This window comes from Wenzhouxiangella limi (genome assembly GCF_010499265.1).
Classification (GTDB): Bacteria; Pseudomonadota; Gammaproteobacteria; order Xanthomonadales; family Wenzhouxiangellaceae; genus Wenzhouxiangella; species Wenzhouxiangella limi.
Genome location: NZ_JAAGSC010000023.1, coordinates 62,501 through 229,616, shown reverse-complemented (window position 1 = coordinate 229,616; position 167,116 = coordinate 62,501). Strand labels below are relative to the sequence as shown.

General features: G+C 63.8%; 167 protein-coding genes (1 of these 167 only partly in view). 106 read left to right on the top strand and 61 right to left on the bottom strand.

The features are described from left to right. From G3I74_RS01245 to G3I74_RS01175, 15 genes are all read left to right on the top strand, one after another. Positions 1–273 (top strand): BrnT family toxin (locus G3I74_RS01245; protein WP_239056497.1); only part of this gene is annotated, 273 nt, incomplete at its 5' end. Further along, positions 266–517 (top strand): BrnA antitoxin family protein, encoded by a 252-nt coding sequence (locus tag G3I74_RS01240; RefSeq protein ID WP_239056496.1) that lies wholly within the window; start codon positions 266–268, stop codon positions 515–517. The genes G3I74_RS01245 and G3I74_RS01240, both read left to right, overlap by 8 nt. Before the next feature lie 209 nt (positions 518–726). Next, positions 727–972, top strand: coding sequence for a type II toxin-antitoxin system CcdA family antitoxin (locus G3I74_RS01235; protein ID WP_164209315.1), 246 nt, complete (start codon positions 727–729; stop codon positions 970–972). After that, positions 972–1,271 (top strand): CcdB family protein, encoded by a 300-nt coding sequence (locus tag G3I74_RS01230; protein WP_164209312.1) that lies wholly within the window; start codon positions 972–974, stop codon positions 1,269–1,271. The genes G3I74_RS01235 and G3I74_RS01230 overlap by 1 nt, the downstream gene beginning before the upstream one ends. 175 nt (positions 1,272–1,446) lie before the next feature. After that, entirely contained in the window at positions 1,447–1,704 is a 258-nt protein-coding gene (locus tag G3I74_RS01225; RefSeq protein ID WP_164209309.1) for a type II toxin-antitoxin system Phd/YefM family antitoxin, read from the top strand. After that, positions 1,692–2,015, top strand: coding sequence for a type II toxin-antitoxin system RelE/ParE family toxin (locus G3I74_RS01220; RefSeq protein ID WP_164209306.1), 324 nt, complete (start codon positions 1,692–1,694; stop codon positions 2,013–2,015). Before G3I74_RS01225 ends, G3I74_RS01220 begins: the two co-directional genes overlap by 13 nt. 109 nt (positions 2,016–2,124) lie before the next feature. Continuing rightward, positions 2,125–2,322, top strand: coding sequence for a type II toxin-antitoxin system HicA family toxin (locus G3I74_RS01215; RefSeq protein WP_164209303.1), 198 nt, complete (start codon positions 2,125–2,127; stop codon positions 2,320–2,322). Beyond that, positions 2,319–2,558 carry a hypothetical protein gene (locus G3I74_RS01210; protein ID WP_164209299.1) on the top strand — a complete coding sequence of 80 codons (240 nt, stop codon included), beginning with the start codon at positions 2,319–2,321 and terminating at the stop codon, positions 2,556–2,558. The genes G3I74_RS01215 and G3I74_RS01210 overlap by 4 nt, the downstream gene beginning before the upstream one ends. 125 nt (positions 2,559–2,683) lie before the next feature. Further along, a complete protein-coding gene (locus G3I74_RS01205) occupies positions 2,684–2,944 on the top strand; it encodes a DUF2442 domain-containing protein (RefSeq protein WP_164209296.1) in 261 nt (86 codons plus the stop codon). Positions 2,945–3,161: 217 nt separating this feature from the next. After that, positions 3,162–3,806, top strand: coding sequence for an HAD family hydrolase (locus tag G3I74_RS01200; RefSeq protein WP_164209293.1), 645 nt, complete (start codon positions 3,162–3,164; stop codon positions 3,804–3,806). A 169-nt stretch (positions 3,807–3,975) separates the two neighbouring features. Further along, positions 3,976–4,356, top strand: coding sequence for a fluoride efflux transporter CrcB (crcB, locus tag G3I74_RS01195; protein ID WP_164209289.1), 381 nt, complete (start codon positions 3,976–3,978; stop codon positions 4,354–4,356). Positions 4,357–4,438: 82 nt separating this feature from the next. Continuing rightward, entirely contained in the window at positions 4,439–4,933 is a 495-nt protein-coding gene (locus G3I74_RS01190) for a nucleotidyltransferase family protein (protein ID WP_164209284.1), read from the top strand. Between the two features lie 137 nt (positions 4,934–5,070). Beyond that, positions 5,071–5,955 (top strand): DMT family transporter, encoded by an 885-nt coding sequence (locus G3I74_RS01185; protein WP_164209281.1) that lies wholly within the window; start codon positions 5,071–5,073, stop codon positions 5,953–5,955. Between the two features lie 3 nt (positions 5,956–5,958). Continuing rightward, positions 5,959–6,978, top strand: coding sequence for a sodium:calcium antiporter (locus tag G3I74_RS01180; protein ID WP_164209278.1), 1,020 nt, complete (start codon positions 5,959–5,961; stop codon positions 6,976–6,978). Between the two features lie 64 nt (positions 6,979–7,042). Further along, positions 7,043–9,268 (top strand): glycosyltransferase, encoded by a 2,226-nt coding sequence (locus G3I74_RS01175; protein ID WP_164209274.1) that lies wholly within the window; start codon positions 7,043–7,045, stop codon positions 9,266–9,268. On the opposite strand, the gene G3I74_RS01170 is transcribed toward G3I74_RS01175, so the two are convergent. Further along, positions 9,250–9,924, bottom strand: coding sequence for a TVP38/TMEM64 family protein (locus G3I74_RS01170; protein ID WP_164209271.1), 675 nt, complete (start codon positions 9,922–9,924; stop codon positions 9,250–9,252). The two genes, G3I74_RS01175 and G3I74_RS01170, sit on opposite strands and share 19 nt — an antisense overlap. A 134-nt stretch (positions 9,925–10,058) precedes the next feature. On the opposite strand from G3I74_RS01170, the gene cfa reads away from it, so the two are divergent. The 6 genes from cfa to G3I74_RS01140 all read left to right on the top strand — a co-directional run bounded on the left by cfa (position 10,059) and on the right by G3I74_RS01140 (position 15,399). Continuing rightward, the gene (gene cfa / locus G3I74_RS01165; RefSeq protein WP_164209267.1) at positions 10,059–11,207 is read left to right on the top strand and encodes a cyclopropane fatty acyl phospholipid synthase; all 1,149 of its coding nucleotides are present in this window, start codon (positions 10,059–10,061) and stop codon (positions 11,205–11,207) included. Continuing rightward, positions 11,204–12,541, top strand: a complete 1,338-nt coding sequence (locus G3I74_RS01160) for an FAD-binding oxidoreductase (RefSeq protein WP_164209264.1) — start codon at positions 11,204–11,206, stop codon at positions 12,539–12,541. Before cfa ends, G3I74_RS01160 begins: the two co-directional genes overlap by 4 nt. Before the next feature lie 41 nt (positions 12,542–12,582). Beyond that, the gene (locus G3I74_RS01155) at positions 12,583–13,548 is read left to right on the top strand and encodes a zinc-binding metallopeptidase family protein (RefSeq protein WP_164209261.1); all 966 of its coding nucleotides are present in this window, start codon (positions 12,583–12,585) and stop codon (positions 13,546–13,548) included. A gap of 13 nt (positions 13,549–13,561) precedes the next feature. Continuing rightward, positions 13,562–14,155, top strand: a complete 594-nt coding sequence (locus G3I74_RS01150; protein WP_164209258.1) for a deaminase — start codon at positions 13,562–13,564, stop codon at positions 14,153–14,155. Positions 14,156–14,344: 189 nt separating this feature from the next. Further along, complete coding sequence (locus G3I74_RS01145; protein WP_164209255.1) at positions 14,345–14,803, top strand: LEA/WHy family protein; 459 nt, start codon at positions 14,345–14,347, stop codon at positions 14,801–14,803. A gap of 47 nt (positions 14,804–14,850) precedes the next feature. Next, on the top strand, positions 14,851–15,399 hold the full coding sequence (locus G3I74_RS01140) for a manganese efflux pump MntP (RefSeq protein WP_164209252.1): 549 nt from the start codon (positions 14,851–14,853) through the stop codon (positions 15,397–15,399). Positions 15,400–15,409: 10 nt separating this feature from the next. Here G3I74_RS01140 and G3I74_RS01135 read toward each other — a convergent pair whose 3' ends face one another. Together G3I74_RS01135 and G3I74_RS01130 are read right to left on the bottom strand one after the other, a co-directional pair. Continuing rightward, on the bottom strand, positions 15,410–17,389 hold the full coding sequence (locus tag G3I74_RS01135; protein ID WP_203594430.1) for a hypothetical protein: 1,980 nt from the start codon (positions 17,387–17,389) through the stop codon (positions 15,410–15,412). Positions 17,390–17,414: 25 nt separating this feature from the next. Beyond that, a complete protein-coding gene (locus G3I74_RS01130; RefSeq protein ID WP_164209249.1) occupies positions 17,415–18,638 on the bottom strand; it encodes an ATP-grasp domain-containing protein in 1,224 nt (407 codons plus the stop codon). 206 nt (positions 18,639–18,844) lie between these two features. On the opposite strand from G3I74_RS01130, the gene G3I74_RS01125 reads away from it, so the two are divergent. Genes G3I74_RS01125 through G3I74_RS01095 form a run of 7 tightly spaced genes read left to right on the top strand, consistent with a single transcriptional unit; the run spans position 18,845 to position 26,038 of the window. Then, on the top strand, positions 18,845–19,843 hold the full coding sequence (locus G3I74_RS01125) for a serine hydrolase domain-containing protein (RefSeq protein ID WP_203594429.1): 999 nt from the start codon (positions 18,845–18,847) through the stop codon (positions 19,841–19,843). After that, positions 19,840–20,031, top strand: coding sequence for a hypothetical protein (locus G3I74_RS01120; protein WP_164209243.1), 192 nt, complete (start codon positions 19,840–19,842; stop codon positions 20,029–20,031). The genes G3I74_RS01125 and G3I74_RS01120 overlap by 4 nt, the downstream gene beginning before the upstream one ends. Before the next feature lie 58 nt (positions 20,032–20,089). Beyond that, positions 20,090–20,605: a GNAT family N-acetyltransferase gene (locus tag G3I74_RS01115; protein WP_203594428.1), complete on the top strand. Its 516-nt coding sequence runs from the start codon at positions 20,090–20,092 to the stop codon at positions 20,603–20,605. Positions 20,606–20,613: 8 nt separating this feature from the next. Then, positions 20,614–21,129 (top strand): DUF1643 domain-containing protein, encoded by a 516-nt coding sequence (locus tag G3I74_RS01110; RefSeq protein ID WP_164209240.1) that lies wholly within the window; start codon positions 20,614–20,616, stop codon positions 21,127–21,129. A gap of 18 nt (positions 21,130–21,147) precedes the next feature. Continuing rightward, positions 21,148–22,173 carry an efflux RND transporter periplasmic adaptor subunit gene (locus G3I74_RS01105; protein WP_203594441.1) on the top strand — a complete coding sequence of 342 codons (1,026 nt, stop codon included), beginning with the start codon at positions 21,148–21,150 and terminating at the stop codon, positions 22,171–22,173. Then, positions 22,170–25,400, top strand: coding sequence for an efflux RND transporter permease subunit (locus tag G3I74_RS01100; protein ID WP_164209233.1), 3,231 nt, complete (start codon positions 22,170–22,172; stop codon positions 25,398–25,400). Before G3I74_RS01105 ends, G3I74_RS01100 begins: the two co-directional genes overlap by 4 nt. 26 nt (positions 25,401–25,426) lie before the next feature. Continuing rightward, a complete protein-coding gene (locus G3I74_RS01095) occupies positions 25,427–26,038 on the top strand; it encodes a hypothetical protein (protein ID WP_164209231.1) in 612 nt (203 codons plus the stop codon). Between the two features lie 22 nt (positions 26,039–26,060). On the opposite strand, the gene G3I74_RS01090 is transcribed toward G3I74_RS01095, so the two are convergent. Then, positions 26,061–27,572, bottom strand: a complete 1,512-nt coding sequence (locus G3I74_RS01090) for an alkaline phosphatase family protein (RefSeq protein WP_164209228.1) — start codon at positions 27,570–27,572, stop codon at positions 26,061–26,063. Positions 27,573–27,707: 135 nt separating this feature from the next. Here G3I74_RS01090 and G3I74_RS01085 point away from each other — a divergent pair, with 135 nt between their 5' ends. Both G3I74_RS01085 and G3I74_RS01080 read left to right on the top strand, forming a co-directional pair. Further along, positions 27,708–28,325, top strand: a complete 618-nt coding sequence (locus G3I74_RS01085) for a hypothetical protein (protein ID WP_164209225.1) — start codon at positions 27,708–27,710, stop codon at positions 28,323–28,325. A 95-nt stretch (positions 28,326–28,420) separates the two neighbouring features. Next, entirely contained in the window at positions 28,421–30,448 is a 2,028-nt protein-coding gene (locus G3I74_RS01080) for an AsmA family protein (RefSeq protein ID WP_164209222.1), read from the top strand. A gap of 22 nt (positions 30,449–30,470) precedes the next feature. On the opposite strand, the gene G3I74_RS01075 is transcribed toward G3I74_RS01080, so the two are convergent. Then, positions 30,471–31,697: a DUF418 domain-containing protein gene (locus tag G3I74_RS01075; protein WP_164209220.1), complete on the bottom strand. Its 1,227-nt coding sequence runs from the start codon at positions 31,695–31,697 to the stop codon at positions 30,471–30,473. A gap of 70 nt (positions 31,698–31,767) precedes the next feature. Between G3I74_RS01075 and G3I74_RS01070 the strand changes: the two genes are divergently transcribed. Both G3I74_RS01070 and G3I74_RS01065 read left to right on the top strand, forming a co-directional pair. Next, entirely contained in the window at positions 31,768–32,748 is a 981-nt protein-coding gene (locus tag G3I74_RS01070; protein WP_164209217.1) for a chorismate transformation FkbO/Hyg5 family protein, read from the top strand. A 23-nt stretch (positions 32,749–32,771) separates the two neighbouring features. Continuing rightward, complete coding sequence (locus G3I74_RS01065) at positions 32,772–33,494, top strand: creatininase family protein (protein ID WP_164209214.1); 723 nt, start codon at positions 32,772–32,774, stop codon at positions 33,492–33,494. A 501-nt stretch (positions 33,495–33,995) separates the two neighbouring features. Here the strand turns inward: G3I74_RS01065 and hisIE are convergent. The 9 genes from hisIE to G3I74_RS01020 are packed head-to-tail and all read right to left on the bottom strand — an operon-like array spanning position 33,996 to position 41,469. After that, positions 33,996–34,604 (bottom strand): bifunctional phosphoribosyl-AMP cyclohydrolase/phosphoribosyl-ATP diphosphatase HisIE, encoded by a 609-nt coding sequence (hisIE, locus tag G3I74_RS01060; protein ID WP_164209211.1) that lies wholly within the window; start codon positions 34,602–34,604, stop codon positions 33,996–33,998. Between the two features lie 50 nt (positions 34,605–34,654). After that, positions 34,655–35,422, bottom strand: a complete 768-nt coding sequence (hisF, locus tag G3I74_RS01055; protein ID WP_164209208.1) for an imidazole glycerol phosphate synthase subunit HisF — start codon at positions 35,420–35,422, stop codon at positions 34,655–34,657. Further along, positions 35,410–36,144 (bottom strand): 1-(5-phosphoribosyl)-5-[(5-phosphoribosylamino)methylideneamino]imidazole-4-carboxamide isomerase, encoded by a 735-nt coding sequence (gene hisA, locus G3I74_RS01050; protein WP_164209205.1) that lies wholly within the window; start codon positions 36,142–36,144, stop codon positions 35,410–35,412. Before hisA ends, hisF begins: the two co-directional genes overlap by 13 nt. Positions 36,145–36,204: 60 nt before the next feature. After that, on the bottom strand, positions 36,205–36,795 hold the full coding sequence (gene hisH / locus G3I74_RS01045; protein ID WP_164209202.1) for an imidazole glycerol phosphate synthase subunit HisH: 591 nt from the start codon (positions 36,793–36,795) through the stop codon (positions 36,205–36,207). Positions 36,796–36,800: 5 nt separating this feature from the next. Beyond that, positions 36,801–37,871 carry a bifunctional histidinol-phosphatase/imidazoleglycerol-phosphate dehydratase HisB gene (gene hisB, locus G3I74_RS01040; RefSeq protein WP_164209199.1) on the bottom strand — a complete coding sequence of 357 codons (1,071 nt, stop codon included), beginning with the start codon at positions 37,869–37,871 and terminating at the stop codon, positions 36,801–36,803. Beyond that, entirely contained in the window at positions 37,868–38,932 is a 1,065-nt protein-coding gene (gene hisC, locus G3I74_RS01035) for a histidinol-phosphate transaminase (RefSeq protein WP_164209196.1), read from the bottom strand. Before hisC ends, hisB begins: the two co-directional genes overlap by 4 nt. After that, positions 38,929–40,260, bottom strand: a complete 1,332-nt coding sequence (gene hisD / locus G3I74_RS01030) for a histidinol dehydrogenase (RefSeq protein WP_203594427.1) — start codon at positions 40,258–40,260, stop codon at positions 38,929–38,931. Before hisD ends, hisC begins: the two co-directional genes overlap by 4 nt. Next, complete coding sequence (gene hisG, locus G3I74_RS01025) at positions 40,257–41,147, bottom strand: ATP phosphoribosyltransferase (protein ID WP_239056494.1); 891 nt, start codon at positions 41,145–41,147, stop codon at positions 40,257–40,259. The genes hisD and hisG overlap by 4 nt, the downstream gene beginning before the upstream one ends. A 1-nt stretch (position 41,148) precedes the next feature. Continuing rightward, positions 41,149–41,469 carry a YerC/YecD family TrpR-related protein gene (locus G3I74_RS01020; protein ID WP_164209190.1) on the bottom strand — a complete coding sequence of 107 codons (321 nt, stop codon included), beginning with the start codon at positions 41,467–41,469 and terminating at the stop codon, positions 41,149–41,151. Between the two features lie 125 nt (positions 41,470–41,594). Between G3I74_RS01020 and G3I74_RS01015 the strand changes: the two genes are divergently transcribed. Further along, the gene (locus G3I74_RS01015) at positions 41,595–42,146 is read left to right on the top strand and encodes a lipocalin family protein (RefSeq protein WP_164209188.1); all 552 of its coding nucleotides are present in this window, start codon (positions 41,595–41,597) and stop codon (positions 42,144–42,146) included. Between the two features lie 24 nt (positions 42,147–42,170). On the opposite strand, the gene G3I74_RS01010 is transcribed toward G3I74_RS01015, so the two are convergent. Next, positions 42,171–43,064 (bottom strand): EamA family transporter, encoded by an 894-nt coding sequence (locus G3I74_RS01010; RefSeq protein ID WP_164209185.1) that lies wholly within the window; start codon positions 43,062–43,064, stop codon positions 42,171–42,173. Between the two features lie 497 nt (positions 43,065–43,561). On the opposite strand from G3I74_RS01010, the gene G3I74_RS01005 reads away from it, so the two are divergent. After that, complete coding sequence (locus tag G3I74_RS01005) at positions 43,562–43,930, top strand: HMA2 domain-containing protein (protein WP_164209182.1); 369 nt, start codon at positions 43,562–43,564, stop codon at positions 43,928–43,930. A 62-nt stretch (positions 43,931–43,992) separates the two neighbouring features. Here the strand turns inward: G3I74_RS01005 and G3I74_RS01000 are convergent, their stop codons facing one another. Genes G3I74_RS01000 through G3I74_RS15800 form a run of 4 tightly spaced genes read right to left on the bottom strand, consistent with a single transcriptional unit; the run spans position 43,993 to position 47,408 of the window. After that, positions 43,993–46,167: a heavy metal translocating P-type ATPase gene (locus tag G3I74_RS01000; protein WP_338063032.1), complete on the bottom strand. Its 2,175-nt coding sequence runs from the start codon at positions 46,165–46,167 to the stop codon at positions 43,993–43,995. Further along, on the bottom strand, positions 46,157–46,429 hold the full coding sequence (locus G3I74_RS00995) for a hypothetical protein (RefSeq protein ID WP_239056493.1): 273 nt from the start codon (positions 46,427–46,429) through the stop codon (positions 46,157–46,159). The genes G3I74_RS01000 and G3I74_RS00995 overlap by 11 nt, the downstream gene beginning before the upstream one ends. Then, the gene (locus G3I74_RS00990; protein WP_164209176.1) at positions 46,426–46,755 is read right to left on the bottom strand and encodes a magnetosome protein MamC family protein; all 330 of its coding nucleotides are present in this window, start codon (positions 46,753–46,755) and stop codon (positions 46,426–46,428) included. Before G3I74_RS00990 ends, G3I74_RS00995 begins: the two co-directional genes overlap by 4 nt. Further along, entirely contained in the window at positions 46,752–47,408 is a 657-nt protein-coding gene (locus G3I74_RS15800; RefSeq protein ID WP_164208726.1) for a hypothetical protein, read from the bottom strand. The genes G3I74_RS00990 and G3I74_RS15800 overlap by 4 nt, the downstream gene beginning before the upstream one ends. Positions 47,409–47,600: 192 nt before the next feature. On the opposite strand from G3I74_RS15800, the gene G3I74_RS00980 reads away from it, so the two are divergent. Further along, on the top strand, positions 47,601–48,371 hold the full coding sequence (locus G3I74_RS00980) for a DUF1295 domain-containing protein (protein WP_164209173.1): 771 nt from the start codon (positions 47,601–47,603) through the stop codon (positions 48,369–48,371). A gap of 343 nt (positions 48,372–48,714) precedes the next feature. Here the strand turns inward: G3I74_RS00980 and G3I74_RS00975 are convergent, their stop codons facing one another. Genes G3I74_RS00975 through G3I74_RS00965 form a run of 3 tightly spaced genes read right to left on the bottom strand, consistent with a single transcriptional unit; the run spans position 48,715 to position 52,081 of the window. Further along, entirely contained in the window at positions 48,715–49,884 is a 1,170-nt protein-coding gene (locus tag G3I74_RS00975) for an ABC transporter permease (RefSeq protein ID WP_164209170.1), read from the bottom strand. Continuing rightward, positions 49,881–50,621, bottom strand: a complete 741-nt coding sequence (locus G3I74_RS00970; protein ID WP_164209167.1) for an ABC transporter ATP-binding protein — start codon at positions 50,619–50,621, stop codon at positions 49,881–49,883. Before G3I74_RS00970 ends, G3I74_RS00975 begins: the two co-directional genes overlap by 4 nt. After that, on the bottom strand, positions 50,618–52,081 hold the full coding sequence (locus G3I74_RS00965; protein ID WP_164209164.1) for an alpha/beta fold hydrolase: 1,464 nt from the start codon (positions 52,079–52,081) through the stop codon (positions 50,618–50,620). The genes G3I74_RS00970 and G3I74_RS00965 overlap by 4 nt, the downstream gene beginning before the upstream one ends. Before the next feature lie 86 nt (positions 52,082–52,167). Here G3I74_RS00965 and G3I74_RS00960 point away from each other — a divergent pair, with 86 nt between their 5' ends. From G3I74_RS00960 to G3I74_RS00940, 5 genes are all read left to right on the top strand, one after another. Next, positions 52,168–53,127: an ABC transporter ATP-binding protein gene (locus G3I74_RS00960; RefSeq protein ID WP_164209161.1), complete on the top strand. Its 960-nt coding sequence runs from the start codon at positions 52,168–52,170 to the stop codon at positions 53,125–53,127. Beyond that, on the top strand, positions 53,124–53,909 hold the full coding sequence (locus tag G3I74_RS00955; protein ID WP_164209157.1) for an ABC transporter permease: 786 nt from the start codon (positions 53,124–53,126) through the stop codon (positions 53,907–53,909). Before G3I74_RS00960 ends, G3I74_RS00955 begins: the two co-directional genes overlap by 4 nt. Positions 53,910–53,973: 64 nt before the next feature. Next, complete coding sequence (locus G3I74_RS00950; protein ID WP_164209154.1) at positions 53,974–54,396, top strand: post-PEP-CTERM-1 domain-containing protein; 423 nt, start codon at positions 53,974–53,976, stop codon at positions 54,394–54,396. Continuing rightward, complete coding sequence (locus tag G3I74_RS00945) at positions 54,393–55,430, top strand: hypothetical protein (protein WP_164209151.1); 1,038 nt, start codon at positions 54,393–54,395, stop codon at positions 55,428–55,430. Before G3I74_RS00950 ends, G3I74_RS00945 begins: the two co-directional genes overlap by 4 nt. A 254-nt stretch (positions 55,431–55,684) precedes the next feature. Further along, the gene (locus G3I74_RS00940) at positions 55,685–58,900 is read left to right on the top strand and encodes a S8 family serine peptidase (protein WP_164209148.1); all 3,216 of its coding nucleotides are present in this window, start codon (positions 55,685–55,687) and stop codon (positions 58,898–58,900) included. 46 nt (positions 58,901–58,946) lie between these two features. Here G3I74_RS00940 and G3I74_RS00935 read toward each other — a convergent pair whose 3' ends face one another. Further along, positions 58,947–59,357 (bottom strand): hypothetical protein, encoded by a 411-nt coding sequence (locus tag G3I74_RS00935; RefSeq protein WP_203594426.1) that lies wholly within the window; start codon positions 59,355–59,357, stop codon positions 58,947–58,949. 166 nt (positions 59,358–59,523) lie between these two features. On the opposite strand from G3I74_RS00935, the gene G3I74_RS00930 reads away from it, so the two are divergent. From G3I74_RS00930 to G3I74_RS00920, 3 genes are read left to right on the top strand one after another with little or no spacing between them, the layout of a single operon-like run. After that, entirely contained in the window at positions 59,524–61,047 is a 1,524-nt protein-coding gene (locus G3I74_RS00930; protein ID WP_164209145.1) for an NfeD family protein, read from the top strand. Between the two features lie 14 nt (positions 61,048–61,061). Then, complete coding sequence (locus G3I74_RS00925) at positions 61,062–61,847, top strand: slipin family protein (RefSeq protein ID WP_164209142.1); 786 nt, start codon at positions 61,062–61,064, stop codon at positions 61,845–61,847. Further along, entirely contained in the window at positions 61,844–62,296 is a 453-nt protein-coding gene (locus G3I74_RS00920; protein ID WP_164209139.1) for a DUF4920 domain-containing protein, read from the top strand. Before G3I74_RS00925 ends, G3I74_RS00920 begins: the two co-directional genes overlap by 4 nt. 42 nt (positions 62,297–62,338) lie before the next feature. Here the strand turns inward: G3I74_RS00920 and G3I74_RS00915 are convergent, their stop codons facing one another. Together G3I74_RS00915 and G3I74_RS00910 are read right to left on the bottom strand one after the other, a co-directional pair. After that, the gene (locus tag G3I74_RS00915) at positions 62,339–63,181 is read right to left on the bottom strand and encodes an aldo/keto reductase (protein WP_203594425.1); all 843 of its coding nucleotides are present in this window, start codon (positions 63,179–63,181) and stop codon (positions 62,339–62,341) included. A gap of 90 nt (positions 63,182–63,271) precedes the next feature. Next, positions 63,272–63,811: a gamma carbonic anhydrase family protein gene (locus G3I74_RS00910; RefSeq protein WP_164209135.1), complete on the bottom strand. Its 540-nt coding sequence runs from the start codon at positions 63,809–63,811 to the stop codon at positions 63,272–63,274. A gap of 297 nt (positions 63,812–64,108) precedes the next feature. Between G3I74_RS00910 and argS the strand changes: the two genes are divergently transcribed. The 4 genes from argS (at position 64,109) to moaA (ending at position 68,982) form a co-directional block, all read left to right on the top strand. Next, positions 64,109–65,869 carry an arginine--tRNA ligase gene (gene argS / locus G3I74_RS00905; protein ID WP_164209132.1) on the top strand — a complete coding sequence of 587 codons (1,761 nt, stop codon included), beginning with the start codon at positions 64,109–64,111 and terminating at the stop codon, positions 65,867–65,869. After that, positions 65,870–66,412: an SPOR domain-containing protein gene (locus tag G3I74_RS00900; protein ID WP_164209129.1), complete on the top strand. Its 543-nt coding sequence runs from the start codon at positions 65,870–65,872 to the stop codon at positions 66,410–66,412. It abuts the gene before it with no gap. A gap of 66 nt (positions 66,413–66,478) precedes the next feature. Continuing rightward, positions 66,479–67,867 carry an alanine/glycine:cation symporter family protein gene (locus G3I74_RS00895; RefSeq protein ID WP_164209126.1) on the top strand — a complete coding sequence of 463 codons (1,389 nt, stop codon included), beginning with the start codon at positions 66,479–66,481 and terminating at the stop codon, positions 67,865–67,867. Between the two features lie 74 nt (positions 67,868–67,941). Then, positions 67,942–68,982, top strand: a complete 1,041-nt coding sequence (gene moaA, locus G3I74_RS00890; RefSeq protein WP_164209123.1) for a GTP 3',8-cyclase MoaA — start codon at positions 67,942–67,944, stop codon at positions 68,980–68,982. A gap of 21 nt (positions 68,983–69,003) precedes the next feature. Here moaA and G3I74_RS00885 read toward each other — a convergent pair whose 3' ends face one another. Beyond that, on the bottom strand, positions 69,004–69,870 hold the full coding sequence (locus G3I74_RS00885) for an NAD(P)-dependent oxidoreductase (RefSeq protein WP_164209120.1): 867 nt from the start codon (positions 69,868–69,870) through the stop codon (positions 69,004–69,006). Beyond that, positions 69,867–71,741, bottom strand: coding sequence for a biosynthetic arginine decarboxylase (gene speA, locus G3I74_RS00880; protein ID WP_164209118.1), 1,875 nt, complete (start codon positions 71,739–71,741; stop codon positions 69,867–69,869). The genes G3I74_RS00885 and speA overlap by 4 nt, the downstream gene beginning before the upstream one ends. A gap of 115 nt (positions 71,742–71,856) precedes the next feature. On the opposite strand from speA, the gene speE reads away from it, so the two are divergent. Beyond that, a complete protein-coding gene (gene speE / locus G3I74_RS00875; RefSeq protein ID WP_164209115.1) occupies positions 71,857–72,693 on the top strand; it encodes a polyamine aminopropyltransferase in 837 nt (278 codons plus the stop codon). 1 nt (position 72,694) lies between these two features. On the opposite strand, the gene G3I74_RS00870 is transcribed toward speE, so the two are convergent. Genes G3I74_RS00870 through G3I74_RS00860 form a run of 3 tightly spaced genes read right to left on the bottom strand, consistent with a single transcriptional unit; the run spans position 72,695 to position 74,842 of the window. Continuing rightward, a complete protein-coding gene (locus G3I74_RS00870; RefSeq protein WP_164209112.1) occupies positions 72,695–72,970 on the bottom strand; it encodes a type II toxin-antitoxin system RelE/ParE family toxin in 276 nt (91 codons plus the stop codon). Continuing rightward, entirely contained in the window at positions 72,967–73,239 is a 273-nt protein-coding gene (locus G3I74_RS00865; protein ID WP_164209109.1) for a CopG family ribbon-helix-helix protein, read from the bottom strand. The genes G3I74_RS00870 and G3I74_RS00865 overlap by 4 nt, the downstream gene beginning before the upstream one ends. A gap of 55 nt (positions 73,240–73,294) precedes the next feature. Continuing rightward, positions 73,295–74,842, bottom strand: coding sequence for a gamma-glutamyltransferase (locus G3I74_RS00860; protein WP_164209105.1), 1,548 nt, complete (start codon positions 74,840–74,842; stop codon positions 73,295–73,297). Between the two features lie 225 nt (positions 74,843–75,067). On the opposite strand from G3I74_RS00860, the gene G3I74_RS00855 reads away from it, so the two are divergent. Continuing rightward, a complete protein-coding gene (locus G3I74_RS00855; RefSeq protein ID WP_164209102.1) occupies positions 75,068–75,307 on the top strand; it encodes a type B 50S ribosomal protein L31 in 240 nt (79 codons plus the stop codon). On the opposite strand, the gene G3I74_RS00850 is transcribed toward G3I74_RS00855, so the two are convergent. Both G3I74_RS00850 and G3I74_RS00845 read right to left on the bottom strand, forming a co-directional pair. Then, a complete protein-coding gene (locus G3I74_RS00850; protein ID WP_338063034.1) occupies positions 75,295–75,837 on the bottom strand; it encodes an RES family NAD+ phosphorylase in 543 nt (180 codons plus the stop codon). The genes G3I74_RS00855 and G3I74_RS00850 overlap by 13 nt on opposite strands. After that, on the bottom strand, positions 75,824–76,192 hold the full coding sequence (locus G3I74_RS00845; protein ID WP_164209099.1) for an antitoxin Xre/MbcA/ParS toxin-binding domain-containing protein: 369 nt from the start codon (positions 76,190–76,192) through the stop codon (positions 75,824–75,826). Before G3I74_RS00845 ends, G3I74_RS00850 begins: the two co-directional genes overlap by 14 nt. An 81-nt stretch (positions 76,193–76,273) precedes the next feature. On the opposite strand from G3I74_RS00845, the gene rpmE reads away from it, so the two are divergent. The 12 genes from rpmE to G3I74_RS16070 all read left to right on the top strand — a co-directional run bounded on the left by rpmE (position 76,274) and on the right by G3I74_RS16070 (position 84,782). Beyond that, positions 76,274–76,405 carry a 50S ribosomal protein L31 gene (gene rpmE, locus G3I74_RS00840; RefSeq protein WP_164209095.1) on the top strand — a complete coding sequence of 44 codons (132 nt, stop codon included), beginning with the start codon at positions 76,274–76,276 and terminating at the stop codon, positions 76,403–76,405. A gap of 337 nt (positions 76,406–76,742) precedes the next feature. Next, the gene (locus G3I74_RS00835; protein WP_164209354.1) at positions 76,743–77,249 is read left to right on the top strand and encodes a GspH/FimT family pseudopilin; all 507 of its coding nucleotides are present in this window, start codon (positions 76,743–76,745) and stop codon (positions 77,247–77,249) included. Beyond that, entirely contained in the window at positions 77,240–77,722 is a 483-nt protein-coding gene (gene pilV, locus G3I74_RS00830; protein WP_164209093.1) for a type IV pilus modification protein PilV, read from the top strand. The genes G3I74_RS00835 and pilV (G3I74_RS00830) overlap by 10 nt, the downstream gene beginning before the upstream one ends. Before the next feature lie 17 nt (positions 77,723–77,739). Further along, positions 77,740–78,768 carry a PilW family protein gene (locus G3I74_RS00825; protein WP_164209090.1) on the top strand — a complete coding sequence of 343 codons (1,029 nt, stop codon included), beginning with the start codon at positions 77,740–77,742 and terminating at the stop codon, positions 78,766–78,768. Beyond that, the gene (locus tag G3I74_RS00820; RefSeq protein WP_164209087.1) at positions 78,765–80,006 is read left to right on the top strand and encodes a pilus assembly PilX family protein; all 1,242 of its coding nucleotides are present in this window, start codon (positions 78,765–78,767) and stop codon (positions 80,004–80,006) included. Before G3I74_RS00825 ends, G3I74_RS00820 begins: the two co-directional genes overlap by 4 nt. 255 nt (positions 80,007–80,261) lie before the next feature. Next, positions 80,262–80,651: a type IV pilin protein gene (locus G3I74_RS00815; RefSeq protein WP_164209084.1), complete on the top strand. Its 390-nt coding sequence runs from the start codon at positions 80,262–80,264 to the stop codon at positions 80,649–80,651. Beyond that, positions 80,636–81,145: a pilus assembly FimT family protein gene (locus tag G3I74_RS00810; RefSeq protein WP_164209081.1), complete on the top strand. Its 510-nt coding sequence runs from the start codon at positions 80,636–80,638 to the stop codon at positions 81,143–81,145. Before G3I74_RS00815 ends, G3I74_RS00810 begins: the two co-directional genes overlap by 16 nt. Continuing rightward, entirely contained in the window at positions 81,145–81,570 is a 426-nt protein-coding gene (pilV, locus tag G3I74_RS00805; protein WP_164209078.1) for a type IV pilus modification protein PilV, read from the top strand. Before G3I74_RS00810 ends, pilV (G3I74_RS00805) begins: the two co-directional genes overlap by 1 nt. 1 nt (position 81,571) lies before the next feature. Continuing rightward, a complete protein-coding gene (locus G3I74_RS00800) occupies positions 81,572–82,165 on the top strand; it encodes a PilW family protein (protein WP_164209075.1) in 594 nt (197 codons plus the stop codon). A 52-nt stretch (positions 82,166–82,217) separates the two neighbouring features. Then, on the top strand, positions 82,218–83,570 hold the full coding sequence (locus G3I74_RS00795) for a pilus assembly PilX family protein (RefSeq protein WP_164209072.1): 1,353 nt from the start codon (positions 82,218–82,220) through the stop codon (positions 83,568–83,570). 46 nt (positions 83,571–83,616) lie between these two features. Further along, positions 83,617–84,642 carry a sensor histidine kinase gene (locus G3I74_RS00790; RefSeq protein WP_164209069.1) on the top strand — a complete coding sequence of 342 codons (1,026 nt, stop codon included), beginning with the start codon at positions 83,617–83,619 and terminating at the stop codon, positions 84,640–84,642. 17 nt (positions 84,643–84,659) lie between these two features. Next, a complete protein-coding gene (locus G3I74_RS16070; RefSeq protein ID WP_275401418.1) occupies positions 84,660–84,782 on the top strand; it encodes a hypothetical protein in 123 nt (40 codons plus the stop codon). Between the two features lie 5 nt (positions 84,783–84,787). Here G3I74_RS16070 and G3I74_RS00785 read toward each other — a convergent pair whose 3' ends face one another. The 5 genes from G3I74_RS00785 to rph form a co-directional block, all read right to left on the bottom strand. After that, positions 84,788–86,086, bottom strand: a complete 1,299-nt coding sequence (locus tag G3I74_RS00785) for an MFS transporter (RefSeq protein WP_164209066.1) — start codon at positions 86,084–86,086, stop codon at positions 84,788–84,790. Between the two features lie 6 nt (positions 86,087–86,092). Beyond that, entirely contained in the window at positions 86,093–89,707 is a 3,615-nt protein-coding gene (locus G3I74_RS00780; protein WP_164209063.1) for a S8 family serine peptidase, read from the bottom strand. A gap of 9 nt (positions 89,708–89,716) precedes the next feature. Beyond that, complete coding sequence (hemW, locus tag G3I74_RS00775; protein ID WP_164209060.1) at positions 89,717–90,871, bottom strand: radical SAM family heme chaperone HemW; 1,155 nt, start codon at positions 90,869–90,871, stop codon at positions 89,717–89,719. 113 nt (positions 90,872–90,984) lie between these two features. Beyond that, a complete protein-coding gene (rdgB, locus tag G3I74_RS00770) occupies positions 90,985–91,581 on the bottom strand; it encodes an RdgB/HAM1 family non-canonical purine NTP pyrophosphatase (RefSeq protein ID WP_338063031.1) in 597 nt (198 codons plus the stop codon). After that, on the bottom strand, positions 91,571–92,293 hold the full coding sequence (rph, locus tag G3I74_RS00765) for a ribonuclease PH (RefSeq protein ID WP_338063030.1): 723 nt from the start codon (positions 92,291–92,293) through the stop codon (positions 91,571–91,573). The genes rdgB and rph overlap by 11 nt, the downstream gene beginning before the upstream one ends. Before the next feature lie 93 nt (positions 92,294–92,386). Here rph and G3I74_RS00760 point away from each other — a divergent pair, with 93 nt between their 5' ends. The 9 genes from G3I74_RS00760 (at position 92,387) to yghU (ending at position 105,371) form a co-directional block, all read left to right on the top strand. Continuing rightward, positions 92,387–93,259, top strand: a complete 873-nt coding sequence (locus tag G3I74_RS00760; RefSeq protein WP_164209053.1) for a YicC/YloC family endoribonuclease — start codon at positions 92,387–92,389, stop codon at positions 93,257–93,259. Beyond that, positions 93,249–93,890, top strand: a complete 642-nt coding sequence (gmk, locus tag G3I74_RS00755) for a guanylate kinase (RefSeq protein ID WP_164209050.1) — start codon at positions 93,249–93,251, stop codon at positions 93,888–93,890. Before G3I74_RS00760 ends, gmk begins: the two co-directional genes overlap by 11 nt. 14 nt (positions 93,891–93,904) lie before the next feature. Next, a complete protein-coding gene (gene rpoZ, locus G3I74_RS16165) occupies positions 93,905–94,177 on the top strand; it encodes a DNA-directed RNA polymerase subunit omega (RefSeq protein WP_164209047.1) in 273 nt (90 codons plus the stop codon). A gap of 18 nt (positions 94,178–94,195) precedes the next feature. Next, positions 94,196–96,313 carry a RelA/SpoT family protein gene (locus G3I74_RS00745; protein WP_164209044.1) on the top strand — a complete coding sequence of 706 codons (2,118 nt, stop codon included), beginning with the start codon at positions 94,196–94,198 and terminating at the stop codon, positions 96,311–96,313. A 33-nt stretch (positions 96,314–96,346) separates the two neighbouring features. Beyond that, a complete protein-coding gene (gene pyk / locus G3I74_RS00740) occupies positions 96,347–97,771 on the top strand; it encodes a pyruvate kinase (protein WP_164209041.1) in 1,425 nt (474 codons plus the stop codon). Positions 97,772–97,960: 189 nt separating this feature from the next. Then, positions 97,961–101,089 carry an EAL domain-containing protein gene (locus tag G3I74_RS00735; RefSeq protein ID WP_164209038.1) on the top strand — a complete coding sequence of 1,043 codons (3,129 nt, stop codon included), beginning with the start codon at positions 97,961–97,963 and terminating at the stop codon, positions 101,087–101,089. Between the two features lie 93 nt (positions 101,090–101,182). Continuing rightward, positions 101,183–102,205, top strand: a complete 1,023-nt coding sequence (locus G3I74_RS00730) for a class I fructose-bisphosphate aldolase (RefSeq protein WP_164209033.1) — start codon at positions 101,183–101,185, stop codon at positions 102,203–102,205. Beyond that, positions 102,205–104,499, top strand: a complete 2,295-nt coding sequence (locus G3I74_RS00725; RefSeq protein ID WP_164209030.1) for an NADP-dependent malic enzyme — start codon at positions 102,205–102,207, stop codon at positions 104,497–104,499. Before G3I74_RS00730 ends, G3I74_RS00725 begins: the two co-directional genes overlap by 1 nt. Then, entirely contained in the window at positions 104,496–105,371 is an 876-nt protein-coding gene (gene yghU, locus G3I74_RS00720; RefSeq protein ID WP_164209027.1) for a glutathione-dependent disulfide-bond oxidoreductase, read from the top strand. Before G3I74_RS00725 ends, yghU begins: the two co-directional genes overlap by 4 nt. Positions 105,372–105,422: 51 nt before the next feature. Here the strand turns inward: yghU and G3I74_RS00715 are convergent, their stop codons facing one another. Together G3I74_RS00715 and gap are read right to left on the bottom strand one after the other, a co-directional pair. Continuing rightward, positions 105,423–106,589, bottom strand: coding sequence for a phosphoglycerate kinase (locus tag G3I74_RS00715; RefSeq protein ID WP_164209023.1), 1,167 nt, complete (start codon positions 106,587–106,589; stop codon positions 105,423–105,425). 11 nt (positions 106,590–106,600) lie between these two features. Beyond that, positions 106,601–107,608, bottom strand: coding sequence for a type I glyceraldehyde-3-phosphate dehydrogenase (gene gap / locus G3I74_RS00710; RefSeq protein ID WP_164209019.1), 1,008 nt, complete (start codon positions 107,606–107,608; stop codon positions 106,601–106,603). A 162-nt stretch (positions 107,609–107,770) separates the two neighbouring features. Between gap and G3I74_RS00705 the strand changes: the two genes are divergently transcribed. Together G3I74_RS00705 and G3I74_RS00700 are read left to right on the top strand one after the other, a co-directional pair. After that, on the top strand, positions 107,771–108,295 hold the full coding sequence (locus tag G3I74_RS00705) for a hypothetical protein (RefSeq protein WP_164209016.1): 525 nt from the start codon (positions 107,771–107,773) through the stop codon (positions 108,293–108,295). Positions 108,296–108,360: 65 nt separating this feature from the next. Further along, on the top strand, positions 108,361–110,985 hold the full coding sequence (locus G3I74_RS00700; RefSeq protein ID WP_164209013.1) for a serine/threonine-protein kinase: 2,625 nt from the start codon (positions 108,361–108,363) through the stop codon (positions 110,983–110,985). Between the two features lie 29 nt (positions 110,986–111,014). Here the strand turns inward: G3I74_RS00700 and tkt are convergent, their stop codons facing one another. Both tkt and radC read right to left on the bottom strand, forming a co-directional pair. Then, positions 111,015–113,021 carry a transketolase gene (gene tkt, locus G3I74_RS00695; RefSeq protein WP_164209010.1) on the bottom strand — a complete coding sequence of 669 codons (2,007 nt, stop codon included), beginning with the start codon at positions 113,019–113,021 and terminating at the stop codon, positions 111,015–111,017. Between the two features lie 99 nt (positions 113,022–113,120). Beyond that, positions 113,121–113,795 carry a RadC family protein gene (gene radC / locus G3I74_RS00690; RefSeq protein ID WP_164209007.1) on the bottom strand — a complete coding sequence of 225 codons (675 nt, stop codon included), beginning with the start codon at positions 113,793–113,795 and terminating at the stop codon, positions 113,121–113,123. A 123-nt stretch (positions 113,796–113,918) separates the two neighbouring features. On the opposite strand from radC, the gene dut reads away from it, so the two are divergent. From dut to G3I74_RS00675, 3 genes are read left to right on the top strand one after another with little or no spacing between them, the layout of a single operon-like run. Beyond that, positions 113,919–114,374 carry a dUTP diphosphatase gene (gene dut / locus G3I74_RS00685; RefSeq protein WP_164209005.1) on the top strand — a complete coding sequence of 152 codons (456 nt, stop codon included), beginning with the start codon at positions 113,919–113,921 and terminating at the stop codon, positions 114,372–114,374. 33 nt (positions 114,375–114,407) lie between these two features. After that, positions 114,408–117,230 (top strand): phosphohexomutase domain-containing protein, encoded by a 2,823-nt coding sequence (locus G3I74_RS00680; protein WP_164209002.1) that lies wholly within the window; start codon positions 114,408–114,410, stop codon positions 117,228–117,230. A 12-nt stretch (positions 117,231–117,242) separates the two neighbouring features. Further along, positions 117,243–117,788: a pseudouridine synthase gene (locus G3I74_RS00675; RefSeq protein ID WP_239056491.1), complete on the top strand. Its 546-nt coding sequence runs from the start codon at positions 117,243–117,245 to the stop codon at positions 117,786–117,788. On the opposite strand, the gene G3I74_RS00670 is transcribed toward G3I74_RS00675, so the two are convergent. Beyond that, positions 117,782–119,137, bottom strand: coding sequence for a glutamate--cysteine ligase (locus G3I74_RS00670; protein WP_338063029.1), 1,356 nt, complete (start codon positions 119,135–119,137; stop codon positions 117,782–117,784). The genes G3I74_RS00675 and G3I74_RS00670 overlap by 7 nt on opposite strands. Before the next feature lie 57 nt (positions 119,138–119,194). Between G3I74_RS00670 and G3I74_RS00665 the strand changes: the two genes are divergently transcribed. From G3I74_RS00665 to G3I74_RS00640, 6 genes are read left to right on the top strand one after another with little or no spacing between them, the layout of a single operon-like run. Next, positions 119,195–120,730 carry a peptide ABC transporter substrate-binding protein gene (locus tag G3I74_RS00665; protein ID WP_164208993.1) on the top strand — a complete coding sequence of 512 codons (1,536 nt, stop codon included), beginning with the start codon at positions 119,195–119,197 and terminating at the stop codon, positions 120,728–120,730. Further along, positions 120,727–122,436 carry a peptide ABC transporter substrate-binding protein gene (locus G3I74_RS00660; protein ID WP_164208990.1) on the top strand — a complete coding sequence of 570 codons (1,710 nt, stop codon included), beginning with the start codon at positions 120,727–120,729 and terminating at the stop codon, positions 122,434–122,436. The genes G3I74_RS00665 and G3I74_RS00660 overlap by 4 nt, the downstream gene beginning before the upstream one ends. A 51-nt stretch (positions 122,437–122,487) precedes the next feature. Beyond that, positions 122,488–123,420: an oligopeptide ABC transporter permease OppB gene (gene oppB, locus G3I74_RS00655; RefSeq protein WP_164208987.1), complete on the top strand. Its 933-nt coding sequence runs from the start codon at positions 122,488–122,490 to the stop codon at positions 123,418–123,420. 4 nt (positions 123,421–123,424) lie between these two features. After that, positions 123,425–124,330 carry an ABC transporter permease subunit gene (locus tag G3I74_RS00650; RefSeq protein WP_164208984.1) on the top strand — a complete coding sequence of 302 codons (906 nt, stop codon included), beginning with the start codon at positions 123,425–123,427 and terminating at the stop codon, positions 124,328–124,330. A gap of 2 nt (positions 124,331–124,332) precedes the next feature. Next, positions 124,333–125,313 (top strand): ABC transporter ATP-binding protein, encoded by a 981-nt coding sequence (locus tag G3I74_RS00645; protein WP_164208981.1) that lies wholly within the window; start codon positions 124,333–124,335, stop codon positions 125,311–125,313. Beyond that, the gene (locus tag G3I74_RS00640) at positions 125,310–126,350 is read left to right on the top strand and encodes an ABC transporter ATP-binding protein (protein ID WP_164208978.1); all 1,041 of its coding nucleotides are present in this window, start codon (positions 125,310–125,312) and stop codon (positions 126,348–126,350) included. The genes G3I74_RS00645 and G3I74_RS00640 overlap by 4 nt, the downstream gene beginning before the upstream one ends. On the opposite strand, the gene G3I74_RS00635 is transcribed toward G3I74_RS00640, so the two are convergent. Further along, on the bottom strand, positions 126,298–127,314 hold the full coding sequence (locus tag G3I74_RS00635) for a hypothetical protein (RefSeq protein WP_164208975.1): 1,017 nt from the start codon (positions 127,312–127,314) through the stop codon (positions 126,298–126,300). The two genes, G3I74_RS00640 and G3I74_RS00635, sit on opposite strands and share 53 nt — an antisense overlap. Positions 127,315–127,337: 23 nt before the next feature. Here G3I74_RS00635 and rsmG point away from each other — a divergent pair, with 23 nt between their 5' ends. The 13 genes from rsmG (at position 127,338) to G3I74_RS00570 (ending at position 137,361) form a co-directional block, all read left to right on the top strand. Next, positions 127,338–127,991: a 16S rRNA (guanine(527)-N(7))-methyltransferase RsmG gene (rsmG, locus tag G3I74_RS00630; RefSeq protein WP_164208972.1), complete on the top strand. Its 654-nt coding sequence runs from the start codon at positions 127,338–127,340 to the stop codon at positions 127,989–127,991. After that, positions 127,988–128,776, top strand: a complete 789-nt coding sequence (locus G3I74_RS00625; RefSeq protein ID WP_164208969.1) for a ParA family protein — start codon at positions 127,988–127,990, stop codon at positions 128,774–128,776. The genes rsmG and G3I74_RS00625 overlap by 4 nt, the downstream gene beginning before the upstream one ends. Beyond that, positions 128,773–129,660, top strand: a complete 888-nt coding sequence (locus G3I74_RS00620) for a ParB/RepB/Spo0J family partition protein (protein WP_164208966.1) — start codon at positions 128,773–128,775, stop codon at positions 129,658–129,660. Before G3I74_RS00625 ends, G3I74_RS00620 begins: the two co-directional genes overlap by 4 nt. Before the next feature lie 179 nt (positions 129,661–129,839). Beyond that, a complete protein-coding gene (locus tag G3I74_RS00615) occupies positions 129,840–130,247 on the top strand; it encodes an ATP synthase subunit I (protein ID WP_164208963.1) in 408 nt (135 codons plus the stop codon). Positions 130,248–130,300: 53 nt separating this feature from the next. Further along, the gene (atpB, locus tag G3I74_RS00610; RefSeq protein ID WP_420823058.1) at positions 130,301–131,119 is read left to right on the top strand and encodes a F0F1 ATP synthase subunit A; all 819 of its coding nucleotides are present in this window, start codon (positions 130,301–130,303) and stop codon (positions 131,117–131,119) included. A 45-nt stretch (positions 131,120–131,164) separates the two neighbouring features. Then, positions 131,165–131,452 carry a F0F1 ATP synthase subunit C gene (gene atpE / locus G3I74_RS00605; RefSeq protein WP_164209345.1) on the top strand — a complete coding sequence of 96 codons (288 nt, stop codon included), beginning with the start codon at positions 131,165–131,167 and terminating at the stop codon, positions 131,450–131,452. A 47-nt stretch (positions 131,453–131,499) separates the two neighbouring features. After that, positions 131,500–131,973, top strand: a complete 474-nt coding sequence (locus G3I74_RS00600) for a F0F1 ATP synthase subunit B (RefSeq protein ID WP_164208960.1) — start codon at positions 131,500–131,502, stop codon at positions 131,971–131,973. Between the two features lie 12 nt (positions 131,974–131,985). Then, the gene (locus tag G3I74_RS00595) at positions 131,986–132,522 is read left to right on the top strand and encodes a F0F1 ATP synthase subunit delta (RefSeq protein ID WP_164208957.1); all 537 of its coding nucleotides are present in this window, start codon (positions 131,986–131,988) and stop codon (positions 132,520–132,522) included. Between the two features lie 27 nt (positions 132,523–132,549). Then, positions 132,550–134,097, top strand: coding sequence for a F0F1 ATP synthase subunit alpha (gene atpA, locus G3I74_RS00590; RefSeq protein WP_164208955.1), 1,548 nt, complete (start codon positions 132,550–132,552; stop codon positions 134,095–134,097). 7 nt (positions 134,098–134,104) lie between these two features. Continuing rightward, positions 134,105–134,971 (top strand): F0F1 ATP synthase subunit gamma, encoded by an 867-nt coding sequence (gene atpG / locus G3I74_RS00585; RefSeq protein ID WP_164208953.1) that lies wholly within the window; start codon positions 134,105–134,107, stop codon positions 134,969–134,971. A gap of 45 nt (positions 134,972–135,016) precedes the next feature. After that, complete coding sequence (atpD, locus tag G3I74_RS00580; protein WP_164208951.1) at positions 135,017–136,408, top strand: F0F1 ATP synthase subunit beta; 1,392 nt, start codon at positions 135,017–135,019, stop codon at positions 136,406–136,408. 30 nt (positions 136,409–136,438) lie between these two features. Further along, the gene (locus G3I74_RS00575) at positions 136,439–136,864 is read left to right on the top strand and encodes a F0F1 ATP synthase subunit epsilon (protein WP_164208949.1); all 426 of its coding nucleotides are present in this window, start codon (positions 136,439–136,441) and stop codon (positions 136,862–136,864) included. A 98-nt stretch (positions 136,865–136,962) separates the two neighbouring features. Beyond that, on the top strand, positions 136,963–137,361 hold the full coding sequence (locus G3I74_RS00570) for a DUF3465 domain-containing protein (protein ID WP_164208948.1): 399 nt from the start codon (positions 136,963–136,965) through the stop codon (positions 137,359–137,361). 15 nt (positions 137,362–137,376) lie between these two features. Here G3I74_RS00570 and G3I74_RS00565 read toward each other — a convergent pair whose 3' ends face one another. Next, complete coding sequence (locus G3I74_RS00565) at positions 137,377–138,111, bottom strand: DUF4097 family beta strand repeat-containing protein (protein WP_164208945.1); 735 nt, start codon at positions 138,109–138,111, stop codon at positions 137,377–137,379. 120 nt (positions 138,112–138,231) lie between these two features. Between G3I74_RS00565 and G3I74_RS00560 the strand changes: the two genes are divergently transcribed. Further along, the gene (locus G3I74_RS00560) at positions 138,232–138,435 is read left to right on the top strand and encodes a YdcH family protein (protein WP_239056489.1); all 204 of its coding nucleotides are present in this window, start codon (positions 138,232–138,234) and stop codon (positions 138,433–138,435) included. 27 nt (positions 138,436–138,462) lie between these two features. Here G3I74_RS00560 and plsB read toward each other — a convergent pair whose 3' ends face one another. The 11 genes from plsB to G3I74_RS00505 form a co-directional block, all read right to left on the bottom strand. After that, complete coding sequence (plsB, locus tag G3I74_RS00555; RefSeq protein WP_164208941.1) at positions 138,463–140,970, bottom strand: glycerol-3-phosphate 1-O-acyltransferase PlsB; 2,508 nt, start codon at positions 140,968–140,970, stop codon at positions 138,463–138,465. A 245-nt stretch (positions 140,971–141,215) separates the two neighbouring features. Next, positions 141,216–141,941 carry an orotidine-5'-phosphate decarboxylase gene (pyrF, locus tag G3I74_RS00550; RefSeq protein WP_164208938.1) on the bottom strand — a complete coding sequence of 242 codons (726 nt, stop codon included), beginning with the start codon at positions 141,939–141,941 and terminating at the stop codon, positions 141,216–141,218. Between the two features lie 32 nt (positions 141,942–141,973). After that, a complete protein-coding gene (gene uvrD, locus G3I74_RS00545; protein WP_164208935.1) occupies positions 141,974–144,133 on the bottom strand; it encodes a DNA helicase II in 2,160 nt (719 codons plus the stop codon). Positions 144,134–144,135: 2 nt separating this feature from the next. After that, positions 144,136–145,422 (bottom strand): phosphoribosylamine--glycine ligase, encoded by a 1,287-nt coding sequence (gene purD / locus G3I74_RS00540; RefSeq protein WP_164208932.1) that lies wholly within the window; start codon positions 145,420–145,422, stop codon positions 144,136–144,138. A 62-nt stretch (positions 145,423–145,484) separates the two neighbouring features. Further along, positions 145,485–147,026 (bottom strand): bifunctional phosphoribosylaminoimidazolecarboxamide formyltransferase/IMP cyclohydrolase, encoded by a 1,542-nt coding sequence (gene purH, locus G3I74_RS00535; protein WP_164208928.1) that lies wholly within the window; start codon positions 147,024–147,026, stop codon positions 145,485–145,487. Further along, positions 147,023–147,346 (bottom strand): helix-turn-helix domain-containing protein, encoded by a 324-nt coding sequence (locus G3I74_RS16160; RefSeq protein ID WP_164208925.1) that lies wholly within the window; start codon positions 147,344–147,346, stop codon positions 147,023–147,025. The genes purH and G3I74_RS16160 overlap by 4 nt, the downstream gene beginning before the upstream one ends. Positions 147,347–147,383: 37 nt before the next feature. Beyond that, the gene (locus tag G3I74_RS00525; protein WP_164208922.1) at positions 147,384–148,157 is read right to left on the bottom strand and encodes a zinc-ribbon and DUF3426 domain-containing protein; all 774 of its coding nucleotides are present in this window, start codon (positions 148,155–148,157) and stop codon (positions 147,384–147,386) included. Continuing rightward, complete coding sequence (locus G3I74_RS00520; RefSeq protein WP_164208920.1) at positions 148,154–148,777, bottom strand: DUF4124 domain-containing protein; 624 nt, start codon at positions 148,775–148,777, stop codon at positions 148,154–148,156. The genes G3I74_RS00525 and G3I74_RS00520 overlap by 4 nt, the downstream gene beginning before the upstream one ends. After that, positions 148,778–149,419: an orotate phosphoribosyltransferase gene (gene pyrE / locus G3I74_RS00515; protein ID WP_164208916.1), complete on the bottom strand. Its 642-nt coding sequence runs from the start codon at positions 149,417–149,419 to the stop codon at positions 148,778–148,780. A gap of 62 nt (positions 149,420–149,481) precedes the next feature. Then, positions 149,482–150,150 (bottom strand): sugar transferase, encoded by a 669-nt coding sequence (locus G3I74_RS00510; RefSeq protein WP_338063028.1) that lies wholly within the window; start codon positions 150,148–150,150, stop codon positions 149,482–149,484. Positions 150,151–150,157: 7 nt separating this feature from the next. After that, positions 150,158–151,069 (bottom strand): prenyltransferase, encoded by a 912-nt coding sequence (locus G3I74_RS00505; RefSeq protein WP_164208910.1) that lies wholly within the window; start codon positions 151,067–151,069, stop codon positions 150,158–150,160. A gap of 168 nt (positions 151,070–151,237) precedes the next feature. Here G3I74_RS00505 and G3I74_RS00500 point away from each other — a divergent pair, with 168 nt between their 5' ends. Together G3I74_RS00500 and G3I74_RS00495 are read left to right on the top strand one after the other, a co-directional pair. After that, entirely contained in the window at positions 151,238–152,005 is a 768-nt protein-coding gene (locus G3I74_RS00500) for an exodeoxyribonuclease III (RefSeq protein ID WP_164208907.1), read from the top strand. After that, a complete protein-coding gene (locus tag G3I74_RS00495; protein ID WP_164208905.1) occupies positions 151,995–153,344 on the top strand; it encodes an AmpG family muropeptide MFS transporter in 1,350 nt (449 codons plus the stop codon). The genes G3I74_RS00500 and G3I74_RS00495 overlap by 11 nt, the downstream gene beginning before the upstream one ends. 98 nt (positions 153,345–153,442) lie before the next feature. Here the strand turns inward: G3I74_RS00495 and G3I74_RS00490 are convergent, their stop codons facing one another. Both G3I74_RS00490 and G3I74_RS00485 read right to left on the bottom strand, forming a co-directional pair. Further along, on the bottom strand, positions 153,443–154,315 hold the full coding sequence (locus G3I74_RS00490) for an alpha/beta hydrolase (RefSeq protein ID WP_164208902.1): 873 nt from the start codon (positions 154,313–154,315) through the stop codon (positions 153,443–153,445). Between the two features lie 180 nt (positions 154,316–154,495). Beyond that, positions 154,496–154,798 (bottom strand): 2OG-Fe(II) oxygenase, encoded by a 303-nt coding sequence (locus G3I74_RS00485; RefSeq protein WP_164208899.1) that lies wholly within the window; start codon positions 154,796–154,798, stop codon positions 154,496–154,498. 191 nt (positions 154,799–154,989) lie between these two features. Between G3I74_RS00485 and G3I74_RS00480 the strand changes: the two genes are divergently transcribed. Further along, positions 154,990–155,622, top strand: a complete 633-nt coding sequence (locus G3I74_RS00480) for a DNA-3-methyladenine glycosylase family protein (protein WP_203594423.1) — start codon at positions 154,990–154,992, stop codon at positions 155,620–155,622. Positions 155,623–155,667: 45 nt separating this feature from the next. Continuing rightward, positions 155,668–156,495, top strand: a complete 828-nt coding sequence (locus tag G3I74_RS00475; protein WP_203594422.1) for a CmcJ/NvfI family oxidoreductase — start codon at positions 155,668–155,670, stop codon at positions 156,493–156,495. Between the two features lie 46 nt (positions 156,496–156,541). Here G3I74_RS00475 and G3I74_RS00470 read toward each other — a convergent pair whose 3' ends face one another. Genes G3I74_RS00470 through G3I74_RS00460 form a run of 3 tightly spaced genes read right to left on the bottom strand, consistent with a single transcriptional unit; the run spans position 156,542 to position 159,829 of the window. After that, positions 156,542–157,144, bottom strand: coding sequence for a hypothetical protein (locus G3I74_RS00470; RefSeq protein ID WP_164208896.1), 603 nt, complete (start codon positions 157,142–157,144; stop codon positions 156,542–156,544). Positions 157,145–157,167: 23 nt separating this feature from the next. After that, positions 157,168–158,328, bottom strand: coding sequence for an anhydro-N-acetylmuramic acid kinase (locus G3I74_RS00465; protein ID WP_164208893.1), 1,161 nt, complete (start codon positions 158,326–158,328; stop codon positions 157,168–157,170). Positions 158,329–158,338: 10 nt separating this feature from the next. Further along, a complete protein-coding gene (locus G3I74_RS00460) occupies positions 158,339–159,829 on the bottom strand; it encodes a peptidoglycan DD-metalloendopeptidase family protein (RefSeq protein ID WP_164208890.1) in 1,491 nt (496 codons plus the stop codon). Positions 159,830–159,949: 120 nt separating this feature from the next. Here G3I74_RS00460 and tyrS point away from each other — a divergent pair, with 120 nt between their 5' ends. Next, positions 159,950–161,137, top strand: coding sequence for a tyrosine--tRNA ligase (gene tyrS, locus G3I74_RS00455; protein WP_164209330.1), 1,188 nt, complete (start codon positions 159,950–159,952; stop codon positions 161,135–161,137). Positions 161,138–161,154: 17 nt separating this feature from the next. Here the strand turns inward: tyrS and G3I74_RS00450 are convergent, their stop codons facing one another. Next, positions 161,155–161,334: a PLDc N-terminal domain-containing protein gene (locus tag G3I74_RS00450; protein ID WP_164208887.1), complete on the bottom strand. Its 180-nt coding sequence runs from the start codon at positions 161,332–161,334 to the stop codon at positions 161,155–161,157. Between the two features lie 119 nt (positions 161,335–161,453). Between G3I74_RS00450 and G3I74_RS00445 the strand changes: the two genes are divergently transcribed. The 6 genes in view from G3I74_RS00445 to argH are tightly spaced (at most 22 nt apart) and all read left to right on the top strand, a layout consistent with a single transcriptional unit that may run on beyond the window. Continuing rightward, positions 161,454–162,455 (top strand): N-acetylornithine carbamoyltransferase, encoded by a 1,002-nt coding sequence (locus G3I74_RS00445; protein WP_164208883.1) that lies wholly within the window; start codon positions 161,454–161,456, stop codon positions 162,453–162,455. A gap of 5 nt (positions 162,456–162,460) precedes the next feature. After that, complete coding sequence (locus G3I74_RS00440; RefSeq protein WP_164208881.1) at positions 162,461–163,651, top strand: argininosuccinate synthase domain-containing protein; 1,191 nt, start codon at positions 162,461–162,463, stop codon at positions 163,649–163,651. 22 nt (positions 163,652–163,673) lie between these two features. Next, complete coding sequence (locus G3I74_RS00435) at positions 163,674–164,756, top strand: acetylornithine deacetylase (RefSeq protein WP_164208878.1); 1,083 nt, start codon at positions 163,674–163,676, stop codon at positions 164,754–164,756. Continuing rightward, positions 164,749–166,074 carry an acetylglutamate kinase gene (locus G3I74_RS00430; protein ID WP_164208875.1) on the top strand — a complete coding sequence of 442 codons (1,326 nt, stop codon included), beginning with the start codon at positions 164,749–164,751 and terminating at the stop codon, positions 166,072–166,074. Before G3I74_RS00435 ends, G3I74_RS00430 begins: the two co-directional genes overlap by 8 nt. Further along, complete coding sequence (gene argC / locus G3I74_RS00425; protein WP_203594421.1) at positions 166,064–167,047, top strand: N-acetyl-gamma-glutamyl-phosphate reductase; 984 nt, start codon at positions 166,064–166,066, stop codon at positions 167,045–167,047. The genes G3I74_RS00430 and argC overlap by 11 nt, the downstream gene beginning before the upstream one ends. Next, positions 167,040–167,116 carry the 5' end (the start) of an argininosuccinate lyase gene (gene argH / locus G3I74_RS00420; protein WP_164208869.1) on the top strand. The gene runs 1,234 nt beyond the window's last position, so the window shows 77 of its 1,311 coding nt (coding positions 1–77); the start codon lies at positions 167,040–167,042; its stop codon lies off the right edge, out of view. Before argC ends, argH begins: the two co-directional genes overlap by 8 nt.

Below are 167,116 nucleotides of genomic sequence, written 5' to 3'. Positions count from 1 at the left end.
AGGCGCATGGAGATCGAATTCGACCCGGAAAAGGCGGCATTTAACCTCCGCAAACACCGCGTCAGCTTTGCGCATGCGGAGCAGGCGCTCCGCGATCCACTTGGCCTCACCATTGAGGATCCCGACTCGGAAGGTGAGCTCCGCTTCGTCACTCTTGGCGCAGATTCCCTGGGACGAATTCTGGTCGTAGTCCACACCCCGCGGGATGATCGGGTCCGAATCATTTCCGCGCGAAAAGCCAGCCGAAACGAGGCAAGGAACTACCATGCGTAAAGAGTATGACTTCAGTAAGGGTAAACGAGGCCCTGCCGTAGAATCTCCCGGGAAGACCCGCATCACCATCATGCTTGACAACGACATTATTGAGTCATTTCGAGCGCGGGCTGAAGCCAGAGGCATTGGCTATCAGACCGCGATTAATGAGGCGCTCCGGGCAGCCCTAAATGACGAGAATGTGCCGTTAACTGCCGGCAAGCTTAGGGAGATACTTCGGCAGGAGTTGCTTCATGCCGACTAAGCGCCCAACAAAATGCTCAAGCGGACGCGGGGTAACTTTCGAGGGGGCAAAGCCGGGCCGGCTCCGTGCCCGCGCCGCTTAGCATAGAAGTTATGCGACTGGATTGGAGCATTCCCTCGCACCGCCGAAAAGACCCCATAGAAGGCATGTTTGATGCGCGTGTGGTATGGGCATATAATTAGCGCATTGACTCGAACCGGGACCGAACCATGCAGGCCGCTGATTCTCTCAAATCCACCCGTAAGCCAACCAACCTATCGCTGGATAGTGCTCTTCTCAAAGAGGCGAAAACCCTTGGAATCAATGTATCACGGTCCGCGGAAGCCGGCATCGCGGAAGCCGTGAGAATGCATAAGCAGGAGAAGTGGCTTAAAGAAAATGCCAGCGCCCTGGCAAGCTCGAACTCATACGTTGAAGCTAACGGCTTGCCCCTGGCTCGCCACCGCCAGTTCTGATGGCCCGTTTTGACATCTTCAAGAATAAGGGAGAGGCTGGCTATCTTCTGGACGTTCAGTCAGATCTTCTCAGCGGGTTGAATACGCGAGTTGTCGTACCGTTGTTGCCGAAATCCTCCGCGCCATCCCCTGCCCAGCGGCTTAATCCGGTATTTAGCATTGAGGGTCAAGAGATTGTAATGGCCACGCAGTACATGGCCGCTGTACCCGAAGGCGAATTGCGTTCTGCAGTCGGCAGCCTCGCCGAGAAACAAGATGAAATCTCTGCAGCACTAGATATCTTGTTTTTGGGGTTTTAATGCAAGGATTCATGTTCTGTCGTCCCATGCCGCCCTCGCCTAACAAAGGGTTCAACCGGTAGCGGGAAAGCTCCGGGCCGGCGAAGCCGGGCAAGTCCGGTGGCGGGGCCGGTTAACCCAAACGTTAGCTTTCAGGGTGCTTGCATTTAGCATTGTGATACTTTAGTATCACTATATGCGAACTGAACTCGTCACGACTCTGAAACGAAAAGCCACGGATCTGCTGTCGGAATTGGCCAAGGACAAGGAGCCAATCCTGATCACGCAGCATGGACTGCCTTCGGCGTATCTCATTGATGTAGACAGCTACGAAAGGCTGCAGGCCAGGATGAAGCTGTTGGAAGGGATAGCCCGGGGAGAGTGCGCTGTGGATGAGGGGCGCACCGTCTCGAACGATCAAGCCAAGGCCAAGATGGCCCGATGGCTGAAGTAATTTGGTCTGCCCCCGCGCTGGCAGACCTGGATGCTATTGCAGATTACATAGCACTTGAAAATTCAGCGGCGGCAAAAAAGCTCGTTGGGCGAATTTTCGAGCATGTGGATCAACTCGAAGCACACCCGGACAGTGGCTCGAAACCCCAGGAATTTGATGGGTGGCGTTACCATCAGCTTATCGAGCCCCCATGCCGCATCATCTATCGGCACGACAAAGTGCAGGGTCGCGTATACATTTTGCACGTCATGCGCAGTGAGCAAAGGCTTCGCCGCAGCAAGCTGGTGAGAGATTGGAGCGCTGAAAGCTAACAATGCGCTCAAGTTCGTTCCGGCCCTACGGGCCTCCACCGGTCGCGGCTAAAGCCGCGCCGCTTAGCTAAGGCGTTATGCGATCAAATGAATCAGCTGGGGAGGTGACGTGCCACCAAAAGTCAGGGAGCTGATTAAATCCCTCAAACGAGCGGGCTTCGAAGATCGCGGTGGAAAGGGAAGCCACCGGAATTTCGTCCACCCGAAAGTGTCGAAGCCTGTGACGATTTCTGGCAAACTCGGAGAGGATGCCAAGAAGTACCAGATTCGGGCCGTAGAAAAGGCGGTCCAGGAGGCCAAGAAATGAAGGAAGGTGCCCTTTACGCCAAGGTTGTGGAATGGTCCGAAGAGGATCAGTGTTTTGTGGGTAGCGCGCCGGGCCTGCTTTATGGAGGTTGCCACGGGACGGACGAAAAGGAGGTTTTCGCCGAACTTTGCCAGATCGTAGAAGAAGCCATCGAGCTGTATCAACAGGAAGGCAAGCCCCTTCCTCCCCCTACGGCTGGCCGCGATCTCGCCAATGCCTTGCAGCAAATCGCATAACAAAGGGTTCAACCGGACCCCGGTAAGCTTCGCGGCGGCAAAGCCGGTTTGGCTCAGCGGCGCGGCCGGTTAACCCAAACGTTATGTGCTGGAGAGATAGATGAGCCCCACAGTATTTCGAGAACGTGGTTATAGGTTCTTCTTCTTCCCCCGTTGAGGTAACTAATATCTCCGGTTTTGGAATCTGGCTCTTGGTTAGGGAAAAGGAAATGTTTCTGCCCTACGACGAGTTTCCTTGGTTCAAAGACCGTCCCGTGAGGGAGATAGTCAATGTCGAGGAACCGCAGCCTGGTCATTTCTATTGGCCCGAGCTCGATGTCGACTTGACGGAGGAAATCATCGAGCAACCTGAGCGCTTTCCGATGCGGGTAAAGCAGCTAATATAAAGTCTGAACCACGACAAGACTGATTAAACTGCATGGTGGATCTCTTGTGGGCTTTTGATGTAAGGATTCATATTTTGGCAGGCCATGCCGCAGCTGCCTGAAAATGCATTCAACCCGGACGCGGATAAAGCCTGCGCCGGGGCAATGTCCTCGCACTGTTTTCCGCTGCGCTGCAAACCAGACAAAAACGCGGACGCTGTGCGCTTGGGTACGAAACATGCACGTTGTATGCTTTGACGTAGACGGGACGCTTGTCTCATCGGCCGGCTTTGACGGAGAGCTTTACGCGGAAGTTATTCGGGATGTGCTGGGCGTTGAGCTAAAAGCCGATTTATCCCAGTATCAGAACGTGTCGGATAGTGGCATTCTCGCTGAGATCATAGAGAGATTCCCCGACGCCAATGAGAGAACTCGTTTGGCACGAGACGTCCAGGGCAAGTTTGTCGAATGCACCAAGCGGTACGTCGCGGATCACCCCCACCTCATCCGGGAAGTTCCGGGGGCCGTGGCCCTGGTAGAGGCTCTGCGCAGGTCGCCGAAAGTCGCGGTCTGCATTGCCACTGGCGGTTGGGCCGAAACAGCCGTGTTGAAGCTCCGCGCCATCGGTCTCGATCCGAGCGGTCTTCCCATGGCGACCAGTTCGGATGCGGTCAGGCGCACCGAAATTATGCGCCTGGCGGAGTCACGAGCAACACAGGGAGTGATTACGCGGCGAACATACTTCGGCGATGGTGCTTGGGACAAAATCGCCGCGGCGGAGCTTGGATATGGTTTCGTGGCGGTCGGACATGGTGTAGATCACCACGTGAGCTATCCGGACCTGAGGGATCTAGAGACGATTCTCGGGCAGCTGGGCGTATAACACGCCAATCAAGATGGGACCGGATCAAGAGGCCAACCAACGTCGTTTAACCCTGCAAGGAATCCCTTCTGCGTGGCGATTTTTTTCTTGCCGCGGTGATTCCGGCGGCGAGATGCTGCGGAATTTAAGGTAACCGAACCACCGGACCGAGAGAAATGAGTGAGCGCACATGAAATCAGTCTTGATCGTTGCCTTGGGCGGTGCTATGGGCTCTGTCCTTCGTTATCTTCTCTCCGCCTGGGCGCTCCAGCACTCGGTGGGCTGGCGATTTCCCGTGGGCACGTTTGCGGTCAACGTCCTCGGCTGCGCCCTGGTCGGGGTTCTGGCTGGCCTGCTGGTCAAGCACCATGTTTTCTCGCCGGAAGTACGCCTGTTTCTCTTCACCGGTCTTGCGGGGGGCTTTACCACGTTCTCGGCATTCGGCCTAGAAACGTTCAACCTGATACGGCGAGATGAAGTGCTGATCGCTGGAAGCTACGTTGTTTCCAGCGTCGTTATCGGTCTGGTTGTTCTCTGGCTGGGCTTCAGCCTGGTCTCTGCCCGTGGTTAGAGGGATGTCTGACCAAATACACGAGCCAGCGGCAAGCCATGCAGAAACGATCACGCATTGGCTCGTGCAGGACGCGCCGCGCATGGCAGCGCTTGCGATCGCCGCCGACATGGGTCTGCCGGACTGGTGCCTGGCCGCGGGCTTTGTGCGCAACCTGGTCTGGGACCGGCTTCACGGATTCGATCACGCGACGCCGCTCAACGATCTCGACCTGGTGTACTTCGACCCCGAGGACGCCAGCGAAGCCCGGGATCTTGGAATCGAGCATGCCCTGCGCCAATGCCTCAATTTGCCCTGGTCGGTCAGGAACCAGGCGCGCATGCACCTGCGCAATGGCGATCGACCGTATGCCTCCACGGCCGACGCGATGAGTTACTGGGTCGAGGTGGAAACCGCCGTCGGTGCCCGATGGAGCCAGACCGGCGCCATCGCGCTGGTGGCGCCTTTCGGCCTGGACGCGCTGATGGCCGGCACCGTCACGATCAACCCAAAACGCCCGAAGCCGGCGGATTTCCGGAGCCGGGTGGCGAGCAAGCGCTGGCTGGAGATCTGGCCGCAGCTGGTCGTCGAAACCTGACCGTTCCGCGGTCGCCTTGCCCGACTGCTTTGAGCACCTTGCTGCAGACTGAGTAATGCTGCGTGCTAGTCTGGGTGCATGGCTAGTTGCTGGAGACGTATTCAGCTTCCCGGGCAAGTCAGGCTGGAGAACAGGCGATGAGCATCAGCGCGGCGTTCGTCCTGCTGGCCGCATTCTTTTGGGGTCTGTCCGGCGGCATCGGTGGCGTTCTGATTTCCGACGGCTGGGATCCGCTGGTCGTGTCTTTCTATCGGGGTACGATCGGTCTGGTATTCGTCGGCGCATGGCTGGCTTTACATCCGCAGGATAATGGACTGAAAGACCCGTGGTTGTGGTTCTGGTCGGTGCTTGCCGGCATCGGTATTGCGGGCAATTTTACTTTTTATTTCATGAGCATCGATCATGGCAGTATCGCAGTAGCCGCGACTTTGATGTACACCGCGCCGGTGTTTGTATACCTTATTTCTTTTGCCCTTAAGCTTGAACCGCCCACCCTGCTGAAGTGGATTGCCGTCGCCTTGGTCACCGCCGGTATCGTGTTGCTGACGGAAGTCTATGACATCGATGGTGGAAGTGTCACACGCGTCGCGGTCGGAGCGGGGCTTCTTGCGGCACTTTCCTACACATTGTTCATTTTCGGACTCAAAAGGGCAGCCTTGCACGGCAGTCCGCAGGCCACGCTGTCAATCGCGTTTGCGATACTGGCCGTGCTGCTCGCCTGGCCGGCCGATAACAGCCAGTTACTGACAGCCTTGACGACAAGCGACTGGCCGCTGTTTGTCGCCCTGGGCGTGCTGGGAGCCGGATTGTCATTTGTGTTTTATGTCGTGGGGCTCAAAAACACCGCGCCCGCGATCGCGGCGGTCGTTGCCATGGTGGAGCCGGTCACCGCTTCGTTGTTCAGCGTGGTGGTTTTGACCGAAAGACTAACCCTGTTGCAGACATTCGGCATGGCACTGATTCTGCTTACCGTCACCGCACTGAGTGTTCATTCGAGTAATGGAAAACAAGCTTCGGAATAGACTGTGTTCTCCTCGCTGACGCCCGCATTGCTGTCTTTCTTTTTTGCCGCCGCGGGCATCGTTGTCGCAGGCACTCATCTGGCCCGAACCGCGGACGAACTGGCCGACCGCACCGGTTTGGGCGAGGCGATGTTCGGTATTCTGATGCTCGCCGGCGTCACCTCGCTGCCGGATTTTGCTGCCACCCTCAGCGCAGCGGTCGATTCGCGGCCCGATTTGGCCATGAGCAACGTCATGGGCAGCATGGCCGCCAATCTCATGTTCCTCGGCGTTGCGGACGCGGTTTATCGAAAGGCCAATCTGGAGCATGCCGCGGCATCGTCGAGCACGCTCATGCAGGCGGCGTTATTGATCGTCTTGCTGACGCTGCCGATGCTTGCGATTGCAACGCCGTCGGCGTCACTGTGGGGTTTGCACCCCATCACGCTGGTGATCGTTGGCTCCTATCTGTTCGGACTGTACCTTATTCGCGGCGCCCAGGAGCATCCGATGTGGTTTCCCCGCCGTACTCGGCAGACGGTACAGGACAAACCCGAAGAACATGCGCGCGGCGGCCTGGCAAAAGCCTGGATGATTTTCGTCGGCCTGGCAATCGTCACAGCGATTGCCGGCTGGGTCTTGATGGAGTCGGCCAAGGTCATAAGCGACCAGACCGGACTTTCCGAGACCTTGGTCGGCGGGGTGTTTACCGCGCTGGTCACCTCCTCGCCTGAACTCGTGACGACGATCGCGGCCGTGCGTGCCGGGGCGCTGACCCTGGCGGTCAGCAATATCTTCGGTACCAACTGCTTCAACATGCTGGTCGTTGCCGCCGCCGACGCCGGATATCCGGATGGTTCCATCTATTTCCATATGGAGCCGGGGCAGATGGTCTGGGGCCTGGTCAGCGTTCTGATGACGTCTATTCTGCTACTCGGAATGGTCCGGCGCCAGACCTACGGCATCGGTCGAATAGGGTTCGAAAGCGCACTGGTTCTGGTGATCTACCTACTAACGCTGCTCACGGTCATGGTAAGAGGATGAAAACCGTTGCCAATACAGCGCCGCCCGGTCGGGCAGCGACGGCAGGGCTGCTCAGAGATTTTTCATGATCCAGCGCGACCGATGGCTCAAAATCTTCTACTTCACCAGCCTGGTGCTGCTGACCGGGTTGCTGGCTCACCGGGCCTATTTGTACCTGGCTACGCCGGATTTCCTATCAGTTCATGCCGCCCAGCTGGCAAAGATTACCGAGGCGGCCCCTTCAGATGATGAACTGAAATTTGCCGTCGTCGGCAACGTGAATAATTCAGTCAGAATATTCGGTGAAGAGATTGTGCCGGTGATCAACGCCGGAGATTATGATTTCGTTGTTTCAGCGGGAAATGCCGTCTCTTCGGGCCGTGAAGAAAGTTACCGCGCGATCCACCGGCTTTTCCGTCGCCTTGAGCCGCCCTATTTGCTGACGTTCGGTGAAAATGAGTATAGCGACTTTGGTAGCTATCGCTTTTACGAACAGTTCGGGCCCCATTTTTTCTCGTTCCGGCTGAAGGATTCGCTGTTTGTTTTTTTGGATGGGACGGGTAAATCCGATACCGCCTGGCAACTCATGTGGCTTGAGCGCGAACTGGCCCTTCCGAACCTGCAAAACCGTTTTGTTTTCATCGGCACACCGCTGCATCCGCCGCTCCAGGAAACGCCCGTATTCGAGTCTGAGAACTACCTGGATAACGAGGCGTTCCGCCGACCGCTGATGGATCTGCTGGAGAGCCATGAAGTCGACGTGGTTTTCTCAGCTAACCTGTCCGTTTATTCTCGCTTGACTATCGACGGTGTGGAGTACATCACCACCGGTGGAGCCGGCGGGCCTTTCGTTACCGGCGAAACACCTTTCCATCATTTTGTCGACGTTACTGTTGCTGGCGAGAGCGTGAGCATTCAGCCGGTGCTTTTTGATATTCATCTGCCGGCATGGCGTCGCGTTCTTGACGGGATGTGGTCGGCGACTTATGCGTTCTTCCATGTCAGTTTCCTTCGCTTCCTGCTCATTATTACTGCTCTGGCGCTGCTTGCGGTTTATCTGCACCGATTGCTTTTCGAAAACAAGGATTACTATCCTGATTTCGACGTCGATGAGGCACCGTATCGAGACCGATCTCTGCGCGTAGCCATGTACTCGAACAATTACTTTCCGTTCGTTTCAGGAATAACGGTGTCTGTTGATCGGCTACGCCGCGGACTTGAGGCCTTGGGTGATCAGGTCTTGTTGTTTGTGCCTCGTTACGACCGGGATACCAGGAGTGATCCAGCCGTTGAGCGAGCGCCAACGTTAGCTGCATTCGGCAATAAGGGTGAATTCCGATTGTCGAACTTATTCCACTTGCAGCTTTTTACGCGGCTGAGATCCTTTCGTCCTGATGTTATTCACGTTCATCATCCATTCTGGCTGGGCTCGGTCGGGCTGTTTCTCGGCCGTCGGCTTCGGGTGCCCGTCGTCTATACCTATCACACTCGCCTTGAGCACTACGCTCATTTCGTTCCGTTGCCCGGCCCGCTGTTTCGCAACTTGATCTCGCACTACCTGATCAAGCGCTTTTCAAACAAATGCGACGGCGTCATTGTCCCGACGCAGTCGGCGGAAGAATACCTGCGCATGGTTGGCGTAAAGACCACGACATTGATTCAGCCAACCGGAATTGATCTGGGCGACGAGCAGATGCCATCGGCAGAAGAAGTGGCCTGCCTTCGCCAGCGACTAGGGATTGCAGAAACAGAGCTAGTCCTGATCAGCGTTTCGCGTTTGAGCAAGGAAAAGAATATCGGTTTCATGCTGCGGTGTCTGAAAAAGATCAAAAGCGCCGACCTGCCGCCTTTCCGACTGTTGCTGGTTGGTGAGGGTCCGGGACGCGGTCAGCTGGAAACCCTCATCGGAGAGCTTTCCCTGCAAGATCGAGTGATCCTGGCCGGCAGCGTGGAGCCTGAGCATATGAATCGCTACTATGCGCTGGCCGACGTCTTTGTGTTCGCTTCGCGCTCAGAGACCCAGGGGATGGTGATTCTGGAGGCAATGGCCGCCGGTCTCCCTGTGCTGGCGGTACGGTCCAGTGGTATCGATGACGTGGTTCAGGAGGGCAAGACCGGCTTCAAGACGACAGAAAACATCGACGCGTGGGGCGGCCAACTGGAGCGCTTGCTGTGCGATTCAGATCTGCGTGAACGCCTGAGCCGGCGGGCCCTTGAGCTTGTTCGCACACACGATATCAGTGCTTTTTCCCGGAACGTGCGAAACTTTTACGTCCGTGTGATGGCCCAGTATCATGCGCGTGGCCGGTAGCTTCGACGTCGAAGCAGCACAAGAAACAAAATAAGCACCAGCAAAATGCCAAGTGACAGGATCGCATCCCGTCTGTCGGTCGCACGCATCAGGCTTGCCAGCTCGCTGCCGATCAGGGTGACGGCGGCCAGACCGGGCAGAATGCCCAGAGCAGAGCCGGCCAGATAATCACGAAACCGCAACCGAAGCGCCCCGGCCATCAGGTTGGTCAGCGTGAACGGAGCCAGTGGAAGCAGGTTGATCAGGGTCATGGCTGGAAGCGCCTTACCGTTCAAGAAGCTTGCCGCGTCCCGGGCGCGTTGGCCGCCAAAGCTCATCAGCGCAGTGTGACCGAGTCGCCTGCCGATCCAGTAAGTTACGACCGAAGAGCTGAGTGTGCCCACCGCAGCATAGACAAACCCCCAGGCTGGACCGAAAAGCAAGCCGCACAGCACCACCAGAATCGTCAGCGGAAACATGACCAGCAAGGACAGACAGAAAACACCGGTTACCAGGAACACCATCCATGGACTGTCGCGGTAAGCCCGTGGTACAGAAATCCATTGCTGCAAAAGCTCAGCACTCAAAACACCCTGTGTGGCTAGCCATTGCCAGCCGAGCGCCAGCGCGAGCAGTGTCAGGACGACAAGCAGCAGAATCGGGCCCGGACGAGACATTCGTACAGGATATACCCTGACTTTCACTTTGTCGGAACCTTCGCCGCCAGCGGCTCGATCAATCTGGGTCCGTAGGCTGAAAATCTCAGCATTCCGCGTTATGGTGTGGTGTACGCCATGCCAGGATGCAGCTTATGCCCCTGACTTCAGGCCGTTGCTCAAGAACTGATCTACAGCTCGCGTTGCGCCATGCAGACGTCGAACTTGGCGGTGAGCGGCCCTGGGATATCCAGGTTCGCAACGAAGAGTTCTATCGGCGCCTTCTGGCCGACGGCTCACTGGGCGCAGGCGAGTCTTACATGGAAGCGATGTGGGATGCTGAGCGACTCGACGAGCTTTTTTACCGTGTGATTCGAGCTGATCTTGCGCGCAAGCTCAAGATGCCAAAGTTTGTCGGCCAGATGGTGCTGAGCCGAATAACCAATATGCAGGCCCGCTGGCGCGCACGCAAAGTCGCGGAGCAGCACTACGACCTGTCGAATCAACTATACGAAGCCATGCTAGGGCCGACCATGCAATACACCTGCGCCTATTACGGCCCGGAAGGTGGTGACGCGACCCTGGATCAGGCCCAGCGCGCCAAGCTGGATTTGATCGCACGCAAGCTCCACCTGGAGCCCGGCATGCGAATCCTGGAGCTTGGCGGTGGCTTCGGGGAGTTGGCCCGCTTTCTGGCGGCTGAACATGGCTGCGAGGTGACCAGCTATAACATCAGTACCCGGCAGGTGGAGTATGCGAAAAAGCTGTGCCAGGGCCTTCCGGTGGAAATCCGGTGTCGGGATTATCGCGACGCTGCAGAAGAATCGCGCCAGTATGATCGCGTTTTGAGCGTCGGCCTGATGGAGCATGTTGGCCCGAAAAACTACCGCGGGTTCTTCGAAATAGCCAAGGCCCGGATGAAGGCCGGCGGCCTGGCGCTCGTCCACACTATTGGCGGTAATGCCAGTCGTGCAAGATCAGACCGCTGGATCAATAAGTACATCTTTCCCGGCGGCGTGATTCCGTCCGAGCTACAGCTTGCGCGCGCGAAGGAGGGTCTGTTTGTCCTCGAAGACTGGCACAACTTCGGCCCCGACTATGATCGAACCTTGATGGCCTGGGCTCAAAATTTTGACAACGCATGGCCGGAGCTTGAAAAGTCCGAGGGCCTGGACGATCGCTTTTACCGCATGTGGCGCTATTACCTATTGAGTTGTGCCGGTGCATTCAGAGCCCGCAGCCTGAATCTTTGGCAGATGGTTTTCAGTCACGGTGATGTGTCGCGCTATGTGCCGGTGCGATGAGTAAGGCTGCCTGGCACGAATACCGGACGCGTCTGGCCGCGCTGTCCAAGGCCCTTTCCGAGTCCAGCGGACAGGTTCGGTTGCGCAAGGCCACCAGCAATCTGTTCAGACCGCGCGAGGCGGGAAGCCGCACGGAACTGGACGTAAGCTCATTGAATCATGTCATCGAAATTGATACCCAGGCCCGTGTTGCCGACGTCGAGGGGATGACGACCTATGCCGATCTGGTTGAGGCCGCACTTCCCTGCGGTTTAGCGCCTGCGGTTGTGCCGGAACTGAAAAGCATCACGGTCGGTGGTGCCGCCACTGGAATTGGCATCGAGTCGAGCTCGTTTCGCTACGGTCTCGTGCACGACACGGTCGAGGAACTGGACGTGCTGGTGGCTGATGGTCGAGTGCTGACCTGTTCGCGCGACCACAACTCGAGACTCTTTTACGGTTTTCCGAACTCCTATGGCAGTCTAGGTTATGCCACGCGAGTTCGTCTTCGCTTGATTCCGGTAACGCCGCATGTGCGTCTTGAGCACGCTACATTCGACGACCCTGAAAAATTATTCGCCGCGATTGCCTCGGAGTGCGCCCGGCCTACTTGTGACTATCTCGACGGTGTGTGTTTCTCTCCTCGCGAGTTTGTCCTGACACGTGCTTACTTCGTCGATGTATTGCCGGCCGATAGCGATGCCAGCGACTATACCTGGATGCGCCAGTACTGGAGAAGCTTGCGCCAGCGGCATGAGGACATTCTGACCATTCATGACTACCTGTGGCGCTGGGATACCGACTGGTTCTGGTGCAGCAAGAATGTTGGTGCACATTTGGCGCCCGTTCGACTGCTGCTTGGCGCCAGCCGCCTGTCGAGCGTGACCTATCAGAAAATCATGCGCGCAAGCCGAAGGTGGCCGCTGAATTTGCTCCAGTGGGTCCGGCCGCGCACCGAGTCGGTAATTCAGGATGTCGATATCCCGATCGCCAATGCGGCAGATTTCCTGGCTGACTTCGACGCCCAAATCGGGATTCGGCCGGTGTGGATTTGTCCGCTGATTGTTCCTGAAAGCCGTTTCTCGCTGTTCAGTCTGCAGACCGATACCACCTACATCAATTTCGGGTTCTGGGATATGATCCGCTCGGCGGAACCCGATGGTTACTACAATGCTCGAGTGGAAGGCCTGGTGGCCAGACACGAGGGTAAGAAAAGCCTCTACTCGCGCAGCACCTACGACCAAGAGACGTTCTGGCAAAACTATGATCGAGCCGCATACAAGGCCCTCAAGAGCGAGTGTGATCCCGGGGGGCGATTTCCAGGCTTGTATGAAAAGGCGGTCCAGAGGCAGTAGGTTCGCTGTCATTACACTCATTTTCTACTGATTGACTGCCCATGCGCGTTTTTTCCAACCCGGTCGGTCCGGGGACACTCTGGTTTGACAACCTGGCGACGGCCGACGGCACGCCGGTGGGTTATGACCCCCAGGCCCGGGCGTTTGTTGCCTCTCCGCCGTATTGCGTCAATCGTGAGGTGATTGGCTGCAACTGGATCGCGCCGGAACCGGGTACTTTCTGCCGATCCTGCGCGATGACTGCGCTGGCGCCGGATCGCTCGATCCCCAACGCCGTCCCGAACTGGGCACTGACCGAGGCGGCCAAGCGCTGGCTGCTCGATAATCTTGGCCGCTGGAACTGGTTTCGCCCGGAAGATCGGGGGACTCGCCCGGTCTTCCACATGCTGGCCGAGGGTCCGACCCCAGTGTCCATGGGCCACATCGAAGGGGTGGTGACCATCAGCGTGGCCGAGGCCGACGAGGTGATCAGGACCACGCGCCGCCAGGCGCTGGATGAACCCTACCGCACCATGATCGGCCATATGCGCCACGAAATCGCCCACATGTTGTGGTGGCGCCTGAGTCTGCGGCAGGATTTTCTCGACGCTTTCCGCGCGCTTTTCGGGGACGAGCGCGCCGATTATTCGGCTGCGTTGCAGCGGCATTACCATAACGGCCCGCCGCCTGACTGGCGCAGCCATTACCTGACCAGCTATGCTTCATCGCATCCTCACGAAGACTGGGCCGAGACGGCAGCCAATCTCTTGCACCTGACCGACATCGCCGATAGTTTTGCGGCCTCCGGGCTGCAGTCTCCGGTCCTGCCCGAGGCGGGGTGGGATGCCTATTCCGAGACCGACCCGGCACGCCTGATTCATATCGCTGCGTCTTTGTCCATCGGGATCAATCACGTCAATCGCTCCATGGGCCTGTCGGATATCTACCCGTTCGTGTTGTCGGAGGCCGCGCACCGAAAGCTGGCCTTCGTGCACGAGTGGCTGCGCCGCGGGGCACTGGGTCGCTAAAAGGAGTTCGCCCGTGACCAGACTCATCGATGCCGAAAGCGAAGTGTCTGACGCCGTCCTGACGGTGATCGCACACATGCCGACAACCAGCCTGCCGGTGCTGATGGAGGCCGGATTTTGCCACCGCCTGGCCGATGCAGACCTCATGCGCATTGCCGTGTTGCTGGCGCAAAAAAGCTTTGATGAAGGCGGTTGCCCGATTGGGGCCGTAATCGTCGACAACGCCAGCCGTTGGATCGTGGGGAAGGGTCACAACACGCTGGTGCAGGAAAACCACCCCTACAACCACGGTGAGACTGCGGCCATCCGCGACGCCGGCCGGATCGATTTCAGCCGGACCACGCTGTATACCTCCTTGAGCCCCTGCGATGTCTGCGCCACCCTGCTCTACATGCGCGGTTTTGAGCGCGTGGTGGTCGGGGATGTCACCAATGCCGCGGGCAACGAGTCGGTGCTGCGCGCCCACGGCGTCCAGGTCGACGTTCTTCAGGACTCCTACGGGATTGAGCTCTACGCCCGCTATCGCCAACAGCGGCCCGACCTGGACAAGGAAGATTGGCAAGGCATTCGCACTATCGATCGTGCTGCCGATTCGAAGGCGACATGAAAACCATTGGACTGATCGGTGCCGTTGTTCGATACCACCATGCTGCATGCGTGCTGGGGTTTTCAGTGCCCGCCGCTTAGAATGGCGAGATGAACAAGCCGCTTTGTTGCTGTTGCTGTCGCTCCTGTTTGCCATTACGTGCCCGGGGCAAGCCTCGGGCTGGCGGCTTTCCCGATGGAGGATGATTAGATGCGTGCGTTGATTGTCGCGGTCTTGCTGGTGCTGACCGGTTGTGCTTCACTTTCGCCCTACCCCGATCCACCGACGGTGAGCGTCACTTCGTTTGCCCTGGCGCCGCAATCGACCGGGATGACGCCGCGCTTTCGCGTCGGGCTGAACGTGGTCAACCCCAACCGGCGTGAGCTGCCGCTGGTCGGCATGAGCTACTCGGTCGAGCTCGAAGGCACGCGGATTCTGTCCGGGGCGACCGCTGACCTGCCGGAAGTGCCGGCCTACGGTGCCGCCGACTTCAGCGTCGACTTAAGCCCTGACCTGCTGGGCAGCGCGCGCCTGTTGAGCGACCTGATGGGTCGCCAGCGTGATCGGCTGTCCTACAGCTTCTCGGCCCGGCTGGACGTTGGCAGCTGGTTGCCCGATATCCGTGTCGAAGAAACCGGCAGCCTCTCGCTCAACCCAGATCGACGCTGACGCCGGCCCGCGTGCGATCGTTCCGGGATTGACGGACGGAGACCGGAATGCTGTTGCAATTTCTCATCGTCGGGCTTGTTGTCGCCACCAACAACATGGTGGTCGCGCTCGCGCTCGGCGTGATGCGACAGAAAAAATATCGGCCCAGGATTCTGGTGGTGTTCGGAGCGTTCGAGTTTTTCGTGCCGCTGATTGGCGTCTGGCTGGGCTCGAACGTGGCCAGGATGATCACCGAACAAACCGAGTGGCTGGGCGCTGTCTTGCTGCTGGGGCTGGGTGTGTTCACCCTGTTCTCGGCGCGCGTGTCTAGGCGGGACCGCAAAAAGCTGGCCAGCGCGGTCACGACCTGGCGCGGCCTGCTGATGCTTTCGGCCGGCCTGTCGCTGGACAACCTGCTGGTCGGGTTCAGCCTGGGGCTGGGCGGAATCTCCCCGCTGGCGCTGGCCGGGACGATCATGGTGTGTTCGGTGGCCGCTGCCGCGATCGGGCTGCAGATTGGCCACCGCGTACAAAAAAACTACGATCTGATCGGGGCGCTGGTTTCGGGCACGCTGTTGATCGGCCTTGGTATCGCAATCATGGCCGGCTGGCTTTGAGAGCGCGTTTTTAGTCGGGTTCGGCCAGCAGATTCCAGGCCGTCGACTCGGACCAGCGCCCCTCGGCCCAGCTGGATTTCATGTGTTCGGCCACCTGCTCGAGTTCTTCGGCGCTCACGCTGGCGAGTTCGCCGTGCTCGAGCGGATCGTAATGGAAGATGTACAGGCGCGAGGCGAACTGCTCAAACGGCAGCGAGGATTCTCCGTATCGCTCGCCGTTGCCGGCGGTGCTCACGACCACCTCGTTGCCCCAGTCCTGACCGCTGTCGTTGTTGGGGTTATAGAAGAACACCCGCATCACCTGCTGCGGGTCGAGCGCCACCCGCAGGATGGTGATGGCGTGCCAGCCGACAAATCGGGCTGAACTGTCGGTGACGGCAATCCCGGCCGGCTGCGGATGGATCAGCGGCTGGTTGCCATTGTGGAACGGATGGTAACTGGCGTAGAAATGCCGCAAAAAGTCTCCAAGATCGACGATCTGTCCGGAAGCGACATCGACATTGATGCGAAAGCCCCGTCCCGACCACCAGCCGTGAAACTCGGGGTTGACCCAGCGGTGCGGGTCGCCCTCGCGGCCGCTGCACTGCCGGCCCATTTCGGCGTAGATCCGGTCCAGGTGCGGTACGACCAGGGCGGATACGGCATCCAGATCCAGCGGCGCGGTGGCGGCCAGGCCTTCGCCAACTTGCCGGGAGGAAATGGTCTGTCCTTCGAAGTGCATGATGATTTCGTCGTCGCGGGCGGCCCAGGCCACCATCTGCAGCAGGTAGTCCGGATCGTTGTAGGCCCACATCGACAGCGCGCGAGCCGACTGACAGGTCGGGTTGTTGCCCTGGCCGACGCCCAGCGGCTGGCCGAGAATGCACAGTACGCCTTCCAGCAATCGCACCTCCGGAGCGACCGCCTCACCAAAGCTGGCGGCCAGGCGTTGCCGGGCCTGGGGGCACAGGTGCAGGTTCAGTTGCCGCCACAGAGCCGGGGCCAGCGGCTGTTGGTAGAGGATGCCGCGCTCGAGCATCAGCGCCAGTCCGTAGATCGCCTGGGTCGTATGGGGAGAAATCGCCTTCTCGACCAGGACGTGCACCAGATCGCGGTAGCACAACAGGCAGTCGCGCCCGGTCGACGACAGGCCCAGGGCCTCGGCCAGCAGGTGATCACCTTGAGTCAGAAGGTGGCGGATCAGGACGGCGTGGTAGGCCGAGACCAGCCCGGTGTCGTGCATGGCGCGCGCACAGCCGCCGGCTTCCATCTGCAAAGCGCCGGTGTCCATGTGCTGCAGGCGCTCACGGTAGATGTCCACCCCCGGATCTTCGCGGCTGGCCTGGGTCGGGCCGAACAGGCTGCTGATCAGGCGGTCGGCGCCCTGCCCGCTGCTGCCCAGATCGATGGCCGGGTTGGCCTGGCAGATGGCGATCTGGGTGATCATCTGGCGGACAGGGCCGGTCTGGATGGGGCGTTGCTGAAGAATGCGCCAGATCTCGTCGATCAGGTAGTCGACGATGTGCTCGAAACCGATACCGTCGGCCAGGTGCTCGAGCACGGACTGGGCTATGCCGGCCAGGCGGCCCTGCCCGACCCGCTGCGCCTCGCCCGGCGGCGTGAACAGCAGCGTCAGGTTGGTCGCCAGGACCTGGGCGAGATAATGATGCGCCTGTTCGGCCGAAACGACCGGGTGTCGGTAACGGCCGCGGGCGACAGCGAGCAACCGCAACTCGCTGATTGCCTCAATGACAACGACATTGGCATCCGCACTGGTGAGCGAATGCTGGGTCAGCGAGGGCACCAGGCTCTGCGGGCTGTCCCAGTCTGAACCGGCAAACAGTCCCGCTTCCTCGATCGCTTCGGCGCGCGCTTCAATCGCGCTGCAGCCGTCCTTGCTCAGCAATACGCGCCGAGCCGCGTCCAGCACCCGCTGCACCCTGGCCGGCTTGGCGAATTCCAGCGAGTCGGCCAGCACCGCGAGGGCGTCGTCCAGGCGCGCCACCGCCACGCCGCTGGCGTCGCTATGGGTATCGTCAGATGTAGTAATCGAGCTCCTCCTGGCGCTTGAGTAGCTGGTGCAGTTCCTTGGGATCCTCACCGACAAAGTACACCAGGCCCCAGTGGGTGCCGAAGGCGGTTCGCTTGGTGACGGTTTCTTCCATCGGTGCGGTCAGTTCGTGCGACTCGAAGTATGGATGGTTTTCGGTTTCTTCGGGAATCTCGAGCCGGCTGACCACGCGCAGGCGAGGATAGACGCCGAAACACCCGGCATGGCCCTTGGCATCGACGACTTCGCGCGGGAAAAAGGCCTCGATTTCCTCGGTAGTGGTTTTCGGATCGAAAGCCAGGATCATGCCCTGGTAGGCGTTGAAGCCGTAGACGCGCTCCAGCAATTCGAAAACCTTGAATCCGGGCGGACGATAGGCGACTTCGCCAAAATACATCTCGCCGTCGCTGGTGACGAAGTATTCGGGGTGAATGAAGCCGAACTCGATGTCGAAGGTCTTGATCAGTTTCTCGACCTGGCGGGTGATCTGTTCGCGGTAGGACTCGAGCTCCGGCGAGGCCGGGACGTAGACCGAATAGCCCAGCGAAACGTACTCCGAAATATTGAGAAAACGAATCTTGCCCTCGTGGACCCAGGCCTCGACCGCGAACTCCCAGCCGTCGAGATGGGATTCCATCAGTGCCGGAAACTCGTCTTCGGGGATCGAGTCGACATCATCTGGCGTGCGGATGACGCGATGGCCCAGGCAACCGGCCTTGTCGAAGGCTTTGAAGTGGATCGGATCGTTCGGATCGCCGTCGAGCTTGAGCAGGGTCTGATTGACCCGGCGCAGAAAGCGGATCACGTCCTCGCGGTCGTGGGCTTCTTCGAAAATGCCGACCCGGATTCCACCGAGCTGGGCTCTGCGCTTCATCAGCGATTTATCGCGCATGAGCATGGCCTGGCCTAGCAGGCGCGGGTTATCCAGCAGCACGGAGTTAATCGCGCCGGCCCATTCGACGGTTTCTTCGTAGAGCGGAATGGCCACGTCCACGCCCATTTCCTGCAGTTGCTCGGCGATTTCCATCGAGCGGTCGTTGAGGCGCTCGAAGTTCCAGGCCAGATAGGGAATGTCGTGCTGGGCGCAGTATTCCTCGGCCCAGTCGGGGGCCACAACCACGTAGCGGCGGTCGAACTTGGCGGCCGCTTCGACCGCGTTGAGGCTCCAGCCAAGCAGAGCGACGTAACCTTTCTCGGGATCGTAATCCATGATCGGGGTTCCTTAGTCGTTTGAGTCAATCGGCCCGGCGTGTCTCCAAGACCGGACGGATCCAGCGACTCGGATCACCAGCGAACGGTCCGATAAGGGGCCAGAGCATACACGACGCTCCCTTGAACCGTTTCGGATGCGGGAATATCGGGCCAGTGCGATCTATGAGCCCGATGAGCCGCCGTCTTCGTGTCAGACTTTCTGCCATGGCCTTGATTTCGCGCTTCACAAGAACCGCTTTCTGGCTGGCGATTCTGTTGCTGATCACGCCGGCGTTGCCGGCGGACAGGTCCGTGATCGAGCAAGCCGAGCGCATCGATCGTCTGCACAGCCTGCTGGTGCTGCAGCGCGGCGAGCCGGTGATCGAACTCGTGCGTGCCGGGCCGGGTCTGGATCAGCCGGCGAACATCAAATCGGTCTCCAAGACGGTTCTCTCGGCGCTGGCCGGTATCGCGATCGATCGCGGCGTCCTGACCAGTCCCGACCAGCGCCTGGTCGAGCTGCTGGGCGATCGAGTCCCGGACGACGGGATCGCGCCCTGGGTAGCCGAGATCACGCTGGGGCATGCCCTGTCGATGCAGACCGGGCTGAGGAGCACCTCGGGGCGCTATTATGGGCGCTGGGTGCAAAGCGCCGACTGGGTGGCCCATGTGTTGACCCGCCCGATGGTTGACCGGCCCGGGGGGCGCATGATCTATTCGACCGGCTCGACCCATCTGGTCTCTGCGGCGCTGACCGCGGCCAGTGGCAAGAACACGCTCGCGCTGGCGCGCGAATGGCTGGGACAGCCCATGAACGTGAGAATCCCGCCGTGGCTGAGGGACCCGCAGGGCGTCTATTTCGGCGGCAACGACATGCACTTGAGCCCACGCGCCCTGGCCCGCTTTGGTGAGCTTTACCGTCGCGGTGGCCGGCTGGACGGCCGCCGGATCCTGTCGGCCGACTGGATTCGCAAGTCCTGGCAGCCCAACGGCCGCTCACCCTGGACCGGCGACGACTATGGCTACGGCTGGTTCATTACCGAGATTGCCGACCGGGCGACTTACTACGGACGCGGTTTCGGCGGCCAGGGCTTGTTCGTGGTGCCCGAATCCGCGCTGACTATCGTGATGACTGCCGATCCCAACCCGCCATCGCCAGGTGGGCGCCATTTTCGCCATCTGCGCGAGCTGGTCGCGCTGATCATCGAGGAGTTCAAGCCATGACCCCATTGCATTTTGCCATCGCGGCCCTGGTGCTGCTGCTCGCCGCCGGCGGGCTGGTGCTCTCCGGGCGCATCCAGTCACCCCGTCGCCGGCTGGTATCGCGGATCATGATGGTGGTGGTGACGGCCTTGCTGATGCTGCTTGTCGTGACTGTGCTCGGGGCCGCTACGGCGCTGCCCCGTTTCTGAACGTTTTGCGCCCTGCGCTAGGCTTGACTACACAACAGCACGATTTGCGACACGGATCATGAACAAAGTCGACACCATGGTGATTCGCCGCGCGCTCGATCGGGACGTAGCCGATATCGTCAAGATCTACAACTACTACATTGAACACAGCACAGCGACCTTCGAAGAAAAACAGCTGTTGCCGGAACAGCTGGCCGGGCGCATGAATGCGGTCGCCCAGGCCGGCCTGCCCTGGCTGCTTGCAATGCGCCAGGGCGCTGTTGTCGGCTATGCCTACGCCACCCCATGGCGAGAGCGCACGGCCTATCGCCATTCGGTCGAAGTCAGCGGCTATGTCTGCCCGGACCAGACCCGCGGGGGCACGGGGTCACAGCTTTACCAGGCCTTGATCGAACGACTCGAGCGCTGCGGCAAGCGCAGCCTGATCGGGGTCGTGACCCTGCCTAATCCGGCCAGCGCGGCGTTTCATGCGAAGATGGGGTTTGTCAAGGTTGCGCATCTGGAACAGGTCGGCTTCAAGTTCGGGCGCTGGCTGGACGTGGGCTACTGGCAAAAACTTCTTGGAGGCGGATGAGAAGGTCGATGTTTGACGTCTATCTCTGCAACCGTCGCGACAGTGCCCGCTACCTGCTGGGCAAGTCGGGCGAGCGCATGCTGGTTGTGGTCGGCCTCAATCCCAGTACCGCCAACCGCGAGCACTCGGATGTCACCGCCAGCAAAGTCGAGCGGGTCGCTCTGAGTCATGGTTACGATGGCTTCGTGATGACCAATCTGTGTCCGCTGCGCAGCACCGATCCCGAGGCGCTGCCCACAAAGGTCAGCGATTACCAGCTGCGTCAGAACCAGCGGGCTATCCTCGAGTTCGCCGCCGCTCAAGCCGATCTGCAGGTCTGGGCGGCCTGGGGCAGCGGCGTTACGCGGCGCCCTTACCTGTTGCGGTCCTGTCGCCGACTGGGTCGTGCCATCAGCGGGCTGGGCGGGCGCTGGCTGCATTTCGGGCCGCTCTCCAAGGGCGGTCATCCCCGTCATCCGTCGCGCCTGAGCTATGCCTGGCAGTTCGGAACGTTTGATCCGCTGGTTTATACAAGTAAACTCTAATATAATGACGAGATGAAGATGATCTCTTTTGAACAAGGTTTCTTGATCGTTGCGGGCCTGCTTCTGGCGGGCAATCTGCAGGCCAATGACTGGGTCACAGCAGAGCGTGGGCCACTGGTCGAGCACCTGCGCCTGGACGGGGTGATCGAAGCGGTCCAGCAGAGCACGGTTTCGGCCCAGACCAGCGGTACCGTGGTCGAGCTGCCGTTCGATGTCGACGATGTCGTCGATGCCGGTCAGTTGATTGCCCGCCTCGACGATACCGAGCAGCGCGCCCGCTTCAACCAGGCCCGGGCGGCGCAGAACGAGGCCGAATCCAGCCTCGACGACGCCGAGCGCCAGTTTGCGCGCATCGAATCCTTGCTGGATCGCGGCGTGGCGACCCAGGCCGAGTTCGATAATGCCCGCAATGCGCTGGCGGCTGCCCGCGCGCGCCTGAACCAGGCCGAGTCGGCCGTGGCCGAAGCCGAAGAGCAGTTGGACTACACCCGCGTCACCGCGCCCTATAGCGGCATCGTCACCGAGCGCCATGTCGAACTGGGCGAGGCTGTCTCGGCCGGCGCCCCGTTGCTGAGCGGGTTTTCGCTCGAAGAGTTACGAGTCGCGGTTTCGATCCCGCAACAGTTCGCCGAGCTGGCCCGTCGCGAGCGTCGGGCCCAGGTATCGCTCGACGATGGTCGGGTGTTGTCGACCGGAGAGATGACCTTTTTCCCCTACGCCGATCCGGCCACCCACACCTTCCGCCTGCGCATGGATCTCGAAGAACCGGACGGCACCCTGTTTCCTGGCATGCTGGTGCGCGTCAACGTGCCGCTGAGCGAGCGCGAAGCCCTGCTGATCCCGGAGTCCGCCCTGTTTCGCAAGGGTGAACTGCGCGCGGTCTACGTCCTCGACGATCAGGATCGTCCGCGCCTGCGCCAGGTCCGCATCGGCAGCCGCGTCGACGGCCGGCTGGAAGTGCTGGCCGGCCTCGATGCCGGTGAGCGCATTGCCGCTGATCCGCGCCAGGTCTTCAAGCAGGCAGCGGAAGGAACAGCGCCTTGAGCGAAAACGGCCGACCGCTGGGCATTTCCGGGCGCATCGCGCGCCTGTTCCAGGATGCCCACGTCACCCCGCTGCTCGCCCTGGTGGGCCTGCTGGCCGGGATGCTGGTGGTGGTCATCACGCCCAAGGAAGAAGAGCCGCAGATCGATGTCACCATGGCCGACGTCATCGTCGCCTTCCCCGGCGCCAGCGCTCGTCAGGTCGAGCATCTGATTGCCACGCCCGGCGAGCAGATCCTCGACGAGATCGAGGGCGTTGAGCATATCTATTCGACGTCCGCCCACGGCCGGGCGGTGATCACGGTGCAGTTCGAGGTCGGCATTCCGCGCCAGGAAGCCCTGGTCCGGCTGTACAACCAGGTCTTTTCCAACGAGGACTGGTTTCCGGCCGATCTCGGCGCGACGCCGCCCGTGGTCAAGCCGCTGGGCATTGACGATGTGCCGATTCTCAGCCTGACGCTGTACGATCCCGAAGGCCGCCAGAGCGCCGAGGATCTGACCCGGCTCGCGCGCGCTCTGGAAGTGGAGCTGAAACGGGTTGCCGGCACCCGGGACGTGTACACCATCGGTGCCGTACCCGACCGGGTGGATGTGCGTTTCGACCCCGCCTTGCTGAACGGTTTCGACCTCAGCGTAGCCGACCTGAGCGAAGCCATCCGCGCGGCGAACGCGGCCGGTTCCGAGATCCGGGTCACCCGCGATGGGGTCTCGATCCCCGTCGAGCCCGGCACGCCGCTGAGTGAAGTCGATGCCGTGGCCAACCTGGTGGTCGGCATGCGCGACGGTGCGGCGATCTATTTGAACGATGTGGCCACCATTGACCGGGGCGAGACGGTGCCTGACAGCATGGTTCAGGTTGGTTTCGGACCCGGCTCGCCGGAACATCAAGGCCGGATTTTTCCAGCGGTGACCCTGGCGATCGCCAAAAAGCCTGGCGAAAATGCCGTCGTGATCGCCGATGCGGTCCAGGAACGCGTGGAGATGCTGCGCGGCCGGGTGATCCCTGACCACACCGGCGTCCTCGTCACCCGCGACTACGGCAAGACCGCCGGCGACAAATCACGCAAACTCATCAGCGACCTGATCATGGCCACGGTCTCGGTGGTGCTTCTGGTCCTGGCGGCCATGGGCTGGCGCCAGGCCCTGATCGTGGGGATTTCGGTGATCGTCACTTTGCTCGTCACCCTGGTCTTCTCATGGGTTTGGGGTTTTACCCTTAACCGGGTTTCGCTGTTTGCCCTGATCTTTTCCATCGGCATCCTCGTCGACGATGCCATCGTGATCGTCGAAAACGTCAGCCGACGCCTGCGCGCCACCGGCCGGGGACTGCGTGAAGTCATTCCCGAGGCCGTCGACGAGGTCGGCACGCCGACCATCATGGCCACGCTGACGGTCATGGCTGCACTGCTGCCCATGGCGTTCGTGACCGGCTTGATGGGCCCCTACATGAGCCCGATTCCGATCAACGCCTCGGCCGGCATGGTGATTTCCCAGATCGTTGCTTTTGTTTTGGCGCCGTGGCTGGCCGTGCGCCTGCTGCGTCACGAAAAAGGGATGGACCGCGGTGACGGGGGTGGCGGCAGCTCGGCGGCCCGCGGCGTCAACAAGCACGTGCTGCAAGTGTTCCGCCGCATTCTGAGCCCGTTTCTCGGCGACCACGCCTGGCGCCGGCGCGGCCTGGCGGCCGGCATTATCTTCCTCACCCTGGCGGCCGCTTCGCTGCCGGTATTCATGGCGGTGGTGCTGAAGATGCTGCCCTTCGACGACAAGTCGGAAATGCAGGTTGTCATCGACATGCCAGAGCACACCCCGGTCGAGCAGACGCTTCGGGTACTGACCGAAATGGGCCGCTTCCTCGAAGATGTGGACGAGGTGTCGGACTGGCAGGCCTACGCCGGCACCGCTGCCCCGATCAACTTCAACGGCCTGGTTCGGCAGTACTACCTGCGCTCGGAGCCCTGGCAGGGGGATCTGCAGGTCAACCTGGTCGACGATCGTGACCGCCAGTCCCACGATATCGCGCTTTCCCTGCGTGCGCCGCTGACCGAAATCGGCGAGGCGTACGGCGCGGCGGTCAAGATCGTGGAGGTGCCGCCGGGCCCGCCGGTGCTGTCCCCAGTGGTGGCCGAGGTTTACGGGCCCGACCACCAGGCCCGCACCAGGCTGGCGCTTGAGCTGGCCGAGCGCATGCACGACATCGACGGCCTGGTCGACATCGATACCACCGTGGTTGCGCCCAGCGAAAGCTGGCAGGTCGTGGTCGATCGCGATCGCGCTGCCCGCCTCGGTGTTCACCAGGCCCAGGTGGTCGAGATGCTCGAAACCTCGCTGGGGCGCAGCAGCGTCAGCTATCTGCACGACCCCTATGCCAAGCACGCCGTGCCGATCCGGGTAATTCTCGACGAGGGAATGAAGGCCCAGGTGTCGACGCTGCAGTCGCTGTCCGTGCGTAGCCGCGACGGCGAGCTCGTGCGCCTGGCCGACATCGCCAGCTTCGAGTCGAGCGAGTGGCCCGGGGTGATTCAGCACAAGAACCTCCTGCCGGTGACCTACGTGACCGCCGACATGGCCGGTGAGGTTGACTCACCGCTCTACGGTATGTTCCGCATGGCCGCCGAACTGCGCGACGACGCCGAAGGCCCGGACCAGTATTACATCCGCCAGCCCGACTGGCCCGACCGGCCGGCGCTGAAGTGGGACGGCGAATGGCAGATTACCTACGAAACCTTCCGCGACATGGGGATTGCCTATGCGGTTGGCGTATTCGCGATCTTTTTCCTGCTGGTCGCCCAGTTCCGGGCCTATGTCATGCCGCTGGTGGTGATGGCGCCGATTGCCCTGACGCTGATCGGCATCATGCCCGGCCACGCGCTGCTGGGCAAGGAGTTCACTGCCACCAGCATGATCGGGATGATCGCCCTGGCCGGCATCATCGTGCGCAACTCCATCCTGCTGGTGGTCTTTATCCGCCAGCTGCTGGAGGAAGGCAAATCGCTGAACGAGTCGGTGATCCTGGCCGGTGCGGTGCGCATCAAGCCGATCGCATTGACTGCGATCTCGGCCATGGTCGGGGCCGCGTTCATCCTGACCGATCCGATCTTCAGCGGGCTGGCGATTTCGCTGATCTTCGGCCTGGCGGTCTCGACCTTGCTGACCGTTTTGGTCATTCCGCTGTTGTACTATGCGTTCATCGGCGAAAGCGAGGTGGCCCACCTGCGTCGCCGCTGATTTCACCTCAGACGACGCGATCACCGATGAATTTCCAGATACCGCCAGCTTGGCGTATCGCTTTCGTCCTGGCCGGGCTGACGGTCTTGATGCCGGCCAGCGCTCTGGCTGACTCGGCCGACGAGGGCTATTGGCACCTCGGCGTCTACGGCGGCAAGGCGGGCGAAGAGCGCATGCTCGATATTCTGACCCGACTCAATACCGGCTTCCGCGACGCCTGGCTGGTCGCCGTGGCGCCGGCTTACGTCTACCGCCGCACCGAGCGCTGGCGCTTTGAGGTCGAAGGCCAGGTGGTCAAGCATTTCGGCGATCAGGACCACTGGGAGTTCAATGCCGCCTGGCTGGCGCGCTGGATGCGCTTTCCCTGGAACGACCACGTCGATACCCGGGCTGCGCTGGGCGTGGGCGTCTCTTATGCCACCGAAATCCCGGTTGTCGAGCCGCGGGCCAAGCTTGAAGAAGGCGAGAGCCGGAAATTTCTCGGCTACGTGGCCGTGGAGATCGAGCTGGCGCCGCCGGGCGGCAGCGCCTGGTCAGGCTTCGTGCGCCTGCACCACCGCTCGGACGCGTTCGGGCTGTTCCACGACCAGCGCGGCGGCTCCAACTTCATCACCCTGGGCCTGCGTCGCCGGCTGTGATCTGCCCTTTCTGACGGCGGCTTCAGCGATTGGCAATCAGCAGGCGGCAGTTACGGAATTGGCGACCGTCGATTTCCGCGCTGGCGCGCCGGCCGTCGGTGGTAAAACGAAGGTCAACTTCCTCGAAGCGGCGCCCCTTTTCTGCCGTGACCTGGTCCAGCACATGGACAGCGTTATCGTGGTGCAAAGCCATGTGCGCCGGCCCCATTCGCGCCTGCAGCGTCTCGGCCTGGCAGTCGTAGACTTGTTCTTCGACGCTCAGCGCGGTGCGGCTTTCCAGGTAGGGTAAAAAGGCCGCGACCGAGCCATCGTTGGCGGCCGGCCTGAGTTCGAGCAGGTGCGCGATCAGGTCATAGACATCCACCGAGCGTACCGCCGGACTGCGGCTGCCGGGGGCGATTCCCGGGCCGCGGATCACGAACGCGCCGTGCATCTCTGCCAGAGCGGGATCCCATCCGTGCATCCCGTAGAGCGAAAACTGCCGCCGGCCCATCATGTGCGGGCGGTTCGAGATCATCCACTCCAGGTCCGCCTCGGCCAGTACGTCCGGAACCCGCTGGTGGTCATCGAAACGATAGCGGGCCGGAATGTCCTCGCGGGCCCAGACCCGCAGGTGCGGATGGGCGCCGTCCAGCGCCGAGACGATCTCTTCGGCCGGCATGTCGGTCGCCCAGATCTGGGCGGCGGGGCCCCAGTCCGAGACCCGGACCCGGCTTAAGTCAAGGTAGTCGTCGAGCATGATGTACTGGTCGAAATCGACCCGGCTCATGCCGTGGTCGGAGACCAGGATGATGTTCATCTGGTCGAATAGTCCGCGCTCTTCCAGGCCGTCGAACAGGATGCCGAGATGGCGGTCGACGTCGATGAGCGCATCGCGCACCGGATCGGCCAGCGGGCCGTGGCGATGGCCGGCCGAGTCGACCACGCTGAAATACAGGGTCAGCAGGTCGGGACGCTGGTCAGCGGGCAGATCGACCCAGTCCAGCAGAGTCTCAACCCGCTCCAGGTGCGGGGTGTCGCCGGCATAGGGTTTCCAGTGGCTGGGCCGCACGCCCTGAATCCGCGCCTCGGAGCCTGGCCAGAAGAACGTGCCTGCGGTCAGACCCTGGTTTTCAGCCGTCACCCAGATCGGCTCGCAGCCGTCGTACCAGTAGCCGTCGCTGACCGCGTCGCGGTTGCCGAGCGAGAAGCGGGCATCACGGACCGGGTCCCACATGTTGTTGGCGACCACGCCGTGGCGTCCGGGATGGCAGCCGGTCACCATGCTGTAGTGGGTCGGAAAGGTCTTGGTCGGGAAGACGTGATGCAGGCTGTCGGCCTTCAGCCCACCGTCGACCAGCCGATCCAGCGCCGGGGTGTCGGCCAGGTCGAAGTAATCGTGGCGAAAGCCATCGATGGAGATCAACAAGACCGGTGCCGGGCGCTCGGCTTCCGGCACCTCGCGGGTCCCCTGGCAAGCGCTCAAGCCCAGCAGGCTGAATGACAGCAGGCAAAATACAATCGGCAGTCGACGCATGATCACGTATCGGCGCATCAGGGGATCAGGACAAATTATAGTCGCACCGGCCCCTGACAGACCGGCGACAAGGCCATCGATTTTCTTCGGAGCCGGGTGGCAGTCCAGCGTGCCGAAATTCGTTACTACAGTGGTTAACTGGGAGAAAAACGTATGCCAAAAATCCTGCTGGGTTGTCTGATCGTCCTGGCCCTGGTGGTCGTGGGTGGCGGCACCGTCGGCTATTTCATGGTGTTCAAGCCGGCCTATGAATTTGCTTCTGACGTTGGCAGTTTCTCGACGGAATTTGCCGAACTCAATGAGCAGATCGCGCGCGAGCCGCGCTACCAACCGCCGCTGGAGGGCATGCTCAGCGCCAGCCAGTTCCAGCGTTTCCTCGCCGCACAGCGCGATATGCGCGCCGGCATGGAAGGTCGCTTGAACGAGCTTGAAAACCAGTGGCAGGCGGTGCGGGCCGAGATCGATCGCCAGGAACGCGACCCCAACATCGTCGAGATGGTGACGGCCTATCGTGACCTGGCCGACCTCGTTCTCGAAGCCAAGCGCCAGCAGGTGGAGGCTCTGCAGGCGCATGAGTTTTCGCTCGAAGAGTATTTGTATGTTCGCAATACGACCTACCGTGCCCTCGGCGAGGAAATCGCCGTGGCCAGCTTCGGTCAACAGGGCAACCCGCCCATGGCGCGTGAGCTGCCCGACGAGGTCCTGGAAATGGTCCGACCGCATCGCGAAGAACTGATGGAGAGTTACGTGCTGGCCTGGTTCGGGCTCTAGCGCGGCAGCAGCTCTTGCGCGCGCGCCGGGCAGTCGAAGCCGGCTGGAGGCGGCTGGGTTAGGCTGTCGGTATCGGCTTTCGACTGGAGACCGGCATGATGCGCAAGATCCTCTACATTCTGGCCGGAGCATTGGCCCTGCTGATCGTGGTCGTCGCCGGGCTCGTCGTGCTGGTCGAGCCCGACGACTATCGCGCCCAGATTGCCGAGCGGGCCAGCAGCGCGCTGGGTCGGGAGGTCCAGCTGGACGGCCCCTTGAGCCTGCGCCTGTGGCCGCGCATCGCCCTGGACATCCGCTCGCTCAGCGTCGCCAACCCCGCCGGCTTTGCCGAGGCCCCGGCGCTGGTCGAGGTCGGCCAGGCGTCGGTGAGCGTGGCCGTCTGGCCGCTGCTGCGGGGCGAGCTTGATATCGGACAGCTGCGCCTGCGCGACGCGACCGTCACCCTGGTGACTGCGCCGGACGGCAACAGCAACCTCGAGGGTTTGCTGGCCGAGCCCGACTCCGACGCGGTAAGCGAGCCTGCGCCGGATCTCGAGGGTCTGTCGCTGGCCGGGCTGGAGCTTGAAAACGTCGCGCTGCAAATATTGGATCTGGGCACTGACGAGGTGGTTCACGCCCGCATCGACGAAATGACGCTGGGGGCGTTTGAGCCCGCCGTGCTGGCACCGCTGAGCGTGCGCGCCAGCCTGCTCGATCAAGACAACGAAGAACAGCTCGCTTTATCGCTGCAGGGCGGTTTGCGCGTGGCCCGCGACGCGAGCCGCATCGACCTGGAAGACGCCCGCAGCGAGTTCGCGATGGGCGCAGCCGGTCTCGACGGCCAGGCCAGCGGCAGCGGATCGATCAATCTGGGCGGTGAAGTGGCGATGCTTGAGCTGCGCGATTTTGCGGCCGGGCTTGATCTGGACGATCGCTCGGTGACCCTGGAGGCGTCCGAAACGCTGACGATTCGTCTGGGGGATCCGGCGAGTGCGGAGATCGCTGGCCTGGAGCTGGCCGTCAACGGCCAGCCGCTGGCTGTTGCCGGAGGCTTTTCGCTGGGTGATCCGCCGACCGCCGAGCTGACCGTTGCCGGCGAGGCGCTGGATCTGCGCCCCTGGCTTTCTGCGCCTGAACAGTCCGGTGAGGACAAAACGTCTTCGCCGGCAGCGGCGAGCGATTACTCGGCGCTGATCGGGCCACGACTGAACTTTGGGCTGGCGCTCGATCGACTGACCCTGAGCGATGACCTGATCTTGCGCGGGGTCGATGCCCAGGCCACGCTGGTCGACGGCGTGCTGACCCTGGAACCGGTCGAGGCGCAGGGTTTGAGCGGTCGCTTCAGCGGCCGTGTCACGGTCGATTTCAACGCCGCTCCGCCCGAAGTGCGGATGAACCCCCAGTTGACCGGTATCGATGTGCAGCAGCTGGTCCGCCTGCTCAGTCCCAGCGCCCCCTTGCGCGGCCTGGGCGAGATGGATCTGGAGCTGCGCTTCCAGGGCACAAGCGCGGCCGAGATCCTTGCCAGCCTCGACGGTGAAGGCCGCTTCAGCCTGAACGAGGGGGCATTGCTGGGGGTGGATCTTAAGCGCCTTATCGACGAGGAAATCACCACGAGCCGTCTTTCCAGGATCCAGCAGGCGTTCGGCGGAGAGACGCCGTTTGAGAACTTGAGTGGCCGGATTCAGGCCGACGCCGGCGTGCTGTCCTTGCCCGGTCTGCGCCTGGAAGCCGAGGGCTTTGATCTGTCCGGCGGCGGCCAGATGGACCTGGCCGCCGGCGACATCGCCTACCAGCTCGAACTGGCGCTGGGCCAGGCGCTAAGCCAGCGCCTGCCGCGCGCGCTGGCGCGGGCGACCGACGGGGTCATCCCGCTGACCATCGCCGGCCCGATCAGCCGGCCAATGGTGCGGGTCGATCTGGCCGCCATTGCCGAAGGCGCCGTGCAGCGCGAACTCCAGGATCGGCTGTTCGATCGTCTGCGGCCCGACGAAGAAGCGCAAAGCGAGACCGCGCCCGACGGTGAGCCGGAGCAGGAAGCGCAAGCCGAAAGCCCCGGACGCACCAGCGATCTGCTGCTGCGCGCCCTGCGCGAGCGCCGCGAGCGCGATCAGCTACCGCCCGAAGAGCCGCCGGAGAGCTGAGCGCGGCCGGCCTCGGTCGGTTTCAGGCGCTCCGGCGCATGGGCTGGCGCTGGCCGTAGGTCAGGCTACGCCATAGCCATTCCGCGGGGCCGAAGTGGAATCGCTGCAGCCAGACCCGGCTCAAGGCCACCTGGGCGGCAAAGAACGCGAGCGCGAGCAGAGGATGCAGAACCCGCGGGATCTCGTTCCAAAAGCCCAGGCCGTGACCGTAAAAAACCCAGGTCCAGACCAGCGACTGGCACAGGTAGTTGGTCAGCGCCATCTGCCCGGCCGGCGCGAGAAACCGCAGTCGCGCGCTGCCCAGCACGACCAGCGACAGATAGGCCAGGGCCAGCAACAGCGCCCCGATCGCGGTCAAGGTCATGCCGGCGGCGACGCTGAGGGTGGGGACGGTGGCGTTGGCGCCGTGCATTATCGCGGCGCCGGCGATGGCCAGCGGCAGGCCGAACAGCAGGCCGCGCGAGCGCCAGCGCCGGAAAAACAGCCGGTGCTGATCAGGCTGGAGCAGCCGCCGGGTCACGATCAGCCAGCGCCCGAGCAGGAAATAGCCCAGAATCGGCGGAATCCAGAAAACGAAGTTGGCGAGCATGAAGCGGCCGTCGTCCAGGCGCTGGCCGACGTTGTCGACCCAGCTGCCGGACGCATGGATCGCGGCCGCCTCGGCCACGCTTTCCTGCAGGTGCCGGGCATCGGCCTGGAAGTCGGCGACGATCGAGGTATACAGCTCCGGATCGCCCTGGGTTGCCCAGATGGAAAGCGCCGCCAGCCACATCAGCAGCATCGGCAGGGCAATGAACGCCAGCGCCCATTTCCACAGCCGCCGGGCCGGGGTATGGCGAAACAGCGCCACCATCACAAAGCCGGTGAGCGCGTAGACCAGAAGAATGTCGCCGGACCAGATCAGCACCAGATGTGCGGTGCCGAAGACCAGCAGAATCAGCAGCCGGCGCAGGTACCGGCCCCAGAAAGGGGCGCGCCGCGACTCGGCGCGTTCGGCCATCAGGGCAAAACCGGCCCCGAACAGCATCGAGAACAACGGATAGAACTTGCCTTCAGCCAGGGCCCGGATCAGCCAGTCCACGGCCAGGCCAAACCCCTGCAGTTCCGGTTCGGCGCCGAGCACGATCGCCTGAAGCGGCCGGGTGAACCACTGGAAATTGACCAGCAGAATGCCGAAAAGGGCAAAGCCGCGCAGAACGTCGAGGTGTTCCAGGCGGTGCTTTACGGGTTTGACCGGGGAGACAGCCATGCCGTGCATCATAGTCGACGATCAGGCCCCTGACACGGTCGCTTTGCCGGCGGCGGGGTAGAATGTGGAGATGTCTCACGCGACTCAGTTCTCGCCGGATCGAAACGGCCAGCATGCCCTGCGCCTGGCCGCGGCCGGCGCCGGACAGCAATCGCTGATCAACTTTGTGTTTGGCGGCGGTCGACCGGTGTGGCCGTCCAGCGATATCGGGCTGGAATGGCTGGGCGGCGACCTTCGCTGCGAGCAGTGGCTGGCCGGAGCACCGGTGCGCTTTGGCAACGGTGATCAATGGCATTGGTCGCGCAACGCCGACCTGCTGGCTGTGGCGTTGAGCGCCCCCGATCAAGGCGATCCGGCCAAGACCACGGCGCGCTTTTATCGCGAGCTGATCGGGACGGTGCGCTCGGCCGGCTATCCGCACCTGCTGCGAATCTGGAACTATCTGCCCGATATCAACGGCGGCAACGGCGACAACGAGCGCTATCGCCGGTTCTGCGTCGGGCGCGGTCAGGCCCTGGCCGAAGCCGGCCTGGAGGATGCGCGCATGTGCGCGGCCACGGCGATCGGCAGCCAGGACGATCATTTTCGGCTGTTTGCCGTTGCCGGCCGATCGCCGGGCCAGTCGGTTGAAAACCCCCGCCAGGTCAGTTCCTGGGAGTACCCCAACCTGTACGGCCCGAGGAGTCCTGCTTTTGCCCGCGCGACCGCCGTCGACCTGGCCGACGGCCGGATTGCCTTGCTGATCTCCGGCACCGCCAGCGTGGTCGGGCACGCCACCGCGCACCCGGGCAATGTGCTGGCCCAGACCGACGAGGCGGTCAGCAACCTGGCCGCGCTGCTGGCCGAAGCCGCCAGCGATCTCGACCGACCGGGCCTGGCCCGGTTCGGAGAAGAAGCCGCGGCCCGGGTCTACGTGCGCGACCCTGCAGACTGGCCCGCGGTTTACGGACGTTTGCGCCAGCACTGGCCCAGCCTTGCCCTGGCCGGCTTTCACGGTGATATCTGCCGGCGCAACCTGCTGATGGAAATCGAGGCCTGGCACTGTGCCTGAGCCTTAAGTTCGAGGAACCCGGCATGAAGCTCCAGCTATCGACCTGGCCCGAAATCGAGTCCTATCTTGAGCGCTCGCGCTGCATCGTCGTGCCGATCGGCTCGACCGAACAGCACGGCCCGACCGGCATGATCGGCACCGACGCGCTGTGCCCGGAGATCGTTGCCGACGGCATGGCCGAGCAGCGCGAACTGCTGATCGGACCCACCCTGAGCGTCGGCATGGCCCAGCATCATCTGGCTTTTCCGGGCTCGATCAGCCTGCGTCCGTCGACCCTGATTCGGGTCGTGGTCGACGTGGTCGAGTCACTGGCCGGTCACGGCTTCGAGCAGATTTTCTTTCTCAATGGCCACGGCGGCAACATCGCCACCGTCCAGGCCGCGTTTGCCGAGTTCTGGGCCCGGTCCAGCTTCGCTCGCCGCGACAGCGGATTGAACCTGCAGCTGCACAACTGGTTCCAGGGCCGGCGCGTGGGGCGCCTGTCGCGCGAGTTGTTTGGCGACGATGAGGGCAGCCACGCCACCCCCTCGGAGATCTCGCTGGTGCTGTCGGCCTACGCCGAGGCGGCCCGCACCGTCGCCCTTCAGCCCGAAAGACCGCCCAGCGGCCCGATTCGCGATGCCCGCGACTTCCGTCGGCGGCACCCCGACGGGCGCATGGGCGCGCGCTCGGAGCTGGCCAGCGTCGAGCATGGCCGGCGCATCTGCGAAGCGGCCGTGGCTGATGCGCTTGATGCTTTGGGGTGATTATGGTGGCCGGATCGGGTGGCGGCGGACGGTTCGCTGCCTCCGGTGGGCATCGGCGTGGGAAAAGTTGGCTGAGGTCGTGGCGTTCGGCTGCCCGCGCCGTCGCGCCGGAGGGCGTTTACGCTGCCAGCCCCTGATCTTGCGGATTTAGTTCGCGTAGAGCGGAAAGCGCGGTGCATAATTCCGCGCCGCCTGCGGCAGCGAACCGTCCGCCGCCACCCGATCTGACAGGCTGGAGAGGGTTTGTTTGTCCTGTTTTCAACCACCAGCCCGTTCAGGCGGGGAGGGGTAGGTGCTGCCTCCGGGCTTCGGGCGCGGACCAGCTACAGACCTTGACCGCTTGCTGGTCAATCATCGGGGTTCAATAAGGGCAGCGAGCTTTAAAGTTTGACCGGCCGAAATGTGGCGGGCAGCCAAGCGCCGCCCGAGCCAGCCGCTCCTACAAGGCCGATCGCCCGACGGCCGGAGGCAGCACCTACCCCTCCCCGCCCGGGCACCCCGCTATCCGCGCCGCCGCTGCAGCTCCGCCAAGACCTCGTCTAGCGAGCTGCCGGCCGCGCTCAGGCAGACCAGCAGGTGGTACAGCAGGTCGGCGGCTTCCTCGTCGAGCTTGGTGCCGGTCACGGCGGCCAGCGCCGTTTCCACGCCCTCTTCGCCGACTTTCTGGGCGCAGCGCGCCAGCTCGCCCTGGAGCAGGCGGGTGGTGTAGCTTTGTTCCGGATCGCCGTCGCGGCGGCTTTCGATCAGCGCCTGCAACCGGGCCAGCAGCCCGACCGGCGGCCAGTGGGTGTCGCCGAAGCAGGTCTGGGTGCCGAGGTGGCAGGTCGGCCCGTGCGGGATGGCCTGAACGAGCAGGGTGTCGCGGTCGCAGTCGCCGGCCACGTCGACCAGCTCAAGTACGTGGCCGGAGGTCTCGCCCTTGGTCCAAAGCCGCTGCTTGCTGCGCGAATAGAACGTGACCTGACGCTCGGACAGAGTCTTTTCGAGCGCCGCGGCGTTCATGTAACCGAGCATCAGCACCCGGCCGTCACGGGCATCCTGGACGACGGCCGGCAGCAGCCCGTCACCCTTGTCCCAGTCCAGCGTTCTAGCTTCGTCTGCCGTCAACATAGATTAACCTGCTTTTATCTGCGTTCATCCGCGTTCATCTGCGGTTAAATTCAACATCTCGTAACAATCCCCCGACCCGCCAGCCAGCGCTTGAGGTCCGGAATCGCGATCTGACCGGAATGGAACACCGTCGCGGCCAGCGCGCCGTCGACGTCGGCCTGCTCGAACACGTCGAGAAAATGCCCTTCCTCGCCGGCGCCGCCGGAGGCGATCAGCGGTACCCGGCAAAGCGAGCGGATGTGCCTGAGCTGGTCGATGTCGTAGCCGGATCGCACGCCGTCGGCGTCCATGCAGTTGAGCACGATTTCGCCGGCGCCCAGGCGCTGGACTTCCTCGACCCAGTGCTCGGTGTCTCTTCTCGGGTCGACCATGTTGTCCGGATCGCCGGTGTACTGGCGCACGCGCAAGGTGCGATCTTCGCGGATGGAATCGATGCCGACGACCACGCACTGCGAGCCGAAGGCCTCGGCCAGCTCGGAAATCAGGGCCGGGCGCTCCAGCGCCGGAGAGTTGACCGAGACCTTGTCGGCGCCGGCATGCAGAACCGCGCGCGCGGTGGCGACATCACGAATACCGCCGGCCACGCAGAACGGGATGTCGATGGCGGCGGCGACTTTTTCCACCCACTCCACCTCGACGCTGCGACGTTGCGGTGAGGCCGTGATGTCGTAAAAAACCAGCTCGTCGGCGCCTTCGTCGCGGTAGCGTTCGGCCAGCTCGACGATATCGCCCATCTCGCGGTGGTCGCGGAAACGTACACCCTTGACCACTCGGCCATCGCGCACGTCCAGGCAGGGGATCAGCCTTACCGCGACCATTGGCGGATCGCGTTCAGAGACACCCGGCTTTCCAGCAGCGCGCGCCCGACAATGCAGGCGGCAACGCCTGTGCGCTCGGCGGCATGCAGATCAGCGTCGTCGGAAATCCCGCCGGAGGCCTGGAGCTGAACCGCGGGAAAGCGATTGACGATGGACTGGTAGAGCTCCACGCTGGGGCCGCTGAACATGCCGTCGCGCTCGATGTCGGTGCACAGGAGGTGGCGCAGGCCGGCGTTTTGCAGCTTTTCCAAAAGGGCGAACAGTTCCAGGTGACCGGATTCGGTCCAGCCGGCAGCTTTCGGTACCCATCCGCCGGCCGTATTTGGAGCCACGTCGAGTCCGGCAACAATGGCATCCGGGCCAAGATCGCCCAACCACTCGGCCACGAGGTCGGGGTCGCGCACGCACAGGCTGCCAATGACAACGCGTCGTGCACCGGCCTCCAGGCGCGCCTCGACGTCAGCCAGAGCGCGCACGCCGCCGCCGGTTTGCACGTCGATTGACAGCTCGCTGCAGATTCGCTGAATGATTTCCAGGTTGGCATCGCCACCGTCGCGGGCGCTGTCCAAGTCGACGATATGGATCAGGCTGGCGCCGGCATTCTGGTATTTGGAGGCCAGCGTGATCGGATCGTTGTCGTAGTTGATTTCACGATCGTAATCGCCCTGTTCCAGGCGCACGACGCCGCCTCGCCTGAGGTCAATGGCGGGAATCAGCTGCATGAGGCGATCATCAACGACAGAAGCGTTAGAGGGTGGTACTGCATCGCGATCGGGCTCCGTCTAGTGGGCAAGAAAGTTGGCGAGCAGCCGGGCACCCGCCGCAGCGGATTTTTCCGGATGGAACTGGCAGGCGGCGAAATTGCCCTTGCGGACCACGGCAGCAAAGCGCTGGCCGTGCTGGCTGGTGGCTGCGGCATGCTCGATGGGCGCGGCAAAGCTGTGGACGAAGTAAAACCATTCTTGTCCCGAAAGTCCGCGCGCCAGTGGATCGTCGGGATCGGTCCAGACCAGCTGGTTCCAGCCCATGTGGGGCAGACGCAGGCCCGCTTCGACGTCCATTTTACCCACCGTTCCGGGGATCACCCCCAGGCAGTCAGCGTCGCCTTCCTCGGAGTGCTCGAACATCAGCTGGAGTCCTAAGCAGATGCCGAGCACCGGCTGGGAAAGCCCGCGAACGACTTCGACCAGCCCGGCTTCGCGCAGCGCGTTCATGGCCCAGGCCGCAGCTCCCACGCCCGGCAAAATGACCTTGTCAGCGCTTCGGATTTCGGTCGGGTCGCGCGTCAGCACGCTCTGCGCGCCAAGGCGGTTCAGCGCGTGAATGACCGAGCCCAGGTTGGCGCCGCCGGAATGGATCACCGCAATCGTCATCGGAATTACAAAAGACCCTTGGTCGAAGGAACGCCGGCGGTAGTGCCGCGCGCGAGCGCCGGGCGCAGAGCGCGGCCGACGCCCTTGAAACAGGCCTCGACCATGTGGTGGGTGTTGTCGCCGGTCAGCTCGATGTGGATCGCGCAGCGCAGGGTCTGGGCCAGCGAGGCGAAAAAGTGGCCCACCATTTCGGTGTGCAGTCCGCCGACGGATTCGCGCGGGAACTGGCCGTGCAGCACAAAAGCCGGGCGGCCCGACAGATCGACCGCGACCCGGGCCAGCGACTCATCCATCGGCAGCACGAAACCGTAGCGGCCGATGCCGGTCCTGTCACTCAGCGCCTGGTCCAGCGCTGAACCCAGGGCCAGGGCGCAGTCCTCGACGGTGTGGTGCTCGTCGACGTGCAGGTCACCGGCGCAGGCCAGGTCCAGGCTAAAGCCGGCGTGGGCGGCGATCTGCTCGAGCATGTGGTCGAAAAAGCCGATCCCCGTCTGGATCGCGATCGGCCTGGGTGCGTCGAGGTTGACCGCGACGCGAATGCCGGTCTCGGCGGTGCTGCGCTCCACCCGCCCGGTCCGCGGCGTGGCCAGGATAGCCTGCGCGACGCTGGTCCAGTCCTGCCCCTCCGGACCGACCCGAAAACCTCGCAAGCCCATGTTGGCGGCCAGCTCCAGGTCGGTCTCGCGGTCGCCGATGACGGCCGAATGGGTCCGGTCCAGGGCCGGGTCGCGCAGATAGTCCAGCACCATCCCGACCCCGGGCTTGCGCCTGGGCGAGTGCGCCTCGGGCAGGCTGGGGTCGATGTGGATGGCATCGAATTCGATGCCCTGCGAGGCCAGAATCTGCAGCAGCAGCTTGTGCGGGCCTTCGAAGTCTTTTTGCGGGAAAGCCTCAGTGCCAAGCCCGTCCTGATTGGACACCATGACAAAGCGGAATCCGGCCTGCCTGAGCGAGACCAGGGCCGGGATCACGCCGGGCATCAGCCGGAGTTTGTCGAAGGCGTCAACCTGCTCATCGGCTGGTTCTTCGATCAGGCAACCGTCGCGGTCTAGAAAGAGAATCTTGCGTTGGCTCATGGCTGCCAGTCTCTCAGGAATTCGGCCAGGGTTTGCATCTCCTCTTCACTGCCTACCGTAATCCGGACGCAGTTGTCCAGGTCCGGCTGGGTCGACTGATCGCGCAGGCGAATGCCGGCGGCAAAAGCATCTTGCACCAGCGCCTGGGCATCTTCGACCCGGACCAGCACGAAATTGGCCTCGCCCGGCCACACCTGTTTGATGTCGGCATGAAGCTCGAGCTGCTCGAGCAGCGCCGCCTTCAACCGTTCCAGCCGGGCAAGCTGATCTTGCTGGCGCGCCAGCGCTTCGGGTGTCAGGGCCGCCAGGGCCGCGCTCACCGACGGTGTCGGCAACGGGTATGGCGCGATGATCCGGCGCAGCAGGTCGACTACGTCCGGGTCTGCGATCACCGCGCCAATCCGGCAGCCCGCCAGCGCGTAGGCCTTGGACAGGGTGCGCAGAACCACGAGGTTGGGTTGCAGACCGACCTTGTCGGCCAGCGAGTCGGAGTCGGAAAACTCGATGTAGGCCTCGTCGATCACGACCAGACCGTGATCGGAGACCCGCCGGGCAAGTTCCAGCACGGTGTCGGCGGCGATCCGGTTGCCGGTGGGGTTGTTCGGCGAGCACAGGAAATACAGCCGGCAGGGCAGGGTCTGTGCGACCGCGGCCGTGTCAAGCTGCCACTGTCCCCCCACCTCGATCAACGGTGCTTCGATCACGTCGGCATTCTGCACCCGGGCGCTCAGGGCGTACATGCCAAAACAGGGCGGGCAGACCAGCACGCGATCCTGACCGGCGCGGCAGAAGACCCGCACCAGCAGGTCTATGCCCTCATCGCTGCCGCGGGTGATCAGCAGACGGCTTTCGTCAACGCCGTAGACCTCGGCCAGGCGGGCCTTGAGCGCGGCCGGCTGGGGGTCCGGATAGCGGTTGAGGGCAAGTCCACCGTCGCCGGCCGGCGGCCAGGGGTTTTCGTTGGCGTTGAGCAGCACGCCGGCGCTGTCGGCCAGCGCGCGCGCCGAGGCGTAGGGTTTGAGCGCGCGGATTTCCGCGCGCGCCAGGGCCGCCGGATTCATGCCGATGTTCCGTTCTCCGGCTGGGCCTGATTCAGTCGATCCAGGCGCATCGTGATCGCCAGCCGGTGCGCGTCCAGGCCTTCATGCGCGGCCAGCCGGGCGCCGGGTGGGCCGAGCTTGCGCAAGCCGTCGGGCGAGGCTTCCTGGACGGTCATGCGACGCATGAAGTCGGTGATCGACAGCCCGCCGATGGATCGCGCCCAGCCGGCCGTGGGCAGGACGTGGTTGGTGCCGGAGATGTAATCGCCCAGCGATTCGGGCGTGTAGTGACCGAGAAACACCGAGCCGGCCGAGGTCGTCGCATCGCACAGCGTATGCGGGTCGCGGGTACTGATGATCAGATGTTCCGGTGCGTACTCGTTGCTGATGGCGACGGCTTCGTCCAGATCATCGGCAACGATGACAGCGCCGTGACCCAGGGCGATGCGCGCGGTTTCGGCCCGAGCCAGCGTCGGTGTCAGGCGTTCCAGCGAGCGATCGACGGCCTCGGCGAAGTCGGCGCTGTCGGTGACCAGAAAGGCCTGCGAATCGGCCCCGTGTTCTGACTGAGAGAGCAAATCCATGGCCACGAAATCCGGGTTCGCAGAATCATCGGCAATCACCAGCACCTCCGACGGGCCGGCCGGCAGGTCCTGGGCGGCGCCGGCCGCGCTTTCGGCGACCTGGCGCTTGGCCTCGGTAACGAAACGGTTGCCGGGTCCAAAGATCTTGGCCACCCTGGGCACGGATTCGGTGCCGTAGGCCATGGCGGCCACGGCCTGGGCACCCCCGGAAACCAGCACCGTGTCGATGTCGAGGCGATGGGCAATGGCGAGCACGGCGGCATCGGCGCGGCCTTCGGCGTTGGGTGGCGTGGCCAGCACGATCTGCCGGCAGCCGGCCAGTCGTGCCGGCACGGCGAGCATGATCGCCGTCGACGGCAGCGGCGCGCTGCCGGCCGGGACGTACAGACCGACCGGGTCCAGCGCCTGCCAGCGCGCCTGACAGGTCACGCCGGGGGCAGTTTCGACGCTCAGGTTCTCGGGCTTGCCGGCCGCGTGGAAGCGGCCGACGGTGTCGATGGCCGTATCGATGGCGGCCAGCAGTTCCGGGTCGAGACTTTCGGCCGCCGCGGCCAGTTCCCCGGGTTTGGCCAGCAGACTGGCGGGTGCGCGTCGGTCGAACTTCTTGCCGAAGTCGAGCAGGGCCGCATCGCCGCGTGAACGGACCTCGGCGATGATGTCGGCCACGGTCTGGCGCAGCTCGGCGTTGCTTTCCATGGCCGGGCGGGCAAGCAGCTTGGCCAGGGCCTCGCGGCCGAGTTCGCGGGCGTTGACGATCTGCATCATGCGAGCATTTTCTCCACGGGTAGGACCAGGACCGCGGAGGCCCCGGCGCGCTTGAGTTCTTCCAGATGCTCCCAGAATACCTGCTCGGTGCAAACGGCATGCACAGCCACCCGGTCGCCCTGACCTTCCAGGGTCAGCACGGTGGGTGATTCGGCGCCGGGCAGGATGGCCGAGATTTCGGCCAGGCGCGAGCGGGGAGCGTGCAGCATCACGTATTTGCTCTCGGCGGCCTGGCGCACCCCCTCGATACGGGTCAGCAGCGTGTTGAGCAGTTTTTCGGCATCCGCATCCAGCGTTTCCGGGCTGCGGAACAGCGCGGCCTGGCTGTTGAGCACCTCGTCGGTGGCCTTCAGGTGATTGGCGCGCAGCGTGGTCCCGGTCGAGACCAGGTCGACGATGGCGTCGGCCGTGCCCAGGCTGGGCGCGATCTCGACCGCGCCGCTTAAGGTCACGATATCGGCCTCGACGCGGTTGTTGTCGAGCCACTGCCGGGTCAGCTGCGGGTAGCTGGTGGCCAGGCGCTTGCCGGCCAGGTCTTCAGGGCCCTGGTAGTCCATTTTTTCGGGTACGGCCAGCATCAGCCGGCAATGGCCGAAATCCAGCTGGGTGAGCGACTCGAGCGTGGCCTGCGGGCGGCGGCAGCGTGCTTCAAGCAGTTTTTCGCGAGTCACGTTCTCGCCGACGATGCCGAGCTGACATACGCCTTCAAGCAGCAACCGAGGGATATCGTCGTCGCGCACGAGCAAGAGGTCTACGGGCAGGTTGCGGCCGTACCAGAACAGCTTGTCCTTGGACTTGGCGAACGACAGGCCGGAGCGCTCGAGCAGGTTGAGCGATTGCTCCGAAAGGCGTCCGGATTTCTGGATGGCGATTTTTAGTCTGGTCATGCTAGTCATGGTTGGGTGTCTGCTTGATTCGTTCCAGGGCGAGGCGGTAGCCGCCGTTGCCGTTTTCCAGGTAGCGCGCGACCCGCCCGATGGTGGTAACGCTGACGCCGGTGTGGACATGGATTTCCCGGTAGGGCATGCCCTGGTCCAGAAACTTCACCACCCGCCATCGATCCACCAGGGCCTCGAGTTCGGCCGGCGTGGTCAGGTCGCGCAGCAGTGCTCGGCATTCATCGGCCGTGCGCATTGCCAGAAAGGCCTCGGCCAGGCTGGAGCGTGCGGCGCGGTTGGCTTCCAGGTGTTGGGGGTCGCGTTGTTTCATTTTGTTAATGTATTAACACGCTATTACGTTAACACGAACAGCGGGCAGGTGCAATTTCTTTGGCTTTCGGGGGTTGGGGCAAGCCCGGTGAGGTAACGTTCACTTGGGGAGGGTTTAATGGGGGGATGAAAAACCTGCTGCTATTATTGCTCGCCGGCGTCTTGTCTGGCTGCGCCTCGACCTGGAACTCGCCGCCGCTGGAGACCGTTGATTCGGTCGATCTCGAGCGCTACATGGGCGAGTGGTACGTCATTGCCAACATCCCCTATTTCGGCGAGCGCGGCAACGTCGCCGGGCGTGCCATTTACCGGATGCGCGAAGACGGGCGAATGGATGACATCTATCTCTACCGCGACGGAGATTTCGATGCGCCGGAGGAGCGACTGGAAGGCGTGGCCTGGGTTGTCGACGAGGATTCCAACGCGCGCTGGAAGGTCCGTTTTTACTGGCCGCTCACCTTCGCCTATTACATCGTCGACCTGGACCCGGACTACCAGTGGAGCCTGGTCGGACATCCTTCTCGCAACTATGCCTGGATCATGGCCCGGGCGCCCCGTATCGATGATGAACTTTACGAACAGTTGCTGGCGCGGTTCGAGGAACTGGGCTTTGATTCATCGGATCTGAAGAAAGTGCCGCAGTTTCCCGACCAGATCGGTCAGCCCGGCTTCCAGTAAAACCTCGCGCCAAGGTCAAAGCCGTCAGGGAGCGGGTGGCTGTGCCGGTGGCGTGCGCCGCCGGAAACGCATACGCAGGGTAATCCACAGCACGCCCCCCAGCACCATACCGCCGCCGATCATCAGACGCGGTCCGGGCCGGTCGCCCCAGAATACGATGCCGAGAATGACCGCCAGCACCGGCACCAGCAGCAGGTAGGGCGTCACCTTGTTGACCTCATGGCGCTGGATCAGCCAATAAAACCCCCCGTGCCCGACGATCGATGCGCCGATGGCCGAATAGGCAATGGCACCCCAGAGCGAGGGCCGGCTCAGCGCCTCCATCGAGGGCAGCGGCCCCTGGCCGAAAAATAGCGCCAGCGCGCTCAAAAGCGGAAGAGACAGCAGGGCATTCCAGGCCTGGAAGTTGAGCACGCTGATGCCCTTGATCCGTCGCATCAGCATGGTGCCCACGGCCAGCGACAACGCTGCCAGCAGCACCAGGATCAGCACGTCCAGCTGGGCCAGAACCAGTGGATCCAGTCCCATGACCAGTACACCGCCGAACGCGGTCATGATGCCGGTCGTGGTTCGCCAGCCGATGCGCTCGCCCAGAAAAAGCACCGCAAGGACGGTGGACATTGGCACGTAGACCTGCATCAGCAAGGCGATGGAGGACACATCGCTGGACCGGCTCAGCGCGATGAACAGCAGCGCGAAATGGACCCCGCCCATGGACCAGCAGGTCAACAGCAGCCGGGCCCACTGGTCCCGTGCCGGCACCTTGAGCAGCGGTGCCAGCAGGATCAGGACCACGGCAAAGCGGGTCACGGTAAAGCTCAAGGGCTCAACCTGCTGGACCGCCCAGGCCGAGGCAATGAAGTTGCCCGCCCATGTCAGGCAAATCAGGGCAAGCAGAAGAAAGTGGGACAGGGGCACGCAAACAGATGGCTGAGGACAAGCCCGGCATTGTGCCTCAACGTCTGCGTCATCTGACGAATACCGACATGGAGCGCCCTTCGCAGTCCCCGGCGACGTGCGGTTGTCTGGTTTAAATAGCGACTCTGGATGGTTCCTTGGTGTTTTTAGTGAATTAATCGGCTACAGCAACTTTTTGGCACACAAGCTGCATTAACAAGATGCTCACATTTTCAGAGGCAGTAAAACCATGGGGAATCATGAAAACGGTCCGGACAGCCCGGACAGGGGCGAAATCCAGGCGCTGATGTGCGATGAAGTCTTGCGGGACTGGCTGCGGCATCTGGAGACTCAGGCAAGGCCGGGACGCCAGCTCCCGGCCGAGTCTGAAAGCACGCATCAATCGGATTCAATGCCCCGATCAGCCTGAAAGAACGATAATGCTTTGCATTTGCATTTTCTATGCTCTATATTGAGTGTCCGATCCTTAATCAATGCTTTTGAGGAGGACACGCGCCATGAGTCACTACTTCCATCACGTTCCAGGCCGAATTCGTATTCGTTCGCGCCGCTTTCGCTCTGACGTCGCTCATGCTCAAGCCCTCGTCGAACGCCTTATGGAAACCGAAGGCGTTCAGGACGTCAAAACCAACGAGCGCAACGGCAGCATCACCATCCACTACGATCGTTCTGAAGCAACAGGCATCCGGATCATCGGCATGCTGGCAGCCGAGGGTTTCGTGCCCAACGGTCAGGTCACTCAACAAACACCCTCCGCGCCCGGCGATGGAGATCTGCTGGCGACTTTCAGCCGCGCCGTGGTTGGTGCAGTCGCCCAGCAAACGGTCACGCGCTCCCTGAGCACGCTGGTCACCATTCTTCGGTAGCCCGGAGAAGATAGGACAAGCCGGCGGCGAGATTGGCGCCGCCTGCGCCTTTTCTTAACGCCTCAGCCTTCCTCGGTCGGAAGCGGTGTCCTGCCGCCGCCGGTCAGCTTTCCGCCTGACAGGGCATTGAGCAAGATTCCCATGGTGCTGCCGTTGTGCAGCAGGGCGCTGCCGACGGGCGAAACGCGACCCAGCGCGGCGGCGCCGAGAATGGTGGTGTTGATACCGACGGCCAGGTTGAAATTTGTCCGGATCAGGCGGCTGGTATCCAGCGCAATGGCGCGCGCGTCGGCGACCAGCGACAGACGGTCTTCCAGCAGCACCACGTCGGCCGTCGCCCGCGCGATGTCGGCTCCCCGCGGCATGGCAATGCCGACTTCCGAGGCGGCCAGCGCCGGCCCGTCGTTGACGCCGTCGCCGACAAAAGCCACCCGGGCGCCTTCGCGGGTCAGGCGCTCGACGATGGCGGCCTTATCTTCCGGCGGCATTTCGGCGTGGATTTCATCCAGACCCAGCCGGCGTCCCAGCGTTCTCGCCTTGTTTTTCCGGTCTCCGGTGATCAGGATCAGGCGCTTGATACCGAGCTCGCGCAGGCGGTCAACGGTTTCCCTGGCGTCTTCGCGGACCCGGTCACGCAGGGCGATCAGGCCGACGGGGCGGTGATCATCGCTGACGTAGAGCAGGATCTTGCCCTGGGCCTGAAGGTCGTTGATGGTCTCCCCGAAAGCGGCGAAATCAAGTCCGATATGCTCTTCGAGGTAGTGCCGGCTGCCGATATACAGGCGGCTGCCGTCGACGTCGGCCGACATGCCGTGGGCAACCAGGTAGCTGACCTCGCCGTGAGAGATGTGCTCCAGCGCCTGTTCCCGGGCCGCCTTGACCACGGCGCTGGCAATGGGATGGGTGGCGTGCTCCTCGATGGACGCCACCAGCGCCAGCAGCGTGTCCTGACAGCGGCTGCCGTCGAGAACGACAACGTCGGTCACGGCCAGATCGCTGTGGGTCAGGGTCCCGGTCTTGTCGAAAACCACCGTGTCCACGCTGGCCAGGCCCTCGATGGCCTCGCCGCCCTTGACCAGGACGCCCTGCTGGGCCGAGCGCACCATTCCGGCCTTGAATGCGACCGGCGTGCCGAGCTTGAGGGCGCAGGAATAGTCGACCAGAAAAACCGACTGCAGTCGCCGCGCATCGCGGGTCAGGGCATAAACGGCCGCGCCCGTTCCCAGCGTCAGGTAGACCCGCCGGTCGGCAAGCTCGTCGGTCAGACGCTGCGTGCGCGAGCGCTGGCTCAGCGATTCCTGAATGAATTTCGCCACCCGGGCGGTGGTGGTTTCCTCGCCCACCCGTGTGGCCTCGAAACGAACCTGGCCATCGATTACCACCGAGCCCGACACCAGCCTTTGCAGGTGTTCGCGACGAACCGGGACATCTTCGCCGGTGATCGCCGATTGATTGACCAGCGCCGTTCCGCTCACGACCCGCCCGTCGGCTGCCACCGTCTCTCCGGGTCCGACGACGACGATGTCGCCCGCCTTGACCTGGGCGCCTTCGATCTGCTCCAGGGCCCCGTCGCGCTCGACCCAGGCCATGACCGGACGTGGTCTGAGCAACCGCCGCAGCATGCGGTCGGACTGGCGCGCGGTGTGGGTTTCCATGTACTCGCCCAAAGCCAGCATGCTGGCGGTCAGGCTGGCCGTGTAGTACTCGCCACGCGACGCCGACAGGCCGACGGCCAGCGCATCGAGAACCTCCGTTCCAATCCCCGACTGAACGAACGCGTCGGCGCCGCGCGCCAGCGTTGGTCCGGCCGCCAGCAGGGTCAGCAGACGTTTGCCGGTCGTGGGGAGAAGCGGGATGAACAGCAGCGACATCAGCCCGGTCAGTAGCGGCAGCAGCTCGGCTTGTTCTTCCGGATTGACGCCGACCAGATCGGGATCGACGCGAAACCGGGCCAGGCGGTTCAGCACCGCTTCCCTGGCGCCGGCTTCGGGCTCGTACTCGACGACCAGGGAGCGCGCCGAGCCGTTGACCCTAAGGTGGGTGACTGACGGATCTCCCTCCATCCAGGCTTCGAGCTGACCGACCGCATCCCGCGCCTGCGCCAGCGCGGGCAATCGCAAGCGCAGCCTGCCGGGCAATTCATGGACGATGTATGCGCCCTCGGTTAGCGACACCTGGCGCGCGGGCGCGGGCGCATCGGCAGCGTGCGGGGCGATGGCGAGCGCGCTAGCTGCCACGCTCCTGCTCTGCCAGGCGCAGCTCGGCCTCGGCATCCTGAAAGCGTTCCTTGAGCTCTTCGACGCCACCCTGCAGCGTCGACCAGGCCTTGACTGAACTCTTGATCGCCGCGCGCTGCACCTGCTCGTTGGTCAGCAAGTAAGTCGCGGCCGCACCGATCAGCAGCCCCTTGACGAATCGATCGCGGGAAGCGGTACCGCCGGGCTGTCGAGGTGCGGGTGTCGGGTAGCGCGGATCGCGCAGCGGATAGCCGCCGTTCATCCTGCGTCTCCTTTGACCATGGCCCGCTCCAGTCCATAGACGACCGCGGTGCCGGTTGCAATACCGGCCACGAAAGACGCGACCGGGGAACGGAACTGGGACGCGACCAGGCTGGCAGCGCCCGCGGCGAGTCCGGCCGTAGCGCTACCGCGAAGAGTATCGAGCGCGGCATCGGCCCGGCTGATGTCACCGTTTTGCAGGCGGTACAGATTGCGTGCCCCGGTGCCGCAGAAACCGGCCACCGCGCCAATCCGTGCCATCTCGTAGTAACCCCGCTGCGGGCGCGCAGGCTGCATCGGGTAGGAGCCGGGATAGTAGTAGTTCATGACGAGGATTCCTTTTTCTTGGTCCGGGTTGTGGTGCTGCGGGTTTTGGCCGGAGCCGGCTTGGCGGCGGGTTCAGTCTCTTCTTCAGCTGCCTTGGGACGCAGGGAGTCCAGGCCTTTCTCGACCACATCGCGGGCCTTGACGCCGCTTTTGAAGAGCGATTGCTGGACGGTTTCGTTGGTCAGCAGCAAGACCGCAGCTGCACCCACCAGGGCGCCTTTCCAGAAATCGGTGTCTTCGAAATCGAGCAGTTTGCCGAGGCCTGCCAGACCCGAGCCTGCGGCCATTTCCTCGATGATTTGCTCCATGCCGGGTCCGCGACCGCCGCCCGGTCCTTGCCCCTGCATGCCGGGCGCGCCGCCAGGCCCATATCCAGCGCCGGGTCCGTAGCCACCACCGGGACCGTGTCCGGCCATGCCGTGAGGTCCGGGACCGTACACCGGTCCGTAGCCCGGACCCATGGGGCCCCAACCCGGCATCGTGGCGGCATCGGGGCCGGCAGCATACGGACCCCAGGTTCCGGGAGCGCCCGGCGGGGGACCGTAGTAGCCCCATCCGTAGCCCGGCGGCGGCCCGCCAGCCGCCTGTTGTTGCGCCGGATCCGGTCCTTCTTCCTGATTGCAGCCCGAGCCGCGGGGAGGCTGGTCGTACATTGAACTGATGCTCCTGCGTGATTGGTAAACGCAAAATTTACCATCAAACAAAAATCACTTGCAATAGCGAGTGAGTCTTGTTCCATGCCATGTCGTGGACGAGCCCTACCCAGCCGGGCCTCAGGATTTCGGCGCGCGTAAATTTTCCGACGATTTGCTGCAGTGCTCACGGGATAGGTCCATCATGGCCGGATGAACCTCCTGATCGCTTTTTTGTTGACCGTCTTGCTCATGTCCGGCGTATGGCTTTGGCAGCGCCGGTCCGGTCGAGCCGACTGGGTGGACGCTTTCTGGGCCGGCAGCATCGGTGCGCTGGCCGTGTTTTATGCGGTATTCGGCGACGGGGCAGTTGAAAAGCGGGTACTCGTGGCGCTGGTGGCGGGGACCTGGTCGTTTCGTCTGACCCGGCATCTGGCCGTGCGCCTGGCCGGTCACGAACAGGAAGACGGCCGCTACCAGGCCATGCGCGAGCACTGGGGCGAGAGGGCGCAGTTCTGGCTGTTTGTGTTCTTCATGGGTCAGGCCCTGATCGCCTGGCTGTTTTCACTACCGGCCTGGGTGGTCGCCAACGACCCCTCACCGGCCATGAATGTCTGGGTCATCCTGGGCGTTGTGGTCTGGTTCGTCAGCCTGGCGGGCGAGTCGCTGGCGGATCGCCAGCTGTCCGCCTTCCGCCGCGACCCGGCCAATCGTGGCAAGGTTTGCCAGGTCGGGCTATGGCGTTATTCGCGTCACCCGAACTACTTCTTCGAGTGGCTACACTGGTTCAGTTACCCGCTGATCGCGATGGGTGCTCCCTTCCAGTGGCTGGCCTGGCTGGGGCCGGTGCTGATGCTGCTGTTCCTGTACCGCGTCACCGGCATCCCCTACACCGAGAAGCAGTCGCTGAAATCGCGCGGCGATGCCTACCGCGAATACCAGCGCACGACCTCGGCGTTTATCCCCTGGCCGCCGAAGGACTGAGCGTTTCCCAATCAACCGCCTGGCCCAGTAGCTAAGCGGCGGCGAGTGATCGGGTGCGCCGGATCGGCGTCGGCTCGTGCGACTTGTCCTGTCAGCAAGCTGCGCTTGCCGCCAGGATGCCCTGCGCTACTCGGGCCGGGCGGGGCTCGCCTCAACTCACTCCGGGCCTGTCGGCCCTCCGCTCAAACACACGGCGAGCCTTTTCCGCCCGGCCCTGCGTTGCTCGGCGGCGTCGAAGTCGCCGACGCCGACCCGGCCCACCCGATCACTCGCCGCCGCGTTGCCGCTGACGGCCGCCGCTGACCGCCGCGCCGCGAGGACTCCTGGCCCGGCCGCGGCAGCTTCAGTCCGAGGTAAAGATCAGCTTCGGGCGGTTGTACAAGGTGCCGGCGATCGCGGCCAGCAGCAGCGCCAGCACGGTGGTGGAGCCGATCGACATCGCCAGCCACGCCATGTTGAGCGGCTCGCCGCGGACCAGGCCCAGAATCAGTACGTTCTGGCTCAGCAGCGGCACCAGCGTCATCCAGGTCTCGGTGCGGGTGGGGTCGATCATGATCCAGAAGCTCGGGATCATCGGTACCAGGATCACCATGCCCATGTAGCTCTGGGCCTCGCGGAAGCTCTTGGCGAACGAGGCCAGGATGGTCAGCAGGGCGGCAGCCAGCAGCGCGACCGGGGCGACCAGAATGAAGGCCAGCGCAGCGACCCGGAAATCCAGATTCAGCGCCATGTCCATGTCGGCGGTGGGCAAAAAGCCCATCGCGAGCACGAACGCCACCAGCCCCAGCGCCAGCGTCATCAGCGCAAACAGCGTTGTTGCCAGCAGTTTGCCGGCCATGATCTGCCAGCGCGGCAGCGGATTGATCAGCAGCGGTTCGAGCGATTTGCGCTCGCGCTCGCCGGCGGTGGTGTCGATGGCCATGTGCATCGAGCCCATGAACACCGTGATCATGATGAAGTAGGGCAGAAACGCCAGCAGCATGCCGCCGCGCGATTCCGGGGTGGATAAATCAACCACCGAAACCTGCAGCGGTCGGGTGATTTCTGGATGGACGCCGCGCAGCTGCAAGCGCGCCTGGCTGATCTGGCTGGCGTAGCCGTTGAGGTAGCCCCTCACACGTGAAATCGTGGTGCCGGTATAGCGCAGCGACTGATCGGCGATCAGCTCCAGCGGCGCCGGCTGCCCCGCGCGCCAGGCCGCGCCGAAGTCGGCCGGAATGCGCAGGATGATTTCTTCTTCCTCGCGCTTGACGGCCCCTTCCGGATCCTCCGGCGGCGCCTCGATGATCACGCCTTCGCGCTCGAGAAACCCGATCAGCGCGGGGGCGTTCTCGGCGCCGATCACCGGCAGCTCCAGCGCAGACTCCATGCGCTCGGTGGCCTGGCTGGTCATGAACGAGATCATGACGGTGAAGATCACCGGGCCCAGCAGCGGACCCAGGATCAGGGTGTTGAGGATGACCCGACGGTCGCGGAAGTTGTCGAGGACTTCCTTGGCGAATACGCTCATCATGCCAGCAGGCCCTCGTCCGATCCGATCAGCTGCACGAAGGCATCCTCGAGATTGTCGCGGCCCGATCTACGCAGCAGCTCATCGGCCGTGCCCTCGGCCATGACCCGCCCCTTGGCGATGATGACGATGCGGTCGCACAGCGCGGCCACCTCCTGCATGATGTGGGTTGACAGGACCACGCAGCGGCCTTCGGCCTTGAGCTGCTGCAAAAACCCGCGCAGGGCGCGCGTGGTCATCACGTCCAGTCCGTTGGTCGGTTCGTCGAGCAACACGGTGCGCGGTTCGTGGATCAGGGCGCGGGCAATCGCCACCTTGACGCGCTGACCCTGGGAAAAGCCGTTGGTCTTGCGGTCGATGAACTCGTGCATGTCGAGCACGTCGGCCAGGCGTTCGATGCGTTCGGCGATATCCGCCTTGGCCAGGCCCTGCAGGCGGCCGTAGTAGCGGATGTTCTCGCGCGCGCTCAGGCGGTCGTACAGGCCGCGCGAGTCCGGGACCACGCCCAGCGCCTGCTTGACCTTGAGCGGCTCAGCGGCCGGATCGATGCCGTCGATGCGCATCTGACCGGAATCCGGGCTGAGCAAGGTGTAGAGCATGCGCAGGGTGGTGGTCTTGCCGGCGCCGTTCGGCCCCAGCAGCCCGGTGATCTGGCCGTCGCGGGCGCTGAAGCTGACCTCGTCGACGGCCACCACCTTGCCCTTGTTGAAGGTCTTGCGCAGTCGCTGGACTTCGATCATGGCGCCGGCCCCAGCAGGTCGATGAAAAACGGCTCCGGCCCCAGCCGGTCCAGGCAGTCGGTGTCGAGCGCGTCGAAATCGGCATCGGCGATGAAGCGGCTGGCGATCTGGCCGACGCAGTCCTGGGTGATGACGATATGACCGCGCCCGCGCGCAACCAGATGCAGACTTTTGGAAAACTGCGCCTCGGCCTCGTCGCCGTAGGCCGGCGGGGTGACCGGGTCGAGCTCGCCGGACAGGATCAGCACGGGGGCGTCGGCGTCGAAGGGTTGATGGAAGTCGGGCGGCAGCTCGCCGCGCGGCCAGTCGGCGCAGACCTGGTCGTAGACCTCTTTCATGGAGTTGCCCAGCAGGGTGTCCTCCTGGCCGGGCACGTCGGGCCAGCCGGGCCAGTCCTCGCTGCAGCCGACGGCGAAATTCAGGCCGATGGCGATCATGTCGGCCATCTGGTCGGTCACGATCAGCGCCTGGCTCGCCAGCCGGGTCGGATCGCCGGTGGCCGCCGCTTCGTGGACCAGGTAGGGAATCATCATCTGGGTTTGGGGGCTGTAGGCGAGAAAGCGCAGTGCCGCGGCCAGGGTGGCGCGGGTGAACTGCAGATCGATCGCCTGCCCGCGCCTGGGATGGGTGACCAGGATGTCCGGGCCGTCGTCGGTGTCCGGAAACCGCGCCTTGAGATCGGCAAAGGCATCGTCCAGCTCGGGAAAGGTGTCACGACATTGTGGTTCGCCGGTGCAGGCGGCAAACAGCTTGCCCAGCGCGCGGTCGAGCATCAGGCCGTGCTCGGCACCCAGGTGCAGGCGGGTCGGTACCACGCCGTCGAGAATGACGCTGCGTACCCGGTCGGGGTAGGCCCGCAGATAAACCTGGGCCAGCCGGGTCCCGTAGGATCCGCCGATCAGGTTGACTTGTTCGAAGCCGTAATGGGCGCGCAGCGACTCGAGATCGCGAGCGGCATCCGAGGTCGTGTAGAAACGCAGGTCGGCGTCCCAGCCGGCGCGGCATCGGTCCAGCTGCTCGGCCATCTGGTCGTAGTTGGCGTCAAGCCAGGCTTCGTCTTGCTCTTCCATCTCGCATTCCAGCGCATTCGACCCCCCCGTGCCGCGCTGGTCGAGAAAGATCAGGTCACGCTGCGCGTTGATCTCGCGCAGCGCGTGGCGCATGATCGGCAGGATGTCGCGAGCCGATTGTCCCGGCCCGCCGGCCAGAAACAGCACCGGATCGGGCGTCGCGCGGTTGGCCCGTGCGGGTACCACGGCATAGGCCAGTTCAAGCTGGCGACCTTCCGGCGCGGCCGGGTTTTCGGCGACGGTGAGGGTGCCGCAGCGCGCGCTGGCGGTGATGCGTCCGCCGGCTGCCGACAGTTCACAGGCTTCCAGATCGGCATACCGATCCTGGGCCGCGGCCAGCGCCGGTGCCAGCACAAGACTCAGCAGTAAAAACGGATAGCCGATACGCACGTTGTTACGGTGTCCTTGCGGTGAGGGCGATACACTGGGCAGCTTACCCTAAAGCACCTGCGTTACAGAAAAATGTGCCATCTGTCATGAATGCGCTGGAAGTCTGCCAACTCAAAAAAACCTACGGCAACGGCGTCGAGGCCCTGAAAGGCATTGATCTCAACGTTGTCGAAGGCGATTTCTTCGCCCTGCTGGGTCCAAACGGTGCCGGCAAGTCGACCCTCATCGGGATCGTCTCTTCGCTGGTCAACGCCACCGCCGGCGAGACCCGGGTATTCGGCATCAGCGTGCAGAACAACCGCTCGCGCGCCATGGCCGAGATCGGCCTGGTGCCGCAGGAAATCAACTTCAACCAGTTCGAGAAGCCTTTCGATATCGTCGTCAACCAGGGCGGGTATTACGGCGTGCCGCGCAAGGTCGCCAAGGAGCGCGCCGAACGCTACCTCAACCAACTCAGCCTGTGGGACAAGGCCTTCGGGCCCTCGCGCCAGCTCTCCGGCGGCATGAAAAGACGGTTGATGATCGCCCGGGCCATGGTCCACGAACCCCGCCTGCTGATTCTTGACGAGCCCACCGCCGGCGTTGACATTGAAATCCGACGCTCGATGTGGCGCTTCATCCGCGAGATCAACGAAGCCGGCACCACCGTGATCCTGACCACCCACTACCTGGAAGAAGCCGAAAGCCTGTGCCGCAACATCGCCATCATCGACCATGGCGATATCGTCGAGAACACCACCGTCAAGACCCTGCTGGGCAAGCTCGACGTCGAGACCTTCGTGCTTGATCTGCGCGAGCCGATCGAGCGTCCACCGCAGGTCGACGGTATGGACATCGTGCTGCGCGATCCGACCACGCTCGAGGCCAGCATCCCGAAGTCGCGCAGCCTCAACCGGCTGTTCAAGGCGCTCGAAATCGAGGGGATGGAGGTCAAGTCCATGCGCAACAAGGTCAACCGGCTTGAGGAGTTGTTCGTCCGCCTGATTCATCCGGAGGGAGAAACGCCAACCGGCGTCGATGACCCGGCCACGGAGGGTGCCGCATGACCGAAAAAGTCTCGGCGCGCTCGTACTGGATCGGCTACCAGACCATTCTGATCAAGGAGGTCACCCGGATCATCCGGATCTGGGCCCAGACCCTGCTGCCGCCGGTGATCACCATGAGCCTGTACTTCGTCATCTTCGGCGCCATCATCGGCCGCCGGGTCGGCGAGATGGAAGGCATGCCCTACATGGACTTCATCGTCCCGGGGCTGATCATGCTGACCGTGATCACCAATTCCTACGGCAATATCACCAGTTCATTCTTTGGCGCCAAGTTCGGCAAGCACGTCGAGGAACTGCTGGTCTCGCCGCTGCCGCCGTGGATCATCCTGGCCGGCTACGTCTCCGGGGCGGTGTTCCGGGCAATGACCGTCGGCGTCTTGGTCTGGCTGGTCGCCGGGGCCTTTTCCGGCTTCCATATGCACAACCTGTTCGTGACCGTCACGATTTTGCTGATGACCTCCATCGTGTTCGCGCTGGGCGGGTTTATCAACGCGATTTACGCCCAGAAGTTCGACGACATATCGATCATCCCGACCTTCGTCCTCCAGCCCATGACCTACCTGGGCGGGGTGTTCTTCTCGGTCAGCCTGCTACCCGGAATCGCCCAGCAGGTCGCGCTGATCAACCCCATCGTCTACATGGTCAACGCTTTCCGCTACGGCCTGCTGGGCGTGACCGACGTCCCGCTGTGGGTGGCCTACGCGATGATCCTGGGGTTTGGCGTGGTCTTGTTCGCCTTCTGCATGCGTTTGTTGACCAAGGGGGTGGGGTTGCGGACTTGAGCGCAGCCTCTGACAGTCCCAACAGTCGCCATTATCTTTTGTTTTTGCATCAAAGGTTTAAATCATGATCCGTTTTGCACTTTTTGGTGTTGTGCTTGTTACCGCTATGGCGCTTGCTGAAGATGAGTCCTCGGTTTCTACCGCCCCGCCAGACACAGAAACATCCATCCAATCCCGTAGCGGCATGACGGTGCATATCGATCCCAAAACTGGCGAAATCACGGGCTACCAAGCTCCGGACCCGCGACGCTTGCCCAGCGAGCGCCTTGAACGCACCTTGAGTCGTTCCGCAGCCGGCCTGCAGGCAGTTACTCTGCCTGACGGCACAGTTTATGTTGATCTGCAGGGCCGCTTTGGTCATCTCCAAACTGCGCGGGTTGACCAGTCCGGAGCGCTGGAGATGCGCTGCGTGGAGACTATTCGGGAGTTGGTGAGTTTTGTCGACCACCTGGGAGTTCGTCCGGTCGCAGCGGAGGACCAGCCATGAGAGCAAGTGTTATGACAGTTGGTGCGGCCCTGATAGTTGCCGGGATGTGTTTTGTCAGCGAAATCGAGGCGGGTTTCAAAATTGTTGTGCTGGACGATCCTGATGTTGGCCTGAACGATCCTGCTGAAAGAGAACCCATTGACGGCAACAACGGGACCACGCTTGGCCAGCAACGACTGAATGTGCTTCAGGCTGCCGCCGATCGTTGGGCGGAATTCCTTGATTTGGATCCGAGCGTCGAGATTCGTGTCGGGGCAGAGTTCATTGCATTGGACTGCGAAGAAGACCGAGGGGTATTGGGCTCAGCGCGGTCTAATTTTGTCTATAAAGATTTCGCTAACGCGCCGGCAGCAGGCGTCTGGTATTCGGCCGCCCAGGCGGAGGCCCTGGCTGTCGCATCTGGGGGTTTGCTGGCAGCAGATCGACAGCATATCGGGACTTTTTACAACTTGCGCCTGGATGAAGGGGATGAGACATGTCTGCGGGGCGCAAGCTGGTATTACGGACTGGATCCAGAGGCGTCACGCCCGGCCGGAACAATCCCTTTGTTTCCGGTGGTACTGCACGAATTCGCTCACGGGCTCGGATTTGCCACCTTAGTAAATCTCGAGACCGGGGCATTGTTCCAGCCGGACAACGAGGATCCGCTGGAAGATGCGTATATGCGGTTTCTTTTTGATACCGAGACCGACTCATCATGGTCGGATATGACCGACACTGAACGCCAGGTGTCGGCGCTGAATGATCCCACTGTCGTCTGGACGGGTGCCGATGTTGCAGCAGAATCAAACCGAGTAACCGCGCCGGAGGCATTTTCACAAGGTCAACTCCGGATGCATGCGCCGGATCCGATAGAGCCCGGCTCATCAATTTCTCACTGGTCTCCGACAGCAGAACCGTCACTGCTAATGGAGCCGTCCCTGACATCCGGCCTTTTCGACCAGGTTGACCTGACACCGGCCCTGTTCTCTGATATTGGCTGGCCTATTCGCAGTGAATTTCTCGACTTGATTTTCTCTGATCGCTTCCAGTAACTAGCCCTGAGGCCTCGCGAGGTTCCAAGCGGGGTTATCTGCAGGCGCATCCGACACGGCCAGACTGGATGGAAATGCCCTGATTTGGCTCAACCGGGCACTCGCCTGCGTTACCCTCAGGATCATCCAAGTAACCCTTGTCAAAGAGGGGAGGCAACATGATGAACCGGTCAATCAAGCCTCGGTTGTTTGCATATCTACCGGCGATGGCCCGAGCGCTCATGGTGATTGCTATCCTTGGGACTGTTCCCGCAGTGCTTGCGGCAGAGGTGGTCGGCGTGCCCGGGCCTGCCAAAAATCCGGCGACGGCGCTCGGCGAGCAACGTTACATCGTGCGCTTTGTCGAGGCGCCGGTGGCCTCTTACCGGGGCGGTGTTCCCGGTCTTCGTGCCACGGCGCCGCCGCCCGGAACCGGGCAGCGGCTGGATGTCGACAGCGATGCTGCGCGCGCCTACCGGAACTGGCTGGCCCGGCAGCAGCAAGCGCACCTGGATGCCTTGTCCAATCGAGTTCGGCGCACGATTCGCCCGGAGCGCGCACACCAGTGGGCCATCAACGCTGTCACGGTTCGATTGAACCCGGCTGAAGCCGCCGAACTGGCCAGATTCGAACAGGTTGCCCATATCGAGCGTGACCGGGCGCTCCCGCTGACCACGGATTATGGTCCAGAGTGGATCGGGGCCGATCAATTGTGGGAAGGCATCTCTGCAGCCACCGCCGGTGAACGTGGTGAGGGTATCGTCGTCGGAATTCTCGATACCGGGATCAATTTCGGTCATCCATCGTTTGCCGCAACGACTGAAGACGGGTACACCCATACCAATCCGCTTGGCAGCGGCAATTATCTTGGCTGGTGCGACCCGGAAAATCTCAATTACGATGCATCCTATGCCTGTAATGACAAACTGATCGGCGCCTGGGATTTCGCCGATGCCGCGTGGGAAGAGGAGTCCGACGGACCCGAAGATAACCAGGGTCACGGCTCTCACGTCGCCGCCACCGTAGCCGGGAATCCATTGAGCAGTGCGACCGTTCAGGCGCCGACAGTGAGCTTGAGTTCGGCGATTTCGGGAGTTGCTCCGCAGGCCAACCTCATTGCCTATGACGTCTGTGCTGAACTCTGCAGAACCTCCGATGTGGTCGCAGCGCTGGATCAGGCGATCAAAGACGGCGTGGATGTGGTCAACGAGTCGATTGGTATCGGCGGAGATATTTTCCGGGGAGCCAAGCAGCAGGCTTATCTTGGTGTGCTGGATGCCGGCATCATGGCCGTGCGCGCCGCTGGCAACTCCGGGCCGGGGGCACGGAGTGTCGATACCGAGCCGGTCTGGACTGCTTCGGTGGCTGCAGCATCCCATCCGCGTGCCTATATCAATCGACTGGTGGACTTCAGCGGTGGCGATGATGCGCTTGGTGACATCACCGGCGCCAGCCTGACCAGCGGCTACGGGCCCGCGCCCATTGTCGATGCTGCCGACGCCGGTGATGCCCAGTGCCTGGACGCCTTTCCTGCCGAGACCTGGAATGGAGAAATCGTGATCTGCACCCGCGGGGAGATCGGGCGGGTCCAGAAAGGGGACAATGTCGCAGCCGGCGGTGCTGGCGGACTCATCCTGGTCGATGACGGCAGTGGGCTGGTCGCCGACGCGCACGTTCTGCCGGCCGTTCATATCACTGCCGAAGACGGCCAGGCCTTGCGGCAGTGGTTGGCAACCGGGAGCAATCATCAGGGGGCCATCGCGGGTACAACCATCACGGCGGATGCGGACACGGCCGATGTGCTGGCCGGATTCAGTTCGCGCGGCCCGTTGAATGTGGACGTAATCAAGCCCGACATGACGGCTCCTGGCGTGGCGATTCTGGCCGCCGTTGCCGCCGACGGTGGCAATCCGGAAACCTACGGCGTCTATAGCGGGACTTCCATGGCGAGTCCGCACGTCGCCGGGGCGGCGGCCTTGCTGCGGGCGATCCATCCCACCTGGACCCCGAGCGAGATCCGCTCAGCCCTGATGGGCACGGCGCTGCCTGATGCTGTGCGCACCGAAACCCTGGCTGAGGCAAACCCGTTCGATGGCGGCAGCGGCCGAATCGACGTCGAGCGTGCCGCGCGCAGCGGACTGTTGATGAATGAATCGGTTGTCGACTTCGCAGCGGCCGACCCGACTACTGGCGGTGACCCACGAACCCTCAACCTCCCCAGCCTGCAGGATGCGGCATGCGGCCGGCAATGCAGCTGGCGACGCAGTGTTCGCAGTGCGCTTGGCCAATCGGTAGATTGGTCGGTTTCCTACCAGGGCGACGGTGAAGTAGCGATCAGCCCCAGCAGCTTCACGCTGGGTCCGGGACAGGAGCGCAGCCTGCAGATCGATGCCGATCTTTCGCGGGTCGATCAGGACGCCTGGCAGTTCGGGCGTCTTGCTTTCGAGAACCAGGCCGAGGGCGTGCCCGGCTTCACCATGCCGCTGGCTGCTTTTTCGGCATCGGCGGATACGGCGCTGGAATTTGAGCAGACCGTCGATCGGGCAGCGGCACGGCCGGGTGATGAACTGGTCTACGGTTTCCGAATCGCGCCGTTCTTCTCTGGCGATTACCGTCTGTCCGATCCGCTGCCTGAGGGCGTCACCCTGGATGAAACCAGCCTGAGCGCCGGGATGAGCTTTGATGCGGTCAGCAGAACGGTCAGATGGTCGGGCAGCATGGATGGGGGAGCATTGGTTCTCGGCTCAACCGATAATCCACCGGTGTCGACCTACCAGTCGCTGGCTGATTTCGGTGTTGATGCTTTTCCTGTCCCGGACAACATGTGTGATGAAGGCGGTGTATTGATCAATGGTCTGGATTTCCGCTTTCAGGGTCGTGCCTACAGCGAGTTGATCTGGTCGGTCAACGGCGCCCTGGAACCGGGGCGGGAAAGCCTGTCGGCCGTCAGCGCCAACAATCAATCTTTGCCGAATCCGCAGCTGCCTGCTCTGATTGCACCGATGTGGACAGACATGATTGTCTGCGACAGCGGTGCGTTGCGAGTGGCGATCGTGCCGCTGGACTCCAACGAGTTTTACGTGTTCGAGTGGGATCAGGTGCCCTTGTTCGATCCGTTAGCCAATGCCGAGCCATTGTCCTTCCAGGTCTGGATCGAGAAAGGCGGCGAAAACTTCTGGTTTGTGTATGGCAACGTCATCCTGGGGGACTGGGACGAAATGACGGTTGGGGCCCAGTTTGCAGGTGGTTCGCTGGGGGAATTGCTGTATTTCAATGGTGCCGGCACCCTGCCGGCCAGCGGTGATGTGCTGGGCGGGGGTTCTTCGGTTGATTCTCAGAATCTCGAATTCAGCGTCCAGACGGATGCCGATCGAACCGGGCTAATCATCAATGAGGCCTTGCTGGAGGATGAGTCAGGCCGGAGTGATTCCCTCAGGACCTGGACCCAGGTTGAACTCCCGCTCTTCTACGACCGCTTCGAGCAGCCCTGAACCGTGACCGGGCCGGCGCTCTTGATGACGCCGGCCCGCCTGATCCTCAGCGCAGCTTGATCCCGCCGCCGGGCATGCTGCCGCTGTTGCCGCCCGGGAGGTCGCCCATACCGCCGCCGCCCTGGCCGGGCACCATGATCGATGAGGCCTGTTCGCGCTGCATGCGCTTGATTTCTTCGACCGCCTCTTCGATGGCCTTTTCGGCCGCGGCCGGGAAGCCTTCGATGGCGTCTGCCAGGGATCGACCCGGCAGCTCGAAGCTCAGCGGCAGCGGGCCGGCCTGGGTCATGACCTGGGTCTGGCCGACGTAGCTCTTGCTGCGTTCGGGATCGGGCTGGCCGTCGAGCAAAACGGGGATGAGGACGCGGATCGATCCGATCCGCTGGTCGGTGTAGCTCTCCTCGCGCACGAGCTGAGCGGTGTCCATGCGGAACTGATCCTGGTTGGGTTTTTCCATGGCGTTCTGGTTGCCTGATGCGTGTGGATAAGGCTGCACATTAGGGCTGCAGGACGCGGATTCAACGCAAGCCGTCGGAACGTGCCGCCCGCTCCGTGGTCTTAAGGCCTTGATAGCGGTGGGCATTGACGCCTTGCTCAGGCTGCCGCGCGTCTAATGGGAGATTATGAAGCAGCAATCGTTTGTTCGCACCCCGCGCCGCGGACTGTTCGGTTTGACCGGACTGGTTCTTGTGGGCCTGGCCATTGTGTTGCTTGCCCTGCCGCAGCCGCGCGCCGACGACCCGGTCGTTCACGTCCTCGACATCGACGGGCCGATCGGTCCGGCGATCAAGGACTTCATGGTCCGGGGCATTGAGCAGGCCGAAGAGGAAGGCTCGCGGCTGGTGGTGCTTCGCATGGATACGCCCGGCGGGCTGGACGCGTCCATGCGCGACATGATCAGCAAGATGCTTAACGCCGACGTGCCGGTCGCGACCTGGGTCGGCCCGGCCGGCGCGCGCGCCGCCAGTGCCGGCACCTACATGCTGTACGCCTCGCATGTGGCGGCAATGGCGCCGTCGACCAACCTGGGCGCGGCCACCCCGGTGCAGATCGGTGGCGGGGGTAATGATGAGGCTGAACAACCGCGCTCGCCGCTGGAACGCGCCCGCGATGCGCTGGACGACAGCGCCGGGGAGTCGGCCGAAGAATCGGCCGAAGAAGACCAGGGGTCGGGCGAGGCCGACGGCGCCGAAGAAGCACCCGAGGCGGAATCGGAGCCCGAGCCGGAGCCGCAGTCGGCGCCGGGTTCGGCCACCGAACGCAAGGTACTCGAAGACGCCTCGGCCTATATCCGCGGGCTGGCCGAGCGCCACGGCCGCAATGCCGAATGGGCCGAGCGCGCGGTGCGCGAGGCGGTCAGCCTGACCGCCAGCGAGGCGCTGGAGATCAACGTCATCGACCTGGTTGCAGAATCCCTGACCGAACTGCTGGAAGCCGTCGACGGACGCGAAGTCCGCATGCACGACGGGACGCAGGTGCTGGAAACCGCCGGCGTGCGCACGGTGGTGATCGAGCAGGACTGGCGCAGCCGCTTTCTGGGCGTGATCACCAACCCCAGCCTGGCCTACATCCTCTTGCTGGTCGGCATCTACGGCCTGATCCTGGAAGGCTACAATCCAGGCGCACTGGTGCCGGGCGTGATCGGCGGCATCAGTCTTTTACTGGCGCTGTATGCTTTCCAGATCCTGCCGGTCAACTATGCCGGTCTGGCCCTGATGGTGCTGGGTTTTGCGCTGATTGCCGTGGAGTTGTTCGTGCCATCTTTTGGAATTCTGGGTATTGGCGGTGTCTTTGCCGTGGTGTTCGGATCGATCATCCTGATGGATACCGATGTCCCCGGCTTTGCCGTCAATACCGGCCTGATTGCCGCCATGGGCCTGGCCGCCGCCCTGACGTTTTTCGTGATCATCTATCTCGCCGCCCGCTCGCACCGCAATCCGCGCGTCAGCGGCACCGAAGCCCTGGTGGGGCTCAAGGCGGAATCCATTTCCGACTTTGACGACGGCAAGGGTCGGGTCCATGTCGAGGGCGAGGACTGGAGTGCGCGCGGACCCGAGAGCATTCGAACCGGCGACCGGGTCGAAATCGAAGCGGTCGATGGCCTGGTGGTCCAGGTGCGTCCCGCCGATCATTCATCGCACGTCTGAAGGAGACTGCTTTTATGAACATCGACTTTTTATACTTCATGACCACGGTCGTGGTGATCCTCGTCCTGTTGATCGCCAACACCATCAAGATTCTGCGCGAGTACGAGCGCGGGGTGATTTTTACCCTGGGCCGCTTTTACAAGGTCAAGGGGCCGGGGCTGATCATCGTGATTCCGTTCATCCAGCAGATGGTGCGGGTCGATCTGCGTACCATCGTGCTCGACGTGCCGACCCAGGACGTGATCTCGCGCGACAACGTCTCGGTCAAGGTCAACGCGGTGATCTACTACAAGGTGGTCGATTCGCAAAAGGCGATCATCAACGTCGAACGCTTCATGGACGCCACCAGCCAGCTGGCCCAGACCACCCTTCGCTCGGTGCTCGGCAAGCACGAGCTCGACGAGATGCTGTCCGAGCGCGACAAGCTCAACGAGGATATCCAGGTGATCCTTGACCGCCAGACCGACGGCTGGGGGGTCAAGGTCAGCAACGTCGAGATCAAGCACGTCGATCTCGACGAATCGATGATCCGCGCCATCGCCCGCCAGGCCGAGGCCGAGCGCACCCGGCGCTCCAAGGTCATTCTGGCCGACGGCGAACAGCAGGCGGCCAAGAAGCTGGTCGAGGCGGCCACCGAGCTGGCCGAAGCCCCCAGCGCAATGCAGCTGCGCTATCTTCAGACCCTGAGCGAAATCGGCGGCGAGAACAATTCCACCATTGTCTTCCCGCTGCCGCTGGATATCATTCGTCCCTTCATGAAAAATATGGAAAGCAACAAGGACAACAAGGAGAAATCATGAAATCGAAAGTCGTTTTTTGCCTGAGTTCGCTGGCCGCCCTGCTGCTGGCTCTGCCGGTGCTGGCTTCTGAAGAATGGTTCGGTCAGACGCCTGAAACCGAGACCGCGCCGGTCGACGTCGTCGAGGTGCTGGCCGGCAGTGAGGAGCTGATCGATCAGCCGCTGATGGTGACCGGCCGGATGACCGATGTCTGCACCGGCCGCGGCTGCTGGGCGGTGTTTGAGCAAAACGGCGAGATGCTGCGGATCAAGGTGCGCGACCACAATTTCGCGATTCCTTCGGAGTTGCGCGGGCAGGCGGTGGCCCACGGCGTCTTGTCGCGGGTCGAAGTCTCGCCCGAGTACGCCCGTCGCATGGTCGACCAGTATGGCGCCGACCCGATCGTCCTGGAGCGGCTCTATGAACTGCAGCTGATCGCCGACGGCGTGCGCTTTATCGGCGACTCCTGAACGAATCTACTGGGCGAGCGAATCTAGTGGGCGCGTCGCCCACTAGTCGTCCCATTCCGGCGCCAGTCCCTCGGGCTTACAAAGCCGCATCCCCCGGTCCAGTTCGGCGATGCGTTGACGATCCTCGACGCTGAGCGCAAAGTCGAAGATTTCGATATTGGCTTTCGCGTGATGCGGGTTGGAGGTGGCGGGAATCGCGGCCACGCGGTCCTGCTCGATCAGCCATCGCAGGGCGACCTGGGGTGCGGTCTTGTCGTACTGCGACCCGATTTCCCACAGTACCGGATCGTTCACGCAGTTGGCCTGGGCCAGCGGCATGTAGGCGGTCATCACCAGATCGTACCGGGCGAGCACGCAGCGCAGCCGCTCCTGGGCCAGGTAGACGTGGTATTCCACCTGGCTGGCCGAAAGCATGCCGTTACCGCAAAACGCCACCGCCTGTTCGGTCTGGTCGATGTTGAAATTGCTGATCCCGATGTGTCGCGCCAGGCCATCGGAGCGCGCCCGCATCAGGGCCTCCAGGGTAGGGTTCATGCCGTGGCCTTCGAAAACCGGCCAGTGCAGCAGCAACAGATCGACGTAGTCGGTTTGCAGCCGCTCCAGGCTTTCGTGCACCGAAGCCAGCAGATCATCGGGCGCGTAGCGATCCACCCAGACCTTGGTGGTGAGGAAGACCTCGTCCCGGGCGACGCCGGACTCGGCCACCGCCTTGCCCACCGCGTCTTCGTTGCGGTAAATCTGGGCGGTATCGATATGGCGAAAGCCGGCCTCCAGCGCCACCGGCACGATCGCTTCCACCGTCTCTGGCCGAATCTGCCAGGTACCAATGCCCAGTGCAGGCATATTCATTCCGTTTGCGGCAATGCGCGGCACTTCCACCGTCATGGCTCAGGCTCCCTTGTCAACGACCAACTGTCTGGCGAAGCGCAAGTTTAAGCAAAATTGACAATTTAGGGAACGCCGTCTTTCGCCGTTTCAGTTGCCGTCCGCCAAATACTGATCCTTGAGCTTGACGTAGTGGGCCGCCGAGTAGCGCAGCATCTCCAGTTCCTCAGGTTTCAGGCGGCGCGCCTGGGTGGCGGGTCGCCCGCGATACAGCCAGCCGGACTCCAGCCGCTTGCCGGGGCTGACCAGGCTGCCGGCGCCGATCATCACCTCGTCTTCGATGACACAACCGTCGAGCAGGATGGCGCCCATCCCGACCAGGCAGCGGTCGCCGATGGTGCAGGCGTGCAGGATGGCGCCGTGGCCCACGGTGATATCGGCGCCGAGGATCAGCGGGATGCCGCCGGGGGTGTAGCGACCGTCGTGGGTCAGGTGGCAGATGGTTCCGTCCTGGATGTTGGTGCGTTCGCCCACCGTGATGTCGTTCACATCCCCGCGTAGCACCGTCCGCGGCCAGATCGACACATCGTCGGCGAGCTCCACCCGGCCGATGACGGTTGAGTCGGGATCGACGTAAACGCGTTCACCGAGCCGCGGCCGGTGGTCCAGATAGGGTCGGATTGCCGTCATCGCTGAAATTCTCCTTGCAGTTATGCACATGGTCATGCGCAGGTAACGGAAAACAGGGGTTTAGCGGCCATGAGCTGGCTTCACTTCCAGCTATAGCCCATAAGCATTTGATAAATATACTATTATCTGGACTGATTGATTTCTGCCCAAATCGCTGCGCTCCGCCGTCGGATCACTGCTTGCAGCGCGCATCAAAATACTGCCCACAGAGTTGTCCACAGCTTTTGTGGATAACCCCGAAACCGCCGCAATGGCCAGCCCGTTACAATAGCGCCTGTCTTGCCACGATGCCAGGAAATGCGCGCCCACATCAAGGAACTGGTCAGCCAGGCGCTGGGGTACCTCAAACGCGACGGCGAACTGACCTTCGAGACCGAACCGGTGCCGGAGGTCGAACGAACCCGCTCGCGCGAGCACGGCGACTACGCCTGCAACATCGCCATGGTGCTCGCCCGCGGTCTGGGCATGAAGCCCCGCGATCTGGCGGCCAAAATTCGTGATCGGCTGCCGGACTCCAAGCGGATCGAGAAAGTCGAGATCGCCGGTCCCGGGTTTCTCAACTTCTTCGCCAGTTCCCACCACTTGCGCATGGTCGTGCGCGACATCCTCCGCGATGCCGACGACTACGGTCGCTCGCCGGCCGGCAGCCGCGAGGACGTCCTGCTGGAATACGTCAGCGCCAACCCGACCGGGCCGCTGCACGTCGGCCATGGCCGCGGCGCCGCCCACGGCGCCAGCCTGAGCGCCATCCTGGCCGCCGCCGGCCATACGGTGCACCGCGAGTACTACGTCAATGACTACGGCCGGCAGATGGACATCCTGGCGGTCTCGGTGTGGATGCGTTACCTGGAGCTGGCCGGCGAGCGCGTCGTCTTTCCGGCCAACGGCTACCGCGGCGACTACATTTACGACATCGCCCGCGAGGTCCGCAGCCGCCACGGTGACGACCTGCGCCACAACGGCCCGGATGTCACCGACGGCCTGCCGCCCGATACCGGCGACGACGGCGATCCGGAGGTCTTCATCGACGCCCTCATCAAGCGCGCGCGCGAACTGCTGGGCGAGTCCGGCTACGAGGCCTGTTTCCGCGCCGCGCTGGAGACCATGGTTGACGATATCCGAGGCGATCTCGACGAGTTCGGCGTCACCTTCGACCGCTGGTTCTCCGAGCGCAGCCTGGAGCGCTCCGGGGCGCTGAACCGGGCCCTGCAGCGGCTTCGGGATGGCGGCTGGCTTTATGAGAAGGACGGCGCGACCTGGTTCCGCGCCACCGACTTGGGCGACGACAAGGATCGGGTCGTGGTCCGCGACAACGGCCGCAGCACCTACTTTGCCTCCGACGTGGCCTACCTGCTCGACAAGTTCGAGCGCTGCCCGGGCACGTCGCTCTACATCCTGGGGGCTGATCACCACGGCTACGTGCCGCGGCTGAAAGCCGCCGCCCGCGGCCTGGGGGTTGATCCCGAGCGCCTTGAAGTCCAGCTGGTGCAGTTCGCCGTGCTTTACCGCGGCAGCGAGCGGGTGCAGATGTCGACCCGCTCGGGCAGCTTCGTGACCCTGCGCGAGCTGCGCGAGGAAGTCGGCAAAGACGCCGCACGCTATTTCTACGTCATGCGTTCGCACGACCAGCACCTGGACTTCGACCTGGAGCTGGCCAAGTCGCGCGCCAGCGAGAATCCGGTTTACTACATCCAGTACGCCCATGCCCGCATCCAGAGCGTTTTCCGCAAGCTCGGCGAGACCGCCCATCGCTACAACCCGGCGCTGGGCGAGACCGCCATGGAGCGCCTGGACAGTGACCATGAACAGGAACTGCTGCGCGCCGTTGGTCGCTATCCCGAGGTCATCGAAAGCGCCGCCGAACGGCGCTCGCCGCACATGCTGGCGCATTACCTGCACGAGCTCGCCGCGCTGTTTCACGCCTGGTACAACAACAGTCACTTCCTGGTCGAAGACGACGAGCTGCGCAACGCCCGGCTCAATCTGATCAATGCCACCGGACAAGTGCTGCGCAACGGCCTGGCCCTGATCGGCGTCAGCGCACCGGAGGAAATGTAGATGGCGCGAAAGCAGGCGCGGCGCGGCGCCGGCGGCCATGGCCTGCTGTGGTTTGCCAGCGGGCTGGTCTGCGGCCTGGCCCTGGCCACGGCAGCCATTCTCTCGGGCGTGGTCCCGGGTGCGCGCGAGGCGGCGGCGCCTGCTGAACCCTCGGGCCGTGATGAGCCGCCGATTGCCGAAAGCGAGGCCCCTGAACGCTCGCGCAGCTACGAGTTCTTTACCGTGCTGCCGGAAATCGAGGTGGTCGTGCCCGACAGCGAGATCGAGGAGCGCGCCCGCAGCATCGAGCCGGAGCCAGACGCCGCATCGGCCGGTCCATACCTGCTCCAGGTCGGCTCATTCCGCAGTGCCGATGACGCCGAAGGCCTGCGCGCCCAGGTCACCCTGCTGGGCTTGAGTGCGCGCGTCCAGAACGTGACCGTCGATGACAGCACCTGGCACCGGGTCCGGGTGGGTCCCTTCGAAACCGCCCGGGCCGCCGACGAGGCGCGCCGGCGACTGCTCGAAAACGGCTTTGAGGCCATGGTGCTCACAGGCGGCTGACACCGCGATTTCGCGATTGGCTGATTTTCGGCTAGGCTATGGTCCGGTTTCGCCGAGGGACATCGCATGCTGGATCTGATCACCACTGCCAACGCCTGGCTCAACGGCATCGTTTGGGGGCCGCCGTTCATGATTCTGCTGGTCGGCACGGGCGTCTACCTGACCGTGCGCTTGGGGTTTTTCCAGTTTCGCCACCTGCGCCACGCCTGGCGGCACAGTTTCGGGCTGATTTTCCGGCCCGGCGCGCGCGCAGAGACCGGCGCCATCTCGCCGTTCCAGGCGGTGACCGCGGCGATGGCCGCCACCATTGGCGTCGGCAACATCGCCGGGGTGGCCACCGCCATCGTGCTCGGCGGTCCCGGGGCGATTTTCTGGATGTGGATGGTCGCCCTGGTCGGGATGGCGACCAAGATGGCCGAGGCCACGCTGGGCCTGAAGTATCGCCACGTCGACGCCGACGGGCACATCTCCGGCGGGGTGTTTTACTACATCGAAAACGGCCTGGGGCCGCAGTGGAAATGGCTGGCCGTGCTGTACGCCTTTCTCGCCGGCCTGGCCGCCTTCGGCATCGGCAACATGGTCCAGTCCAACACCCTGGCCCAGTCGGTGGCCACCGGCTTCGGCGTACCGACCTGGATGACCGGCATGGTGCTGGTGGTGCTGGTCGGTGCGGTCACCCTGGGCGGCATCAGCCGGATCGCGGTGACGGCAGAAAAAGTCGTCCCGATCATGGCGGTGGCCTACCTGGCCGGGGCGCTCGGCATCCTGGCCATTCACATCACCGAAGTCCCGGCGGCGCTGGGCATGATCGTCCAGCACGCGTTCCAGCCGATGTCGGCCATGGGCGGTTTTGCCGGCGCCTCGGTCGCGATGGCGATTCGCATGGGGGTCGCGCGCGGCATCTTCTCCAACGAGGCCGGGCTGGGCTCGGCCTCCATCGTCCATGCCCAGGCCCGTAACCATCCTTTCCGCCAGGGCTTCTGGGGGGTGTGGGAAGTCTTCATCGACACCCTGGTGGTGTGCACCATGACGGCGCTGGTCATCCTGGTCACCGGCGTGCTTGGAACCGTGGACGAAACCGGTGAAGTGGTCACCGGCGCGGTGCTGACCAGCCAGGCCTTCACCCAGGGGCTGCCCGGCCTGGGCGGCTACGTGGTCCTGGTGGCAATCGTGTTTTTCGCCTACACCACCATGCTGACCTGGAATTTCTACGGCGAGAAAAGCTGGGAATACCTGTTCGGGCGCAAGGTCGTGCTGCCCTACCGGCTGCTGTTCCTGGTCTTCGTCTTTCTGGGTTCGGTCGGCGCGCTCGAGCTGGTGTGGGACATTGCCGATACCTTCAACGGCCTGATGGCCGCGCCCAACCTGGTGGCGCTGCTGTTGCTTGGTGGCGTCATGGCGCGCGAGAAGCTGGACTACTTCAATCAGCTGCGCGACCGCAACAAACCGAAATAAGACTAAATCGGTCTGGAATTTCGTTGCGCGGCAGAGTAACCTAGTCGGTCGGATGAGAGAGAAAGAGTTCGGGAATGACTGAACAAGACCAGAACGTGCTGAAGCTGCGCGTGCTGACCGATACCCGTCGGCGCCCGTTGCGCGATCTGCGCATCTCGGTGATGGATCGGTGCAACTTCCGTTGCCCCTACTGCATGCCCGAAGACAAGTACGACCGGCACTTCCAGTTTCTGCACAAGAGCGAGCGCCTGTCGTTTGCCGAGATCGTGCGCCTGTCGCGGCTGTTCGTCGAGCGCGGCGTGACCAAGCTGCGCCTGACCGGCGGCGAACCGCTGTTGCGCCGCGACCTGGTCGACCTGGTCGGCGAGCTCAGCCTGATCGACGGCGTCGAGGACCTGGCCCTGACCACCAACGGCATCATGCTGCCGCAGCACGCCGCCGCCCTCAAGGCCGCCGGCCTGGACCGGGTCACGGTCAGCTTCGATTCGCTGGATCCCGACATCTTCCGGATGCTCAGCGGTGGACGCGGCAGCCCCGAACAGGTGCTCGACGGCATCGATGCCGCGGTCGAGGCCGGTCTGACCCCGGTCAAGATCAACACCGTGATCCAGCGCGGCGTCAACGACGAGACCGTGCACAACCTGCTCGAGCGCTTTCGCGGCACCGGCGTGGTGGTGCGCTTCATCGAGTTCATGGACGTTGGCACGCTCAACGACTGGGACGAGAACCAGCTCGTGCCCTCGGCCGAACTGCTCGAGCGCATCGAACAGCGCTGGCCGATGGAGCCGCTGGACGCCAACTACCGGGGCGAAGTCGCGCAACGCTATCGTTACGCCGACGGCCAGGGCGAGATCGGTTTCATCAGTTCGGTCACCCAGCCATTTTGCGGCGACTGCACCCGCGCCCGGCTGTCCTCGGAAGGCAGCCTGTATACCTGCCTGTTCGCCAACAAGGGCACCGACCTGCGCGGCCCGCTGCGCGAAGGCGTCGACGACGCCACCCTGGGTCAGATCATCGACGGCATCTGGCGCAAGCGCAGCGACCGCTACAGCGAAATGCGCACCCAGCTCAGCGGCGAGCGCGAGAAGATCGAGATGTACTACATCGGCGGCTGAGGCCGCCGGTTCCAGCCAGACCTACTGCCGCTTCAGCCGGATCAGGGCGGAGATATCCTTGCCTGGCTCGCCCTGCGCGACGAGTTGGCCGTAGTCGGCAATCGCCTGACGTACCACGCTGGAGTCGAAATCCGCCTCTTCGCACAGGCTGCGGCAGATCTTGAGGTCTTTCAGCAGCAGCGCCGGGGCGAAGCCGACGTCGAACTCGTCGGCCAGCATGGTGCGGCCGCGTTTTTCCAGAAACCAGCTGTTGGCCGCTCCGCCGGAGAGCAGCTCGAGCATGTGCTCGCGCGGCAGGTCCAGCTTGTCCATCAGGGCCAGGGCCTCGCACACCGCCTCGGCGATGCCGGAGACCATGAGCTGGTTGACCGCCTTGGCCGACTGCCCGCTGCCGGCATGACCCAGGTGATGGGTGACCCGGGCGTAGGCCGAGAGCTGCGGCTGGACGGCCTGGAAGGTGTCCCAGTCGCCGCCGGCCATGATCGCGAGCTGGCCCTTGACCGCGCCCTCGACCCCGCCGGTGACGGGCGCGTCGATAAAGCCGACCTCGTGCTCGGCCAGCCGGGCTGCCAGTTTGCGCGCGGTGGCCGGGCTGACCGTGGAGTGGTCGACTAGCACCTGGCCGGGCTTGAGCGCCGGCAGCAGTTCCTCAACCACCGCCTCCAGGTCCTCATCGGCCGAGACGCACAGCATGATGACCTGGCAGCGCTCGGCCAGCGTGGTCAGGGTGGTCGCGGCGAGCGTGTCCGGGTGCTGCTCGGCAAAAGCGCCGGACTTGCTCAGGGTGCGGTTCCAGACGGCTTTCAAATGCCCGGCGGCATGCAGGTGGCCGGCCATCGGCCAGCCCATGGCGCCGAGTCCGATCCAGCCGGTATTGGCTTCGCTCATGGTTTGGTCTCCAGATAGGTGTAGGCCGACAGTCCCTCGGCCAGCAGGCGTTCCAGCATCTCGGCCTGATCGCGTTCCAGCCCGGCCGCCGAGACCTTGGCCCGGCAGGCCGTCATCAGCGCGCGCGGATCGTAGCCGCACAGGGCCAGCAGCATATCGGCCGAATCACCGGAGCGGTTGTTGTCCAGGCGCAAGGCCTGGCCGTCCAGGCTGACATCGACGCTGTCGGTGTCGCCGAACAGGTTGTGGATGTCGCCCAGGGTTTCCTGGTAGGCGCCGGCCATGAAAATTCCCAGCAGATAAGTCTCGCCGGGGGCGATTTCGTGCACCGGCAGGGTCGGCTCGAGCAGGCCGCGATCGACGTACTGATCGATCCGGCCGTCGGAATCGCAGGTCAGGTCCTCGAGCACGGCGCGCGCGGTCGGGACTTCGTCCAGTCGGGCCAGCGGCACGATCGGAAAGACCTGGTCGATGGCCCAGATGTCGGGCAGCGACTGGAAGATCGACAGGTTGATGAAGTACTTGTCCGACAGCTGGTAGCGGATGCGGTCGCGCAGCTCGCGGTGGCGGCGGTGCTCCGGGTCCAGGCGCGTGCCGACGGCCTCAAGGATCGCGTAGTACAGCGGCTCGATCCGCGCCCGGTCGGCCAGGCTGAGGTCGCCATACAAAAACAGATTTCGACCTTCCTCGAGCAAATGCTCTGCTTCCAGAAAGAGCTCTTCGGGCTCGTGTCGGTCGAGCCCGCCGAGGACCTCGAACAGCCCGCGAATGACGGCGTGATCGTCCTCACCGGGCCGGCCCGGCGTGCGCGGCAGGCGCTCGGTGGCGGTCACGTTGGTGATCAGCACGGCGTGGTGGGCGGTCAGGGCGCGGCCGGATTCGGACAGCAGGTGCGGCGGGGTCAGCCCGCGCTCGCGGCACAGCTCGGCAATGCCGGCGACGATGGCATGGGCGTACTGCGCCAGCGAGTAGTTCATCGAGCAGAAGCTGCGCGTGCCGCCGCCCTCGTAGTCCACGCCCAGACCGCCGCCGATGTCGAGGTAGCGGACCTTGACCCCGGCCGCGCTCAGCTCGGTGAAATACCGGCCGGCCTCGCGCACGCCGCGCTGGATGTCGCGCAGGTTGGAAATCTGCGAGCCCATGTGGAAATGCAAAAGGCCCAGCCAGTCCAGGCAGCCGGATTGGCGCATGGCCTCGACCAGGTCCAGCAGCTGGCTGGCGGCCAGGCCGAACTTGGCCCGCTCGCCGCCGGTGTTTTGCCAGTTGCCGGCACCCAGGGAGGCCAGGCGCAGGCGCACGCCCACGGTCGGGGTCACGCCAAGCGCATTGGCCTCGCGCTCGATCAACGGCCATTCGCCCGGCTTTTCGATCACGATGACGGGCATCAGCCCCAGCTTGATCCCGCTTAAGGCCAGGCGGATGTAGGCGGCGTCCTTGTAGCCGTTGCAGATGATGGTGGTGCCGGGTCGGCTGACGGCCAGGGCGGTGATCAGCTCGGGCTTGCTGCCGACCTCCAGCCCCAAGCCATCCAGTCCGGCCAGCGTGCGCACCACCGTGGCCTGCTGGTTGACCTTGATCGGGTAGATCGGGGTATAGCCGGCCGGGTAGTCGGCCTCTTTCATGGCCTGGGCGAAGGCTTGTGTGAGCTGACCGGCGCGCTGGCGCAGGATTTCCGGAAAGCGCACCAGCAGCGGCAGGCGCAGGCCCTGGGCTCGGGCCTGTTCGACGACTTCGGCCAGGGCAACGCCTTCACCGGAGTCCAGGCTCGGCCGGGCCAGCAGGCGCCCGGCTGCATCGATATCGAAAAATCCCTCCGACCAGCGCGCCATGGCGTAGCGACGTCGGGCCTCGGCAACGGGATCGGGCTTCATGGCAGGTCTCGACAATGACGCGATGGGCAGCAGCCGGGATTGTACCGCCCGACCATGAGCCACGCCGCATCCGCGGTAAGATGCCGCTTCCCGCATCTGCCCCGGAGTCCGCGCCATGCTGCCCGCCAACGAAAAGTGGTTCACCGAAGTCTGCAAGGAGGCCGGCTCGGCCATTTCCTGGGGTATCGACGCCCACCTGGCCCACGAGACTACCGATTTCCAGACCATCGACGTCTACCGCACCACCCAGTGGGGCAACCTGATGGTCATCGACGGCTTCGTGATGCTGACCAGCCGGGACAACTTCCTTTACCACGAGATGCTCACCCACCCGGCCCTGTTCAGCCACCCGGACCCGAAGCAGGTGGTGATCATCGGCGGCGGTGACTGTGGAACGCTGCGCGAAGTCCTGGGCCATCAGGGCGTCGAGTCGGTCACCCAGGTCGAGATCGACGAGCAGGTCACCCGCCTGGCCGAGCAGCATTTCCCCGAGCTGTGCGAGCGCAACGGCGACCCGCGCGCGCGGCTGATGTTCGACGACGGCCTGGCCTATATCAAGAGCATCGCTGCCGGCAGCGTGGATGTGATCATCGTTGATTCCACCGACCCGATCGGCCCGGCCGAAGGCCTGTTCGGCCCCGGCTTTATCGCCGACTGCTTTGCCGCCCTGGCCCCCGGCGGCATCCTGGTCCAGCAGAGCGAATCGCCCCTGCTGCACCAGAAACTGATCGGCGGCATCCGCGCCAACATGGAACAGGCCGGCTTCGACGACATCCGCACCCTGGGCTTTCCGCAGCCGTGCTACCCCTCGGGCTGGTGGTCAGCCACCCAGGCCCGCAAGGGCGGCACCATCGAGGCGGTCAGCCCCGAGCGCTTTGCCGCCAGTGGCATCCAGACCCGCTACTTCAACCCCGGCGTGCACGTGGGGGCGTTGGCGACGCAGCTGCCTTGAACTAACGGTGTTCCCGGGTATGCCACAGGCGCAAGATATAGATGGTCGAGCCCTGAATTTCGTAACGAAGCTCGTATTCACGAACGAGAATGCGCCGGACCTCACGCGGCTCGAAATGAAACAGCTGTTCCCCAAGGCGTGGGTTGGCCAGCAACACTGCGGGTGCTCTGACGAGCGCCTGCACAGCCTTGGCTGCGGCGGGTTTGTTGACTGCGGCAAGAAAGTCGTGCAGGCGTTTCAAGTCTGCAACGGCTTCGTTGCTCCACGACAGTTTCATTTGCGCGGTACCGGCAACTCCTGATCTGCACCAAGGCTGTCAGCCCACTCCAGCACAGTCTCATGATCAATGACTCGCCCGGCATCAACGTCGGCCAGAGCCATGTGCGTGAGACGATCGCGCTCGTCCTCCTGCGCAATCCAGCTGGCCAGCGCCTGCTTGACGACCCAGCCGCGCGATCTCTCAAGGCGCTCGGCCATCACATCAACCCTTTCCGCCAGTGGTACCGGTATATGAGCCGTCAACACTCGGGTGTCAGTCTTCGCCATGGTTGAGCCTCGGTCGTGATTGGATTTGAATAGTACTTAAGCAGATTGATTGAAGTCAACGATCGCCCACCGCTGCATGCCCCCCACGCCGGCTGTCGGCGGCGGCTGAATCGGGGCCGGCGGCGTGGACGCCGCCGAAGAACAGGTTGCGTTCGGGCCAGGCGCGGGCGTCGCGGAAGTGCTGCATCAGCCAGTCCTGGGCTTCGGGCGGCCAGCGCTCGGCCAGCTCCACGCTCAGATGACCGCGCTCCAGGTGAATGCGCGGGGCGTTGACGGCGGATCTCAGGTCCATGCCGAAATCGATCAGGTTGCAGATCACCTGGGCCAGGGCCGTGCGGATGCGGTTCGATCCGCCGCTGCCGAGCAGGTAGCGGTGCTCGCCGCGGCGGATGATGGTCGGCGCCATCATCGAGGCCAGGCGGCGGTTGACCGGCCAGTTGTGGAAGCCCGAACGGTTGAGGTCTTCTTCGCCGAGCATGTTGTTCATGATGATGCCGGTGCCTGGAATCACGTAGCCCGAGGCCTCGCCGTTGGACAGGGTCAGGGCCACGGCCAGGCCGCGCCCGTCGTCGATGCTGATGTGGGTGGTTCCGCGCCGGCTGACCTGGTGCGCATGGCCACTCAGGCCGGCAAACGCCGCGCGCAGGGCGCGATCCGAGGCCAGCATTTCGGGCTGTTCGAGCCGGGTGCGCAGGTCTTCGGACTCGGCCATGGCCAGGCACAAGGCCTGCAGATGCGCCGGCGAGCCGAAGCCGCCGCGGCGCGGGCCCAAGTGCAGGGCCAGGCGCTGACAGGCCAGGGCCAGCATGATGCCGCCGAAAGCCGGCGGCGGGGTCGACCACAGCACCGCGTCCCGGTAGCGCCAGCGCAGCGGCCTGCGCCAGCGTGCGCGATAACCGGAAAGATCTTCCAGCCGCAGGTGCCCGCCCTGCTCGACCGAGTCGCGCGCCAGCCGCCGGGCCGCCTCGCCCTGGTAGAACAGCGCCGGCCCTTCACGCCCGAGCGCTTCCAGGAAATCGGCCAGCTCGGGATTTTGCAGAGGGTCGCCTTCGTTCGGCAGTGGCGCGGTCCGGTCGGCCAGGCCGAACACGCGCGCGCCCGGATCGGTGGCGCGCACGATCGGCTCCAGGATGGCCAGGGTAAAAGCCTGCACGCGGTTCAGCGTCAGCCCGTCGCGACCCAGGCCTACGGCGGGGGCAACCAGTTCGCTCATCGGCCGGCTGCCGTAGCGCTGGTGCAGGGCAAACAGGCCGGCCACGACCCCGGGCGTGGCGATCGAGGCCATGCCGACGTGGAATTCCTGGGTGTCGGGGCCGAAATTGCCCACGATGGGGTAGAAATCCAGCTCGCCGCTGCGCCGTCGACGCGGGCTCTGGGCAAAGAAATCCAGCGCCAGCGGCGCCTGGCCGTCGCGCTGGACCAGGGCATGCCCGCCGCCGCCCAGCGAACACAGCAGCGGCTCGGCCAGGCTGGCCGCCAGCGCTGCGGCAACGGCCGCATCGGCGGCGTTGCCGCCGTCGTCGAGCACATCCTGCGCCGCGCGGGTGGTCTGCGAATGCCCGGTGGCGATGCGCCACGACCAAGATGGGGGAGAGCTGGCCATAACCCCTATTGTAGGCGGATGGTGCTCCGGTTCAGCGGCGTAGAAGCCGACGCTGCAGCAGGCTTTGCCTGTCGCGTCTGCCGCCGACCACCAGCATCACGTCAACGCTGCGAACAGCGCCTGCATGACAATCCTCGACAAGCCGTCGCGCAAATCGCTTGAATCCGGGCAGAGTCTGCGGGATAATGCGCGGCTATCTTCGAACTCCTGCACAGGTTTGCCGTCATGAAGGCCGATATCCACCCGAACTACCGCGAAGTCGTTTTCCAGGATCTGTCCAGCGATCTGGTCTTCAAGACCCGCTCGACCGTCCAGACCAAGGAAACCATCGAATTCGAAGGCCAGGAATACCCGCTGGTCAAGGTGGAAGTCTCCAGCAAGTCCCACCCCTTCTACACCGGCAAGCACAAGATCATGGACACCGGCGGCCGCGTCGACAAGTTCAAGAAGCGCTACGGCAAGTAAGCGCTCAAGCCCTCTGGCGCCGCCAGGCGCCCTTCTTCGTCAATGCACTCAATCCGGTGCGGATGATTACGGCTCCAGCGCCAGGCTACGAAATTGGCGGCTCTATCCGGTGCGCCCGGCGCGACGCTTGGCACGAGAATGCCGGCAACCCCGGTCTCGATCAGTTGCCGTGCCAGCTCATGTGTCGGCGGAACTGCGTTGCGGGCCATGATCTCTTCCCAGGCACAGGCTAGGTCTTCACCCGAGACTCCTGCAGATTCCCGCGCCGCAGTATCGCGAAGATCAACGATGCGCTCGCAGTCAATCTGATACGCGCAGATCGTCAGGGGCTGAGGTTTGAAGGGAAACGCTTGCTGGCCTTCGGCCCAAGCCCCTTCGGGCGTCAGCGACAGGTACAGGGCCGGCATTCCACAGGGATTGAAGCGCCCGCCATGAAGGCGCGCGCCCTCGCCGGACTCCGGATCCCAGGCCCAGCGCGGGTCGTGTGCTCGAAAAGCCTGCCCCTGAAACCGAATCTCAGGTATAGCCACCGACGGCAACTCGCGACAGGTAGGCACGAACGGCCTCTCCACGGCCGGCCTTGACCAGGTCCTCGGCCGTCAGGCCTCCGAACGAGGGCAGGGGCTGGGAGCGGTACCAGGCGAATGCCGCCTGCACCGTGCCCGTCCAGGGAATGACACGGTTGATGATTTCGACGATTTCGCCAAGTCGGCGTTGAGTCCGCAGAGAGGCGAGTCGGGACTTTTTCGAGACCGCATCTCGGGGAAGGCCCGCGGCCGCCGCCAGCTCGGTCTTGTTGACGTGCAGGTACTCGACCAGTTCGTCAACCGCGATCATCCCGTCACGACCATAGCCCTTGGCCAGAAAATTGGCTGTTGGTTGCATAAGTGCTCACAGGTTGACCTATTACCAGGGCATTTTATGCGGCATATGGAAGATCTGCAAGCGTTTTAAAGACCACGCAGCGTGAGGAGCCTGATCAGCAACGCGACTTCGGAAGTCTCCAGCAAGTCCCACCCCTTCTACACCGGCAAGCACAAGATCATGGACGCCGGCGGCCGCGTCGACAAGTTCAAGAAGCGCTACGGCGGCAAGTAAGCCGACCGCGCCCATGAAATTTTGAAGGGCGTTTTCCGTATTTCATGGTGCAGCGGATATTTTCCGTTCCTCGTCCGCCTCCAAATCGCCCGCCCTCCGGGCTCCCGCTCCGCGACAAACGCTGACCCTGTTGGTCAATTTGCACCGCGCGGTTGCGTCATGAGCCCAGAACAGGCAGATTTTTCCAAAAAGTCTCTTCGAAAAAAAGTTCTGTTGTTTAGACAGTTAGTTAAGGGCCATTCCAGCAAGTCTGGCGTGGTTTTTTACGGCCACGTTCTAAAGTTTGGCATTTTAGTTGCATTTGGGACTGCAGGACCGGATTTCATCGCGACTGACAATGCCTTTGCACAAGACGACAAGCTATCGCACGCAACGCGGCCTGACGCTGGTCGAGCTGATGGTGACGGTGGCCGTGCTTGCCATCCTGGCCAGCATTGGTATCCCAGGTTTCCAGGCGCTGGTGGCGCAGAACCGGGCCACCAGCACCGCCAACGATTTGCTGGCCAGCCTGCAGTTTGCCCGCAGCGCGGCCATCGCCAACGGCCAGGACATTACCGTTTGTCCCGGCGCGACCGATTGTACAAGCGGTGGTCAGTGGGAAGGCGGTTGGATCGTTCTGGGCGAGGACGGATCCGGAAACCCCGAAATTCTGCGCGCCCAGGCATCGCCGGGTTCCTCGATCGACATCGACGGCGCTGAGGAATGGGTGTTTTCCAATACCGGCACCCTGGAGGGCCAGACCATTATCGATTTTGATATCCAGGTGGCATCGGCTGAGCGCACGGTCTGCATGTCGCTGGCCGGCAACGCCCGAATTATCGATGGAGACGAGACATGCCCGTGATTCGTCCTCGTCCCAACCGCACGTCTTCAAGTCGGGCTGCCGGCTTCACCCTGATCGAGATTCTGGTCGCAGTGTTGATCTTGTCGTTCGGTCTTCTGGGCCTGGCCGCGCTCAACCTGACCGGTCTGCAGGGCAGCCAGGCCAGCTACGAACGCTCGGTGGCCGTGATGCAGGCCAATGACCTGGTCGAGCGCATGTGGGCCGGACTCTGCGACCTGTATGACGACGATGGCGATTTTGTCGAGGCCGAGGCCGACACCATCAAGGCTGCCTGGGAGGCGCAGCAACAAGGCACGCTGGCCGGGACCGGCTGGTCCAGCCCGGCCCTGGATTACCAGGACGCCGCCGACTCGGTGGGTACCGTCATTGAACTGACCATCCGCTGGAACGAGCGCACGGCCCGCGACGGAGAGCCCGCGACCATCGAGTTCGTCCACAACTTCCGTCTGCCCCGGGTCGACTGCTCGACATGAACAAGGAGACTGACCGCATGAGCTCCAGATTCCCCCGCCCTGCAAACCGAAATCAAGGCTTCAGCCTGGTCGAGTTGATGGTGGCCATGGCCCTGAGCCTGATCGTGATCAGTGCCATCATTGGCGTTTTTGCCGCCAACCAGCAGACCTCCCGCGCCCAGGCCGACCTGAACAACGCCCAGGAGGCGTTTCGGTTTGCCTCGCACACCATCAAGCGGGTGGTTCGGCAGGGAGATGAGATTGAAACCCCGGCAAGCGGTGAGTGGCTGAAGGTGGTCATCAGGCCGGAAGGTGAAAATGGCTACAAGGACTGCCTGGGACGTGAGATCACCATTGAGACGACCAACACCTTCAGCATCGTTGATGGCAACTTGCGCTGCTCGGCCGCCAACGCCGATGGCACCCTCACCGAAACCATCGTCGGTGGACTGGATGCAAGCAATTCGGTCGTGCTGTTCGGCCAGGCCAGCGATCAGTACTGGGCAGACAACGACCAGTGGAAAGTTCCCGCTTCAGTCACCGACTGGGACGACGTGCGCAGCGTCAACGTCAGCCTGGCGATGCTGGATCGCTCTGGGCAGAGTCACGGCCGCGTGGGCCGTTTCTCAGCGACCATGCGGATGCCTGTTCTGGAAGAAGCCTCGGGCATTGGCGGGGCGGGCGGGTCGCCGGGTGGCGGGAGCGGCACCAACGGCAGCGAAGGCGCAGGCAACGATAGTAATGACGAGAATGATGGGTCGGATGCCAACGATCAAACCGATGACACTGGTGGCACCGACGACGACGGAAATGACGATGGAACCAACGAAGATGACGGCGATGGCGACGGGGGTACTGATGGTAACAACGACGACGATGGCGATTCAGCCAGCGGTTCACCGGATCCTGGGACCTGCCAATGTTTGTTCAAAAACAAAGGCTCGACCCTGATATCTGATCCGAGCAACGCGGAGTCATGCTCAAACAACTGTTGCGACGCTAACGAACCCGGCGGCAATATCAAAAACAATACCTCATTTTCTATCTCTGCGGGAGTCTGCCAATGACGCGCATGACCAATCCATCGTTTCAAAACAGGCAACAGGGCGTCGCACTTGCCATCATCCTGATACTGTTGTTCATCGCGACCCTGGTCGGTATAACCGGCATGAATGCCGGCCTGATGCAGGAACGGATGACCGCCAACACCAACAACAAGGCCATCTCCTTTATGGCTGCCGAGGCCGGTGGTGCGCAGTTCTGGGATTGGCTGCAGCAGGAATTTGCAGACGGAACGCTGGACTGGACCGACGACGATTGGCGCACTGGTTGGACGAATGCCTTGCCGGCCAGCCTGCCACAGAACCCGACCCCGAACGTTGGCGCCAGCGGTTATTTCTGGATCGATCCGGCCCTGTCGTGGACCGACGACGATGTAACCGTCACTGTCCGCGGCGTTTCACTCACCGGCAATGAGGTGCTGGCCCAGACCGCGCTGGCGGTGGAATTCGAACGGCCGCAGTCCGGTGGCATGCAGATCAACCCGGCTTTCTTTAAGGGCATGCTGGCCAACGAAAACATCACCACCAACGGGAAAGCGACCTTTCAAGGTAGCATTCATGCCAACGGAAATTTTACGAATACTTCCGGTAACAGTGAGCTTAAGGATCGCCAGGGGATTGATGAGAACGGTGACCCAGTAACTATTGAAAATACCATTACGGCCCAGGGCGAAGTGGATTTTGGAGGAAGTACACCTCATGACCCCAATGACCCATCAAGTTCCCCACGAATCCAATCAAATGCGCAAGAGATAGATGTTCCGTCGGCAGCCGAGTTTATTGACGAAACCAAAGGCGACGGCAACGTTATTGAGACCTGCGAAACTGATGACCTCCCAGACGATGGTGATGGCGGCGGCGTTATTTACTTTTGTGACGGCGATCTGACCCTCCCCAAACAACAGGGATTGTCAAATGTAACTTTCATGGCCTCCGGTGACATCACCCACCGTGGTAGGTCTTACTTGGGAGCAAATAATGAACTTTCGGTTGCCTTGATCTCGGGTGGAAATATCACGTTGAACGGCCGAAGTGACATGTATGGTGTTTTCTGGGCAGAGGGCAATGTTCGCCAGAATGGCCGAGGGAGCCTTGGCGGTTCAATAGTTGCCGGCGGCAACATCCGTCTACCGGGCAATTTCACCTATGAACAAAGCGATAGTTTTTCCAACATTCTTCCCTTGCCGGAAGCGCCTGGCCCTGTCAGCGCTCTAGCTATGACCCGCTGGCAGGAAATCCATTAGGACACCGGTGCCACGGGTGTCATCTATGGCGCGCTTTAGCTGACGCCCCCAATGGCCGACCTTGCGGAAACTCCCCCTGAGGAGTGCCGCCATGACCGCCTGTCCACCAAACAACCCCGCCCGTCGGCCCGCGCTTGGATTAGCAGGGGCGCGGGCGTATCCTCAAATTGCAGGTTTCCGTTCCGCCCGGCCAATGGTGCCGGGCCGGCTGTTGGGCCATAATCAGAGCCTGACATCCCGCAATTGAAGGCCAAAATGATGAAAGTTCGTGGATTTACGCTGATTGAATTGATGATCGTGGTGGCCGTGATCGCCATCTTGGCCGCGATTGCGATTCCTTCTTATCAAAATCAGGTGCAGAAGACGCGGCGGGCGGATGCGCAATCGTCCTTGCTTAATGCTGCCCAAGTGCTTGAACGTTGTTTCACCCGTAAAAATGTGTACAACGACTGCCCGACTGTGACGGGCCCTACCGACGATGGTTTTTACACGATTTCCTTCGCGGCTGGCCCCACCGCGACGACCTATACCCTTCAGGCGGTTCCACAAGGTTCACAGTCAGACGACCCGTGCGGAACATTCACGCTCAAACAAGACGGTGAACGCGACGCCGGTAGTGATAACGACAGATGCTGGGGTTCGTGATGGCGCGAAATTTTCTAAAACAAATTCCAGTAGGAATAACGCTCATTGAGCTTATGGTTGTCATTGTTGTGGCTTCAATACTCATTACACTAGCAACTCCGGGCTTACAAAACTTTATTAGAAATAATCGCGTAACCGCGCAAAGTAATGAGTTGAGCTCATTGATCGCTTATGCACGGAGCCAGGCAAGTGCAAGTGTCAATGGATACCAGCTGATAAAAACAACGGGTTCGGACAGTTGGACAGTGGAGGTACAAAATTTAGATTGTTCGCCAGCTTGTGTTGTGAAGCAGGTAACGTTTGAGAATACTGATTTGACTGCAGAGAGTGGTTCTCTACCGCTGATTTTTAATGACCGCTCCGTATTGTCTTCTGGAGAAGTAACCCTGGCTGTTGAGCACGAGCCCTGCAGTGGGCAGCGTCAGCGCGCAGTGCTCAACATTTTAATAAGTGGATCTGTGAGACGAACATTCGAAAGTTGCTCGGGAACCTAATGAACACACAAGTGAAAATTTGCAGAACGCAGCGGGGCCTTACCTTAATTGAAGTTTTGGTGGCCGCATTGGTCCTAGCTATTGGACTTGCGGGACTTGCTGGATTGAATCTCAGATCATTACAAGCATCCCACTCTGCGTACTTCAGCTCAATCGCCAGCATGATTGCGATTGATGCGGAAGAGCGTGCCTGGCTGGAACTCGGTGAAACTGGCAGCTACAGTCTTTCTGACATTGAGTCCGACGTGCTTGCAGAGTGGTCATTTACTAATCTTCCGCAATTGGATGTCGAGATCAGTCAAGTAGCGACAGGAAATGGCTGGATAGACGTTGACATTGAAATCAGCTGGGCAGACTCCCGTTTCGGTCTAGCCGACGATGCTGAAGAGTTTGCTTATAGAACGAGACTGCCGGTAGCGCCCTGACATGAATCCAATAAAAAAAGATTTAGCTCCAAGAGGATTCAGCTTGGTTGAATTGATGGTTTCGCTGACCCTCAGTGTGTTTCTGATTGGTGGTGCAATTTTATTAGCTGGCTCCGGTGCAAGCTCAGCAAGAGATGCGGAAGAGATGGCCCGAGCTCAAGAGAATCTTCGATTTATATCGAACTTTCTCGTTCAGGAACTACGGATGACGGGATCTTTCCCCCTGGTGCCCAGCCCGCCTTCAAAATTTTTCTCGCTACCATCATCAACATCCGTAGAAGTAAATTATGAAGCAAGTACTAATTGTCTGGGACAAGACACAGCACCAACAAATGGCATAGCCACAAACACTTATTCTCTTGTGGGTACACAGCTTCGATGCGATGGTGGCCAGGGCCTTGTAGGTACGATGCTGGAGGGCATATCAAGCCTCACGTTCACTCAAACCCTTGCTTCGGACGGGGTAACACCTATTGGACTGACAATTGACGTCGCTCTAGAAGATGATCCATTTCAAGAAGATGATCCATTTCAAGATGTCAATTACAGATTTGTCGTAGCGTTCCGGAATCCTGTAATCCGAGAGGTTTTCTGAGCCTTTATGACTAAGACCCCAAACAAAGGCATTAATATGCGAGGACAGCATCATGAACGTCAAACAATTTAAAGCTGAAAAGTCCAAAGGCGTCGCCTTGGTTATCGCACTAATAATTTTAGTCGTGCTTACCGTGCTTGGCGTGGCAATGCTTAATAGCTCGAGTTTGCAGGAGCGCATGTCTGGAAATCAGAAGCGGATTGCAGAATCGAGCATGGCAGCGGAAGGTGCCTTACAAGAGCATATCGGCTGGTTGCGAGCTGATCCCGATGCCAACTGGGGGGCAGTGCATCCAAGCTTGAGTACGTTTGTAAGCTACGGAGCTGGGCCAAACTCGAGATTTATAATTGACTCATGGCAGTCATTCACAAGTCCGGCTAGTTCGTGTTCAAGCGTTGATAGCAGATGTATCCTTAATGTTCGAGGTCAGTCATTTTCTGGCCAGGATGTACTTGCAGAGACTCAGTTAAGAGCAATTGTGCGTTATGACTCATCATTAATTCCACTGGGTGGCGATAAGGACATTTGGACGAACGGCACCATTAGAATTAACGGCAATGCATATTTAACAAACACGTACATACATTCCGATGGCAACTTGGAGGAGGTCCGGATAACGGGCGGCAATACGATATTGACTAATTCGCGAGTTACTGCGAATGGCACAACAAATATCAATCTGGATCCAGACGGAGATACAGATAGATGCATAGACTGCGCAATAATTGAAGACGCAGGCTTAGTGCTTCCTCCACCTAATTTTGTCGACCGAATTGAAACATGGCGCAATGAAGTGGACACAGACGTGGCTGCTGGAGGAGTTGGTGAAGTCACGTTTACGGAAATTAATGACCAAGGGGTGTTTGAACCATATCCTTTTGGTTCGGCTGATGCCGTCCCAATCTCAAACGACATTAACAATTTCGGCGGCACTGCCTCCGTCAATTGTAATTCGGCATCTACATATTCCTTGGATCTGTCGAACTATTCCGCTGGTGATGTCGTCTTTGTTAACGGCAATGTATCGATTAGTGGGGGTGGTGGTAATTCGACCTTTGAGAATATGACGGTCATTGCAACGTGTGATATGGAACATAACGGTGCCATCCGCCAAGGTGGTGGCGGTGAAGTTAATAACGTATTTTACGCTGGCGGGGATATGACGTTTAACGGTTCCACAGGGAACGATCCTGATACGCCGTTTGATGGTCGATTTTTTGCTGGTGGAGATATGACGCAGAATGGCAATTCTGTTTTAAGTGGGCAAATTATCATGAATGGCGATCTCAGATTAAACGGCTCTTTTACATTTGTTGGTGCCAGTTCTCTTGGGGGTGGCGCGGACACCTCTACCGGTACTGGTGAGGTGGTCTTACTGGATTGGGGGCAAGTTTGGAATAGCTGATAGTCTTTCAGTTATAGGCGTGAGATAATGTGAGTTTAGTTGGCCAATGCTCATCAAGAAAGCCTCGTTTTTTCTTCCAGCGAGGCTTGTCTTGTATTTTATTTTTATCGTCATTGCCTTTTCTGCCGGTTTCTCTCTTTCTGTAACCGGCGGGTTTGTAGAAGCCACTAATACGTTTGTAAGAGTACTTTTGTTCTCTACGTGGTGTGCGATTCTCAGCTTGTTGATAGGAGGTTTGTCATTTTCTGAACAGGTGAAGAATTCTCTAGTTGATATTTCCATCCGCGCGTTTGCAGTCTTGCCGGTGTTTGTAATCGGTTTTTCTTATACGGTAAACGTCGACCCTAAATTTGAAATTTTGTCTGATGAGCAGTTAGCAAGCGGCTCGTTATATTTTGTAATTCGGAATGGTCTGCTTTCAGCTATTATGTCAGCGGTATCCATTTGGTTATTGAGGATGATAAAGTCCCGGCGCCTGTCTTGGCGCGCCGAATCTTTATCAAAGTTGCTTGAACTCCAATCCCGAATCCGCCCCCACTTTCTTTTCAACACCTTAAACACCATCTCCAGCCTGATCCACGACCACCCCGACCAGGCCGAGCAGGCGACGGTGGATTTGTCGGATCTGCTCCGGACAGGCTTGAAGGAAGATGCCACCCACGCCTTGTCCGATGAGATCGAGTTGATCGAGGGCTACCTGCGTATCGAGAAGCTGCGGCTGGGGGACCGGCTGAACGTCGACTGGCAGCTTGGCGAGGGCTTGCCGCTGGATCAGCAGATGCCGCCGCTGCTGCTCCAGCCCCTGGTCGAAAACGCCGTGATCCACGGCATCTCGCGCCGGGCCGATGGCGGGACGCTTCGGATCGAAGGCCGGCGCATCCGCTTCGGCCGCATCCGTTTTACCGTCACCAATCCGCTGGCCGATACCGACAGCCGGCCGGTTGAGGGCAACCACTCGGCCCTGGAAAACATCCGCCAGCGCCTGGCCCTGGCCTACGAGGAGCGCTACGGGCTCAAGACCCGAATCGAAGGCGGGCAGTTCATCGCCGAGCTGACTTTTCCGATCACCTGACAGACAGCGCACCGCGTGTGCCGTTGTGGGCCGCGGCGCCGATGCACACGGTGCCGGCGGTGGGCGTGATCGTGACCGTACCCCTGGATTTGAGCATGGCGCGTGCCGGGGCGGTGATCGAGCGGTGCGATTCGTTCTGAATCCGTCAGCTTCTGTCGGTCGTGCTGTCTTCCGAGACTGGCGTGGCTTCGTCGTCGCCGTCCTGGACGGTCTCCTCGATTTCTTCTACCTGCTCGGGATACATCTCCAGCGCCACCGGGCTGGTGGCGAACTGCGGGATGTAGTCGCTCTGTTCGGCCGCCGCGACCGGCTCGCTGACGATCATGCGGTAGCGGGTGAAGATGGCCGGGATCAGCGCGGCGACGGCCAGGAACGGCAGGAAGGCCATCGGCCCGATCCACTGCATGAAAAAGCCGGCCAGGATCGGTCCGACCACCGCCCCGCTGCCCCAAAGCAGCTGCAGGCTGGCGGTGGTTTCCAGCATCTGGGCGTAGTCGACGTGGTCGTTGGTGTGGGCCACCGCCAGCGAAAACACGCTGAAGCTGACAGCGCCATACAGGAACCCGCCGAGCAACACCCAGCCGGTGTCGATGCGGGTCAGCCACAGCGCGGCGATAGCGGCCAGGGTAGATGACAGGCAGACCCACATCAGGACCAAGCGGCGGTCGAAGCGGTCGGACAGTTTGCCGACCGGCCACATCATCAGGATCCCGCCCAGAATCGTCAGGCCCATGAAGCCCGCGATCCCGCGCGTTCCCAGTCCGATGCCGCTGGCAAACACCGGCCCCAGGCCCCACAGCGCGCCGGTGCCCAGGCCGGCGAACAGGCTGCCGATCACGCCTGACGGTGAGACCTCATAGAGCTTGCGCAGGCCCAGCCGCTCGACGTCCTCGATGACCGGCTCGCGCACGCGCGTCAGGGCCACCGGCACCAGCCCCAGCGACAGCAGCACCGACGCCAGGGCGAACAGGAACAGGGTGTCGACATCGCCGGCCAGCAGCAGGACCTGCCCCAGGCCCAGCCCGAGCAGGGTGGTCGTCATGTAGGCTGAAAACACGTGGCCGCGGCTGTCGTTGGCCGTCTTGCTGTTGAGCCAGCTTTCGATGGCGATGTACATGCCGACGATGCAAAAACCGGTTACCGCCCGGCCCAGCATCCAGCTGACCGGGTGGACCACCAGGCCGTGGGTCAGGGTGGCGATGGAAGCGATCGAGGCCAGCGCGGTGAAGATGCGGATGTGGCCGACCTGGCGGATCATGCCCGGTACGACCAGCGTGCCGGCCACGTAGCCGGCAAAGTACACCCCCATGATCAGGCCCAGCATGGCGCTGGAAAAGCCTTCCAGCCCGCCGCGCACCCCCAGCAGGGTGCCCAGCAGACCGTTGCCGATCAGGATGATGGCAATACCCACCAGCAGCGTGGCGATGGCGATGATGGCTTGCATGGCCTTTTAGTCGGTCTCGAAGCGGTCCTGGAAGATGCGGGAGCCCTGGATTGGCGCGCTGTCGCTCACGGTTTCGATGGGCTGTTTGATCAGGGTGATTACGACTTCGTCCCAGCTCATGAGTTCGCCGCTGGCAAAGTCGTTGCGGAATTCGAATTGCCAGAAACCCTCGTCGGCGACGGGCGCGCCCGGATCGCTGAACAGGGTGGGATGCTCGCTTCGGTAAGCGCCGTCGCTGCTGGAGTCCTCGCCCTCGAACTCCCACGGCTGATCAGACGCGGTCTCAAATCCCCCAAGGCTGGCGCCACGCCCGTCCGGTGCGCTGATGACCAGACGCAGGTCGGAAGCGAAACTGGGGCTGTCGGTGATGCCCGTGACGGTCCCGGAAAACGCCAGGCCGACCACCGATGAGGCGCTGGTCAGGCCGGCGGCGGCTTCGCGCACTTCGGTCTGCAGCGTGCCGAGACTGAATCCTTCCAGGGCCAGTGATTCGTTCGCGTTCAGGCTGGCGCGAAGCGCAAAATCGCCGTCGACTTCGGCGCTGATGCCCAGATCCTCAAAGGTCGCAACGCCGGCATTGGCCCGGCTGACCAGGGTCCCGGTCAGGCCGGTGCCGTCGGGAGCCTGATCGAGGCTGAGTTCGACCAGGCTCTGGTTGTCACCGGTCATTCGCTCGCCGTCGGCGTCGAGGATTTCGACCTCGATCGGCGCCACGAACCCGCCTTGGCCGTCCGGGTCGGGCTGGGTGACGAATCCAAGGGCTGAGGCGGGGCCGGTCTCGGTCTCGATCGAGAAGGTTTCTGACACCGTGCCGGCGCCGCAGGCGTTTTCACCGCGCACGCGCCAGTAATAGGTGCTGCCGGGTTCCAGCCAGCGCTGGGGCTGCCACGCCGGGACTTCGAGTACCCGCTGTTCCAGCGGATTGCTGAAATCCGGGCTGCTGGCCAGTTCGAAGCGGTACTGTTCGGCCCCGTCCAGCGCCGTCCAGGCAAACCCCGCGGCGATGGAGACGGGTTCTTCCGAGGATGGAGAAACGGCGTCCGGGCCCGTGCTTAACGGGGCATCCAGTCCAAGATCGAGAATGCTGCTGATGCTGCCGGCCTCGACGGACGAGCCCTCGATCAAAACCCGATAGTCGCCGGCCTCGACGGCCTTGGTTTCGACCGACAGCGTTGTGCTGAAAGCCGGAAGCTCGGTGACAGCTTGCAGATCCAGCGTGCCGCCGAAGCCGTCCAGCGCCTGCGCGGTCAGGCTGACGGGTTCTTCGAATCCCAGCACCGAGCGCACGGTTGCCTGCGCGGTCAGCGGGCCCTCGTCCACGCACCCGCGCAAGGCTTGCGGCGACAGGCTGAGGGTGAAATCCGGCGCACGCTCGCAGTTGACGCAGGCCAGGGCAAAGTCCTGCGCCGGCACGCCGGGGTTCCAGGGGTCGATGGCGTCGGCGGCCAGGTTGGCCGCCAGCACTTCGATCCGCACGGGCTCGCCTTGATGCTGGTCGGCGGCGAGAACGACGCCCTCCAGGTTATTGGCCGGGTCCGGGCTGGTGCCGGTGATCGAGAAGCCGTCGGTGCCGAAGCCGTTGCCGTATAAAGACACCCCCTCCTGATGAACGATCAGATCCAGGTCGTTGACCCACGCCGGCATGGTGCCGCCCAGACCGTGGCCGGGGGCATCGCTCCATGCCAGCATGACCTGCATGGGCGCGGTCGGATCGACGGGGGTGAAACGACCGGTCCAGGCCTGGCCGGTGGCGTTGAAAATGCGCGTCTGGTCGAGCATGAACACCTCTTGATCCGGACGCAGGACGGCCTCGGCGTCCAGTCGGCCCCAGCCCTGCTTGCGGTCGGGCCGATGCTCCAGAACAAGACCATCGGCGTCGCGAAAACCCTGGAGGTCGCGGGCGCTGGCGGTCAGCCGGGCCTTGATCAGTGCCGGGCTGGGTGTGGCACCGCCGTGGCTTGCGCGGTATTGCTCGACAAACAGCGCGGCGGCGCCGGTGACCACGGGCGAGGCCATGGAGGTGCCGCAGAAGTTGCTGCTGTAGGCGTCGTCGGCGGTGGCGATGGGGTTGTCGGTGGCGCAGCCCGGCGCGATCAACTGCGGCACCCGACGCCCATCGCAGGCCGGGCCGTGGGCGCTGTTGGCCGAGATATCGAACAGGCCCGGGCGCTGGCTGCCGTCACCGAACTGCATCTTGCTCGAACCAACGGCAAGCACGTTCTTGGCCTCGTCCGGGGCGCCCAGCGAGGCCGGGGCGCATACGCTGTCGGGGTTGTCGCCACCGCCGTTCATGATCGACCACACCGGCAGGATGGGCGCCGGATGGCGTGCATCGGGCAGGGCGTTGCGGGTGACCAGGTCGACTTCCCGGCTGGGGATGTCATAGCCCTGTGGCGTGCCGCTGGGACCCCAGGAATTGTTGGCCAGCACTGCCCCACTGAGCGCGGATTCAGCAAAAATGGTCAGCATCCCGCCGGGCAGCATGCCGGCCGGCCCGGCTGCCAGGAGTGGCGGGTAGCGCTGCTGGACCAGGCGGGCGCCGGGGGCCATGCCCAGGCCGCGCAGGAACCCGGCATCGTCAAGGGTGTTGCTTGCCCCTGTACCCGCTATCGCACCGGCGACATGCGTGCCATGGTCGTCGTTGGCCTGGCTGCAGGAACTCGGGGTGGTGGTGCCGGGTGCGCAGTCGACGAATCGTCCGGCCAGGTCCTGATGGGTCTGGCGAACGCCGGCATCGACGACGGCCACCACTACGCCGTCGCCGTCCAGGCCGATGGCGTTCAACCAGTCGCGGTAGCCGGGCTCCAGCGTTTGCCCGGGCGTGCGGAGGGTGACCACCGACTGGTTGGCCATCTCGCCACGCGGGCCGGCGTCCTGGCTGACCTGTTGGACGGTCAGTACGCCGGCGATGGCGAGCAGGTCCGGGTAGCGTGCCGGTTCGACCTGCATATCGACGACGAACAAGCGACCGCCCACCGCCCGCCAGTCGCGCACGCGCGCGCCGGCCTTGCGCATGGCGGCCAGGGTTGCGTGCGCAGCAGGCCCGTAGATCATTGCCCGGGCGTGTTCGTGTGGATCCGGTGTGTTTCGAAGTGGATGCACGCGCGTGCTGCTGGGCAGGGACCCGGCAAAGCGCACCGGATGACCGCTTCGGGCATGGCTGGGCGGCAGCTGATCCTCGCGGCCCCAGACCAGGTAGGCGTTGGGTGCGATGAACTGCATCGGTTCCAGTCCGCGAGCCCGCAGGCTGTTCAGCCAGGCATGCTTCACGGGACCGCGGAACTGGACCAGGTGGAATCCGGATTCTTCAGGATCAGCGGTCACTCGGCGGCCAGCGTCAGGCAGTGTTGCCGGGTCGGTCGTGCGGCCCGCCACGGGCATAGAAAACGGCCGCTCTTGCCGGTGGATGCGCGAAACACCGCGGGCGGCGTCCGGCAGCACCCGCTCCGGCATCCAGACGAAGGCGCCGTAGTCGATGGCCTCATCCGGCAGCTGCGCCCGCAGCATCGTGTCCGGTTGATCGATGCGCACCCAGACCTCGTCGGCCAGGGCCCGGGATCCCGGAAGAAAACCTAGCAGTGCCGCCAGGGCGACCGCCAGCATGTTGTGTCGAAGACCCATCAGGGAAGTCTACCCCTCAGGCAGAAACAGGACCTGCAGATCGTTCAGATATCGATTGCCGCGTGCACTGACGCTGTAGCGTTCGCCGGACCGCTCCAGAAGCCCCAGCGCCAGCGCGCGGTCCAGCCGTGGGGTGACCTGGCTGGCGGCAATGCCGGTCAGGGCGCTGAATTCGCCGACGTCGAACGGCTCGCCCAGCCGCAGGCGGTTGAGGAAATACTCGAAGATGCGGTCTTCGGCGCTCAGCGTTTTCTCCTCGGCCATGAAGCTGGCGTCTTCCAGCGCCTTCAGGTACGGCCGCGGATGGGACTTGCGGCGGGTGCGAACGATCCGGTCTTCGGCCGGCAGGGTGATCTTGCCGTGGGCGCCGGCGCCGATGCCCAGGTAATCGCCGAAGCGCCAGTAGTTGAGGTTGTGGCGGCTGATCGCGCCGGGCCGGGCCCAGGCCGAGACCTCGTACTGATCGAACCCGGCCTCCGCCAGTCGCTGCCCGCAGGCCTCCTGCATGTCCCAGGCGGCCTCCTCGTCGGGTAGCGTCGGCGGCCGCGCCGCGAAAACCGTGTTGGGCTCGATGGTCAGGTGATAGTGCGACAGATGCGCGGGCGCATAGGCCAGGGCCTGCTCGACGTCGTTGACGGCCTCGTCCAGGCTCTGGTCCGGCAGGGCCCACATCAGGTCGAGGTTGAAGTTGTCGAAACCGGCCGCGCGCACGGCCGCGATCGCGCGCCGCGCCTCGTCGCCGCCGTGAATCCGGCCCAGGGTCTTGAGATGGCGATCGCTGAAGGTCTGGATGCCTAGACTGATGCGGTTGATGCCGGCCGACCGGTAGTCCTCGAAACGGTCATGCTCGATGGTGCCGGGATTGGCCTCCATGGTGATCTCGGCGTCCGGGGCCAGCGTCAGCCTTGCGCGCACCCCCGACAGCAGCCGATCCATCGCCGCGGCCGGGAACAGGCTCGGCGTCCCGCCGCCCAGGAAGATGCTGTGCACCGGCCTGCCCCAGACCCGCGGCAACTCCAGCTCCAGGTCGGCCAGCAGGGCGTCGATGTAGCGATCCTCGGGTAGCTCGCCGTTGAGCGCATGCGAATTGAAATCGCAATAGGGGCACTTGGCCACGCACCAGGGGAAGTGGATGTAGAGCGATAGCGGAGGCAGCTGGAGCACGGGGAGATTGTAAATGCAAGGGTTCAGGTTGCAGGTTTCAGGGTTCAGGTTTCAGGGTTCAGGGTTCAGGAAAGGCTTGCCGAGGCCACCCCTGAAACCTGAACCCTTAACCCTTAACCCTTCAAATCTTCAATCAAGGCCTTGAGCGCCTTCCCGCGGTGACTGACCTGGGCTTTTTCAGCCATCGAAAGCTCGGCGGCGCCGGCGCCGAGCTGGGGATCGAAGAACAGCGGGTCGTAGCCGAAGCCGCCCTTGCCGCGCGGGGCTTCCAGGATGGTCCCGTGCCAGGTGCCGCTGACGATGATCGGGGCCGGGTCGCGGTGGTGGCGCAGCAGGACCAGGCAGCAGTAGAACCGGGCGGATCGATGCTCCGGCGTCACGCCGGTGAGTTTTTCCAGCAGCAGGTCATTGTTGTCGCGGTCGCTGGCGCGGGCGCCGGCAAAACGCGCCGAGTAGATGCCGGGCTGACCCTTGAGCGCATGGACGACCAGGCCGGAATCGTCGCCCAGGGCGGGCAGCTTCGCCACCCGGGCGGCCGCGCGCGCCTTGAGCAGGGCGTTTTCGACAAAGGTCAGCCCGGTTTCGGCCACCGGCGGGATCTTGAACTCCGACTGGGCGTGGACTTCGATATTCAGCGGCTCGAACAGGTGCCGGAACTCCTTGAGCTTGCCCTTGTTGCCGCTGGCCAGGACCAGCTGCTCAAGCGCCACTGAGCGCGGCCTCCTGGGCCTGGATCAATTCGTCGACGCCTTTTTCGGCCAGGGCGAGCATGGCGTCGAGCTCGTGCCGATGGAATGCATGGCCCTCGGCGGTGCCCTGGATTTCGATCAGGCCGCCGCCGTCGTTCATGACCACGTTCAAGTCGGTGTCGGCGGTCGAATCCTCGGCGTAGTCCAGGTCGAGCACGGCGTCGCTGCCGAGCATGCCCACCGAGACCGCGGCGACCCGGCCGTGGATGGGGTTGCGCTTGAGCTTGCCGGCGTCGAACAGCCGGTCGACGGCGTCGACCAGGGCCACGTAGGCACCGGTGATCGAGGCGGTGCGGGTGCCGCCGTCGGCCTGCAGGACATCGCAGTCCAGGGTAATCGAGCGCTCGCCGACGGCTTCCAGGTCGATGACCGCGCGCAGGCTGCGGCCGATCAGGCGCTGGATTTCGAGCGTGCGGCCACCCTGTTTGCCGCGGCTGGCCTCGCGCTGGTTGCGGGTGCCGGTCGCGCGCGGCAGCATGCCGTACTCGGCCGTGACCCAGCCCTGGCCCTTGCCCCTGAGCCAGGGCGGCACGCGTTCTTCCACGCTCGCGGTGCACAGCACGCGCGTGTCGCCGCAGCTGATCAGCACCGACCCTTCAGCGTGCATGGTGAAATGGCGCTCGATGACGACCGGGCGCAGCTGATCGGCGGCGCGGCCTGAGGGTCTGGTCACGATGCATTCCTTTCCTGTTTTGCGGGCGGCAAGGTTACCATGTCGTTCCGGGCCCAGACCCGCAAACCCACCGCCGGATACCCTTAAACGACCATGATTCGAAGCATGACCGCCTACGCGCAGCGCTCGCTGCAGACCGACCGCGGTCAGTTGACCTGGGAGCTGCGCTCGGTCAACCAGCGCTACCTGGACCTGCATCTGCGTCTGCCCGAGGAGTTCCGCGTGCTCGAACCCCAGGTGCGCGACGCCCTGAAGCAGACCCTGAACCGCGGCAAGGTCGAGGCCAGCCTGCGCTTTCAGCCCGACCCGGGCGCCGAATCGGCCCACTTGACGCTCGATACACAGCTGGCCCAGCGCCTCGGTCATCTCGTCCGTGACCTGGCCGCCCAGACCGGCAGCCATGCCGCCGAACCGGATCTGGTCAACCTGCTCGGCTGGCCAGGACTGGTCACCCACGAGCGCCTCGATTTCGAGCGCGAGCACGTGGCCGCCGTCGAGCTGCTCGGTGAGGCGCTGCTGGCGCTGGTGGCGGCGCGTGAGCAGGAAGGCGCGGCGATCGCGGCAATGATCGAGGAGCGCCTGGCCGGCATCGAGCAGCAGGTGGCCGAGGTACGCGCCCACCTGCCCGAAATCCGCGCCGGGCTGGATCAGCGTTTGCGCGAGCGCCTGGCCGCGCTGGAACAGCCGGTCGACCCCGGCCGGATCGAACAGGAAGTCGTCCTGGCGCTGCAGAAGCTCGACGTCGACGAAGAGCTCGATCGCCTGGGCGTGCACGTGGCCGAGATCCGGCGCGTGCTCGGGCTGGACGAGCCGGTGGGCCGGCGCCTGGACTTTTTGATGCAGGAGCTCAACCGCGAGGCCAACACCCTGGGTTCCAAGGCCGCAGTGGTCGAGACCGGCCAGGCGGCGGTGGAGCTGAAAGTGCTCATCGAGCAGATGCGCGAGCAGATCCAGAATGTCGAGTGACGGCGAGTTGTACGTGATCGCCGCGCCCAGCGGCACCGGCAAGACCAGCCTGCTGCGCGCGCTGCTGGCGCGTCTCGATCACCTGGCGCTGTCGGTTTCCGATACCACCCGGCCGCCCCGGGTCGGCGAGATCGACGGCGAGCAGTATCACTTCGTCGACATCGAGACCTTTCGGGGCGGCATTGAACAGGGCCGCTATCTGGAGTACGCCGAAGTCTTTGGCAACTACTACGGCACCGATCGTTCCCGGGTCGAGGCGCTGTGGGCGCGCGGCCGCAGCGTGCTGCTGGAAATCGACGTCCAGGGCGCGGCCCAGGTCGCGCGTCACTTTCCCGAGGCCTGCTCGATCTTCATCCTGCCGCCCTCCATGGCCGCCCTGGCCGAGCGTTTGCGCAGCCGCGGCTCGGACGCCGAGGAGGTGATCCGCCGCCGCCTGGGCGAGGCCCGTCGGGAGATCGAGGCCTGCCGGGATTTTTCCTGGATGGTGGTCAACGACGACTTCGATGCCGCCCTGGCCGAGCTGGTGGCGATCGTTTCGGCCTGGCCGCAGCGCAGATCGCGCCAGAACGCGCACGTTCAGTGCCTATTGGATGAAGCCGCCGGCAGCATTACAATAGACGGCTATCCGTAGAAAAAGAGCCGGTCATGGCACGAGTTACCGTAGAAGACTGTATCGACGCAGTACCCAACCGCTTCGAGCTGGTGGTCACCGCCGCCCAGCGCGCCCGAATGATTGCCAACGGCGCCGATCCGCTGGTCGAGGAGTCGTCCGACAAGCCGACCGTGATCGCCCTGCGCGAGATCGCCGACGGCGTGGTCGACGACGAGAACATCGGCGAACTGCAGGCCGATCTGGACGCCCGCCTGGCGGCCATGCAGGCCGAGGTGCCGCCACCGCCGCAAGACGACGACGACTGATTCCCGGTACCCTGCCTGATGCTGCCGGGGCCGGTCCGCGAACTCAGGGATCTGCTCAACACCTATCTTGAGCCGGAGCAGGTCGCGATGGTGTTGCGCGCCTACGAAATCGGCGCCAACGCCCATGAAGGCCAGACCCGTCGCTCCGGCGAACCCTACATCCTGCATCCGGTCGCCGTGGCGCGCATCCTGGCCGGGATGCGCATGGACCACCAGACCATTACCGCGGCCATCCTGCACGACACCATCGAAGACACGCCGGTAGAGCGCGACGACCTGGTGCGCGAATTCGGCGCCGACGTCGCCAAGCTGGTCGACGGGGTCACCAAGCTCGACAAGATGAAGTTCCGCACCCGGCTCGAGGCCGACGCGGAAAGCTTCCGCAAGCTGCTGCTGGCCATGAGTCGCGACCTGCGGGTGATCTTCATCAAGCTGGCCGACCGCACCCACAACATGCGCACCATCGGCGCCATGTCGGCCACCGCCCGCCACCGCATCTCGCGCGAGACCCTGCAGATCTACGCCCCGATCGCCGACCGGCTGGGCATGAACGTGCTCAAGGAAGAGCTCGAGGAACTCGGTTTCGCCAACCTCTATCCCAACCGTCACCGGGTCATCGAGCGGCGGGTGGCCAAGCTGGCCGGCAACCGCCAGGAGGTGATCGACTCGATCACTTCCGCGCTCAAGAAGCGCCTGGGCGAGGCCGGGATTCCGTGCCGGATCGAGGGCCGAACCAAGACCCCGTACAGCATCTACTGCAAGATGCGCGACAAGAACGTGCCCTATGAACGGGTGATGGATGTCTATGCCTTCCGCATCGTCACCCATTCCGAGCCCCACTGCTACCAGGCCCTGGGCGTGGCCCACGCGCTCTACAAGCCCAAGCCCGGCAGCTTCAAGGACTACATCGCGCTGCCCAAGGCCAACGGTTACCAGTCGCTGCACACGGTGCTCAACTCCTCGTTCGGGGTGCCGGTGGAAATCCAGATCCGGACCGAGGAGATGGACCTGGTGGCCGAAAAGGGCGCGGCGGCCCACTGGCTGTACAAGGCCTCGCCGGATCGCTCGACCGCGGTGCGCGCGCGCGAGTGGCTGCTCAAGCTGGTCGAGACCCAGTCGCGCGCACCCGACGCCAACGACTTCATGAGCTCGGCCAAGGCCGAACTGTTCCCCGACGAGATCTTTGTGTTCACCCCGCGCGGCAAGATCATCGACTTGAAGGCCGAATCCTGCGCGCTCGATTTCGCCTACGCCATCCACACCGACGTCGGCAACCAGGCCGTGGGCGCGCGCATCGACGGCATCGCCCTGCCCCTCAACACCCGGCTGGAAAACGGCCAGACCATCGAGATCATCACCCGGCAAGGGGCCAAGCCGCAGCCGGAGTGGCTGGAGTTCGTGGTCACCTCCAAGGCCCGCACGGCCATCCGCGGGCACATGAAGAATCTCGAGCAGGCCGATTCGGTGGCGATCGGCGATCGGCTGCTCGACCAGGCCCTGGGCCGGCGCGGCTACTCGCTGGAAACCATCTCCCAGCGGCGCCTGGAGCGCTACCTGAAAAAGTCCGGGCTGGAACGGCTCGAGGACCTGCTGGTGCGCATCGCTCGCGGCGATCTGCTGGCCCGGGCGGTGGCCGGAAAACTGCTGCCGCTGACCCAGCGTCACCGCAAGGACCCCGACGGCGACCAGGCCAGCCTGACCATCGGCGGCGACGAGGGCAGCGCGGTGATCTACGCTTCGTGCTGCCATCCGATTCCCGGCGACCCGATCATGGGCTACCTCTCGCCCGGCAAGGGTGTGGTGATCCATCGCCAGCGCTGTCCGAACGTGGCCGAACTGGAAAAGAACTACGCCGACCGCTGCCTGGAGGTGACCTGGGAGCCCCTGATCCACGGACATTTCTCGGTCGCGCTGAACCTGATCACCGTCAACGGTCCCGGGGTGCTGGCCTCGATATCGGCCGCCCTGGGCCAGATCGGCGCCAATATCGAGCAGGTCGACCAGAGCCACTCCACCCGCGAGACGGCCGTGCTGCGCTTTGTCCTGAGCGTGACCGGGCGCGACCAGCTTGCCCGCGTTATGCGTCGGCTGCGGCGCAATCCCAACGTCATGCGGATCAGTCGTGATCTGGCCTGATTCGAGCCGCTTCGGTCGGGGCGCGAGCGGCTCATGAAGCGCCGGACCCGGATCGTCGCCACGCTGGGGCCGGCGACCGACGAACCGGAGGTACTCGAGCGCCTGATCGAAGCCGGCTGCGACGTGGTCCGGGTCAACTTCTCGCACGGCGATCCCGAAACCCACGCCCGCCGCATTCGCATGGTGCGCGCGGTCGCGCGCGAGCTCGACACCGACGTGGCCGTGATGGCCGACTTGTCGGGCCCCAAGATCCGTATCGATCGCTTCCGCGAGGGCGCGGTGGAACTCCAGGCCGGGCAGCGCTTTACCCTGTATGCCCGCCCCGACCCGCCGCCGGGCGACGAGACCGGGGTCGGGGTCGGTTACCTGGGTCTGATTGACGATGTGGTGCCGGGCAGCGAGCTGCTGCTCGACGATGGCCTGATCGCCATGGGCGTCGATCGGGTCGACGGCGACGCGATCGAATGCACGGTGCTGACGGCCGGCAAACTGTCGGACCGCAAGGGGTTGAACCTGCGCGGCGGCGGTCTGTCCGTGCCCGGTCTGGCCGAGGCCGACGCCGCCGACATCGAGCGCGCGGCCGAGTGGCAGGTCGACTACCTGGCCGTGTCTTTCCCGCGCAACGCCGCCGACATCGAGCAGGCCCGCGCCCTGCTCCACCGCGCCGGCGGCCAGGCCGGCCTGGTGGCCAAGATCGAGCGCACCGAGGCGATCGAGAACCTGGAAAGCATCATCGAGGCCTCCGATGCCGCGCTGGTCGCGCGCGGCGATCTGGGCGTGGAAATCGGTGAAGCCGAACTGCCGGGGCTGCAGAAGCGCATCATCGCCGCCGCCCTCGACCAGAACCGCGCGGTGATCACCGCCACCCAGATGATGCAGTCGATGGTCGACAGCCCGATCCCGACCCGCGCCGAGGTGCTCGACGTGGCCAACTCCGTCATCGACGGCACTGACGCGGTCATGCTGTCGGCCGAAACCGCGGTCGGGCGGCATCCGGTCAAGGTGATCGAGGCGATGGGTCGCATCTGCGAGGGCGCCGAGCGCCACGTCCAGGCCCACGTGCCCGCCCGGCGCCTGAACGTTCGCGCCGAGCGAATCGACCAGGCCATCGCCATGGCGGCGATGATGACGGCCAACAACCTGCCGGTGCGCGCCATCGTCGCCTTGACCGATTCCGGTTCGACCGCGCAGTGGCTCAGCCGGGTCCGCTCGCCGGCGCCGATTATCGCGCTCAGCCCCAACCGGGCTTCGCTGCGGCGGATGCGGCTATTTCAGCACGTCCATCCGCTGTTTTTTGCCCACCAGCCCGATGAAGCGCAGGCCGACCAGATCCAGCGCGCGCTGGACCAGGTCTGTCGTCATGGCTTCGCGGCCAGGGGTGACCGCGTCCTCATGACCCACGGCGACACCCAGGGTCAGCCGGGCGGGACCAACACGCTCAAAATCCTGACGATCTGAGCCCGACGCCGATGTGCTGCCCGGGGCCTGTGCAGGCCTAGCAGCATGCGTATAATCGGGCCGACCCCCGAAACGCTGCCGTCCAGGCAGCGCCGCCATTCGGTGGGCGACGGGAGTTGGCAAACCACTGGGGGGTGGAGGCAGCGTGCAGGCAGCGGCGCGACAGACGAGAGTTCGAGGGCGGATGCGGTGAGCCTGCAGCGGGCCGGCTTGAGACGATATCGGCGCTATCTGGCGACCTGGGTGGTCGTGATCGCTGTCGCGGTGCTCGTGTTCATGCAGCTGCATCGTCAGCATCAGGCCAATATTGACAGTCTGCTGGCCCAGAGCCTGGCGGCCGAGCGGGTGAGCTGGCAGTCCGTGCAGTCCCAGCACAAAAACAGCGTTTCGACCTACTTCGAGCAGTACGTCCAGCAGCCGGAGACGCTGGCGCTGATGCGCGAGGCCCTTCGCGAATCGACGCGGGACGCCAGCCGCGCCCGCCTGCTGGAGTTGATGCAGCCGGCCTACCGGAACATGTCTGCCCGGGGCATCGGCGTGTTTCATTTCCACCTGCCCGACGGCGAAAGCCTGCTGCGGCTGCACGATCCGGCGCGCTTTGGCGACAACCTGATGGAAGTGCGCGACTCCATTCGCCTGGCCAACACGCGGCTCGAATCCGTGCATGGTTTCGAGGCTGGCCGCTTGGTCACTGGGTACCGTAGCGTTTTTCCGGTCCTCGACGAGGACGGCACGCACCTGGGCAGCGTGGAGTTCAGCATTCCGTATCCCGTGCTGCTGGAGGAGCTGGAACAGCTCGCGCCGGGCCGCATGTTTCAGATCCTGCTGGATCGGGCCGTGCAGCAGGAGATCCTGTTCGCCGGGCTGGCCGATCGGTTCCGGCCCTGGCCGGGATCCGAGCAGTTTCTGATCCGCCAACCGGACCCGGAAGAAGGGCGAGCCCAGGGCAACTCCAGCGCGGCCGTGACCGATCGCCTGAACCGACTGATCGGTGAAATGCCGGCATTGCGCGGCGCGGTGGAAGAACGCTCGGCGACGGCTTTCAGGCTCTCTGTTGGCGGGGAGGATTTCGTTTTGACCCAGGAGCCGCTGGTGGATCCGGGCGGCGCCGTGGTGGGGCTGTTGTTGTCCGCGACCCCGGAGCCGGCGCTGACCCGCCTGGAGCATGCCTTTCTGCTCAATCTGGCGCTGGTCGGGCTGGCCATCCTGCTGCTCGGTCTCGGGGCGCATTACCTGATCCGGGTCGCCTCGGAGAAGTTCGCCGAGCGCGAGCGGCTGCATCTGATTACCCGCTCGCTGGGTCAGGGCATGTATGCGCTTGACGCCCAGGGCGTGATCACCGAGGTCAACCCGAGGGCGTGCAAGCTGTTGGGCTTTGAGCCGGATGAACTGGTCGGGCAGAAAGCGCACCAGTTGTTTCACGTCCATCTGGGCGAGCCGCGCGACGACAGTCTGCCCTGTCCGATTCTTTCGGCCACCGCCCGGGGCGAGCGCTTTACCGGTGAGCAGCGCTTCCGGCGACGCGATGGCCTGGCCGTTGAGGTCTCCGTGACCAGCGTTCCGTTGAGCGAACAGGAAGGTTCGGTCACTCTGTTCGACGACATCACCCGGCAGAAAGAAAACGAGCGCAAGCTGCATCACATTGCCCACTACGATGCGCTCACCGGCCTGCCCAACCGCGTGCTGCTGGCCGATCGGCTGGCCCTGGCCATGGCCCGGGCGCGGCGCAGTCGGAGCCCCCTGGCCCTGGCCTTCATTGATCTGGACGGGTTCAAGACGGTCAATGACACCCACGGCCACGATGCCGGTGATCGCCTGCTGGTTCAACTCGCGCGGCGGATGCAGAACTGCCTGCGCGAAACCGATACCGTCGCCCGGCTGGGCGGCGATGAGTTCGCGGTCGTAATGACCGATATGGACGACCTGGCCGCTTACGCCAAGCTGCTTGATCGCTTGCTGGTGGCGCTGGCCGCGGCGGAGATGATTGATGGGCATCAAGTGCAGGTTTCGGCCAGCATCGGGGTCAGTCTGTACCCGCAAGCCGATGACATCGACGCCGACCAGCTGCTGCGCCAGGCCGACCAGGCGATGTATGAAGCCAAGCTGGCCGGAAAGAATCGCTACCGGTTGTTCGACGTCGCCCGCGACAGCGACCTGCGCGGTCGCCATGAGCACGTTGAACAGGTGCGACGGGGCATGGAGCAGGATGAACTGACGCTCTACTTTCAGCCCAAGGTCAACATGCGCAGCGGTGAGGTGATCGGTGCCGAGGCGCTCATCCGCTGGCAGCACCCGCAGCGCGGCCTGCTGTCGCCGGCGGCGTTTTTGCCGCTGATCAGCCGCCATAGCCTGGAGGTCGACCTGGGGCGCTGGGTGCTGCGCCGCGCCCTGTCGCATATGAACGTGTGGCAGCGCAAGGGTCTGAAGCTGCCGGTCAGCGTCAACATCGCCGGGGATCATATTCAGCATCCCGACTTCGTCACGGAACTGGCCGGACTGCTGCGCAGATATCCGGAGCTGGATCCGTCGAAGCTGCAGCTGGAAGTGGTCGAAAGCACCGCGCTCGAAGACGTCGGCGAGGTGTCTGACGTGATCGCCGGCTGTGCCGAACTGGGCGTGGAAGTGGCGCTGGATGATTTCGGGACCGGCTATTCCTCGCTGACTTACCTGAAACGTCTGCCGGTGCGCGTGCTCAAGATGGACCAGAGTTTCGTGCGCGACATGCTGCACGATCCGGATGATCTGGCCATCCTCGACGGTGTTCTCAACCTGGCCCGCGCGTTCGGTCTGCACGCCATCGCCGAAGGCGTCTCGAGCCTGCAGCATGGGCGGGTGTTGCTGCAGCTCGGCTGCGAAGCCGCCCAGGGATTTGTGATCGCCCGCCCCATGCCGGCGGCCGGTATTCCGGACTGGATTGGTGGCTGGAAGCTGCCCCCGGACTGGTCGCAGGTGAAACGGCTGGATGCCGCCGGACTGGAACTGCTGTATGCCGAAGTCGAACAGCGCGCCTGGGTCAGAGACCTGACCGGTTACCTGAAGGGGGTGGTCACGGCGCCGCCACCGCTGGTCGCTTCCGATTCGCGCCTGGGCCGGGTGCTGCGCTCCAATCCGCTTGTCCGCCAGACCGAGTCGTTGGGCGAGCAGTTGGCGAGGACCCACGAACGCCTGCACGCCCTGGCGGCTGAAATGATCCGTGTCCGCCGGGAGCGCGATGTCCACGCCGCGCTGGTCCGGTTGCCCGAACTGGAATCGACTCGCGAAGAACTGCTCGGCCAGCTGCAGCGCCTGACGGTAGCGGTCGGCGCGCAGCCTTTCTGAAGAAAGCCTCGAAAAGGCTGTCTGGCCATGTTCGGCTGGCTACAATAGCAGCGATAACAAGCCTCACTTTTTCCATTGCAGTCAGGAGCGGACATGACCGATCGATACGAACAGCTGGTTGAAATCGCCCAGGCCCTGGTGGCCCCGGGCAAGGGTATTCTCGCCATCGACGAATCCGGTGGCACGATCAAGAAGCGGTTCGACAGCGTCGGTGTCGAAAGCACCGAGGCCAACCGCCTCGACTACCGCTCGATGATGCTGAGCACCGAAGGCCTGGGAACGCACATCTCGGGCGCCATCCTGTTCGACGAGACCATCCGCCAGCAGCTGCCGGACGGGACCTCGCTGGTCAGCCTGATGGAACAGGCCGGCATTTTGCCCGGCATCAAGGTCGACAAGGGCGCCAAGGCGATGGCCGGCTTCGAGGACGAGAAGGTCACCGAGGGCCTGGACGGTCTGCGCGAGCGCCTGGCCGAGTACGCCGAGCTGGGTGCGAAGTTCGCCAAGTGGCGTGCGGTCATCACCATCGGCGACGAAATTCCCTCGCGCGCCTGTATCGATGCCAATGCCCATGCCCTGGCTCGCTACGCGGCCCTGTGCCAGGAAGCCGGCATCGTGCCCATCGTCGAGCCGGAAGTGCTGATGGACGGCGATCACGACCTCGACACCTCGTTCGACGTCACCGAGGCCACGCTCAAGGCCCTGTTTGTCCAGCTGTACGAGCAAAACGTCATGCTCGAAGGTCTGGTGCTCAAGGCCTCCATGGTGATTTCGGGTAGCGAAGCGCAAGACCGTGCCGGGGTCGAGGAAGTGGCCGAGGCCACGGTCGACTGCCTGCTCAACGCGGTGCCGGCCGCCACCGCCGGGGTCGTGTTCCTGTCCGGCGGTCAGGACGACGTCGAGGCGACCTGTCACCTGGATGCCATGAACAAGATGGGTGACATGCCCTGGCCGCTGAGCTTTTCCTACGGCCGCGCACTGCAGGCAGAATGTCTCAAGACCTGGGCCGCCGACCCGAAGGCCAACCGGGAAAAAGCCCAGCAGATCCTGCTTCACCGGGCCCGCATGAACGGCCTGGCGGCGTTGGGCGAATGGAGCGAAGAAGAAGAGAACTGATGCCCGACAAAGACAAGTTCAAGGAACAGGCGCTCGACTATCACCGCTACCCGGTGCCGGGCAAGATCAAGATCACGCCGACCAAGGCGCTGACCACGGCGAAAGACCTGGCTTTGGCTTATTCGCCCGGCGTGGCCGCGGCCTCCGAGGCCATCCACGCCGATCCTGACAGCGCCCGTGAATTCACCGCCAGGGGCAACCTGGTGGCGGTGATTTCCAACGGCACGGCCGTGCTGGGTCTGGGCAATATCGGCCCGCTGGCGGCCAAGCCGGTGATGGAAGGCAAAGGCGTGCTGTTCAAGAAGTTTGCCGGCATCGACGTGTTCGATATCGAGATCAACGAGCCCGATCCGGACAAGCTGATCGACATCATCTCCAGCCTGGAACCTACCTTCGGCGGCGTCAACCTCGAAGACATCAAGGCGCCCGAGTGCTTCCACGTTGAAGAAGAACTCAAGCGGCGGATGAACATCCCGGTCTTCCACGACGACCAGCACGGCACCGCCATCATCACCGCCGCGGCCATGATCAACGGTCTGGAACTGGCCGGCAAGAATCTCGACGAGATCCGCCTGGTCGCCTCCGGCGCGGGCGCGGCCGGCATGGCCTGCCTGGATCTGCTGGTGACCATGGGCTTGAAACGCGAGCACGTCATGGTCTGTGATCGCGAGGGCGTGGTCTATACCGGTCGCGATGCGGACATGGATTCGCGCAAGGCCCAGTACGCGGTCGAAACATCCGCGCGCACCCTGGGCGAAGCCATCGACGGTGCCGACGTTTTCCTCGGCGTGTCCGCGCCGGGCGTACTGACCGTCGACATGGTCAAGCGCATGGCCGACCGGCCGATCATTCTCGCCCTGGCCAATCCGGTGCCCGAAATCATGCCTGACCTGGCGCGCGAAGCCCGGCCCGATGCGCTGATCGCCACCGGCCGGTCGGACTTTCCGAACCAGGTCAATAACGTGCTGTGCTTTCCCTACATTTTCCGCGGCGCCCTGGACGTCGGTGCCACCGCCATCAACGATGAAATGAAGATGGCCTGCGTCCACGCCATCGCCGAGCTGGCGCGGATGGAGTCCTCCGACGTCTCGGCGGCGGCCTACGGCGGCGAGGCGCCGCGGTTCGGGCCCGAGTATTTGATTCCGCAACCGTTCGATCCGCGCCTGCTGGTCCAGCTGGCCCCGGCAGTGGCCAAGGCGGCGATGGATTCGGGCGCGGCGACCCGTCCGATCGATCTGGACGACTATCGCGAGCGCCTGAGTCAGTACGTGTTCCGCACGGGCCTGCTGATGAAGCCGGTGTTCGACTCGGCCCGCCGCGATCCCAAGCGGGTGGTGTTCGCCGAGGGCGAAGAAGAAACGGTCTTGCGCTCCGTCCAGTCGATCATCGACGACGGCCTGGCCCGCCCGATCCTGATCGGCCGGCCTTCGGTGGTCGACATGCGCATCGAGCGGGCCGGTCTGCGGATCCGCGCGGGCAAGGATTTCGAGCTCGTCAACCCCGAGTCCGACCCGCGCTTCAAGGAATACTGGCAGACCTTTTACGAGATCACCCGGCGCCGCGGGGTGACGCCGGACTCGGCCAAGGCGATCGTGCGCACCCGGACCACCGTGATCGCGGCGCTGATGGTCCACCGCGGCGAGGCCGACGCGCTGATCTGCGGCGTGGTCGGGCGCTACCAGAAAAAGCTGCGCTACGTGACCGAGGTGCTCGGCATGGCGCCGGGCTACAAGACCCTGGGCGCGCTGTCGGTGGTGACCAACGATACCGGCGTGTGGTTTGTCTGCGATACCCACGTCAACCCCGATCCGGACATCGAGCAGCTCACCGAGCTGACCCTGATGGCGGCCGAGAAGATCCGCATGTTCGGGATCACGCCCAAGGTGGCGCTGGTTTCGCATTCCACCTTCGGCTCGCATGCCGATCCGCAGGCCGCCAAGATGCGACGCGTGCGCGAACGCCTGTGCGAGCTGGCGCCGGATCTGGAGGTCGAAGGCGAGATGCCGGCCGACGTGGCCATGATCCCCGAGATCCGGCAGCGCATCTTCCCCGACTCGCGCCTCAAGGGCCAGCCCAACCTGCTGATCATGCCCGACCAGGATTCGGCCCACATCGCCTTCCACTTTGCCCGCGTGGTCGGGCGGGCGGTCAGCATCGAGCCCATCCTGATGGGCGTGGGTCGGCCGGCGCACGTACTCACCCCCTCGGCCAGCGTGCGCCGGGTGGTCAACATGACCGCCATCGCGGTGGTCGAGGCCCAGCAGTTTGCCAAAAGACAGGAGGATTACCGGTGAGTGATTCGGACTATACCCCGCCGAAAGTCTGGCAATGGGATAGCGAAAGCGGCGGCAAGTTCGCCAATATCAACCGCCCCGAAGCCGGCGCCACCCATCCGAAAGAACTCCCGGTGGGGCGGCATCCACACCAGCTTTACTCGCTGGCCACGCCCAACGGGGTCAAGGCCGGCGTGATGTTCGAGGAGTTGCTGGCGCTTGGCATTGCAGAGGCCGAATACGATGCCTGGCTGATCCGCATCGGCAAGGGCGAGCAGTTCGGCTCGGGCTTTGTCGAGATCAACCCCAATTCAAAGATACCGGCCCTGGTCGACCGCAGCGTCGAGCCGGTGCAGCGGGTGTTCGAATCCGGGTCCATCCTGCTCTACCTGGCCGAAAAGTTCGGCGCTTTCCTGCCTGCACAGCGCGCTGCGCGCACCGAGTGCATGAACTGGCTGTTCTGGCAGATGGGCTCGGCGCCCTACCTGGGCGGCGGCTTCGGTCATTTCTACGCCTACGCGCCGGTCAAGATCAAGTACTGCATCGACCGCTTTGCCATGGAGGCCAAGCGCCAGCTCGACGTGCTCGACCGGGAACTGTCGGACAAGGCCTACATCGCCGGGGCCGACTACACCATCGCCGATATCGCGATCTGGCCGTGGTATGGCCAATTGGTACTGGGTCGGCTTTACGAGGCCGGTGAATTCCTGCAGGTCGAGGGTTACGAAAACCTGCAGCGCTGGGCGCGAGAAATCGATGCTCGACCCGCGGTCCAGCGCGGGGTAATGGTCAACAAGCCCTTCGGTCCGCCCGAGACCCAGCTGCTCGAGCGCCATGACGCCAGCGACTTCGAGCTGCGTACCCAGGACAAGCTCGAAGACAGCGACGGCTGATCGCAGGAGATGGCGAGTCCATCCGGCCCGGCGCCGGATGGTGAGGCCAGTTCAGTCGCGTGCCTCGAGCGCGGCCACTGCCGGCAGCTCCCGACCTTCCACGTATTCCAGGAAGGCGCCGCCGGCGGTGGAGATGTAGTCGATCCGCTCGGCGATGCCGAACTTTTCGATCGCGGCGATGGTGTCGCCGCCGCCGGCCAGCGAGAAGCCTTCGCAGGCGGCCACGGCATGGGCAATCGCGCCGGTGCCGGAGCGGAAGTTCTCGAACTCGAACACGCCCACCGGTCCGTTCCAGATCACGGTGCCGGCCTGGCGGATGATGCCCGCCAGACGGCCGGCGGTTTCCGGCCCGATGTCGAGAATCATCTCGTCGTTGTGGACCCGGCTGACGTCGCGCAGCGACGGGTGGGCCTCCTGGTGGAAGCGTTCGGCGGTGAGCACGTCGGTCGGCAGCGGAATCGAGGCGCCGCGTGCCTCGGCCCGTTCCAGCAGTTGTTTCGCGGTATCGACCAGGTCGGCTTCGTGCAGCGACTGGCCGATGCGATGACCGGCCGCGGCCAGGAAGGTGTTGGCGATGCCGCCGCCGACGATCAACTGGTCGACCTTGTCGATCAGCGCTTCGAGTACCTTGAGCTTGGATGAGACCTTGGCGCCGCCGACGATGGCGACCATCGGCCGGGCCGGGTCGGCCAGGGCTTTTTCCAGCGCTTTCAATTCGGTCGCCAGCAGCGGCCCGGCGCAGGCCACGGCGGCCTTGCGGATCACGCCTTCGGTCGACGCCTGCGCGCGGTGGGCGGTGGCGAAGGCGTCCATGACAAACACATCGCACAGCGCGGCCATGCGTTCGGCCAGCGCCTCGTCGTTGGCTTTCTCGCCGGCCAGGAAACGCACGTTTTCCAGCAGCACCAGCTCGCCTGGCCGGACTTCGACCCCGTCCAGCCAGTCGCTGACCAGGCGCACCGGCTGGCCCAGCATGTCGCCGAGTACATCGGCGACCGGTTTGAGCGAGTACTGCGACTCGGGCTGTCCCTCGGTCGGACGGCCGAGATGGGACATCACCATCACCGCCGCACCTTTCTTCAGGGCCTGCTGAAAGGTCGGCAGGCTGGCCCGGATTCGTGCCCGGGAAGTCACCTGGCCGTCCTGGACCGGCACGTTGAGATCGGAGCGAATCAGGACTCGCTGTCCGTCCAGATCAAGTTGCTCAAAGGTTTTCATGGTCTCGCTTTTTAGAGTTTGGCCAGAACGGTCGCGGTGTCGAGCATGCGGTTGGAGAAACCCCACTCGTTGTCGTACCAGCTCAGGATCTTGACCAGGCGACCGCCGGAGACCTTGGTCAGACCCGCGTCGAACACCGACGAGCGCGGATCGTGATTGAAGTCGATCGACACCAGCGGGGCTTCGTTGTAGCCCAGAATGCCCTTGAGTTCGCCTTCGCTGGCCGCCTTGACCGTTGCGTTGATTTCCTCCACCGAGGTCTCACGGCCGGCGATGAAGCTCAAGTCGACCACCGAGACGTTGATGGTCGGCACGCGCATGGCGAACCCGTCGAGCTTGCCTTCCATTTCCGGCAGCACCAGCCCGACCGCGGCAGCCGCCCCGGTCTTGGTCGGGATCTGGCTCATGGTGGCCGAGCGCGCCCGGCGCAGATCCTTGTGGAAGACGTCGGTCAGGACCTGGTCGTTGGTGTAGGCGTGGATGGTGGTCATCAGCCCGGACTCGATGCCGATGGTGTCGTTGAGCGGCTTGACCACCGGCGCCAGGCAGTTGGTGGTGCACGAGGCGTTGGATACGACATCGTCGCCGCTTTTGAGGATGTCGTGGTTGACGCCGTAAACGATCGTCGGCAGGTCCTTGCCGGCCGGCGCCGAGATCAGCACCTTGCGCGCGCCGGCGCTCAGGTGGGCTGAAGCCTTGTCCTTGCTGGCGAAAAAGCCGGTGCACTCCATCACCACGTCTACCCCCAGCTCGCTCCAGGGCAGCTTGGCCGGATCACGCTCGGCCAGCACCCGGATGCGGTCGCCGTTGACCACCAGGTCGTTGCCTTCCACGTCGACATCGGCGTTGAACCTGCCGTGGGCGGTATCGAAGCGGGTCAGGTGGGCGTTGGTCTCGGTGTCACCGAGATCGTTGACCGCGACGATGCTGATGTCCTGGTTCCGGCCGTACTCGTACAGGGCGCGAAGCACGTTGCGGCCGATGCGGCCATAGCCATTGATGGCGACCTTGATGGGCATGGGTTGCTCTCCGGGAGATTGACAAAGAATATGAAGCCCGATTGTACTGACATGCATCGCCCGCGGCCACCTGCGAAACCCGTTCTGACCATCGGAACTGGCGTTGCCGGCTGCAAGAAGCTACATTGACCCTGCGCAACAACAATCAATGCACGCTTTGCCATGAATTCGATCCGACTTTGGCTCGGGCTGGTCGCGCTGACCGCAACCATGCTGCTGGTTGGTTGCAACAACGAGCCCGAGAACAGGCCCAAGCAGCGCTCGCTGGCCGACGCGGCGGCGGATTTGCGCTCGAGCGCCATGGTGGATACCACCTGGCGCGGCCACCTCAGCTGGAACGGCAGCGCGAAGATCCTCAAGGATTCCGACTGCTATCTGCTGGATCAGGACTACGTGCTGGTCGGACTGGGCGACGGCGTCACCCTGCGCCTGATCTACCGGGCGGCGCGATCCGGGGTGCCGGATTCGGTGGATTTTTCCACCCCGGTGCGGATCGAGCTGCAGGTCGAAGACGACCGATCGGAGGGGGCCTACTATCGTGCTCAACCGCCCGAGCCGAGCGCCGGCGAGATCACCACCGAGCGTGTCACGACCTTCGGTCGCGCGCAGCTGGAGTCGGTCAACGAAGCCGCCCGCCGTGCCAACCCGGATGGCGTGGTCGCCGAATTCGAGTTTCGCTGCGGCTGAACTGCTCCCCGTCTTCGGGTGAACTTGCGTACCCTTGGCAGTCTTGATGATGCTGGAGTTGGTCGATGCCACCTGATCACCGATCTCGCCTGACGCCCGCTCGTCGGCGCCTGCTTGATCGCCTGCTCGACGAGCTGCTTGACCTGGATCCGGCTGCACGCGAGGCTCGTCTGCAGGCGCTTAAGGCCCGCTGCCCGCGCGTGCACGGCTGGCTGGAGCGGTTGCTCGAAGCCAGCCAGTCACCGGTCAGTCACCTGCACGATGTCGTGGCCCGCTCGGCCGAGCAGGCGGTCAGCAGCGACAATCCGCCTGCCCTTTTGCAGCCCGGCGACAGGCTGGGTTCATGGCAAATCGTGGGACCGGCCGGCCGCGGTGGCATGGGCATTGTCTACCGGGCCGAGCGGGCCGACGGTGCCTTCGAAATGGACGCCGCCATTAAACTGGTCGGATCGCGCCATCCGGGTCTGGTCGAGCGTCTGGTCCAGGAGCGCCAGCTTCTGGCTCGACTCAATCACCCCGGAATCTCGCGCCTGATCGACGGCGGAGTGACCGAGTCCGGCCAGGCCTATCTGGTGATGGAATGGGTGGCGGGCGAAGATCTGTCGGAGTCGCTGCGCTCGGGCCTGGATCCGCTTGCCACCTTTGCCGAAATCGCCGACGCGCTGACCCACGCCCACCAGCGCATGGTGGTCCATGGCGACATCAAGCCGGGCAATGTCCGGATCACGCCCAGGGGGCGCGCCCGTCTGCTGGATTTTGGCGTGGCCCGGCTGCTGGCCGACGATGTGCTCGAAAACGAGGGCCCGCTACGTGGCCTGACACCGGCGTTTGCCGCACCCGAGCTGCTGGCTGGCCAGACGGCCACGGCGCAGTCCGACCTGTGGGCAGCCGGCGCGCTGCTGAACTGGCTTTTGACGGGGCAGCGTCCGACCGGCGACGGGCGCCCGCCGGACACGTCGAATATCGTCCACAAGCGCGCCGGTGAGCTGGCCGCCGTGATCGGCAAGGCCTGCGCCGAGGATCCGGCCCAGCGCTACCCGTCGGTTGCCGCGCTGGCCGAAGAGATCGGTCGCATTCGCAGCCAGCATCCCGTCCAGGTGCGCCCGGCCGGCCCGCTGCGTCGCTTGCGGCTCTGGTCGCGGCGTAATCCGGTCGGGGCGCTGCTGGCTGTGGTCCTGACCGTGGGCGCGGTTGTCGGGGCTGCCGTTTTCGGCTGGCAGGCCCAGCTGGTGCGGGCCGAGCGCGACCTCGCGCGGGTCGAGAACACGCGCTGGGAGATCATGCGCGAGCAGCTGGTGACCTTGTTTAGAGTCGTGGCCGACGAAGCCGGGGACGAGGATCTCGGGGCGCGCGAGCTGCTCGACGGCTCGGTAGACCGTCTCGATGGCTTGCTCGCCGACGATGACCAGGGCCGGGCCTACATCGAGACCATGCTCGGTTCACTGTACGTGGCGCTGCAGGACTATCAGAGCGCCGCCGACGTCCTGCGCCCCTTCGTCGATTCCGACGCCGCCGGCGCGGCCCCGATTCTGCGCAGCGATGCCTACGGCAATCTGGCCCTGGCGGAGGTCCACCTGGGCAATCACGAGCGTGCGCTGGCTTTGGTCGATGAGGCGATCGAAATGGTCAGCGACCAGCCCGGCGACTACCGTCGTCGGCTGTCGGAGCTGCACGCGACCCGCGGCAGCGCGCTGCGCGGCCTGGGGGACTGGTCGGCGGCAATCGAGACCCTGGAACGCAGCGTGGCGCTGGCCCTGGAGGTCAGCAGCAAGCCGCACCGGACCCTGGCGATGGCCTCCAACAATCTCGGCGTCAATCTCAACCATGCCGGACGGATCGCGGAAGCCCGGCGAGCCTTTGAGAACGCCCTGGAGCACTGGCGCGCCCTTGGGCTGGGCGAGTCCAGCGACGCGTTGACCGTGCTGGGCAACCTGGCGGCCATCTATTATCGCCAGGGCGACCTGGCGCTGGCCGAATCGGCCTACGCCGAGGCCATCGAGCTGCGCCGCCGGCGTTTCGGTGCTTCGGCCGCGCTGGCCGCGGCGATGAACAACTATGGCCAGGTACTGCTGGTTCGCCATCGCCTCGACGAGGCCCGCGAGCAGCTTGTGCAGGCCCGGGACATGATGGGCCGGTTTAACGGACAGGAGAGTCCGCATTTCGCGCTCATGCTGCGTTCGCTGGGGATGCTGGCGCTGACCGCCGGCGAGGTGGACCGGGCGCGTGCGACGCTCGCCCAGGCCGAAACCATCCTGGTCGATAGCGTCGGCCCCGACCATCTGTTTACCGTTCTCGTGCGCGCCCAGCAGGCGATGACGCTGGCCCGCCGGGATCCTGGGGCGGGCGTCGAGCGATTCGACGAGGTCATTGCCCAGATGGCCGAACTGGGCGAGCCGGCCGAGACGCATCGGGCGGGCGCGCTATGCGAACAGGCCGTGGTCCTGATTGATCTGGAGCGGATCGAGGCCGCGCGGACGGCGGCCGAAGACTGCCTGGAGATCCGCCGCGCTCACCTGCAGGAGGGCAACTGGGAAATCCTCAAGGCCAGGGCGCTGGTTGCTGCGGCCGATGAACATGCCGGAGACGCCGAGGCGCGCGCGCTTCTGAACGAACACGTGGAAGCTTTGGCACAAACCTATGGCCCCGGCCATCCCCGACTGATCTGGCTGGAAGACCAGCTGCAGCCCTGAGGGTCCGGTCGTGGCCGCGGCAGGTAGGCTCAACCTGCTCCAATCAGTTCGCGTACCGCCGAGGCGACGGCCCCGGCGGTCAGGCCGAACTCGGCAAACAGCTGCTCGGCCGGCGCCGAGGCACCGAAGTGGTCGATGCCGATAACGCGGCCAGCATCGCCAACCAGTGGTCGCCAGTAGCGAGTGACCCCGGCCTCGACGGCAACCCGCGCAGTGAGCGAGGGCGGCAGCACGGTATCGCGATAGCGGGGATCCTGGGCTTCGAAAAAGTCCGGATTGGGCATGGAGACCACGCGAACGTGGACGCCCTCGGCGTCGAGTATTTCTGCGGCATCCATGGCCAGGCTGACCTCTGAACCCGAGGCCATGATCAAGGCCTGCGGCTGTCCTTGTTCCGGATCGCGCAGCACGTAGCCGCCGCGGACGATATCGACGACCTGGTCTTCGGTACGGTCCTGATGCGGCAGTCCCTGGCGGGTCAGTACCAGCGCCGTGGGGCCGTTGCGGCGGGCAACGGCCGCGCCCCAGGCGGCCAGCGTCTCGACCTTGTCGCAGGGCCGCCAGACTTCCAGGTTCGGAATCAGGCGCAGCGAGGCCAGGTGCTCGATCGGCTGGTGGGTGGGTCCGTCTTCGCCCAGCCCGATCGAGTCGTGGGTGTAGACGTGGATGGCGCCGGTCGGAATCAGGGCCGACATGCGCACGGCGTTGCGGGCGTAGTCCGAAAACACCAGGAAGGTGCCGGTGTAGGGAATAAAGCCGCCGTGCAGCGCCAGGCCGTTGGCCATGGCGGTCATGCCGAATTCGCGCACGCCGTAATAGATGTAGTTGCCGCGGGCCGGATCGTCGTTGACGTCGATGCTGCCCGACCAGTTGGTGTTGTTGGAGCCGGTCAGGTCGGCAGAGCCGCCGAGCATTTCCGGCAGCGCCTTGGCCATTGTTTCCAGAGCCATGGTCGAGGCCTTGCGTGTGGCGACCTTGCTGTCATCGGCCTGCATCGCCATGAGCGCCTCGACGAAGCGGTCTTCGAAATCTTCGGGCAGGTCGTTGTTCATCCGGCGCTCGAACTCCCCGGCCTGCTCCGGCCGACTTTCGCGGTAGCTCCTCCAGGTCGCCTGCCACTGCTGTTCGCGCTCCTGCCCGGCCGCGCGGGCATCCCAGCCCGAGCGGATCTCGTCGGGTACCTCGAAAGGCGCGTGCGGCCAGTCCAGCGCCTCGCGCGTGGCCGCGATTTCATCATCGCCCAGCGGTGCGCCGTGGGTGGCGGCGGTACCGGCCTTGCCGGGGGAACCGAAGCCGATGGTGGTCTTGCAGCAGATCAGCGTGGGCTGACGGGGGTTGCTGCGGGCGGTGCGGATGGCTTCGTCAATCGTCACCGGGTCGTGGCCGTCCACGGCTTCGATGACCTGCCAGCCGTACGCGCGGAAACGCGCCGGGGTGTCGTCGGTGAACCAGCCCTCGACTTCGCCGTCGATGGAAATGCCGTTGTCGTCGTAGAACACCACCAGTTTGCCCAGGCCCAGTGTGCCGGCCAGCGAGCAGGCCTCGTGCGAGATGCCTTCCATCAGACAGCCGTCGCCGGCAAACACCCAGGTCGTGTGGTCGACCAGGGTGAGATCGTCGGTATTGAAGCGCGCGGCCAGCAGCTTTTCGGCCAGCGCCATGCCGACGCCGTTGGCCAGGCCCTGGCCGAGCGGGCCGGTGGTGGTCTCCACGCCGGGCGCTTCGCCGTATTCCGGGTGTCCCGGGGTGGGCGAGTGCAGCTGGCGAAAATTCTTGAGATCATCCAGGCTCACGCCGTAGCCGCTCAGGTGCAGCACCGAATACAGCAGCATGGAGCCGTGGCCGTTGGAGACCACGAAGCGATCCCTGTCCCACCACTGCGGGTTGGCCGGGTTGTGCTTGAGGTAATCGTTGAACAGCACCTCGGCGATGTCGGCCATGCCCATGGGCATGCCGGGATGGCCCGAGTTGGCGCGCTGAACGGCGTCCATGGACAAAAAGCGGATGGCGTTGGCGAGCTGGCGGCGGTCGGTCATGGCGGGGCTGGTACCGGGGCGTGGGGAAAGCCCGCCATTGTGCCGCCGCCGGGGTGGCGAAGCAAGGCCAAGCGCCTGAAATCGCTTGGCGGTACCGACTCAGACCAGTCCGCGCTCGGCCAGTGAAACGACGTCGGTATCGCCGACGATGAAGTGGTCGAGCAGCCGGATATCGACCAGCCCCAGGGCGTCGCGCAGGCGGCGAGTGATCGCCAGGTCGGCCTGGCTGGGCTCGGCCACGCCGGAGGGGTGATTGTGGGCCACGATCAGCGCCGCGGCCCGCCGCTGAAGCGCTTTTTCGACGACGACCCTGGGGTGGACGTGGGCTGAATCGATGGTGCCGTTGAACAATTCGTCGAAGCTGATGACGCGGTGGCGGGTGTCGAGCATCAGCGCGCAGAAGACTTCATGGGGCCGGTCGCGCAGCGCTGAGCGCAAGTATTCCCGGGTCGCCTGCGGGCTGGTCAGCGGCTGGCCGCGGGCGAGGTTTTCACGCAGATGCCGGCGCGCCAGCTCCATCGCCGCATGTAGCTGGGCGTACTTGGCCGGACCCAGGCCGGGGGCGGCGCAAAGCTGGTCCTGATCGGTGTCGAGCAGCCCGCGCAGGCCGCCGAAGCGGCTCATGAGCAGGCGAGCCAGATCGAGCGCGGAGCGCCCCCGGGCGCCGGTGCGCAGTAGAATGGCCAGCAGTTCGGCATCGCTCAAAGCGGCCGGTCCCTGTGAAAGCAGACGCTCGCGGGGTCGTTCGGTTTCGGGCCAGTCGGCGATTCTCATGGGTTGGATCCGCTTCGGTTGCCAGGGACGACAGCATCGCGTCTGGCGGTCTCGGGGCGCATCCAGTATTCTGGGTGAGTGTTTGTAGGAATTTCCCCCCCGCTGGCGACAAGGAGGTGGCAGGTGAGGCAACTGCAGGTGCGCATCATCGACCCTCGACTGGGCTCGACCTGGCCGTTGCCCGAGTACGCCACGGCCGGCTCGGCCGGCATGGATCTGCGGGCCTGTATCGACCAGGTTCTGGAGCTGCAGCCCGGCGAGACCGCCCTGATTCCCTCCGGCATGGCGCTGCACCTGGACGATCCGCAGCTCGCCGCCGTGCTTCTGCCGCGTTCGGGTCTGGGCCACAAACAGGGACTGGTGCTGGGTAACCTGGTCGGGCTGATCGACAGCGATTATCAGGGGCAAGTCCAGATTTCCTGCTGGAATCGTGGGGGCGGGGTGATCCGCATCGAGCCGGGCCAGCGCATCGCCCAGCTGGTTGTTGTGCCCGTGGTCCAGGTCAGCCTTGAGGTGGTCGAGCAGTTTGAGCCCAGCGACCGGGCCGAGGGTGGCATCGGACATACCGGCAGTCACTGACATGTCGGCCACGGTTTCTAGGGATTGGGCGCAGTGAGCCCGACGAGAAGAATCGGCGGGTTGATGCTGATGGCGCTGGGCCTGTTTGGTCTGCTCGCCGCCGGTATCGCGCTCTGGGCGGGGATCACCGGGAGCCGCGTTCTGGAAGGCGCCGAATCGGAAGCCCGCGAGCGGGCGCGTCGGGCGACCGAAACCCTGTCGTCGATTCAACAGGCGCTGGCAAGTGACCCGGTCCAGCGGGCCGGGCGTGAACAGTTGGCCAATGCCGATGCGCCTTCCCAGGCACTGGTCGAGCTGCTGCGCGCGAACGGGCTGGATGAGGTCACCGGCGTCCGGGCTTTGTCCCCCTCCCTGGAAGACTGGACGCTGGACGACGCGTCCGACTACGCCGCGCTGGAGATGCTGATCGAGGCGCGTCGTTCGGGCGCGGCTGCACCCGAACTGCGTCCGGCGACGGACGGCGGTGATCCCGACCTGGTTTTTGCCCAGCGACTGGGAGAAGAGGATCGCGTCGACGGAATGCTGCTGGTGACCTTGCCCGCCACGGCGATCAGCCAGGACTGGTCAACGCCCGCATCCATCGATTTCCTGTCCCTGGGTCAGCAGCGCGGCGCGCGCTGGATCGAAATCTGGTCTTACGGCGAGCGTCCCGGGGCTGAGCCATCGCGGCTCGGCGTGGGCGCCAGCCGCTTGCAGCTGCAGTGGCACCAGTCGCACGCCCTTCCCGTGATCGATAACGGACAGATCGCCATCATTGGCGGGGTCGGTCTGATTCTTTTTCTCGCTGGCTTGCTGCTGCGCCGGGTCAAGGCGGATCCGGGCTCGGCGCGCTCAAAGCAAAGGTCTGCGGCGCCAGCATCGCCGCGACCCGCGGAGAATGAAAGGGTTGACCGCAAGTCCCGGTCCGACAGTATTCCGCCTCCGCCTCCGTCTCCCTCTCCGTCTCCGTCTCCACCTTCAGGACCAGCGGAGCCAGAGCCGAGCGGCAAAGAAGCGGAACCGCCGCCCGTTGGCGCCCCGCCCTCGCAAGCGCTTTCAGCGCCGGGCGAGGACCCCGATGCCCTGCACCTGGATCTCGACGAGGATTTGTTCGAATCGGCTTCGGACGCCGGGCGGGATCCGGCACAAGGCGGCTGGGCGATCGAGGAGGAGAGTCCCGAGAGTTTGTTCATCGATGATCTGGACGAATCTGCGCCGAATTCGCCAGACGCGGCCGAGCCTGCGGCAGAGACGGAGGGCACCACTGACGCTGCCAGCGCGCCGGTTTCGCCCTCACCGACGCCGCTACCGCCGGAGAACGACGAACTGACTCTGGACCTGGGTGCGGAATCTGGATCGGAAAACGATCCAGAGCCCGAGCCCGAGCCTGAGCCCGAAATAGGACTGGAGTTGGAGCTCGAACCAGAGCCAGAGCCAGAGCCAGAGCCAGAGCCAGAGCCAGAGCCAGAGCCAGAGCCAGAGCCAGAGCCAGAGCCAGAGCCAGAGCCAGAGCCAGAGCCGGTTGCGTTCAGTCGCCAGGGCGTGCTGGGTGAAGTCGATGATGGGCTGGACGTGCGATACGCCACTTTGCTCGGCCAGGCGATTGGCGCGCTGGCCGCCGAGCGCGGACTGTCAAGGCTGGCCGTGGCCCGCGATGGCCGGCCGCAGGGCCCGATGCTGCTCGAAGGCGCGGTCCAGGGCCTGCGATCCGCCGGTGTCGACGTGCTGCAGCTTGGCGCCTTGCCGGCGCCGCTGATGCGCTTTGCCGCTCTCGAACTGGCCGACCGTTCCGCCGTGATGGTGGGAGGATCTCTGCAGCCGGCTGGCTGGAACGGAATGCGGGTCATGCTGGACGGCGCGACGGTAGATGGCCGACTTGTTCGGGACCGTCTGCGCGCTCTGGATGACCGCGTTGGCAACGCTTCGCTGGGCGAACTGTCTACCGAAACGTCGGTCGTGGCGCGCTATACGGAACGGGTGGCAGCGCAGGTGCAGATGGAGCGCTCGCTCAAGGTCGTGGTCGACTGCGCCAACGGCGTCTGCGGACTGGTGGTGCCGCGGTTGCTCGAAGCGATCGGTGCCGAGGTGATACCGCTCTACGCCGATGTCGACGGCCAGTTCCCGAACCATCCACCGGACCCGACCCGGGCCGAAAATCTGAACGACCTTCGTTTATGCGTGCGCAGTTTCAATGCCGATCTGGGCATGGCCTTTGACGGCGATGGCGAGCGGCTGAACCTGGTGGCCGGCGACGGAACCGTTCTATGGCCGGATCGGGCCTTGATGTTGTTGATCCGCGATCTTCTGGCGCGCCGGCCCGGTAGCGTCGTGGTTCACGATGCCTGTTGTTCGCCGCGGGTGGGGCGCTGGATCGAGGGCCTGGGGGGTCAGGCGGTACGCACGGGCGCCGGAGCGTGCGCGGTGGAAAAAACGCTTTCCAGCCACGACGCGGCGCTGGGCGGTACATCGGAGGGCCATGTCTTCTTTTCCGATGACTGGGTGATTTCTCAGGACGCGCTGTTTGCGGCCTGTCGGCTGCTCGAGATTGTGGCCGCCGATACCCGCGAGGTGGCAGAGATTTTTGCCGAGTTACCGGCCCTGGTCGCTTTGCCCCTGCACCGGCTGGATGCGCCCGACGGGCGGCCAGAAGAGGTGCTCGCGGCGCTGCGTGCGGCCGATCTGGATGACTTGGTAGCCGATGAGCACAGCGTCTCCCTGCTGCAGGGAGAAGGCTGGGCTGGCATGGGTCTCGACGAGGACGGCCGACAGCTTTGGTTTCGAGTCGAGGCGCCTGACGACCACGCCGTCCAGCGTATTCATCAGCGCTTTGCCGATGTGCTGCGGGAGGTCGATCAGCGCCTGCAGCTGCCGACCTGATCCCGGACCTGATTGTTGCCCACGCTGCTGCTCAACAAGCCTTTCCGGGTGCTGTCCCAGTTCACCGATCCGGACGGCCGCGCGACGCTGGCAGACTGGATCGACGTGCCGGGCGTCTATGCCGCCGGCCGGCTGGATTTCGACAGCGAGGGCCTGCTGGTGCTGACCAGCGACGGCCGTCTCAAGGCCCGGCTGGCCCAGGCCGACTCGGCCACGCCCAAGACCTACCTGGCCCAGGTGGAGGGTTTGCCCGATGTGCGCGCTCTCGATCGCCTCGAACACGGGATACGCCTGAAGGACGGGCCGACCCGGCCGGCGCAGGTACAGCTGCTGCCACGCGCGCCCGGCTGGTTGTGGCGCCGCGATCCGCCGGTCGCACCGCGCGCCGGCAAGCGCACCAGCTGGCTGGAAATCACCCTGACCGAGGGCCGCAACCGCCAGGTCCGGCGCATGACCGCCGCCGTCGGTCTGCCGACGCTGCGCCTGGTCCGTACCCGGGTTGGACCCTATGCGCTGGGCACGCTGCAGCCCGGCGAATCAACAATCGTCGATCAGTAGGCGAACTCGCGAAAGATCTTGCGGATATCGCCCTGCCAGCGGGTCTCGTAGGCGGCCAGCTTGACCTCGGCCGGCGTGGTGCCGCGATCGACCACGTCTTCGAGCGCGTTCAAGAATCCGCCCTCGTGATCGCCGGCGCCGTTGAAACGCTGTCGCCGGGCCAGGCCGCCCCGGGCCAGGCTGAGCAGTTCGCGCGCAATGTCCCGGACGCTGCGGTTGCCGATCCGGGCCTTCAGACCGATCCGGGCGACGTCTTCGCGCAGCTGCTGACGCTGTTCCAGACTCCAGTCGCGCGAGATGTCCAGGCAGGCGGCGAGGTTGGAAGAATCGTAGAGCAGCCCGACCCAGAATGCCGGCAAGGCGCACAGGCGCCGCCAGGGCCCGCCGTCGGCGCCGCGCATCTCCAGAAAGCGCTTGAGCCGGACTTCGGGAAACGCCGTGGTCAGATGGTCTTCCCAGTCGGCAAGGGTTGGGTACTGGCCCTCGAAACCGACCAGCCGGCCGGCCAGGAAATCGCGGAACGACTGCCCGGCCAGATCGATGTAGCGGCCGTTGCGGCGGATCAGGTACATCGGCACGTCCAGCATCCACTCGACGTAGCGCTCGAAGCCCATGCCCGACTCGAACACCCACGGCAGCATGCCGGTACGGTCCGGGTCGGTATCGGTCCAGACCTGGCTGCGCTGGCTCAGGTAACCGCTGGGCTGTCCTTCGACGAACGGCGAGTTGGCAAACAGCGCCGTGGCGATCGGCTGCATGGCCAGCGAGGCACGGAACTTGTCGACCATGTCGGCTTCGCTGGAAAAATCCAGGTTGACCTGCACGGTGCAGGTGCGTTTCATCATGTCGATGCCCATCGTGCCGACTTTGGGCATGTAGTTGCGCATGATCACGTAGCGCGCCTTGGGCATCCACTCAATGTCCTCGCGGCGCGCGGTCGGATGGAAGCCCAGGCCAATAAAGCCTATGCCCAGCGGCTCGGCCACGGCGCGCACTTCGGCCAAATGGGTGTTGACCTCGCTGCAGGTCTCGTGGAGGTTGTCGAGCAGGGCGCCGGACAGTTCCAGCTGGCCGCCGGGCTCGAGCGTGATCGAGCAGCCGTCGGGTTTTGTCAGCGCGATCGGCAGGCCTTCCTCGGTGACGATTTCCCAGTCGAATCGCGCGGCCAGGCCCTCGAGCATGGCGCGCACGCCGGAATGGCCCTCGTACCTCAAAGGTTCCAGGGTGTCGCTCAGGAAACCGAACTTTTCGTGTTCGGTGCCGATGCGCCACTCGGATTTCGGACGCGAGCCGGAAGCAAGCCAGTCGGCCAGTTCCTGCGGTCGGGTCAGTACGTCATCTGGGTTCACGGCTGGGCACGGGGCTAGAATGAAGCCGCAATTATCGTCGTTTCCGGGCCCGCTTGCATGCTGAATGAATTTCGTTTCCTGACGCTCCTGGCGGTTTTGCTGTTCTGGCTGGTGCCGGTGCAAGGTGGGACGCTGCATCGCGGACTCGGCCCCGAGCCGGACGCGCTCGATATCCACCTGGCCCAGAGCCTGTCGGCGCTCAACGTGTTGCGCGACCTCCACGAGGGGCTGGTGACGCTGGATGCCGCCGGCCGGTTGATTCCGGGCGTGGCCCGCGCCTGGACGGTCAGCGACGATGGCCTGGTGTGGACCTTCGACCTGGACCCGGCCGCGCGCTGGTCGGATGGCTCGGCCATCGAGGCGGGTCATTTCGTGGCCGGCTGGCGGCGAGCGGTGCATCCGGAAACAGCCGCGCCCATGGCGGGTCTGCTCGATGCGGTCGCCGGGGCAAACCGGGTCCGGCGCGGCCAGGCCGACAGCCATGCCCTGGCCGTTCGAGCCGAAGGACCCGGCCGGCTGATCGTCGAGCTCGAGCGGCCCACGCCATGGTTCGCCGAGCTGCTGACTCATCCGTTGACCTTTCCGTGGTCGGGCGATCAATCCCGGCTCTACAGCGGCCCGTTCGTGCTGGTCGAGCGCGTGCCCGGAGCCAGGATCCGGCTGGCGGCCAATCCGCACTTTCGCGCCGCTCAGGCACTGGGGCTCGACGAGGTGGTCTGGCATGTGATCGAGGAGCCTTCGGTGGAACTGTCGCGCTATCGTGCCGACCAACTGCACATTACCGAAACCATTCCGCCCGGCCGACTGCAATGGATGCGCGAGCAGTTCGGAGAAGAGCTGAGGATCGCTCCGTACCTTGGCACGTTCTTTCTGGCCTTCAACGTCGCCCGCGAGCCTTTCGTCCAGGCGCCCGGTCTGCGCCGCGCCCTGAGTCTGGTGATCGACCGCGAGCTGCTGACCGAAAGGGTGCTCGGGTCCGGCGAGATACCGGCCTGGGGGCTGGTGCCGCCGGGCATGCCCGGCTGGACGGAAGCTTCCCGCGCCGAGCCCTTGACCATGAACGAGCGTATCGCTCGCGCGCGCGAGCTCTACCGGCAGGCCGGCTACGATGACCGCCAGCCGCTGCGCGTTGAACTGCGCTTCAATAGCTCGCTGACCCATCGACGCATGGCCGTGGCCGTTGCGGCCATGTGGAAGCAGCACCTGGGCGTGGAGACCCGCCTGGTCAACGAGGAATGGAAGGTGTTTGTCGCCAACCGTCGCCAGGGCCGGATCACCCAGGTTGTGCGCGGCGGTTGGATCGCCGACTGGCGCGATGCCGGCAATTTCCTGCAGCTGTTCCAGAGCGACAGCCCGCTGAACTACACCTTCTTTTCCGATCCGGTGTTCGATGAGCGCATGGCCAACGCGGCGCAAGACGACGGCCCCTCGCGGCTGGATTGGCTGCGATCGGCAGAGGATCGGCTGCTGGAGCAGGCAGTGGTCATTCCGCTGTACTACTATGTCTCCCGCCACCTGGTCAAACCCGAGGTGCGCGGATTCGAGGACAATGCCATGGACATTCATCTATCGCGCTGGCTATCGCTGCAATGAGGTTCCTGCCCGGCTTGCTTGCGCTGCTGATGGTTGCCTGCGGTGGGGATCGATCCGAGGTCGAAGAACCCTCGGCGCCGCGGCTGCCGCAGCCGGTCGAGCTGGAACTGGATGACCAGGGACGGCCGCTGCCGAGCGTGTTGGCCGATGAGCAGGTGATCCACCGTGGCAATGGCGAGGAGCCGCAAACGCTGGATCCGCACCTGGCCGAGGGCGTGCCGAGCGCCAACATTCTGCGTGACCTGTTCGAAGGCCTGACCACAACCGCGCCCGACGGCCGCATCGTTCCTGGCGCGGCGGCGCACTGGGATATCAGCCGCGACGGGCTGGTCTACACCTTCTACCTCCGTCCTGAAGGTCGCTGGAGCAATGGCGAGCCGGTGACCGCCGAGGACTTCGTTTGGTCCTGGCGGCGGGTGGTCGATCCAGCTTCCGGCGCTGCCTATGGCCGCATGCTCGCCCCGGTGGTCAACGCCGGGGAAATTTTCGCCGGTCGCCTGCCAGCCGAGGAGTTGGGCGTCACCGCCCTCAGCCCGACCTCGTTCCAGGTTCGCCTGAACGACCCAACGCCCTACTTTCTGGGACTGCTGACGCACCCGACCACCTATCCGGTTCACCGCGCCAGCCTCGAGGCCTACGGCAGCGCTCATGTCCGTCCGGGCAATCTCGTCTCCAACGGCGCCTTTCGCTTGCTGGACTGGCAGGTGCGCTCGCGCATCGAGCTGGAGAAAAATCCCCATTACCGGGCTGCCGACAGCGTGATTGCCGAACGGGTGGTGCTGTACCCGTTCGAGGACGAGAACACCGAGTTCAACCGTTTTCGGGCCGGTGACCTGCACTGGACCTACCAGGTGCCCAACAACCAGTTCCGCTGGCTGCAGCGCAACATGACCGAGGCTTTGGTGGTCGCGCCCTGGTTCGGCACCTATTTTTTCTCGTTCAACCTGAACCGGCCACCTTTTCGCGACAACCTGCCGCTGCGCCAGGCGCTGAACCTGGCGATCGACCGTGAAATCCTGACTGAAAAAGTCACCCGATTCGGCGAGATTCCAACCTATCACCTGATTCCCCCGGGCCTGCCCGACTACGAATCGCCGATACCCGAGCACGCTGACTGGACCCAGGACGAACGTCAGGCCGAGGCGCTGCGGCTGTATCGTCAGGCGGGCTATTCCGAGGATGAGCCGCTGACGGTGGAGCTGCGCTACAACACCTCGGAAAACCACCGCAAGATCGCCGTGGCGGTCGCGGCAATGTGGAAAGACGTGCTGGGCGTGCGCACGCGCCTGATCAACGAGGAGTTCCGCGTGTTTCTGCAAAACCGCGCCCAGGGCCGGGTGACCGAGGTGTTTCGCGCCGGCTGGATCGGTGACTACCAGGATGCCTTCACGTTCCTGGAGCTGTTCCACAGCGAGCACGGTCGCAACGACGCCGGCTACGACAACCCGCGCTTCGACCGCCTGCTCGAGCAGATCGCCGGCGAGCGCATTCCCTCGCGTCGGCGCAACCTGATGGCCGAGGCCGAGCGCATCCTGCTGGCCGATCAGGTCGTCCTGCCGGTATACGTCTACGTGTCCAAACGCCTGGTCGATCCGCGCTTGCGCGGCTGGGACAACAACATCATGGACTATCACCTGAGCCAGCACATGTATCTTCTGCGCGAGCGTGATCCGGCGAGCCCCCTTCAGGTGACCGATGAAAACTGATCACCGGCGCATAAAGCCTGCAGTCATCGCTCGATCCGGGCGGGCCACGGCATGCTGAAGTATTCGCTCAAGCGCCTGCTGTCGGCAGTGCCAACGCTTTTTCTGCTGATCACCTTCGCTTTCTTCCTGATCCGGATTGCGCCGGGCGGGCCGTTCGACTCCGAGCGTGCTCTGCCGCCGGAGATCGAGGCCAATCTCGAGGCCAAGTATCACCTCGACGAAGCGCTGCCGTTGCAATACCTGAGATACATGTGGCAGATCGCGCAACTGGATTTCGGGCCGTCGTTTCACTACCTGGACTGGACGGTCAACGATCTGATCGCCCAGGGCGCGCCGGTGTCTTTCGCGCTGGGTGGGCTGGCCCTGCTGCTGGCGCTGGCGATCGGCGTTCCGATTGGTGCCTGGGCCGCCCTGCGCCAGAACCGGGTGGCCGACTACACGGTGATGAGCATCGCCATGATCGGCATCTCCATTCCCAATTTCGTAATGGCCCCGCTGCTGATCCTGCTGTTTGCGATCACGCTGGGCTGGCTGCCGGCCGGGGGCTGGGCTTTCACGCCCTCGCGCATGGCCTTGCCGGTGGTTACGCTGGCTTTGCCCATGATTGCCTACATCGCCCGCATCACGCGCGGCGCGATGATCGAGGTGCTGCGATCGAGCTTCATCCGGACCGCCCGGGCCAAGGGCATGCCGGAAAAGACCATCCTGTTCCAGCATGCGCTCAAACCCGCCCTGCTGCCGGTCATTTCCTACCTCGGCCCGGCCGCGGCAGCGATCCTGACCGGCTCGGTGGTGGTCGAGCGGATCTTTACCATTCCCGGCATCGGGTCGTATTTCGTCCAGGGCGCCCTCAACCGCGACTACACCCTGGTGATGGGCGTGGTCATCCTTTACGGGGTTCTGATCATCCTGTTCAACTTCCTGGTTGACCTGGTCTACGCCTGGCTGGATCCGCGCATCCGTTACGACGAGCAGGAGGCCTGAGGCCATGAGCGAAGTGACCCGAGACGCTTTCGACAGGGCCCTGGATACCCGCAATGTCCGTGGCCGATCGCTCTATATCGATGCCTGGCATCGCCTGTTGAAAAACAAGGCGGCCGTGACCGCCCTGATCGTGCTCAGCCTGATGGTGGTGCTGGTCATCATCGGGCCGATGCTCAGCAACTGGGACCACGAGATCCCGGACTGGGAGCATTACTCCACTCCGCCCTCGCTGGAAACCGGGCACCTGTTCGGTACCGATGCGCTGGGACGGGACCTGTTCGTGCGCACCCTGATCGGTGGCCGGATCTCGCTGCTGGTGGGCCTGGTTGCCACCCTGGTTTCGCTGATCATCGGCATTTCCTACGGCGCGGTTGCCGGGTTTCTCGGCGGGCGCGTCGATAACCTGATGATGCGTTTCGTGGACGGCATCTACGCCATGCCGTTCATGTTTTTCGTTATCGTTCTGATGGTGGTCTTCGGGCGCAACATCTTTCTGATCTTCGTCGCGATCGGTGCGATCAACTGGCTGGACATGGCGCGGATCGTCCGCGGCCAGACCCTGAGCCTGAAAAACAAGGATTTCGTCGAGGCCGCGCGTGCCAGCGGGGCCACAGAGTTCCACATTATCCGCCGCCACATCATTCCCAACCTGCTGGGCGTGGTCATCGTCTACGTCACGCTGACCATTCCGCAGGTCATCCTGGTCGAAAGCTTCCTGAGCTTTCTGGGCCTGGGCGTGCAGGAACCGCTGACCTCCTGGGGTGCGTTGGTCAACGAGGGCGCGCAGGAACTGGAAACCGCGCCCTGGTCGCTGCTGTTTCCGGCCTGTTTTCTGGCCGCGACCCTGTTTGCCTTCAACTTCCTGGGCGACGGCCTGCGCGACGCGCTCGATCCCAAGGACCGCTTCTAGTCATGGCCTTGCTGGAGGTCAGAGACCTGAGCGTGAGCTTCGAGACGCCGGACGGGGTGGTGCATGCGGTCAACGGAATCAGCTTCGACCTGGAGCCCGGACAAACGCTGGGCCTGGTGGGCGAGTCGGGCTCGGGCAAGACCCAGACCGCCCTGGCCGTCATGGGACTGCTGGCCGAGAACGGGCGCGCCAGCGGCTCGGTGAAGTTTCGAGGCCAGGAATTGCTGGGCATGTCGCCTGGCGAACTCAGCCGGCTCCGCGGGTCGAAGATTTCGATGATTTTCCAGGACCCGGTTGGCTCGCTCAATCCCTACATGACCATCGGTGATCAGTTGATCGAAGTGCTGACCCACCATCGCAACCTGCGTCGGCGCGAAGCCCGCAGCCGAGCGATGGAAATGCTTCGACTGGTGCGGCTGAGTGACGCCGAGCAGCGTATGCGCCAGTTCCCCCACGAGCTGTCCGGCGGCATGTGCCAGCGCATCATGATCGCCATGGGGCTGCTTTGTCAGCCCGATCTGCTGATCGCCGATGAGCCGACCACGGCCCTGGACGTGACCGTGCAGTCGCAGATCAACAGCCTGATGGGCGAGTTGTCCGAGAAATCCTCGACCGCCATCCTGCTGATCACCCACGATCTGGGCGTGGTTGCCGGGCTGGCCGATCGGGTGCTGGTGCTGTATGCCGGGCAGGAAATGGAGGTTGCGCCGGTTAACGAGTTGTTTGCCGACCCGCATCACCCCTACACCGAAGGTCTGCTCAATTCCGTGCCACGGCTGGATCAGCCGCGCTCGGGCATTCTCAACGCCATTCCGGGCAACCCGCCGACCTTGCTCGACCAGCCATCGGGCTGTCCGTTTTCCGATCGCTGCCTGTATGCGTGGGAAAAGTGCCGGGAGCGGCCCGCTCTGGAGCCGGTTGCCGAAGGGCACGCGAAACGCTGCCACCTCGAGCGCCTGCCGTCGCGCGAGGACAGTGCATGAGTTCCCGTGCGCCCGTGCTCAAGGTACGCGACCTGGCGGTCCATTTTCGGGTCGATCGCGGCCGTTTTTTTCGCCACGACTACCAGACGCTGCGGGCAGTCGATAACGTCAGTTTCGATCTTTACCCGGCCGAAACGCTGGGGATCGTCGGCGAGTCGGGCTGCGGCAAGTCAACCCTGGCCCGGGCCATCCTGGGTCTGGTGCGGCCCCAGGCCGGCTCTGTCGTATGGCTGGGCGAGGATCTCGCCGGTCTGAGTGACGAGGCGATGCGGCTGAAGCGGCGGGAGATCCAGCTGATTTTCCAGGACCCGTTGGGTTCACTGGACCCGCGCATGACCGTCGGTGAAATCGTCGCCGAACCCTTAAGGGTGTTCTATCCGTCCATGAGTCGATTGCAGGTGCGTGAACGCGTGGCCGGCATGATGAAGCTTGTCGGCCTGTCGCCGGCCCAGATCAATCGCTACCCGCACGAGTTTTCGGGCGGCCAGTGTCAGCGCATCGGCATCGCGCGCGCCCTGGTGGTCAATCCGCGCCTGGTCGTGTGCGACGAGCCGGTCAGTGCGCTGGACGTTTCGATCCAGGCCCAGATCGTCAATCTGCTCAAGGATCTGCAAAAGAAGCTGCAGCTGTCGCTGATCTTCATCGCCCACGATCTGTCGGTGGTCCGCCACGTCTCAGACCGGGTGCTGGTGATGTACCTGGGCCGCATCATGGAAGTGGCCGACCGCGACAGTATCTACCTGGACCCGCGCCATCCCTATACCCGGGCGCTGATCGAATCGGTACCGATTCCCGATCCGGTGGCCGAGCGCGCCCGGGTCCGGCGGGCGCTGGAAGGCGACATGCCCTCGCCGCTGGATCCGCCGACCGGCTGCGTGTTCCGGACCCGCTGCCCGTTCGCCGCGCCGGTCTGTGCCGACCGCGTGCCGGTCCTGGAGGCGCTGGAGGATGGCCGTCAGGTCGCCTGCCTGCGGCACGAAGAAATCAGGGGTTTTGCCGAGGAGACGAATTCGGTCCCACCGGCGCCCGAGAGCTGAAGCGGAAGCGCCCTTGTTCGATATCCAGCTCGCCCAGTCCGGATAGCATTTCGACCAGTTCGTCGGGGGAGGCGCCGTCAAGGGTCTGCGGGGCCAGCCGGCTCAGCCAGCGTTCCAGCTGGTCGAGATCGCCGGAGCCTGTGACTGCCGGTGCCGGCTGGTCGGCGTCCCAGACGCCCTCGAATCGGGTCTGTTCGCCCAAGTGCAGACGTTCCAGTTCGATCACCAGCCCATCTGCGGCCATCTCCTGCCAGGCACCGACCACGGTCACCAGAGCCATGCCTTCGGCCACCGAGCCGGGCGCGCTTTCGGCCAGCTGCCCCAGGCCCTGGATCAGCAGCTCGAGCTGGGTCGGGTTGATGGGCCCGGCCTGCAGCCTCAGGTTCGCCTGGCCCAGGTCGCGGTCGCGGACGTTCAGGTCCAGGCCCAGGCGGATCAGGTCGTCGCCGGCCGCCCGCTGGAGCCCGCGCAGACGCAGATCGAGCAGTGGTGACGACGGGTCGGGCAGATCGACCCGTTCGGCATTCAGCACCAGGCTCAGCGGTTGATCCGCGGCCTGGGACAGGTTGAGCGATAGCTGATGGACGGTCAGCTCACCTTGCATCAGGGGCCGGAAGCGCTCGGTCGTTGCGCTGATGTGCCAACTGCCGGTCAGGCCAAGGTGACCGCGAACGTTGGTGCCCCGGGGCGTCAGCGGCGAGTCGAGATCGCCTTCGAGCGCCAGCCAGCCCGGTCTGAGCGGTGGAAAATGGCGCGCCTTGAGGTTCAGCATGAGGTCGCTTTCGGGCTGCCACTGCAGCCGCGAACTAAACCAGCCGGGCTGGTACCCGGCCTCTTCCGGCTCGGACCACTCGGCCAGCCAGGCCGGAACGGCGTCGCGCAGGTAAAGACCGGTGGCTGCCGGCATCAGCAGCAGCCACGCGGCAAGCATGAGCAGCAGCCCTATAATGATCAGCTTTCGCATCGGCCGGATGCCTGTAATCGATGATGGATGAAAGCCTTTCCCTGCCCCGGTCGCTCGAAAACTGCCGTGGCCAGCTCGGCGAGGGTCTGGATCGGCTGGGGCTCGCAGGCCCGGCGCGACAGGAAGATCTGCAGCTGCGATTCCTGGCGCTGATGCAGCGCTGGAACCGAAGCTTCAACCTCACGGCGCTGTCCGAACCGGGCGAAATGGTAGCACGCCACCTGCTCGACAGCCTCGCGCTGCTGCCTTACCTGCGGGGTTCCCGCTTTGTCGACGCCGGCACCGGGCCGGGGTTGCCGGGGGTGCCGCTGGCGATTGCCTGCCCCGATTGTCATTTCGTCCTGCTTGACAGCAACGGCAAGAAAATCCGCTTTCTCAACCAGGTTCGGCGCGATCTTGGGCTGGGCAATATCGAGCCGGTGCAGGCCAGGCTGGAGGACTATCGCTCGGAATCGGTACCCGATGCGATCCTCGCCCGGGCTCTGGCGCCGTTGGAGCGCCTGGTGGGCTGGACCGGCTACTGGCTGGACCGGGGCGTACCGTTGCTGGCCATGAAGGGTGATCTTTCGGAAAGCGAACGGCGGGCCGTGCCGGCGCCGTACAATGTGTCGCTGGTCGAACTGGAAATTCCGGGGCTGCGCGCGCGGCGGTGCCTGGCAACGGTCGAAAAACAATGACAGAACGAAAATGCCGGATCGTGGCGGTGGCGAACCAGAAAGGCGGGGTGGGCAAGACCACCACGGCGCTTAATCTGGCCGCCGGTCTGGCCGAGCTGGACCGGCGTGTGCTGCTGATCGACATGGATCCGCAGGGCAACAGCACCACCGGCTGCGGCGTGGAGCTCGAGCAGCACGAGGCGACCGTTTGCGAAGTGCTTATGGGCGAGCAGGATGCCGAGAGTCTGGTTCGCCGCATCGAGGCGATGAAGATCGATCTGATCCCGGCCAACGGCGACCTGACCGCCGCCGAGGTCGCGCTGCTGGAGCTCGACGACCGGGCCGGCGTGCTCAAGCAGGAACTACGACCGCTGCGCGAGCGCTATCACCACATCATCATCGACTGCCCGCCGGCGCTCAACGTGCTCACCCTGAACGCGCTGACGGCCGCCGACGGCGTGTTGATTCCGATGCAGTGCGAGTACTACGCCCTGGAGGGGCTGACGGCGCTGATCAACACGATCGAGCAGGTGCAGGACTCGGTCAACCCGGCGCTGGAAATCGAGGGGCTGGTGCGGACCATGTTCGATGTTCGCAACAATCTTTCGGGCGCCGTCTCGCGCCAGCTCCAGGAGCATTTCGGCGACAAGCTGTTCACGACGGTGGTTCCGCGCAACGTGCGCGTCGCCGAGGCGCCCAGCTATGGGCAGTCGGTGATCCAGTACGACCGCGAGTCGCGCGGCGCGATCGCCTACCTGGGGCTGGCCGGTGAGTACCTGCGGCGCTGTGCGGGAGGCCGGTTATGACCGCCCCGCGCAAGAAAAAACCGCTGGGCCGCAACCTCGGCGCCCTGCTCGGCAAGTCGCGCGGCGAGGCCGGGCCGACGGCCAGCACGGACGATCGCTCTACCCTGCAGGACCTGCCCCTGGATGCGATCCAGCCGGGCCGCTATCAGCCGCGTTCGGCCATGGATCCGGACCGTCTCGAGGAGTTGGCCGAATCGATCCGCGCTCAGGGCCTGGTGCAGCCGGTGGTGGTGCGCCCGCTGGCGCGGCCCGGTTCGTACGAGCTGATTGCCGGCGAGCGGCGCTGGCGCGCCTGCCGCATGGCCGGCAAGGAGCGCATCCCCGCGATCATCCGCGAGGTGCCCGACGAGGCCACGCTGGCCCTGGCCCTGATCGAGAATATCCAGCGCGAGAATCTCAATCCGTTGGAAGAAGCAACCGCGCTCAAGCGCCTGATCGATGAATTCGAGCTGACCCACGGGCAGGCGGCGGAAAACGTCGGCCGCTCGCGGACCGCGGTGACCAACCTGCTGCGCCTGCTTGAGCTGGCGCCGGAAGTGCGCGAGCTGGTTGACCAGCGCCGGCTCGACATGGGCCACGCCCGGGCCCTGCTGACGCTGACGCGAGCCGACCAGGTGCGCGCCGCGCAGCAGGTCGTCAACCTGGAGCTGTCGGTGCGTCAGACCGAGGCCCTGGTCCGGCGCCTGCGCGAAGGCAAGCCGCCGTCGTCGCGGTCGAGTCCGGTGGCCCGCAGTCCGGATATCGAGCGTCTGGAGCAGGAGTTGAGCGAAACATTGTGCGCGCCGGTGAACCTGAAACACCAGGCCAGCGGCAAGGGCCTGGTGTCGATTCGCTATACCAGCCTGGACGAACTCGACGGGCTTCTCGAGCGGTTGCGGCGATGATCGGCCGGGACGGTTCGGAAATCGCCCCGATTCCTTGCCGCTGCTGGGAGCGGACTGCTATACTTCAGCGGCCGCGCGGAACGGGGTTCGCAGGGATTGGTTTGCTGAGTCTCCGCGACCAGGCTGGGACGTTCCCCGAGATGAAGACCGGCCGGGTGATGGCCGAAGCGGCCGACTGAATGGTCGAGCCGGACGCGCAAAATGCGGAGGCGGCCCTGGCCCGAGTGATCGCGTGGCTGTTGCGGAGTCAGGCCATGCTCACGGTAGCAACCGCGGTCGCCTTCGGGCTGCTGGGTGATCTGGCGATGGCCCTGGCGGCGATGGCGGGCGGATCGATCGGTCTGTTGCTGACGGCGATTACGGGGCTCAGGCTGGCGCTCGCTCCGGGCGGTGAAGCAAAAACCATGGTGCGGACGTTCTATCGGGCCATGGCGTTGAAATTCGTGCTGGCGGTGATCCTGTTCATCATCGTGGCAAAATGGTTTGCCGGCTATTTCCTGCCGGTGGTGACGGGATATTTCGTTACCTTGATGGCCAACTGGCTGGCAATGCGAAGACTGGTTGCATTGGGCGGTCGTGAACACTAGGAACTGACAAAGCGGACGCTGTTTCTTTTCTTATGGCAATAGAACCCGTACCCATGCCAGGCGCCGAGGAGGCCGCGGCCTACTCCTGCCAGATGCCCAGCGCGGACGCCTACGTCGTCCACCACATCACCAACCTGCGTCTGCCCAAGGGCTCGGACCAGATGGATCCGTGGGTGATCCACCTCGACACCATGATCGTGTCCTGGGTGCTGGGGATTTTCCTTCTGACCTTCCTGATCATGGTGGCCCGACGGGTGACGGCAGGCATACCCGGTGGTCTTCAGAACTTTGTCGAACTGCTGGTCGACTTCGTCGACAACTCGGTCAAGGAAACTTTCCACGGTCCGCGCAATTTCGTCGGACCACTGGCGCTGACGATTTTCTGCGTCGTTTTATTGTGGAACCTGATGGACCTGGTGCCGGTGGACTGGGTCCCCTATGCTGTGTGTCAATCCGGCCTGGCCGGATATTTCCGCATCGTGCCGTCGGCCGACATCAACGCGACTTTCGGTCTGTCGATCACGGTACTGGGCCTGATCATGCTCTACGGGGTCAAGGGCAAGGGCCTGGTCGGTTACGGCAAGGAATTGTTGACCCATCCTTTCGGTGCCAATCCGCTGTTGTGGATTCCGAACCTGGTGCTCAACGTGGTCGAGCTGGTCTCCAAGACCGTGTCGCTGGCCATGCGGCTGTTCGGAAACCTGTACGCCGCCGAGCTGATCTTTATTCTGATCGCCCTGTTGCCGTGGTGGATCCAGTTCATCCCGGGCGGCGCCTGGGCGATCTTCCATATTCTCGTCGTGCCGCTGCAGGCATTTCTGTTCATGACGCTGACGATCGTATACCTGTCGTTGGCCTATGAAAAACACTAAACCCTTCGCCCTACAACCAAGCTATTTCAGGAGAAAACAATGGAAATGGAACTGGCCGGCCTGATCGCGCAGATTCAGGCCAACACCGTGATCGTCATCGGCATGATCTTCGTTGCCACCTCGTTGGGCACCGCTTTCGGTTTCGCCCTGCTTGGCGGCAAGTTTCTCGAGGGTGCGGCGCGTCAGCCGGAACTGGCCGGCATGCTGCAGGTGCGCATGTTCATCATCGCCGGTCTGCTTGACGCCCTGTCGATCATTGGCGTGGCTTTCGCCGCCCTGCTGATGTTCGCCAACCCGCTGTTGACCCCGGTTCAGCAGGCTGTCGGCGGCTGATCCGGCCGCTGCGGTTCTTCTAATCTCAACGACGCAAGGCGCTTCTTATGCTACCGAGTATCTGGACACTCATCGGGCAGGCCGGAACGTTCCTGGTTTTCATCTGGGCCGTAATGACGTTTGTCTGGCCGCCGCTGACCCAGGCGATGGAGGAACGTCGGCAGAAGATTGCCGAGGGCCTGGCCAACTCCGAAGAGGCCGAGCAGGCCCTGGATCGGGCTCAGGCCGAAGCCGATGACATCCTGCGCGAAGCGCGCCGCAAGGCCGGTGACATCATCGAGCAGGCCAGCCAGCGCGGCAACCAGATTGTCGAAGAGGCGCGCCAGTCGGCAGTCTCGGAGCGCGATCGACAGGTGGCTGCGGCCGAGGCCGAAATCAGGCTGGCGACCAACCAGGCCCGCGAGGCCCTGCGGGACCGCCTGGCGGAACTGGCGGTGGCCGGCGCTGGCCGCGTCATCGAGAAGGAAATCGACGCCGATGCGCACCGTGAACTGCTCGATAAACTGGCCGCGCAGCTTTAAACGGAGCGTGTCATGCTGAATCGAACCACCCTGGCTCGACCGTATGCCCGTGCCGCTTTCCAGTCTGCCCGGGCGCACGATTCAGTGCAGACCTGGGGCCACAACCTGGCCGTTGCGGCTCAGGTGGCATCCGAGGAACCAATGCCGGCGCTGCTGGAGAATCCGCGCCTGACGAAGGCCCAGATTCTGGATGTCTTTCGCGAAGCCGGCGGCGAAGCCTTGGATGACCGCTTCCTGAACTTTCTCAAAACCCTGAGTCAGTATCGCCGTCTGGCTCTTTTGCCCGATGTGTATGTGCAGTTTGAGGCCCTGCGTCGCGAAGCCGAAGAGCGCGTGCATGTGCTGGTGACATCGGCGCACGCCATGAGCGAAGAACAGGCCCGGCGTCTGAGCGAGCGATTGCGTCAGCGTTTCGAGCGCGAGATAGATCTGGAAGTAGAGGTCGATGCCTCGCTGATCGGTGGAGCAGTGATCCGCGCCCGGGATCAGGTCATCGACGGCAGCGTACGCGGACAACTCAAGCGGCTGGCGCGGCAAGTCGCAGCCTGAAAAAGACGACACTCAAGGATTGCAAGCATGCAACAGACCCTTAACCCCACTGAAATTTCCGACCTGATCCGCAAGCGCGTCGAGCAGTTCGAAGTGTCCTCCGAGGCCCGTACCGAGGGCATGGTGGTCAGCGTTTCCGACGGCATCTGTCGATTGCACGGATTGGCCGACGTCATGCAGGGGGAAATGATCGAATTCCCCGGCGAGACCTACGGCCTGGCCCTGAACCTCGAGCGCGACTCGGTCGGCTCCGTGGTCATGGGTGAGTACAAGCACATCAAGGAAGGCGATACGGTGCGCTGCACTGGTCGCATCCTCCAGGTTCCGGTGGGCGAGGCCTTGCTGGGTCGGGTGGTCGACGCCCTCGGCAACCCCATCGATGGCAACGGCCCGATCGAAACCGAGCATTTCGAGCCGATCGAAAAGATCGCGCCCGGGGTGATTACGCGCGAGAGTGTCAGCCAGCCGGTCCAGACCGGGCTGAAGGCCATCGACGCCATGGTGCCGATCGGACGCGGCCAGCGCGAGTTGATCATCGGCGACCGCCAGACCGGCAAGACCGCGGTTGCCATCGACGCGATCATCAACCAGAAAGGCACCGGCATCAAGTGCATTTACGTCGCCGTGGGTCAGAAAACCTCCTCGGTGGCCAACCTGGTGCGCAAGCTCGAAGAGCACGGTGCCATGGAACACACCATTGTCGTCGCCGCCAACGCTGCCGAGTCGGCGGCGCTGCAATACATCGCGCCCTATTCCGGCTGTGCCATGGGCGAATACTTCCGTGATCGCGGCGAGGACGCGCTGATCGTCTACGACGATCTGTCCAAGCAGGCCGTTGCCTACCGCCAGGTCTCGCTGTTGTTGCGGCGCCCGCCGGGCCGCGAGGCTTTTCCGGGCGACGTGTTCTATCTCCACTCGCGCCTGCTCGAGCGGGCCGCGCGCGTCAACGCCGAATATGTCGAACAGAAGACCAACGGCGAGGTCAAGGGCAAGACCGGATCACTGACCGCGCTGCCGATCATCGAAACCCAGGCCGGCGACGTTTCGGCCTTCGTGCCGACCAACGTGATCTCGATTACCGACGGCCAGATCTTCCTCGAGACGGACCTGTTCAACTCGGGTATCCGGCCGGCCATCAACGCCGGGCTGTCGGTGTCTCGCGTCGGTGGCGCGGCTCAGACCAAGGTCATCAAGAAGCTCGGCGGCGGGGTTCGACTTGCGTTGGCCCAGTATCGCGAACTGGCGGCCTTTTCGCAGTTTGCCTCCGACCTCGACGAGGCCACCCGAAAGCAGCTCGAGCGCGGTCAGCGCGTCACCGAACTGATGAAGCAGGCGCAATACTCGCCGATGTCGGTCGCGGCCATGGCCGTGAGCCTGTTTGCCGGCAACGAAGGATATCTGGATGATCTGCCGCTGAACAAAGTCGTCGATTTCGAGCAGGCTTTGATGAGTTTCATGGAAAACAGCTACAAGCCGCTGCTCGACAAGATCAACGAGACCGGCGACTGGAACGACGAGTTGGCGGCGGACATGAAGACCGCCCTGGACGACTTCAAGAACACCGGCAGCTGGTAGGCGCGCTATGAGTGGCGACAAGGAAATCGTTGGCAAGATCAAGAGCGTCCAGAACACGCGCAAGGTGACGCGCGCGCTGGAAATGGTCTCCGCCAGCAAGATCCGCAAGGCCCAGGAGATGATGCAGGCCTCGCGCCCCTACGCCCGCATGATGCGCCAGGTCATCGGCCACCTGGCCCATGCCAACCTCGAGGACCCGCACCCGTTCATGGAAGCGCGTGAAGAGGTCCGGCGGGTCGGCTACATCGTGATCGCCACCGATCGCGGCCTGTGCGGCGGCTTGAACAACAACATGTTCCGGCGGCTGCTCGGTGAGTTCCGCGCCTGGCAGGACCAGGGCGTGGAGGTGACCACGGTCATTATCGGCCGCAAGGCCGCGCAGTTCTTCCGGCGTCTGAAGGTCGATATTTCGGCCAGCACCCAGGACCTGGGCGAAAAGCCGCGGCTGGAAGAGTTGATCGGCGTGATCAAGGTCATGCTCGACGACTTCCGCGGAGAGCGTCTCGATCGCATCAACCTCTGCTACAACCGCTTCATCAATACCATGAGCCAGCAGGTGACGCTGGAGCAGTTGCTGCCGCTGCCGCCTTCTGAAGAGGAAGAGCTCAAGAAATACTGGGACTACCTTTACGAGCCCGATGTCGAGTCTCTTCTTGACGATTTCCTGACCCGCTACATCGAGTCGGTGGTCTACCAGGCCACGCTGGAGAATCTTGCCAGTGAACACGCCGCCCGGATGGTCGCGATGAAGAGCGCTTCGGACAATGCCACCAACCTGATCGATGATCTGCGGCTGGTGTACAACAAGGCCCGTCAAGCCGCTATCACCCAGGAAATCTCGGAAATCGTGGGCGGCGCTTCGGCGGTGTCTTAAGCGAATGCAACTATTTCAAGAAACCCCATACAAGGGATAAGCACAATGAGTTCCGGAAAGATTGTTCAGATTATCGGTGCCGTGGTTGACGTGGAGTTCCCGCGTGACGAAGTGCCCAATATCTATGACGCGCTGACCATTGACGAAGACGGCACGATGCTGGAAGTCCAGCAGCAGCTTGGCGACGGGGTCGTCCGAACCATTGCGCTCGGTACCACGGATGGCCTGAAGCGCTACGGCAGCGTGACCAATACCGGCAACGCCATTACGGTGCCGGTGGGCAAAAAAACGCTGGGTCGCATCATGGACGTGATGGGCAACCCGATCGACGAGATGGGTGACATCGGCGCCGATGCGCATGCGCCCATTCACCGCGAGCCACCCAGCTTCGAGGATCAGGCCGCGAGCAACGAGTTGCTCGAAACCGGGATCAAGGTCATCGACCTGATCTGTCCATTCGCCAAGGGCGGCAAGGTGGGCCTGTTCGGGGGCGCCGGCGTGGGCAAGACCGTCAACATGATGGAGCTGATCCGCAACATTGCCATCGAGCACTCCGGCTACTCGGTCTTCGCCGGCGTCGGTGAGCGCACCCGCGAGGGCAACGACTTCTATCACGAGATGAAGGACTCCGACGTACTCGACAAGGTCGCTCTGGTGTATGGCCAGATGAACGAGCCGCCGGGTAACCGTCTGCGCGTGGCCCTGACCGGCCTGACCATCGCCGAGTATTTCCGCGACGAAGGCCGCGACGTGCTGATGTTCATCGACAACATCTACCGTTACACCCTGGCCGGGGTTGAGGTTTCCGCGCTGCTGGGCCGCATGCCTTCGGCAGTGGGCTACCAGCCGACACTGGCTGAGGAAATGGGCGCCCTGCAGGAGCGCATTACCTCGACCAAGACCGGTTCCATCACCTCCATCCAGGCCGTCTACGTGCCCGCCGACGACCTGACCGATCCCTCGCCGGCGACCACCTTCGCGCACCTTGATGCGACCGTGGTGCTGTCGCGCCAGATCGCCGAACTCGGCATTTACCCGGCTGTGGACCCGCTGGACTCCACCTCGCGCCAGCTCGACCCCCTGGTTGTCGGCCAGGAACACTATGACGTCGCGCGCAAGGTTCAGGGAACGCTCCAGCGCTACAAGGAACTCAAGGACATCATCGCGATCCTGGGCATGGACGAGCTCAGTGAAGAAGACAAGCAGAGCGTCGCGCGCGCCCGCAAGATCGAACGCTTCTTCTCGCAGCCGTTTTTCGTGGCCGAGGTCTTCACCGGTTCACCGGGGGTGTACGTGTCGCTGAAAGAGACCATTCGCGGCTTCAAGGGCATCGTTGATGGTGAGTACGATCATCTGCCCGAGCAGGCCTTCTACATGGTCGGAACCATCGACGAGGCGGTCGAGAAGGGCGACAAGATGCTTGAAAAGGCCGCCTGAGCCGACTGACCCACCCATCGGGAACAAGACATGGCATCAACCATCCACTGCGATATCGTCAGCGCCGAGGCCGAAATCTTCTCCGGGAGCGCGGCCATGGTGGTCGTACCCGGCGAGGAGGGTGATTTGGGTATCACGCCCCGGCATGCCCCCCTGCTGACGCGCCTGCGGCCCGGCCAGGTCCGGGTGCAGCTGCCGGAAGGCGGTGAAGAGTTCTATTTCATCTCCGGCGGTTTGCTCGAAATTCAGCCGCACGTGGTTACGGTGCTGTCAGATACCGCCCAGCGCGCCGGTGATCTCGATGAAGCCGCCGCGCTCAAGGCCAAGGAAGAAGCCGAAAGGGCGATCGCCGACCGCTCTGCGGGGATGGAGGTTGCCCAGGCCCAGGCCCAGCTCGCCCAGGCGATGGCCCAGCTGGCCGCGCTCGAACGCTTCCGTAAACAGGTCAAGCGCTAGCGGTCCCTGCTGCTTCGCTAGCCGAGGTTGCGAAGCTGACTCGGGCGCCTGGTCGTCACGGCTGACCTGGAGGTCGCCGATCTGATGCAGGCTCTACGATGAAATCAGTATTTTTCTGGCTGCTGATCACGGCAGTGGTCGTCGCTGGCGTCAGCTGCGGTGGTGAGTCTGAGACCTCCAACGATCGTCTTGAGCGCGCGTTTGCCGAAGGACGCAGCGGGATCTGGTTGAGCGGTCACGGCATTGTCGTCCGGGAGCTGGGGACAACGGGCGCAGAGCAGCGCGTTCAGGTCCGCGTGAGCGATGATCTCAGCGTCATCGTGCGAAGGGATACCGAGGCAGCTTCCGGAATCAGCGTGGCGGCGGGAGACCGCCTGGATTTTCACGGGCTTTATAACTTTCACGGCGGCGGTGGCACGGTATCGCGGACGCATCCGGATCCGTCTCAGTCCGGAGGCGGCGGCTGGATCAAGGTCAACGGAGTCCGCCAGGACTGACGCTTCGCGGGGATTTCAGAGGTCGGTGATCTCGCAGCTGAAACATTCGGGCTCGGCGCCAATGATCTCACCGACGTCGGCGTCATCGTGGATCAGCAGTTTCACCTCGCGGTCGAACTGCAGCGGCCCGCCGACCTTGACCTGCGGTCCGATCACGATTTGCGGTACGTCGGTATCGCTGTTTTCCGGGGCCTTGACCCGAAGCTTTCCTTCCACCACCGTGGCGCCGGTCAGATCGATGGAGCCGGCGGTGGTTTCGACCTGCTCGACGAAAGCACCGTCCAGTGCGATCTTGCCGCGCACGTTGGCCACTTTTCCGGCCACCCGCGCGTTCGGTCCCAGACTCACGCGCCCGTTCACGGTCACTACGTCGCCGTCGACCTGACCGGATTCGCCGACCTCGATACTGCCGTTGACGGCGCTGAGGTTGCCCGTGATGCTCGCCTGCTCACCGAGCGTGACGGCTCCGTTGACCGATTCGGTCGGCCCGGTTTCAGCCCCGGCGTGAATTTCGATCCGCCCGTTAACGTTCGTGATCGCGCCCACGCGGGCCCGTTCGCCGACCTCGACCGGTCCGTTGACGCTGGACAGGCTACCCGAAACCTGCGCCTCTTCACCGATTCGTACCGCTCCATTGACGGATCGCAGATCGCCCTCTACCCGCTCACCCTGTGCAACCTCGATCGACTGGTTGACCGTGCCGCAGGCAGCCAGGGCCAGCAGCAGTACAAAAACGACAAATCTGGACATGTCGATACCCTAAAAAGCGTGTGCAACGCTGAGAGAATACACCACCGCGCCAATGGCGTTGAAGGGGTCAGTTCCAGTACACTGTTGACCTGCAATGCTCGCCCGAAGCGGGGAAGCGCCTTGTCTGCTCAGGAACCATCGATCCAGTCCCGTCTCATGCTGCTGCGCCAGGAGCATCGCGATCTCGACGATGCCATTGGACAGCTGTCCAGTACCCCGTCGACCGATCAATTGCGGCTGCGCAGAATGAAGAAACGCAAGCTAAGGCTGCGCGACCAGATCGACTACTGGGAAAGCAAGTTGATTCCGGACCTTGACGCCTGACGCCGGGCCCCGGCCGAAAACTCCGGCTCAGCCCTTCGGCGGTTCGACTTCCAGTGCGTCCGGCGTGACCTGAATGATTGCGTGCCGGACTTCCTTGTCCAGGATCAGGCGCGCGTCCTTTGCAAAACCTTCCAGGCGCTGATCGAAGACCAGGCAGCCGTCATCGTTTCGACCAAGAATGCCGGACTCGGTCAGCGACTGGATGAACTGTTTGAACAGGGTTCGATCGTAGAATTCCGGCGCTTCGAACTGGTGCAGCAGAGAAATGCGCTGCGCTGAAAGAATGCACAGCTGTTCGAGCTGCTGCCGGGTCAGGCAGCCCGAACCGTTCTTGGCCAGCACGGTCACGGTAATGAAGTAGCGCTCGAAGGTCTGAACCATGGTGTTGGCGAGCAACCGCAGGTAGTACGTTTCGTTGCTGCCGCCGGGCGCCCGCTGAAGGCGGTCCTGCGACTGCCGCAGCAGCCCGAGCTCCACCATCAAATCGGCGGTGCGGTCGACAACCTCGTCGATATCGTCGTTATCCCAGGGCAGGAAGAGTTCCCGCCGAAGAAATGGATAGACCGTGGCGGTCAATTGCTTGAGCCGGCTACGTCGGATTCGCTGCATGTTGAGAAAACAGCAGGCAATCCAGGCGCTCATGGCCAGCAGGTGGGCCGCGTTGTTGCGGAAATAGGTCAGCAGCACCGCAGTCGTGGCGTCGGTTCGGATGATGCTGCCCAGGCGATGCACGTGGCGTTCGACCAGCCCCATCTCCAGGCCGTATTCGATGATCTGCTCGGCGGGCATGTCCGTGACCGTCACCCGGTCGGAATATGCCAGGCCCCCGACCAGCGATTTCAATAGTTCGAGCAGGCGCTGGAGATCGCTTTCGTCAAGCGCATGCTTGCGGCCTGCGAGCAAGGCGATGGCCAGCAGGTTGACCGGGTTGACGTGCGAGCTGCGGTTGATGTTGACCATGATGCGATTGGCCAGGTCGTCGATCATTCCCGGCAGCCAGGGCGGTTTGCTGTCGAGGCCGAAACTCTCCTGCTTCCAGTCCGGGCGATGGGCATCCAGCAGCGCGTTGAGCATGATGGGTTCGCCGAAGCTGACCGTCACCTCGCCGTAGTTCTTGCGCAGGATATTGATCAGGTTACGAAAATCCGAGAGGGATTCGGGCTTTTTCTGCCGGCCGGACAACTCCGAGATATAGGAGTTGCCCTCGGCCAGCTGCTCGTAGCCGATGTAGACCGGCTGGAACATGACCGGCCGGTTCTGGGCCCGCAGAAAGGCCCGGACGGTGATCGAAAGCATCCCGGCCCGTGGCGGTAGAAGACGCCCGGTTCGCGACCGAGTACCCTCGATGAAATACTCCAGCGAAACGCCCCGGCTGAGGATCAGCGACACGTACTGGTTGAACACGGCCGCGTACAGTGGCTGCGAGCGGAACGACCGGCGCAGGAAGAATGCCCCCCCGCGGCGCAGCAGCGGCCCGATCACGGGCATGTTGAGATTGACGCCGGCGGCAATGTGCGGGGGTACGAAGCCGCGATAGTAGAGCAGGTAGCTCAGCAGCAGGTAGTCGATATGGCTGCGATGGCAGGGAACGTAGACCACCTCGTGCCCCGCCGAGTTTTCGCGGAAGGCGCGAAAATGCTTGACCTCCACGCCGCGATAGATCCGGTTCCAGAACCAGGTCAGCAGCATGTCGGCGATTCGGATCAGGGTGTAGGAATAGTCGGCGGCGATTTCGCGCGCGTAGCCGCGCGCGATGTCTTCGGCGCGGGCATGGGGAATGTCGTCCCGTCGTGCCCGGGCGGCAACCGCCGCCTGGACGACCTCGCTCTTGATCACGGTTTCGACGAGCGTTCGCCGGTGTGATCGATCGGGGCCGATGGCCGCGGTGCGTACGCTCTTGAAGTGCACTCGGAGCATCCGGCTCAGCTTGGCCAGGGCCTGGCTTTCGTCTTCGCTCTGGTCTCGAATGTCGTCGAGCATTAGCGGCTGCCCGAATTGCACCATCGTTGCGCGGCCGTTGAACACGGTCGTGAAGAGGCGCCGCAAACGCCCCCCGAGGTCCCAGTTTTCCGAAAACAGCACCTTGAAGAAGCCGGCCTCGTTTTCCGGCGCCCGGCCGATCAGCACCGTGATGGGAACCACCTGGATGCCGGACGGTTTGCCGGGCTCGGTCCGCTCCAGCAGTTGCCGCAGCATGGCCGAATGGCGTCGCCGCTGCAGCGTTCGAATGAACAGCCCACGATAGCGTCGATGGGCGGCATAGCTGCGCGTCATGCGGACCTCGCCGGCCCGGAATTCACGGCTGGGCTGATGCCAGCCCTGCTGCCGGCAGATCTGATCGGCGATCAGCAGCGAGGTCAGCGCAGAGGTGTCAAGCACGTAGAAGGTGGGTTGATCAGGATCCAGGCCCAGCTCGGACAGGTCCTCGGGAACAATCGTGCTTCGAACCCACAGGTGCAGCAGCCAGCGCAAGAAACCCAGCCATGCCGCGTGGACGGTCATCCCGAGACGGCGAACGCGGCTGTACTGGGCCATGGCAAAGGTTTGCTTGAAAAAGACTCCGGATTCTATCATCGGCCGTTTGGCCAGCCCGCCTTGTCGCGGACAAAAAAAGGGCGCTTCGAAAACGAGGCGCCCGGATCCGGCCTGTACCGGTAGTGGGGCGAATGCCGAAACTTTCGACCCCTTGTTGATTGTTGAGCGAGAGTTACAGTGCGAAGTAATCCTCAGGTCAAATAGTACGTTAAAACTTTCTTCTTATCAAGCGCCTGATAAAAAAATCATAAAGCACTGAAAAATCGCTTAATCTGCGCCTGAATCTTTTCGGCTGCCGCCCGGGGGTCGCCGGCATCGCGGATGGGTCGGCCCACCACGATGTAGTCGGCCCCGGCCGCAAAGGCCTGCCGGACCGACAACGTCCGTTTCTGGTCGCCACCGTCGTTGTCAACCGGTCGGATGCCGGGGCAGACCACGACCAGCGCGGGATCGACCTGTTGCCGCAGCGCGGCCGCCTCCAGACCCGAAGAAATGACACCGGCGCAGCCGATCGCCAGCGCCCGCCGGGCGCGCGAGAGCACCAGTGCCTCGATATCGCAGTCGAAGCCCAGGTCGTCAAGATCCCCGCGATCCAGGCTGGTCAGCGCCGTGACGGCGAGGATGGCGGTCTTCCCGCGCTGGTCGACCGCGGCCTGCAGCATCGCATCGTTGCCGTGCACGGTCAGGAAATCCACCTCGTGTCGGGCCAGCTGGGCAACCGCGCGACCAACCGTGGCGGGGATGTCGAATAGTTTGAGGTCGGCAAAAATCCTTTTCCCGCGCCGCTTCAACTCCGAGGCCAGCTCGAAGTAAGCGCCGCTCAGAAACAACTCCAGGCCGAGCTTGTAGAACACGACCGAATCACCCAGGTCGTCCACCAGCTCCATCGCCTGATCAGGCTCGGGGACGTCCAGGGCAAAAATCAGGCGTTCACGTTCGGGAATATCCTTTCGCCAGTTGTTCTGTTTCATCGCTGCGTGTCCGTTTGGTCGCCGGCCGGGGATCAGCCGATCCGCTCGAGGTTGGCGTAGGCGAGCACCAGCCACTTGCTGCCGGCGTCTTCGAAATTGACCTGGATTCGTGCGTTCGGCCCCTGGCCTTCCAGGCTGACCACTGTGCCGGACCCGAAGCGGCTGTGGCGCACTGAGGCACCCAGCGCAAGTCCGCCGGTATCCGGGGGCGCCTCGCGGCCGCTAGCGGCCGGGGTGACCCGGAAGCCGGAGCGAATGGACTCGATCAGCGGTTCGGGGATTTCGGCGACGAACCGCGAGGGACGCGAAAAGCTGGTCTGACCGTAGGTCTGGCGCGATTCGGCGTGGGTAATGTACAGACGCTGCATCGCCCGGGTCATGCCCACGTAGCAAAGCCGTCGTTCTTCGGCCAGTCGTCCGGGTTCTTCGATCGATTTCTGGTGGGGGAACAGACCCTCTTCCATGCCGGCCATGAACACCAGCGGAAACTCCAGACCCTTGGCGGAGTGGAGGGTCATGAGCTGAACGCAGTCTTCCCAGCGTTCGGCCTGGTGTTCGCCAGCCTCCAGCGCGGCCTGCGACAGGAACGAAGCCATGGGGCTTAAGCCGGCCTGCTCGTCCTCGAACGGCTGCTGGAAACTGTCGGCCGCGCGCACCAGTTCGGAGAGGTTTTCCTCGCGGGCCTCGGCTCGATCAGCCGGCTCGCGGGTCTGGTACCAGGCAACGAGTTCGGTCCGTTCAACCACGGCGCGGGCGGCCCCGGCCAGACTGGCCGAGCCACACGCCTCGGTCAGATCAGCGACCAGCGCCAGGAAACTGCGCACGGCGTGACCGGCGCGCGCGCTGAGTCCGCCCTGGGCTACCTGCTCGGTGGCCGCCTGGGCCAGCGACTGGCCATTGGTCCGCGCGTGGTCCCGGATTCGAGCAACCGTGCGCTCGCCGATGCCGCGAGCCGGAACGTTGATCACTCGCTCGAAAGCAGTATCGTCGTGCGGGTTGTGCAGCAGTCGCAGGTAGGCCATCGCGTCCTTGATCTCGGCGCGCTCGAAAAAGCGCAAGCCGCCGTAGACGCGGTAGGGGATGTCCTCGCGCAGCAGCGTTTGCTCAAACAGGCGCGACTGGGCGTTGGAGCGATACAGCACCGCGCAGTCCGAGGGTCGGCCGCCCTGGGCGATCCAGTCCTGGATGCGGGCGATAACGAACTCGGCTTCCTCTTCGGCATTGAAGGCGGCGAAGCGCCGGATCGGTTCGCCCTGCTCGCCTTCGGTCCACAGGTTCTTTCCCATGCGGTCATCGTTGTGGTCGATCACCCGATTGGCCGCTTCGAGAATGGTGCGGGTGGAGCGATAGTTCTGCTCCAGGCGGATCAGTTCGGGTTGAAAATCGCGGTTGTAGTGGGCCACGTTTTCCACCCGGGCACCGCGCCAGCCGTAAATCGACTGGTCGTCGTCGCCGACCACGAACAGGTGATTACGCTCGCCGGCCAGCAGCCGTACCAGCGCATACTGCAGGGTATTGGTATCCTGGAATTCGTCGATCAGGATGTTGCCGAAGCGGGCCTGGTAATGGGCTCTGCGTTCCGGGTTGTCGCGCAACAGTTCGACGCTGCGCAGCAGCAATTCGGCAAAATCGACCAGCCCGGAGCGCTCGCAGTAGTCCTGGTAGCGCTGGTAGATCTCGACCTGCCGGGCCTGGAACCCCTGATCAAAGTGCTCGATCTGTCCGGGCCGCCGGCCTTCGTCCTTGTGGTGGTTGATGAAGCCCTGCACCTGTCGCGGCGGATGCTCGCCTTCGTCGATCTGCTGATCGCGGATGACCCGCCGCACCAGCCGATACTGGTCTTCGGAATCCAGAATCTGGAAAGTATCCGGTAGATTCACCTCGGCGGCATGCATTCTCAGCAAGCGATGGCAGATGCCGTGGAAGGTACCGATCCACAGTCCTTCGGGGCGGAGGTCGAGCAGCCGTCCGACGCGACCGCGCATCTCGCCGGCCGCCTTGTTGGTGAACGTGACGGCCATCAGGCTCATTGGTGAGACGTGGTGAACCTGGATCAGCCAGGCGATCCGGTGCACCAGCACCCGGGTCTTGCCCGACCCGGCGCCGGCCAGCACGAGCAGATGACCATCCTCCGCGGTAACCGCCTGCCGCTGGGCGTCGTTGAGTTCGTCGAGCAGATGGGAGACGTCCATGCCTACCCGGTGCGTTCCCGGTTGATGGCGCGATACCCGATGTCGCCGCGATAAAAGGCTTCCTCGAAGCCGATGCGGGCGGTCCATTCCAGGGCCCGGGCCTGGGCCTGGGCGACCGATTCCCCCAGCGCGGTCACGCACAGCACCCGGCCGCCGCTGGTCAGCACCGTTTCGCCGTTCAGGCGGGTGCCGGCGTGGAACACTTTGGTGCCCTCCGGCGCCGGCAGCTCAAGACCGGTAATGGGCTTGCCGCTGGCATAGCTGCCAGGGTATCCGCCGGCGGCCATGACGATGCCCACGGCCGGACGTGGGTCCCACTCGAGGTCCAGATCAACGATGCGGCCATCGAGTACAGCCAGGAGGGTTTCAACAAGGTCGGACTTCAGCCGCAGCAGGATGGGCTGGGTCTCCGGGTCGCCGAAACGGACATTGAACTCGAGCACCTTTGGCCCGGCCGGCGTGAGCATGACACCGGCGTAGAGAAAACCGGTGAAGCGACAGCCATCGCTTTCCATCCCCGCCAGAGCCGGTGCAATGATGTTTTCCATGATTTGTTCGTGGACGGTCGAATCAACCGCCGGTGCCGGTGAATAGGCACCCATGCCGCCGGTATTGGGCCCCCGATCGCCTTCGTCACGACGCTTGTGGTCCTGGCTGGAGGCCAGCGGCAGGGCGGAAACGCCGTCGGCAATCACGATGAAGCTGGCTTCCTCTCCGACCAGGAATTCCTCAATGACCACGCGTCGGCCGGCTGAGCCGAACGCGTTGCCGGAGAGCATATCCTCCAGGGTCGAGCGAGCCATGTCTTCCGTTTCTGCGATGACCACACCCTTCCCCGCGGCCAGGCCGTCGGCCTTGAGCACCACCGGGAATCCGATGTTGATTGCCTGGCGCAGACCTTCATCGACTGAATCAACGACCCGATGGGCGGCCGTCGGGATGCCGTGGCGGATCATGAAGTCCTTGGCGAAGGCCTTGGAGGACTCGAGTTGCGCGGCTTTTGAGGTGGGCCCGAAGCACTTCAGCCCCTGGGATTGGAAACGATCGACCACCCCGGCGGCCAGCGGGACTTCCGGGCCGACGACGGTCAGGGCCACGTTCTCCTGCCGTGCCAGCGCGGTCAGTCCGTCGAGGTCGTTGGCCGAAATGGGCACGTTGCGCAGCCCCGGCTCGAGGGCCGTGCCGGCGTTGCCGGGGGCGACAAGCACTTCGGTAACCCTCGGCGATTGCGAGGCTTTCCAAGCCAGGGCGTGTTCACGGCCGCCGCCGCCGATGATCAGCACTTTCACGGGAAGGTACTGCCGTTGAGATGGACCAGGTCCGATTGTACCGCCCGGAAAACCCGGCGACCTCAGTGTTTGAAATGACGTCGCCCGGTCAGAATCATGGCGATGTCGTGATGATCGCAGGCGGCGATCACCTCGGCGTCGCGCATGGAACCGCCGGGTTGAATCACCGTGCGTATGCCATGCTCTGCAGCGGTTTCAATGCTGTCGGCAAATGGGAAAAAGGCATCCGAAGCCATCGCCCCGCCGCGCAGCTCCAGCCCGGCATCGGCCGCCTTCCAGGCGCCAATGCGGGCCGAGTCGACCCGGCTCATCTGCCCGGCACCGATGCCGATGGTCGCCTGATCACGCGCGTAGACGATGGCGTTGGAGCGGACAGTACGTGCCACCGACCAGGCAAAGCGCAGGTCGGCCATTTCCTCGGCGGTCGGCTGGCGGCGCGTGGCGACTCGCCAGGCCGATTCGTCGGCCTCGTCGTGGTCTGTCTCCTGCACCAGCCAGCCGCCGTCGATGCCGCGGATTTCCAGGCTGGCGGGTGTGGCCGGCTGCGGCGCCAGAAGGCGTAGGTTGGGTTTGCTCTGGAATACTGCTTTGGCTGCCGAACTTGCTGCCGGTGCCAGCACGACTTCGACGAAGCGCTCGATCACACGCCGCGCCACCGTCTCGTCCAGTTCGCGGTTGAAGGCAATGATGCCGCCGAAGGCCGAGGTCGGATCGCAGGCCAGCGCCCGGTCGTAGGCGATCTCAAGGTCGTCGCCGAGGGCTGCGCCGCAGGGGTTGCCGTGCTTGACGATGACGCAGGCCGGCTGTTCGACCCCCAGCGTCGAAATTGCCCGCCAGGCCGCGTCGGCGTCGAGAAGATTGTTGTAGGACATCGCCTTGCCCTGCAGCGGCTGGGCGCCGGCCAGACCGGCGGCGGCAGCGCCGCGCTCGCGAAACAGGCTGGCTGCCTGGTGCGGGTTCTCGCCATAGCGCAGCGTTTGATCCTGTTCCAGGTGCAGATTCAGCAGCGGCGGCAGCCCGCCGGTTTGTGCCTGCGCGGCCAGCCACTGGCTGATCTGGGAGTCGTAGGCGGCGGTGTGTGCAAAAGCCTTGACCGCGAGCGCCCGACGCCGCCCGGCGTCGGGTAGATCGGGCAGATCGCCGATGGTAGTTGCATAGTCGGCCGGATCGCACAGCACGCAGACGCTGGCGTGATTCTTGGCTGCGGCTCGCAACATCGCCGGGCCGCCGACATCGATCTGCTCGATGGCTTCGTCCACCGTACAGTCGGGTCGCGCCGCGGTCTGGGCGAACGGGTAGAGATTGACGACCAGCAAATCGATCGCGTCGATGCCGTGTTCGGCCATGATCGCATCATCGGTGCCGCGTCGACCCAGCAGGCCCCCGTGAATCATCGGATGCAGGGTCTTGACCCGCCCGTCCATGATCTCCGGGAAGCCGGTCTGGCTCGAGACTTCAATGACCGGGATCCCGGCTAAGCTGAGTGTTCGGGCTGTGCCGCCGGTCGACAGGAGACGCCAGCCGTTTTCAGCCAGGGCGCAGGCCAGTTCCGCGATGCCGGTCTTGTCCGACACGCTCAGCAGCGCGGTGCGCTTGGCGGTCATCGGGACTGCGGGTCGATCTGGTAGCGCTGAATGCGGTTGCGCAAGGTGGCGCGCGTAATGCCCAGGATCTCCGCGCTGCGTGACTGATTGCCCCCCGTGCGGCTCAGGACCGCCTCGATCAGCGGGCGCTCAACCTCGGTGATCAGCACTTCGTAGAGATTGTCGGGGGGCGTTTCGCCCATGTCGTTGAGATACTGCTCGACCGTCTGGCGCACGAATTCGTGCAGACAGGTCCCGGAGCCGTTGAGTTTTCCCATGTCGCCCTCGAAACTTGCTTCCTGCGCTTCGCCGGCGCAGTCAAAGACCAATAACGATAGCACATCGGCAAGCCGGGTCTGGCACCCGATGGCCGCCGATTCAGGTGTCCCGCAAGTACCGAAATTCGAAGCCGGCCGGCATCGACCCGGTGACCAGCACTTCGAGAATGATCGGCAGGTCCCGTCCCGGCGGCAGCCGCCTGTCTTCCCGGCGCGCCGCCGGCAGATACTCGGCCGGCTTGAAGCGTCGCGCGCCGAGCACCTGGTTGCTGGTGTCGTAGAGCCTGACCTCGAGGATCGGAAGTGCGATCGACGAGGCGATGCGGTTGCGCAGGGTAGCGCTGATGATGACGGCATCTGCCAGCGATGGATGCGGATGAAGATCGCGCGCAACCAGCGTTATGGCGTCCTGGGGCGCCATCGGGCCTTGGCTTTCGACCGGCGATAGTTGCGCCGGCAGATCGATCAGCCAGATCAATTGAGCCGCCAGCACAAGCAAAAGAGCGGCGGCGGCGGTTACCCATGGGCCCGACCGGGATGGAGTGCTTGCAGCGGCGAAGTCGTCAGGGGGCACAACTTCGTCTTCACCATCGGACGCCAGTTTCGGCCTCGCCGGTGGGACTGGCGAGTCATCCAGCCCGGGAATTTCTTGCTGCAGGAAAACCCGGTGACCGAGCAGCGGTGGCATGCCGCCACCTCGCAGGGGCGACCGGTCTTGTTCGGGTCGTTGCGCGAACAGAAAGGCGAGCGAGTTAAAGGTTTTGCCGCAGTTGCTGCAGCGAACCACACCGGCGGCCTCGACCAGTTCCTGGACCTGCAGTTCGTAAGTGGCTTCGCAGGCCGGGCAGCGCGTGAACATCCCGTCGCTGCTCATCGCGATGGATCGCGGGTCAGTGCCCGGTAGCGTTCAAGGTCTGCCTCAAAACGCGCGCGGGTTTCGGCCTTGCGGGATTCGATGTCACGGATGGCGTCGTTGAGACGCCGGATTTCCTCACGGGCCGCTTCGATGGACTCGTCCAGTTCGTCGGGCACCTTCTCATCCTGACGATTCAGCGAAGCTGCGCGCGCGACCAGGTCTTCGAAGCGCTGGCGGGAATGGGCGAGAGACGCTTCCAGCGCAGTCTGCTGGGTATCCAGTCCGTGAATACGCCAGTCGAGGTTTTCCTGGAGGTCCTGCTCGCTGCGGTATGCCGCTCGCAGCAGGCGATCGCGAGCGGCCTCGTTTTCCTGCTCCAGCTCAAGTCGCGCCTGCAGTGCCTCGCGGGTCGCTTTCTCGGCGCGCTCTTCGGGCGTCATCTCCGGCGCGATCCGCTCCAGCACGCGGCCGTCCGGACCCAGGCGTTCATAGCCGCGGGCGCGATATTCGGCCGGCACGGCGTGACCGTAATGGGTCAGGCCTTCATCGTCGGTCCAGCGGTAGACCGTCTGCGCCTGCGCCGTCAGGCTCAGAGCAAGCAATCCGAGCGCGAGCGTTGTGCGGCATGAAGCGAGCATTCAGGCTCCGAACTGCCTGCGGTATTCGATCATTTGCCCCAGCCTCCCAGTATCCGAGTCGCGGTCTTCCAGCCAGGCCACCAGGTCGTTCAGGCTGGCCAGGTGGATGATCTTCAGTCCGTCATCGCGAAGTGTCTGAACGGCAGAGCGGGCATCGATGCCGCGTTCCTGTCGATCCAGCGCCACGGCAACGGCTACCGGCTGCGCGCCGGCCGACCGGATGAGCGCCAGTGATTCGGCGATCGCGGTGCCGGCAGAAATGACGTCATCGACCAGCAGTACCCGACCGCGCAAAGGGGCTCCGACGGTCAGTCCGCCCTCGCCGTGATCCTTGGCTTCCTTGCGATTGTAGGCGAAACCGGGATTGATGCCATGGCTGCGGTAGAGTTGATCGGCGACCGTTGCCGCTAAGGGAATGCCCTTGTAGGCAGGTCCGAATACGACGTCGAACTCGATCTCGCTGGCGACAATGGCGTCGGCGTAACACTGTGCCAGGAGATGCAGGCTGCGCCCGTCACAGAAGGCACCGGCGTTGAAGAAGTACGGGCTGATGCGCCCCGATTTGAGGGTGAATTGCCCGAATCGCAGCGCCCGGTGTTCCAGCGCCAGCTCGAGAAATTGTCGTGTCCAGGGAGCCAACATGGCTTGCATTTTAGCGGCTGAGGGTCGTCCGGTTCCAATGATTGCGAAATGTGTCGCATCGCTCAACCTGACTGCTCGGCCAGCAAACGCCGCAGCCGTTGCGCCGAGCGGCAGCGGTGTTGGGGTGACCACAGTATGAACGGCATTCGCACGAGTGCGTAGGCATCGGTCAGCCAGGTCCGGGTTTGGATATAAGCAACCTGGGCTGCCGCTTTTGCCGGCAGAATGACGTCCAGATAGAGCCTTTCGGCCTCGTCGCGTCCGCTTAGCACCTCATCTTCGGCCAGAAAGTCGGCCGCCACCGGATCGACCAGCCCCGGCGATACCGAGAACAAGATTTCGCGCTGGCGTGCGCTCAGCGCGTTGACTTGGTTTGGCTGGATGGGCCTTGGGCCCACCAGACTCATCTGGCCGACGATCACGTTGAGCAACTGGGCCAGTTCATCGAGTCGCCAGCGCCTGAGCCAGCGTCCACAGCGAAAGATGCGCCGGTCGTCTTCGGCCGCAACGCTGCTATCGTCGCCGGCGCCTTCGATCATCGTGCGGTACTTGAGTTGGTCGAAGCGCTGTTCGCCTTTGCCCAGCCGCGTATCGCGATGCAGAACTGGTCGTCCGTTGGCCCACCACACCAGCAGGGCGAGGGCCAGCAGAACCGGAGACAGTACCAGCAGAGCCATTCCGCTCAGCGAGACATCCAAAAGCCGGCGCAGGCGGATTGCATAAGGAAACACCGCGCGATTAACCGAGCGCGACGCCGATGCTCGTGCCGAGCGAGTAGGCAACAAAAGTGAGCAAGGCCATGGCCTGGACCGGCTTGTGGCGATGGAACGCGTGCGGATCGTTGATCGTCCAGTAGCTTGCGAAGCTGGCCGGTGGAAGCGCCAGCAGGCCCAGCCAGATCAGTCGCGGAAGATCGGAAAGCAACGGCAGAACGATCAGCGCGAACAAGGCGAGGGCGTACATGATCGGCAAAAAAGCGGCCGCGCGTAGCTTGCCGAGAACGACGACAAGATTGCGTTTGTTGCTGGCCTGGTCTGCTTCGTAGTCGGGAAATTGGTTAACCCACAGAAACGCCGCGATCAGCACGCCGAGCGGCAACGAAAGCCAGATCACCTGGGTTGCGAATGCACCGGTCATCAGCATGTAGGTAGCCATGGCGATGAGCGGCCCGTAACAAATCACAACGGCGATTTCTCCCAAACCTCGGTAGGCGAGCTGCAGCGGCGGACCATGGTAGGACCAACCAATAAGCAGTCCAGCAAGCCCGATCCAGAAAAGCGCCGGTTCGCGCAAGAACACCATCAAGGCGCCTAGCATCAGACCGATCAAGGTAAATCCAACCGCAATAGTCCCGGTTTGTTGCCTGGAAAGCAGGCCGTCGACCAACACCCGTTTGCCTCCGGAAAACTCGGTGCGGTCGGCAGCCTTGACCCGCAGATCGGTGCCCGAGTCGTAGTCATAGATCTCGCCCCAGGCGTTTTTTGCCACCTCCATGCAAAACATCGCGATGCCGAGCGCGACCAGCCATCGCCACGAAAATTCGGGGTGGCCGACAGCCAGCCCGGCACCGACGGCCATCGATGCTGCCGAAGTGATGCTGATTTTCGGGTCAGCCAATCGCCAAAGGCCTGCCCGAAAGTTCAATGGCATCAGAAATCCTTTATTCGGAGTGATCGGGGATCAGTATTACCACGACTGCGCTGCCCTTTTCCGGATCGATGGCGACATCGGTGAACGCTGGGGTCGGGGCATCTGCCGGTCGTTCACCCCGGCCGAGGCGGCGTTACCATAGCGTCTGGACGATTCCCTACCGTATCAATGCGCATCATCTCCCTCAACGCCAACGGCATTCGCGCCGCCGCCCGCAAGGGTTTTTTCGACTGGCTGCCGACCCAGAACGCCGACTTTGTCTGCATCCAGGAAACCAAGGCGCAGCTGCCGCAGCTGCTCGACCGGGCGTTCTTCCCGGCCGGGTATCACTGCTTCTACCACGACGCTCAGAAAAAAGGCTATTCCGGCGTGGCGCTGTATTCGCGCGTCCAGCCCGACCAGGTGACCTACGGCCTGGGCTGGGACGAATTCGACTGCGAAGGGCGCTGGCTTCGGGCCGATTTCGGCAACTTGAGCGTGATTTCCCTGTACCTGCCTTCAGGTACATCCAAGGATGAGCGCCAGCAGTTCAAGGTTCGCTGCATGGATCATTTCAAGCCGATGCTGGCCGAGCTGGCCGGCGACGGGCGCGACTACGTCATCTGCGGCGACTGGAACATCGCCCACAAGGAAATCGACTTAAAGAACTGGAAAGCCAACCAGAAGAACTCCGGCTTTTTGCCCGAAGAGCGCGCCTGGCTGGACGAGGTGTTCGGACCCGTCGGAATGGTTGATGCTTTTCGGGTGGTCGATCCCAACCCCGACCGCTACACCTGGTGGTCCAACCGCGGGCGGGCCTGGGACAAGAACGTGGGCTGGCGGATCGACTATCACGTGGTCAGCCAGGGCCTTAAAGATCGCGTCAGGGGGGCCGAGATCTACGTCGAGGGGCGCTTTTCCGATCATGCGCCGCTGATCCTCGACTATGCCGACTGAACCATCCGCGCCGCGTCGCAGCTGGCGCGAGGCCTGGGCGGTCTACACCCGCCCGACCGTGCTGCGCATGCTGCTGCTCGGGTTTTCGGCCGGGCTGCCGTTCATGCTGGTCTTTTCCACGCTGACCGCCTGGCTGCGTTCCGAAGGCGTATCGCGAACGGCCATCGGCTTTTTCGCCTGGGTCGGCATCACCTACTCGATCAAGGTGCTGTGGGCACCCGTGGTCGACCGCGTTCGATTGCCTTTGCTCACCCTTTGGCTGGGCCAGCGGCGCGGCTGGATGCTGGCCGCGCAGACGATCATCCTGCTGGGCCTGGCCGGCATGGCCCTGACCGACCCGCTCACCCAGCTGACCCAGCTGGCCGTGCTGGCGGTGGTGGTGGCGTTTGCCTCGGCGACGCAAGACATCACCATCGATGCCTTTCGGATCGAGTCCGATGCGGTCGAGTTCCAGGCAGCCCTGGCCGGCACCTACGTGCTCGGCTATCGCCTGGCCCTGCTGGCGACCGGCGCCGGCGCGCTGTTTTTAGCCGACGCGGTGGGCTGGACGGCGGCTTACCTGGCCATGGCCGGGCTGGTGGTGGTCGGCATGCTGGCCGTGGCGCTGGCGCCGGAGCCGTCCTCGCCCGACCGGCTGGACATCGAGAAAGAGCCGCTGGTTATCGCCTTTCGCGAGCGCACCCGCCTGCGCGGCTTTGCCGCCGACATGGGCGCCTGGATTCTGGGCGCGGTGGTCGCGCCTTTCGTCGATTTCCTGCGCCGCTTCGGCTGGCTGGCGCTGCCGATCCTGGCCCTGATCGGGCTGTACAAGGCCAGCGATTTGTCGATGGCGGCGATGGCCAACCCGCTGTATTTGGATCTGGGCTACTCGCTGTCGCAGATCGGCGCCGTCAGCGGACTGTTCGGTGTTGCCATGACCATCTCCGGCGGACTGGTCGGCGGAGTGATGGTGGCGCGCTTTGGCCTGATGCCGATGCTGCTGGCCGGCGCGGTCGGAATCGCGCTGACCAACCTCGCCTTCGCCTGGCTGGCGACCATGCAGCCGGTGCTGTGGGCGCTGACCATCACGATTACCGGCGACAACTTCTTCGTCGGCTTCTCGGCCACGGTGTTCATCGCCTGGATGTCGGGCCTGGTCAGTCGCCGCTACACCGCTACCCAGTACGCGCTTTTCAGCTCGCTGATGACCCTGCCGGGCAAGTTCCTCGGCGGGCCCTCGGGCTGGATCGTCGACCAGGCCGGCTACGTGTTCTTTTTCTTCTACGCCTCGGCGCTGGGGATTCCGGCGATGCTGCTGGTGATCTGGCTGATGATGCGCCGGCGATCGCTGGCAACCTGAAGTTTGCGCACACCGTTCAAATTGCTCGGACCCCTGCCATTCGGCTATCGGATCTCCGGGCGGTCCCATCGGGGCCGACTCGCCGAGATTTTCGCTCCTCAATCTTGACGACAGATATCTTGCATAAAGGCATCCACATCATCCAGTGTCGGCGCCAGAAAGCCCAGGGGGCGGCCCATGGCTGCGGCGAGGCCGACGTGGCCGCCGCTATCGTAGATCAACTTGGTGCTGGGAACGCCCGCCTGGCTCAGGTTCTCGGCCAGTGAGTGCGCCGACTTCGGGGTGACTGTCTCGTCATTTTTGGCATGGATGATCAGGGTGGGCGGGTTGTCCGGGTGGATATGATTGACGGTCAAAGCCTTGATCTGTTGGTCCTGGTCTTCACCAAAAATGCGCGTCCAGCGGTGCTTGTCCGTGGGTAGAAAATAATCGTGCGGCCCGGCCAGGGTCACGTAGGCATCAATCATGTCCCGAGACAAACCCCGTGCCTGGAGGTAGTCGGGGTTGTAGCTCACCAGTCCCGCGATCATCGCTCCCGCCGAATGGCCCATCATCACCAATTTACGGGACCGAAGCCGCTGCTGCACCGGCGCACTGGCCAACGCCAGGGCGATATCCTCGACGAAAACGGGATAAGTGACCTGTGGATACAAACGGTAGTCCGGAATGATCACGGAATAGCCGCGCCGCGCCAACGCCGCGCCGACAAAGCCGTAGTCTTGCTTGCTGCCTTCCTCCCAGCTCCCGCCGTAGACGAACATCACCACACATTGCCCCGTCTCCGCTGCAGGTTGATAGATGTCCAGTTTCTGCCGTTCGTGCGCCCCGTAAGCAACATTGTGCTGGCTGCGGTACCCTTCGGCGTTGTTCAGGACGTTCAGAATCGAAGTGCCGGAACAGGCGGTGAGCAATGCCATAAGCGTAGCCAGTATCAGGGGGCGAACAAAAGGCGGTGGGGTCATGATCGTCATGCGGCATCCGAGATTGATTCACCCCGGAATCGTCCCGGATGGCCTACGATGATCGTCTCTATAGTCGAGATCGGCGCGGCGCTCTTCCGCGCCTCAGACAAGCGTACTTGCTTTCCGCGCACAGGCGCCGTGAGTGTGCATCAACCAGACAACCCCGGCCGGAAATGGCTTGGCGCCGGATCACGGGCGATTCAGCGCGAAACTCAGCAACCAGCGATTCCCGCGCTCGATCTGCGAAACCTGGTGCTGGTAGAGGTCGGGGCGGAACAGGACGAGCCGCCCGAACAGGTTGAAAATCGTCTTCTCGCAGTGGAATTCGCCGCCGGCCCGGGGCTTGACGAGTATGCAGTTGAGTTTGTACAGCCGGCCCTCGGCGACCATGTCCACGTGCGGCACGATGGCGTGGCCCGCCGAGTAGCGCACGAGGTAGACGCTTAAGCGCCTGGATTGGAAAAGAACCCGATTTTTGACTTTTTCAGACATTGCGCTCCTGTCTTTGGATAAGCCGCAGGCCTGCCATTGTGAAGGCCCCGCCCGGCAATGAAAAGTCAAGCCGGTGGTTTGGGTCGCCAGGCCCAGGACGGGAGGGTAGTCGGCGCCAGGCTTGCCCGCCCTGCCTGCACGGGCCCGACGGGAGTCGATATGCTGTCTGTGAACCGTCAGCGGATGCCGTTTTGAACTTTCAATTGACCCGGCCCCATCTCGAGCAGGCGCTCGATCAGATCGCGCTTGAGGATCATCACATCGCCCAGGCGCTGGAGGAGGTCGGTTACCCGGACGAGCGTCGGCGCGGCGATCCCAGCTACGAGCACTTTCTCAGGATCATCGTCGGACAACAGCTGTCGGTGAAAGCAGCGGCCACGATCTTTGGCCGGATCGAGGCGGCCCTGGCGGGTGACTTCCGCCCGCAGCGAGTGCTGGCCATGAACGACAGCGAACTGCGCGCGCTCGGTCTTTCACGACAAAAGATCGGCTACGCGCGCGGCCTGTCCGAGGCGGTTCTCGATGGCCGCCTGGTTCCGACCGCGCTGGCTGACCTGCCGGATGATGCCGTGGTTGAGCAGATCACCCGGCTCAAAGGCTTCGGGCGCTGGAGTGCGGAGATGTTCCTGCTGTTTTCGCTCGGCCGTCCCGACGTCTGGCCGGCCGACGACCTGGCCATCCAGGCCGGGCTGCACCGGATCAAGAACCTCAAGACCCGTCCGGACCGCAAGCGCGCCGACGCGCTGGCCCGGCCCTGGCGGCCCTATCGTGGCGCTGTGGCCATTTTCATCTGGCACTATTACTCGAATGCACCGCTGCCGTGAGCGGCCGGTCAGGACGACACCCTTGCAAAGCCTGAGGACAAAGCGATGAGCCAGTTTGCGCAACAGCCGCTTAACGCCGAGTTGAAGTTTCTCGCCGACTTATCGGCCCCCCTGGTCTACGTACCTTCCAAGGGGGGCGGTGACCAGACCGAGCACCTGGGCAACTATCGTACTCACGCGGTCGAAATTCACAACGCGCGCGAACAACTGCCGGCAACCGACCTTGATCGTGAAGGGTTCAAGCTGCTGTCCCACGACAGCGCCGTGAGCGACTTTTATGACGATGCGGCGCTGTCCTCGACCTACCACCCAGAACTGATCGAGCTGATAAAGCGCGCGACCGGCGCCCGGCGCGTAGAGATATTTGACGACACCCGGCGCAGTTCCTCAAGCGCGAAACAGCGCGAACACGGCACCCGGGATCCCGCCAACATCGTCCACAACGACTATACCCACGAGTCCGGGCCGCGGCGACTGGAGGATTTTTTCAGCGATTCGCCCGACCAGGTGCCGCGTCTGAAGCAGAGGCGATTCGCCATCATCAACGCCTGGCGGCCGATCGGCGAGCCGGTCGTCGACCACCCGCTGGTGCTGTGCGACGCGCGCTCGGTGCGCGGCGACGATCTGGTGGCGGTGGAGCGGCGCGGAGCGGACCGCATCGGCGAGCTGCAGGTCGCGATGTACCAGCCAGACCAGCGCTGGTACTACTACCCGCGCATGCACCGCGGCGAAGTCCTGCTGTTTAAGACCTACGATTCAGCGCTCGATGGCCGTACGCGCTTTACCCCGCACTCCTCGTGCAAGGATCCGCGCGCACCCGCCGATGCGGCCCCGCGCGAAAGCCTGGAAACGCGCTGCATGGTGTTTTTCTAAACAACGCTGAACCCCGGGCGACCCCGCGATCCGCCAATTGCATCGCTCAGCGATCGCGTGCTGGCTCAAGCAGTTCCGGGCGCTGCTCGGCGAGCCGTTGCAGTTGGTCGTCATCGAGGATCGAGTACAGCGCTTCCTGCCAGGTTTGGTCAGCGGCATTGAGCTGGGCCCGCAGTTGTCCCGCCTGGGCCTGGATTTCTTCGAGCCGGGCGGTGTCCCCAGCAGCTTCGGCCTGCGACCGGAATTGGCGTTGTGCCAGCAGACCGGTTCGCACGGTCACCCGCTCTTGTAGAAGGGTTTGCCGGGCCTTTTGAAGGGCTTGAAACTGGTCAGCGTCAAGGCCAAGCTGCTCTGTGAGCGCTTGTTCGTCCCAGTGCAGACGCTCCCGAACCCGGCGCCCGCGCTCGCGCAGCCGCTCGCGCTCGGCCCGCGCCTGTTGCAGTGAATCCTCGTCGCTGACTGAATCCGTCGCTGGATCGGTCGGGCTTGCTGGTTGGGGCGGGGCCTCGGCCGGCGCCGAGCGTTGTACCTGTGGGGTGTCCTCGGCCACCGGCGGCGGCGCTGGCCCGGTTTCTGGATCCTGTCCTCCGCAGGCGCTCAGCAAGAGCAGGATCACGGGCGGTCCGAACCATTTGGAGAAAGGAAGCATGCGCTGACGATTCCGTTGCGAATTCAGCCGTTCAGACCGCTGCTTTCAGGCGCCGGTTCCGACAAGGGCGACGGAGGCGTGAAAATTGCGCCCGCCACCACCGCTCGCGCAGCGCCGGTGATCGCCTCGGTTCTGATCGGTCTTGACGCCAGTCGTTCTCGCGACAGCCACGCGAACAGCAGGGCTTCGACCTGATCGGGGTCCAGACCGAACTCGGCGCTGGATCGCAGCTGGGCGGGATCGAGCAGTTCGCCCAGGCGCTTCATCAACAGCTTGTTGTGAACACCGCCGCCGCAGGCAATGACCTGGACGGGCCGTTGATCTTCAGGCAGTCTGGCCAGCGCCAGGGCGATGCTTTGGGCCGAGAGTTCCAGCAGCGTGGCCTGGATATCGGCCGGTCGTTCCGGGGCCCAGGAGGGCAGGCGTGCTCCGAGCCAGCCGGGACTGAAATACTCGATACCGGTGCTTTTGGGCGCGGATCGACCGAAGTATTGATCGGTGAGCAGTTGCGAAAGCCACTCCGGGTCGGGCCGGCCGGACGCCGCCCAGGCGCCGGCATCATCAAAGCGCCCGTTGCGGTTGGCGCGATACCAGTGGTCGAGCAGGCAGTTGGCGGGACCGGTATCAAACCCCGTCACCTGGCCTGAAACCGGCAGGATGCTGACGTTGGCGATGCCGCCCAGGTTGACCACCGCGCGGTTTTCCTCGGAACTGGCCAGCAATGCCCGATGCAGCAGCGGTGCCAGCGGCGCGCCCTGGCCGCCGGCGGCCAGATCGGCGCGCCGGAAGTCGGCAACGGTGAGGACACCGGTTTGCGCGGCGATCCGGTGCGGGTCGCCGATTTGCAGCGTAGTCGGCGGCTGATGGTCGGGGTCGTGCAGCACGGTCTGGCCGTGCGAGCCGATGGCGCGAATGTCGGCTGCGTGCAGGCCGGCCCGGTCCATCACCTTTCGCGCCGCGGCAGCAAAAGCGTCGCCCAGAACGGCGTCCAGGCGGGCCAGCCTGAGCGCGGGAAAGCGCGTCGGATCTCGCCGCAGTGCATCCAGTTCGGCCCGGACGGGGGCGTCAAATTGCGCGGCATGCTGGGCCAGGACCCGAGGCGGCTTGGGCTCGAAATCGGTCAGCACGGCATCGATGCCGTCCATGCTGGTGCCCGAAATCAGGCCAATATAGCGCTCGGCCACGGGCGGCCCGCTAGCAGTCGGTATCGGCTTGCTCGCAGCGCTCGTCTTCGCGCTGGGCCAGCAGAACTGCCGGACCCTGCAGTTCCTCGAGCTTGGCCAGCAGCGGCTCACCGGTGCGACGGAAGTCGTCCATCAGCGTCGGCGGCAGCGGCTCGGCGGGGGGCAGGTCGACGGTGCGCGGGTCGCGATGGGCGCCGTTGACCAGAAACTCGTAGTGCAGGTGCGGCCCGGTGGCCATGCCGCTCATGCCCACCGTGCCGATGGTCTCGCCCTGGCGAACCCGGTCGCCCACGTTGACGCTGCGCCGGTGCAGGTGGAGGTAGCGGGTGATGATGTTGTTGCCGTGCTGAACGAAGACGTAGTGGCCGTTGGCGTTGTTGTAGGCCGAGCGGATCACCCGGCCGTCGCCGGCCGCCCACACCGGGGTGCCGGTGGGCGCGCCGTAGTCGGTGCCGTTGTGGGGTCGAACCCGCCGGGTGATCGGGTGGAAGCGGCGCGGGTTGAAGTTGGACGTCACCCGGGTGAAGTTCAGCGGCGCGCGCAGGAAGGCCTTGCGCATGGGTCGACCATCGGGGGCGAAGTAGTCCGGTCCCTTGCCGGCGTCGAAGCGAATGGCCTCGAAAGCATCGCCCTGGTTGACGAAGCGGGCGGCCAGGATGGGGCCGTCGCGCAGGTATTCCCCGTCGCGCCAGATTTCTTCATAGATCAGGGCGAAGCGGTCGCCGGAGCGGATGTCGAGCGCGAAGTCGATGTCCCAGCCGAAGATGTTGGCCAGACGCAGGGTCATGTTGTCCGACAGTCCCGAGGCCTTGGCCGCGTTGAACAGCGAGGACGAAATGATGCCGCTGGCCTCGACGATGCGCGAATCCATCGCCCGATTCTCGAATCGCGAGCCCAGACCGTCTTCGCCCTGCTCAACGATCAGCCAGCGGTCTTCGTCGAAGTCGGCGCGCAGGGCGAGAAAACCCTGTTCAGGATCGAGATCAAAGCCGAATACATCGCCCGGGCGGATGCTCGCGAGTTGCCGGGTGTGCTCATTCAATTGGACGACGTCGTGCAGTTGACGGGCGCTCAGGCCCAGGTCGCGAAAGATGCGCTCCAGGGTCTGCCCGGGCTTGACTTCGACCAGCTGCCAGGCTCGGCCGGCCGGTGCGTCAGGCGCTTCGGCCGGGGCCGGCTCATTGCTGGCCGCCGGATCGGCCGGACTGAGCGGCGGCAATTCGGGGCCAGGATCGGCCGGTGCGCCAGCATCTGGATTCGGGACCTGGTTGGGAAGCAGCACGAGGGTCTCGGCGACCGCGTCCGGCGCGTCTGCGTCGTCGGCGTCGCTCATGACCAGTGCGATCCCCAGCGCGATCAGCCCGACGGCGACCAGCGACCAGCGCGGGTGGGTGGCGAATGCCGCGCGCGCCGGACCCAGTCGCTCGGATAGCTGCTGGATATGCTTGCGCAAACGCGAAGACAATGCCTGCCCGCTGCTGCCGGCGCGGCGTCGCGCCATGGATTTTCTCGTCATGCCTGAGCTTTCGCGCTTAAAAACCCGCTAACATTACCGATTTACGGGGTGGAAAGTCAATCTGCCCGACCCATTCACATCTCGATCAACACGCTGGTAATCGACGTGAAAACGCTGCAGGAACTGACCCGAGGGGCGGCCGAAATCATCCAGATCGATGAGCTCAAGCAGCGCCTGGATGGCGCTGAACCGCTGCGGGTCAAGGTCGGTTTCGACCCCACGGCCCCGGACCTGCACCTCGGGCACACCGTCATCATCAACGCCATGCGCCGCTTTCAGGACGCCGGGCATGTGGCGATCTTTCTGATCGGTGACTTCACCGGCATGATTGGCGACCCGACCGGCAAGAACGTCACTCGAAAGCCGTTGAGCGAGTCCGATATCCGCGCCAACGCCAAAACCTACGCCGAGCAGGTCTTCAAGATCCTCGACCGCTCGGCCACCGAAGTCCGCTTCAACTCCGAGTGGTTCGGCGAGATGAACGCCGCCGACATGATCCGGCTTTCATCGCGCTACACCGTCGCCCGCATGCTCGAGCGCGATGACTTCGAAAAGCGCTACAAAAGCGGTCAGCCGATCGCGGTCCACGAATTTCTCTACCCGCTGGTGCAGGGCTACGATTCGGTGGCACTGAAGGCCGATGTCGAGATGGGTGGCACCGACCAGAAGTTCAACCTGCTGGTCGGGCGCCAGCTCCAGGCCCAGGAAAACCAGAAGCCGCAGGTCATCATCACCTGGCCGCTGCTGGAAGGCACCGACGGTATCCAGAAGATGTCGAAGTCGCTGGACAACTACATCGGCATCACCGACGCGCCGGACGACATGTTCGGCAAGCTGATGAGCATTTCCGATGATCTGATGTGGCGCTACTTCGAGCTGTTGAGCTTTCGCCCGACCCCGGAACTGGAGGGTTTGAAGCAAGCGGTGGCCGAGGGTCGCAACCCGCGCGACGTCAAGTTCGAGCTGGGGCTTGAGCTGGTCGACCGCTTCCACGGCGCCGGCGCCGGCGAGCGCGCGCGCCAGTCGTTCATCGCCCGCTTCCGCCAGGGCGCGCTGCCCGAGGATATGCCCGAAAAGACTTTACCGGCGGGCGCCGAGGGCCTGGGCATTGCGGCGGCCCTGACCGCCTGCGGCCTGACCGCCTCGAACTCCGAGGCCTTCCGCATGATCCAGCAGGGCGCGGTCAAGATCGACGGCGAGCGCATCGAAGACCGCAGCCTGACGCTGGCGGCCGGTTTTGAGGGCGTCGTTCAGGTCGGGAAACGCCGAATCGTGCGCCTCAGGCTGCGCTGAGGGATCTCGTCAACCGCTCAGCCCTTGGGACCCAAAAACAGCCAGACGATCAGGCCCACCAGCGGGAAAAACAGCAGAATCAGGATCCACAGCACTTTCGGCACGGCGCCGACCCGACTCTGCGCGGTCTTGATGATGGCCCAGATGACGATGATCAGCCAGATCAGTCCAAGAAGACCGGCAATTTCCATACCCATGGCGTATTTCCTCTTTCTGTGAATCCGTCATTATGAATCAAGTCCGGATAGCCGGCGCGGCTGGCCGCGTTGTTTGCTATCTTGCCGGGGCCCGTTGCCTTTTTAAGGAGTCTTGACCCATGCGCCACTTTCTGACCACCCTGGACTGGTCGCGCGAGGAACTGCAGGGCCTGCTCGACAGCGCCGCAGAGCTCAGGCGCGAGCCGGTCAACCATCGCCTGGCCGGCAAGGCGGTGGCGCTGCTGTTTCTCAACCCCAGCCTGCGCACCCGCTCCTCGTTCGAGATCGGCGCCTTCCAGCTTGGCGCGCATGCGGTGGTGCTGGAGCCGGGCAAGGCGGCCTGGGGCATCGAGTTCGAGCCTGGCGTGGTCATGGACGGGGATGCCGAGGAGCACATCACCGAGGTCGCCGGCGTGCTGTCGCGTTACTGCGACGCCATCGGCCTGCGCGCCTTCCCGCTGTTCAAGGACTGGTCGGTCGATCGCCAGGACCGGGTGATCAAGGCCCTGGCCGAACATGCTTCGGTGCCGGTCATCAACATGGAGACCATCGTCCATCCCTGCCAGGAATTGGCCCTGATGCGGACCCTCCAGGACCACCTGGGCCAACCCGATGGGCGGAAGTTCGTGCTGACCTGGACCTGGCACCCGCGCCCGCTCAACACCGCCGTGGCCAATTCCGCGCTGCTGATTGCCAGCAAGTTCGGGATGGACATTACCCTGCTGATTCCGGAACCGGCGTATCTGCTCGATGAGCAGTTCATGGATGCCGGCCAGCGCCAGGCCGAAACCGCCGGTGGGTCGCTGCGCGTGACGAGCGATATCGAGGAGGCCTACACGGGCGCTGAATTCGTCTATGCCAAAAGCTGGGGCGCGTTGCCTTTCTATGGTCGGCCCGACGAAGAATCTTCGCTCCGGGCCTCCTTCCGGCATTTCATGGTCGATGGTGCGAAAATGGCGCTGACCAACGGTGCCCGCTTCAGTCACTGTCTGCCGCTGCGGCGCAACATCAAGGCCAGCGATGAGGTTATGGACGCCGATTACTGCGTGGCGCTGGACGAGGCCGAAAACCGGCTGCACGTGCAAAAAGCGCTGATGCTTAAATTGATGGATGAAGCCTGAACAAGATGAGTGACAAAGTCGTACTTGCCTTTTCCGGCGGCCTGGACACCAGCTATTGCGTGCTGGCCCTGAAAGAGCAGGGCTTCGAGGTCCACACCGCCTTCGTCGATACCGGCGGTATCGTCCCCGATCAGAAAGCCTGGATCGCTGCGCGTGCGCGGGACCTTGGCGCCGCCGAGCACCACGAGCTCGACGCCGCCCAGCCGCTGTGGGATCAGTTCGTGGTGCCGCTGCTATGGTCGGGCGCGCGCATGCTCGAGCAATATCCCATGCTGTGCTCGGATCGCTACGTCATCGTCCAGCAGTGCCTGGCCCTGGCCGATGCGCTGGGCACGCGCCATTTTGCCCACGGCTGCACCGGCATGGGCAACGACCAACTGCGCTTCGACCAGAGCGTGCGCTCGCTCGGCGATTACGACATTCACGCACCGATTCGTGATCTGCAGCGCGAAACGTCCAACGTGCGGGCCCATGAGCTGGAGTTGATGAACAAGGCCGGCATCGATGTGCCGGCCTCCAATAGCCGCTACTCGATCAACGAAAACCTGCTGGGGATAACGCTTTCGGGTCAGGAGATCGATGAGTTCGGCGTGCCTGGCGACGATACCCGGGTGCTGTGCCGTCCTCGGGCTGAGTGGCCGAGCGCGGCCCTGGCCCTGACCATCGGCTTTGAGCACGGTCGCGCCGTGAGCCTGGACGGTGATCCGCTGCCCGGGCCGGAGATTCTCAAGCGGCTGAACGAGCGGCTCGGGGTCTACGGTATCGGTCGACACGTTTATACCGGCGATGTTTCGATCGGGCTCAAGGGGCGGATCGTGTTTGAGTGCCCCGGCGTCGACGGCCTGATGATCGCCCAGCGTGCCTTGCGCGAGGCGGTCAACACCCGGCTGCAGAACCAGTTCCAGCTGGCCGTGGCCCAGCGTTGGGCCGAGCTGGTCTACACCGGGTTTTTCTTCGAGCCGCACAAAGCCGATCTGGAGGCCTACCTGGAAAGCGCCAATCGATACGTGACCGGCGTGGTCCGACTGGCCAGCGACGGCGGCAGCGCGGAGGCCGTCTCGGTGGGCTCGCGCTACCTGCTTCGGGACCCGGAGGCCGTCTACGCCCAGTCGGCCGACTGGACGCCGGAAGAGGCCCAAGGGTTCGTCAAGCTGATCGGCCAGAGTTCCACTCTGGCGGCTCGCGTGCGCAAGTAGTGGACGCGTCCGGCGACATCTCATGAGCCTGGCCCGTTTACTGGAGCACCTGGGGCCGCTGATCGCCTGCGACAGCCAGAATCCGCCGCGGCAGATCACGGCTGAAAGCACAATGTTCGGATATGCCGGCGGAGTACTTGAGCAAGCCGGTTTCGAAATCTCTCTGGTTGATTTCGGTGACGGCCACGTCAACTTGTTCGCCCAGCGTGGTGATGCTCGCATCCTGTTCAATTGTCACCTTGACACGGTGCCGGTCGGCGAAGGCTGGACCCGTCCGCCCCTGGAGTTGAGCGTTGAAGGCGGCAAGGCCTACGGCCGCGGCGTATGCGACATCAAGGGGGCTGCCGCGGGCCTTTTGACTGTGGCCGAGCAGACCGATCAGCCGATGGCCATTCTGCTGTCCAGCGACGAGGAAGGCGCGGGCAGCTGCTGCGTCCGCAAGTTTTTACAAACCCCCGAGCACCGTGATTTCGACCAGGTGGTGGTCTGTGAGCCAACCAACTGTCGGGCGGTGCTCGCGCACCGCGGTTTCCTGTCGGTCAAGGGTCATTTTCGCGGTGTGATGGGTCACTCTTCGGAACCCCGCGCGCTGGACGATAACGCCAACCATCGCGCCGCGCGCTGGACGGGCGCGGCGCTGGATTACTGCGCCGCTGAAGCGGCCGCCGGCCGCCCAACCTGCTTCAACCTGGGGCTGTTCAACGGCGGCACGAAATCGAACGTGATCGCCGGCGATGCCCGCCTGCATTACTCTGCCCGGATGGGGCCGGGGCAGTCCAACGATGCGTTGTTTGCCGCCTTGCGGAACCTGGCAGGCGCCGGGCACTGGGCCGATTGGGAAATCCCCTTTTCCGGCCCCCCGCTGCCGGCCGCGGGCCAGGATGATCGGGCAGCGCGCGAATTCTGCGGTCGTCACGATCTGCCCATCGGCGAGCCGGTCGGGTTCTGGACCGAGGCGTCGCTGTTTTCCGACGCCGCTATTCCGGCGCTGGTGCTGGGGCCTGGCGATATTGCACAGGCCCATGCCGTGGATGAGTGGGTCGCGGTCGCGCAATTGGAAACCGCCGCTGCGCTGTACCAGCGAATCGTGGCTCAAGATGGCTGAGGTTCGCCGCACCGTCATCGAACTGCTGGGTCAACTGGGATCCAGCCGCGAGGCTCGCCAGTACCTCAAGCAGTTCTCGCGCATCGAGGAGTCGCGCTTCGCCGTGGTCAAGGTCGGCGGCGCGGTTTTGCAAGAAGACATCGACGAACTGGCCGCGGCCCTGGCTTTCCTGCACCGGCTCGGTTTGACGCCCATCGTTTTGCACGGCGCCGGCCCTCAACTGGATGAGGCCATGGCCGAGGCCGGCGTGCCCGTCCGCAAGCACGATGGGCTTCGGGTGACCACCGAGGCCGTCATGGCGGTGGCCCGGCCGGTGATTTATCGCGCCAACGCGACCCTGGTCGATGCCCTGGAAGCGCGCGGCGTGCGCGCCCGCGGTATTCTGCACGGCGTCTTCAACGCCCGCCTGGCGGATCCGGAAAACCTGGGCCTGGTGGGTCAGATCGACAGCGTTGAACTGGACCCCGTTCGTTCGGCCGTGGGCGCCGGCGCGCTGCCGGTGGTCGCCTGTCTGGGGGAGTCGCCCGGCGGGCAGGTCATGAACATCAATGCCGATATCGCCACGCGCGAGCTGGTCTGGACGGTCCGTCCCTACAAGGTGATCTTCCTGACCGGCACCGGTGGCCTGCTGGATCAGAACGGTCGGATCATCTCGGCCATTTCGATCAGCGGTGACTACGAGCATCTCATCGCCCAGGACTGGGTGCACTCGGGAATGCAGCTCAAGCTGGCCCAGATCAAGGACATGCTCGAGCGGCTGCCGCCGGAGACGTCGGTATCGATTACCTCTGCGTCGAAGCTGACCCGGGAGCTGTTTACCCATACCGGTGCCGGTACGCTGATTCGTCGCGGCGAACGCATCGACTGGTTCGATGTTATCCCCGGAGAGCGCGCGGCTGCGCTGGAATCCATGCTCGAAGACAGCTTCGGTCGCCGGCTCCGGCCCGACTGGCGGCATGGCCGAGAGCTGCAGGGCATCCTGCTGGCCGAGTCGGGGCGTGCCGCCGCGCTGATTGCCCGCGGGGTGGACGGGATTCCGTACCTGGACAAGTTCGTGGTGACGCCGGAAGCCCAGGGCGAGGGTCTGGCCGCCGCCCTCTGGCAGATTCTGCGTGCTCGCTGTCCCCGCATGTACTGGCGCTCGCGCGCCGGCAATCCCATCGCTGGTTGGTATCTACAGCAGGCCCACGCCAGTTTCCGCCGCGGCGAGTGGATCGTGCATGTCATCGGAGTCGATGATTTTGGCCTGCTCGAACGCCTGGTTGAAGATGCACACAGCCGGGATTCCGGCTGGGAGGAGGATGGCTTTGAGTCGTAAACGTGTCGCGCTGATTGGGGGCCGGGGATATGCCGGCGCAAGTTTCTTGCCGCTGTTGTCTCGCCACCCCGATCTCGAGTTGGCGCTGGCGTCGTCGAGCGCGCAGGCGGGTCAGCCCCTGCGCGAGATCGATCCTGACTGGCCTGATCCCGATACTCGCCTGGAGGCTCTGGCGCCCGACGGGGTGGCGGCCGTCGATGCCCGGGTATGGGTCCTGGCGCTTCCGAATGGTGCCAGCGAACCGTGGGTGCGGGCGATTGATGCGACGAACCCGGAGGCTCTCATTATTGATCTGGGTGCCGACTACCGCTTCGACCCTGGATGGGCGTACGGCTTGAGCGAGTGGAACCGGCAGGCAATCGCCGGCGCGCGGCGGATTGCCAATCCCGGGTGCTACGCCACCGGCGCCCAGTTCGCCCTGCTGCCGATTCGTGAATACCTGACGCGCCCGCCGGTGATTTTCGGGGTTTCAGGCTACAGCGGGGCGGGCAGGACGCCGTCACCGCGCAACGACCCCGAGCGCCTGGCTGACAACCTGATTCCTTACAGTCTGACAGGCCATTTGCATGAGCGCGAAATCTCGACGCATCTGGGCCGGCCGGTACGCTTCCACCCGCACGTGGCTTCGTTCTTCCGGGGTATCTCGCTGACCCTGACGGTGAACCTCTCCGAGGAGCTGGACGCTTCCCGGCTGCTGGAGTTGTATCGAGAGGCCTATCGCGATGCCCCCCTGATCGAGGTCACGCCCGAGATCCCGGAGATTCGCGAGATTGCCGGTCGTCCCGGGCTCCGGGTCGGCGGTTTTGCGATCGATCCGCGCCAGCCGTATCGGGTGACTTTCGTGGCCGTATTGGACAATCTGCTCAAGGGTGCGGCCAGCCAGGCCCTGCAGAACATCAACCTGGCGCTGGGGCTCGATGAACTGACCGGGATTCGATTGAAAACCGCAGATGAACGCGCCGCTTATGTCTGACTACATCTGGAAAAAGGGATCGAGTACCGACGTCGACGCGCGGGTCATGCGCTTTCTGGCCGGCGAGGA

Coding starts and splice junctions, on each gene's coding strand:
- pyk (WP_164209041.1), top strand. CDS start 96,347: ATGAAGCGCCGGACCCGGATCGTCGCCACGCTGGGGCCGGCGACCGAC.
- atpB (WP_420823058.1), top strand. CDS start 130,301: ATGCCAGGCGCCGAGGAGGCCGCGGCCTACTCCTGCCAGATGCCCAGC.
- G3I74_RS01085 (WP_164209225.1), top strand. CDS start 27,708: ATGCCAAAAATCCTGCTGGGTTGTCTGATCGTCCTGGCCCTGGTGGTC.
- G3I74_RS01200 (WP_164209293.1), top strand. CDS start 3,162: ATGCACGTTGTATGCTTTGACGTAGACGGGACGCTTGTCTCATCGGCC.
- G3I74_RS01110 (WP_164209240.1), top strand. CDS start 20,614: ATGTTTGACGTCTATCTCTGCAACCGTCGCGACAGTGCCCGCTACCTG.
- hisD (WP_203594427.1), bottom strand. CDS start 40,260: ATGATGCAGATCGTCAACGCCCGCGAACTCGGCCGCGAGGCCCTGGCC.
- G3I74_RS00855 (WP_164209102.1), top strand. CDS start 75,068: ATGAAGGCCGATATCCACCCGAACTACCGCGAAGTCGTTTTCCAGGAT.
- G3I74_RS01170 (WP_164209271.1), bottom strand. CDS start 9,924: ATGTCTCGTCCGGGCCCGATTCTGCTGCTTGTCGTCCTGACACTGCTC.
- G3I74_RS00975 (WP_164209170.1), bottom strand. CDS start 49,884: ATGATGAGCGTATTCGCCAAGGAAGTCCTCGACAACTTCCGCGACCGT.
- G3I74_RS00500 (WP_164208907.1), top strand. CDS start 151,238: ATGCGCATCATCTCCCTCAACGCCAACGGCATTCGCGCCGCCGCCCGC.
- G3I74_RS00825 (WP_164209090.1), top strand. CDS start 77,740: ATGAGCTCCAGATTCCCCCGCCCTGCAAACCGAAATCAAGGCTTCAGC.
- G3I74_RS00460 (WP_164208890.1), bottom strand. CDS start 159,829: ATGGCGCGACGCCGCGCCGGCAGCAGCGGGCAGGCATTGTCTTCGCGT.
- pyrF (WP_164208938.1), bottom strand. CDS start 141,941: ATGAAACAGAACAACTGGCGAAAGGATATTCCCGAACGTGAACGCCTG.
- G3I74_RS00900 (WP_164209129.1), top strand. CDS start 65,870: ATGGCGCGAAAGCAGGCGCGGCGCGGCGCCGGCGGCCATGGCCTGCTG.
- G3I74_RS00990 (WP_164209176.1), bottom strand. CDS start 46,755: ATGAACTACTACTATCCCGGCTCCTACCCGATGCAGCCTGCGCGCCCG.
- G3I74_RS01225 (WP_164209309.1), top strand. CDS start 1,447: ATGCGAACTGAACTCGTCACGACTCTGAAACGAAAAGCCACGGATCTG.
- purH (WP_164208928.1), bottom strand. CDS start 147,026: ATGACCGCCAAGCGCACCGCGCTGCTGAGCGTGTCGGACAAGACCGGC.
- G3I74_RS00700 (WP_164209013.1), top strand. CDS start 108,361: ATGCCACCTGATCACCGATCTCGCCTGACGCCCGCTCGTCGGCGCCTG.
- hisF (WP_164209208.1), bottom strand. CDS start 35,422: ATGGTCGCGGTAAGGCTGATCCCCTGCCTGGACGTGCGCGATGGCCGA.
- G3I74_RS00650 (WP_164208984.1), top strand. CDS start 123,425: ATGAGCGAAGTGACCCGAGACGCTTTCGACAGGGCCCTGGATACCCGC.
- G3I74_RS01160 (WP_164209264.1), top strand. CDS start 11,204: ATGAGTAAGGCTGCCTGGCACGAATACCGGACGCGTCTGGCCGCGCTG.
- hisB (WP_164209199.1), bottom strand. CDS start 37,871: ATGAGCCAACGCAAGATTCTCTTTCTAGACCGCGACGGTTGCCTGATC.
- G3I74_RS00820 (WP_164209087.1), top strand. CDS start 78,765: ATGACGCGCATGACCAATCCATCGTTTCAAAACAGGCAACAGGGCGTC.
- G3I74_RS00810 (WP_164209081.1), top strand. CDS start 80,636: ATGCTGGGGTTCGTGATGGCGCGAAATTTTCTAAAACAAATTCCAGTA.
- G3I74_RS01075 (WP_164209220.1), bottom strand. CDS start 31,697: ATGGCTGTCTCCCCGGTCAAACCCGTAAAGCACCGCCTGGAACACCTC.
- hisC (WP_164209196.1), bottom strand. CDS start 38,932: ATGAATCCGGCGGCCCTGGCGCGCGCGGAAATCCGCGCGCTCAAACCC.
- G3I74_RS00430 (WP_164208875.1), top strand. CDS start 164,749: ATGGCTGAGGTTCGCCGCACCGTCATCGAACTGCTGGGTCAACTGGGA.
- G3I74_RS00505 (WP_164208910.1), bottom strand. CDS start 151,069: ATGCCATTGAACTTTCGGGCAGGCCTTTGGCGATTGGCTGACCCGAAA.
- G3I74_RS00930 (WP_164209145.1), top strand. CDS start 59,524: ATGAAGCAGCAATCGTTTGTTCGCACCCCGCGCCGCGGACTGTTCGGT.
- rpoZ (WP_164209047.1), top strand. CDS start 93,905: ATGGCACGAGTTACCGTAGAAGACTGTATCGACGCAGTACCCAACCGC.
- G3I74_RS01070 (WP_164209217.1), top strand. CDS start 31,768: ATGTCTCACGCGACTCAGTTCTCGCCGGATCGAAACGGCCAGCATGCC.
- hisA (WP_164209205.1), bottom strand. CDS start 36,144: ATGCAGCTGATTCCCGCCATTGACCTCAGGCGAGGCGGCGTCGTGCGC.
- G3I74_RS00745 (WP_164209044.1), top strand. CDS start 94,196: ATGCTGCCGGGGCCGGTCCGCGAACTCAGGGATCTGCTCAACACCTAT.
- G3I74_RS15800 (WP_164208726.1), bottom strand. CDS start 47,408: ATGTACGACCAGCCTCCCCGCGGCTCGGGCTGCAATCAGGAAGAAGGA.
- G3I74_RS00450 (WP_164208887.1), bottom strand. CDS start 161,334: ATGGGTATGGAAATTGCCGGTCTTCTTGGACTGATCTGGCTGATCATC.
- G3I74_RS01105 (WP_203594441.1), top strand. CDS start 21,148: ATGATCTCTTTTGAACAAGGTTTCTTGATCGTTGCGGGCCTGCTTCTG.
- hisIE (WP_164209211.1), bottom strand. CDS start 34,604: ATGTTGACGGCAGACGAAGCTAGAACGCTGGACTGGGACAAGGGTGAC.
- G3I74_RS00595 (WP_164208957.1), top strand. CDS start 131,986: ATGCTGAATCGAACCACCCTGGCTCGACCGTATGCCCGTGCCGCTTTC.
- uvrD (WP_164208935.1), bottom strand. CDS start 144,133: ATGGACGTCTCCCATCTGCTCGACGAACTCAACGACGCCCAGCGGCAG.
- G3I74_RS00785 (WP_164209066.1), bottom strand. CDS start 86,086: ATGCAAGCCATCATCGCCATCGCCACGCTGCTGGTGGGTATTGCCATC.
- cfa (WP_164209267.1), top strand. CDS start 10,059: ATGCCCCTGACTTCAGGCCGTTGCTCAAGAACTGATCTACAGCTCGCG.
- rsmG (WP_164208972.1), top strand. CDS start 127,338: ATGGATGAAAGCCTTTCCCTGCCCCGGTCGCTCGAAAACTGCCGTGGC.
- G3I74_RS00920 (WP_164209139.1), top strand. CDS start 61,844: ATGAAATCGAAAGTCGTTTTTTGCCTGAGTTCGCTGGCCGCCCTGCTG.
- G3I74_RS00730 (WP_164209033.1), top strand. CDS start 101,183: ATGACCGATCGATACGAACAGCTGGTTGAAATCGCCCAGGCCCTGGTG.
- G3I74_RS00475 (WP_203594422.1), top strand. CDS start 155,668: ATGAGCCAGTTTGCGCAACAGCCGCTTAACGCCGAGTTGAAGTTTCTC.
- G3I74_RS01235 (WP_164209315.1), top strand. CDS start 727: ATGCAGGCCGCTGATTCTCTCAAATCCACCCGTAAGCCAACCAACCTA.
- G3I74_RS00440 (WP_164208881.1), top strand. CDS start 162,461: ATGAGTGACAAAGTCGTACTTGCCTTTTCCGGCGGCCTGGACACCAGC.
- argS (WP_164209132.1), top strand. CDS start 64,109: ATGCGCGCCCACATCAAGGAACTGGTCAGCCAGGCGCTGGGGTACCTC.
- G3I74_RS00795 (WP_164209072.1), top strand. CDS start 82,218: ATGAACGTCAAACAATTTAAAGCTGAAAAGTCCAAAGGCGTCGCCTTG.
- G3I74_RS00485 (WP_164208899.1), bottom strand. CDS start 154,798: ATGTCTGAAAAAGTCAAAAATCGGGTTCTTTTCCAATCCAGGCGCTTA.
- G3I74_RS01115 (WP_203594428.1), top strand. CDS start 20,090: ATGAACAAAGTCGACACCATGGTGATTCGCCGCGCGCTCGATCGGGAC.
- G3I74_RS00960 (WP_164209161.1), top strand. CDS start 52,168: ATGAATGCGCTGGAAGTCTGCCAACTCAAAAAAACCTACGGCAACGGC.
- G3I74_RS00445 (WP_164208883.1), top strand. CDS start 161,454: ATGCGCCACTTTCTGACCACCCTGGACTGGTCGCGCGAGGAACTGCAG.
- G3I74_RS00995 (WP_239056493.1), bottom strand. CDS start 46,429: ATGAACGGCGGCTATCCGCTGCGCGATCCGCGCTACCCGACACCCGCA.
- oppB (WP_164208987.1), top strand. CDS start 122,488: ATGCTGAAGTATTCGCTCAAGCGCCTGCTGTCGGCAGTGCCAACGCTT.
- G3I74_RS00640 (WP_164208978.1), top strand. CDS start 125,310: ATGAGTTCCCGTGCGCCCGTGCTCAAGGTACGCGACCTGGCGGTCCAT.
- G3I74_RS00565 (WP_164208945.1), bottom strand. CDS start 138,111: ATGTCCAGATTTGTCGTTTTTGTACTGCTGCTGGCCCTGGCTGCCTGC.
- G3I74_RS01095 (WP_164209231.1), top strand. CDS start 25,427: ATGAATTTCCAGATACCGCCAGCTTGGCGTATCGCTTTCGTCCTGGCC.
- atpA (WP_164208955.1), top strand. CDS start 132,550: ATGCAACAGACCCTTAACCCCACTGAAATTTCCGACCTGATCCGCAAG.
- G3I74_RS00955 (WP_164209157.1), top strand. CDS start 53,124: ATGACCGAAAAAGTCTCGGCGCGCTCGTACTGGATCGGCTACCAGACC.
- plsB (WP_164208941.1), bottom strand. CDS start 140,970: ATGGCCCAGTACAGCCGCGTTCGCCGTCTCGGGATGACCGTCCACGCG.
- G3I74_RS01140 (WP_164209252.1), top strand. CDS start 14,851: ATGCTGTTGCAATTTCTCATCGTCGGGCTTGTTGTCGCCACCAACAAC.
- G3I74_RS00625 (WP_164208969.1), top strand. CDS start 127,988: ATGACAGAACGAAAATGCCGGATCGTGGCGGTGGCGAACCAGAAAGGC.
- G3I74_RS00925 (WP_164209142.1), top strand. CDS start 61,062: ATGAACATCGACTTTTTATACTTCATGACCACGGTCGTGGTGATCCTC.
- G3I74_RS00860 (WP_164209105.1), bottom strand. CDS start 74,842: ATGGCCAGCTCTCCCCCATCTTGGTCGTGGCGCATCGCCACCGGGCAT.
- G3I74_RS00495 (WP_164208905.1), top strand. CDS start 151,995: ATGCCGACTGAACCATCCGCGCCGCGTCGCAGCTGGCGCGAGGCCTGG.
- G3I74_RS00635 (WP_164208975.1), bottom strand. CDS start 127,314: ATGCGAAAGCTGATCATTATAGGGCTGCTGCTCATGCTTGCCGCGTGG.
- G3I74_RS00570 (WP_164208948.1), top strand. CDS start 136,963: ATGAAATCAGTATTTTTCTGGCTGCTGATCACGGCAGTGGTCGTCGCT.
- G3I74_RS01240 (WP_239056496.1), top strand. CDS start 266: ATGCGTAAAGAGTATGACTTCAGTAAGGGTAAACGAGGCCCTGCCGTA.
- G3I74_RS01080 (WP_164209222.1), top strand. CDS start 28,421: ATGATGCGCAAGATCCTCTACATTCTGGCCGGAGCATTGGCCCTGCTG.
- G3I74_RS00815 (WP_164209084.1), top strand. CDS start 80,262: ATGATGAAAGTTCGTGGATTTACGCTGATTGAATTGATGATCGTGGTG.
- G3I74_RS00935 (WP_203594426.1), bottom strand. CDS start 59,357: ATGGAAAAACCCAACCAGGATCAGTTCCGCATGGACACCGCTCAGCTC.
- hisH (WP_164209202.1), bottom strand. CDS start 36,795: ATGACGATTGCGGTGATCCATTCCGGCGGCGCCAACCTGGGCTCGGTC.
- tkt (WP_164209010.1), bottom strand. CDS start 113,021: ATGACCGACCGCCGCCAGCTCGCCAACGCCATCCGCTTTTTGTCCATG.
- G3I74_RS01145 (WP_164209255.1), top strand. CDS start 14,345: ATGCGTGCGTTGATTGTCGCGGTCTTGCTGGTGCTGACCGGTTGTGCT.
- G3I74_RS00725 (WP_164209030.1), top strand. CDS start 102,205: ATGCCCGACAAAGACAAGTTCAAGGAACAGGCGCTCGACTATCACCGC.
- crcB (WP_164209289.1), top strand. CDS start 3,976: ATGAAATCAGTCTTGATCGTTGCCTTGGGCGGTGCTATGGGCTCTGTC.
- G3I74_RS00915 (WP_203594425.1), bottom strand. CDS start 63,181: ATGACGGTGGAAGTGCCGCGCATTGCCGCAAACGGAATGAATATGCCT.
- G3I74_RS01130 (WP_164209249.1), bottom strand. CDS start 18,638: ATGGATTACGATCCCGAGAAAGGTTACGTCGCTCTGCTTGGCTGGAGC.
- G3I74_RS00715 (WP_164209023.1), bottom strand. CDS start 106,589: ATGAAAACCTTTGAGCAACTTGATCTGGACGGACAGCGAGTCCTGATT.
- pilV (WP_164209093.1), top strand. CDS start 77,240: ATGCCCGTGATTCGTCCTCGTCCCAACCGCACGTCTTCAAGTCGGGCT.
- pyrE (WP_164208916.1), bottom strand. CDS start 149,419: ATGTTGGCTCCCTGGACACGACAATTTCTCGAGCTGGCGCTGGAACAC.
- atpD (WP_164208951.1), top strand. CDS start 135,017: ATGAGTTCCGGAAAGATTGTTCAGATTATCGGTGCCGTGGTTGACGTG.
- G3I74_RS00435 (WP_164208878.1), top strand. CDS start 163,674: ATGAGCCTGGCCCGTTTACTGGAGCACCTGGGGCCGCTGATCGCCTGC.
- G3I74_RS00895 (WP_164209126.1), top strand. CDS start 66,479: ATGCTGGATCTGATCACCACTGCCAACGCCTGGCTCAACGGCATCGTT.
- gap (WP_164209019.1), bottom strand. CDS start 107,608: ATGCCCATCAAGGTCGCCATCAATGGCTATGGCCGCATCGGCCGCAAC.
- G3I74_RS00705 (WP_164209016.1), top strand. CDS start 107,771: ATGAATTCGATCCGACTTTGGCTCGGGCTGGTCGCGCTGACCGCAACC.
- G3I74_RS00950 (WP_164209154.1), top strand. CDS start 53,974: ATGATCCGTTTTGCACTTTTTGGTGTTGTGCTTGTTACCGCTATGGCG.
- atpG (WP_164208953.1), top strand. CDS start 134,105: ATGAGTGGCGACAAGGAAATCGTTGGCAAGATCAAGAGCGTCCAGAAC.
- G3I74_RS01220 (WP_164209306.1), top strand. CDS start 1,692: ATGGCTGAAGTAATTTGGTCTGCCCCCGCGCTGGCAGACCTGGATGCT.
- G3I74_RS00470 (WP_164208896.1), bottom strand. CDS start 157,144: ATGCTTCCTTTCTCCAAATGGTTCGGACCGCCCGTGATCCTGCTCTTG.
- G3I74_RS00970 (WP_164209167.1), bottom strand. CDS start 50,621: ATGATCGAAGTCCAGCGACTGCGCAAGACCTTCAACAAGGGCAAGGTG.
- G3I74_RS00600 (WP_164208960.1), top strand. CDS start 131,500: ATGCTACCGAGTATCTGGACACTCATCGGGCAGGCCGGAACGTTCCTG.
- G3I74_RS01015 (WP_164209188.1), top strand. CDS start 41,595: ATGAAAAACCTGCTGCTATTATTGCTCGCCGGCGTCTTGTCTGGCTGC.
- G3I74_RS00575 (WP_164208949.1), top strand. CDS start 136,439: ATGGCATCAACCATCCACTGCGATATCGTCAGCGCCGAGGCCGAAATC.
- G3I74_RS00620 (WP_164208966.1), top strand. CDS start 128,773: ATGACCGCCCCGCGCAAGAAAAAACCGCTGGGCCGCAACCTCGGCGCC.
- G3I74_RS01065 (WP_164209214.1), top strand. CDS start 32,772: ATGAAGCTCCAGCTATCGACCTGGCCCGAAATCGAGTCCTATCTTGAG.
- G3I74_RS01125 (WP_203594429.1), top strand. CDS start 18,845: ATGGCCTTGATTTCGCGCTTCACAAGAACCGCTTTCTGGCTGGCGATT.
- G3I74_RS00945 (WP_164209151.1), top strand. CDS start 54,393: ATGAGAGCAAGTGTTATGACAGTTGGTGCGGCCCTGATAGTTGCCGGG.
- G3I74_RS00660 (WP_164208990.1), top strand. CDS start 120,727: ATGAGGTTCCTGCCCGGCTTGCTTGCGCTGCTGATGGTTGCCTGCGGT.
- G3I74_RS00790 (WP_164209069.1), top strand. CDS start 83,617: ATGCTCATCAAGAAAGCCTCGTTTTTTCTTCCAGCGAGGCTTGTCTTG.
- G3I74_RS00835 (WP_164209354.1), top strand. CDS start 76,743: ATGCCTTTGCACAAGACGACAAGCTATCGCACGCAACGCGGCCTGACG.
- G3I74_RS00760 (WP_164209053.1), top strand. CDS start 92,387: ATGATTCGAAGCATGACCGCCTACGCGCAGCGCTCGCTGCAGACCGAC.
- G3I74_RS01090 (WP_164209228.1), bottom strand. CDS start 27,572: ATGCGCCGATACGTGATCATGCGTCGACTGCCGATTGTATTTTGCCTG.
- G3I74_RS00910 (WP_164209135.1), bottom strand. CDS start 63,811: ATGACGGCAATCCGACCCTATCTGGACCACCGGCCGCGGCTCGGTGAA.
- G3I74_RS01120 (WP_164209243.1), top strand. CDS start 19,840: ATGACCCCATTGCATTTTGCCATCGCGGCCCTGGTGCTGCTGCTCGCC.
- radC (WP_164209007.1), bottom strand. CDS start 113,795: ATGAGAATCGCCGACTGGCCCGAAACCGAACGACCCCGCGAGCGTCTG.
- moaA (WP_164209123.1), top strand. CDS start 67,942: ATGACTGAACAAGACCAGAACGTGCTGAAGCTGCGCGTGCTGACCGAT.
- G3I74_RS00800 (WP_164209075.1), top strand. CDS start 81,572: ATGAATCCAATAAAAAAAGATTTAGCTCCAAGAGGATTCAGCTTGGTT.
- G3I74_RS00980 (WP_164209173.1), top strand. CDS start 47,601: ATGAACCTCCTGATCGCTTTTTTGTTGACCGTCTTGCTCATGTCCGGC.
- G3I74_RS01190 (WP_164209284.1), top strand. CDS start 4,439: ATGGCAGCGCTTGCGATCGCCGCCGACATGGGTCTGCCGGACTGGTGC.
- G3I74_RS01185 (WP_164209281.1), top strand. CDS start 5,071: ATGAGCATCAGCGCGGCGTTCGTCCTGCTGGCCGCATTCTTTTGGGGT.
- G3I74_RS01210 (WP_164209299.1), top strand. CDS start 2,319: ATGAAGGAAGGTGCCCTTTACGCCAAGGTTGTGGAATGGTCCGAAGAG.
- G3I74_RS01020 (WP_164209190.1), bottom strand. CDS start 41,469: ATGAAACAACGCGACCCCCAACACCTGGAAGCCAACCGCGCCGCACGC.
- G3I74_RS00525 (WP_164208922.1), bottom strand. CDS start 148,157: ATGAGCAGCGACGGGATGTTCACGCGCTGCCCGGCCTGCGAAGCCACT.
- G3I74_RS00520 (WP_164208920.1), bottom strand. CDS start 148,777: ATGCTCGCTTCATGCCGCACAACGCTCGCGCTCGGATTGCTTGCTCTG.
- pilV (WP_164209078.1), top strand. CDS start 81,145: ATGAACACACAAGTGAAAATTTGCAGAACGCAGCGGGGCCTTACCTTA.
- G3I74_RS01175 (WP_164209274.1), top strand. CDS start 7,043: ATGATCCAGCGCGACCGATGGCTCAAAATCTTCTACTTCACCAGCCTG.
- G3I74_RS00870 (WP_164209112.1), bottom strand. CDS start 72,970: ATGAAACTGTCGTGGAGCAACGAAGCCGTTGCAGACTTGAAACGCCTG.
- G3I74_RS00885 (WP_164209120.1), bottom strand. CDS start 69,870: ATGAGCGAAGCCAATACCGGCTGGATCGGACTCGGCGCCATGGGCTGG.
- speE (WP_164209115.1), top strand. CDS start 71,857: ATGCTGCCCGCCAACGAAAAGTGGTTCACCGAAGTCTGCAAGGAGGCC.
- G3I74_RS01005 (WP_164209182.1), top strand. CDS start 43,562: ATGAGTCACTACTTCCATCACGTTCCAGGCCGAATTCGTATTCGTTCG.
- G3I74_RS00780 (WP_164209063.1), bottom strand. CDS start 89,707: ATGGGTCTTCGACACAACATGCTGGCGGTCGCCCTGGCGGCACTGCTA.
- G3I74_RS00845 (WP_164209099.1), bottom strand. CDS start 76,192: ATGCAACCAACAGCCAATTTTCTGGCCAAGGGCTATGGTCGTGACGGG.
- G3I74_RS01230 (WP_164209312.1), top strand. CDS start 972: ATGGCCCGTTTTGACATCTTCAAGAATAAGGGAGAGGCTGGCTATCTT.
- hisG (WP_239056494.1), bottom strand. CDS start 41,147: ATGACCAGACTAAAAATCGCCATCCAGAAATCCGGACGCCTTTCGGAG.
- G3I74_RS00645 (WP_164208981.1), top strand. CDS start 124,333: ATGGCCTTGCTGGAGGTCAGAGACCTGAGCGTGAGCTTCGAGACGCCG.
- G3I74_RS00615 (WP_164208963.1), top strand. CDS start 129,840: ATGGTCGAGCCGGACGCGCAAAATGCGGAGGCGGCCCTGGCCCGAGTG.
- speA (WP_164209118.1), bottom strand. CDS start 71,741: ATGAAGCCCGATCCCGTTGCCGAGGCCCGACGTCGCTACGCCATGGCG.
- gmk (WP_164209050.1), top strand. CDS start 93,249: ATGTCGAGTGACGGCGAGTTGTACGTGATCGCCGCGCCCAGCGGCACC.
- G3I74_RS00490 (WP_164208902.1), bottom strand. CDS start 154,315: ATGACGATCATGACCCCACCGCCTTTTGTTCGCCCCCTGATACTGGCT.
- G3I74_RS00665 (WP_164208993.1), top strand. CDS start 119,195: ATGCTGAATGAATTTCGTTTCCTGACGCTCCTGGCGGTTTTGCTGTTC.
- G3I74_RS00865 (WP_164209109.1), bottom strand. CDS start 73,239: ATGGCGAAGACTGACACCCGAGTGTTGACGGCTCATATACCGGTACCA.
- G3I74_RS01155 (WP_164209261.1), top strand. CDS start 12,583: ATGCGCGTTTTTTCCAACCCGGTCGGTCCGGGGACACTCTGGTTTGAC.
- atpE (WP_164209345.1), top strand. CDS start 131,165: ATGGAACTGGCCGGCCTGATCGCGCAGATTCAGGCCAACACCGTGATC.